Source organism: Amphritea sp. HPY (assembly GCF_050870985.1).
In the GTDB taxonomy this organism is placed as follows: Bacteria; Pseudomonadota; Gammaproteobacteria; order Pseudomonadales; family Balneatricaceae; genus Amphritea.
Genome location: NZ_CP194015.1, coordinates 2,061,672 through 2,292,357 on the forward strand (window position 1 = coordinate 2,061,672; position 230,686 = coordinate 2,292,357).

Annotated in this window: 196 protein-coding genes and 1 tRNA gene (2 of these 197 only partly in view); 99 read left to right on the top strand and 98 right to left on the bottom strand. The window is 51.6% G+C overall.

The features are described 5' to 3' along the window. The 6 genes from puuE to ACQUQM_RS09385 form a co-directional block, all read left to right on the top strand. Positions 1-475: the 3' portion of an allantoinase PuuE gene (puuE, locus tag ACQUQM_RS09360; protein WP_432474210.1), read on the top strand. Its footprint begins 449 nt before the window's first position; 475 of the gene's 924 nt are visible here — the last part of the coding sequence; the start codon falls outside the window, past its left edge; it ends in the stop codon at positions 473-475. Then, positions 472-993 (top strand): 2-oxo-4-hydroxy-4-carboxy-5-ureidoimidazoline decarboxylase, encoded by a 522-nt coding sequence (uraD, locus tag ACQUQM_RS09365; protein ID WP_432474211.1) that lies wholly within the window; start codon positions 472-474, stop codon positions 991-993. Before puuE ends, uraD begins: the two co-directional genes overlap by 4 nt. A 27-nt stretch (positions 994-1,020) precedes the next feature. Beyond that, the gene (gene alc, locus ACQUQM_RS09370) at positions 1,021-2,022 is read left to right on the top strand and encodes an allantoicase (protein ID WP_432474212.1); all 1,002 of its coding nucleotides are present in this window, start codon (positions 1,021-1,023) and stop codon (positions 2,020-2,022) included. A gap of 7 nt (positions 2,023-2,029) precedes the next feature. Further along, on the top strand, positions 2,030-2,533 hold the full coding sequence (locus tag ACQUQM_RS09375) for an ureidoglycolate lyase (RefSeq protein WP_432474213.1): 504 nt from the start codon (positions 2,030-2,032) through the stop codon (positions 2,531-2,533). A gap of 90 nt (positions 2,534-2,623) precedes the next feature. Further along, positions 2,624-3,805 (top strand): urate hydroxylase PuuD, encoded by a 1,182-nt coding sequence (locus ACQUQM_RS09380; RefSeq protein WP_432474214.1) that lies wholly within the window; start codon positions 2,624-2,626, stop codon positions 3,803-3,805. Positions 3,806-4,039: 234 nt separating this feature from the next. Continuing rightward, positions 4,040-4,663: a TetR/AcrR family transcriptional regulator gene (locus tag ACQUQM_RS09385; protein ID WP_432474215.1), complete on the top strand. Its 624-nt coding sequence runs from the start codon at positions 4,040-4,042 to the stop codon at positions 4,661-4,663. Positions 4,664-4,769: 106 nt separating this feature from the next. Here ACQUQM_RS09385 and ACQUQM_RS09390 read toward each other — a convergent pair whose 3' ends face one another. Continuing rightward, positions 4,770-5,207, bottom strand: a complete 438-nt coding sequence (locus tag ACQUQM_RS09390) for a GlcG/HbpS family heme-binding protein (RefSeq protein ID WP_432474216.1) — start codon at positions 5,205-5,207, stop codon at positions 4,770-4,772. Between the two features lie 398 nt (positions 5,208-5,605). On the opposite strand from ACQUQM_RS09390, the gene pyk reads away from it, so the two are divergent. Both pyk and ACQUQM_RS09400 read left to right on the top strand, forming a co-directional pair. Further along, positions 5,606-7,033, top strand: coding sequence for a pyruvate kinase (pyk, locus tag ACQUQM_RS09395; RefSeq protein ID WP_432474217.1), 1,428 nt, complete (start codon positions 5,606-5,608; stop codon positions 7,031-7,033). Positions 7,034-7,161: 128 nt separating this feature from the next. Further along, the gene (locus ACQUQM_RS09400) at positions 7,162-7,836 is read left to right on the top strand and encodes an HAD family hydrolase (protein WP_432474218.1); all 675 of its coding nucleotides are present in this window, start codon (positions 7,162-7,164) and stop codon (positions 7,834-7,836) included. A gap of 73 nt (positions 7,837-7,909) precedes the next feature. On the opposite strand, the gene ACQUQM_RS09405 is transcribed toward ACQUQM_RS09400, so the two are convergent. The 3 genes from ACQUQM_RS09405 to ACQUQM_RS09415 form a co-directional block, all read right to left on the bottom strand. Beyond that, positions 7,910-8,254, bottom strand: coding sequence for a hypothetical protein (locus tag ACQUQM_RS09405; protein WP_432474219.1), 345 nt, complete (start codon positions 8,252-8,254; stop codon positions 7,910-7,912). Between the two features lie 809 nt (positions 8,255-9,063). After that, positions 9,064-9,642, bottom strand: a complete 579-nt coding sequence (locus ACQUQM_RS09410) for a phosphoribosyltransferase (protein ID WP_432474220.1) — start codon at positions 9,640-9,642, stop codon at positions 9,064-9,066. A 76-nt stretch (positions 9,643-9,718) separates the two neighbouring features. Then, positions 9,719-10,297, bottom strand: a complete 579-nt coding sequence (locus ACQUQM_RS09415) for a phosphoribosyltransferase (RefSeq protein WP_432474221.1) — start codon at positions 10,295-10,297, stop codon at positions 9,719-9,721. Between the two features lie 292 nt (positions 10,298-10,589). Between ACQUQM_RS09415 and ACQUQM_RS09420 the strand changes: the two genes are divergently transcribed. The 3 genes from ACQUQM_RS09420 (at position 10,590) to ACQUQM_RS09430 (ending at position 12,665) form a co-directional block, all read left to right on the top strand. Then, entirely contained in the window at positions 10,590-10,868 is a 279-nt protein-coding gene (locus ACQUQM_RS09420) for a SemiSWEET transporter (RefSeq protein WP_432474222.1), read from the top strand. A gap of 286 nt (positions 10,869-11,154) precedes the next feature. After that, complete coding sequence (locus ACQUQM_RS09425) at positions 11,155-11,739, top strand: c-type cytochrome (protein WP_432474223.1); 585 nt, start codon at positions 11,155-11,157, stop codon at positions 11,737-11,739. Between the two features lie 11 nt (positions 11,740-11,750). Beyond that, positions 11,751-12,665 carry a c-type cytochrome gene (locus tag ACQUQM_RS09430; RefSeq protein ID WP_432474224.1) on the top strand — a complete coding sequence of 305 codons (915 nt, stop codon included), beginning with the start codon at positions 11,751-11,753 and terminating at the stop codon, positions 12,663-12,665. Between the two features lie 92 nt (positions 12,666-12,757). Here the strand turns inward: ACQUQM_RS09430 and bfr (ACQUQM_RS09435) are convergent, their stop codons facing one another. Further along, on the bottom strand, positions 12,758-13,228 hold the full coding sequence (bfr, locus tag ACQUQM_RS09435; RefSeq protein WP_432474225.1) for a bacterioferritin: 471 nt from the start codon (positions 13,226-13,228) through the stop codon (positions 12,758-12,760). 16 nt (positions 13,229-13,244) lie between these two features. Beyond that, positions 13,245-13,709, bottom strand: a complete 465-nt coding sequence (gene bfr, locus ACQUQM_RS09440) for a bacterioferritin (protein ID WP_432474226.1) — start codon at positions 13,707-13,709, stop codon at positions 13,245-13,247. Positions 13,710-14,016: 307 nt separating this feature from the next. Here bfr (ACQUQM_RS09440) and ACQUQM_RS09445 point away from each other — a divergent pair, with 307 nt between their 5' ends. The 5 genes from ACQUQM_RS09445 to ACQUQM_RS09465 all read left to right on the top strand — a co-directional run bounded on the left by ACQUQM_RS09445 (position 14,017) and on the right by ACQUQM_RS09465 (position 19,245). Further along, positions 14,017-14,211 carry a (2Fe-2S)-binding protein gene (locus tag ACQUQM_RS09445; RefSeq protein WP_432474227.1) on the top strand — a complete coding sequence of 65 codons (195 nt, stop codon included), beginning with the start codon at positions 14,017-14,019 and terminating at the stop codon, positions 14,209-14,211. 344 nt (positions 14,212-14,555) lie between these two features. Continuing rightward, positions 14,556-16,139: a methyl-accepting chemotaxis protein gene (locus tag ACQUQM_RS09450; protein ID WP_432474228.1), complete on the top strand. Its 1,584-nt coding sequence runs from the start codon at positions 14,556-14,558 to the stop codon at positions 16,137-16,139. A 225-nt stretch (positions 16,140-16,364) separates the two neighbouring features. Next, positions 16,365-17,051, top strand: coding sequence for a winged helix-turn-helix domain-containing protein (locus tag ACQUQM_RS09455; RefSeq protein WP_432474229.1), 687 nt, complete (start codon positions 16,365-16,367; stop codon positions 17,049-17,051). Then, on the top strand, positions 17,032-18,441 hold the full coding sequence (locus ACQUQM_RS09460) for an ATP-binding protein (protein WP_432474230.1): 1,410 nt from the start codon (positions 17,032-17,034) through the stop codon (positions 18,439-18,441). Before ACQUQM_RS09455 ends, ACQUQM_RS09460 begins: the two co-directional genes overlap by 20 nt. A gap of 123 nt (positions 18,442-18,564) precedes the next feature. After that, positions 18,565-19,245, top strand: coding sequence for a GntR family transcriptional regulator (locus ACQUQM_RS09465; RefSeq protein ID WP_432474231.1), 681 nt, complete (start codon positions 18,565-18,567; stop codon positions 19,243-19,245). 29 nt (positions 19,246-19,274) lie between these two features. Here the strand turns inward: ACQUQM_RS09465 and ACQUQM_RS09470 are convergent, their stop codons facing one another. From ACQUQM_RS09470 to dapA, 10 genes are all read right to left on the bottom strand, one after another. Then, on the bottom strand, positions 19,275-20,099 hold the full coding sequence (locus ACQUQM_RS09470; protein WP_432474232.1) for a DMT family transporter: 825 nt from the start codon (positions 20,097-20,099) through the stop codon (positions 19,275-19,277). Positions 20,100-20,263: 164 nt separating this feature from the next. Further along, on the bottom strand, positions 20,264-21,208 hold the full coding sequence (locus ACQUQM_RS09475; protein ID WP_432474233.1) for an ornithine cyclodeaminase family protein: 945 nt from the start codon (positions 21,206-21,208) through the stop codon (positions 20,264-20,266). Positions 21,209-21,281: 73 nt separating this feature from the next. Continuing rightward, a complete protein-coding gene (locus ACQUQM_RS09480; RefSeq protein ID WP_432474234.1) occupies positions 21,282-22,316 on the bottom strand; it encodes a trans-3-hydroxy-L-proline dehydratase in 1,035 nt (344 codons plus the stop codon). Between the two features lie 35 nt (positions 22,317-22,351). Next, entirely contained in the window at positions 22,352-23,911 is a 1,560-nt protein-coding gene (locus tag ACQUQM_RS09485; RefSeq protein WP_432474235.1) for an L-serine ammonia-lyase, iron-sulfur-dependent, subunit alpha, read from the bottom strand. A 161-nt stretch (positions 23,912-24,072) separates the two neighbouring features. Continuing rightward, a complete protein-coding gene (locus ACQUQM_RS09490) occupies positions 24,073-25,575 on the bottom strand; it encodes an aldehyde dehydrogenase (RefSeq protein ID WP_432474236.1) in 1,503 nt (500 codons plus the stop codon). A gap of 84 nt (positions 25,576-25,659) precedes the next feature. After that, the gene (locus tag ACQUQM_RS09495; protein ID WP_432474237.1) at positions 25,660-26,382 is read right to left on the bottom strand and encodes an amino acid ABC transporter ATP-binding protein; all 723 of its coding nucleotides are present in this window, start codon (positions 26,380-26,382) and stop codon (positions 25,660-25,662) included. Continuing rightward, positions 26,375-27,046: an amino acid ABC transporter permease gene (locus tag ACQUQM_RS09500; RefSeq protein ID WP_432474238.1), complete on the bottom strand. Its 672-nt coding sequence runs from the start codon at positions 27,044-27,046 to the stop codon at positions 26,375-26,377. Before ACQUQM_RS09500 ends, ACQUQM_RS09495 begins: the two co-directional genes overlap by 8 nt. Before the next feature lie 12 nt (positions 27,047-27,058). Then, positions 27,059-27,718, bottom strand: a complete 660-nt coding sequence (locus ACQUQM_RS09505; protein WP_432474239.1) for an amino acid ABC transporter permease — start codon at positions 27,716-27,718, stop codon at positions 27,059-27,061. 67 nt (positions 27,719-27,785) lie between these two features. Beyond that, on the bottom strand, positions 27,786-28,604 hold the full coding sequence (locus ACQUQM_RS09510) for a transporter substrate-binding domain-containing protein (RefSeq protein WP_432474240.1): 819 nt from the start codon (positions 28,602-28,604) through the stop codon (positions 27,786-27,788). Between the two features lie 140 nt (positions 28,605-28,744). Continuing rightward, a complete protein-coding gene (dapA, locus tag ACQUQM_RS09515) occupies positions 28,745-29,620 on the bottom strand; it encodes a 4-hydroxy-tetrahydrodipicolinate synthase (RefSeq protein ID WP_432474241.1) in 876 nt (291 codons plus the stop codon). 478 nt (positions 29,621-30,098) lie between these two features. Between dapA and ACQUQM_RS09520 the strand changes: the two genes are divergently transcribed. From ACQUQM_RS09520 to ACQUQM_RS09530, 3 genes are all read left to right on the top strand, one after another. Then, complete coding sequence (locus ACQUQM_RS09520; protein ID WP_432474242.1) at positions 30,099-31,100, top strand: 4-hydroxyproline epimerase; 1,002 nt, start codon at positions 30,099-30,101, stop codon at positions 31,098-31,100. 111 nt (positions 31,101-31,211) lie between these two features. Then, a complete protein-coding gene (locus ACQUQM_RS09525; protein ID WP_432474243.1) occupies positions 31,212-31,898 on the top strand; it encodes a GntR family transcriptional regulator in 687 nt (228 codons plus the stop codon). Between the two features lie 53 nt (positions 31,899-31,951). Then, positions 31,952-33,208: an NAD(P)/FAD-dependent oxidoreductase gene (locus ACQUQM_RS09530; RefSeq protein WP_432474244.1), complete on the top strand. Its 1,257-nt coding sequence runs from the start codon at positions 31,952-31,954 to the stop codon at positions 33,206-33,208. Between the two features lie 130 nt (positions 33,209-33,338). Here the strand turns inward: ACQUQM_RS09530 and ACQUQM_RS09535 are convergent, their stop codons facing one another. The 7 genes from ACQUQM_RS09535 to ACQUQM_RS09565 form a co-directional block, all read right to left on the bottom strand. Then, positions 33,339-34,691, bottom strand: a complete 1,353-nt coding sequence (locus ACQUQM_RS09535) for a GMC family oxidoreductase N-terminal domain-containing protein (protein WP_432474245.1) — start codon at positions 34,689-34,691, stop codon at positions 33,339-33,341. Positions 34,692-34,921: 230 nt separating this feature from the next. Further along, the gene (locus ACQUQM_RS09540) at positions 34,922-35,584 is read right to left on the bottom strand and encodes a YceH family protein (RefSeq protein WP_432474246.1); all 663 of its coding nucleotides are present in this window, start codon (positions 35,582-35,584) and stop codon (positions 34,922-34,924) included. A gap of 172 nt (positions 35,585-35,756) precedes the next feature. Beyond that, the gene (locus ACQUQM_RS09545; RefSeq protein WP_432474247.1) at positions 35,757-36,869 is read right to left on the bottom strand and encodes a Glu/Leu/Phe/Val family dehydrogenase; all 1,113 of its coding nucleotides are present in this window, start codon (positions 36,867-36,869) and stop codon (positions 35,757-35,759) included. 52 nt (positions 36,870-36,921) lie between these two features. After that, complete coding sequence (locus tag ACQUQM_RS09550) at positions 36,922-39,399, bottom strand: ATP-dependent Clp protease ATP-binding subunit (RefSeq protein ID WP_432474248.1); 2,478 nt, start codon at positions 39,397-39,399, stop codon at positions 36,922-36,924. Between the two features lie 59 nt (positions 39,400-39,458). Further along, positions 39,459-39,773, bottom strand: coding sequence for a chaperone modulator CbpM (locus tag ACQUQM_RS09555; protein ID WP_432474249.1), 315 nt, complete (start codon positions 39,771-39,773; stop codon positions 39,459-39,461). Continuing rightward, entirely contained in the window at positions 39,770-39,922 is a 153-nt protein-coding gene (locus ACQUQM_RS09560; RefSeq protein ID WP_432474250.1) for a hypothetical protein, read from the bottom strand. Before ACQUQM_RS09560 ends, ACQUQM_RS09555 begins: the two co-directional genes overlap by 4 nt. A 47-nt stretch (positions 39,923-39,969) precedes the next feature. Then, the gene (locus ACQUQM_RS09565; RefSeq protein ID WP_432474251.1) at positions 39,970-40,911 is read right to left on the bottom strand and encodes a DnaJ C-terminal domain-containing protein; all 942 of its coding nucleotides are present in this window, start codon (positions 40,909-40,911) and stop codon (positions 39,970-39,972) included. 170 nt (positions 40,912-41,081) lie between these two features. Between ACQUQM_RS09565 and ald the strand changes: the two genes are divergently transcribed. Both ald and ACQUQM_RS09575 read left to right on the top strand, forming a co-directional pair. Beyond that, positions 41,082-42,194, top strand: coding sequence for an alanine dehydrogenase (gene ald / locus ACQUQM_RS09570; protein ID WP_432474252.1), 1,113 nt, complete (start codon positions 41,082-41,084; stop codon positions 42,192-42,194). 128 nt (positions 42,195-42,322) lie between these two features. Next, the gene (locus tag ACQUQM_RS09575; RefSeq protein ID WP_432474253.1) at positions 42,323-44,923 is read left to right on the top strand and encodes a cation-translocating P-type ATPase; all 2,601 of its coding nucleotides are present in this window, start codon (positions 42,323-42,325) and stop codon (positions 44,921-44,923) included. Positions 44,924-45,073: 150 nt separating this feature from the next. Here ACQUQM_RS09575 and ACQUQM_RS09580 read toward each other — a convergent pair whose 3' ends face one another. Next, positions 45,074-45,460, bottom strand: coding sequence for a DUF4345 domain-containing protein (locus tag ACQUQM_RS09580; protein ID WP_432474254.1), 387 nt, complete (start codon positions 45,458-45,460; stop codon positions 45,074-45,076). Between the two features lie 74 nt (positions 45,461-45,534). Beyond that, on the bottom strand, positions 45,535-45,831 hold the full coding sequence (locus ACQUQM_RS09585) for a DUF503 domain-containing protein (RefSeq protein ID WP_432474255.1): 297 nt from the start codon (positions 45,829-45,831) through the stop codon (positions 45,535-45,537). Positions 45,832-46,180: 349 nt separating this feature from the next. Here ACQUQM_RS09585 and ACQUQM_RS09590 point away from each other — a divergent pair, with 349 nt between their 5' ends. Both ACQUQM_RS09590 and ACQUQM_RS09595 read left to right on the top strand, forming a co-directional pair. Beyond that, positions 46,181-47,911 carry an HAD family hydrolase gene (locus tag ACQUQM_RS09590; protein ID WP_432474256.1) on the top strand — a complete coding sequence of 577 codons (1,731 nt, stop codon included), beginning with the start codon at positions 46,181-46,183 and terminating at the stop codon, positions 47,909-47,911. Between the two features lie 42 nt (positions 47,912-47,953). Continuing rightward, entirely contained in the window at positions 47,954-48,316 is a 363-nt protein-coding gene (locus ACQUQM_RS09595; protein WP_432474257.1) for a 5-carboxymethyl-2-hydroxymuconate Delta-isomerase, read from the top strand. A gap of 27 nt (positions 48,317-48,343) precedes the next feature. Here the strand turns inward: ACQUQM_RS09595 and ACQUQM_RS09600 are convergent, their stop codons facing one another. The 10 genes from ACQUQM_RS09600 to ACQUQM_RS09645 all read right to left on the bottom strand — a co-directional run bounded on the left by ACQUQM_RS09600 (position 48,344) and on the right by ACQUQM_RS09645 (position 60,202). Continuing rightward, a complete protein-coding gene (locus tag ACQUQM_RS09600; RefSeq protein WP_432474258.1) occupies positions 48,344-49,243 on the bottom strand; it encodes an EamA family transporter in 900 nt (299 codons plus the stop codon). Positions 49,244-49,311: 68 nt separating this feature from the next. Then, complete coding sequence (locus tag ACQUQM_RS09605; protein ID WP_432474259.1) at positions 49,312-49,620, bottom strand: DUF1272 domain-containing protein; 309 nt, start codon at positions 49,618-49,620, stop codon at positions 49,312-49,314. A gap of 185 nt (positions 49,621-49,805) precedes the next feature. Beyond that, the gene (locus tag ACQUQM_RS09610) at positions 49,806-50,015 is read right to left on the bottom strand and encodes a hypothetical protein (protein WP_432474260.1); all 210 of its coding nucleotides are present in this window, start codon (positions 50,013-50,015) and stop codon (positions 49,806-49,808) included. Positions 50,016-50,233: 218 nt separating this feature from the next. After that, entirely contained in the window at positions 50,234-50,452 is a 219-nt protein-coding gene (locus tag ACQUQM_RS09615) for a hypothetical protein (protein ID WP_432474261.1), read from the bottom strand. Positions 50,453-50,583: 131 nt separating this feature from the next. Continuing rightward, on the bottom strand, positions 50,584-55,437 hold the full coding sequence (locus ACQUQM_RS09620) for an NAD-glutamate dehydrogenase (protein WP_432474262.1): 4,854 nt from the start codon (positions 55,435-55,437) through the stop codon (positions 50,584-50,586). 242 nt (positions 55,438-55,679) lie between these two features. Further along, positions 55,680-56,372 (bottom strand): ABC transporter permease, encoded by a 693-nt coding sequence (locus ACQUQM_RS09625; RefSeq protein WP_432474263.1) that lies wholly within the window; start codon positions 56,370-56,372, stop codon positions 55,680-55,682. Continuing rightward, positions 56,372-57,061, bottom strand: a complete 690-nt coding sequence (locus ACQUQM_RS09630) for an ABC transporter permease (protein WP_432474264.1) — start codon at positions 57,059-57,061, stop codon at positions 56,372-56,374. Before ACQUQM_RS09630 ends, ACQUQM_RS09625 begins: the two co-directional genes overlap by 1 nt. An 80-nt stretch (positions 57,062-57,141) precedes the next feature. Further along, the gene (locus ACQUQM_RS09635; protein ID WP_432474265.1) at positions 57,142-57,915 is read right to left on the bottom strand and encodes an ABC transporter substrate-binding protein; all 774 of its coding nucleotides are present in this window, start codon (positions 57,913-57,915) and stop codon (positions 57,142-57,144) included. 115 nt (positions 57,916-58,030) lie between these two features. Beyond that, a complete protein-coding gene (locus ACQUQM_RS09640) occupies positions 58,031-58,801 on the bottom strand; it encodes an ABC transporter ATP-binding protein (protein WP_432474266.1) in 771 nt (256 codons plus the stop codon). Between the two features lie 372 nt (positions 58,802-59,173). Next, positions 59,174-60,202, bottom strand: coding sequence for a GlxA family transcriptional regulator (locus tag ACQUQM_RS09645; RefSeq protein WP_432474267.1), 1,029 nt, complete (start codon positions 60,200-60,202; stop codon positions 59,174-59,176). Positions 60,203-60,606: 404 nt separating this feature from the next. On the opposite strand from ACQUQM_RS09645, the gene ACQUQM_RS09650 reads away from it, so the two are divergent. From ACQUQM_RS09650 to rpsA, 8 genes are all read left to right on the top strand, one after another. Beyond that, on the top strand, positions 60,607-61,851 hold the full coding sequence (locus ACQUQM_RS09650) for an aspartate aminotransferase family protein (protein ID WP_432474268.1): 1,245 nt from the start codon (positions 60,607-60,609) through the stop codon (positions 61,849-61,851). Positions 61,852-62,019: 168 nt separating this feature from the next. Continuing rightward, positions 62,020-63,249: a hydrolase gene (locus ACQUQM_RS09655; protein WP_432474269.1), complete on the top strand. Its 1,230-nt coding sequence runs from the start codon at positions 62,020-62,022 to the stop codon at positions 63,247-63,249. After that, on the top strand, positions 63,249-63,404 hold the full coding sequence (locus ACQUQM_RS09660) for a hypothetical protein (RefSeq protein WP_432474270.1): 156 nt from the start codon (positions 63,249-63,251) through the stop codon (positions 63,402-63,404). Before ACQUQM_RS09655 ends, ACQUQM_RS09660 begins: the two co-directional genes overlap by 1 nt. Continuing rightward, positions 63,404-64,438 (top strand): arginine N-succinyltransferase, encoded by a 1,035-nt coding sequence (gene astA / locus ACQUQM_RS09665; protein ID WP_432474271.1) that lies wholly within the window; start codon positions 63,404-63,406, stop codon positions 64,436-64,438. The genes ACQUQM_RS09660 and astA (ACQUQM_RS09665) overlap by 1 nt, the downstream gene beginning before the upstream one ends. Before the next feature lie 136 nt (positions 64,439-64,574). Then, the gene (gene astA / locus ACQUQM_RS09670) at positions 64,575-65,603 is read left to right on the top strand and encodes an arginine N-succinyltransferase (RefSeq protein WP_432474272.1); all 1,029 of its coding nucleotides are present in this window, start codon (positions 64,575-64,577) and stop codon (positions 65,601-65,603) included. 1 nt (position 65,604) lies between these two features. Then, positions 65,605-67,074 (top strand): succinylglutamate-semialdehyde dehydrogenase, encoded by a 1,470-nt coding sequence (gene astD / locus ACQUQM_RS09675; RefSeq protein ID WP_432474273.1) that lies wholly within the window; start codon positions 65,605-65,607, stop codon positions 67,072-67,074. Positions 67,075-67,092: 18 nt separating this feature from the next. Next, complete coding sequence (gene astB, locus ACQUQM_RS09680; RefSeq protein WP_432474274.1) at positions 67,093-68,427, top strand: N-succinylarginine dihydrolase; 1,335 nt, start codon at positions 67,093-67,095, stop codon at positions 68,425-68,427. A 451-nt stretch (positions 68,428-68,878) separates the two neighbouring features. Further along, positions 68,879-70,558 carry a 30S ribosomal protein S1 gene (gene rpsA, locus ACQUQM_RS09685; RefSeq protein ID WP_432474275.1) on the top strand — a complete coding sequence of 560 codons (1,680 nt, stop codon included), beginning with the start codon at positions 68,879-68,881 and terminating at the stop codon, positions 70,556-70,558. A gap of 321 nt (positions 70,559-70,879) precedes the next feature. Here the strand turns inward: rpsA and ACQUQM_RS09690 are convergent, their stop codons facing one another. After that, a complete protein-coding gene (locus ACQUQM_RS09690; RefSeq protein ID WP_432474276.1) occupies positions 70,880-71,548 on the bottom strand; it encodes a glutathione S-transferase family protein in 669 nt (222 codons plus the stop codon). Positions 71,549-71,709: 161 nt separating this feature from the next. On the opposite strand from ACQUQM_RS09690, the gene ACQUQM_RS09695 reads away from it, so the two are divergent. Together ACQUQM_RS09695 and ACQUQM_RS09700 are read left to right on the top strand one after the other, a co-directional pair. Continuing rightward, positions 71,710-72,123 (top strand): winged helix-turn-helix transcriptional regulator, encoded by a 414-nt coding sequence (locus tag ACQUQM_RS09695; protein WP_432474277.1) that lies wholly within the window; start codon positions 71,710-71,712, stop codon positions 72,121-72,123. Positions 72,124-72,652: 529 nt separating this feature from the next. Next, the gene (locus ACQUQM_RS09700; protein ID WP_432474278.1) at positions 72,653-73,027 is read left to right on the top strand and encodes a hypothetical protein; all 375 of its coding nucleotides are present in this window, start codon (positions 72,653-72,655) and stop codon (positions 73,025-73,027) included. 263 nt (positions 73,028-73,290) lie between these two features. On the opposite strand, the gene ACQUQM_RS09705 is transcribed toward ACQUQM_RS09700, so the two are convergent. Both ACQUQM_RS09705 and ACQUQM_RS09710 read right to left on the bottom strand, forming a co-directional pair. Further along, complete coding sequence (locus ACQUQM_RS09705) at positions 73,291-73,767, bottom strand: Lrp/AsnC family transcriptional regulator (protein ID WP_432474279.1); 477 nt, start codon at positions 73,765-73,767, stop codon at positions 73,291-73,293. 50 nt (positions 73,768-73,817) lie between these two features. Next, positions 73,818-73,922: a winged helix-turn-helix transcriptional regulator gene (locus tag ACQUQM_RS09710; protein ID WP_432474815.1), complete on the bottom strand. Its 105-nt coding sequence runs from the start codon at positions 73,920-73,922 to the stop codon at positions 73,818-73,820. Between the two features lie 320 nt (positions 73,923-74,242). Between ACQUQM_RS09710 and ACQUQM_RS09715 the strand changes: the two genes are divergently transcribed. Continuing rightward, complete coding sequence (locus ACQUQM_RS09715; protein WP_432474280.1) at positions 74,243-75,304, top strand: arginine N-succinyltransferase; 1,062 nt, start codon at positions 74,243-74,245, stop codon at positions 75,302-75,304. A gap of 535 nt (positions 75,305-75,839) precedes the next feature. Here the strand turns inward: ACQUQM_RS09715 and ACQUQM_RS09720 are convergent. The 7 genes from ACQUQM_RS09720 to ACQUQM_RS09750 form a co-directional block, all read right to left on the bottom strand. After that, entirely contained in the window at positions 75,840-77,405 is a 1,566-nt protein-coding gene (locus tag ACQUQM_RS09720; protein ID WP_432474281.1) for a DUF427 domain-containing protein, read from the bottom strand. Between the two features lie 337 nt (positions 77,406-77,742). Beyond that, positions 77,743-78,855 carry an ACP S-malonyltransferase gene (locus ACQUQM_RS09725; RefSeq protein ID WP_432474282.1) on the bottom strand — a complete coding sequence of 371 codons (1,113 nt, stop codon included), beginning with the start codon at positions 78,853-78,855 and terminating at the stop codon, positions 77,743-77,745. Between the two features lie 22 nt (positions 78,856-78,877). Next, positions 78,878-81,142 (bottom strand): dehydrogenase E1 component subunit alpha/beta, encoded by a 2,265-nt coding sequence (locus ACQUQM_RS09730; RefSeq protein WP_432474283.1) that lies wholly within the window; start codon positions 81,140-81,142, stop codon positions 78,878-78,880. A 109-nt stretch (positions 81,143-81,251) separates the two neighbouring features. Then, positions 81,252-82,439, bottom strand: a complete 1,188-nt coding sequence (locus tag ACQUQM_RS09735) for an acyl-CoA dehydrogenase (protein ID WP_432474284.1) — start codon at positions 82,437-82,439, stop codon at positions 81,252-81,254. Between the two features lie 125 nt (positions 82,440-82,564). Next, positions 82,565-83,386 carry a DUF1338 domain-containing protein gene (locus tag ACQUQM_RS09740; protein ID WP_432474285.1) on the bottom strand — a complete coding sequence of 274 codons (822 nt, stop codon included), beginning with the start codon at positions 83,384-83,386 and terminating at the stop codon, positions 82,565-82,567. Positions 83,387-83,479: 93 nt separating this feature from the next. Continuing rightward, complete coding sequence (locus ACQUQM_RS09745) at positions 83,480-84,412, bottom strand: LysR substrate-binding domain-containing protein (RefSeq protein ID WP_432474286.1); 933 nt, start codon at positions 84,410-84,412, stop codon at positions 83,480-83,482. Positions 84,413-84,592: 180 nt separating this feature from the next. After that, on the bottom strand, positions 84,593-86,374 hold the full coding sequence (locus tag ACQUQM_RS09750; RefSeq protein WP_432474287.1) for a TolC family outer membrane protein: 1,782 nt from the start codon (positions 86,372-86,374) through the stop codon (positions 84,593-84,595). 356 nt (positions 86,375-86,730) lie between these two features. Here ACQUQM_RS09750 and ACQUQM_RS09755 point away from each other — a divergent pair, with 356 nt between their 5' ends. After that, positions 86,731-87,315, top strand: coding sequence for a transglutaminase-like cysteine peptidase (locus tag ACQUQM_RS09755; RefSeq protein ID WP_432474288.1), 585 nt, complete (start codon positions 86,731-86,733; stop codon positions 87,313-87,315). 122 nt (positions 87,316-87,437) lie between these two features. Here ACQUQM_RS09755 and ACQUQM_RS09760 read toward each other — a convergent pair whose 3' ends face one another. The 5 genes from ACQUQM_RS09760 to ACQUQM_RS09780 all read right to left on the bottom strand — a co-directional run bounded on the left by ACQUQM_RS09760 (position 87,438) and on the right by ACQUQM_RS09780 (position 96,016). Further along, positions 87,438-87,773, bottom strand: a complete 336-nt coding sequence (locus tag ACQUQM_RS09760) for a hypothetical protein (protein ID WP_432474289.1) — start codon at positions 87,771-87,773, stop codon at positions 87,438-87,440. Positions 87,774-87,810: 37 nt separating this feature from the next. Beyond that, a complete protein-coding gene (locus ACQUQM_RS09765) occupies positions 87,811-91,674 on the bottom strand; it encodes a retention module-containing protein (RefSeq protein ID WP_432474290.1) in 3,864 nt (1,287 codons plus the stop codon). A gap of 161 nt (positions 91,675-91,835) precedes the next feature. Continuing rightward, entirely contained in the window at positions 91,836-92,459 is a 624-nt protein-coding gene (locus tag ACQUQM_RS09770; RefSeq protein WP_432474816.1) for a response regulator transcription factor, read from the bottom strand. A gap of 3 nt (positions 92,460-92,462) precedes the next feature. Then, positions 92,463-93,890 (bottom strand): HlyD family type I secretion periplasmic adaptor subunit, encoded by a 1,428-nt coding sequence (locus ACQUQM_RS09775; protein ID WP_432474291.1) that lies wholly within the window; start codon positions 93,888-93,890, stop codon positions 92,463-92,465. Further along, positions 93,887-96,016, bottom strand: coding sequence for a type I secretion system permease/ATPase (locus ACQUQM_RS09780; protein WP_432474292.1), 2,130 nt, complete (start codon positions 96,014-96,016; stop codon positions 93,887-93,889). The genes ACQUQM_RS09775 and ACQUQM_RS09780 overlap by 4 nt, the downstream gene beginning before the upstream one ends. 431 nt (positions 96,017-96,447) lie before the next feature. On the opposite strand from ACQUQM_RS09780, the gene ACQUQM_RS09785 reads away from it, so the two are divergent. Both ACQUQM_RS09785 and ACQUQM_RS09790 read left to right on the top strand, forming a co-directional pair. After that, positions 96,448-99,297 carry an insulinase family protein gene (locus ACQUQM_RS09785; RefSeq protein WP_432474293.1) on the top strand — a complete coding sequence of 950 codons (2,850 nt, stop codon included), beginning with the start codon at positions 96,448-96,450 and terminating at the stop codon, positions 99,295-99,297. An 85-nt stretch (positions 99,298-99,382) separates the two neighbouring features. Further along, positions 99,383-99,808: a DUF3010 family protein gene (locus ACQUQM_RS09790; protein WP_432474294.1), complete on the top strand. Its 426-nt coding sequence runs from the start codon at positions 99,383-99,385 to the stop codon at positions 99,806-99,808. A 223-nt stretch (positions 99,809-100,031) separates the two neighbouring features. Here ACQUQM_RS09790 and ACQUQM_RS09795 read toward each other — a convergent pair whose 3' ends face one another. Next, the gene (locus ACQUQM_RS09795; protein ID WP_432474295.1) at positions 100,032-100,328 is read right to left on the bottom strand and encodes a hypothetical protein; all 297 of its coding nucleotides are present in this window, start codon (positions 100,326-100,328) and stop codon (positions 100,032-100,034) included. Between the two features lie 340 nt (positions 100,329-100,668). Between ACQUQM_RS09795 and ACQUQM_RS09800 the strand changes: the two genes are divergently transcribed. The 3 genes from ACQUQM_RS09800 (at position 100,669) to ACQUQM_RS09810 (ending at position 105,402) form a co-directional block, all read left to right on the top strand. Further along, positions 100,669-102,873 carry a molybdopterin oxidoreductase family protein gene (locus tag ACQUQM_RS09800; RefSeq protein ID WP_432474296.1) on the top strand — a complete coding sequence of 735 codons (2,205 nt, stop codon included), beginning with the start codon at positions 100,669-100,671 and terminating at the stop codon, positions 102,871-102,873. A gap of 36 nt (positions 102,874-102,909) precedes the next feature. Beyond that, positions 102,910-104,898, top strand: coding sequence for a DmsC/YnfH family molybdoenzyme membrane anchor subunit (locus tag ACQUQM_RS09805; protein WP_432474297.1), 1,989 nt, complete (start codon positions 102,910-102,912; stop codon positions 104,896-104,898). Between the two features lie 108 nt (positions 104,899-105,006). Beyond that, a complete protein-coding gene (locus ACQUQM_RS09810) occupies positions 105,007-105,402 on the top strand; it encodes a hypothetical protein (protein ID WP_432474298.1) in 396 nt (131 codons plus the stop codon). Positions 105,403-105,628: 226 nt separating this feature from the next. Here ACQUQM_RS09810 and ACQUQM_RS09815 read toward each other — a convergent pair whose 3' ends face one another. The 3 genes from ACQUQM_RS09815 to gltX form a co-directional block, all read right to left on the bottom strand. After that, positions 105,629-111,523, bottom strand: coding sequence for a DUF7507 domain-containing protein (locus tag ACQUQM_RS09815; protein ID WP_432474299.1), 5,895 nt, complete (start codon positions 111,521-111,523; stop codon positions 105,629-105,631). 1,172 nt (positions 111,524-112,695) lie between these two features. Then, positions 112,696-112,771, bottom strand: a tRNA-Ala gene (locus ACQUQM_RS09820). 161 nt (positions 112,772-112,932) lie between these two features. After that, positions 112,933-114,432 carry a glutamate--tRNA ligase gene (gltX, locus tag ACQUQM_RS09825; RefSeq protein WP_432474300.1) on the bottom strand — a complete coding sequence of 500 codons (1,500 nt, stop codon included), beginning with the start codon at positions 114,430-114,432 and terminating at the stop codon, positions 112,933-112,935. A gap of 327 nt (positions 114,433-114,759) precedes the next feature. Between gltX and ACQUQM_RS09830 the strand changes: the two genes are divergently transcribed. The 7 genes from ACQUQM_RS09830 to ACQUQM_RS09860 all read left to right on the top strand — a co-directional run bounded on the left by ACQUQM_RS09830 (position 114,760) and on the right by ACQUQM_RS09860 (position 126,659). Beyond that, positions 114,760-115,356, top strand: a complete 597-nt coding sequence (locus tag ACQUQM_RS09830; RefSeq protein WP_432474301.1) for an ANTAR domain-containing response regulator — start codon at positions 114,760-114,762, stop codon at positions 115,354-115,356. A gap of 519 nt (positions 115,357-115,875) precedes the next feature. Beyond that, complete coding sequence (locus ACQUQM_RS09835; protein ID WP_432474302.1) at positions 115,876-117,345, top strand: NarK family nitrate/nitrite MFS transporter; 1,470 nt, start codon at positions 115,876-115,878, stop codon at positions 117,343-117,345. Positions 117,346-117,430: 85 nt separating this feature from the next. Then, positions 117,431-119,236, top strand: coding sequence for a protein kinase domain-containing protein (locus ACQUQM_RS09840; protein ID WP_432474303.1), 1,806 nt, complete (start codon positions 117,431-117,433; stop codon positions 119,234-119,236). Between the two features lie 412 nt (positions 119,237-119,648). Further along, on the top strand, positions 119,649-121,016 hold the full coding sequence (locus tag ACQUQM_RS09845) for an NAD(P)/FAD-dependent oxidoreductase (protein ID WP_432474304.1): 1,368 nt from the start codon (positions 119,649-119,651) through the stop codon (positions 121,014-121,016). Next, positions 121,013-123,559 carry a nitrite reductase large subunit NirB gene (gene nirB, locus ACQUQM_RS09850; RefSeq protein WP_432474305.1) on the top strand — a complete coding sequence of 849 codons (2,547 nt, stop codon included), beginning with the start codon at positions 121,013-121,015 and terminating at the stop codon, positions 123,557-123,559. The genes ACQUQM_RS09845 and nirB overlap by 4 nt, the downstream gene beginning before the upstream one ends. A 12-nt stretch (positions 123,560-123,571) precedes the next feature. Continuing rightward, entirely contained in the window at positions 123,572-123,904 is a 333-nt protein-coding gene (gene nirD / locus ACQUQM_RS09855) for a nitrite reductase small subunit NirD (protein WP_432474306.1), read from the top strand. 43 nt (positions 123,905-123,947) lie between these two features. Then, positions 123,948-126,659 (top strand): nitrate reductase, encoded by a 2,712-nt coding sequence (locus ACQUQM_RS09860; protein ID WP_432474307.1) that lies wholly within the window; start codon positions 123,948-123,950, stop codon positions 126,657-126,659. 47 nt (positions 126,660-126,706) lie between these two features. Here ACQUQM_RS09860 and ACQUQM_RS09865 read toward each other — a convergent pair whose 3' ends face one another. Beyond that, positions 126,707-127,087, bottom strand: a complete 381-nt coding sequence (locus ACQUQM_RS09865; protein WP_432474308.1) for a diacylglycerol kinase — start codon at positions 127,085-127,087, stop codon at positions 126,707-126,709. A 281-nt stretch (positions 127,088-127,368) separates the two neighbouring features. On the opposite strand from ACQUQM_RS09865, the gene ACQUQM_RS09870 reads away from it, so the two are divergent. From ACQUQM_RS09870 to ACQUQM_RS09885, 4 genes are all read left to right on the top strand, one after another. After that, positions 127,369-127,584 (top strand): hypothetical protein, encoded by a 216-nt coding sequence (locus ACQUQM_RS09870; protein WP_432474309.1) that lies wholly within the window; start codon positions 127,369-127,371, stop codon positions 127,582-127,584. Positions 127,585-127,727: 143 nt separating this feature from the next. Next, positions 127,728-128,735 (top strand): tRNA dihydrouridine(20/20a) synthase DusA, encoded by a 1,008-nt coding sequence (gene dusA / locus ACQUQM_RS09875; RefSeq protein WP_432474310.1) that lies wholly within the window; start codon positions 127,728-127,730, stop codon positions 128,733-128,735. A 97-nt stretch (positions 128,736-128,832) separates the two neighbouring features. Next, on the top strand, positions 128,833-129,792 hold the full coding sequence (gene tal / locus ACQUQM_RS09880; RefSeq protein ID WP_432474311.1) for a transaldolase: 960 nt from the start codon (positions 128,833-128,835) through the stop codon (positions 129,790-129,792). A 580-nt stretch (positions 129,793-130,372) separates the two neighbouring features. Beyond that, positions 130,373-130,558, top strand: coding sequence for a hypothetical protein (locus tag ACQUQM_RS09885; RefSeq protein WP_432474312.1), 186 nt, complete (start codon positions 130,373-130,375; stop codon positions 130,556-130,558). Between the two features lie 217 nt (positions 130,559-130,775). Here the strand turns inward: ACQUQM_RS09885 and ACQUQM_RS09890 are convergent, their stop codons facing one another. The 8 genes from ACQUQM_RS09890 to ACQUQM_RS09925 form a co-directional block, all read right to left on the bottom strand. Then, positions 130,776-131,492, bottom strand: a complete 717-nt coding sequence (locus tag ACQUQM_RS09890) for an MlaA family lipoprotein (protein ID WP_432474313.1) — start codon at positions 131,490-131,492, stop codon at positions 130,776-130,778. Between the two features lie 201 nt (positions 131,493-131,693). After that, complete coding sequence (locus ACQUQM_RS09895) at positions 131,694-132,590, bottom strand: porin (RefSeq protein ID WP_432474314.1); 897 nt, start codon at positions 132,588-132,590, stop codon at positions 131,694-131,696. 415 nt (positions 132,591-133,005) lie between these two features. Then, a complete protein-coding gene (hrpA, locus tag ACQUQM_RS09900) occupies positions 133,006-136,929 on the bottom strand; it encodes an ATP-dependent RNA helicase HrpA (RefSeq protein WP_432474315.1) in 3,924 nt (1,307 codons plus the stop codon). Between the two features lie 128 nt (positions 136,930-137,057). Beyond that, the gene (locus tag ACQUQM_RS09905) at positions 137,058-137,834 is read right to left on the bottom strand and encodes a class II glutamine amidotransferase (RefSeq protein WP_432474316.1); all 777 of its coding nucleotides are present in this window, start codon (positions 137,832-137,834) and stop codon (positions 137,058-137,060) included. A 3-nt stretch (positions 137,835-137,837) separates the two neighbouring features. Next, the gene (locus ACQUQM_RS09910; protein WP_432474317.1) at positions 137,838-138,299 is read right to left on the bottom strand and encodes a bactofilin family protein; all 462 of its coding nucleotides are present in this window, start codon (positions 138,297-138,299) and stop codon (positions 137,838-137,840) included. After that, the gene (locus ACQUQM_RS09915) at positions 138,239-139,198 is read right to left on the bottom strand and encodes a M23 family metallopeptidase (protein ID WP_432474318.1); all 960 of its coding nucleotides are present in this window, start codon (positions 139,196-139,198) and stop codon (positions 138,239-138,241) included. Before ACQUQM_RS09915 ends, ACQUQM_RS09910 begins: the two co-directional genes overlap by 61 nt. Positions 139,199-139,331: 133 nt before the next feature. Beyond that, entirely contained in the window at positions 139,332-140,081 is a 750-nt protein-coding gene (locus tag ACQUQM_RS09920; RefSeq protein ID WP_432474319.1) for a TIGR00266 family protein, read from the bottom strand. Positions 140,082-140,127: 46 nt separating this feature from the next. Continuing rightward, positions 140,128-141,072, bottom strand: coding sequence for an AEC family transporter (locus tag ACQUQM_RS09925; protein ID WP_432474320.1), 945 nt, complete (start codon positions 141,070-141,072; stop codon positions 140,128-140,130). A 188-nt stretch (positions 141,073-141,260) separates the two neighbouring features. On the opposite strand from ACQUQM_RS09925, the gene bktB reads away from it, so the two are divergent. Together bktB and putA are read left to right on the top strand one after the other, a co-directional pair. Continuing rightward, positions 141,261-142,445 carry a beta-ketothiolase BktB gene (gene bktB / locus ACQUQM_RS09930; protein ID WP_432474321.1) on the top strand — a complete coding sequence of 395 codons (1,185 nt, stop codon included), beginning with the start codon at positions 141,261-141,263 and terminating at the stop codon, positions 142,443-142,445. A 461-nt stretch (positions 142,446-142,906) separates the two neighbouring features. Then, positions 142,907-146,080, top strand: a complete 3,174-nt coding sequence (gene putA / locus ACQUQM_RS09935) for a bifunctional proline dehydrogenase/L-glutamate gamma-semialdehyde dehydrogenase PutA (RefSeq protein WP_432474322.1) — start codon at positions 142,907-142,909, stop codon at positions 146,078-146,080. A gap of 59 nt (positions 146,081-146,139) precedes the next feature. On the opposite strand, the gene ppnN is transcribed toward putA, so the two are convergent. Both ppnN and cobB read right to left on the bottom strand, forming a co-directional pair. Further along, entirely contained in the window at positions 146,140-147,525 is a 1,386-nt protein-coding gene (gene ppnN, locus ACQUQM_RS09940; RefSeq protein ID WP_432474323.1) for a nucleotide 5'-monophosphate nucleosidase PpnN, read from the bottom strand. A gap of 282 nt (positions 147,526-147,807) precedes the next feature. Continuing rightward, a complete protein-coding gene (gene cobB / locus ACQUQM_RS09945; RefSeq protein ID WP_432474324.1) occupies positions 147,808-148,512 on the bottom strand; it encodes a Sir2 family NAD+-dependent deacetylase in 705 nt (234 codons plus the stop codon). Between the two features lie 132 nt (positions 148,513-148,644). Here cobB and ACQUQM_RS09950 point away from each other — a divergent pair, with 132 nt between their 5' ends. From ACQUQM_RS09950 to ACQUQM_RS09960, 3 genes are all read left to right on the top strand, one after another. After that, positions 148,645-150,033, top strand: coding sequence for a PhoH family protein (locus tag ACQUQM_RS09950; protein WP_432474325.1), 1,389 nt, complete (start codon positions 148,645-148,647; stop codon positions 150,031-150,033). Positions 150,034-150,200: 167 nt separating this feature from the next. After that, complete coding sequence (yidD, locus tag ACQUQM_RS09955; protein ID WP_432474326.1) at positions 150,201-150,461, top strand: membrane protein insertion efficiency factor YidD; 261 nt, start codon at positions 150,201-150,203, stop codon at positions 150,459-150,461. Positions 150,462-150,622: 161 nt separating this feature from the next. Beyond that, positions 150,623-152,824, top strand: coding sequence for a hypothetical protein (locus ACQUQM_RS09960; protein WP_432474327.1), 2,202 nt, complete (start codon positions 150,623-150,625; stop codon positions 152,822-152,824). An 84-nt stretch (positions 152,825-152,908) separates the two neighbouring features. Here the strand turns inward: ACQUQM_RS09960 and ACQUQM_RS09965 are convergent, their stop codons facing one another. Further along, a complete protein-coding gene (locus tag ACQUQM_RS09965) occupies positions 152,909-153,718 on the bottom strand; it encodes a mechanosensitive ion channel family protein (RefSeq protein ID WP_432474328.1) in 810 nt (269 codons plus the stop codon). Between the two features lie 267 nt (positions 153,719-153,985). Here ACQUQM_RS09965 and ACQUQM_RS09970 point away from each other — a divergent pair, with 267 nt between their 5' ends. Further along, positions 153,986-155,728, top strand: a complete 1,743-nt coding sequence (locus ACQUQM_RS09970) for a DEAD/DEAH box helicase (RefSeq protein ID WP_432474329.1) — start codon at positions 153,986-153,988, stop codon at positions 155,726-155,728. 40 nt (positions 155,729-155,768) lie between these two features. Here ACQUQM_RS09970 and ACQUQM_RS09975 read toward each other — a convergent pair whose 3' ends face one another. Next, the gene (locus ACQUQM_RS09975; protein WP_432474330.1) at positions 155,769-156,635 is read right to left on the bottom strand and encodes a LysR family transcriptional regulator; all 867 of its coding nucleotides are present in this window, start codon (positions 156,633-156,635) and stop codon (positions 155,769-155,771) included. 143 nt (positions 156,636-156,778) lie between these two features. On the opposite strand from ACQUQM_RS09975, the gene ACQUQM_RS09980 reads away from it, so the two are divergent. Further along, positions 156,779-157,990, top strand: a complete 1,212-nt coding sequence (locus ACQUQM_RS09980; RefSeq protein WP_432474331.1) for a YbfB/YjiJ family MFS transporter — start codon at positions 156,779-156,781, stop codon at positions 157,988-157,990. Between the two features lie 81 nt (positions 157,991-158,071). Here ACQUQM_RS09980 and ACQUQM_RS09985 read toward each other — a convergent pair whose 3' ends face one another. The 3 genes from ACQUQM_RS09985 to ACQUQM_RS09995 form a co-directional block, all read right to left on the bottom strand. Continuing rightward, entirely contained in the window at positions 158,072-158,473 is a 402-nt protein-coding gene (locus tag ACQUQM_RS09985; protein WP_432474332.1) for an SMI1/KNR4 family protein, read from the bottom strand. Between the two features lie 75 nt (positions 158,474-158,548). Further along, positions 158,549-159,022, bottom strand: coding sequence for a peroxiredoxin (locus ACQUQM_RS09990; RefSeq protein WP_432474333.1), 474 nt, complete (start codon positions 159,020-159,022; stop codon positions 158,549-158,551). A gap of 143 nt (positions 159,023-159,165) precedes the next feature. Next, a complete protein-coding gene (locus tag ACQUQM_RS09995; protein WP_432474334.1) occupies positions 159,166-159,777 on the bottom strand; it encodes a TetR/AcrR family transcriptional regulator in 612 nt (203 codons plus the stop codon). A 120-nt stretch (positions 159,778-159,897) separates the two neighbouring features. Here ACQUQM_RS09995 and ACQUQM_RS10000 point away from each other — a divergent pair, with 120 nt between their 5' ends. After that, complete coding sequence (locus tag ACQUQM_RS10000; RefSeq protein WP_432474335.1) at positions 159,898-161,034, top strand: efflux RND transporter periplasmic adaptor subunit; 1,137 nt, start codon at positions 159,898-159,900, stop codon at positions 161,032-161,034. After that, entirely contained in the window at positions 161,031-164,135 is a 3,105-nt protein-coding gene (locus tag ACQUQM_RS10005) for an efflux RND transporter permease subunit (protein ID WP_432474336.1), read from the top strand. Before ACQUQM_RS10000 ends, ACQUQM_RS10005 begins: the two co-directional genes overlap by 4 nt. Positions 164,136-164,147: 12 nt before the next feature. Here ACQUQM_RS10005 and ACQUQM_RS10010 read toward each other — a convergent pair whose 3' ends face one another. From ACQUQM_RS10010 to ACQUQM_RS10065, 12 genes are all read right to left on the bottom strand, one after another. Continuing rightward, a complete protein-coding gene (locus tag ACQUQM_RS10010) occupies positions 164,148-165,884 on the bottom strand; it encodes a hydrogenase maturation protein (protein ID WP_432474337.1) in 1,737 nt (578 codons plus the stop codon). A 156-nt stretch (positions 165,885-166,040) separates the two neighbouring features. Next, positions 166,041-167,099, bottom strand: a complete 1,059-nt coding sequence (gene hypE, locus ACQUQM_RS10015; protein WP_432474338.1) for a hydrogenase expression/formation protein HypE — start codon at positions 167,097-167,099, stop codon at positions 166,041-166,043. A 23-nt stretch (positions 167,100-167,122) separates the two neighbouring features. Beyond that, the gene (hypD, locus tag ACQUQM_RS10020; RefSeq protein WP_432474339.1) at positions 167,123-168,283 is read right to left on the bottom strand and encodes a hydrogenase formation protein HypD; all 1,161 of its coding nucleotides are present in this window, start codon (positions 168,281-168,283) and stop codon (positions 167,123-167,125) included. Continuing rightward, entirely contained in the window at positions 168,283-168,567 is a 285-nt protein-coding gene (locus ACQUQM_RS10025) for a HypC/HybG/HupF family hydrogenase formation chaperone (protein ID WP_432474340.1), read from the bottom strand. Before ACQUQM_RS10025 ends, hypD begins: the two co-directional genes overlap by 1 nt. Further along, positions 168,539-171,007: a carbamoyltransferase HypF gene (hypF, locus tag ACQUQM_RS10030; protein WP_432474341.1), complete on the bottom strand. Its 2,469-nt coding sequence runs from the start codon at positions 171,005-171,007 to the stop codon at positions 168,539-168,541. The genes ACQUQM_RS10025 and hypF overlap by 29 nt, the downstream gene beginning before the upstream one ends. A gap of 244 nt (positions 171,008-171,251) precedes the next feature. Next, positions 171,252-171,572: an AzlD domain-containing protein gene (locus ACQUQM_RS10035; protein ID WP_432474342.1), complete on the bottom strand. Its 321-nt coding sequence runs from the start codon at positions 171,570-171,572 to the stop codon at positions 171,252-171,254. Beyond that, positions 171,569-172,336 (bottom strand): AzlC family ABC transporter permease, encoded by a 768-nt coding sequence (locus tag ACQUQM_RS10040; RefSeq protein WP_432474343.1) that lies wholly within the window; start codon positions 172,334-172,336, stop codon positions 171,569-171,571. Before ACQUQM_RS10040 ends, ACQUQM_RS10035 begins: the two co-directional genes overlap by 4 nt. 25 nt (positions 172,337-172,361) lie before the next feature. Then, positions 172,362-173,336, bottom strand: a complete 975-nt coding sequence (locus tag ACQUQM_RS10045) for a bifunctional helix-turn-helix transcriptional regulator/GNAT family N-acetyltransferase (RefSeq protein WP_432474344.1) — start codon at positions 173,334-173,336, stop codon at positions 172,362-172,364. 554 nt (positions 173,337-173,890) lie between these two features. Next, positions 173,891-175,159, bottom strand: a complete 1,269-nt coding sequence (locus ACQUQM_RS10050) for a bifunctional molybdopterin-guanine dinucleotide biosynthesis adaptor protein MobB/molybdopterin molybdotransferase MoeA (RefSeq protein WP_432474346.1) — start codon at positions 175,157-175,159, stop codon at positions 173,891-173,893. A 34-nt stretch (positions 175,160-175,193) separates the two neighbouring features. Further along, positions 175,194-176,012 carry a substrate-binding domain-containing protein gene (locus ACQUQM_RS10055; protein WP_432474347.1) on the bottom strand — a complete coding sequence of 273 codons (819 nt, stop codon included), beginning with the start codon at positions 176,010-176,012 and terminating at the stop codon, positions 175,194-175,196. Further along, the gene (locus tag ACQUQM_RS10060) at positions 176,009-176,785 is read right to left on the bottom strand and encodes an ABC transporter ATP-binding protein (RefSeq protein WP_432474348.1); all 777 of its coding nucleotides are present in this window, start codon (positions 176,783-176,785) and stop codon (positions 176,009-176,011) included. Before ACQUQM_RS10060 ends, ACQUQM_RS10055 begins: the two co-directional genes overlap by 4 nt. Continuing rightward, on the bottom strand, positions 176,782-177,534 hold the full coding sequence (locus tag ACQUQM_RS10065) for an ABC transporter permease (protein WP_432474349.1): 753 nt from the start codon (positions 177,532-177,534) through the stop codon (positions 176,782-176,784). Before ACQUQM_RS10065 ends, ACQUQM_RS10060 begins: the two co-directional genes overlap by 4 nt. 352 nt (positions 177,535-177,886) lie before the next feature. Between ACQUQM_RS10065 and ACQUQM_RS10070 the strand changes: the two genes are divergently transcribed. From ACQUQM_RS10070 to ACQUQM_RS10115, 10 genes are all read left to right on the top strand, one after another. After that, a complete protein-coding gene (locus ACQUQM_RS10070; RefSeq protein WP_432474350.1) occupies positions 177,887-178,660 on the top strand; it encodes a cyclohexa-1,5-dienecarbonyl-CoA hydratase in 774 nt (257 codons plus the stop codon). A gap of 2 nt (positions 178,661-178,662) precedes the next feature. Then, the gene (gene bcrC / locus ACQUQM_RS10075) at positions 178,663-179,823 is read left to right on the top strand and encodes a benzoyl-CoA reductase subunit C (RefSeq protein WP_432474352.1); all 1,161 of its coding nucleotides are present in this window, start codon (positions 178,663-178,665) and stop codon (positions 179,821-179,823) included. 2 nt (positions 179,824-179,825) lie between these two features. Continuing rightward, on the top strand, positions 179,826-181,136 hold the full coding sequence (gene bcrB / locus ACQUQM_RS10080; RefSeq protein WP_432474353.1) for a benzoyl-CoA reductase subunit B: 1,311 nt from the start codon (positions 179,826-179,828) through the stop codon (positions 181,134-181,136). Positions 181,137-181,148: 12 nt separating this feature from the next. After that, positions 181,149-182,462 (top strand): benzoyl-CoA reductase subunit A, encoded by a 1,314-nt coding sequence (gene bcrA / locus ACQUQM_RS10085; RefSeq protein ID WP_432474354.1) that lies wholly within the window; start codon positions 181,149-181,151, stop codon positions 182,460-182,462. Positions 182,463-182,465: 3 nt separating this feature from the next. After that, a complete protein-coding gene (gene bcrD / locus ACQUQM_RS10090; RefSeq protein ID WP_432474355.1) occupies positions 182,466-183,305 on the top strand; it encodes a benzoyl-CoA reductase subunit D in 840 nt (279 codons plus the stop codon). Positions 183,306-183,364: 59 nt separating this feature from the next. Next, positions 183,365-183,613, top strand: a complete 249-nt coding sequence (locus tag ACQUQM_RS10095) for a YfhL family 4Fe-4S dicluster ferredoxin (protein WP_432474357.1) — start codon at positions 183,365-183,367, stop codon at positions 183,611-183,613. A 51-nt stretch (positions 183,614-183,664) separates the two neighbouring features. Beyond that, positions 183,665-184,615 (top strand): GNAT family N-acetyltransferase, encoded by a 951-nt coding sequence (locus tag ACQUQM_RS10100; protein ID WP_432474358.1) that lies wholly within the window; start codon positions 183,665-183,667, stop codon positions 184,613-184,615. Between the two features lie 112 nt (positions 184,616-184,727). Further along, complete coding sequence (gene fabG / locus ACQUQM_RS10105) at positions 184,728-185,453, top strand: 3-oxoacyl-ACP reductase FabG (protein WP_432474359.1); 726 nt, start codon at positions 184,728-184,730, stop codon at positions 185,451-185,453. A 98-nt stretch (positions 185,454-185,551) separates the two neighbouring features. Continuing rightward, complete coding sequence (locus ACQUQM_RS10110; RefSeq protein WP_432474360.1) at positions 185,552-186,049, top strand: MerR family transcriptional regulator; 498 nt, start codon at positions 185,552-185,554, stop codon at positions 186,047-186,049. Between the two features lie 54 nt (positions 186,050-186,103). Then, the gene (locus ACQUQM_RS10115; RefSeq protein ID WP_432474361.1) at positions 186,104-186,607 is read left to right on the top strand and encodes a hypothetical protein; all 504 of its coding nucleotides are present in this window, start codon (positions 186,104-186,106) and stop codon (positions 186,605-186,607) included. A gap of 281 nt (positions 186,608-186,888) precedes the next feature. Here ACQUQM_RS10115 and ACQUQM_RS10120 read toward each other — a convergent pair whose 3' ends face one another. Then, positions 186,889-187,374 carry a hypothetical protein gene (locus tag ACQUQM_RS10120; protein WP_432474362.1) on the bottom strand — a complete coding sequence of 162 codons (486 nt, stop codon included), beginning with the start codon at positions 187,372-187,374 and terminating at the stop codon, positions 186,889-186,891. 391 nt (positions 187,375-187,765) lie between these two features. On the opposite strand from ACQUQM_RS10120, the gene ACQUQM_RS10125 reads away from it, so the two are divergent. Further along, the gene (locus tag ACQUQM_RS10125) at positions 187,766-188,620 is read left to right on the top strand and encodes a hypothetical protein (RefSeq protein WP_432474363.1); all 855 of its coding nucleotides are present in this window, start codon (positions 187,766-187,768) and stop codon (positions 188,618-188,620) included. A gap of 564 nt (positions 188,621-189,184) precedes the next feature. On the opposite strand, the gene ACQUQM_RS10130 is transcribed toward ACQUQM_RS10125, so the two are convergent. Next, on the bottom strand, positions 189,185-190,045 hold the full coding sequence (locus tag ACQUQM_RS10130) for a 2-oxoacid:ferredoxin oxidoreductase subunit beta (RefSeq protein WP_432474365.1): 861 nt from the start codon (positions 190,043-190,045) through the stop codon (positions 189,185-189,187). A 2-nt stretch (positions 190,046-190,047) separates the two neighbouring features. Then, positions 190,048-191,772 (bottom strand): 2-oxoacid:acceptor oxidoreductase subunit alpha, encoded by a 1,725-nt coding sequence (locus ACQUQM_RS10135; RefSeq protein WP_432474366.1) that lies wholly within the window; start codon positions 191,770-191,772, stop codon positions 190,048-190,050. A 258-nt stretch (positions 191,773-192,030) separates the two neighbouring features. On the opposite strand from ACQUQM_RS10135, the gene ACQUQM_RS10140 reads away from it, so the two are divergent. The 18 genes from ACQUQM_RS10140 to ACQUQM_RS10225 all read left to right on the top strand — a co-directional run bounded on the left by ACQUQM_RS10140 (position 192,031) and on the right by ACQUQM_RS10225 (position 206,229). Continuing rightward, entirely contained in the window at positions 192,031-192,621 is a 591-nt protein-coding gene (locus tag ACQUQM_RS10140) for a hypothetical protein (RefSeq protein ID WP_432474367.1), read from the top strand. A gap of 25 nt (positions 192,622-192,646) precedes the next feature. Beyond that, positions 192,647-193,228, top strand: a complete 582-nt coding sequence (gene rsxA, locus ACQUQM_RS10145; protein WP_432474368.1) for an electron transport complex subunit RsxA — start codon at positions 192,647-192,649, stop codon at positions 193,226-193,228. 74 nt (positions 193,229-193,302) lie between these two features. After that, a complete protein-coding gene (locus tag ACQUQM_RS10150; RefSeq protein ID WP_432474369.1) occupies positions 193,303-193,875 on the top strand; it encodes an RnfABCDGE type electron transport complex subunit B in 573 nt (190 codons plus the stop codon). Continuing rightward, on the top strand, positions 193,872-195,350 hold the full coding sequence (gene rsxC / locus ACQUQM_RS10155; RefSeq protein ID WP_432474370.1) for an electron transport complex subunit RsxC: 1,479 nt from the start codon (positions 193,872-193,874) through the stop codon (positions 195,348-195,350). The genes ACQUQM_RS10150 and rsxC overlap by 4 nt, the downstream gene beginning before the upstream one ends. Further along, a complete protein-coding gene (locus ACQUQM_RS10160; RefSeq protein ID WP_432474371.1) occupies positions 195,347-196,465 on the top strand; it encodes an RnfABCDGE type electron transport complex subunit D in 1,119 nt (372 codons plus the stop codon). Before rsxC ends, ACQUQM_RS10160 begins: the two co-directional genes overlap by 4 nt. Further along, positions 196,462-197,211, top strand: coding sequence for an electron transport complex subunit RsxG (gene rsxG / locus ACQUQM_RS10165; RefSeq protein ID WP_432474373.1), 750 nt, complete (start codon positions 196,462-196,464; stop codon positions 197,209-197,211). The genes ACQUQM_RS10160 and rsxG overlap by 4 nt, the downstream gene beginning before the upstream one ends. Continuing rightward, a complete protein-coding gene (locus tag ACQUQM_RS10170) occupies positions 197,208-197,426 on the top strand; it encodes an Rnf-Nqr domain containing protein (protein WP_432474374.1) in 219 nt (72 codons plus the stop codon). Before rsxG ends, ACQUQM_RS10170 begins: the two co-directional genes overlap by 4 nt. Then, positions 197,423-197,641 carry an Rnf-Nqr domain containing protein gene (locus tag ACQUQM_RS10175; RefSeq protein WP_432474375.1) on the top strand — a complete coding sequence of 73 codons (219 nt, stop codon included), beginning with the start codon at positions 197,423-197,425 and terminating at the stop codon, positions 197,639-197,641. Before ACQUQM_RS10170 ends, ACQUQM_RS10175 begins: the two co-directional genes overlap by 4 nt. Further along, entirely contained in the window at positions 197,638-197,880 is a 243-nt protein-coding gene (locus ACQUQM_RS10180; RefSeq protein WP_432474376.1) for an Rnf-Nqr domain containing protein, read from the top strand. The genes ACQUQM_RS10175 and ACQUQM_RS10180 overlap by 4 nt, the downstream gene beginning before the upstream one ends. Continuing rightward, on the top strand, positions 197,877-198,590 hold the full coding sequence (locus ACQUQM_RS10185) for an electron transport complex subunit E (RefSeq protein WP_432474377.1): 714 nt from the start codon (positions 197,877-197,879) through the stop codon (positions 198,588-198,590). The genes ACQUQM_RS10180 and ACQUQM_RS10185 overlap by 4 nt, the downstream gene beginning before the upstream one ends. Beyond that, a complete protein-coding gene (locus ACQUQM_RS10190) occupies positions 198,587-198,850 on the top strand; it encodes an RnfH family protein (protein WP_432474378.1) in 264 nt (87 codons plus the stop codon). Before ACQUQM_RS10185 ends, ACQUQM_RS10190 begins: the two co-directional genes overlap by 4 nt. A 184-nt stretch (positions 198,851-199,034) precedes the next feature. After that, positions 199,035-199,895, top strand: a complete 861-nt coding sequence (fdhD, locus tag ACQUQM_RS10195; RefSeq protein ID WP_432474379.1) for a formate dehydrogenase accessory sulfurtransferase FdhD — start codon at positions 199,035-199,037, stop codon at positions 199,893-199,895. 92 nt (positions 199,896-199,987) lie between these two features. Next, on the top strand, positions 199,988-202,663 hold the full coding sequence (locus ACQUQM_RS10200; protein ID WP_432474380.1) for a molybdopterin-dependent oxidoreductase: 2,676 nt from the start codon (positions 199,988-199,990) through the stop codon (positions 202,661-202,663). A 55-nt stretch (positions 202,664-202,718) separates the two neighbouring features. Next, positions 202,719-203,378, top strand: a complete 660-nt coding sequence (locus ACQUQM_RS10205; protein ID WP_432474381.1) for a 4Fe-4S dicluster domain-containing protein — start codon at positions 202,719-202,721, stop codon at positions 203,376-203,378. Next, the gene (locus tag ACQUQM_RS10210; RefSeq protein WP_432474383.1) at positions 203,365-204,213 is read left to right on the top strand and encodes a DmsC/YnfH family molybdoenzyme membrane anchor subunit; all 849 of its coding nucleotides are present in this window, start codon (positions 203,365-203,367) and stop codon (positions 204,211-204,213) included. Before ACQUQM_RS10205 ends, ACQUQM_RS10210 begins: the two co-directional genes overlap by 14 nt. Before the next feature lie 401 nt (positions 204,214-204,614). Further along, the gene (locus tag ACQUQM_RS10215; protein WP_432474384.1) at positions 204,615-205,067 is read left to right on the top strand and encodes a MarR family winged helix-turn-helix transcriptional regulator; all 453 of its coding nucleotides are present in this window, start codon (positions 204,615-204,617) and stop codon (positions 205,065-205,067) included. A 104-nt stretch (positions 205,068-205,171) separates the two neighbouring features. After that, complete coding sequence (gene tpx / locus ACQUQM_RS10220) at positions 205,172-205,675, top strand: thiol peroxidase (protein WP_432474385.1); 504 nt, start codon at positions 205,172-205,174, stop codon at positions 205,673-205,675. Positions 205,676-205,737: 62 nt separating this feature from the next. Continuing rightward, complete coding sequence (locus ACQUQM_RS10225) at positions 205,738-206,229, top strand: acyl-CoA thioesterase (RefSeq protein ID WP_432474386.1); 492 nt, start codon at positions 205,738-205,740, stop codon at positions 206,227-206,229. Positions 206,230-206,311: 82 nt separating this feature from the next. Here the strand turns inward: ACQUQM_RS10225 and ACQUQM_RS10230 are convergent, their stop codons facing one another. The 8 genes from ACQUQM_RS10230 to ACQUQM_RS10265 form a co-directional block, all read right to left on the bottom strand. Then, positions 206,312-206,974, bottom strand: coding sequence for a CBS and ACT domain-containing protein (locus ACQUQM_RS10230; RefSeq protein ID WP_432474387.1), 663 nt, complete (start codon positions 206,972-206,974; stop codon positions 206,312-206,314). A gap of 55 nt (positions 206,975-207,029) precedes the next feature. Further along, on the bottom strand, positions 207,030-207,797 hold the full coding sequence (locus ACQUQM_RS10235; protein WP_432474388.1) for an ABC transporter ATP-binding protein: 768 nt from the start codon (positions 207,795-207,797) through the stop codon (positions 207,030-207,032). Position 207,798: 1 nt separating this feature from the next. Continuing rightward, the gene (locus ACQUQM_RS10240) at positions 207,799-208,560 is read right to left on the bottom strand and encodes an ABC transporter ATP-binding protein (protein ID WP_432474389.1); all 762 of its coding nucleotides are present in this window, start codon (positions 208,558-208,560) and stop codon (positions 207,799-207,801) included. After that, positions 208,557-209,552: a branched-chain amino acid ABC transporter permease gene (locus tag ACQUQM_RS10245; protein WP_432474390.1), complete on the bottom strand. Its 996-nt coding sequence runs from the start codon at positions 209,550-209,552 to the stop codon at positions 208,557-208,559. Before ACQUQM_RS10245 ends, ACQUQM_RS10240 begins: the two co-directional genes overlap by 4 nt. Beyond that, positions 209,549-210,424 (bottom strand): branched-chain amino acid ABC transporter permease, encoded by an 876-nt coding sequence (locus ACQUQM_RS10250; protein WP_432474392.1) that lies wholly within the window; start codon positions 210,422-210,424, stop codon positions 209,549-209,551. Before ACQUQM_RS10250 ends, ACQUQM_RS10245 begins: the two co-directional genes overlap by 4 nt. A gap of 118 nt (positions 210,425-210,542) precedes the next feature. Beyond that, positions 210,543-211,697: an ABC transporter substrate-binding protein gene (locus tag ACQUQM_RS10255; RefSeq protein ID WP_432474393.1), complete on the bottom strand. Its 1,155-nt coding sequence runs from the start codon at positions 211,695-211,697 to the stop codon at positions 210,543-210,545. Between the two features lie 308 nt (positions 211,698-212,005). Further along, on the bottom strand, positions 212,006-212,791 hold the full coding sequence (locus ACQUQM_RS10260) for an IclR family transcriptional regulator domain-containing protein (RefSeq protein ID WP_432474394.1): 786 nt from the start codon (positions 212,789-212,791) through the stop codon (positions 212,006-212,008). A gap of 15 nt (positions 212,792-212,806) precedes the next feature. After that, the gene (locus ACQUQM_RS10265; RefSeq protein ID WP_432474396.1) at positions 212,807-213,595 is read right to left on the bottom strand and encodes a helix-turn-helix domain-containing protein; all 789 of its coding nucleotides are present in this window, start codon (positions 213,593-213,595) and stop codon (positions 212,807-212,809) included. 348 nt (positions 213,596-213,943) lie between these two features. On the opposite strand from ACQUQM_RS10265, the gene ACQUQM_RS10270 reads away from it, so the two are divergent. The 7 genes from ACQUQM_RS10270 (at position 213,944) to ACQUQM_RS10300 (ending at position 220,841) form a co-directional block, all read left to right on the top strand. Continuing rightward, positions 213,944-214,357, top strand: a complete 414-nt coding sequence (locus tag ACQUQM_RS10270; protein WP_432474397.1) for a thioesterase family protein — start codon at positions 213,944-213,946, stop codon at positions 214,355-214,357. A 130-nt stretch (positions 214,358-214,487) separates the two neighbouring features. Further along, positions 214,488-215,066 carry an NADH-dependent phenylglyoxylate dehydrogenase subunit gamma gene (gene padE / locus ACQUQM_RS10275; RefSeq protein WP_432474398.1) on the top strand — a complete coding sequence of 193 codons (579 nt, stop codon included), beginning with the start codon at positions 214,488-214,490 and terminating at the stop codon, positions 215,064-215,066. Beyond that, on the top strand, positions 215,066-215,386 hold the full coding sequence (gene padF / locus ACQUQM_RS10280; RefSeq protein WP_432474399.1) for an NADH-dependent phenylglyoxylate dehydrogenase subunit delta: 321 nt from the start codon (positions 215,066-215,068) through the stop codon (positions 215,384-215,386). The genes padE and padF overlap by 1 nt, the downstream gene beginning before the upstream one ends. A 3-nt stretch (positions 215,387-215,389) precedes the next feature. Continuing rightward, on the top strand, positions 215,390-216,643 hold the full coding sequence (padG, locus tag ACQUQM_RS10285) for an NADH-dependent phenylglyoxylate dehydrogenase subunit alpha (protein ID WP_432474400.1): 1,254 nt from the start codon (positions 215,390-215,392) through the stop codon (positions 216,641-216,643). A gap of 14 nt (positions 216,644-216,657) precedes the next feature. Further along, positions 216,658-217,926 carry an NADH-dependent phenylglyoxylate dehydrogenase subunit epsilon gene (padH, locus tag ACQUQM_RS10290; RefSeq protein ID WP_432474401.1) on the top strand — a complete coding sequence of 423 codons (1,269 nt, stop codon included), beginning with the start codon at positions 216,658-216,660 and terminating at the stop codon, positions 217,924-217,926. 32 nt (positions 217,927-217,958) lie between these two features. Next, positions 217,959-219,314 (top strand): NADH-dependent phenylglyoxylate dehydrogenase subunit beta, encoded by a 1,356-nt coding sequence (gene padI / locus ACQUQM_RS10295; RefSeq protein ID WP_432474403.1) that lies wholly within the window; start codon positions 217,959-217,961, stop codon positions 219,312-219,314. A 225-nt stretch (positions 219,315-219,539) separates the two neighbouring features. After that, positions 219,540-220,841 carry a phenylacetate--CoA ligase family protein gene (locus tag ACQUQM_RS10300; RefSeq protein WP_432474817.1) on the top strand — a complete coding sequence of 434 codons (1,302 nt, stop codon included), beginning with the start codon at positions 219,540-219,542 and terminating at the stop codon, positions 220,839-220,841. A 425-nt stretch (positions 220,842-221,266) separates the two neighbouring features. Here ACQUQM_RS10300 and ACQUQM_RS10305 read toward each other — a convergent pair whose 3' ends face one another. The 3 genes from ACQUQM_RS10305 to ACQUQM_RS10315 form a co-directional block, all read right to left on the bottom strand. Beyond that, positions 221,267-222,064, bottom strand: coding sequence for an enoyl-CoA hydratase-related protein (locus ACQUQM_RS10305; protein ID WP_432474404.1), 798 nt, complete (start codon positions 222,062-222,064; stop codon positions 221,267-221,269). 25 nt (positions 222,065-222,089) lie between these two features. Continuing rightward, positions 222,090-222,941 (bottom strand): 3-hydroxybutyryl-CoA dehydrogenase, encoded by an 852-nt coding sequence (locus ACQUQM_RS10310; RefSeq protein ID WP_432474405.1) that lies wholly within the window; start codon positions 222,939-222,941, stop codon positions 222,090-222,092. A 199-nt stretch (positions 222,942-223,140) separates the two neighbouring features. After that, the gene (locus tag ACQUQM_RS10315; protein WP_432474406.1) at positions 223,141-225,234 is read right to left on the bottom strand and encodes a CoA-binding protein; all 2,094 of its coding nucleotides are present in this window, start codon (positions 225,232-225,234) and stop codon (positions 223,141-223,143) included. Positions 225,235-225,644: 410 nt separating this feature from the next. Here ACQUQM_RS10315 and ACQUQM_RS10320 point away from each other — a divergent pair, with 410 nt between their 5' ends. The 3 genes from ACQUQM_RS10320 to ACQUQM_RS10330 all read left to right on the top strand — a co-directional run bounded on the left by ACQUQM_RS10320 (position 225,645) and on the right by ACQUQM_RS10330 (position 228,827). Then, positions 225,645-227,969, top strand: a complete 2,325-nt coding sequence (locus tag ACQUQM_RS10320) for an aldehyde ferredoxin oxidoreductase C-terminal domain-containing protein (protein ID WP_432474407.1) — start codon at positions 225,645-225,647, stop codon at positions 227,967-227,969. A 90-nt stretch (positions 227,970-228,059) separates the two neighbouring features. After that, entirely contained in the window at positions 228,060-228,497 is a 438-nt protein-coding gene (locus ACQUQM_RS10325) for a hemerythrin domain-containing protein (protein ID WP_432474408.1), read from the top strand. Positions 228,498-228,533: 36 nt separating this feature from the next. Then, positions 228,534-228,827 carry a substrate-binding domain-containing protein gene (locus ACQUQM_RS10330; RefSeq protein ID WP_432474818.1) on the top strand — a complete coding sequence of 98 codons (294 nt, stop codon included), beginning with the start codon at positions 228,534-228,536 and terminating at the stop codon, positions 228,825-228,827. Between the two features lie 112 nt (positions 228,828-228,939). On the opposite strand, the gene ACQUQM_RS10335 is transcribed toward ACQUQM_RS10330, so the two are convergent. Further along, a complete protein-coding gene (locus tag ACQUQM_RS10335; RefSeq protein ID WP_432474409.1) occupies positions 228,940-229,872 on the bottom strand; it encodes a helix-turn-helix transcriptional regulator in 933 nt (310 codons plus the stop codon). A 143-nt stretch (positions 229,873-230,015) separates the two neighbouring features. Beyond that, positions 230,016-230,686, bottom strand: partial view of a 3-oxoadipyl-CoA thiolase gene (gene pcaF, locus ACQUQM_RS10340; RefSeq protein WP_432474410.1) — the 3' portion only. 535 nt of this gene lie beyond the right edge of the window; only the last 671 of its 1,206 coding nucleotides appear in the window; its start codon lies beyond the right edge, outside the window; the stop codon is at positions 230,016-230,018.

Below are 230,686 nucleotides of genomic sequence, written 5' to 3' on the forward strand. Positions count from 1 at the left end.
AATCATCACTCAGGTTACCGGCAACCGTCCGGACGGTTGGTATACCGGTCGCAACAGCCCCAACACCCGAAATCTGGTGATGGAAGAAGGCGGTTTCCTGTACGACTCCGATGCCTACGATGACGACCTGCCCTACTGGGTCGATAACAACGGCACAGGTCATCTGGTAATCCCTTATACACTGGATACCAATGACATGCGTTTTGCCACACAGCAGGGTTTCAATAGTGGCGAGCAATTTTATCAGTATCTGAAAGACAGTTTTGACACCTTATATGCAGAAGGCGCTGATGCTCCGAAGATGCTGTCTATCGGTCTGCACTGTCGACTGATCGGACGCCCGGCCCGGATCGCAGCATTAGAACGTTTTATTGCCTACGCCAAAAGCCACGAACAGGTCTGGTTCACCCGTCGCGTCGATATAGCAAAGCACTGGCATGAGAACCACCCATACAACCCGGAGACATCCCGATGAGCAAAAACTATTTTAAATCCTGCACCCCGAGCCAGATGAACCGGGAAAGTTTTGTTCAAACCTTCGGCGATATCTATGAGCACTCGGCCTGGGTCGCTGAGCAAGCCTACGATCAGGGTATCGATTCCAGCCACGACGAGATTACATGCCTGCAACAACGTATGGCTGCAATTATGCTGGGTGCTGAAAAACAGGCACAACTTGATCTGATAAATGCCCACCCGGATCTCGCGGGTAAAGCAGCAATCGCCGGAGAGCTGACCGATTCCTCTACTTCAGAGCAGTCAGGAGCCGGTATCAGCGATTGTAACGCACAAGAGTTTGCCCGTTTTACGCAGCTCAATGATGCCTATAAAGCCAAATTCAACTTCCCTTTCATCATGGCAGTGAAAGGCAGTAATCGTCACCTGATCCTGGCCGCGTTTGAGGAGCGAATCCACAACAGCCCGGAGCAGGAGTTTGCCAGAGCAGTAACAGAGATTAATAAAATTGCCCAGTTTCGACTGGAAATAATGTAACCAATATCAGCCACGGTGAGTCAAAATATGAGCACAGCAACATTTCAAAAATTCATTAACCTGGCCGATGCACGCCTGGGTAGTAAAGCCACTTTCGTGACCGATGACTGGTTCGCTGCAGTAGACCGCATGCTGCAGCCGGAAGCACCGGTCTGGAAAGAAGGTGTTTTCGATGACAACGGTAAGTGGATGGACGGCTGGGAATCCCGCCGTAAGCGCTTTGAAGGCTATGACTTTGCCGTTATTCGCCTCGGTGTTCCAGGTGTGATCAAAGGTATCGAAATTGATACTTCGTTCTTCACCGGCAACTTTCCACCATCAGCATCTCTTGAGGCTTGCTTCTGCCCTGAAGGCGATCCGGCTGACAATGCTGAATGGACTGAACTGCTGGGCGCAGTCAGCCTCAACGGTGACAGCCAGCACCTACACGCTGTAGCTGATGATCGTCCATGGACTCATATTCGTTTTAACATTTTCCCGGATGGTGGTGTAGCCCGTCTTAAGGTTTACGGCATCCCGTACCTTGACTGGTCGAACATCGGCAGCGATCAGGAAATTGACCTGGCAGCCTCCCTGAGCGGCGGCCGCGCCCTCGCTTGCAGCGATGAACATTTCGGTACTATGAGCAACATTCTCAACCCGGGCCGCGGTATCAATATGGGTGATGGCTGGGAAACCGCTCGTCGCCGCACACCAGGTAATGACTGGGTAATCGTCGCGCTGGGCCATCCTGGTGAGATCAGCCGTATTGTAGTCGACACCCTGCACTTTAAAGGTAACTATCCTGATAGCTGTTCAATTCAGGCGGCCTACGTTAAAGGCGGTACCGACGAGCAGATCGAAACCCAGAGCCTGTTCTGGAAAGAGCTATTGCCGGCACAGAAGCTGGAGATGCATCAGGAGCACGAGTTTGTAGAACAGATCCGCAATACTGGCCCGATAACCCATATTCGTCTGAATATCTTCCCGGATGGCGGCGTCAGCCGACTGAAACTGTTCGGTAACATCTCTGATAAGAAAGCCGACTGAGGTAAGTATGCTGATTCTTCGTCCACAGCCACTGACAGCTGAAGCCTTCGCCCCTTACGGCGATGTGATCGAAACCGCGGATCGTGACTTTTTCATGATCAACAACGGTTCGACCCAACGTTTTCACCGACTGGCCGAAGTACAACTCGGCACGCCTGAGGATCAAGGCATTATCAGTATTTTCAGGGCTCAGGCCCTGGAGATGCCGCTAGCCATCAAAATGATGGAGCGCCACCCTCTGGGCAGTCAGGCTTTCATACCACTGAAGCAGAACCCGTTTCTGCTATTAGTGGCAGAGCCCGGTGAGAATCCACAGCCTGAAGCGATAAAAGCATTTATCACCGACGGTAGCCAGGGTGTTAACTATCACCTGGGCGTATGGCATCACCCGATCCTCTGCTGCGTAGATGAAGATGACTTCCTGGTGGTCGATCGCCAGGGAGAAGGTAACAACTGCGATGAGTTCTTTTTTGCCGAGGGGACAGAGATCCTGCTCGACCCCGGCAAGTAACTCACTGCTAAACAGAAATAAACCCTATAACAATAATACTTTTGACCTTTAACAGTGACTGTACGGTCAAATCTATATGAGGAGTAAACAATGGATCCGCATATTACTGAATGGCTGAACCTGGCGGTTCGCTGGGCCCATATGATCGCAGGTATCGCCTGGATCGGCGCGTCCTTTTATTTTAACTGGCTGGAAAACCACCTGGACCGGAGCAAGCCCCGTAAAGGACTGACCGGTGACTTGTGGGCGATCCATGGTGGTGGTATTTACCATCTGGAGAAATACAAGCTGGCACCACCACAAATGCCAGAAACGCTGCACTGGTTTAAGTGGGAAGCCTATGCCACATTCCTGACAGGCTTCTTCCTGCTGGCGGTAGTTTACTATCTCAATGCTCAACTGTATCTGGTTGCACCGGGCTCAGATCTGAGTTCAGGCGCCGCTATCGCTATCAGCGTTGGCAGCCTGATTGCAGGCTGGTTTATTTACACTACGCTGTGTGATTCTGCACTGGGTAAAAAACCGGCGCTACTGGCTGCGATACTGTTCATTCTGCTGGTTGCTGCAGCCTGGGGCTTCTCTCAGGTATTCAGCGGACGCGGTGCCTTTATCCATGTTGGTGCGATCATCGGTACTATCATGGTTGGTAACGTATTCCGTGTGATCATGCCGGCACAGCGTGCACTTGTTGGTGCGATTGAAGCGGGCCGCGAACCGGATCCTGCGCTGCCGGCCAAAGGCCTGTTGCGTTCACGCCACAACAACTACTTCACCCTGCCGGTGCTGTTCATTATGATCAGCAATCACTTCCCGAGCACTTATGGCCACGAATACAACTGGGCAGTTCTGGCAGCCCTTGCGGTACTGAGCGTATTAGCGCGCCATTACTTCAACACCCGCCACGAATCCCAGAAGTACGCCTGGACCCTGCCAGCTACAGCCTTCGGCATGATCGCCCTGGCCTTTGTTGTAGCGCCTAAACAGGTAGCTCCTGCGAACCAGGAACAGCAGATCAGCTTCGCTGAAGTTGAGCAAGTAATCAGCGAACGTTGCTCTGTATGCCACTCGGCTACTCCAAGCTTTGCTGGTTTCAGCACCGCACCGGCCGGAGTTATTCTCGACAAACCGGAGCAGATGCAAACACTGGCATCTCAGATCCATGCCCAGTCAATTGCCACTCAGGCGATGCCGTTGGGTAATATCACACAGATGACCCAGCAAGAGCGTGATCTGGTAGGCCTGTGGATAGCCAAAGGCGCGCCAATCGAGTAACGCCCTCCTTAGTACTTACAGCTAAGCAATAAACACCGGCCAGTTTAATACTGCCGGTGTTTTTTCAGGACCGAATAACCAGTTACCTCCGATGCTCTCCTGCAGCAAAGCAAAACCAGCCCCTATTACACTCAGATCATATAATCCTCCTTGAGCAAGCTGCCGAACTGGGCTAACATTGGTCTACAATAACCTAACCCAGAAGTCAGAAAAAATCAGGAGCGGCGTATACCAATGGCTAGTATCAGGGAGCGCAACCGGGAACTGATTATTCAGGCTGCGAGTGAAATCTTCGCCAACCGCGGCTATGCGGCAACCAAAACTGTCGATATCGCCAGCCTGGCAGGCCTGCCTAAAGCCAACGTCTATTACTACTTCAAGACCAAAGAGAACCTCTACCGCAGCGTACTTGAGAGCGTAATCGAGCCTCTGCTGCAGGCATATGTACCTTTTTACGAACACACTGATCCGGCAGCTGCGCTGGAACAGTATATTCGCGCCAAGATCCGCATCTCCCAGCAACACCCCCATGCATCGAAGGTATTCGCCAGCGAAATAATGCATGGCGCGCCTCACCTGCCTGAGGATATTTCTCTGCAGATGATGGAACACACACGCCAGAGCAGCGCACTAATTCAGTCATGGATTGATCAAGGACTGATGGCCGAAGTTGATCCTCAGCACCTGCTATTTACCATCTGGGCTTCAACTCAGACCTATGCCGATTTCGACTGGCAGATAACCCAGATTACCGGCAAAGAAAAGATGGAACAGGAAGACTACGATGCCGCAGCAGAACTGATTGTTCAGCTGGTACTTAAAGGCTGTGAAGTGCGCTCGCCCGTCACGACTGACTGAAACAACAGCAGACCATTACTAAAAAGCCCCTGACCAGTCGAAACTGATCAGGGGCTTTTTTAGTAGCCAGCGCAGCGCTTAACTGCTTAACGTTATACCTGGTTAATTATACAAAGCAGCCATCAACAAACAAACCTGCCGCCTTGACGCCGCTGATAGCGCACTGCTCATCAATGTCCGAAGTATCGCCTGTTATACCGATCGCACCCAGCACTTCATTCTTCTCATCACGAATCAACACACCGCCCGCAACCGGGATCAGGCTACCCTGCGCAAGGGTATTCAAAGCAGAGACAAAAGCAGGCCGGTCCTGGGCATCCTCTCCCAAAGCACGGGAGGATTTACCCATCGCTACCGCCCCCCACGCCTTACCAATCGCGATATCAGGGCGCATCATGCTTGCCCCATCCTGACGCTGCAGAGAGATCAGTTTGCCTCCATTATCCAGTATCGCCACCGTCAACGGCGAGGTTTTAAGTTCAAGGCCCTTATCGAAGGCAGCCTGTGTAATAGTGATCGAGCTCTCCAGATTCAATCGGCTCATAGTTAATACTCCTGATAAATTGCAAGATTAAAAATGCGTGAGGGCTTCCGATACCTGGATCAAATGACACGGACAGACAGTATTTAAACTGCTTACTGATGATGGTCATGATGTATGCATAGCCCTGAATATATAAACCAACATACAATCAAACAACATCTTTGTATACAAAGTATCGAGTGATTTTATTTCACATTGAGAAAAACAAGCATAATGACGCGCTTCAAGTACCTATATACCAGCATTATAAATTCACAAACCCACTTCTTGACTTCTGAGTCAGGTTTTGACTAGAATGAAGCTATGCTCATTGTATACAAACACGCACAACCTGCCTTCGCAGAAGCTGCACTGGATTACGATTAGCCAAGCCCCTTTCATACCCGGAGGATACACCGATGAATAGCGAGCAAACTCCCGATAAAAAAGTAAAAATCCTCGCCACTCTGGGTCCAGCAATCGAATCACCAGCCCAGGTTCGTGAACTGGTCAAACAAGGCGCTAATATTTTCCGCCTTAACTTCAGCCATGGAGAACACCAGGACCACGCCGAACGCCTGGACTGGATACGCAGCGTCGAACGGGAAATGAATACACCCATTGGCGTACTGATGGACCTGCAGGGGCCAAAGCTTCGTGTCGGCAACTTTACAGAAGGATCAGTCTGCCTCGAGAAAGGCCAGCAATTCAGACTTGACCTGGATCCCACACCCGGCAATAAACAGCGGGTTAACCTGCCCCATCCTGAAATAATCCAGGCACTGAAACAGAATATGGATCTGCTACTGGATGACGGAAAGCTCCGCCTGCGGGTACTGCAGAAGAATGACTCAAGTATTCTCACAGAAGTTATCGTCGGTGGTGAGCTGTCAGACCGTAAAGGGGTCAATGTACCCGAGGCAGTTCTGCAGCTGAGCCCTTTAACTGAAAAAGACCGCCGCGACCTGGAGTTTGGACTGCAGATCGGTGTCGACTGGGTCGCCCTCTCTTTCGTACAGCGCCCTGAAGATATCGTCGAAGCCCGCGAACTGATCCAGGACCGCGCTTTCCTGATGGCTAAGATAGAGAAGCCCTCTGCAGTTGAACATCTGGATGAGATTGTCGAACTCTGTGATGCGATCATGGTTGCCCGTGGTGATCTCGGGGTTGAACTGCCAGCAGAAACGATACCGGCAATTCAGAAACGCATCATCCAGACCTGCCGCCATAAAGGTCGCCCGGTGGTGGTTGCTACGCAGATGCTGGAATCGATGCGCTTCTCTCCGGCGCCAACCCGTGCCGAAGTAACCGATGTTGCCCACGCCGTATATGAAGGGGCCGACGCAGTGATGCTTTCGGCAGAAACCGCTTCCGGAGACTATCCTGTCGATGCGGTCAATATGATGAGCAAGATTATCCGCAATATTGAAGCCGATCCCGGTTATCACCCACAACTTGATATTAACCGTCCGCAGCCAAACGCCACTACCGAAGATGCGATCAGCTGCGCAATTCGCAGGGTTTGCGGCATTCTCGATGTTTCAGTCCTGATCAACTTTACCAGCTCAGGGGCAACCGGTCTGAGAGCCGCTCGAGAGCGCCCTAAAGCACCAATTCTTAACCTGACGCCAAACCTTAGTACAGCACGTAAACTGACACTTGTCTGGGGTATCCATTCAGTCGTTAATCCGGAATTTGCCCAGATTGGCGAAATAACGCCCACAGCACTGGAAGAAGCTAAGCGGCAGGGCATGGCTCAACCGGGTGATACGGTAATAGTGACCGCCGGTATGCCGTTCGGCCAGCCAGGCAGCACTAATATGATGCGTATAGAGAGCGTTTGTTAATGTAAATAATTTCTCTCCCTTTCCAGAGGGACCTTTCGGGGCTTTAAGGTAAACTTAAAGCCCCTTTTTTATCTGAACGGTTAATCGTATTACAGCCTGACCGATCTGTGACTGATATTTAAGAAACTATGACCACACTTTTTTTCGATCTCGATGGCACACTGCTGGATACCCAGGCGGGAATCGCAGGCTCAATCCGCCATGCCCTATCCGAGCTAGGCCATCCCGGTGTATCTGAGGAGCAGCTAAAACGCTGTTTCGGTCCGCCCCTACGCCATAGCTTCGCGCAGTTACTCGATACCGATAAGCAAGCCCTTATTATCCAGGCCGTGACTCTGTTCAGGCAGCACTACCTGAACCACGGAATCAGCACCTATGAAGTCTACCCGGGCATAATCGATCTGCTTGAACAACTTTGCCAGAATCAGACCCGGTCACCGATTCAAAATAGCAACCCTGTAACAATGCATATCCTGACCGCCAAGCCCCAGAAACAGGCTGAATGGCTGATTACTCATTCCGGTTTAGAGGTTTTTTTTGATAGCGTATATGGCAGCGAAGATAACGGTATAAAAAGCAATAAATCCAGCCACCTTGCAATGCTGTTGAACGAAACCGATATCCCGAAAGCAAACTGCTGGATGGTGGGTGACAGGGATAGCGATATCTTTGCAGCAAAAGACAATGACATAGCCTCAGTAGCGGTACACTGGGGCTATGGTGATCGACAGGAACTTTACCAGAGCGACAGCGATCACCACATCACTATACCGCAGCAGCTGCTGCCACTGCTGTCCCTGTAGATAACAAGTTAACGACCAATACTATGTACAGGGTCTATGCTGCAGAACGCGAAAAAAGATCTTAGAGTATTTTTCAGAGGTACTGCTCAACAAAAACCGCCGCTTCTTCACGGGTAAAAAATTCTTCTAAACGCACAAAGCCGGAGACCACTGAGCTTTTTATCGAAACAACTCTTCCAGCAATATTCCTTTCTGTAATCCAGCTATCCGGTAAACCATCCAAAGAGTGAAAAGGCGCAGGGTTACCATTGCCGAAGCGTGATATTTCAATATCTCCACTGGTCTGGTCCATAAATGCAGGACTGAAACTATGCTGGTTGTTTGCCTGGCTAACGCCACCGGTACCAGAATACTGCTGGTTCTCAAGCGGCAGATCGACTGCGGAAGTCAGGTCAGATGTTTCGGATGACTGCGACATTTTGCTTATCTCCTCGTCAGGTCAGAGATACTCTCTGGATGGATAGTTATCCACTCCTTTGGCCACTGTTCCAAGCTTAGGAAGCAATCCGAAATTACTACATAGTACTTTGGCACCAATACCTATCTTCTTTGGTCGCAAATATAAAGCATTGAAAGCACTGCTATATCAATACAATCTCAGCCATCATGATTCTCGCAGACAAAAAAAACCGCTGCAATAACAGCGGTATAAAAATGGTCAGTTGAGCCGATAAAGGATCAGGCCTCTGATTGACCACAGCAGTTGAGCGTACCTACCGGAACCTGATCAGCATGGAAATAGCTTGCTGAACAGCAATAAAAATCATTCCAGCCTGGAAGTGAAGAATCAACATCATCTATTGGGGGAACCGTGCAATCTTTCATCTCCACCTCCTGAAACTTAAAAACAATACCCGAGTAATTAAGTTGGTTATTCTATATATCCTAGCAATTTAGTCAACTAATATTTTTATATTATGTCTGCCTCATTCTTCCTTCCCTACAACCCCAATCAATGGTGCGCAGGCGCTCTTCTGCAAACCCGGCAAACACGCCAGCCTCTTTGGCGTAACGGGGCCAATTAGCTCCCCTCCCCCCCTGTTATCTCATTGATAATCTGACAGGCTTCTTTACGGAATGATTGCGCCGGGATCAGCAGGCCTGCCGGATGAAGTCATCCCTGCTCCTCTATCACCAACCCATACAAAAAAGGGCTGGTATCGCTACCAGCCCTTTTAATACTTCTCACAACAGCCGATCCTGCATCTGACTGTTACACTGCGCAATCTAACTTAGCTTTACACTTTCCATAATAGGTTGCAGGTCCGGCTTATTGGCAAAGATTTCCTCTTCGCTCAGGCCAACCATTTCATAGGGCAGGACCAGCCATTTATCACTGGTATTAACGTAGTAATCAGGCACCCGCTCGGTACGGTTGTTATCCGGCTTATACCAGGGCACCGCGACTCTCACATCAGCCGGCATATTACGTTTTACGCGCCGGGACAGTTGCTCAATCACCGCGTTGATACTGATACCGGAGCTGAATACATCATCAACGATCAGTAGTTTATCGTCATGATTCAGGTTCTCCAGCAGGTACCGTAAACCGTGCACTTTAATATTCTGCTGGTCTTCGATCATCGACTGATAGCTTGGCAAGCCCTGATATGAGGTACGAATCGCAATGTGGTCGGTCTTCACACCCAGGTACTGCAGGCACTCCTGAACGTAGATACCGACGGTGCTGCCACCACGCCAGATACCCACTATAAAGTCAGGACGATAACCGCTTTCAAAAATCTGCGCACCTAAGCGAAATGAATCGCAGATCAGAGCGTCTTCTTTAATAAATAACTTTTCCAAAATAATAACCCGCCTTAAACCTGAACAGATGACCGTAATTATCACTACAGCCAATTGTATAAACTCTACCGATCGTTCACTTAGCTTCGGTTGGTATCAGATGTTTAATGATATCGAACAGCTCTGGTCGATGTTCTGCGATCTCATCAGCCGTTAGCCCTTCCAGCGAATGGGGATATTTGAGCCAGGCTTCAGTCTCGTGCAGATAGTACTCAGGATCGACCCCGGTCTTATTTCGGGTCGGCTTAAAGTAAGGCACCGCAATGCGGATATCTTCCGGCGAATTAAGTCGACACTTCTGTTTCAGCTCTTTGATAACCGCCTGAATCGTTAAGCCAGTATCGTACACATCATCGACAATCAGCAGCTTGTCGGTCGCGGTGATGTTTTTAATCAGGTAGTCCATGCCATGAATCAGCACAGTTTTGGAGCGGCCATCGATACCGGCGCTGTAAGACGATGTTCTGATTGCGATATGGTCGCTTTCGACACCGTAGTAAGCCAGGAACTCCTGCACCGCAACTCCAATAGGGGTGCCACCACGCCAGATTGCGATAATATAGTTTGGCCGGAAACCATCATTGAGGATCTGCGCCCCAAGACGAAATGAATCGTCCAGCAAAGTTTGCGGATCAAGGTATGTCTTTTCGATCATAAATATTCACTCCATCGGCCGCTCCGAAATACACTTACCGGAACGGCTATCTATCTCTCTGCATCACTATCAAAATAACGTTTGCTGCAACTTTAAATATAACTATTTACAGCACATCAATATAACCACGCCAGTCAACACAGACCGTTTGAGCAAGAGTATAAACTACTCTCCAAGATGAATGGACCCGAGTTTAAAAAATCCTTCCCGAATGGTGCATTGTGCTTATTGAGATAGTCTCAAAGACGCTATAAAATCCACACCCCAATTCTCCACTCAGAAGCATCGCTAAATGGAACCCGTTACCCTGATCGGCCTGCTGGCTGCCTGCTGCACCACTGTCGCTTTCATTCCCCAGGTGATTCAGATCTTGCGTACCGGCAATGTCGATGGCATATCCCTGATGATGTATTCCGTATTCACTATCGGCGTCACCTGCTGGCTTATTTATGGCCTGGCACTAGATGACCTGCCAATGATCCTGGCGAATACGATCACCCTGATTCTGGCGGGGATGGTGCTGGCTTTAACTATACTTAAGCGCCGTAAAATGAAAGTCACTGCCGGGTAATGCCTCAGCATTTTCTTCTTTTCATGCTCCTTCTAATTACCTCCCTTTATTTCACAAACGGAGCCTGAATAGAATTCAGGACAAGTATTCATATCAATCCGCTTTGCCGCAAACTGAATCAAACGTCACTTGACCTTCCCCCAACTGGATACTTTATCCTGCGTGCCAATGAAAGTACCAATTTATCGACCGGAAAAAGCGAATAACTTGAGCTGGCGGTGTATTATGTCGCCCTGTCGACCACCGACTCACCTGTCAATCTGTTGTATGTAAGGATTTTGCTTCAATGCGTAAGACCGTTATTGCTACTGCGTTAATATTTTTTACTGCCATCACACCTCAGCTGGTATCAGCCCACGGCGGCGCCAGCGGGATCGTTAAAGAACGCATGGATCTGATGGACGATATGAAAGGTGCCGTAAAAAAGGTTGCTGCCATTTTTAAAGGTGACATAGAACATAACCCTGACACCATACGTGACGCTGCACTTATTATCCGTGATCATTCCGGCGACGCTATGACAAAACTATTCCCAACAGATAGCCTGTCGGGGCACAGTGAAGCAACCCCTGCGATCTGGCAGGAATGGCAGCGTTTCCAAAAGCTGTCCGACCGACAAGTTAAGCTGGCACAGGGGCTATATAACGCGGCTGACAATAAGGGCGAATCGAGTCAGGGGCATATGATGGGGTCACAGTCAATGATGGGCTCCGCGTCCATGATGGGTTCTGACTCTATGATAAGAGGCGATGAAAAAATGCTTCACATGGACGATCCTGACTATCTCGGCACTATGCCTGCCAGTATGGTTTTCAAAATGCTCACCGATAACTGTTCCTCCTGCCACGAGCGCTATCGCAAAGAGATGTAACAGAGAAGCCTATGAAAAAGCGATGGTTAATTAGCCCCGTTCTGGCATTGCTTGTGATAGCCCTCTTATTTACATTCTGGGCGAGCACACCATTGCGAGCCGCCTTTAACAGCTCGCCAGAGCAGACTCAACTCAATGCTAAGCCCGGTAATATTGCTAATGGTGCTTATCTTGCCAGAGCGTCAGGCTGTATCGCCTGTCATACTGATAAAGAAGCGCCTGGTCAACCTCTTGCGGGAGGAGCACCGTTGCAGACCCCGTTTGGTACCTTCTACGCTCCGAATCTGACTACAGATAAGACACATGGAATCGGCAACTGGACTTTGCAACAGTTTGCCCAGGCCCTGCGTCACGGTATTTCCCCTGCTGGCGAACCCTACTACCCGGCCTTTCCTTACACGTTCTACACCCGCCTGAGCGACCAGGATATCGCAGACCTTTGGGCGGCCTTTAAGACGGTACCACCAGCTAACCAGGCCAATACGGCGCATAAGCTGGGCTTCCCGTTCAATATCCGCCAGGGTGTGGCACTATGGCAAAGCATGTTCATGGAGGATCAGCCTTTCACTCCTTCGAAGGCTCAGAATCAGCACTATAATCGGGGGAAATATCTGGTAGAGAGTGCTGCGCATTGTGCGGCCTGTCATAGCCCCCGCAATCTGCTCGGAGCCCTGGAGAAGGAGCAGCTTTTCACCGGCAGTCCGTCATTACTGGAAGGCGAAGGATCGGTTCCTGCTATTACAGCTCAGGCTCTGACAGAAGCTGGCTGGACTGAATCCGATCTGTCTTATGCTCTGCAATCAGGAATCAAAGCCGACGGTGATGTATTTGGTGGCAGTATGTCAGAAGTGGTCCGCGATGGAACATCTTTCCTGCAAAAGCAGGATCTGGATGCCATCGCTTACTATCTGTTTAACAAGGACTAGCGGCTACATCTGAGGCCCAATTGCCAGATTCCCAAGTATGAAAAGCCAGCATACGCTGGCTTCTGACATTCAGATTAGGACAAAAATACCTGTTAACCCATCTGCGCCTGCAGATAGTTCGGCAGACCAACCTTCTGAATCAGGCCCAGCTGTTGTTCCAGCCAATAGGCATGGTCTTCTTCGGTATCTTTTAGCTGCCCTTCCAACATTTCACGGCTGACATAATCCTGCTCATCCTCACAGAGTTTAATCGCAGCCTTCAGCGCTTTATCCACTGAATATTCAATCTGCAGGTCGCTTTCCAGCATCTCCGGCACATTTGTTCCGATATTAAGACCATGACGTTTGCTCAGATCCGGCGTACCTTCCAGAAACAGGATTCGTTCGATCAGCAAAGCCGCATGGCCTTTCTCATCATCGAACTCATGATCGATGCGCTCGAAAAGCTTTTCAAAACCCCAGTCCTGATACATACGGGAGTGAATAAAATACTGATCCATCGCGGTCAACTCACCGGCCAAAAGCTGGTTCAGTGTACTGATAACTTTATCGCTTCCTTTCATCTTGATCACCTCTCAATTACATCTGTGACTGCAGATAGTTTTCAATACCCGTATGCCGCATCAGGTACTGCTGGGTCTCAATCCAATCGACATAATCTTCCTCATATTTCAGGATATCTTCCAGCAATTCACGGCTGACATAATCCCCTTTAGTCTCGCAGTATGCGATCGCCTCCCGCAATTGCTTCAGCTGCTCCAGCTCCAGCTCCATATCGCATTTCAGCATCTCTTCAGTATGCTCACCGATACGCAGCCGTCCGAGATTCTGAAGATTAGGCAACCCTTCGAGCAACAGAATCCGCTCAATCAGATCGTCTGCCTGCTTCATATCTTTGATTGATTTTTTATAGGCCTTTTCATTCAGTTTTTCCAAACCCCAGTTTCTGAACATACGGGCGTGAAGAAAGTACTGATTAATAGAGGTCAGTTCCACCGTCAGAATCTGATTCAGGTAACTGAGTACCTGCTTGTCTTCTTTCATCCTAAACCCTCCCAGATCACTAGATCCATGCAATTTATCTTCCTTATAGTGAAATAAAGACTAGACAAGCAATCACTAAAAATAAAACCCGAATTAACACTTTCCGGCGCCATTATTCTGAATAGCAATACAGCCTCCTTCTGCACATCAATTACAGTGGAGCACTAACCGGGAGAACAGTCAGTACCAGACTGATAACTGTTTGATAAAGCGAAGAATTTAACAGGTCTCAAACAGAGCATTGCATTAAATCTAAATGAGATGTATTATCAACACCGTTATTATCTACAACAACGGTTGGCTACTTATGTATATTTGTATCTGCAGCAATGTCACAGACAGTGAAATCAAACTGGCGGTTGAAAACGGTGCCCGCGATGTGCGCGACCTGAACCGTGAACTCTGTGTCGGCAGTTGTTGTGGTAAGTGCACTCGCGCAGCACGTCAGATAATCAACAGCCATGTTGCTGAGCAAGATTTAGCCTATTCCGCGGCGTCTTAATATTATGACGATTGAAATCTTAAACAGCCTTGCTCCAGCAGCACTCTTTCTGGTCTGGCTGATCGCTTGCGCTCTATATTTTTATAAATCGACCCGGACAAAATTCAACAAGAGTTAACTGAACTAAACACCCGACTCCTGCGCCCTCTTCTCATAATCTCCCAGTAACTCTATTGCCACCTCCCTATCGCTAACCTCCCGGTCTGATCGCTAAGGTTACCTGTTCTGATCCCCCCAGCCTCTGACAAACCAAAACGGTTATATAAGCTATTTAATTCGTTTCGTATGCCAGATACACTGCCAACTTGTATACAATAAAAACATCCGGCGCACGGAGAACATGCATGCCTGAACAAACCGCCCTGACTGGTCGCGAACACAACATCGATAAGGACAGTGCTCTGATATCAACCTCTGACCTGACCGGTAACATAAACTATTGCAACGATCAGCTATACAATTTTACGGGCTATTGCAGTCAGGATGTTATCGGCAACCAGCAAAGAATGCTTGGCGCCGGTGGCGTACCACCTTCTGTATTCTCCGACCTGTATAGCTCTTTACAAGCGAATAAAGCCTATATCGCAGTGCTTAAAAACCGCTGTAAAAACGGCGATCACTACTGGGCTAATGTTTATTTCACGCCGATCTACGAACAGGGAAAACTGGCTGGTATCGAATCGATCCGCAGCCAGCCAACCGCTGAATCCGTGGCCCGGGCACAGAAGATTTACCCTAAGCGACAAGCAGCCCAGCAAAAACGTTCTGTCAGTGATATCTGGATGCAGCAAGGTCTGCATACCAAGCTGGGAATGGGAATTAGCGCACTGCTTACGCTTGCCTTCTGCACGCTTGCTTACCTGCTACCGGATAAGCAGCCGGAGTTAGCGATAACCGGTGCTGTAACCTTACTATTTAGCTGGTTACTGATTAGCACAATGACGCGCGGCCTGCGCCAGGCCGCCAGCAAATCCCGCTCAGTTATAGACAACAACCTGGCAACGCTGATTTATACCGGCCGGCAAGATGAAATTGGCCAACTGCAACTGGCAATCGAAGTACTGCAGGCAAAACTGAAAACCGCACTAATTCGGGTCAGCGAGGCCGCTGATGACCTGGTTGAGCAGACAGCCCATTCACAAACAGCAGTATCGAACACTCAGGCAGAGATCAGCCGCCAGGAACAGGAAATTGACCAGATTGTAGTCGCTATGGAGCAGATGTCAGCGACGGTTGGTGACATTGCCCAGAACACACTCGAAGCATCGCAAGGCGCAGAAGAAGCCGACCAAATGGCCATCAGCAGTAAAGATACGATGCAGATGACTGCCGGGCAAATCACCACGCTGGCCCAGAACATTGAGTCCGCCAGAGAGGTTATTCAATCCCTGGAACAAGACAGTAAGGCGATCGGCGAAATTATGACGGTCATACACGCAGTTGCCGAACAGACTAATCTGCTGGCACTGAATGCAGCGATTGAAGCGGCCCGTGCCGGTGACCAGGGACGCGGCTTTGCCGTTGTAGCCGACGAAGTGCGCAGCCTTGCAGCCCGTACTCAGGGTTCTGTTGCCGACATAGAAGAGATGATCGCTCGCTTGCAAACCACCACCCATCAGGCGGTTCAGGTCATGTCAGCCAGTACCCCATTAGCAACAGGCAGTGTCGAGCAAACCAATATGGCCCAAACTTCACTGGAACAGATCAGCGAACGTATCAGCCAGATCAGCAATCTCAATAGCATGATAGCCAGCGCGGCAGAGGAACAGTCTGCAGTGACGAACAATATCACTGAAACTATCAATATGATCGGACAGTCCGCACAGTCAACCTCGAGCCATGCCCGGGAAAACCTCGAATCAAGCAGTCAGCTATCCAACCTGACACAGCGCCTGCATGGCATAATCCGAAGTTTTAGTAACAGTTAATTCAGTTACATTACAAGGCCATACTGCTCCCGAAGCAGGGAGCTTATTGTTCACCGATAAAGCTACCGCTCAATATCCTGAACAAGGCTACACCGATAGTTATCTTCAGCCGCTAAATTTTCCAATATTCGTGGACTTGAACTGGCTAACCGACGCTGCATTACAATGCTGAAAGGTTCGCCGACTGCGGATGCCAAACCCGACCGACAATGCTAACGTTGGACTATGAAACTGTTACTGATAGAAGATGATCAAAAAATTTCCGGCTATGTCGCCAAAGGCTTTCGCGAGTCCGGTGATATAGTCGATACTCAGGCCGATGGTAATGATGGTTTAGCGATGGCGATGGAAGGTAACTATGACCTGCTCATAGTCGATGTCATGTTACCGGGTCGGGATGGCTTATCGGTTATCGAAGAGATGCGGGCCCGTGGTCTGGCCACACCGGTCATTATTCTCAGCGCCAAGCGCTCGGTAGAAGACCGGGTCAGAGGGCTGGAAACAGGCAGTGACGACTACCTCACTAAGCCGTTTTCTTTCACCGAACTGCAGGCCCGGGCCCAGGCGCTGTTGAGGCGTTCACAGCAAGGTAATTCTGAAGCTGGATTACATCAGGAGTTGACGTTTTCCGATCTGGTGATGGACCCTTACAGTAAAGTCGTCACCCGCAGTGGCCAGCGCATTCGACTGCAACCCCGTGAATATCAGCTGTTGGAATATATGCTGCGTAATCCGGGCCGGGTACTGTCTAAAACGCTGGTGCTGGAGCACGTCTGGGAGTACAGCTTCGATCCCCAGACCAATGTTGTCGACGTTCTCGTATGCCGCCTGCGCAGTAAGATCGACAAAGACTTTAGCCCAAAACTGATTCATACCCTGCGGGGGGTCGGCTATGTTCTTAAAGTCGATTAACCGGCTGCGTCGCAATACCGCTGTCAGGCTGACTCTACGCTTTGCCACGTTGTTTCTGCTCAGCGCGGCCTTGCTGTTCGTCACGGTTGATTTTCTGCTGAGCAAGTCTCAGCTGGAAAAAGACCAACTACAAATCAGCTCTTTTCTGGAAAGCTACCAACGACTGGAAGACCAGGCTGGCTTGCATAAACTGGAACTGGTTATCGAGCGTGATGCGCCCTATTTTCAGCGCAGTGAGATGCGGGTTGCCATAAAAGATAGCCAAGGCAAAAACCTTATATTGATACAGCCTGAGTCATGGCAGGGTGAGCTGATACTGTCTCCTGCCAGCCCTGATGAGACGTGGCAGCACGGCACACTGCAGGACAGCTTACAGAATAGTGCAACAGGTCTCATATTCAGGGAGGTTCAGCTGGCGGACGGCTTGTCACTGAGTATTGGAAAATCAGCAGCACTCAGAGAAGCTCAGTTATCCAGCTACCGCGGCCTGGTTCTGTTAGTGATGTTACCGCTGTTGCTACTTGGTCTGCTGCTTACCGCCTACATGAACTGGCATACATTAAGACCCCTGCATGATCTGATCGATACTGTCCGTAGCATCCAGGCAAATCAGCTAAAAGCCAGGGTAGATATTCGCAACCCTGACTCCGAACTAGGTGAACTGGCAAAGCTGTTTAACGATATGCTGGCACAGATACAACGCTTAATAGATGGGATGCGCCACTCACTGGATTCGGTCGCCCACGATCTGCGCACGCCCCTGTCAAGAATGCGTTTAAGCCTGGAATCAGCGCTGACAAAACCCGACGAACAGGCTTTGAAAGAGGCATTAATGGACTGTGCCGAAGAGAGCCAACAGATCGAAGCGATGCTCAAAACACTGATGGATCTGTCCGAAGCTGAAAGCGGTATTCTGAAACTTCACAAGTCTCAATTGAACCCGGCAACGCTGATTGAAGAGTGTATTGAGTTATACGACTATGTCGCCGAAGAGAAGTCGATCCGATTAAATTTTGATAACAGCTTTGAAAGTACTGCAGAGCAAACCATTAACGCCGATCCTATTCGGTTACGCCAGGCGCTGGCTAACCTGTTGGACAATGCTATCAAATACACCCCCGAAGGCGGTTTGATCTCCGTTAAACTGGGTAGCGATAACCGGAACCTGAATATTTCAATAAAGGACAGTGGCATCGGTATTACTGCGCAGGATCAGCCCCTCATCTTCGACAGGTTATTCCGCGCACAGAGCTGTCGCAGTGAACCCGGTATGGGCCTGGGCCTGAGCCTGGTTAAAGCCATTATTGAAGCGCATAAGGGATCTATCCGCGTTGATAGCGACTTAGGCAAAGGCAGCTGCTTCAGCCTCACACTCCCCTTGACCAAATAGCCATAACCGATCCTCAATTAAAATTCTCTTCTGATTTAGTGTTTCCATTCGGTTGTTGGGTTTACGAATGGTACAATTGCCCGATTATCTAATTTCAATCAGCAACAACCGGTTACAGATTCTATGAGCAAAGGAACAGCACCCGTTTATAAAACCCGCACTCAGATGGTTGCAGATATCCTGCGCGAGAAAATCCTGTCTGGCGAGATAGTCGCCGGCGAACCGCTGCGCCAGGATGCCATTGCTAAAGAATTTAATGTCAGCCGGATTCCGGTAAGAGAGGCCTTGCTGCAGCTTGAAGCTCAAGGGCTGGTTCTGTTTGAAGCCCATAAAGGGGCGACTGCAACTGAGTTATCGACAGCTAAGATTCATGAGCTGTTTGAGCTGCGCGCGCTGGTCGAATGTCATGTGCTGGAAAATGCCATCGATAATATGACCGAAGAAGATTTTGTGACGACCGAGAAAATTCTTCACGCCTTTGAAGAAACAGTCGAAAGCGGAGACCGGGTAGAGACCTGGAGTGATCTTAACTACGCCCTGCACGAAGCCCTCTACAAACCGGCCGGCCTGCCTCAGGCGATGGAGATCATCCAAAGCCTGAACATAAAAGCGGATCGCTATATCCGGATGCAACTGCTGTTCACTACCGGTATCGACAAAGCCGACCAGGAGCATAAAGAGATTCTCGAGTTATGTCGCAAGCGCGATAAAGCCGCAGCTTCGGCATTACTGCGCAAGCATATTCTGGAAGCGGGCCAGGCGATCCATGATCTGCTGACCGAACAGCAAAAGAAATTTGCCTGAATCAGGCATATTGAGATTAAGCGGTTTGCTTAAACAGGCCGCTTTCCCGAATGATAAAATCCCCACATCGCAAGCAGCGTCACCGCCCCTCCTGCCAGCTGTAAACCTGACATCAGCTCACCAAGAATCAGGTATCCGGCCACCATTGTTACTACTGGCTGTAACAGCACGAAATTAACAACCGAGTTAATACCGTGCCGTTTGATCAGTTGATACCATAGCCAATAGGCAAGAATCGAAGAACCGCACACCACATAAACCAGTGACAACATACTGTTACTGGTAAATTGCGCGGCCAGGGAAACCTCCGCGGGATTCAGCCAGTACGCCAATAAGCACAAAGGCGCACTGATAAAACCGATCCAGAACTGAAGGGTCAGTAGTGGCAGGTTGCTCAGATTGCGAATTTTCAGATTACCGATAGCCCACATCAGCACACACAGCAGAATAAGCAGCGCGCCAGCCTGTATATCAACGGCGCCTTCCAGCAAAGTAGGCACTATAGCCCCTAAACCTGCTATACAAACCGCAACCATCTGTAATACACGCAACCGCTCATTGAGAAAGATAAAAGCTAACAGCGAGGATAGCGGCGCACCCAATAACAGGATCAGACCGGCAACGACACTATCAACATAGCGTAGTCCGATACTCAGGACACAGAAATGCCCTACACCCATTATCATCGCCAGGCCGATCACCTGTCGTATGGCTGTTCGGGGAATCTTAACGAAGGGTAACAGCAACAAACTCAGCAGAACAAAACGCATACCGGTGAAAAGTAGCGGTGCCATATCGGTCACGCCAATTTTCATGACCACTACATTCAGGCCCCATATCGCAACGGTAAACATCGCAGGTAATGCCGGTTTAGCAAGCAGATTATTAATATCTAAAGCCCCCGGCAACCCGCAGCTTAATAAAGTTCAATGATGGAAACAGCCAAGGCGATGGCAGTACCAGGAAATATGATGACGCCTTAGCAGACGCCGCCCTCTCAGCCACAGATAGCAGTTAACTAACGCTGCTGATAACTCTCATAACAGCGGATCGCCCCAGCCAGATCTTCTAACGAAGCGCCAACAGATTTAAACAGCGTAATTTCATTTTCTGAGCAACGCCCCGGATGCTGTCCCCGAGTCAGCTCGGCCAATTCGGCGGAGATACCTTCAGGATTGAAGTTACCATTGGCAATCGGAATCAGCAGGTCTCCCGCTTCTGCCAAAACACCGTCACGGGTATCCGCAAAAACCTTAGACATACTGACCAGCGCATCGTCAGTTTCACGCATGGTCGGCTTATATGCACCAACCAGATCGATATGCGTACCTGGCTGCACCCATTCACCTAGGATCAGCGGTTGTTCCGACATGGTTGCGCAACTGACAATATCGGCCCATCGTACACCCTCTTCAAGCGTATGCACCACCTCAGCATTGAAACCTGCAGCGCGATAATACTCTGCCGTCTGCTCAGCTTTTTCAGTGGTACGAGACCAGACATGAATCTCTTTAATGGGCCGAACCTCAGCGTGGGCATGACCCAGGCTCATCGCCATCCGGCCACTGCCGACAATCAGTAATTTACTGGAATCTTCGCGGCTCAAATAACGGGCAGCCAGAGCTGATGTTCCGGCCGTGCGCCGGGCGGTCAGCTCTGCGGCATCCATAAAGGCTAGCGGTGCACCTGTTGCACCGTCCATCAGCAGATAGCCACCCATTATCGACGGCAGATTCTTCTGGCTATTGTCCGGATACACATTGACCAGTTTCAGGCCGGCATACTTTCCCGCGGTCCAGGCAGGCATAATCAGCATAGTAGCATCGGCTTGCCCCGGCAGCTGCATATTATGGTGATGACGCACAGGCGCCTCACAGCCCTCGACAAACATCGCCTGCAGCGCATCGATAATGCTATCCCAATCCAGATGCTGCTGCAGATCTGCTGCGCTAATAAACTGCATATATATTCCTTTCTAAATGGATATACCTTTCAAAAGTCTTTACGTCTTAACAGGCTCTTTGCTTGCTGTTCGTTTATCTGCCAAAGACGGGCCAGGTATCCGCTACCCGGTAACCTTCCGGCCATGGATCTGTCGGATCAACCATATGCTGATGGGTCCCGGTAATCCAGGCTCGACCGGAGATCAGCGGATAGATCGCATCGCGGTCGCCGATCCGGGTCATACTATCAATACTGCAATGAAAGCGTGAACCTATTACCGACTCACCGATAAAGCGATCACCCACTTTCAACAAGCCTTTCGCCTGTAACAAAGCCATCCGTGCGGAACAGCCGGTACCGGTTGGCGAACGATCCAGCTTACCCGGCTGAATTGCAACTGCATTACGGCCCAGCCAGATACCACCCTCCTGCTCCAACGGCGCCGCTATCTGACAAAATGAGATATGCTTCCAGTCCGGATTTTCCGGGTGATGGAAGCCCAGCTGTTCGTTAGCAGCATTGGTAATCTTTATACCTGTTTCGGCAATTTCCCGGGCTTCATCCGGGGTGATAGCGAAGCCCAGTTGCTTAGCATCGACAATAACAAAACTGTCGCCGCCATAGGCGGTATCGACTGTCAGGGTCCCAAGTCCGCTGACTTCGATAGTGACATCCATCTTATCGACAAACGATGGCACGTTGCGCACTGTGACCTGCTTGACCTTACCATTTTCACACTGCGCTACGACATCTATCAGACCACCCGGCGGCTCCAGAGTCATATGCGTCTCTGGTTCCTGCATCGGGATAATGCCGGTTTCCAGCAGCACGGTGGATACGCAGATACTGTTTGAACCGGACATCGGCGGAGTATCTTCCGGCTCCATAATGATCCAGCCCATCTGCGCTTTCGGGTTCTTTGCTGGCACCAGCAGATTAACGTGCCTGAAAACACCGCCACGGGGTTCGTTCAGCACAATATTACGCAGCGTCTGATCGTTTGCTATCCAGCGCGACTGCTGCCAGACAGTGTCGCCCGGCGGCGGTGCAACGCCCCCCACAATCACATCCCCTACTTCGCCTTCTGCGTGGCAACTAACTACGTGAATCACTTTATTTGAGCGCACTGTAACTTCCTCTATATCAATTTGGCAGGGGTGAATCAGCAACTCTTGAAACGCAACAAACGTGCTTCCACCTGTTTTGAGCTGTCGGTAACTGAGAGTCCCCCCAAAGCCGTACACCGCAACTCATGCGCAATGCTTTTGCCCACTGAGAAATGGGTATCCACTACCTCATCGAAAGTAACTACCGGGTCGTAGTTAGCAAGCGCCATATTGGCGCAGGACACAGCATTGGATGCCGCCATAACATTACGCCCCAGACAAGGAGCCTCCACCCGGTTGGCGATCGGATCACAGATCATGCCCAGTGAATTCTGCAACGCCAGTGATGCAGCAGTAACCGTCTGTTGCAGACTACCGCCCGCCAACGTCACAAGGCCAGCGGCAGCCATCGCCGAACCGGCACCACACTCAGCCTGGCAACCACCGACCTCGGCTGCAAAAGATGAATGCTCTGAGATAAAGACTCCTATAACACCCGCCGCCAGCATCGCTTTCACAACCTCATCTTGTGATCTACCAAGTACCTTTGCGGCACCGAGCAGACTACCCGGCAATGCTCCGCAGGAACCCGCTGTGGGTGCAGCCACAATGACCCCTAAGGAGCTTTTAACCTCCATCATCGCGCTAACATACAGGACGATGGTATTCAGCAGATCGCTTTTAAGCAGACTATCGTTCAGCATAGACTCACCGAAACCTGTCGATTGGCTATGCAGTATGCGGTCCTGGTATTCAGTGCCGCTCAAACCCGTCTGGATCGAATTATCCATAGTGCGGATAATCCCGCGCATTCGATTCAGAACATCCTCTTCAGAGATATCGCCACGTGCACTTTCGTAACGCATCGCTAACTGCCACAGTTCCAGACCTTCAGCCTGGCCCATTGCCAATAGTTCCTGGCAATACAGGAATGGCACTTCGACATTTTTACGCGACAATACCGGCAGTACCGGTTTCAGATAGCGGACGAAGCTGACTCCCTCGCTGTTTTCAATCGCCACAATATCTACAACGTCAAAGCCAGCAGCGCTTTTCAGTTCGACAAAACAGCGTTGTCCCTGGTGACGTTCAATAAAGTCATATTGCAGGTTCTCAGGTAGCCCTTGCTCAATGCTGTGCCAGTCCGAGCCATAGATCAGCAACTCATGAAAATCACCGTACAATTCAACTGCCGCACCATCGATCTCTTGCACTTCGATCATACCTCCGCCGGTTGAGATCGCGGTCAGCGAGTGCTCGGTGTCTGCATTGGCAACTCTGATACGGTAGGTATTCGGGTGTTGAGCGTCATAACTCAGGTAATTCACCTGAATGCTAATGCCGGAATCGGCGATACCCTGACGATAATTCATCATCCGCTCATCGTCGGCCTGCCAGCCCAGTAAACCACCATAGAGCCCCATATCGGTGCCCTGACTTTCATGGGTGGTGACTAATGAGCCGTTCGGATCATAATCGATAATCACATCGGTGATTTCAGCATTGATAAGGTCACGCAGTAACAGGCCGATGCGACAGGCCGCCGCACTGTGGGAGCTGGAAGGCCCCCGCATAACCGGCCCGATCACATCATTGAAGATACTCGATATAGCCATAACTCACCTGACGATCATGTAAAACATACTGTCTGACTAAAGCCTAAGCCCCCGCAACAGCAGTCTGGTGCTGAAACAGGGGTTGGCTACAACGGGTTATCCATATTTGGATATATAAAGCGGTTTACTTGAGGTTAAGTGAAAAAGTTTTCACACAGCCTCTACTCGCTAAGATCGAGCCAGATGGTCTTAGTCTCAGTATATTGATCGTGGGCCTGCAAAGAGTTATCGCGGCCACCAAAACCAGACAACTTATAGCCACCAAACGGAGTACTGATATCGCCCTCGGCATAACAGTTAACCGATACCGTACCGGCCTGCAGCTTACGGGCATAGCGTTGTGCATTTACACCGCTGGAAGTATAAAGCGACGCTTGCAAGCCGTAGCAGGTATCATTTGCGATGGCCAACGCCTGCTCATCGGAATCAGCAGTGATAATCGCAAACACAGGGCCGAAGATCTCTTCCCTTGCAATCGTCATATCCGGGGTAACATCATCAAACAGGGTCGGCGCGACAAACAGGCCATCGCCAATCACAACCGGCTCGCCTCCGGCCAGTACTGTTGCACCTTCCGCCTTACCCTTCGAGATGTAATGACAGATCTGGTCGTACTGCTCACGGCTGACAATTGCACCCAGCGCATTAGCCGGATCCAGCGGGTCTCCCGTTTGCCACTCTTCCATCGCCTGCAGGATCTTAGCGGTTAATTCGGCTTTGACATCTTTATGCACGATCACCCGGGAGTTAGCAGTACAGTTTTGACCCATATTCCATAGCGCTGCATAGACAATGTGCTGCGCCGCACTTTCCAGGTTATCCGCATCGGCAAGCACTACCGAAGGGTTCTTACCACCGCATTCCAGAACGATCTTCTTCAGGTTGCTCTGTGCAGAAAACTCGAGGAACTTACGCCCGATCTCAGTTGAACCGGTAAAAGAAACCACCTGCACATCGTCGTGTAATCCCAATGCCTGACCAGCTTCGTGGCCATAGCCCGGCAATACATTCATGACCCCGGCAGGAATCCCTGCCTCCAATGCCAATTCAGCCAGGCGCAGCGTGGTCATGCTGGTTTGTTCTGCAGGTTTAATAACAACGCTGTTGCCGGTCGCCAGCGCCGGACCTAACTTCCAGGCCACCATCATCAACGGGAAGTTCCACGGCAGGACGCAAGCCACCACACCCAGAGGTTCACGGACAATCAAACCCACCGCATCGTTACCGGATGGTGATAGCTGGTCATACATCTTATCGGCCGCTTCCGCGTGCCATTCGATACAATGAATAGTCTCCGGCAGATCGGTCAGCTCACACTCACGAATTGGCTTGCCACTTTCCAGGCTCTCCATCACCGCCAGCTCGCGGCTGTTCTGACTAATCAGGTCGGCAAACTTAAGCATAATTTTCTTACGCTCGGAGGGGTGCATGTCGGCCCATTCGCCCGCTTCAAAGGTCGCTTTAGCATTGGCCACGGCAACGTTGACATCGTCCTGGTTACAGGCCGCAATCTGCGCTATTTCTGCACCGGTTGCAGGGTTTACCGTTGACATAGTATTGCCCGATAAAGCCGGTACAAACTGACCATTGATATACGCCTGAACTGGCAGATTCAAATCACCGGCTAGATCACGGTATTCGCTAAGAGTTAGTAATTCTGACATGGCTGAAGCCTCTTCTATCAATCTTTAAAGTTCGTGGCCGTTAGGTTAAACGGCCTGACATCAAGTAAATAAGTGCGTGAAAAATCAGCGAACGTTGCTCAGGAATTGCTGAGTACGCTCTCTTTGCGGGTCATTGATTAACTGTTGCGCCGGACCGATCTCTTCGATGACTCCCTGATGGAAAAACGCAACGCGGTCTGACACATCCCGGGCGAAACTAATCTCATGGGTCACTACAATCATGGTCATACCTTCATCCCGCAGCAGGCGCAGGGTATCCAGCACCTCACCAACCAACTCAGGGTCAAGCGCGGAAGTGACCTCATCGAACAACATATAATCAGGTTCCATCGCCAGTGCGCGGGCAATTGCCAGACGTTGCTGCTGACCACCGGACATCCGGGTCGGATAAACATCCAGCTTGTCGCCCAGGCCAACATGTTTTAGCTGCTGCTCGGCAATGCTGTAGGCTTCGTCTTTAGATTTTCCCAACACCAGCTTGGGTGCCAGCGCCACGTTATCCAGTACTGACAGATGAGGAAAAGAGTTCCACTGCTGGAATACCATACCGATATGCCGACGCAACTCATTCAGGTTGGTTTTATCAGCATGTACGTCGATACCGTCGACCAGAATCTGTCCGCCCTGAATTTTTTCCAGTGCATTGATGCAATACAGCATGGTCGATTTACCGGAACCACTGGCACCGATCACGCTGATTACTTCGCCCTTTTCAACACTCAGGTCGATACCTTTTAAAACCGTAAGATCGCCAAACTTCTTTTCGACACTTTTTAACTCAATCATACTGCCACCTCTGTTCCAGCCTGGCTGTCATCTTTGATATAGGGTAAGAAAGGGCAAAGTAGAACAGCCCTACAATAGTCAGAATAATTAAAGGCTCCTGGGTTCTGGTAACCAGAATCTGAGAGGCCCTCAGCAACTCGATATAACCCAGCACCGAAACCAGGGCAGAGTCTTTCAATACCCCCAGTGCCACACCGGTCCAGGCCGGTAGTACCGCCCGTATACCGACCGGCATAACCACGTATCGGATATCCTGCCAATAGGTCATACCCAGTGACCTTGCAGCATTACGCATCGAACGAGGTACCGCTTCGATACCGCCTCGTGCAACCTGCGCCACCAGCGCGGCAGTATAGAAAATCAACACGATAGTACCCGCCGCAAACGGCCCTACCGGCAACCCCAAAATAGGGAAAAAGTTGAAGAACAGCAGCAACTGAATAATCAGCGGCACACTGCGAAACACATCAAGCACAGACCCCAGGGTTATATTGGCCCAACGGGATACACTCAGCGCCCAACCAAACAGACAACCCAGTACAGTACCCACTGAGATAGCGATCGCAGAAATCACCAGGGTCCCCCCTGCACCTTTCGCCAGATACCACAGGTCGTTGATTTGGAATCCGCTAAAGAACTGAATAGCACTTACTTCAGTAGACATACATTTACACCTCTAATAACGGAACAGCTTTCTGCACAGCAGGTATGAAGTGCCCAGCACAACTTTAACCAACAGGTAGTAGATCACCGCCGCGGCAAGGAAGAACTCAAACAGCCGGAACGTATTCGATGCCATGAACTGGGTCTCACCCGATAATTCACGGAAGCCGACCAGCATGCCTAAGGAACTCATCAATACTGCCCAGACCAATTGATTGGTTAACGGGTGGTAGACCAGGCGAAACACCTGGGGGATGACAATACGCAGATAAGCCTGAGGTGCAGTCATGCCTAAACAGCGGGCCGCTTTAATCTGGGTATCGGGGATAGCCAGAAAGCCACCGCGAAAGTTCTCAGCCAGATAGCCGGCATTGTTGAATGACAGGCCGCACAATACGATCAGAAAAGGTGACAGATGCCAGCCAAACGCGCCCAGGCCAAAGCCAAAGAAAAACAGCTGCAACAGCGCCGGGGTATTACGGGCGATTTCAACCCATACAGTGGCAAACAGATAGAGTGGACGATTACCGTGTAAGCGCAACAGTGCCAGAACCAAGCCGAGTACAATGCCGATAATCATCGACAGTGCAGCGGCTTCCAGGGTCGTTAATGCCGCTTCCATAAGATCCGGCAAGGCTTTGATTACAGGCCGCCAGTGGAATGTGTAATCCATATTAGTACCTATTAATTTGTGATACCGGCACCGCCCAAACTAGCTGAGCAGCACCGGCAAGATTGAATTAATACAGTACGTTTGGAATACGCAGTGCAGGTGCCTCGCCACCCACATAGGTACCCCAAAGCTCCTGATAACGACCGGAGCGAACCTGATGGGTTACAAACAGGTTCAGGTAGTTCAACCAACCCTGATCTTTACGCGGACCCACCACCGAGGTGTAGTCGGTAGTCCATGGCATGCGCGGACCGGCACTCAGGGTATCGAACTGCTGCACAACCGGTTTAACCGCAGTGTTAGTGGTCAGGCCTGCATCCGCCTTACCCTGCGCTACTGCCAGAAATACTTCGTTTTCACTCTGATAGCTCTGGTACAGGTCTTCGGTACCCCACTCTTTCGCAAGTTTCAGGAACTCTTTCTCAGGCACAGTACCCACCGCAGCAGCGATGCGCTTGCCTTTCATATCCTCAAAAGTCTTTATGCCAGAGTCTTTGCCCACTATCGCTTGTGCGTAGTAGATGGCGTAAGGAATTGAGAATCCCACAGTGACAGCCCGTTGCAGGGTATCGGAAGTACCGCCAAACACGACATCGGTACGATTATTCAGAATAGAAGGCAGACGTTCAGCCCAGGTGACCGGCAGAATTTCAGCATCCACATCCAGCGCCTTTGCCAGGTCATTACAGTATTCAACATCGAAGCCAGCCGGCTCGTTGTTTGCGTCGCGGTAGCCAATTGGCGGGAAATCCAGCACTACGCCACAGCGCAGGGTACCTTCGCTAATTACATCATCCAGCTTGTCCGCTTGTGCTGAAGTAATAGTGCCAAGTGCGATAACACTGCCGATTGCCAGTGATGCCAGATGCTTGGTAAATGTCTTCATGTCTCTGTTCCTATTATTGTATTGAGATTTTGACATTGAGGGGCAATCCCTCAAAAACTGTAAAACACGATTTTTTTCAATTTCTTTTGTAGTAACTTTTGTTGTTACTTTTGTTGTTACATTTAGCTTCTTTAACGGGTTTATTTAATAGAGGCTGTGAGAGCCGCAATAAAGTCCGCCTTATCTTCTTCGCTGATCGGCAACAGAGGTGCGCGCACTTCGCCTACCGGCAGTCCCATATGGGCGCAACCCAGTTTGGCTTTCTGATTGTAATCAGCTGATTCCTGATTCTTGATGACAGGCAGAATGCGTTGCATGGTCTTGCGCAGGGTTACGTAGTCGCCGTTTTTCGCCGCTTCGATAATCTGCACATGATCTGCTGGCAGATAGTTGGCAGCACCACCGATCCAGGAGCGCACGCCCCAGAACATGTAATCAGCGGCCTGGTCATCGGAACCGCAAATAACCTCAAAGTCCGTCATGCCGGCATTAATCAGGCTCAGGGCGCGGCTAAAATCGCCGCTGCTTTCTTTGATACCGACAATATTCTTATCTGTACTCAGCTCAATCACCGCCTCAACGCTGATCTCTACACCGGAACGATCAGGAAAGTTGTACATAATGATCGGCATATCAGCTTCGACACTAACCGTTTTATAGTGCTGGATGATTTCAGCTTCCTGCGGCAGGCAGTAAATAGGCGGTGCCAGCATCAGAGCCTTATAGCCAAGCGCTTTAGCTTCTTCAGCTTTTTCCACAGAACCTGCCGTGTGGGTATCGTTAACACCTGCAATCAGCAACGCCCGGTCACCGACACGATCAGCAATAAACGCCATCACACTGCGACGCTCATCACCAACAAACGCATAGTATTCACCGGTGGTACCGCAGGCGACGACACCACGGACACCTGCATTGATCAGATGATCGAGCAGATTGCCCAGAGCGCTGTAATCCACCTTGCCTTCGCTATCGAAGGGGGTAACTACAGGAACTAAAACGCCTTCAAAATTCATAACCTTTCCTCAATTTAATCAAACAGTGGCTCAGGAACTCCCTGAACCACGGCCTGAGAACTAACGCAACTATTCCAATTCTCACTGGCTCCTGACGCCCCCAGACCTGAGGCTTAAGTAAGCCTCTTACTCAACAACGGGTAACCACTTAACAGTGCCGTTTCGGGTCGCTTCAAAAAGCCAACGAAAATCATCATAATGCAGTTGAATATTTTATACAATATATAATATTTCATTATTTTTGCTTACTGCTTAACCAACTCAAAGCTCGATATCAACCCTTAAAACCACCCTGAAAGCCTTGTATTACGGGGGTAATGTAAATTTCAATGCAAATAAAACGAAGCGATGAGCGGTAATCCAGAACAGACGCAACATGCTTCACTTAGAAAATTAAATATTGTATAAAGTATTCAGTTTACAAAAATAAGCACCGATATCCGGTGCAAAATAAGAATTTGATTGCAGGTAGTTAAGTATGAGAGAAGGCACTTTTTTCTGTATCGATGCCCACACATGTGGCAACCCTGTCCGTCTGGTCGCCGGTGGCTATCCGGAGTTGATCGGCGAAACCATGAGCCAGAAGCGCCAGTACTTTCTGCAGAATTTTGACTGGATCCGTCAGGCGCTGATGTTTGAACCCCGTGGCCATTCGATGATGTCCGGCGCTATCGTATACCCACCCTGCTCAGCTGATGCCGATGCTGCTGTGTTGTTTATTGAAACCAGCGGCTGCCTGCCGATGTGCGGGCACGGTACTATCGGCACAGTGACTGCCGCTATAGAAAATGCGATTATACGGCCCCGCATCCCAGGCCAGCTGATCCTTGACGTACCCGCCGGTAAGATCCGTATCGAGTACCAGCAAAACGGCGCCAAAGTAGAAAAGGTCCGGATATTCAATGTGCCTTCTTATCTGGCCCATGCTGAAGTCGCGGTTAAAGTCCCAGATATGGGCGAGCTGATCATCGACATATCTTACGGCGGGAATTTTTACGCCATCGTGGACCCACAGAAGAACTTCGCGGGTCTTGAGCATTTCAGCGTCGACCAGATTCTCCACCTGAGCCCGATCGTTCGCCATATTGTTGACCAGGCTGTCGACTGCGTTCACCCGGATGATCCAACGGTATCCGGTGTATCCCATGTTTTGTGGACCGGCACACCGACGCAGCCAGGTGCCCACGCCCGTAACGCAGTGTTCTACGGCAACCGTGCGATAGACCGATCACCTTGCGGTACCGGGACCAGTGCCCGCATGGCCCAGTGGCATGCAAAAGGTAAGCTCAGTGTGGGTGACGATTTTGTCCATGAAAGCATTATCGGCAGCCTGTTTGAGGGTCGTATTGAAGCCGCGACGACTGTAGGAGAGCACAACGCCATCATGCCTAGCGTACAAGGCTGGGCCCGGGTCTACGGCCACAACACCATCTGGGTCGATAGCGAAGATCCTTACGCTCACGGCTTTGAAGTGAAATAACAGCTCTCTCATGCCTGACCTTGGGTATTGGTCTGGCGATGAGTTTATTCCGGCCTGACAGACAAACAGAGAGCCTTTCATCACTGGTCCGACATTTGAGATACAGAATCTATGCAACAGAATAATAAAACTAAATTCGTTTATAAAACCCGCACCGAGATGGTTGCCGATAACCTGCGCAATAAGATCCTGTCCGGCCAGATTGTCGCCGGTGAAGCTCTGCGCCAGGATGCGATTGCCAGGGAATACAACGTCAGTCGAATTCCTGTGCGAGAGGCGTTACTGCAACTTAAAGCTCAGGGGCTGGTCAATTTTGAAGCCCATAAAGGCGCAACCGCAACTGAGCTGTTGCCGGGTAAGATTCACGACCTGTTTGAACTCCGCGCACTGGTCGAATGTCACGTCCTGGAAAAGGCTATCCCGAAGATGACCGAGCAGGACTTCACTACCAGCCGTCAAATTCTGCACGCCTTCGAAGATGCGGTTAAAAGCGGCACCCGAATTGAGGACTGGAGCGACCTCAACTATGCCTTCCATGCCGCCCTTTACCGACCTGCTGACATGCCTATGGCGTTGGATATTATTCAGAAACTGAACTTTAAATCTGACCGCTATATTCGGATGCAGTTGCTGTTCACGACCGGTATCGATAAAGCAGACCGGGAGCACTGCGACATCCTTGAACTATGCCTCAAACGGGATATTAAAGGCGCTTCGGCTTTGCTCAGAAAGCACATTCTGGAAGCCGGCCAGGCGATTCATGACCTGCTGATCGAGCAGCAGGTCAAACAGAATTAACCCTATTCATTTAAACACTGATTTTCCATTCAACAAGTAACTGGGAATGCTCTATGAAGACTATGACACAGGATATTATTGTGATCGGTGGAGGTGTTATCGGCACCAGCTGTGCACTTGCTTTGCAACAGGCGGGACAAAGCGTGCTGCTGTTGGATCGGGAAGCCCCCGGTGCCGGAGCCTCTTCGGGAAACGCAGGGCACATTGCCACCGAGCAGGTGTTCCCGCTGGCATCGACCGAGATCCTGTTACAGCTACCCAAGATGCTGCTCGACCCGCTTGGCCCATTGAGCATCGACTGGCGCTACCTGCCTCAAATCACTCCCTGGATGCTGCAATTGGTCAGCAATATGCGGCCAAAGGTAAATAAGCGCAGCGCAGATGCACTCTCCACTTTGAATCGTGCCAGCCTGACAGCATGGCGTGACATGCTTGGTTCGATTAACCGTACTGACCTGTTACAGGAGAAAGGCTCCCTGCTGGCCTATGAAAAGCCTGAAACCAAAGCCAGCCTGCTTACACATATGGAAAAACTCAGCACCTACGATGTTCCCGTCGCCCACCTTGATGGTGCTGAACTGCATGAACACGCCCCCGCACTGAGTAAGCGCTTGTTAGGTGCGCTGGAATTTCCCGCCACTGCTCATGTCACTGATCCACTTAAATTAGTCGAAGCCCTGTTTGAGGCCGCCCAACAACAAGGCATGACCTATTCACAGACAGCTGTCACAGGTGGACGCCTGACCGAAGCAGGCGTCGAACTGGAAACCGCTGATGGCACACTGCGTTGCAAGCGCGTGCTGATTGCAAACGGCGCCTATGCCAAACCTTTGGTACGGGCATTAACCGGTGTGAAAGTGCCACTGGAAACCGAACGCGGCTACAACCTGATGCTACCCAAAGAGCTGGATACCCTGCCGGTGGCAGTCACTTCAGCTGAACGCCGGTTTATCATGACGCCTATGCAGGGCGGTCTTCGTCTGGCGGGGACAGTCGAGTTCGCCGGACTCGAACGGGAAGCCAATATGAAACGAGCCAGAATGCTGCAGCAACATGCCCAGGCACTGTTTGACCGACCGCTGAATACAGAAGGTGCAGAACCCTGGATGGGTCGCAGGCCATCGCTGCCGGACTCACTGCCCGTAATCGACCGTACCGGCCCAAAAGGAGAAGTGTTATTAGCCTTCGGCCATCAGCATTTAGGGCTGACCCAGGCGGCACTTACCGCGCAGTTGATTAGCCAGCTTTATCAGAATCAGCCAACCACATACGACCTTGAACCTTATCGGCTGAGCCGATTTAGGAATTGAATAATAAAAGTTGAGTAATAAAACAAGGCTTTCAGAGAGACCGGGGCTCTCTGAAAGCCTTTTCACTTATGCTGCCAGACCTTCTTCTGGCAGCATCAGATCATGTATCAGCTGTCCCTTTTTATAGTGGCTACCTGACAATTGTCTTAGCCAGACGTTTGCCCAGACATAGCAGCGTATACGTGGGTGGCAGCCCCCAGGGCTCAGGAATAACCGATGCGTCGCAAACAAACAGGCCTGGAATATTCGTCTGGAGATCGGAGTCAACCACCTCGCCTATCTTGGCGCTGCCTCCCGGATGAGCGGCAAAATGATGGCTCTTGAATATGCTTTTAGCATTCGCATTCCTGAGTATATTTTTTGCAATATCCACCCCGGTTTCAAACCTGGACTTATCGTCAGCAGATAAACTCTTGTTAAGCCACTTCGGGCCAACATTTCCGCCAAGGTCATCTCTTATTTTCACCATAATACTCAGGGTTCTGGCATGAGAATGCAGCCGATCAAACCGACCAACCTGCGCACTAAACAGTTGAAACAGCGGTTTTGGTAACGCCAGGTCAGAGAGCATTATCCCCTGCTCGGGCAAGTGCATACCGGCCGCCATAGGCACTTCACTATCAGACTTATCTGCATCAAAATCAGCACCATCGACAGTACCCATTACGGCGATAACCGGGTCGGTAAAATAGTCTTTCCCCGCCCGAGCCACACCACTAGCCGCCAATATTCTTGGTGTGCCAATGCCGCCAGCTGCGAGCACAATATTGTTGGCTCGTAGCTGTTTAACTCTTCCTTGCTGAGTAAATTTGATACCGACGGCCCGATCTTTCTCGGTTAATACCTGGGAGACCTTAGCTTTCAGAAATAACTTAGCACCCGATTCTATCGCCTGATCAAGGTACATCCGCGCATTCCATTTGGCATCATAAGGACAACCGTAAGCGCAGCGATGGCAATGAGCACGGCATTTATCCAGGTAGGTAAATTTTTGAAGATTTCGCCAGTCCAATCCCATGGACAAAGCACTGGATTTGATCTGCTTAGCCAATGGACCGACCAGATCATCAGTCAGCGTAGTAAGCGGCAGTTCTTGTTCGACTTCAGCCACCTCGACAGACAGGTCAACACCATATTTACTAAACAGGTCGGCTGGCGGAGCCATCGCTGTGGCAAAATTAATCGTTGAGCTGCCACCTGCAGTGATGCCTCGCATAAGTAGCGACAGGTCAGAATTGATAAAAGCACCCTTGCCGGGAATCGCAGCGATACCGGCCATTTGCAGGAACTTACCCTCGAGTGGTGCATCACTCCCCCACTCAACCACAGCAACCTTTTGCCCTCGCAGACTCAACTCTTTAGCGACGGTGGCACCACCAGGTCCGCTGCCGACCACGATAGTGTCGAAGAGACTGTTACTAAGAGATTGATTGAGCGGCTGACTGACATCACTCAGGGAAATCTGTTGTTTTACTGAATTCATTTTGCACACTGACTATTTGAAACCCCAAGGAAAGAGCTTCAATATATAGGTTACGGGGCCGACATCTTACGGTTCAGGGCAGGCTATAGCCAGTGCTTACCTGTTGCAGGTAGCAGCTTGATCAGTTTTTTTGCTGTTCACCCATGAACAGCGGATATGGTTGAGTGCAAGCAGGGCTTAGCAGAAGTAATAACAACTATCCCGTTTAGATAGAATTCTTTTCAGCCAGCTTAAGACATCAGCTCATCAAGCGTCGCTGTAAGCGTTGCTACTTTCTCTTCCAATTCAGATAATCTTTGCTCTAGCGCTTCAACCCGTTCGCTGTTACCGCTTTCTCTGGCGCGGGGAATAGCCGCTATTTCATCCGGGCCCGCGGCTTCGACTTCTCCGCTGAACAGATGCGCATAACGTGACTCACGCTTGCCTGGCTCCCGTGGCATGCGAACGACCAGAGCACCATCTTCGCGCTCACTCATCTTTTGCAGCGCGCCCTCCACGTCATGGACATCAGAAAAGCTGCATAAGCGATTGGTACGGCTACGCAGTTCACCTGGCGTCTGCGGCCCGCGCAGAAACAGCACACAGACAATACCTAACGCCTGCTCACTGAGCTTGAGCTCGCTGAACTCGGTATTACAAAAACGATGTTTATATTTCACTACCCGACTACCAAAACCGGATTCCTCGCGGATTAACCGCTTCTTGCTCAATTCATCCAGCAGGTCCTGAACTTCGGTTTCAGACAGATCCATCACCGGCTCGCGGTTACTCTTCTGGTTGCACGCCGCAGTCAGCGAGTTTAGTGACAAAGGGTACTGATCAGGCGTCGTGATCTCCTTTTCAATCAGACAGCCGATTACCCGCGTTTGATTCAGACTCAGATCCATATCCACAGTGTTGTCACCTCTTCTGTCGACCTTGTAAAACAGCTTAAAAAGGTCATATCAGTTCAATACAAAATCTTTCTATTTCATGAGATTACATTATTTCAAACGATAATAGGACAGTAATCAGAATTAAATGAGAGTAAGCCAAACACTAACTCAGCTAATCGCTATCAAAGGCTCAAAAGCCAGGCCTGCGCTGAAGCGACATTGCCCGTTTTACCCTGGCGATCGCTATCCTTTCACCCGCTTCCCGGGGAGTAATCGCTTCGGCATGCGCCAGCTTTAACATCTCTCCAGTGTTGTGCCTGATCTTCTCTCTGATCGCCTCAAAGGCACTTTCCTGCCCCAGATGGCTATATTCCATCGAGCCACAAATCACACCACCAGCATTGGCGATAAAATCAGGAATAACCAGCACGCCACGCTGATGCAAGGTCATTTCAGCATCCCGGGTAAAAGGGATATTCGCCCCCTGAACCACCAGCCGGGCTTTCAGGCGATCAACATTTTCACTATTGATCACATCAGGACGGGCCGCTGGAACCCATATATCACAGTGCACATCGATAATCGCATCGGCACTTAGCTTTTCGCCTGCGGCATAATCGATCACACTGCCGCCTTGCTGTTTAAGTGTTGTCAGCAGATCAAGGTCCAAACCCTCTTTGCAATAAACTGTACCCTGAGAATCACTGACCGCGACAATCGTTGCACCTTGTTCTGCCAGGTAACGTGCACTGTGACTGCCAACAGCGCCAAAACCCTGAAAGGCGACCGTCGCGTTAGCCAGATTGATATCGCTATACTGCAGCGCAATTTCGGTAGCATGACTAACGCCCCAGCCGGTGGCACCGATCTCATCCAGTGGAATGCCACCTATCTCCCGGGGCAAGCCCACCGCCCGGCCTATCTCATCGTGTACCCAGGCCATACACTCTTCATTGGTTCCCATATCCGGGCCGAAGATATACTCGGTATTATTCGCAAGGGCCGAGGCAAAAGCCCGAATCAGCTGCTCTTTTTCTGCCCTGGCCATTTTAGGGTCACCAATCAGTACCGACTTAGCTCCACCATGGGGCAGTTCTGCTATGGCATTTTTCAGGGTCATCGCCCTTGCCAGGCGCGCGCACTCAGTGGTACTTACATCCGGCGCCATACGTAAGCCGCCAATTGCGGGACCCGCAGCGATGTTATCTACGACTAATATACCTTGCAGCTGGTAGCGCAGATTCTGGATGTAGATGATTTTTAGCGGCCCCAGCTCATCACAGCAGTGGAATGACTCAGTCATACTCCCGGTCCCCTGTACTGATTTTTCAATAGCACTGACATCATCTTAAGCCTCATTCATCGGTAGAATTACTAACTTCCGGGGCGGGCTTTAACGGCGCTACGGCAAAAGTGATCTCTCCCTCTTTCAGTCCAATATTAACGATGCTGTTTTCAGCACAACTGCCCTCAACGATTTTCATCGCTAATGGATTCTCTATCTGGCGTTCAAATTCTCTGCGCAACGGCCGGGCACCATACACCGGATCATAGCCATCTTCGGCTATTTTACTGATTACATCCGAATCCATATGTAGTTCGATCTGATGTTCCGTCATACGCTGCGCCAGTTCTGTGGCAAATATCTCCGCAATCTCATGCACATGATCTTTTTCCAGATAATGAAACACGATAATGTCATCCAGGCGGTTGAGGAATTCTGGCTTAAAAAATTGCTTAACCTCCTGCATGATCAACCGTTTAGCCTCGCCATAATCAGTGACTTTAGGCCGGATAAAACCGATTTCACGTTTATCCGGCGACAGGGATTCAGTACCCAGATTTGAAGTGCCTATCAGGATCGTATTACGAAACGACACTTTACGGCCCTGGGCGTCGGTTAAGTGGCCGTCTTCCAGAATCTGTAACAGAATATTGAAAATGTCGGGGTGGGCTTTCTCTATCTCATCCAATAAAACCACAGAATAAGGATTACGCCGTATTTTTTCGGTCAGTTGCCCACCTTCGCCATAACCAATGTAGCCTGGCGGCGCACCAATCATTTTAGAAACTTCATGACGTTCCATATATTCCGACATATCCAGACGCACGATACGCGTCTCATCATCGAGTAGAAATTCAGCCAGGGTTCTGGCCAGTTCGGTTTTTCCTACCCCGCTAGGCCCCAGAAACAGAAATGTTCCGATCGGCCGCAAAGGGGATGTGATACCCGACCGGTTACGACGTATAGCATTAGCCACAGAACGCACCGCATCATCCTGGCCAATGATACGGCGATGCAGCTTAGCTTCCATATGCGACAGCTTATTAGCTTCAGACTCTACCATTCGGGCAACGGGTATGCCGGTCCAACGGGACACCACTGCAGCGATATCATCAGCACTGACGCAATCATCCTGTTGCCCGCGTTCGGTTTCCCAGCGGGTATGTAGTTGCTGCAGTTTCTCCTGCTGCTTCAGGATATCCATCTGTAAACTGGCAACCTTTTCAAAGTCCTGCGCATTAAATGCATCAGCCTTATCCTGCTGCAGTTGATTACAGTGCAATTCAAGTAATTTAATATCATGGGGCAAGGCATTAAGACTGATCCGTTTATGCGCTCCGGCCTCATCAATCAGGTCAACCGCCTTGTCAGGTAAATTTCGATCCGTTATATAGCGCTCCGATAACTCAGCAGCAGCCTTTAAGGCACCTTTTTCATAATGAATAAGATGGTGTTTCTCATAGCGCGTTGCTATTCCTTCTAAAATTGCGATGCTATCTTCAATACTCGGTTCACGAATCAGGATTGGATGAAAACGTCGTTCCAGCGCCTTATCCTGTTCAATATAAGCATGGTATTCAGCCAGGGTGTCCGCGCCGATCACCTGAAAGCTGCCTTTGGCCAGCGCTGTTTTCAACATGCTTGAGGCATCAATTCCACCGGTCATGGAGCCTGTTCCTACTACAGTATGCAGTTCATCAATAAATAGAATCACCTGCCCGGCAGACTTAACCACCGCATCACGCAATGATTTAAGGCGTTCTTCGAATTCACCCCGCATTTTCGAGCCTGCGACCAGTTCACTCATATCCAGTAATAACAGCCGTTTATTCAGTAAGACCTCTGGCACTTCCGCTTTGGCAATCCGTTGTGCCAGACCTTCAACAATGACTGTTTTCCCCACCCCGGCTTCTCCGATCAAAACAGGGTTGTTCTTCTTACGCCGGGACAGCGTCTGAATAATCTGGCCAATCTCTTCATCCCGGCCAATCACCGGATCCAACTCACCCTCCCTTGCCATCCGGGTAAGATCCTGGGTATAGCGGGACAAAATATCAGCTTCAATTTCAGCATCATCTGAAGTGATAGCGCTGCCGTTGCGGGCCTCTTGCAGCGCTTTTAGTACCTGCTTTTTATTCAGCCCGGCATTACTCAGGAAATCTGCAACATGACCCGCTTTAGGATCACACAAAGCAAGAAACAGCGTCCCCGTAGAAATATAAGTATCGCCAAGACGACGGCTCTCCTCGTAAGCAACTTCGAATACTTCCTGAAACTCTTTAGATGCCATAACCTGAGAAATTTCAACCGCAGCTGCCTGTTTATAGTGCTGAAAGATTTCACCTTTAATCTGTGTCACTATCTCAACCGGGTTAGATACCAGCTTGGAAATAATTTGCATCGCAGTTGAGTCAGGTTGAGACAACAGAGCCAGAAGGAGAAAGTCTGGCGTCAGTGTATTCTGTTTCAGGGCAGCCATTTCACCTACTGCCAGTTCCAGTGTATGCCTGACCTTTTTCGTACTTTGCTCGATGTATTTTTGAAACATATCATTCCCATCATTAACACTTAGCAGTAAATATTCTGAAGCAAGCCCGGATTGAGCTCTCAGCGCTCCCTTTCTGACCTGATCTTTGTACGTAGCTCATCCAGCTGCTCCAGCAGATCGATCGCCAGTGCCACCCCCGGTAAATTAATCTCCAGATCTCGCTGCAACCTGATTGCCTGCCGGATACGCACCAGATCATGACCACTAAAACGCCACTCATGAGGGGTATACCCTTGTGGTTCCACGACCCCACACTGAACCATTTCAATAATGACATAATGCTGTACCGCACAACGCTGAGATAACTCATCAATCGATAGCTGCAGAGAGTCATCCAGCACTTCAGCCGTAAGGATCAATTGTTTACGCTTCATGCCACGCTCTCCACCAACCGCGCCAGCTCAGGCACCATTTCAACAATTACATAATGCTGTACCGCACAGCGCTGAGATAACCCGTCAATCGATAATTGCAACGAGTCATCCAATACTTCCGCTATAGGGATCAATTGTTTACGCTGCATGCACTGCCCTCCACCACCTCTGCTGCTCAGTTAAGTACAAGCCATTACTATCCCATCGATTCACGGGGATTAAATGGCATCGTTTCAGCCATCTGCTGATAAAGACTACGGGCAGCTTCGTTTTCAGCAGGCGGGGTCACCAGGCGTAATCGTACGTATTGGTCACCAGGTGACCGGCCAGGTAAACCCTTATCTTTTAAGCGTAGTTTAAGTCCGCTCTGAGAACCGGCGGGGATATTTAACATTACAGCCCCTGCCAGCGTCGGTACGTTAATACGGCAACCTAGCGCAGCCTCCCAGGGCGTAACAGGTAACTCCAGATAGACATCACGTCCTTCGGCATAAAAATAGGGATGGGGCTTAAATAAAACCCGCAGGTACAGGTCTCCATTCGGCGCATCTTCTAACCCGGGAGTGCCCTGCCCGGCTAATCGAATTTGCTGACCTTCGCGGATACCCCGTGGTATCTGAACATTAAATTGACGGGACTGTTGCTCGATTTTTCCTGTCGCGTTTAGCTCCGGAACAGTCAGAGATAAAGACTGCTTACTACCGGCAAAGGCATCCTCTAGCGCAATATAGAGTGTGGCATGCAGATCATGTCCCCGCATCCGGCGCTTACGCAGCTCCGCTTGTAATCCGCTATCCTGTCCGCCAAAGATAAAACTAAAAAAATCACTGAAGTCGCCGGGTGTAGAACCGGCCTGACTTGAACCATCCTGAGTAAAGTGGAAAGCCCATCCCGGTGGTGGCTGAAATTGCTGCCCCTGCTGCCAGTTGGCGCCCAGTTGATCATAGGCTTTGCGCTTTTTAGGATCCTTCAGGGCGTGATATGCCTCATTCACCTCTTTAAACCGCTCTTCAGAGTCTTTCTCTTTATTCAGATCAGGGTGGTACTGGCGAGCCAGCTTGTGATAGGCGCGTTTTATATCCGTAGGTGCCGCATCACGGTGAATGCCGAGAATTTTGTAATAATCCTTATATTCCATACACAACCGAAGTAGATAAAAGACAGGTTAAGCAAAAGCATAGTTCAATTAACAGCGTCAGATCTCAAATGAGAATCAGTATCAATGCTGTATTCACTTAAGTGACCAGCCCACCTTAATAGAAACCTATCCGCTACACTGAACAACAGACACATGATGGAGGCTGAGCTTTGGACATTGGCGTAATTAAAGAGATAAAAAATAGCGAGAATCGGGTCGCTTTAACACCAGACGGCGCCAAAGCGCTGATTGAAGAGGGGCACAAAATTTTGCTGGAGGCCGGGGCAGGTACGGGTTCAGGATTTTCTGATACTGCCTACCTTGCTGCTGGCAGCCAGATAGTCACCACCCAAAGAGCCTGGGATACAGAACTGGTATTAAAGATAAAGGAGCCGCAGGCCAGTGAATATCCTTTCCTTAAACAGCAGATACTATTTACCTACCTGCACCTTGCCGGAGCTGACCCAGCGTTAACCCAAGCACTGTTAAAGACCGGAACCACTGCGCTAGGCTATGAAACAGTTGAAGATAGTCAGGGCAAGTTACCGCTACTGGCCCCCATGAGCGCGGTAGCAGGCAATATGTCAGTCATCATCGGCAACTATTACCTGGCCAGATTCAACGGCGGGAAAGGCATATTACCCGGCAGTATTCTGGGTAAACACCAAGGTAAGGTGGTTGTACTGGGCGATGGTATTGTTGGCCGCCACGCCGCCAAAGTTGCCGATGGAATTGGCTCCAACACCGTCATATTCACCCGTCATCCGGAACGGGAAGCTGTACTGAAGCAGGTAATTTCACCACGTATTCGCGTGACGCCCTCATTGCCTGAAGTCATCGAAGCAGAGCTTAAAAATGCCGACATATTAATAGGTTCAGTGCTCCACCCCGGTGGCCGGGCACCTCATCTGGTATCTGAGGCAATGGTAGCCAGCATGCAACCGGGCTCAGTCATTGTCGATGTCAGTATCGATCAGGGCGGCTGCATCGCGACCTCCCACCCCACATCCCATTCCGATCCGGTATTTCAGTCTCATGGCGTGACCCATTATTGCGTTACTAATATGCCAGGTGCCTACCCACAAACTTCTACTATCGTACTGACAGACGCGACATTACCATATGTATTACAGCTCGCCGCTAAAGGGCTTAGCGCATTAACAGAAGATGATGGTTTCGCTAAAGGCGTTAACACGTATAGGGGAAATATCACCTGCAGGCCTGTCGCTGAAAGCCTGCATCTTTTATCAGAATTCAAGCCGTTTGTGCATGAAAGCCGTTAAACCGACCGCCCCGGAGAGATGACTTTGCGCTTAATCATTCGCCAACTACACTCAAAGAAGTGACATGACTTTCGCATATCCACTTTGTTTATATTTCCCGCTTAACTTCATGGGAGTTAATCATAGCGATGCCAGGGTTAAGCCAAACTCAAGCTGAAATATTACTCGCGAAGCATGGAGCCAATCTTCTACCGCAGCCCAGTGAAGATGGTTTAATCCTTATTTTTTTACGTCAGTTTAAAAATCCTTTTATCTATGTCCTGTTAGCCGCCGCGCTGGTCTCATGGTTTCTTAACCATTACATCAATAGCTATTTCATATTTGCCGTTCTGCTACTCAACGCCATGATTGGCAGCTTGCAGGAACACTCCGCCGCACGTGCGGCCAAAGCACTGAAAAAGATGGTACCCAGTTACAGTACTGTGATCAGGGATAATCGATTGCAGCAGATCCCTAATGAACAGCTGGTACCTTCTGACCTGGTAGAGCTTGTCTCAGGTGATAAAGTACCGGCAGATATCAGACTGACAGAAAGCCAGCAGCTAAGCTGCGATGAATCGATGCTCACCGGCGAATCACTGCCACAAAGTAAGCAGTCAACTCACCCCATACCCGATAGCGCTGCCCTTATTGAACGCACTGATATGCTATTTGCCGGAACGATTGTTACCCGCGGCCGGGGACGCGGTATCGTAGCGCACACCGGCAGTAATACTCAGATCGGTCAGATAGCAAGCGAGATTGGTGGGACGGCAAATACCATGCCTCCTCTGCTACAGCGAATGCAACGATTCACTTTGAAAGTCACCTATAGTGTCTTATTGGTTATCGCTCTGCTGTTTCTGATTACATTATTGCGCGGTGATGATCTGTCCCAGGTTTTCCTGATGGGTGTTGCACTGGCGGTTTCGGCCATACCGGAAGGCCTGCCTGCAGCTATCACTATCGCCCTCGCGATAGGCATGCGACGCATGGCTCGGGTGGGAGTCATTGTGCGTAAATTACTTGCTGTTGAAGCGTTAGGGTCCTGTACCCTGGTGGCCTCTGACAAAACCGGCACCCTGACCCTTAATGAGATGACAATTCACCAACTGATCTTACCTACGGGTCGTCAGTTCAATGTCAGCGGTGAAGGTAAAGATCTCCACGGCGCGGTAGAAACCAACAATCAAATCGAAGAACAAGAGTTGCAGCAGCTGGCCACAGCAGGTGCGCTTGCTAATCAGGCGGAATTAAAACATGTTGATGGTCAGTGGCTGTCACACGGTGATCATGTCGATATCGCCTTTCTGGTACTGGCGATCAAGCTTGGAGTGGATATTGAACAGTTAAAAAACCGCTACCGGCAGCTGGATATGATCCCATACGAATCCGAAAACGCGTATTCTGCCAGTATCAACCTTATTGGTAAGCAGACAATGCTTCTGGCTAAAGGTAGCGTCGAGCGTATCCTGGATATGTGCAGCCACGCTAACCAGCATCAGGTACTTGAGCGCCAACTGATTATCGAACAGGAAAAATCACTGGCGCAACAGGGTCACCGGGTAATGGCTTTAGCATCCAGGCCTCTGCCTGAAAGTTATGGCAGTCCGGAGGATGAATTACACGACCTCGATTTCCTGGGTATCGTAGGAATGCTTGACCCCCTGCGCCCGGAAGTTCCCGAAGCGATAGCGGCCTGTAAAAAAGCCAGTATTAATGTTTTGCTGGTAACCGGCGACCACCCGGATACAGCCACTTCGATTGCCAATCAATTAAACCTCTCGACAAGGTTAAGCGGTGCAATTACAGGTAGAGAGCTCGAACAACGCTTACAAAAAGCAACCCCGGAACAATGGACAATTACCGCTCAGGAAAGAGTATTTGCTCGTGTAGAACCTAAACAAAAACAGCTATTGGTCGAGCAATTAATCCGCCAGGGGGAATTCGTTGCCGTCACCGGAGACGGTGTCAACGATGCACCGGCCCTTCGACACGCACATGTCGGCATTGCCATGGGTAAACGCGGCACTGATGTCGCCAGGGAAAGTGCCGACCTGATTCTCACCGATGATAATTTCGCTTCTATAATCGAGGGTATTCGTCAGGGACGCCTGGTTTATTCCAATATCCGCAAAGTCGTCTTTTTATTAATATCCACTGGCGCCGCGGAGATTTTCCTTTTTATCCTCTCAGTACTATTCGGTTTACCATTGCCATTACTACCCATTCAGTTGCTGTGGCTCAATCTGGTTACCAACGGTATGCAGGACATTGCTCTCGCCTTCGAACCGGCAGAGGGTAATGAATTAAATAAGCCTCCCCGCTCTCCGCAAGAGCCGATGTTCAACCGCCTGATGATCGAACGGGTTCTGATCAATGCTCTGGTTATGGGCGGCATCGCCTTTGTTCTCTTTGTTCAGGCGCTTCAGCTGGGGATGAATGAAGTTGAAGCACGAAATCTGACGTTGTTACTGATGGTCCTGTTTGAAAACATTCATGTCTTCAATAGCCGTTCAGAGACGCTATCGATCTTCAAACACCCCTTTTTTAGCAACCCATTCCTGTTAATCGGCATGCTCTGCGCCCAAGGCATACATATTGCTGCGATGCATCTGCCGATTATCAGCGATATTTTGCAGATAACACCGGTAACTCTGCAGCAATGGGCATCATTACTAAGCTATGCCTGCATACTGATATTGATAGATGTAATACATAAATGGTGGCGAATAAACAGAGGAGTTTAAAAGCCGGTTTCAGCGACCAAAACAGACCGGTATTTTAAATAACAACCGGTTACACCGATGAGAAGTATTAACGCTAGAATCTCATACATGGCAAAGCCGGCATCAGTATCTGGTCAATACTTCCATCTCAAATTATCAAACCCATCTGATTCATCTGAGTTTCGGCGGCATACAGACAAGAAGTATCACTGCGATCAAACTCTCGATAGCAATATAGGTCAGCGTTATCGTTCCGGGAACGCCGTCGATAAATAGCGAGATAAGGCGAGACAACACTAGAAAGAGCATAATTACTGCAAGGGCTAAAATAAGACTACGGTTATGCTCTATGTTAAAAATAGCCACACCTGCCAGAAAACCGACCGCTGCCACCATTCCGTTATAAGCTCTGAGTTGATTGAGTGCTTCCAATTGCAGGGCGATCAGACCCGCATTATCCGGAGAACTGCTGAACAGTTCCCAAAGACCCGGCCCCAACAGGCTTAAACACAAAAAACCAAGCGTGGCATAAAGTACCCTTTTATGACTTACCGGCATAGAAACTTCCCCTGAAAACAATCGAATTCGGCATACTGTTTGGGGAGGCTGACTGATTATCAGCTGGCCTCACATTATAGCCACTCCTGATCAATCGCTATGATTTCAATATCGGCGACCTCTTCACAAAGGGTACGAATCCTGGCTGTATCAGACTCCAGTTTGCGCTTGTCATTACCTACCAGGCAGACCGCCAGCAGGGCGCGTTGCCATTTATCCTGATATCCCACCTCGGCTACAGAGGCATTAAATCTGCTTCTGACACGGTCTTTTAGTCCCCGCACTTCGCGACGCTTGTCCTTAAGCGATTGAGCATGCGGTATCATCAGTTCGATAGTCAGAAGAGTAAGGAAGACCGATTGATTACTCATTCGCTTTCACTGTCCACTTATAGAGCGCATTCAGCCGCTTTAAGCAGCAGGCCATAATGTATTTTTTGTGTCATAAACCATCAGCTATCAAAAGTGTAGGACCTGGTTAGCGAATGCAGCAACTGTCTGCCATCTGAATAGTACAAAATTGAATAATATATCCTAAGCAGCATATCTTAGTTTAAAGCAGCCCCTGCCTTTGACCTCTGGCCTGTGGAACCCGTTCAGTTTTCAAGCAGTTAGTGAACGTTACCAATAATACCCTGGTGCATTTGCCCAACTTCAACAACAACTGGTAGTCTGGTATCTGAGTTGCCCCCTGCTTTGAACCTGCGACAAGGATCTGAACATGGACAAAACTGCTTCTAAAACTACGCACAACACCGTACTGCCCTATCCCAGGGTAATACTGTTTGACTGGCACGGTACGCTGGTCGACACCCATGATGCGATGTATCAGGCAATAGAGGAGATGCTGTCGCAGCTGGAAGAGCTGGATCTGGTAAGACATATTCTGCCGGAAGAGCGGGCGAAAACAGAAGACGACGAAAAGCTGATGCGTTATATCCGGATTTTTCGTCACCTGCACCCCCGGGTATTAGCCGAGCAGCGCATCTCCCGCACCGATATTTTTGATGCCCTGTTTGGCGATAATGACGAAGCCAACGCCATTGCTCACAAAGCCTATGATGAGTGTTACCAGAACCATTACGGCAAGGTTTTTCCGTTTCAGGAGGGTATGTATGAGTACCTCTGCTACCTGAAAAAACTGGGTATCAAAATCGGTGTTGTGACTAACCGCAGCGGCTATTTCCTTAACCATGAGCTGGCCAGCGTTGATTCAGGTCGCTGGCAAAACCTGTTCGATACCACCCTCGGTGGTAACGATGCCCCCCGTTATAAACCGGCACCGGATGGCCTTGAACATGCTATAGAACGACTCGGTGAAAAGGTTGACTCACATGTCTGGTATGTCGGAGACAGCCTGACCGATATGATTACCGCCAGTAAGGCCGGGGTCACTTCAGTGTTTTATAACGGCGCTTTGTGGGATGAAAACTGGTTTAAAGCGACATTCGCTGTCGCTGACCACGTCGCCCATTCCCCGCAAACGATCATCAATAGCTTTGACGAATTACTTGACCGGATCGAAAGCAGCAACCAAAGCAAGACAGAATCACGTGACAGCAGTCTGCTACGGCCTGCCCGCCTGCCGCCACTGACACCGCCACCGCCCCGGCAAGAAGCCGATTGGCATCCGGCTGTGGCCAGCCTCACCTACCCTAAAGTGGTCCTGTTTGACTGGCACGCGACCCTGGTCGATACCCTGGATGCGATGTACCACGCAGTGGATGATATGCTGAAAGATCTGCGTGAGATGGGCCTGCTGGATCATCTGGTAACCTCTGCCGCCTGCAAATCACCGGAAGATTCCAAACTGGTGGAATATGTCCGCGAAAACCTCGGCCTGCATCCGAAAATAAAACTCGATCGCAAGATCTCACGCACCGATATTTTCGAGATACTATTTGCCGATAATGATGAAGCAAAAAAAATAGCGCATCAGGGTTTCAACCGACACTACCGTAAATACTATGGCACTGCGCTGCCTTTTGAACCTAAGGTAAAACATGTCCTGCAAGGCTTACGGCAACTCAACCTCACTGTGGGCGTAATCACCAACCGCGACCGGGAGTTCTTCATTCACGAGCTGAATACAATCGACGGCAGCGGCTGGGCCGAACTGTTCGATACAGAGATCTGCGGTGATGATACGGTACAGCGTAAGCCCCATATCGACCAGATAGTCAAAGCCGCCGACAATCTCGGCTGTAAACTGGGACCTGACGTATGGTACGTCGGCGACAGTACAACCGATGTAATCGCAGCTAAATCAGCGGGTATAACCAGCGTTTTTTTTAACGGTGCATTATGGGATCAGCCCTGGCTGAACAAGATATTCCCTGGCTCTGAGCGCTATCCTGATAAACCCGACGTAGTTGTAAATGATTTTTCCGAGTTCTGGGCGTTGATGCTATCCTGCAGGAAGAACAGGTTAAAACAGAAGCTGCCAGCTTAGTTCAGGCTCTGCTTCAATTCAGTTAATAAGGACACAACTGACATGCCACACTGCATCATTGAATACGCCAAAGGGCTTGAAGATAGTCTGGATATTTCCACTCTGGTGGCAACTGTTCACACAGGCGCTTTCAGAACCGGCCTGTTTGCTGAGGCAGACATAAAAACCCGGGCGATCGCCTATGAGTATTTCCAGACCGGCAGCACTGATACGCCTTTTATCCATGTGACGGTAAGAATCTTGTCCGGACGTACCCGGCAACAAAAATCACTTTTAACCCGGCAGATTCTGGCGCAGCTCAGACAGCTCCAAAATCTCCAGAAGATACAACAAGGCTCTGCTCTTTCTCTCACCGTTGAAGTACTCGATATAGAAAGAGAAACCTACGCCAAGGCGATCGACTGATCGCCTTCAGCGCATCCGGTCATCTTCCTATAACACCGGAGCCTTTAACCATCGACTCAGTAAGCGTTTGCCCTGCATATTAAAAGCCAGCCCCAGCATGACCAATACAATACCACCCCATTGGATCAGCGAAACCTGTTCATTCAACAGTAGCGCAGCACAGGTTAAGCCAACCACCGGCACCCCGAGTGTCAACGGGGCGATCTGAGCCGCTGGATATCGACTAAGCAGATCTCCCCACAGGCCATAGCCAAGAATAGTCGCAATCACGGCAAGATAGATTAACGCAAACGCCGATACCAGAGAGAAGCTCTGCAGGCTGGCGATAATCACCGCTTCCCCTTCAATCAGGTACGACAGCGCAAAGAACGGCAGGGGCGGAAACCATGCTGACCAGGCCACCAGATTTACCCCGGCATGGTAGCCGCGCTGAGAGATGGTTCGGTTCACGATGTTACCGATCGCCCAGCAGGCAGCAGCCGCCAGCGTCAATCCAAAACCGATCGCAGTCATCGCGCCCGTATCATTACTCCAGCCAATCAACACTAGGCCTGAGCCTGCGATCAGAATAGCGATCAGCTGATGCGGCTTAATACTCTCTTTCAGTAACAATTGCGCCAGTAGCAAGGTAAACAGGGCCTGCGACTGCAGCACCAGCGATGCCAGACCGGCCGGCATACCGACCGCCATCGCCGTAAACAGAAAAGCAAACTGGCCGAAGCCTAAAGTCATGCCATAGGCAAGAATCCAGCGCAGGGGTATTTGCGGGCGCGAGAAAATCAACGAGCCGATAAGTGCCACCAGCAGAAAACGCAGGCCGCCCATCAATAGCGGCGGGATGCCCTCAAGCCCCCAGGCGATCACGACAAAATTAAAGCCCCACACCAGAATAATGATCAGGCTGAGCAGTGTGTCTTTTAAATTCATTGCCTTGCGGCTCCCTGAATGACATACCTTGAATTACAAAACTTGCAAGTCGAACTTAAATGACAAACTTAGCGACGGGCTGGCGGTATTTTTTTAAGGGCAAGACAGAACTGTTCATGTGCAGCCAGATCTACCGGCTTATACACCACCCGCCGCCCGGCAGGATATCTGCCCAGAAAGTTACCGTTGCGACGATCCTGCACAGGGCGCACCGGACGGGCAGAAAAACCACCACCGCTGTTGGGACAGACATTGTGCAGCAGGTTTTCCGCACAGTCGGCACAGAAGGTACATTCAAAACTGCAGATACGTGCCAGGGTCGAATCCGGCGCTAGCGCGCATTTACAATGCTCGCAATTGGGTCTCAGCTCTAACATACGATACGCTCTGCCATGATCGGTATCCCGGCGAATGATTAATCAACCACATACTATACAGATCAGACTGATTTTGCCTATGCAGAAAAATAGCTGAATTAGATTAAATCGAATTTCAGGCACAAAAAAACCTGCATTAAGCAGGTTTTTTATATTCTTGTTAAGTCAGATAATGATTATCTGACTCAAACTGCCTTGCTGAAAAACGGGTTGGGATTGAAACGCATTGCTCTGCCCGCTGATTCCAGACGAGCGATCAAACGTTGACGACGTTGCTGGCGCGCTTCAAACTTCTGCAGCTCACCGAATTCGCGGCTAAGACGCTCGAAGTACTGAGCTTCAGTCTCACGGTAAGCCGGCTCATTGTTTTGCATAAAAAAATCAAACTTAGTCATGTTAAATTCCTCAAAATATCTTTCTGATTCACTCTTCGAACCATCAGGAACTTGTCGTTGAATCTTAATCATTGAGGACATTCTAATGCTCAAAAAACCATCAAACAAACGATCTATACTCAGCTAACTGGTGAATAAAATTCACCTATATAGCAGCATAACTGGCACTTTATTTGACTTAGCTTTATTTAACTTAGCAAAGCTACGATAGAAAAAATTTAACCATTTACGGCCTGAACGGTACTACCCTCTTCGTTTCTGCTGCTAATCCAGCTCTCAACCTGCTCCCGGCTGGTACCAAAAAATACCACCCGCGAGGTTGAGCTAATGCTGCCATTAGCGCCGATATTTTGCAGATACAACCAAAAGCTTTCAGCACCGGCTTGATGAATTCTGTAAATTCCATGAATGGAGGAAAACGCATCGCGGGCGATCATCGTGGTCATTCTGAATATTTCCAATTAGGTTAATCATAAATTCAATGAGCCCCAACGAAGCTCAGCTTTCCTGCGCCTGTCCTTCATGTACATAAGTTCAGGCACATGAGTTCAGATACATATTCGGGAGCCTAGCGCGCCTGCGCCAGCTCCATCAGTTCGCGGGTAGCGACGCTGAAGATAGAGATATCATTAGCGCTGCTACTGCGAATCTCAGTCAGCAACTGCTGCCAGCGACTCAGTTTCGGCAGATGCTGACTCAGCCACTGCCGGGCACATGCACTACTATCATCCTGTAGTGCAGCCTCCTCGCAGCGCAGCACGGCAACAGCGATAGCTTGCTGATGACTGGTCAGATCTTCCCGACAGCCGTCACGCGCCATTGATTGCCAGTGGCTACTGACTTCAATCTCTTTCACCTGCTGATCGAACCAGTGCAATTGCAACTGCTCACCCAGGTCAAAATAGACCTGCGCAACATGCTCCAACGGCTGTCCGGTTTGCTCAGCGGCCTGAATAATGCCAAGCAGCGCATAAAGACTATCGGCACCTGCAACAACACCCGCCAGGGCATCCGGTATCCCGGCTTCAATCAGCACATTATGCTTCTGTTGCCAACTAGCCCGAGGCTCACCCTTAATCAGCTCAGCCAGTAAACTGCTTACGGTCTGCACACCAGGCTGGAACTGCGCTACCGTATCAGCAACTGTCATATCAGGCTGGCGATTACGCAGGAACCAATAGACTGCCCGACGAACCAGTCTTAACAGGTCGGCCATCATCTGCTGCTGGAGTACCGAATCAACCTGGTTATCCAGCGCTTCAATGTCACGCCACAAACCTGCAACATCGAAGACATCACGAGCGATCACGTAAGCGGCAGAAACCTCAGCCAGGTCAGCACCACTGCTCTGACAGAGTTGCTCAACAAAAGTGATGCCCATGGTATTCACCATGTCATTAGCGATCTGAGTAGCAATAATCTCTCGACGCAGACGGTGTTGATCTATCTCCGCAGGGAACTCTTTTACCAGGCGCTGTGGGAAAGCGGTCACTATCTCACGACTGAGATAGGCATCATCGGTAATCCAGGTCGAACTCAGTGACTCCTTAAGTTCAGCTTTAGCGTAAGAGATCAGCACGGATAACTCAGGTCGGGTTAAACCCGACTGCTGGGTTTTACGTTCCTGCAACAGATCATCTGCGGGAATAAACTCCAGTTCGCGATCCAGTTTGCCATCATCTTCCAAACGATTGATCAGGCGGATGTACTCATCAATAGACTGTCGCGCATGGTGATGGGCAACGCTGATAGACTGAGCCTGCTTATAGTTGTTCTGCAACACCAGCGCGCCAACTTCATCGGTCATCTCCCGCAACAGTGCGTTACGCTGCTTAACCGTCATATCACCGTTAGCGACCACCTCGTTAAGCAGGATCTTGATATTAACTTCATGGTCGGAGCAATCCACGCCACCGGCATTATCAATAAAGTCGGTATTGGATTTTCCTCCGTTGGCACAAAACTCGATTCGGCCCAACTGGGTAAAACCGAGGTTGCCGCCTTCGCCCAATACCCTGCAACGCAACTCATCACCGTTAATTCGCAGGCTGTCGTTAGCCTTATCACCCACTTCAGAGTGAGTCTCATGGCTAGCTTTAACATAGGTCCCGATACCACCATTCCAGATCAGGTCCACCGGCGCTTTAAGTAGCGCGGTGAGCAGGTCATTCGGCGACAAACGGTCCTCTTTGATAGCAAAGCGCTGTTTCATCTGCGGGCTGATATCAAGCCACTTAGCTGCCCGTGAGAAGATACCACCACCGGCTGAGATCAGCTCGGCGTTATAATCCTCCCAGCTTGAGCGAGGTAGCTCAAACAGGCGCTTGCGCTCGATAAAACTACTGGCGGCATCCGGCTGGGGGTCGATAAAGATGTGCAGATGGTTAAACGCCGCACATAATTGGATATGCTCAGAAAGCAACATGCCATTACCAAATACATCACCGGCCATATCGCCAATCGCAATCACACTGAACTCTTCAGACTGAGTATCCAGCCCTAACTCGCGGAAATGCAACTTGACCGATTCCCAGGCACCGCGGGCGGTGATCCCCATGCCCTTATGGTCATAGCCTTGCGAGCCACCAGAAGCAAAGGCATCACCCAACCAGAAGCCCCGGTCTTCGGCGATAGTGTTAGCGATATCTGAAAAGGTTGCCGTACCTTTATCGGCAGCGACTACAAAATAGGGATCATCTTCATCATGACGCACCACATCGACCGGCGGCACTACTTCGCCGCCGACCAGGTTATCGGTGATATCCAGCAACGCGCTGATAAAGATCTGGTAACTGGCGATACCTTCCGCCTGAAAGGCTTTACGTCCACCGCTTGTTGGCAGCTGCTTGGCAACGAAACCGCCTTTTGCTCCCACCGGTACGATAACTGAGTTTTTAACCTGCTGCGCCTTCACCAGGCCCAGCACTTCGGTACGGTAATCTTCCAGACGATCGGACCAGCGCAAACCACCGCGGGCAACTTTACCGCCGCGCAGGTGGACACCTTCAACCCGGGCAGAATAAACAAACACTTCAAACATCGGCCGCGGCTGCGGAATACCTGCAATCGCCCGGGGATTAAGTTTAAAGGAGAAATAATCTTTCAGCTCTGCGTTTTCGTCGCGCTGAAAATAACTGGTACGCAGGGTAGCCTTAATCAGTTCGAGGAAACGCCGCAGAATCTGGTCTTCATTGAGATTATCAACTTTATCCAGAGCATCAATAATGCTGCTTTCGATACGTTCGGCCAGCGCAGCAACTTTATCGCTGCCCTGACGGTTGGGCTCAAAGCGGGCCCGGAACAGGGCCACCAGCAGTTTAGTCACCTGAATATGACGGGTCAGTGTGCCGGCAATATAAGGCTGCGAGAAACCGAAACGAATCTGTTTACAATAGCGCGCGTATGCACGCAGCATCGCCACTTCACGCCAGCTCAGATTAGCACCGATAACCAGATGGTTAAATTCATCATTCTCAGCCCTGCCACTCCAGATATTAGCGAAGGCATCCTGGAATACCTGTTTCGCAGCCTCCATCTCCACAGCTTCACCATTGTGGTAAACCAGGCTGAAATCGTGAATCCAGAAGCCCATGCCGTCATCCCGGCGCACTTTGTAGGGATGCTCACCCACGACCTTCATGCCGAGGTTTTCCAGCACCGGAATGACATCGGACAGAATCAGCGGATCTCCGGCATTGAACAACTTAAAACGCAGCTTATCGGGGCTCTGCTCCAACATCCGGTAGAAGCTCATAGTCACCGGATTAGCCTCATTAAGGGCCTCAATGCGCTGGATATCGTACACTGCACTGCTGGCGGAGAAATGCTCGCGATACGCTGATGTAAAAGCATGGCGGTAGCCATTAACCAGGCCAGTACCCAGCTCTTCGCCACAGGATTCGACCAGCGCATGGTGCAGCTCATCACCCCAGGAATGGGAAGCCTGCACTATTTCATTTTCAATCGCACTGAAATCAATTTTGGTGTTCTTCAGTGGGTCGACACGCATCACAAAATGCACCCGTGCCAGCACCGCACCGGAGAATGAGGTTGTAAATTCCGAGTCTTCAGCCTGCAACGCTGTCGCAAGCAGGTTCTGTACCTGTAGCCGCAGCGCAGAATTAAACACGTCGCGCGGCACGTAATAGAGGAATGAGCAGAACTTGCCGCAGCGATCACGGCGCATCAACAGGCGGGCTCGGCGTCGTACCTGAAGATTGAATATACCCATCGCCATCTCAAGCAGTTCGCTATCAGAAGATAGAAACAGCTCATCACGGGGCAGATCACTGAGTATAGTCAGCAAGGTTTTGCCGCTATAACCATTGGCCGCAAAGCCTGAACTGCTAAGAATCCGCTCAACTTTGCTGCGGATCATCGGAATCCGGTTTAGCCGTTCGCTATAGACCGGCGCGGTATACAAACCGTAGAAGCGCCGTTCACCTATCACCTGGCCAGTACTATCAAAGCGCTTTACCACGATCAGATCAAGATACGCTGGGCGGTGAACCCGGGAGCGAGTGCTGTATTTAGCCAGCAACACCGGTGCCTGATCCTGCATCGAACGACACTCATCATCGCTCAGCGTCTCATACAGTTTGACAGAGCCAGAAGAAGCTTCCAGACGCAGAGTACCCAGCACACTATCTTCAACCTGCGCTGCCCGGAATTCGTTCTCGTTCCGGTCAAAGGTTAATTCATCGTAAGCCAGGAAGGTAAAGTGGTCATCAAGTAACCATTCCAGAAATGCAGCAGACTCTTTAGCCACAACCTTATCCTGTGGACTATCGGTCTGATCCAGTTCATCAATCAACTCGACCAATTGACCCTTCATTGGCTCAAAATCACTGACAGCACTGGCAACCAGACAATGAACTTCTGTCAGGCGGTTACTAAGGGATTTCAACCATTCAGGGTCAGTGTGCCGGTCAATCTCAATATAGATGAAAGATTCAGCCTGCCCTTGCTGCTCTTTTCCTTGTTGTTTAAAACCCTGAAGTTTTCCTCCATCACGCGTTACTGTCAGTACGGCATTATGAATCGCGTGAATGGACACGTCATGACGATTCAGTTCCATCTTCACTGAATCGACCAGAAACGGCATATCAGCAAACAGAATCTGAATCACGGTATGGTTACAACGCCACCCGTGTTGCTCCAGGTCAGGACTGATAACCCGGACTTTCGGCGCGCTGGCATCATACTGTTGAATAAATTCCCAGCAGGACAGCGTGGCATCATACAAACTATCTAATGGGTATTCCGCCAGCGCTTCGTCTGCGGATACCTGGTAATACTGCTCGGCAAATGCATTCACTTTACTGGCCATGGTGGCAGGCAGCTTCATTTCAAACTGTTCGGCCAGCTGGGTAAGCAGTGTCTGCTTACGGCTACGGTGCTTTGATATAGATTTCAGGGACATATTAAAAATCCTGATCCGTCGGCGTTAGGGAACCTGCGCACAGAACCGGCCTGCTCGCTGAAGAGATCTGTTTTGCAGCCAACTAGTGGCTGGCTTAAATTAAAAAGAGAAAGCTCTTGCTCACAGATTCCTGATAAAACAGGCTGTAACGCCTGTCTGGATAATATTGGGTTATGAAATGACGGCCAGAACGCAGCTCAGGTTTAAGTTCAGGTTACAGCCGTCTTCATCAGCTAAATCAACTACCTGCTGATCGGTTGCAGATAGCGGTTTTGTCTGCGCTCTATTTGACGGAAGGCATAGATAATCACCATGCTTATCAACAGATACAGCCCGCCGGCTGCAAGGAATATCTCGATCGGCGTATAAGTACGAGCGATGATCGTACGCGCGGTACCGGTTAGATCCAGCAATGTAATGGTCGATGCCAGCGCACTGCCTTTCAGCATCAGAATCACTTCGTTACCATAAGCGGGCAAGATCATACCGAATGCACGGGGCAGCATAATCCGACGGTACAGCACCGGTTGGCGCATACCGATAGTTTTAGCGGCTTCAATCTCACCCCGGGGAATTGCACCCAGCGCCCCGCGCAAAATCTCGGCCGTATAGGCCGCCGTATTCAGAGAAAATGCCAGGATGGCGCACCAGTATGGTTCGCGCAGATAAGGCCAGAGAGCACTTTCTCTGACCGCATCAAACTGGGCCAGACCGTAGTACACCAGAAAGATCTGCACCAACAGCGGCGTGCCCCGGAAAAAGAAAATATATGCGTAAGGAATCGCATTCAGCCAACGACGGTGAGAATGCCGGGCCAGACCGATCGGCAATGCCAGTAACGATCCTATTACGCCGGACACAACCACCAGTTCGATAGTAGTCTTGACCCCTTCCAGCAAGCGGGGAAAATACTCAATTACAACTTCAATACTCATCAGGCTCTCCCCACCCAGCGGTTATTACGCTTTTCCATGTAGTGAATAAACACCATTGAAATGATAGTCAGGCACAGATAGATACAAGCCGCGGCCATATAGAACAGGAAAGGCTCTTTGGTATAACTCACCGCGTCACGGGTTTTCAGCATGATGTCACTCAGGCCAACTACCGATACCAGTGCAGTATCTTTCAACAGCACCAGGAACAAATTCCCCAGTCCCGGCAAAGCTAAACGCCACAGCTGCGGCAAGGTAATGCGCCAGAATATTTTGAACTTACCCATACCTATCACCAGGCCCGCTTCACGCTGCCCCGGTGGAATGGCCATGATTGCACCGCGGAATACTTCACTGGCGTAGGCACCAAAAGTCAGGCCCAGAGCGATCACACCCGCGGTAAAAGGCCCGACTTCAATGTATTCGTCATAACCGAACAGACTCGCGATACTCATCAGTGCAGTAGTTGCCCCGAAGTAGATAATCAGTACGGTGAGTAGTTCGGGAATACCCCGAATTATCGTGGTATAGCCCTTAGAAATACCCCGTGCAACAGGGTTACCGGAAAGCCGTGCAGTCGCGCCTAACAGGCCTAGTATCAGGCCGAGCAGCAGACTGGCCAACGCCAGCTCAATCGTAATCAACGTCCCGGCCCAAAGCTGGTCGCCGAATCCTCTGATATCAAACATCGGAAAACCTCAACACAAGAAAAGCGTACTCCCGCAGCCCTTATCAGACTAAGCTGATAAGGTCGGCGGGAAAGCGATCATTACTGATTGATCGAGAACGGGAAGTAGCGGGAGTTGATATCGGCGTAGGTACCGTTAGCCACTATAGTTTTGAGGGCCAGATTAAGTTTATCTGTCAGTGGATCGCCCTTGCGCACGGCAATACCAATTTTGTCATTGATATCAATATCGCTGCCCTTGAACTCGAACGCCTGACCGGAGTCCGAATTAAGCCAGTCGTAGGCTGGGAACTTATCTGAGAGCAGTGCGTCCAGACGACCCGATGCCAGGTCCAGGTAAGCATTGTCCTGGGTATCATACAGTTTAACTTTGACTACATTACCTAGCTTATCTTCCAGATACTGACCGGCGATTGTGGCACGCTGGGCGCCGACTGTCAGACCTTTCAGACCGGCTTCAGATGTATCCAGAGTCTTACCTTTGGCACCGGCAAATGCCAGTACGTTGTGGTAGTACGGTTCACTGAAATCCACTACTCGCAGGCGTTCTTCGGTGATCGACATCGATGCGATAATAGCGTCGTATTTACGCGCTCTCAGGCCCGGAATAATACCGTCCCAGTCCTGTGCAACAATTTCACAGTCGGCCTTCATTTCAGCACAAAGTGCATTGGCGACATCAACATCGAATCCCTGCAGCTGACCATTGGCATCGACCATATTGAAAGGCGCGTAGGCACCTTCCGTAGCGATACGTATTTTATCGCCCGCCTGCGCAATACCGGCGGTGAATACAGAAGTGGCAGCAACAGTTGCGGCCAGCAGACCGCTCATCAGGGTTGTTTTAAATTTCATTTTGCAGATCCTTTATTATTTTTAGGCTTATTTTTCAGGCTTGCTTACTTAAATTTACTACAGAGATTTACTACAGGGGCCCATACAAGGGCTTAAGACTCTCCGATGCAAAGCATCAGAAAATACTTGAGATAAACTCGCGACAGCGCTCCGATGTAGGATTGCCGAACACCTGTTCAGGTGGGCCAAATTCCTCGACCTGCCCCTGATGCAGGAACATCACTTTGTTGGATACTTCCCGGGCGAATGACATTTCATGGGTCACCACCAACATGGTGCGCCCTTCTGCCGCCAGATCACGCATAACATTCAGTACTTCACCGACTAACTCCGGATCCAGAGCCGATGTCGGCTCATCAAACAGCAACACTTGCGGGTCCATCGCCAGGGTACGTGCGATCGCTACCCGCTGCTGCTGGCCACCGGAAAGCTGATTCGGGTAGAAACCCTTACGCTCGGACAAACCGACTTTAGCCAGCAGCTCTTCGGCATGAGCGATCGCTTCGTCACGGGATTTATTCAACACCTGAATCGGCCCTTCAATGACATTTTCCAACAACGTCTTGTGCGGCCACAGATTGAAATTCTGAAACACAAAGCCAACCCGGGCACGCATTGCTGCCAGCTGACGGGCATTGGAAGCATCCAGGTCGCCCTGTTTATTCCGTTTCAGGTCAAGTTTTTCACCGGAAATATAGATCTCCCCTTCGGTCGGGGTTTCCAGCAGATTGATACAGCGCAAAAAGGTACTTTTACCCGAGCCGCTGGATCCGATGATCGAGATCACATCGTGATCATGGGCTTGCAGATCGATCCCTTTGAGGACTTCGAGGTTGCCGAAAGATTTATGAATATTCTTCAGCCAGATAGCAGTATTCTCAGGCATTTTTATTATTCTCTGTTTCGCCAGGCATTGTTCCCGACCAGTCTTATTCAGACTTAAGGACGGATCGTAAGAGGGGCCCTATGACAGCTTCAAGCGCGGCTTATGCAGCCGACGATCATCAACCTGACACTCTGGTCACCACCAACACGCCGGCTATAGAAAGTTCTTACAGCAGCTCAGATTCAGGTTAAATACAAAATACCGATCCGGGCTGACAGCGCGTATTTCAAAGTAACAAATTAGTAGTGGGGGATATTTTGAAAATCGGTCATCCACTTCAGTCATCGCGACTTGGGCAAGGTATTTTTGACCCTGCAAATAATAAAAATGGCCGCTAAAAGCGGCCATTTGAGGACAAAAAACTTTATAAATTCAATTTCTTAGCAAACTTGACCGACCTAACTTGACGCCACCAGACCCTGGCGCTGATGCTTCCGCCTCCCGTTTACGCTCCTCCCTGGGGGTCAGTCCATAGTGGTTACGATAGGCCGTACTGAAATAGGAAGCACTGGAAAAACCACAAGCCAGCCCCACCTGCAGTGCCGGCTTATCACTTTGCCGAAGCAACTGCCTTGCCATCTCAAGACGCAGTTCCAGATAGTATTTTGAAGGCACTGTCTGCAGATGTTTCTTGAATAGCCGCTCCAGGTGACGTCGCGACACTCCGACATGAAATGCCAGATCTTCAGTACTTAGCGGCTCTTCGATATTCGCTTCCATCAGAGTAACCGCCTCGATCAGCTTAGGTTGGCTGGCACCGATGCGGGCCTTCAGCGGAACCCTCTGCTGATCATCCCCGGAGCGCATCCGTTCACAGATAAACTGTTCGGAAATCGACGCCGCCAGGTTCATGTCATAATGCTGACCGATAAGGAACAACATCATGTCCATCGCCGCGGTGCCACCGCTGCAGGTGTAGCGATTAGCGTCGATCTCAAACAGGTTATTGGTGACCTGGGTATCTGGGAACTCATCCCGCAGGCTGGCCATATCCCACCAGTGGATCGTGGCACGGTAGCCATTCAATAATCCGGCACAGGCCAGCAAGTATGAACCGGTACCGATACCGCCCAGTGCCATGTTCGAGCGCGATTGACGACGCAACCAACCGAGTACCATCTCATTACCTGTACGAGCGATGGGACTGGCACCACAGACAAAGATCGCATCCAGCTGGGGGATATCCGCCAGACTGCAGTCCACCAGCGTTTTCACCCCGAAACTACTGGCCACCGCTTCACCATCATGGCTGATCAGCACAGTCTCGTAGCAATCATCACCGGTTACCCAATTGGCCATTCGCAGGGGCTCAATTCCCGATGAAAAGGCGATCAGGGAAAAGTTAGGCAGCAGCAGGAAACCAAACCGATGCGGCCTGCTTTGAGAATTGTCACGCGACACCTGGCTTTCCACCAAAACGCATCTCCCATGCTCGTTAACTATTAAGTAAAACCAATAAGTAAGACTATTTAGCAGGACTTTTTTTGTCGGGCTTTTCGTCAGGCTGATAAATAGATCAGTTCAGAAGCCACAGCATACTGATAATAGCGGCCTCTTTCCCCGGTAAAGACGATCGAATGTCAAAATAGCGCAAGTTCATGTCGCGCTATAGAAATTCTACACCTGTTACATGCTGCAACTTTTGCTGATACTAAATATAGACGTTTATGAGGCAGCAACTGAATAGCTGCTGCGCAAACGAAGTTACCAGTGAAGACTCAAATCTGTTCACTGGCAGCAAAATAAAAACTATAACCGAGCCAAGCGCATCTGGCATCGGGTTCTCCTAACAAGAGGAATTCAGCATGACAACAGAGCAAGTAACCCGCGCCCTTTTTGACGAAGTAATGGTCCCTAACTATAACCCACAGCAATTTGTCCCGGTCCGCGGCCAGGGCTCCCGGGTATGGGATCAGGAAGACAAAGAGTATATCGATTTCGCTGGCGGCATCGCAGTAAACGCACTGGGCCATGCTCATCCGGTACTGGTCGCTGCGATTAAAGAACAGGCCGATAAGCTCTGGCACCTGAGTAATACCTGTACCAATGAACCGGCCCTGCGTCTGGCTAAGAAACTGACCGACGCTACTTTTGCTGACAAGGTATTCTTTTGCAGCTCCGGCGGCGAAGCAAACGAAGCGGCGTTCAAGCTGGCCCGTAAATACAGCTACGACAATTTCGGCCCTGAGAAGAACGAAATTATCGCCTTTAACAAGGCATTCCACGGCCGTACCCTGTTTACCGTATCCGTCGGTGGCCAGCAGAAATACCGTGAGGGCTTTGAGCCGGTACCCGGCGGCATCGGCCACGTACCATTTAACGATCTGGAAGCATTGAAAGCTGCTATTTCCGATAAGACCTGCGCCGTTGTAATGGAACCGATTCAGGGCGAAGGCGGTATCATCCCGGCTGATCCTGAGTTTGTTCGCGGTGTTCGCGAACTGTGTGATCAACACAACGCCCTGCTGGTATTTGATGAAGTGCAAACCGGCGTCGGCCGTACCGGTCAGCTGTATGCATACATGGGCATGGGTGTAACGCCTGACATCATGACTACCGCTAAAGCGCTGGGCGGCGGTTTCCCGATCGGTGCAATGCTGACTACTGACAAGTGTGCCCCAAGCCTGGGCTTCGGTACCCATGGCAGCACATACGGCGGCAACCCTCTGGGCTGCGCTGTTGCTGAAGCGGTACTGGACCAGATCAATACGCCGGAACTGCTTGCCAGTGTCGGCGATAAGCGCGCCCTTTTTGTCGCAGAGCTGGAAAAGATCAACGCTAAGCACGGTATCTTCAAAGAGATCCGCGGTGCAGGCCTGCTGATCGGCGCCGAGCTGACCGAAAACTGGCATGGCCAGGCGGCTAAGTTTCTGGCCGCTGCCCGTGAAGCGGGTGTGATGATGCTGGTCGCCGGACCTAATGTGCTGCGTATGACCCCTTCCCTGATCATTCCGGATGAGGATATCAAGCAAGGCATGGCTAAGCTTGAATTGGCGATTGCTCAGGTTATTGAGCAAGCAAAAGAGATCGAAGCGGATTCTGCCGCTTAAGCTGACCTGCAGATGAGGCTTGTCGCTAACCGACAGGCCTCTTTTTCTGAAATCGAGGTCGCCTCACTGACAGATATTTTTGCGGTAATCATCAATACTGTTGTTAATAAAAGTCATAACAAAAAAGCCATCACAGAAAGATGGCCATAATAAAAAAGGATCGCGTATATGACCACCGACTTCACCCCCTTCCTGGCATGGCTGGATGACCAGTATGAAGAGATGCTGGCGAAAACTATTGCCCTGGCAGAAACAAATTCCGGTAGCCTCAACGCAGACGGTGTAAACCGCGTGCGCGAGATGCTGACCGAATACTGCCAGGTACTGGAAGGTGAAATTGAAGTCTTACCGGTAGCGCCCTATCAAAACCTGAATGCCAATGGTGAGATGGAAAGCTTCCCACTGGGCGATGCCCTGAGAATTCGCAAACGCCCGGAAGCGCCTTTGCAGATATTTTTCTGCGGCCATATGGATACCGTATTCGCAAAAGACAGCAGCTTTCAACAGGTTCGCTGGCTGGATGAGGAAACCCTCAACGGCCCCGGTGTTGCCGACCTTAAAGGCGGCATTATGGTGATGCTGAAAGCACTCGAAGCGCTCGAGCGTAGCCCCTGGGCCGATAAGATCGGCTGGGAGATCCTGTTTAATCCGGATGAAGAGATCGGTTCCCCTGGTTCAGCACCACTGATTGCTGATGCTGCTAAGCGGGTAAATCTGGGCATGATCTATGAGCCTTGCTTCCCGGATGGCAACTTTGCCGGTGAACGTAAGGGTAGTGGCAATTTCTGTGTCATGGTGCGTGGTAAAGCGGCCCATGCCGGCCGGGAGCATCACCTGGGACGCAATGCAGTACGCGCTATGTGTGATTTTGTTTCTGAACTGGATGACCTGAACGGCCAACGCCCGGGCGTAACCATCAATCCGGGCCTGATCGAGGGCGGCGGCGCGGTCAATATAGTGCCTGACCTATGTATCCACCGATTTAACATCCGCCTGGTCGATCCCGCGGATGAAGCCTGGTGCCTCGGCCAGATCGATGAGCTGCTAGCTAAGATCAACGCTCGTGATGGTATAGGCATTGAGTTATTTGGTAAGTTCGGACGCAAACCAAAGGTATTGAGCGCAGCCAACACGAAATTATTTGAACTGGCACGAGAGTGCGGCCAGTCACTGGGCATGGACCTGCAATGGCTACCAACAGGCGGTTGCTGCGATGGCAATAACCTGGCGGCCGCCGGTATTCCCAATATCGATACCCTGGGTGTACAAGGCGGTAAAATCCACTCCAGTGATGAATATCTGAAAGTGAAAAGCCTCAATGAACGCGCTAAGCTAAGCGCCCTGATCCTTTTCAAACTGGCAACCAGTGAAAATCTAAACTGGCTGGAGGAAAACTGATGCTGTTACTGAGACTTCAAGACTGTAATGATATTCAGGATTCCCTGGAAATAAAAAGCCTCAATGAACGCGCTAAGCTAAGCGGCTTGATACCTCAATTTATTCTACTAAAGCTGGCAACCAGCGCTGACCTGAACTGGCTGGAGGAAAACTGATGCTGTTACTGCGACCACTGAACTTTAATGATATTCAGGGACTGGAACGCTTAGCCGTTATCTCCGGCGGCAGTATGACGACCCTCCCAGCCAACCGCGATCACCTCGGTGAACTGATAAACGGTACCCAACAATCCCTGCGCAAGGATATCGAACAAGCGGGTGACGAAAGCTATCACTTCGTTCTCGAAGATACCGATAGCGGCTCGATCATCGGCGTATCCGGTATCGATGCTACCGTCGGCATCAGTTCCCCTTTTTACAGTTACCGTACTGAAAAGGTGGTGCATGCCTCCAATGAGTTGCAGATCCATAATCAGATCCCGGCGTTACATCTGTGCCAGGACTATACCGGTGTAGCCCGACTGTGCACCCTGTTTATCGATAAAGAGTACCGCAACCCGGTTAACCTGCACCTGCTCTCCCGTGCCCGCCTGATGTTTATCGCCCAGCACCCTGAGCGGTTTGCTTCCCGGCTGATCGCCGAGCTACAAGGTGTGGTCGATGAAAATAACCGCTCGCCGTTCTGGGAAAGCCTGGGCCGGCACTTTTTCGAAATGGATTTTACCAAAGCCAACTACCTGACCGGCATCAATTCCAAAGGCTTTATTGCCGACCTGATGCCCCACTATCCGGTATACGTGCCGCTGCTGAGCCAGGAAGCTCAGGATGTATTAGGCAAACCACGACCCGATATGCAGAACGTGATGACACTGCTGGAAAATGAAGGCTTCAGCTATCGGGGATATATCGATATTTTCGATGCTGGCCCGACGATGGAGGCACGTACCGACTTCATACGTTCAATCGCTCAGAATCGGCAAGTAGCAGCCCGGATAGGGGTACCGGCAACAGATGATAGCAACCTGCACCCGGCACTCATCAGCAACACCGGCCTGAAGGACTACCGCTGTCTGGTCAGCCGGATCGATCCGGAACAACCAGAAATCAGCGACGAGATAGCACAACTGCTTCAGGTATCTGAAGGCGACCCGATCAGGCTGATGCTTTTGAACGACGCAGAACTCGGCTGAAGACGAAGTTCACTCAGCCTCAAACACGAAAAACCAAGACCAAATACAGCACCAGCCGACACTCTCTTTGATGTCGGCTGTCAGCCCGCGCTCACTCAAAATATGCGCTAAACAATAACAATGGAGCAAACTGACTATGATGGTAGTTCGCCTTATTAAAGCAGACGACCACGACGCGCTGCGGGAACTGGCCAGAAAAACAGGCCCGGGTTTTACTTCACTGCAAGACAATGATGAGCAGGTTGCAGCAAAGCTAAGCTCAGCACTGCAGACATTCGATCCTGAGACCCGCCCGGAAGATGCGCTCTACCTGTTTGTTATGGAAGACACCGAAACCGGCGAAGTGGTCGGCATCAGTGGCATTGAAGCGGCGGTCGGCCTGAATGACCCCTGGTACAACTACCGGGTTGGGACACTGGTCCACGCTTCCCGAGAGCTTGAGGTTTACAACCAACTACATACGTTGACCATCACCAATGACCATACCGGCTATTCCGAGCTATGCACTTTGTTCCTGGCACCGGATGCACGCCACAGTAAACACGGTTCACTGCTGTCGAAGTCCCGTTTTATGTTTATGGCCGAATTCTCGCACCTTTTTAATGAACACCTGATCGCGGAGATGCGTGGCTACTCCGATGAAAATGGTATCTCACCGTTCTGGGAAGGACTGGGGCGTCATTTCTTCTCACTGGATTTTTCAGAGGCAGACAAGCTGTCGTCGATGGATAAAGTGTTTATCGCCGAGCTGATGCCTAAAAACACTATCTATACCAACCTGCTTCCGGAAGATGCCCAGAAGGCAATAGGTCAGACCCATCAAAACACCACACCGGCGCGTAAGCTGCTGGAAAATGAAGGGATGCGTTACACCGGCTACGTCGACATCTTCGATGGCGGACCAACACTGGTAGCACGTACCGACGATATACGCGCCATTCAGGACAGCCACTACGTTAAAGCCCGTATTGACGAGCACCCGCCGGAAGGCGAACTCTATCTGGTCAGCAGTAACGACTTTGAAGACTTCCGTTGCTGTATGACCGCACTGACATCTGTCGGCAAGCACGTGGTCACCCTGACCCCTGACGTTGCCAAGGCACTAAACATTACCGAGGGAAGCACTGTTCGTGTTGTGCCTCTCTCCTCTGGACGGAGATTTTAAAATGACAGCATCAATCTACATTAACGGCCAGTGGCTGGAAGGTAACGGTCCGGCTTTCGATTCCCTCAACCCGACTACAGGGGAGAACATCTGGAACGGTGGCGCGGCTGACCCTGCACAAGTTGAGAAAGCAGTTGCTGGCGCCCGGGCGGCAGCGTTTGACTGGTCAGATATGAGCTTTGCAGACCGCTGTCAGATCGTACGGCACTATGGCGAACTGCTGGCAGAAAATAAAGAACTGCTGGCAACCACCATCGCCGAAGAAACCGGCAAACCGCTGTGGGAAACCCGTACCGAAGCTGCCGCGATGGCTGGCAAGATTGAGATTTCAATCAACGCCTATAACGAACGTACCGGTAATCGCAGCAGTGATATGGCTGGCGCTCGTGCCGTACTGCGCCATAAGCCACACGGTGTAGTTGCAGTATTCGGCCCGTACAACTTCCCAGGCCACCTGCCTAACGGACATATCGTCCCCGCCTTGCTTGCCGGCAATACAGTGGTATTGAAACCCAGCGAACTTACGCCCAAAGTTGCTGAAATAATGGTGCAGCTATGGCATCAGGCTGAACTACCGGCAGGCGTACTGAACCTGGTACAAGGTGAAAAAGAAACCGGTATCGCGCTGGCATCTAACCCTGATCTGGACGGCCTGTTCTTTACCGGCAGCTCCCGCACCGGCCACATATTGCACGAACAGTTTGCCGGACATCCGGGCAAGATCCTGGCACTGGAAATGGGCGGCAACAACCCTCTGATTATCGGCCAGATCAGCGATATCAGAGCCGCAGTGCACGAAACTATACAGTCCGCATACATCACATCCGGCCAACGCTGTACCTGCGCCCGCCGCTTGTTTGTACCAACAGGTGCTGCCGGTGATGAGTTCGTCAGCCAGCTACAACAGGCTGTCAGCGAGATCCGGGTTGGCGGCCAGTTTGATGAGCCGGCACCATTTATGGGCAGCCTGATTTCAGAAGCTGCAGCTAACGGCATGCTCGACGCCCAGGCTAACCTGATCGAGTTGGGTGCAACCCCACTGCTGATGCTGAAGAAACTGAAACCAGGCACCGGTTTACTATCGCCGGGCCTGATCGATGTTAGCGCAATCAAAAACCTGCCGGATGATGAGCATTTCGGCCCACTGCTGAAATTGATCCGCTATGATGAATTCAGCGATGCGATTAGACAGGCCAATAATACAAGCTATGGTCTCTCTGCCGGGCTGTTCAGTGACGATGAAGCACAATTTGATCACTTCTACCGCCATATCCGTGCCGGGATCGTCAACTGGAATAAGCAACTGACCGGTGCCAGCAGCGCGGCACCGTTCGGCGGCGTCGGTGCCAGCGGTAACCACCGGGCCAGCGCCTATTACGCAGCGGATTATTGCTCATACCCGGTCGCGGGTATCGAGAGCGATAACCTGAATCTGCCGGAGACATTATCTCCTGGCCTGACTATAAGCTAACTTGGAATGTAAAAGTATATGAAAGCATTTGAAGCAAATTTTGACGGTCTGGTCGGGCCTACCCACAATTACGCCGGGCTGTCGTTCGGTAATGTAGCATCCGAGACACATGGTGCGCAGGCATCCAATCCTAAACTGGCCGCTAAGCAGGGCCTGGCTAAGATGAAGGCACTGCATGACATGGGGTTAGTTCAGGGCGTGTTAGCACCCCAGGAACGCCCCGATATCGGCACGCTGCGCCAACTCGGCTTCAGCGGCAGTGATGCAGACGTACTGGCTGCGGCAGCTAAACAAGCTCCCCGAGTGCTGGCTGCCTGCTGTTCCGCATCCAGCATGTGGACCGCCAACGCAGCGACCGTATCCCCCAGTGCGGATACCGCAAACAGCAAAGTTCATTTCACACCCGCGAATCTGACCAATAAGTTTCATCGCTCGATCGAGCATGAAGTGACCGGACGGATTCTAAAGGCAACCTTCGCCGATGAGCGCCATTTCCAGCACCACTCGTCGCTACCGGGTGTCGAGCACTTCGGTGACGAAGGCGCGGCTAACCATACCCGTTTCTGCCATGAATACGGCGATGCGGGTGTCGAGTTCTTCGTTTACGGCCGTTATGCGTTCGATAGCAGCAAGCCACAGCCGACCCGCTATCCAGCGCGACATACCTATGAAGCATCAGAAGCGGTAGCCCGTAAACACGGCCTGGATCCGTCCCATGTAGTCTATGCCCAGCAGAACCCTGCGGTGATTGATCAGGGCGTGTTCCATAACGATGTGATCGCCGTCGGCAACAGCAACCTGATGTTCTGTCATGAACATGCGTTTCTCAATCAGGCAAAGGTCAAACAACAGCTCAACCAGGCGATGGGTGGTAACTTCAACGTCATTGAAGTACCAGACAACCGCGTTTCGGTGCAGGATGCCGTCAGCAGCTATCTATTTAACAGTCAGTTGCTGAACCTGCAGGATGGCCGTACACTCCTGGTCATTCCTGAGGAATGTCAGAAAAACCCTGCGGTCTGGACATACCTGTCAGAATTGCAGGAAGGTGATAGCCCGATCGATGAGCTGAAAGTATTCGACCTGAAACAGAGTATGAGCAACGGCGGCGGTCCCGCTTGCCTGCGCCTGCGGGTAGTACTGAACGAACAGGAACTGACTGCGTTTAACCAGTCCACACGGATGAACGATCAGCTGTTTGCGACCCTCAACGCCTGGGTCGATAAACACTACCGTGACCGGTTAACCGAAGCAGACCTGGCCGATCCTCAGCTATTGCTGGAATCCCGATCGGCACTGGATGAGCTTACTCAGATCATGCAACTAGGATCGGTATATCCGTTCCAGCGCTGAGCTAAAGCAGATTCTTTTCAGAAAGTTGACTGAAGTTGAAGCGACCAACGGCACCCTGGTCGCTTTTTTATATGTCCTGAAGGTCCGCTTGGTACTCTGTATCTTAATAGAAGCCGTCTTGCTTCGGCTGCACTCCAGCTTCGGTTTAAGGTAGCGAATTGCGTCGATTAGCACCTCAACTAGCCCTTTTGGTCGCTGCCACACGCCTTATATTCAGGTAATAACACCAGTTCGCAGAAAATATATTGGACTTATTCGCACCTTCCTTACTATATTTACTTTCTTATGGCCGCAGTAATCTGTAAAATATTGGCCCCTACCCCCTGTCCGGTTGTTTTTCTGTCAGTCGTACAACCGCACCGGGTAATTAAACTGCCCTGTATCTAACTGACAATACAGGTATTAGCCCCTGTGAACGCTTTTTTATAGTGTTCGCAGCATAGGAAAAAGCATGACCGAAAGTTTTGCAGACTTATTTGAAGAATCCCTAGAACTCGTTGCTATGGTGCCAGGCACCCTCGTAATGGGTGAAGTTATTGATATCGATAGCGACTGGGTTACCGTAAACGCTGGCTTGAAATCTGAGGCAGTTATTCCTCGCAGCCAGTTCCTGAATGATGCCCAAGAGCTTGAAGTTCAAGTGGGTGACATGGTTAAGGTAACTCTGGAAAGCGTCGAAGATGGCTCTGGTGAGACACGCCTATCCCGCGAAAAAGCAAAACGTGCTGAATCTTGGGGTGTACTGCAAACTGCATTCGATGCTGAAGAAACTGTTAAAGGTTATATCAGCGGTAGTGTAAAAGGCGGCTTCACAGTAACCGTTAATAAGATCAACGGCTTCCTGCCAGGTTCACTGGTTGATGTACGTCCAGTTAAAAATGCTGACCATCTGATGGGCCAGGAACTGGAATTCAAACTCATCAAGTTGGATCAGAAGCGCGATAACATCGTTGTTTCCCGACGCGCAGTGCTTCAGGAAGCTAACAGCGCACAACGTGATGAACTACTGGCTACCCTGGAAGAAGGTCAGCAAGTTAAAGGCTTCGTTAAGAACCTGACCAACTACGGTGCATTCGTAGATCTGGGCGGTGTTGACGGCCTGCTGCACATCACTGATATGGCTTGGAAGCGTATCGGTCACCCAAGCGAGATGATCAACCCAGGTGATGAAATCACTGTTCAAATCATCAAGTTTGATAAAGAGACTAACCGTCTGTCTCTGGGTCTTAAGCAGCTGAGTGAAGACCCTTGGGCTTCAATCCAGGCGCGTTTCCCATCTGGCACTAAGGTTCCAGCTCGTGTTACTAACCTGACTGACTACGGTTGCTTCGCTTCTATCGAAGACGGCGTTGAAGGTCTGGTACACGTTTCTGAAATGTCCTGGACTAACAAGAACATCCATCCTTCAAAAGTTGTTCAGGTGAACGATGAAATTGAAGTAATGGTTCTTGAAGTTGATGAGAAGCGTCGTCGTATCTCCCTGGGTATGAAGCAGTGCATCTCCAGCCCATGGACTACTTTCGCTGAGCAGTACGCTGCTGGTGATAAAGTTACCGGTTCTATCAAGACTATCACTGACTTCGGTATCTTTGTTGGTCTGGAAAACGAGCTGGACGGTCTGGTTCACATGTCTGACATCTCTTGGGAAGCAGACAACGAAACAGCTCTGCGTCAGTACAAGAAAGGCGAAGAAGTTGAAGCCGTTATCCTGTCTATTGATGCAGAGAAAGAGCGTATCTCTCTTGGCATCAAGCAGCTGGAAAGCGATCCGTTCTCAGAGTACGCTGCAGCTAACGACAAGAACACTATCGTTAAAGGCACCGTTAAGTCTGTAGACGCGAAAGGCGCTAGCATCGAGCTGGCTGAAGGCATCGAAGGTTACCTGAAAGTGTCTGACATCAGCATCGATCGTATCGAAGATGCTTCTACCGTCCTGAAAGTAGGCGAAGAAGTTGAAGCGAAGATCGTTAACCTGGATCGTCGTAACCGCTCAATCACTCTGTCTATCAAAGCTAAAGATCAGGCAGACGAGAAAGCTGCTATGAAGGCTGTAAGTGAGAAACCAGTAGAAACTGCTGGTCCAACCACTATCGGTGATCTGATCAAAGCTCAGATGGCGTCTAAGAAGTAATATTCTTACCGCTGAATAAAAAGGAGCGCATTGCGCTCCTTTTTTTGTGTCTGTCCGTAATTCATAGAATGAAGTAATACGAATTGTTTTTAGCCTTATGCTGATTCGTGTGGCAACATCGCGCTATCAGTTAAAGCTACAGCCATTAAAGGGATCTGAAACAGAACAAGTCGCCTGGCTTTACCTAAGTGCTTATAACCTAAGTGCTTATAACCTAAGTGCTTATAACCTAAGTGCTTACAAGTTCAGCATAGGACCAATCCATTCTGCCCTTTTCCTGTTTTATCCCGATAATTCAGCGCTCAGTGTCCAGCAACTCATTCAAAGGCCAGCCCCTGATTGGTTTGCCGGTATTCGCCCTATAGCGTCAGCGCTCTCAGGGGCAGTTGCCGCCCAATGCGGCGCTTGCCTCATACGGTCAAAATAGTCGTTAAGATGTGGATAAGGCGCCCAATCGAAGGGAACCATCTCTTTGAAATACTCCACATGTATCATTGAATAATCAGCCAGAGTAATTGAATCGCCCACGACATAAGAGCGCCCCTGCATATGGTCATTCAGTACCGTTGCAAATCGATTTAATTGTTCTCCGGCCCAGCTGATTACTGCTTCATTACCCTGAGCATTCATAAAAGACGGCTTGGCTATTGCCTCAAAAGCAAGTGTGCCTAAGGCTTGATTAAAATGTGCAAGCTCCCAAAACTGCCAACGAACAATATCCGCCCTCTGTGCTAAATTCTGAGGAAACAACGTATTGTTCTCAGAAGTATCTGCCAGATATTGGTTAATAGCATTCGACTCCCACAGTTTCAAATCCCCATCGACCAGGGTTGGCACCATAGCATTGGGGTTTAAGGCCTTATAAGCTTCGTTTCCGAGGTCACCTTCAAAAAAGTCCAGATACTCTACCTCCACGTCAATCCCTGTATGGTTTGCTACGGCTAATACTTTGCGGGAATTTGGAGAGCCTGCAACAACGTATAGTTTCATTTTTTGCTCCTGCTATGAACATTTCTTATACGGCGTGAGAACCAGTTCAGTAACCAATACTGGAGAACCAATTGCGCGGCCATTTCACTTGCTATTTACAAGTAATATTAGACTTTCACTTTCAATTTGCAAGTTAAAGTCTGTGAGTTACTATTAGCTTTATGGTAGATAAAAAAACAAAAGCCTGGTCGGGCTGCCCTGTTCGCTTCGGCATGAGTCAATTCGGCGATAAATGGAGCTTTCTCATTATCCGCGACCTGATGTTTAAAGGCCGCAAGTACTATCACGAGTTCATAGAGGCTGGCGAAGGGATATCCACTAATGTACTGGCTAGCCGCCTTGCCGATCTGGAAAGTAATGGCATCGTTAACAAATCAAGAGACCCGATCAAAGGTTCAAGATTCATATATACGCTGACTGATAAAGGTATCGAGCTCATGCCGATGATGCTGGCGATGATTGATTGGGCAGAAAAATATGATGCTGATACTGAAGTGCCAGAAGACTTTATCAAAGAGTTGCGAGACGACCCCGGTAAACTGCAACAAGAAATTCTGGAAAAGATACCAAGGTAAATTGCTTCCTCAGCCCTTAAATTCGGAGGTGCCAGAGACCTTCTGTACCTTACCCAACGAACCGCAGCACACTGCCTCTAGACTCTGACAAATCATCGCTTCTACATTCATATGAGGCCGAAGTAGGCCACCTCCTCATAGAATGTCCCTTTACATATATATTGATACTCATCAAGTTAGTTACCTGGCATTAGATCGTACAATAAATATACAAAAACAGGGATTTCCCTATATACATATTTCATAACGCAACAGTCAATTTGCATTAAGGAAGTAACTTTATTCAGGGACAGAATAGCTGGATGGCCTGGTAATGCGGAAAGGATGGCACGGAGTGCAGGCATGATGCCTAGGAATTCTCTGCATGGAAGATGGAAGCCAAAATAAAGAGAGTACTTAATAGGAACTAAGTACTCTTTTTTTTACCCGCGCTGGTAGTAACTAGAACGTCTGGCTTTGCTCGTAGCAGCATAAAGAGCTGTGCTATAGCCTCATTGCCGTTTTTTACTAATAAAAAGGAACCTTAGATATGTTTAATACTATTCCAACTGTTGATTTTTCTTCCTTCGTCATTTCAAGTCAGAAAATTATTGATTTGAATACCGCAGCTATCACCAAGGCACTTGAGGCACAGCAAATCGCAGCTAAGAACCTGCTGAGCCTATCTCAGGCCCGTGCCAAAGCTGCGATGGAGATAAAAGACGTCGATGGTTTTAGTGCGTTCGTTACTGAGCAGTCTGAAATAGTAAAATCAAGTATTGAAGAAGTGACTGATAGTACACAGGTTGCAGCCGAAGACGCTAAATCATACTTTGAAGAAATTCAGGCTATCCTGATCGAGAACCAAGAAATTGCAGCTAAATCTGCTTCAGTTATAAAGCCAATTGCCAAAAAAGCAGTTTAATCTAAGCTTCACTTTTTCTTAAAGCCCCCATCATATTTGATAGGGGTTTTTTGTGATGAAATTGACTTCAAGTTAATTTATCAGGCTTACTCAAGCCTGGGTTAATCAATATAGAAAGAAAAAGCCCCTGACTCTAAAATCCCGACACTACGAGTGTCCACTTCAATTCGAAAGCGAATGTAAACCTCCCCCAAAAATTGGGGCAAATTCATTCTGCCCTTTTCCTGTTTAATCCCGATAACTTAGATCTTAGTACCTGGCAATCAATGGTCTAGCAGCTCATCCAGAGGATAACCCCGGAAAGGCTTGCCAGTGTTCAGCACTACATGACTACTGATGTTTACCATCCCCGGCAGCACATCAAGAAGCCGATCATTGATTTCGTTATAACGGCTCATATCCGGCGCGATAATCCTGAGAAAAATATCGAAACTGCCGCTGACGGTGTAACACTCCACCACCTCCGGAATAGCTTCAGCGGTCTGCTGAAATGCCCGAAACGCATCAGTACTCTGATCCTTGAGACTGACCGTCGCAATGACTGTAACTGTACGACACAGCGCAGCCAGGTCGACCACCCCGAGATAAGGCCCGATCAGGCCCGCCTGTTCCAGCTTTCGCACCCGGTTGAGGCAGGAACTGGGTGACAACCCAACCCGATCAGCCAGGTTCTGATTAGTGATTCGAGCGTCCTGCTGCAAAACCTTAAGAATATTTCGACTTATTTTATCCAACTGCATAAGACTTCCTGTAAAAAACAAAATCAGCGCGGCCAGTTCAACACCCCAAGTTAAGGTACTCTCAAACTGATCCCAGCCTGTTCCAGCTTTCGCACCCGGTTGAAGCAGGAACTGGGTGACAACCCAACCCGATCAGCCAGGTTCTGATTAGTGATTCGTGCCCCTGCTGCAGGCTCGAAAGAATATTTCGACTAATCTTGTCTAGCTGCATACATTTTCTCGAAAAAACTGACTAATAAGTATGGGCACATCAGATAAGTTCATTAAAACCCTGTAAATACTGAGCTATAGATACTATGGATAACAGGCATTGAATTTTAGCACAAAAACCATAACCGCCTACAACACCGAATAATATTCGGTTTAAATTATAGATAAAACAGATTCTACGTTTTCCCCAGCCAAAATAGAAAGCTCATTCTGCAATATAAGCCGTAAAATCTGCCGTTATATTCAGTTAAAAAGAGATCAGATTATGTTGCTTATTCGCCCCTGCACCTTCAAGGATCTCGATGACCTGATGACCATATCTCACGCAGTTGGTCGCGGCATGACCTCCATGCCAGCAGACGAAACCGCCTGGCAGGAAAAAATCAGCGCTTCGATCCAGGCCTTTTCAGCCGACGCATTGAAAAAACCGGATAACACCTATTTTATGGTGCTGGAAGACAGTGGATCAGGCAGAGTCGTAGGCACTACCGCTATCTATACCGGTGTCGGCCTGAACAAACCGTTTTACTCCTATAAAGTCTCGACACTGGTCAGCAGCTGTAATGATCTTGAGGTAACCCGTCAGGCCAAGGTTCTGACCATGGTCAACGATTACACAGGGACTACCGAAATCGGCTCGCTGTTTCTACTACCGGAGTATCGCAAACCTGGAGTAGGCCAGTTTCTGTCCCGCGCCCGTTACATGACGATTGCAGATTTTCCAAACTGTTTTGATGAGCAGATCATCGCGGAACTCCGTGGCTGGCAGGACCCGCAAGGTAACTCACCGTTGTGGGATCATCTGGGTCACACCTTCTTCGGCATCGACTTTCAGCAAGCGGTCACGACCGCAGCACTGAAAGGCACCCAGTTTATTTCCGACCTGATGCCCAAGTATCCGATCTATATTGACCTGCTGCCTGCGGCAGCCCGTGAAGTGATCGGCAAGCCCCATGACTCATCGGCCCCGGCGCTGAATATGCTGAAAAAAGAGGGTTTCCAATACACCGGTTATGTCGATCTGTTCGATGGCGGCCCCTCTGTACAGGTCGCCGCGCAGGAGATTCATACGGTACGCGACAGCAGCACCGGTCGCTATCAGCTCAGCCAGGAGCTGTCGGATAACGATCAGCAGTACATGATCAGTAACGGCAGGCTGGAACATTACCGTGTTGCGCTAGCCCCCGCCCGTCTTGATGGCCAGGGTAACCTACTGATCAGCCCGGAAACCGCCAAAGCATTACAACTGCAGGAAGGCGATACGCTACGCTATATTCCAGCCCGCTCGCACTCAGCAAATGCAATTCAAACCAGTAGGGCAGCCTGAAGGATCAGGTAAAAGGAACATCGCCGCTCCTGTGCATCCCTGCACCCGCAGCATACCGTACGTCCTGTACATTAAAAGGGTCTGTATTGCAGCGGGCTGTTTACTGAATCTGGAGCAGCTCACGTAAAACTGAGTGGCTTCTTCTGTCTGTAGGTGTTTCAGCATCCCGCTTTCATGTCTGTAATCGACCCAATGTGTGGATTCCTTTTTTAGCTTTTTGGTCGACACTAAGCCTAGTATCTCGCCAGGAGGGAGGAGATGTAAGTCCATATACAAAGCGGATCTTCGTACTGCCCTGCTTGAATGATCCGGATAGGATTCTGGTGCTTAAGACTACAGGCTGGTATCTGAGATACCCTTTACAAAAGCGGACAGAGTTGCCAATCACTTCTAAGGCGTGGCATCGCTTTTCTTATGCCTTCCAGCACCTTAGTCCAGCCAACGCTCTCAAACCTTGGAGTTACCAAGTATGAGTGCAAAAATTTGATGGCAGTCCTACTATTTGCCACTTCGTTAAGTTTGTTGAATTGCCCGGCTAATCCGGGATGGTAAAGAGTTCTTGCACGGCCTCCACACCACGAAGCTTATGATGACCCAATGAAACCAGCGGAAGCTGATAGCTGGTTTTAAACGCCTCAGACAGAACTATGTACTTGCCTAGCTGCTTGCACATCCCTTCGATGCGTGATGCCTCGTTTGCAGCGGCACCAATCACGGTAAAATCAAGACGTCCTGTGGTGCCAATATTGCCATAAGTAAATTCGCCCCGATGAAGCGCAATGCCATAGCCGACGGCACTAGCGCCAACGGATTTCCTCCTGCGATTGACGACCTCCATGCGAGTACGGGCCTCACGTGCAGCCTCCAGGGCACGTTGCACGGCGTGAGGGTGGGTGTCAGCGGGGTTGTCTATGGGGAAAATAGCGACGACGGCGTCACCAACATATTTGAGCACTTCGCCGCCGTAATCAATTACAGCTCCTGCCATGCTGTCAAAGAAGTCGTTCAATAGCTCCAGATAGCTCATACGCGGCATTGATTCTGTGAGTGAAGTCGAACCACGCAGATCCGAAAACCAGACTACGGCATGAATATCTTCACCATCACCTCGCTTAATAAGGCCGTTAAGTACCCGTGGACCGGTATATCTTCCCAAATATGTCGCTAATAGAACTTGCGAGGTCCTCTTGAGCGCGTGTACTTCGAAAAGCCTGGAAAGTAACGGAAGGACCTCGTATATCCGGCCCAACTCGCTCGTCGAGAATCCCCCTGGTCGGTCCGACACCAGGGTGATGATATTTATCTGCCCATCGGAAAACATAAGCGGCATTGCCGCATAATCCGTTGCTCCGCGTTCACGCAACTCCATCAATACCGGAAAATCAAGCCTGGGATTCGGGCCTTCCAGTCGGCGTCTCACTCCCCCTGCACCTTGAAGGATGGGTGCGTAGGGGCTGTCCAGGTACTCCGACTTAAGAAGTATGTCATGCGAGCGCTGAGTTTCCCGGACGACGGATTGGTCCCGCCACCACTCGTAGCTGACAGCGAACATTTGCGGATGCAGGGTCCTGACCAACAGACTAAACCTGAGCAATGGAACATCTGCTGCAAGCAGCTGTTTGGCTAAGGCCTTGACGAGCTTCGCCGGCTCCTCTTCTGCCCAAGCTTCACGAAGGAGCCAATCCAGATACGGATTTGCCGTCCGCGTTTCGGCTCTGTGTTCGACCGTGAGTTGACCGTCCGCGTACCATGCATCCATGGCATCCCAATCAAAAGCGATGTAATTCCTTACGGCTTCGGCTTCGTCCTGTGGATCTTCATAGCTCCATGCCGCATTTTCAAGACGTTTTCCGGCTACGTTTACGGTCCAGTAATTTGCGTTTCCCTTGAAGGGGCAGTGCGTACGGTGGTCTGTGCGCGTTAAATGCTCCATGTATATGTCATCACGGGGGAAGTAATATATCGCTGGAAGGCCGGTCTCCAGAAGAATCATCACGCTTTGGCTGTCAGCGATGGTTCTCCCGTTGAACTCGACGCGAATACGAGATTTGCTTGGTTCAAAACTGACCTGATATGCGCTGTACTCACCGGGTGCTGCCATCATTCAGTCCTCTAGTCCGGTGCCTAAAGGTTAGCCCAACGAAATACAATAGCAATAACCCACGGTATGCCCCAGTGAAGAGCTGCGCCCTCCCTAAAAGTGCAATTTCAGTGGTCTGGTTAGTTTCGATGGAAGCAAATAGGGTCCGCCATCTTCACCAATCGCGGTAAGCGGGACGTTAATGACCGAAAGCTGACCTTTCCGATCTATAAAAAAGCGACCAATGCTCAATTGGTTGCTCCAGGCTCAGTAAATAGCCCGGCATTGCAGACCTTTTTTATAACTGGTGCACTTTATTCAAACCTTTCCTAAACCAGCTTTCTTCAACTCTCTAACATTAACTAACGACCATTGCCCTCTGCTCTTCCAGCCCCATCGCCAGCACGTATGGATCTGTTTTCTGCTGATGGATGAAATCCTCCTTACAGCTCAGCCCTTGCCAGTTAATGTTGATCAGAGCCTGTGCTACTGCACCACCCAGCGTGCTACCCGGCCCCAGGATAATAATCCTGTCGGGGGCAAACTCCTTAACCGACACTTCTATCACTTTAGAGAAATCGTAAGGCTGGAATACCTGATGGCCCAGTGTGTACTGGTGCAGCGCCTGCGTATCACTACTCAATGGTTGCCAGATATGACCACGCCCATCAATAAGAGGCAGCTGCGGCGCGGCAAATAACTCTGATGGCAATACCTGTAGCGCATGATCCGAAATCTGTTTCAGCAACGGCGTATGAAACGCAGCATGATTATGCAGCCGTAGCGGGAAACGCCCCTGCTGCTGCGGCAGTAACTCCATAAGCCGTTTCAAAGCGGCTTCGTTACCGCCAAAGACCAACATACCGCCCAGCTCGATAGAGATATAAAGCTCAGCTTCCTGCTGTTGATTAATGGATTCCATCAGTTCCTGCAGGTGCTCACGTCGTCCGGGAATCTGACACCAGTTTTCATCCACCAGCGGATAGATCACCTGGCCACCGATCAGGCTCTGCTGCATCATCGTACCCATGGTATTGATCAGCTCAATTGCAGATCTTTCTGGCAACGCCTGCGCGGCTGCCAGGGCGATATACCAACCCATGGAATTGCCGGTTACAGCCACTACATCAAACTGCTGCCGGTCGATACTAAGAAAATCGGCGTAGGCGCAGGCATGAATCAGCGGCGAAGCGTTATCACCCCGGGTATGCTCACGCATGGCATAGGTTTCACGGCCATCCAGTTCACTGACCGTCGCCTGCCCCTCTTGCTGGCGGTAGGCGTCAATACTGTTAATGAATTCATGCTTGGTAATAAATTCATGCCTGGCAATAAATTCGCGCTTATCCTGCTCCTGTCCCATGTGAAATCGGTTCAGATAGCCCAATTCGTCTTTGTTATAGGTACCACGGCCTGGGCAGATCACTAAGGCTTTTTGTTTCTTCGGTTGTAGCTTCACTTCCTGCTTCATTCGTTTCTCTCCAACCTGCCGCTTAAGCACTTTTCACAACCGTTAACGGATTTTCTTTACACAATAGGCTCAGTGCAGCCGCCAGAATGCTCTCCTTGCCCGGCAAAGTGCAGGTCGCAGCCCGCCCCAGCGGGATAAAGCTATCCTCGGCGGCCAGCCGTTTAACCTTGAGTTCAGCGGGCAACTGCTCTTTAACTAAAGCCATCAGCGCTTCACTGATTGAACCGGTGCCTCGACACTCATCGACAATCAGCAGATGCTCACAGGGTGCTATTGCTGCGGCTAGCTGTTCCTCATTGAGCGGGGCCAACCAGCGCAGGTCGATAATGCGCAGCGCCACGTTATGCTCATCTTCCAGCACTTTAGCCGCCTGGCGGGAGAGGTAATAACCGTTACCGTAAGTGAGTACACACAGTTCAGTTCCCTCGCCGTATTGCCCAAACTCACCCGGTTTAATCGCTTTAGACTTACCTTCTGTCGGTATCCTGGATTGCTCGGGTGACAGGTAGTTATGGGTCCACAAACCATCGCCTTCGGCATGCAGGTCGCGTGTCATATAGAGCGCTATAGGCTCAACAAAAACCACAACCCGTTGCTCTTCCTGCGCCAGCTTCACACAGCTACGCAGCATCTCAACAGCATCCGCGCCGTTTGATGGACAAGCGATCACCAGGCCGGGAATATCCCGGAATACTGCCAACGAGTTATCATTATGAAAGTGGCCGCCGAAGCCTTTCTGATACGCCAGGCCTGCGACGCGGATTACCATCGGATTGGTAAATTGGCCGTTGGAGAAGAAACTCAACGTGGCTGCTTCGCCGCGAATCTGATCTTCGGCGTTATGCACATAGGCCAGAAACTGAATTTCAGGAATCGGCAGGAAACCGTTGTGCGCCAGACCGATCGCCAGCCCCAGAATGCTCTGTTCATCAAGCAGGGTATTGATCACCCGGTGCTTGCCAAAGCGCTCCGATAGCTTGCCAGTGACATTGTAAACGCCCCCTTTCGGGCCAATATCCTCTCCGGCCAGCACTATATTGCCCTGCTCCAGCATCAGGTCGGTCAGGGCCCAGTTAATCAGCCGTGCCATATGTTGCGGTTCAGCCAAAGCGCGCTGATCCCGGCCAAACGTTGCGCTGCGTTGAGCCTCTGTAGCAGGCTCAAATGCAGGACGTTGCGACTTCGGCGGGACCAGTGACTTCATTACCTGTTTTGCTGTCTGCAGTTTTGGCCGCAGAATCACTTGTTCGGCAACCCGCGCCGTGCGTTCACGCATGGTTTCATACAGTTCACAGATCTGGCTGCTATTCATTACGCCGTTATCGATCAGTAGTCGCGCTGTATGCAGTAAAGGATCCTGAGCTTCCGCGGCATCAATCGCTTGCTGCGCCAGATAGGCGGTCTGGGCATCAGAACCGGCATGCCCCAATAAACGTACGGTCCGCATATGCAGGAAGACCGGCTGACGGTGACGTCGGGCATATTCAGCTGCCAGCCTTGCTTTCTGGTAAGTATCCAGCAGGTTGAGACCGTCACAGGCGATATATTTAAGTCCGGGACGGTGAGAAAAATTCGCCGCGATCCACCCTTCCGGGGTCGCAGTAGAGATACCGATGCCGTTATCTTCACAGATAAACACAAGTGGTATAGGTACCTGCTGATAAGCAGTCCACGCCGCTGTATTGAAAGCGCCCTGGGCCGTTGAATGGTTAGCCGAAGCATCGCCGAAACTGCACAGCACTACGCCATCATGAGGTAACTCGCCATCATGTTTCATTCGCTTTGCCAGCGGTATGCTATACGCCGCACCGACTGCCTTAGGCAGATGGGATGCGATAGTGCTGGTTTGCGGTGGTACGTATAAGCGTTTGCTGCCCAGCACCTTATGTCGTCCACCAGAAACAGGATCATCTTCGGAGGCGGCAAAGGAGAGCAGCATATCGTGCAAAACCGTCTCACCCGGTAGCTGCTTACTACGCTGAATCAGAAACGCCGCATCACGGTAGTGCAGAAACGCCATATCCCGGTAATCAAAGGCTTTGCCGATAGCCGCATTACCCTCATGACCTGAGCTGCCGATAGTATAAAAGGCCTCGCCTCTGGCCTGCAGCAAGCGCGACAGCAGGTCCAGATGCCGACTCATCAATTGCGACTCAAACAGCTCCACCAACTCGACAGGCTGCAAGCCGACATCGATCAATGACAGGGGAATATCGGATTCCGGCAGATCACCTTGCGTAACCCTGCGGGTAAAATTCTCATCAACCACTTTTGCCCGATTTTGCATACTGCTCTCCTGCTCCTATCCTCTTACAACCTATCCTCTTACAACCCATCCTCTTACTATGAGTCTCCTTAGCAGAGATCCAAAAACAGGGATCTCCTTAACCGGAATTTCAACCGCTGAACGCCTGTATTCCGGTTTGCGCACGGCCCAGAATCAGGGCATGAATATCATGGGTTCCCTCATAGGTATTAACCGCCTCCAGATTCAGCATGTGACGAATGACATGGAACTCGTCGGAGATACCATTACCGCCATGCATATCCCGCGCCTGGCGGGCGATATCCAGAGCTTTACCACAGTTATTGCGTTTCATCAGGGAGATCAGCTCCACCGGGCAGTTATCTGCATCCATCAGGCGGCCCATCTGTAGGCAGCCCTGCAAACCCAGACTGATTTCGGTCTGCATATCGGCAAGCTTCTTCTGAATTAACTGATTAGCAGCCAGGGGGCGGCCAAACTGAATACGATCGAGAGTATATTGACGGGCAGCATGCCAGCAGAACTCTGCGGCACCCAGCGCGCCCCAGGATATACCGTAGCGGGCTTTATTCAGACAGCCGAACGGGCCTGCTAATCCCTTTGCTCCTGGCAGCAGGTTCTCTTCGGGAACGAACACGTCCTCCATGACGATCTCACCGGTAACCGATGCCCGTAGCGAAAACTTGCCTTCGATCTTAGGTGCACTCAGCCCCGGCATAGTTTTTTCCAGTATGAAGCCACGTATCACACCTTCCAGCCTGGCCCAGACTATAAATACGTCGGCCACCGGTGAATTGGTAATCCACATTTTTGCGCCTTTCAGCAGGTAGCCGCCATCTACCATGGTGGCGCGGGTCTTCATATTGTTGGGATCTGAACCTACATCCGGCTCGGTCAGGCCAAAGCAGCCGATCAACTCGCCGGTCGCCAGTTTCGGAAGGTATTTCATACGCTGTTCTTCGGTGCCATAGGTAAAGATCGGGTGCATAACCAGTGAAGACTGCACACTCATCGCCGAACGATAGCCGCTGTCGACACGCTCAACTTCCCGGGCCACCAGCCCGTAACAAACGTAATTAACCGCAGAACCACCGTATTGCTCTGGCAGAGTTGAGCCCAACAGCCCCAGCTCACCCAGCTCCTGCATGATGCCGGTATCAAAGGTCTCATTGCGATGCGCCTCGAGTACCCGTGGCTGCAGCTTATCCTGACAATAATCACGGGCCGCATCGCGGATCATCCGCTCCTCTTCAGTGAGTTGCGATTCCAGGCTGAACGGATCACTCCAGTTGAATTGTGTTTTTTTAATCTGGCTCATTATTATTACCCTGTTCCCCGCACCGGGGAGAAATAATCAATTGATTAAAAGCTCTTCTAAACAGTGTAGCTGCTGAACTTTTTACTCGGCTTCTTGCCCTGCTTCATGCCTTAAGAGATAAGCCTTCAAACTGCGCTGGTCGACTCAAAAATCTTGTCGGCGTTGGCCGCGACAAAGCCCTGATACAGTTCATTGCCTATATCTTCATGGCGCAGGGAAAATTCGTAGAAACAGGTTGGAATTTCGTGAACATCGCCGTCGGCAAAAGCCAGCGCCCGACGATCAGCCATGGTTGAGCCTTGCTCCAGCAAAGTTTCAGGAGAACCTTTGATCTCACCACCCACCGCATTAATGCTGAAACCGGCGTTTTTAACCCGCTGCAGTACTTCAGCCAATGAGTCTGTACTGCTCAGATGATTAACACTGACCGTGAAGTGGTTAACCCGGATACCGATTGCCAGCAACCAGGCACCGTATTCGGTTTCCATCATCAACGTCTGATAATCATCCCAGCTTGGCATATCCCAGTGACGGGCTGACCAGAACACTGAAAAATCAAGGGCCTGATCCAGTGGCTTATCTGAAGACGTGGCTTTGATCTGCCGGGTGTAGTGGGCAATAATTTCCTGGCTTTTACGGCTCAGCTGATTGGTCAGCAGCTCCGAACAGAAAACCTTAGGGATGCATGGATCAGGATGGATAAAGCTGTAGGCACGAAGCTTCTTCGCTTCGAACTGATAACCGTCCTGGCGTTCGTAGCCCAGGGTCAGCAGCAAAGGCTCGAGATTATCCAACTGCAGAGGCGTATCTGCGAAAGTACGGAAGGCTACGTGATCATTGACTACAACCCCGTCAGTGGCGGCAAACAGCTGTTTAATCTGCTCGGCCTGAGGCGTTATCTCGGTGTAATCGTGCCACAGTTGTGAAAAAAATTGTTCTACGTTCATGTCAGAGCCTGCACAGGTAATTGGGGAGTTGTTATACCCTCAGTGTGCAGTCTGGCTCTGAGACGAGCAAACCAAAAAACTTAGCGTCGAGACTCAGATAAACTTGGCCTTAGCGCGTGGATGCTGTTCCAGCCAACCATTCATCCAGCTGATAAACTCAGCCAGCAGTTGATCCTGTTCGGCCCCCTCCCGCACTACCAGCCAATAGCCCGGCATCAGTGCAGGATTAAGGTCACTGATCAGCCAGTCACCCAGCGGCGCAATCAATCGCCCATCTCGGCAACCTTCACGGGCTTCACCTTCAGAGACTAACGCTACCCCAAGCCCCTTAACGGTAGCCTCAATCTGTCCGGCCTGACTCTCCAGCGGTAGTACTTGCCGCTCAACCACCGTATCGACACCCAGGGTGTTTAAGACCTTACGCCACAGATCAACCGACAACTCAGTACACAACAGGCGGTGCTGCACCAGATGCTCAGGTTTACTCAGTGGTTTAGAGCCAGATAACAGGGACGGCGCGCAGACAAGTTGCTTATCGTCGGTCAACAGCAGCTGCTTACGGCTGAACGGCCAATCGCCAAAGCCCCACTGAATCACCAGATCCAGCCGTTGAGTCGCGAAATCAGGAAACTTAACCGATGTATTGACCACAACATCAATATCAGGATGCTGCTGTTCAAACTCTGCCAGCTGAGGCAACAGACAGTGCACCGCAAACCAGGGCGAAGCACTGATTCTTAATTGACGACGCTGCTGTCGCTGCTGCACATCCTTTATACCTTGTTCAATCAGGCCGATACCGCGCTGAACATAATCCAGTAACTGTTCGCCGGCGGCAGTCAGCACAATACCCGCTGGCAGACGCTGAAACAGTTGCAGCTCTAGCTGCTCTTCCAGTGTCTTTACCTGCAGGCTTACCGCCTGGGGCGTCACACAAAGCTCATCCGCCGCTTTCTTGAAGCTGCCATGGCGGGCAGCAACAACAAAGATATGCATGCTGCGCAGGGGGGGGACTCGACCGTTCACTCAGGCTCCTCATTTTCTCATCAGTGTTTATAAAAAAACTATCGGAACAGTATCTGACAGGCCGTCAGAATAGACAACACAGCCTGAGCGACAATCAAAAAAATACCCCAGCGGTGGCATTCAGCTGGGGTATTTGCATTAACGACATTATCTATGTCGCCAATTCTTTCCCTCTCTCTGTTACTTCGGCTTATCGATCACCATATCGACACGCCGGTTAAGGCGCCTTCCCTCGGAAGTCTTATTCTCAGCCATAGGTTGGCTTTCACCAAAACCGACAACGCTTAATCGATCCGGGGCAACGCCATGTTTCTCAGTTAAGCGCTGATGCACTGAATTAGCGCGTCGCTCTGACAGCCACTGGTTGTATTTCTCAGGACCGACCGAGTCGGTATGACCGGCAATCACTGCATTCATTTCAGGATTATCTTTAAGGTACTGCGCTGCATCGGCAATGTCCTTGTCGTATTTATTCACCAATACCGAAGAGTTAAAATTAAATTTTGCATCCATCCGGAATGCCAGCTTGTTTCCTCCGATATCACGGAACCTTGAATCCTCCAGCAGCTCGGCCATCAGGGCCTCTTTATCAAAACTCATCTGTGACGGCAGCTCTGGCGGACAGCGCCCCACTGCGGCCTCGGTATCACTTGCCGCAACCATAGCCTCGGCACCTTCTATGCCCGATACATCGTAAGCCGTAAGCAGCTGCCCCATAGCAGCCAGAGTGCGGGCCTGGGCCAGTTTCAGATTATGCTGCGTATTGACATAGGTACGACGTACTTCGAAATATTCGTTCTCCGTATCGAGCAGATCAAGCAAGCTACGCTGGCCAATATCAAACTGGTTACGGTAGGCCACCCTGGCTTTGGCTATCGCCGCCTGGTTACGATTCAGGTAACTTTCCTGCTCATTCAGGCTGTTAATATCGTTATAAGCGATCACTGTCTGCTGCCGGACATCACGACACACTTTCTCCCGTAGCTGATGCGCCACATCGATCCGCTTACTGAACTCACGCTGGCGGGCACTATCGGAACCGCCGTTGTACAGGTTATACGTCATAACCAGCTCAATGGCCTCCTCGTCTCGCTCGACATCAATGCCGTCGGTGAAATCCTCTCGCTCCTTTCTCAGGCGCAGATCAAAGCGCGGCGCCATAGGCGCATTTTTAGCCTGTCGAGCAGCCTGCGAAGCAAGGACATTTTCCACCGCAGCATTCAGCTCAGGATTAAAGGTATATGCCCGCTCCAGAGCCTCAGCGCGGGTACCTGGGATCAGGCTATCCGGCATCATAGGTACCGATAATGTTGGTGATGGCAATTCGCCTACTACACGCTGGAACCGGGCTGATACATCATGCAGGTTGGTAGCTTCGGTAAGCAGGTTAGCTTCAGCTAAAGCAAGTCGCGCACTGGCCTGCTCAAGGTCGACCTTACGACCGATACCCGCTTTAGTTCGTTTTTCAATATCATCATAAACGGTGCGGTGCTCGACATAGTTTTCTGTGGCAAGATCCACTAACTGTTGATAGCGCATCGTATCAAGATAGGCTCGGACCGTTTCCAGCGCGACCTCTTCTGAAGTATTCCGGAATTCATAAAAACGTACTTTCCTGATATGTCCGAGCCGGGCCACTTCATGTTTAGTGGCAAAGCCATCAAACAACATCTGCGTCAGGCTAAGCCTTGCGCTCCAGGGATCATAGGAGATGTCAGAAGAACCTGATACGTCCAGCCGCTCATGGCCGATCTGACCGGTCAGATCAACCCGGGGGTAGTAACCCCCTTCGCCGGCACGCTGCTCTTCTCCTGCGGCTTCAAAGGTATACCAGCTGGCCGTTACTTCCGGGTTCTGCACAACAGAGCGTGAAATTGCTTCATTTAAAGAACTTACAGGGTCGGACCAACAGGTAGGAGACGCCGCAAAGATCGTTGCGGCCAATAGGTAACGAAAATTCATTTGTTCCCCCGTCCATATTCTTCACATCCCTGTATTCCTCAATAAAATAACTTTGCGTTAATTTTTCACTTACGTTTTAAGGTAGACGACGAAATGACCGTAGTACAAAAAATAGACGACAAAACTGTAAATAAAAGTTAACATCGGCCGCTATTTATTTATCGCAGGCGACCATCGCTTCCTGGCGTACTGATTTTTCAGTACTTCACCGGGTCGGTAACCGTTCTAAATAGAAACCCAGGCGCTTTTCTATCAACGGACGTATCCAGATCATGATCCATAAGAAACATATTTTCGGACTCGTTTTCAGTTTGCTGCTCACGGGGATTTCAACCGTGTCACAGGCACAGCTGAATATGGAAAAACTACAGTCCCTGGCAGAACAACGCTACGGCGAGGTGGCCGCCGAAACTGTCAGCAACTGGCGCGCAATGCTGCGTCTGAGCTCGGGTTTAAGCGAGTCTGAAAAGCTGTTTAAGATCAACAACTTTTTTAATTTCCGCATCCGTTTTGATAGTGACGATCAGATCTGGCAACAAACCGATTACTGGGCCACTCCGCTGGAGACAATGGCCTATGCCCGGGGCGATTGTGAAGACCTGACTATCGCAAAATATGCATCACTTCGGTTGCTGGGCATTGCGCCTGAAAAGCTGAAACTCACCTACGTTAACGCCAACCGGGGCCTGCCCGACAACCCGGTTAACCAGCCTCATATGGTGTTGACCTATTACCCTGACGACAATAGTTCTCCGTTGGTACTGGATAATCTTGTTGAGGATATACGGCCGGTTTCTGAACGCTCAGACCTGCAGCCCGTGTTCAGTTTCAATGACCAGGGTTTCTGGGTCGCTGGCGTAAACAGAACCTCTGAACCCGCGTCCCGCCTGCCCCGGTGGGGCGATGTGTTAAGCCGGATGCAGTCCGAAGGGCTGTTATAACCAGCCTGAATCAGAAAGCTCAATCGCTGTCGCAAAAGTGCGACCTTAAGCCTGTTTTAAGTGTAAAACCACAGGACTTCCGGCTAACCAAAAGTCCGGCAGTTTATGCCCTGATTCCCAGATTAAATCAGCTTATCGTTATCATCATCAGGTAACAGATCCAGATGAGGTCTTATGATGTTACGTATTCGCTGACGCTCAAGTATCTTGCGCTGCGCCGCTTCAGGCAGATCGGTAAACTGAATCTGGCTCTGCTCCACTAACACCGTCACCACGTCTTCGATGACCCGGATAAACTCCATATCCGCCTGAGACAACGCCTTCAGGGCGTTCTCGACACTGCTTATGATAGCAGCCATGTCATCACCTGATATCCTGTGAAGGGTCTCAAAGCCCTCCAGATCAACGCCACTTACCGCTACAATACTGCCATCATCATCGCGCTTAACATAAGGCATTTGGTTCCCCCCAATCCTTGCTGTTATGCCATGTAGTCTAGTCCGTGATTAAATTACCGCTCTGCATCAGATTGTCAATTATGTCATTCTGAGTAGTTAAATCCCCCACCAGATCTACACCATTAAACTCTATCACCTGGTCCACTACATTCGTATCTAACTCACCGCCAGTGAAACCACCGGATGAACTGATATGCAGAACTGAATCGGTGCCATCGGAAGAGAAGTGCAGGAACTCGGTCAGATTGTCGTCTTCGCCTACCAGCAGCTCACTTAGATCCAGAATATCGCCATCACTGCCGGGTAAACCGTCATTAAAGTCGGTGATCAGATCCACGGCAGGGTCCCCTGCTGTGCCGCTATCATTCAGCTGCCAGACGAAGGTATCTGAACCAAAGCCACCGGTAAGGATATCGTCACCACCACCGCCGGTTAAGCTGTTGTCCTGTTCATTACCGCCCAGGGCATTATCAGATTCATCTCCGATAAGACTGAGCTGATTACCCATAATATCAATATCAATTGTATCGCCTGCACTGTCGAAGTCTGAGTCGGTCAGGGTAAATGGTGCACTCAGGCTAAAGTCCTGTGTCTCTGTCAGGTAGTCAACCGTGAGTTCACTTGGTACCAGTTTGTACTCCCCTTCAACCGCCTCGAACACTATGAAAGTGAACTCATCCAGGCCAAGATCTTGCGCAGAAATTTCAACTGTATCCTCATCAGACACAGTTACAGTGCGCGTAGTGCCACCATCCGGTAATGATTCATAGGTAAAGCCATCTTCACCAAGACTCTCTAACTCAGAAGGTTGTAAGCTGTAGACTGTGTACTGGAATGTAGCAGTCGAAGTGGGACCACCCGTTAGCTCTACCTTAATAGACATATTGGTGACGTTGTGATCAAAGCTCATAAACAGCTGATCCATTTCACCGGCATCGGAATCCACATCCTGGCCGGTGCCAACCCCCATGTTATTGGCGCTGGTATTCACCGTACTACGTGCATATTCACCCAGGTCGTCATCAAATTCATAGCCAAAGAACTCTGTCTGAATAGGGTCAGCTTCATCTCCCGCAAGTGATAAACGAAAGCTGTCGCTATTGCCCCCGGACAGGTTCTCCGCAATCAGAACATCAGTCGCTTCGGTCTGAATCGGCATGTACTGCTGGTAGGTATAAGTAGAAAGGTCTTCATTCAGTGTGATAGTGAAGACCATTGTGCCGTCTTCCAACATACCCGTTACAGTGCGGCTGGACTCATCCGCTGAGATATTCACCGGCTCATCATTAGCATAGATATTTACACTGGAAGTTACATCTCCCCAGTTAAAGGTTTGCGGTGTATCGGCTGACGGATCGCCATTCAATGCGCCTATAATTTGCCCAACGCCATTAAGCCCCATTCCGTCGGAAACCATAACCTCAGGAATATCATCTATCTGGGTAATTACCAGATCGGCTGGCTCCGATACGGAACCGTCCTGATCGGTAGCTGTTACCTGGAAAGATGCTGTTGTCTGGTTACTACCCAGTTCATGTGCAACAGGCTGCATAAGTGTGTAACTATAATCGATGCTACCACTGCCTGCGTCGTAACCGGTTATAACCAGTTCCTCATCTGCGTTACTGAACACCTCGAGGGGCGCTATTTCAGTCGCATTGAGCAGGTCAGCAACCAACAGGGTATACCCGGCTATTGTGACTGAAGCCAGGCCATCCGGCGCAGTAACAGTAAAGCTCCCGCTCGTTGTTGCACTGTTCTCACTATCAGGTAGCAGCCCCTCATCGTGGACAGTGCCGCCACTGCCTGTCATATCCAGGTGGACCAGTGAATCCACCTCTGGTGTATCCGCATCACGGCCTGACAGGTTCGGCTCGCCGTCGTCGGTCACCGTCAGGTCGATCGGTGACAGGTCACCTCCGCTGTTGACCTGATCTACTCCGGCCTGAGTCAGAGTAACCTCATTGTTATCTGTATCCAGCGCGTAGTAACCTTCACTGTTGGTACCTTCGGTGAAGGTGACGGTCAGGTTATCACCATCTTCATCGGCGGTGGTGTAGGTACCGGCGACAACTCCCTCGACATTGCTTGCATCATCCTCAACAAAGTCGTTAGCGGTAACATCGATGGTCGGAGCATCGTTGACTGTAGTCACTTCCGGCGTATCGTCATCCTGGCCGGTCAGGTTAGGGTCGCCATCATCGGTCACGGTCAGATCGATCGGTGGCAGGTCGCCGCCGCTGTTGACCTGATCTACACCGGCCTGGGTCAGGGTAACCTCATTGTTATCAGTATCCAGCGCGTAGTAGCCCTCGCTATTAGTGCCCTCGGAGAAGGTAACAGTCAGGTTATCGCCATCTTCATCAGCTGTGGTATAAGTACCCGCCACAGCGCCTTCATAGGTACTCTCGGGGTCATCTTCAACAAAATCGTTGGCGGTAACATCGATGTTCGGAGCGTCATTGACTGTAGTCACTTCCGGCGTATCGTCATCCTGGCCGGTCAGGTTAGGGTCGCCATCATCGGTTACGGTCAGATCGATCGGCGGCAGGTCGCCGCCGCTGTTGACCTGGACTACACCGGCCTCGGTCAGGGTGACCTGATCATTATCGGTATCCAGCGCATAGTAGCCTTCACTGTTGGTGCCCTCGGTGAAGGTAACGGTCAGGTTATCGCCATCTTCATCGACGGTGGTGTAGGTACCGGCGACAACTCCCTCGACATTGCCTTCATCATCCTCAATAAAGTCGTTAGCGGTAACATCGATGGTCGGAGCATCGTTGACTGTAGTCACTTCCGGCGTATCGTCATCCTGGCCGGTCAGGTTAGGGTCGCCATCATCGGTCACGGTCAGATCGATCGGTGGCAGGTCGCCGCCGCTGTTGACCTGATCTACACCGGCCTGGGTCAGGGTAACCTCATTGTTATCAGTATCCAGCGCGTAGTAGCCCTCGCTATTAGTGCCCTCGGAGAAGGTAACAGTCAGGTTATCGCCATCTTCATCAGCTGTGGTATAAGTACCCGCCACAGCGCCTTCATAGGTACTCTCGGGGTCATCTTCAACAAAATCGTTGGCGGTAACATCGATGTTCGGAGCGTCATTGACTGTAGTCACTTCCGGCGTATCGTCATCCTGGCCGGTCAGGTTAGGATCGCCATCATCGGTCACGGTCAGATCGATTGGAGGAAGTAACCCTCCGTTGTTGACATGCTCAAAACCGTCCTTGGTTAGAATTACCTGATTATTTTCGGTATCCAGCGCATAGTAACCTTCACTATTGGTGCCCTCGGTGAAGGTCACGGTCAGATTATCGCCATCCTCGTCATGGGTGCTATAGGTGCCCGCCACGGCCCCTTCAAAAGTACCTTCGTCATCCTCTACAAAATCATTGGCGATAACATTGATAGCGGGGGCTTCGTTCTCTGACTGATCCAGCAGATCAGGCGATAAGAGATCATCATCTGCAGCAGCCAGAGCATCACCGGGGAAAGCATTAGGAGTAATCTCTTCAACAATGCGGGTCAGGCGGATGAAGTCATGACCTTCATCTGCGGCAGCACCTGCTGCCGGTGGTGGCAATACTGCGGTCGGATCTCCCCCGCTTTCCAGAGCCTCCAGCACTGCGGCAACGGACTCATCGGTAATCGCATCGTCCTGTGCGGCAGGTTGCCCATCAGCAAGCATCTCTTGCGATAACGTCACCTCAACAGGCTGATCCAGAGTCATCGGGCTGCCATCAGCCATCATGAGCTTAACTGAACCACCATTTGACGGGATCACGACATCACCTTCATACAGTCGATCACCGGCTTTTAGCTGATGTAACAGCCCTTCGCTGTCACGGACAAAAACCTCTCCGATGACGGAAGATACAGTTGCAATAAGATTATGTGTTGCCATGATTCGCCCCTCAACTTAGCAGATCTTTAAGTTAAGGGTAGCGATTAGAAGAACCTTGCAAGTTGTACCTCAGGTACAATATGAACAATTTTCACATCCCTGCAGTCACATCCCTACAGTCACATCCCTACAGTCATAGTTCTGCAGTTATGCTGGCGCAGTCATGCAGGAACGGCCTCTTTCTCATTCAGCATTAAGACTAATTGAATACGATCCCTGGCACCTGACTTTGAAAAGATTGAAGACATATGCGCCTTCACCGTGCGTTCAGTAATACCCAGTGAACCGGCGATTTCATTATTTGACTCGCCTTTGCCTACCAGTTGCGCCACCATCTGCTCCCTTTCAGTCAGGCTATTGTAAAAACGAGCCTTATTACATACGGTCTGGTCTGACATATGCTTCGAGCTGATACTGAGCACTTTCTCGATAAATTTTGCGCCGACCCAGTAACCGCCATGCTCGACAACCAGTGCAATCTCTTGCAGCTGTTGCGGTGCCGCGAGAACATGACAATAACCTGATCCCCCGGCGCCGAAGACCCGCATCGCCTCATCATCATTTGGCACATTGGAAAGAACTATAAAGGGCGTTCGGAGCTGCTTCGCTGTAACTAACCAGGCTGCTCTCTCTGTCGCACCGATAGCGGTAAAATCAAGCCAGATAACACCGCTTCCCTTTAATACCGCAGCCACCTCGGCCGGATTCCTGACGGTTACGGCATCAGGAAACGCCTCGTGCCAACGTACCGGAGAAAGCGGTTTTTTACTGACAAATATATGCATCACTCAACGCTCCGATAAAGCATACTGCTTCGCTCTGAGGACGGGTTTAAGCAGATAGCTTAAAATGCTTTTTTTCCCGGTCAGAATATCCACTTCAGCCACCATACCTGGAATAATTGGTTTACCTGTTCCCAGATCAGACTGATAGGTACGTACCCTGACGATATAAAATGGCACTCCGTTTTCATCAATAATCGAATCTGCACTGATATGCTCTACACTGGCTTTAAGCCCGCCATATACGATGAAGTCATAGGCTGTAAATTTGACTAATGCTTCCTGGCCTGACCGCAGAAAAGCGATATCTCTGGGACTTACTTTTGCTTCCAGCAACAGCGCATCATCGATCGGTACAACCTCAACAACTTCCCGCCCAGGCATGACAACGCCCCCGATCGTGTTATAGAACAAACGTTTAACAGTGCCACGTACCGGCGATCGCACAGCGGTCTGCTCAACCCGATCTGACAATCCCCGATTCCCCTCTACCAGCGTATTAATCCGGGCCGTAGTACCGGATAGTTGCTCACGAATAGTGTTCTTAAACTCCAGTTCAACCTCTTTCAGCCTGCCGGTCGCTTCGGCGATCGATGCATTAATACGCTGAATCTTAGCTTGTACTTGCGCTCGCTCTCCTCTGAGCCGGGATACCTCCCGTTTCAGGCGCAACAGATCTATCTCAGATACCGCTCCTGATTCCAGCAACGGTTCGCTGACACTCAGTTCTTTAGCAGCAAAACTGTAACTTCGGCTTAACTGCGACTTATAGGCATTTGCCTCAGCTAATTCCTGCTCTCGCTGATCAAGTTGCTTTTCAGCGATATTTCTGGCTGCATTAAGCTCTGCCAGGCTTGAGTGGTAATGCGTCATCTCCTGCTTAACCACTTCAGGCACCGACTCCTTCAACTCCGTACCCGGAGCAAACGGAGTTTCTTCAGCGACAGCCCTGAGTCGCTCAGCTTTTACCTGAAGCGATAACAGCTCGGCACGGCTTTCACGAAACGACGCGACAGAACGTGTGGCATCCAGTTTGACTAACAACTGCCCGGGTTCTACAGAATCACCCTCTTGCACCGCCAGCTCGGTAACCACACCGCCATCCTGGGACTGAATCACCTGAATCTGACGGGAAGGGATCACCTTACCCTGACCACGGGTAACCTCATCGATATCAGCATATGCCGCCCACACAATCAGCATGATAAAAACAGTGATTATCGTATACAGGAGTTTGCGGGTCTTTACCGGGTTCTGCTCCAGCATTGCCCGATCAGCATCTTCCAGCCAGTTCAGATTTTCTGGCTCATCCACAGGAATCCAGTGCTCAAAGGCCCGGTCTAACAAGCGCCTGCCAGACGAAAGCTGTTCTGGTTGCTGATCCGTTAGCCGACCACCGGATTGACTACTGGATTGACTACGGGATTCACTCATAGAGCCCTCCCGATACGACCTTTGCGCAGCGCCTCTACTACTTGCTCCCGTGGGCCATCGGCAACAATCTTACCCTGGTCAATCACAATTATTCTGTCGACTAACTGCAACAGGGAAGTTTGATGGGTAATCAACAACAGGCTTTTACCTACACTGAATTCACCCAGGTGAGCCCTGATGGCAGATTCTGAAGAGTGATCCATCGACCCCGTAACCTCATCCAGTAACAATATCGGTGGGTCATGAATGACGGCACGGGCCAGCGCAACCGCTTTGCGCTGACCCCCGGAAAGAAACTGCCCCCGCTCCCCTACATTCATATCGAATCCCTGAGGGTGGGCATTAACAAATTCGCTGAGTTCAGCAAGCTGTGTCGCCCGTTCGATCGTTTCTTCGTCTGCCAGGGGATCAGCAAGGGTCAGGTTTTCACGCAAGGTGCCATAGAACAGATTGACATCCTGGGGCACATAACCGATCTGTCGCCTGAGCTCTGCCGGATCCAACTGCCTGACGTCGATGCCATCCACCAGCACACTGCCATCCTGTGGCTGATAGAGACCGACAAGCAAGCGTTGCAAGGTTGTTTTGCCAGAGCCAACCCGACCTAATATCGCGATATGCTCGCCCGGTTTAAGATGAAAAGAAACGCCTCTCAGGGCGGATACATCGGTGCCGGGATAATTAAAGCAGACATTCTTAAATTCAATCTCGCCTTGCAGTGCTCCTCTGGAAAAAAATGTCTGATCTGCAGGCCGCTCGACCGCTTGCGCCATAATCTCATTCAGCGCCGTGAGCGCGGCTTTGGCATTATGAAACTGGGTCAATAATGCAGCGGTCTGTCCCAGCGGAGCCATAGCGCGATTGGAAAGCATCGTCGCGGCTATCAATCCGCCGAGGCTCAGCTCACCGGCTGAGATCAGGTAGACACCGGTAATAATGATACTGACAGTGACCAGCTGCTGCGCCCAGAGCGCAACATTGATATTAGTTGTAGCCAGCAACCGCAGCTGCACCCCAACACGGTCCAGATATGACGCTGCTTTTTCCCAACGCCGCTGCATCATCCCTTCTGCCGTCATCGTCTTTAAGGTATCAAGCCCGACCAGACTCTCAATCAGAATAGAGTTGCGCATCGAGTTCGCCCGATACATGCTTTCAGTCAGCGTCTTCATCTTACCTTGCGTGGTCAGGGCGTAGAGTACTACGACAACGATTCCGACCACCAGTGGCAACATCATCCAGCCGGCGATCCACCCCAGTACCAGCAAAAAAATCAGCGTAAACGGCAGATCAATCAATGCCGTGAGCGAGGCAGATGTAATAAAGTCCCGTACGGTTTCGAACGAACGCAGGTTGGCGGCAAAAGCCCCCACCGACAATGGCCGCTGTTCCATCTTCAGGCCCAGCACCTGCTCCATAATTCGGGCAGAAAGCAGGATATCAACCCGCTTACCGGCAAGGTCCAGAAAGTATCCCCGCATCGTTCGCAGCAGCAAGTCAGCAAGCAGCACAATCGCCATGCCGATGGCCAGTATCCATAACGTTTCAAATGCATGATTGGGAACAACCCGGTCATACACATTCATGGTGAACAACGGCAATGCGAGAGCAAAAATATTTATAAAAAATGCCGCTAACAGCACATCCCGGTACAACGACAGATTTTCACGCATCGCCCCCCAGAACCAATGACTTTTTTTCTGCCGGGTGATCTCAGGGGTGCGCGAGTCGAAAAAAACACGGGGTCGCGCATAAATTACTGCACCACTATACTTTTTTTGCAGCTGCTCCGCGGGGGTATCCTCTACGCATTCTGGGAATTCCGGATAGATGATTTGTGCTGACTCGTTATTCCTGCCCCAGGACATCAGCACGCATGCTTCATTGTCGTCCAACAATAAAACGGCAGGTAACGCTCGATTTTTAAGTGTGCTTAATGGCTTACTCAGTACTTTACTGACAAACCCTGCTCGCGCCGCTGCGCGCCCAAACAGAGAGGGTGTGAGATGCTCCTGCTCAAGTGGTAAGCCCGACATCAAAGAATCACGGTTCAGACTATTACCGTGAAAAGAACTCAGGACGAGTAAGCACTCAAGCAGAGGATCAATATCCGTCTTGGCATCCATGATTACTCCTGCTTCACATAGCCCCTCCCTGAGCTAACTGTATCGTCACCTTTACAATCTAGTCGAAATTAGACAAAAAAGACTCGTTCAGCATGGTTTTTTACAAATACCTCCCGAATTACTGACGGCATAAAGCATCGAAACTAGAATACCCATTTTTCAGCAAGCTGAACCGCTGATCATCCTGAGTAAGCTGTCATCGACAAAGAAGGCAATACAGGCATATAAAACTCGCACGCAGAACAGGGCATGCTCAACGGCTATAGCCGAAATCGCATCAGGTATTAGACAGACATCTAAAGCTTTCATACACTAAAGAATGCGCCTGTTAATATGACCGATCACAAGATCCATGATAGCCCGAAAATTCAAGGAGGAGGCTCGCTCTTTCCTGGTTCTCCGGCAACCTTTCACTGGTGAGGGGAAATATCATGAAATTCAATAAATTTACCCGTTATAGTTTGAAAGCACTTAGCTTTACCGCGCTGGTGTTTATGGGGAAAGCGGCCTACGCAGGGGTGCATAAAAGCCCTAACGACCACCGCGAGCATCTGTCCTTCAAACTTGGTAATGGCCTGTCTGTGCTGCTTATCTCAGACCCTGGCGCCGATAAGGCGGCCGCCGCGATGAATATCGCAGTGGGTTCCAATGCCGACCCGGAAACACGCCCAGGGCTAGCCCACTTTCTGGAACATATGCTATTCCTCGGTACTGAAAAATACCCTGAAGCAGGCGCTTACAAAGCGTTTATCCAGTCCCACGGTGGGCACCTGAACGCCTATACCGGTCATGAGAATACCAACTACTTCTTTGATGTCTCTGCCGATAGTCTTGAGTCGTCGCTGGATCGTTTCGCCCAGTTTTTCATCGCCCCACTGTTGGATGAGAAATATGTCGACCGTGAGCGCCACGCAGTTCATTCTGAATATCAGTCGAAGATTCGTGATGATTATCGTCGCTCCGCCTCAGTCACCAAGCAGGTCATGAATCCAGCCAACAGCTACAGCCACTTTACCGTCGGTTCATTAAAAACCTTAGCCGGTGACGTGCGCTCCGATCTGGTTAACTTTTACGATAACTATTACTCATCCAACATGATGTCACTGGTTATTGAAGGTAAAGAGTCTCTGCCTGAACTCAAAGCGATGGTCGAAAAAATGTTTAGTGCCATTCCTAATAAGCACACTCAGCCGATCGAAGCCGAAGCGCCATTGTTTGATACTGACAGCCTGCCCGCCCGTCTCAGTATTAAAACCCTTAAAGACAGTAACAGCCTCACCCTGACGTTCCCGGTCGACAGCGTGCGCGAGCAGTGGCACAGCAAACCGCTGCATTATATTTCCGAGCTGGTCGGCTATGAGGGCCAGGGTAGCTTATTGGCGTATCTGAAAGAACAGGGTCTTGCTAACGGCTTATCCTCTGCGACGGCTGTCGACCTGCAAGAACAAGCCGCGTTCAAAGTAAAAATCGACCTCACAGAACGGGGACAACAGCAACAGAGCGAGGTAGTCGAAAGCTTCTTTTCGTACATTAACAAAATGAAAGAAGACGGGGTTAAATCTGCACTATACGATGAACAACGCCGCCTCAAAGATACTCAGTTCCGCTTTGCCGAAACCATGAACCCGATGAAGGAAGTAAGCCACCTGGCGGCGATGATGCAGCGCTACCCAACAGAGAATGTATTCGATGCACCTTATGTGATGGACTCATTTAACAACGAACAGATACAGGCATTTCTGGATCAGATAGCACCCGGCAACATGCTGATCACCGAACAGTCATCGGATCTCAGTACCGATAAGATCGACCCCTGGTATAACACCGGCTATCGCATCGCTAAGCTAACCGAAGAAGAACTGTCCGGCTGGCAGCACCCCCGTGAGATCGCGGCCCTGGATATTCGTGGTAACAACCCATTCATTGCAGAAGACCTTAGCCTGAAAGAGCCAACTGACCTGGAAGTAGGTGATGCACCTGAAGTCGTGTTTCAGCGTGATGGCATGCGTCTGTGGCACCTGCAGGATACCGAATTCAATTCCCCCAAAACCGATACTTATTTTTCAATCGCCAGCCCGGTCGCTAACGACTGTGTAGAAAGCGCCATCATGATGACCTTATATGCCCAGCTGATTAACGACCGGCTCAATGAGGTTCTCTATGACGCACAACTGGCAGGCATGAACACCCGCATCTATGGCCATATGCGAGGTTTCAGCGTGCGCATATCAGGTTATACCGATAAGCAGCAGGCTTTGTTACAAAAGATCACGTCAGAACTTAAAAACCTTAACTTCGATGCTGAACGCTTCGCCATGATCAAGACTAAGTACCGGGAACAGCTCGCTAACAGCAACAAAGACAAACCCTACAATCAGACCACCCGCGAAATATTCCGGCTGCTGCTGCCGCAATGGAGCAGCGATGAAAAAGTTGCCGCACTGGATGCCACTCAATTATCAGATATTCAGCGTTTCGTCCCCCGCATATTTGCCGAAAACACTATCAGGATGATGACCCATGGCAACCTGACCACCGATGAAGCGATCAATCTGGCCAGGGTTGTCGAACATAGCTTTGTCCCCGATCAGGAGACGACACCGGAAGTTGCCGCGCCGGTGGTCAGGCTTGAAGAGAATACCCCGCTGGTACAAACCTTAGACATTAAGCATAACGATTCTGCGATCAGCCTGTATTTCCAGGGCCAGGATACCGACGTACAAACACACGCCGAATTCAGGCTGCTCAGTGAGATCGTAGCCTCGCCTTTCTACACGCAGCTGCGTACTGAAAAGCAGCTCGGCTATATTGTTTTTCAAACGCCGCTGACCCTGGGTAAGGCACCGGGGCTCGCATTCGTGGTGCAAAGTCCGGTCGCAGAACCGCAGGCTCTGGAATCCCATATTCAGGATTTTGTAGCCGACCTTGGCGGCACCCTCGATACACTGAACCCACAACAGCTGGAACGCTTTAAAGAGAGCCTGATCGCAAAAGTTATGAAGAAAGATAAGGGACTGACTGCCCGCTCAAACCGTTTCTGGAAAGATATTGATGAAGAAGCGCTGGAGTTCGACAGCCATCAGGCACTGGCCAATGCTGTCGCCGACCTGTCACTTCAGGATCTTATAGACTGTTACGAAATAATGACCGCACGACAACTGGTGGTACGCAGCTTTGGCCAGAAGCATAAAGAGGCCAACGGCAATAAAACCGCACCGGAAAAACGTTGCGATACCGAGATATCTCAACTGAAGCGCGAGGGTAACTATTTCGAGGTATAACAGTATTAATGCTCAACACTTTTGCTCCAATTCAAGCGGATAAGCGAGTACTATGGGCTGTCTTTAACCGGTTTGGATTTTTACAATGAAAGTGTGTGGTGTTGAACTGAAGGGCAATGACGCAGTTATCTGCCTGATGTCGCTGGCCGATGGCCTGTATAACCTTCATGAATGTCGTGTTAAGAAACTCGAAATTCGTGATGCAACGGATGCGGAACAGCTGAAAAAATTCCAGTTCGACTTTGCTAAATTAATGGCCGACTACCAGATCGACCGCGTGGTCATTCGCGAGCGTATGACCAAAGGTAAGTTTGCCGGCGGCGCCGTGGGCTTTAAGCTGGAAGCAGCACTTCAGTTATCCGACCTTGATGTGACCCTGCTGTCGCCAGGTACGGCAAAAGAGACCCTGAAGAACAGCCGCGTGCCGATGAACTTTAAAGATACCGGTCTGAAGCAGTTTCAGGAACCAGCTTTCATGACCGCCTTTGCTTATCTTGAAGGGCTTTCTTGAAGGGCTGTCTTGAAGGGCTTTCTTAAAAGGCCCTGACTCCCGTTCAGATCCTGCGCGCCTCACCATTCTGCTTATATAGCTAAAGGTGGGGCCGCATAAACCCCTGCAGCAAACCAGAAACATAGATTCCAGTCACAAAAACTGCATAAAGCGGGTTTCTCGATATTCCAGTTAACCGGAGAAGTATTGGTGGAGACTGGCGGGGGCACTCACAGAATTGTCATCACCCTCCCTGACTATCCGCCCCACCATCCTTCTCAAGCAACTGCCAGGCAGCAAACCCTTTCTTGGACTCTCCCTCGGACAACTCCCGACCAACCAGTCGACAGCCCTTCCTTTTGGGATGAGTTTTGATCCCAACGTAGGCTCGCACCAGATTAGCCACCGTCGCCTCCTGCAGGATTATTTCTTCTCCCGAATGCAGTTTGATGGTGGCGCGCAGGTGATGGTGCCCCCGCGGAGGCGCGAGAACTATTTCCGATATATCAGCATTGGCCAGGATACGTCGATTTTCTTTCATAACTGCCTCCCCAGGTTTTTGGCATCGGCTCCCCTTCTCAGGATGAGGAGACTGTAGTGGTCAACTAAATTATAGTTTGCCGCACAACCCCCGCCTGTGCGCATGATTGGGGCGTCCAGGTTCAATTCTAGTGCGAAATTTCAATGCACTGATCTCAATAAACACCTGAAAAGACACCGGTTTTAGACTTTAACCTCCTCTTTTGATAATTCTTTACAGCTACCAACTTCTTGATATAAATCAATTTACCTCTCAGCAATTCAATCGCGCCCGAATGATTGGCGTAATTATTGCTCAAGACAACGGGTATTTTCTTGTTTTTCCCGCAGAAGGTAGACCGATGATTTTTGGCCGCAAAAAAAGGAAGCCCATTACCATTCCCCAAAAGCAGGTGGCGCAGTGGAAATATTCCACCTGTAACTATTGCTCTACCGGCTGCTCTATCGAGCTGGGATTGAATGATGAGGGCAAGGTTATTACCAGTCGGGGTCATGCTGGCGCCGACGTTAACCGCGGCAAGCTTTGTATTAAAGGCTTGATGGAACATGAACTGTTCAACTCAGCGGGGCGCGGTACACAACCGTTGATGCGGGATCGTCATCACGAAGCCTTTGTACCCGCCAGTTGGGACAGTGCGCTCGATCACACCGCTGATAAGATTAAAGAGATACAGGACAAATACGGTCGTGATTCATTTGCCGTAGTCTCTACCGGACAGTTGCTGACCGAGGAGTTCTATACCCTTGGCAAACTGGTTCGTGGCTGTATCGGCACCAATAACTACGATGGCAATACCACCTTATGCATGGCCTCGGCGGTTTCGGGTTACAAACGCTCTTTCGGCTCCGACGGACCTCCCGGTTGCTACGATGACTTCGAGCACACCGACTGCCTGATGGCCTTCGGCTCCAATCTGCCGGAGCAGCATCCGATTATCTACTGGCGCCTCAAGGAAGCGCGCGAGAAACGCTCTTTCCCACTGATCGTGGTGGATCCCCGGGTCACCATGCTGGCTCAGTTTGCCGATATTCACCTGCCGATCACGCCAGGCACCGACTGCGTGCTGATCAATTCCATGATGCATGTGATCTTTAAGGAAGGCCTGGAAGACCGTGAATACCTAGAAGCGCACACCAATGGTCTGGCTGAGCTGGAAGCACTGGTAAAAGAGTATGATCCGGTTACCGCCCAGCACGTATGTGGTATCGATGAAGACACTATCCGCCATGTGGCTCGTATCTATGCAAATGCTGGTGCTGCAATGGGTATCTGGACCATGGGCATCAATCAAAGCACTCATGGCTCTGACGGTGTCGCCAATATTAACAACCTTAATCTGGTGACCGGCAATATCGGTAAACCCGGCGGTACCAGCTTATCCATCACCGGCCAGTGCAACGCGATGGGCACGCGCGAATGGTCCTCCTGTTCCGGCCTGCCTGGCTATCGCCAACTGGAAAATGAACAGCACCGCCAGGAAATCGCCGACTATTGGGGGATCGATGCAGAATTTTTCCCCGACAAACGAGGCATGGCACAAACCGATATTTTTCCGGCCATTGAAACCGGCCAGATCAAAGGGCTATGGCTAGTGGCGACCAATCCGATGACCTCAATGCCAAACACGTCTCGTATTCGTAAGACTCTGGAAAAGCTGGATTTTCTGGTGGTTCAGGACTGCTATGAGGATGTCGAGACCAATCAATACTCCCACGTTTATTTTCCGGCATCGGTGTGGGCCGAGAAAGAGGGCTGCCACACGAATACCGAGCGTCGGGTTAATCTTACCCGCAATGCCTTGCCTGCTTACGCCGATTCCAAGCCGGATTTCTGGATTTTCAACCAGATGGCCAGGCGTTTTGATAACGGCCGGGTGATCAGGTTTCCGGAAACAGCCGAGGGCGCCTTCAATGAGATGCGTGAACTCTCCAAAGGCGAGGAGCGTATTCTCGATATATCCGGCATGACCTACGACAAACTGGAAGCCGCCAGAGGAATTCAGTGGCCCTATCGAGAAAGTGATGCGAACGAAGCGCCTTCTGAATTGAAGGGCGATCAGCGCCTTTATACCGACGGCAAGTTCCAGACGCCGAACGGTAAAGCCAATTTGATCAGCGTCGATTTTGTCGATAATAATGAGCGCCCGGATGAGCATTATCCCTTCTGGATGAACAGTGGCCGGGTGGTTGAACATTTCCACACCCGCACCCGTACCGGCAAGATCGGTAACTGTAATAAGTTCAGTCCGACGCCCTACATGGAGATGAACCCGGACTCTGCCGAGGCACTGGGCATCGAACATCAGAGCTACGTTCGCCTGGCGTCGCGGCGCGGCGATGCGGTGGTGATGGTGCAGCTGACTCAGCGGGTGCCACGTAACATGGTATTTATACCCTTTCACTTCCACGACTGTGTTAACCGCCTGACTCTTGGGCTGCTGGACCCCTATTCCCGTCAGCCTGCATTCAAGCAGTGTGCGGTACGGGTTGAACCGGTCGATCAGCTCGAAGCTGCACGCCTTAATGCTGAACGCCGCGCGTTCTGATTGAAATAACCAGATTTGTCAGAGAGGGTGCGGTATATGAGCACACAAGATAGAAAGATACAGAACAAGTTAGAGGGTTTTCCCGGCGATAACCTGGGTGCGACTATAGGTATTGAGAGTAAAAAGGCCGGTAATAGCGGCGTCGGTCTCTGGGAGGTCCGCACCGAAGAGCGCCCTTACGCCTTCTTGCGTGATGTTGAAGCCAAAGAGTGCAATAGCTACGGCCAGAAAATCGATCTGCTTGATCTGACCGATCATCAGCTGCCAGAAGGCCGCTCGATGTATATCAATGAAAATCCGGCGGTGGGTGAAAATCCTAATCGCAACAAACAGCACGGCTTTTTCTTTACCGCTGACAATTGCATCGGTTGCCACGCCTGTGAAGCGGCGTGCAGTGAAAAGAACGAAAATCCGGCCCACCTGGCCTTTCGCTCGGTAGGTTATGTGGAAGGGGGTAGTTATCCCGACTACAAACGGATGAATATTTCCATGGCCTGCAACCACTGTGATGACCCGGTCTGCCTGAAAGGCTGTCCGACCCGCGCATACACTAAGCATGTCGAGTACGGCGCGGTGTTACAGGACCCGGAAACCTGTTTCGGCTGTGGCTACTGCACCTGGGTTTGCCCATACAATGCACCACAGCTGGATCCGATCAAAGGCCAGGTGTCGAAATGCAACATGTGCGTCGACCGTCTGGAAGAAGGCCTCAAGCCCGCCTGTGTTTCCGCCTGTGTTGGCAATGCGCTTGATTTTGGCGTAATCGAGGATGTGCCTGAACATCGCGAGCAGGCCAAATGCTCTATTCCTGGTTTTCCAGACCCGGAGATTACCCATCCGAATATCCGCTTCCAACAGACCCGCTCTATGCCGGAGGAGATGAAACGTACTGACTCCATGCCGGTAAAATATCATCGCAACGAAGATGGTCAATATAAGCCGGTAGTGGATCAGAAGAAAGGCAAGAGCAAACACTGGAACTTTGCCCGACTCAGCTCAAGAGAAAACCCTCTGGTGCTGTTTACCCTGTCCGCTCAAACGGCCGTCGGAGCATTTGCCCTGGCTTTCCTGGGGGCCGAACTGGGCATCGACAGCCTGATACTTTTCCAGAGCAGCGTTATCTATGTACCGCTGATGATGCTCTGCTTTGGCCTGGTCGGCTTTGGTCTCTTTATGTCTACCATGCACCTGGGGAAACCCCACCGTTTCTATCGTGGCTTCAATAACCTGCGCCACTCGCCAGTCTGCCGTGAGGGACTGAGCATCGCGGTGTTTATGGCCACGCTGGGCTTGCATATCCTCCTTTCGCTACCCGCCAACCCTTTAGTGCAGGAACTGCTGCTGACCACCATAGGTTCCGGGCTGGGAACATTCGAGAGTGTAGCCGCCCTCTTCGGCTATCTGGCGATCCCTGCCGGCCTGGCTGGTCTCTATTACATGAACCGCTGCTACCGTATCAAGGCGCGGCCGTTCTGGAATCACTGGCAGGTGGCGAGCTCTTTCTTCGGCAATATGCTGTCATTGGGTGGTTTTATTGCGGCTGTGCTGATAGTTGCGACTCTGGCACTGAGCGGATCTGAATACCTGTCGGTTATACAGATCGCCGGTTCACTGATGGTGCTGGGCATGATGGCTGAAGCGACAGGCCTGGTGTTTCATAATCGGGATATGAACCGCGGCAATCATGAAGGCTCAGCGTCACACTACATTCAGTGCACGACGTTCGGTAAAACCTATCTACTGCGCAACGGCTTGCTGGCACTAAACCTGATGGCCGCGCTGACACTGACGGTGACCTCCTTCGCCATATCCATCCCGGTTGAACTGCTACTGACCGGCTGGACAATCATCGGGCTGATCCAGCTGTTTACCAGCACCATCGGCCGCGCGCTGTTTTATGTCCTGGTTATCCCAACCACCATGCCCGGGGCTTTCTTCTGGAAGAACAAAGGGTTTGAGGAGCATGCCCGGGATATCGGGCTGGCGGACATGCCGCAGGTCGGTGTAGTGCCACACTTACACTGATTTAGATACAGCAGCACTCGATAGCACCGTCGATAAGGGAAGGGAAAGTTTGTCTCCGCTACCCTTATCTGACGGTATTTCAGACAAAATTCCACTAGCGGTTGCCCTATGCTTTTAAGCGATCTGACTCACAAAACCTGCCTCATTGGTCTCACCTACTTCGATACCGATGGTCGCGTACTTAAACAGTCACAGCTATGCGGCAGCGTGGTTAACGTTGACGCGGAGATGGGCATCTCAATCGAGTTGAAAACCGCAGCCAGTGCGGAAGGCACATCAGAGCAACCAGAAAAACCGCCGGTCTTCATGTTGCCAGCTGACCTTTCTGCCTGGTTCAAAGCCCCCCGTGGACGCTACTCTGATCCGGAGTCGGGAGCCCATATTACAGACCCCGACTATTTGGTGACCTGGGATATCCACAAAACCCGCGACAACGCCGAAGACGGTCAACAACAGTGGTGGCAATGGTCACCCCGCACCGTTCCTCCGCAAGTTAACGGTTAATGTAATCTGGGGTAATTAGTTGGACAGACAGCAGCGAGTATTCGTTAGCTTATTAGTTAGTTGCTCTGACAGCTGGCACGAAGCAAGTTAAAAAATGAAGGGCAACTTTGCTGGAAAGAATGATTCCAACCAGGTTATAGATCAGTACTTTGCAATTTTTGCTGCCCAATAATAACGCAAGCCTTGCATGAAGGTTTCATACAAGGCTTGCGTTGTGCGTTAATGGTTAATAGTTCAAATAACCTTCAGGAGGTGTATCAGGAGTAATGTCGTACGGCTCCGAAGAGCTAACAGGTATTGGCGCATCACTCCAAGCTTCCAACGGTCTGAAGCAAACATCTTCAGGATCACGTACTGTAATCAACATCGTTGTCAACGTACCTGATGAATATTCTGTGAGAGGCTGGACTCCACCCACTGCCACATCAAAGGCCGCAATGCCAAGCCATTCGCCCTGCGCGTTACCTACTACATTACCCTGACCAGGGTAATTAATACTGATATCACTGTCATGGACAAGCAGACAAACTGTGCGTCCTTCAATCAGCTTCTGGCCATCGGCCCTCAGAGGCACCATAGGAACTCCGTCAAGCGCATTCTGGCTTATGTTGCCGGCAATGAGTTCACTTAACCAGGATGAGGTTGCATATAATGGGGCAAACAATCCTTCATCACCCACCTGCCCGGTCCAGATATGGAACTGCTGACCAACATTGTCTAAGAAGAACCCTAGCGGATCACGCTGTAAGATTCCGGGCTTCTGATCATTCACTTCCCGTTTCTTGTACTGAGTTCCTTCATCCGAATTTGGATTCTCACTTCCCAGCCAATACAGCAGGCCGTTATCGAAAGCATCCTCGTCGGCGAGCAGGAAAAGAACCGCAGGTTGAGGAATATCTTCACAATGGCTATCTACATCGTTCACCTCGCCGCCGTCCGGTGCTGTACCGGTAGCCAGCGCAGTATTACACTTCTCGCCATTATTGATATCTGTCTGCGTGATCATGTAACTGCCTGTACAGGTTTCCGACTCGCCCGGCGCCATACTTGGCACCGGATTGCCGCCTGGGCAGGAGATCGGGCTGACCAGCGGATCGGTCACGCTGACGTTGGTCAGGGTGGTGTTACCGGTGTTGGTGACTACGAAGGTGTAGTTAATCAGGTCACCCGGTGTGGCGATACCGTCAGCGCCCAGATCCAGGGCGCCATCCTTGAGGATATCGATGGCAGATCCCTGCGGGATCGGCTCCTCGTGCGGATCGTCGTCGCTCACCGGAGGTCCGACCGGCGGTGTGCCGCTCGCGGTTGCCAGGTTATCCCTTTGACCGGCACCAATATCGGCCTGGGTTATGGCGTAGCTGCCGCTGCAGTTTTCCACATCGCCCGGCGCCATACTTGGCACCGGATTGCCGCCTGGGCAGGAGATCGGGCTGACCAGCGGATCGGTCACGCTGACGTTGGTCAGGGTGGCGTTACCGGTGTTGGTGACTACGAAGGTGTAGTTAATCAGGTCACCCGGTGTGGCGATACCGTCAGCACCCAGATCCAGGGCACCATCCTTGAGGATATCGATGGCAGGTCCCTGCGGGATCGGCTCCTCGTGCGGATCGTCGTCGCTCACCGGAGGTCCGACCGGCGGTGTGCCGCTCGCAGTTGCCAGGTTATCCCTTTGACCGGCATCAATATCGGCCTGGGTAATGGCGTAGCTGCCGCTGCAGTTTTCCACATCGCCCGGCGCCATACTTGGCACCGGATTGCCACTTGGGCAGGAGATCGGGCTGACCAGCGGATCGGTCACGCTGACGTTGGTCAGGGTGACGTTACCGGTGTTGGTGACTACGAAGGTGTAGTTAATCAGGTCACCCGGTGTGGCGATACCGTCAGCGCCCAGATCCAGGGCACCATCCTTGAGGATATCGATGGCAGGTCCCTGCGGGATCGGTTCCTCGTGCGGATCGTCGTCGCTCACCGGAGGTCCGACCGGCGGTGTGCCGCTCGCAGTTGCCAGGTTATCCCTTTGACCGGCATCAATATCGGCCTGGGTAATGGCGTAGCTGCCGCTGCAGTTTTCCACATCGCCCGGCGCCATACTTGGTACCGGATTGCCGCCTGGGCAGGAGATCGGGCTGACCAGCGGATCGGTCACGCTGACGTTAGTCAGGGTGACGTTACCGGTGTTGGTGACTACGAAGGTGTAGTTAATCAGGTCACCCGGTGTGGCGATACCGTCAGCGCCCAGATCCAGGGCGCCATCCTTGAGGATCTCGATGGCAGGTCCCTGCGGGATCGGCTCTTCGTGCGGATCGGTGTCGCTCACCTCACCGCCGTCCGGTGCGGTACCGGTGGCTGTAGCGAGGTTGTCCCTTTGACCGGCATCAATATCGGCCTGAGTAATGGCGTAGCTGCCGCTGCAGTTTTCCACATCGCCCGGCGCCATACTTGGTACCGGATTGCCACTTGGGCAGGAGATCGGGCTGACCAGCGGATCGGTCACGCTGACGTTGGTCAGGGTGACGTTACCGGTGTTGGTGACTACGAAGGTGTAGTTAATCAGGTCACCCGGTGTGGCGATACCGTCAGCGCCCAGATCCAGGGCACCATCCTTGAGGATATCGATGGCAGGTCCCTGCGGGATCGGTTCCTCGTGCGGATCGTCGTCGCTCACCGGAGGTCCGACCGGCGGTGTGCCGCTCGCAGTTGCCAGGTTATCCCTTTGACCGGCATCAATATCGGCCTGGGTAATGGCGTAGCTGCCGCTGCAGTTTTCCACATCGCCCGGCGCCATACTTGGTACCGGATTGCCGCCTGGGCAGGAGATCGGGCTGACCAGCGGATCGGTCACGCTGACGTTAGTCAGGGTGACGTTACCGGTGTTGGTGACTACGAAGGTGTAGTTAATCAGGTCACCCGGTGTGGCGATACCGTCAGCGCCCAGATCCAGGGCGCCATCCTTGAGGATCTCGATGGCAGGTCCCTGCGGGATCGGCTCTTCGTGCGGATCGGTGTCGCTCACCTCACCGCCGTCCGGTGCGGTACCGGTGGCTGTAGCGAGGTTGTCCCTTTGACCGGCATCAATATCGGCCTGGGTAATGGCGTAGCTGCCGCTGCAGTTTTCCACATCGCCCGGCGCCATACTTGGTACCGGATTGCCACCTGGGCAGGAGATCGGGCTGACCAGCGGATCGGTCACGCTGACGTTGGTCAGGGTGGCGTTACCAGTGTTGGTGACTACGAAGGTGTAGTTAATCAGGTCACCCGGTGTGGCGATACCGTCAGCACCCAGATCCAGGGCACCATCCTTGATGATATCGATGGCAGGTCCCTGCGGGATCGGCTCTTCGTGCGGATCGGTGTCGCTCACCTCACCGCCGTCCGGTGCGGTACCGGTGGCCGTGGCGAGGTTGTCCCTTTGACCGGCATCAATGTCGGCCTGGGTAATGGCGTAGCTGCCGCTGCAGTTTTCCACATCGCCCGGCGCCATACTTGGTACCGGATTGCCACCTGGGCAGGAGATCGGGCTGACCAGCGGATCGGTCACGCTGACGTTGGTCAGGGTGGCGTTACCGGTATTGGTCACAACAAAGCTGTAGTTAATCAGGTCACCCGGTGTGGCGATACCGTCAGCACCCAGCTCCAGGGCACCATCCTTGATGATCTCGATGGCAGGTCCCTGCGGGATCGGCTCTTCGTGCGGATCGGTGTCGCTCACCTCACCGCCGTCCGGTGCGGTACCGGTGGCTGTAGCGAGGTTGTCCCTTTGACCGGCATCAATATCGGCCTGGGTAATGGCGTAGCTGCCGCTGCAGTTTTCCACATCGCCCGGCGCCATACTTGGTACCGGATTGCCACCTGGGCAGGAGATCGGGCTGACCAGCGGATCGGTCACGCTGACGTTGGTCAGGGTGGCGTTACCGGTATTGGTCACAACAAAGCTGTAGTTAATCAGGTCACCCGGTGTGGCGATACCGTCAGCACCCAGCTCCAGGGCACCATCCTTGATGATCTCGATGGCAGGTCCCTGCGGGATCGGCTCTTCGTGCGGATCGGTGTCGCTCACCTCACCGCCGTCCGGTGCGGTACCGGTGGCTGTAGCGAGGTTGTCCCTTTGACCGGCATCAATATCGGCCTGGGTAATGGCGTAGCTGCCGCTGCAGTTTTCCACATCGCCCGGCGCCATACTTGGTACCGGATTGCCACCTGGGCAGGAGATCGGGCTGACCAGCGGATCGGTCACGCTGACGTTGGTCAGGGTGGCGTTACCGGTGTTGGTGACTACAAAGGTGTAGTTAATCAGGTCACCCGGTGTGGCGATACCGTCAGCACCCAGATCCAGGGCACCATCCTTTAGGATATCGATGGCAGGTCCTTGCGGGATCGGCTCTTCGTGCGGATCGGTGTCGCTTACCGGAGGTCCGACCGGCGGTGTGCCGCTCGCGGTTGCCAGGTTATCCCTTTGACCGGCATCGATGTCGGCCTGGGTGATAACATAACTGCCAGTTGCGGTTTCTACATCGCCCGGTGCCATCACGGTTACACCGTTACCGGCGGTATCGCTCAGCGCACCGACGCTCACCAGCGGATCGGTCACACTGACGTTAATAAGTGTAACGTTACCGGTGTTGGTGACTACGAAGGTGTAGTTAATCAGGTCACCCGGATTGGCGATACCATCTGCCCCCAGATCCAGCGCACCATCCTTGACGATGTCTATGGCAGGCAGTGGTTCAAAGATTACCGTCGAGTCATCAGATTCGTTAAACTGGCCTAATCCCTCAATGAAAGCAGTCACATTCAATGTATTAGTGATTGAACCCAGGTCGGCATTGTCAAATATTACATTAAATGTGCAGCTTTCCGTTGCTCCTGGATCTACAATCGTATTCAGCAAACCTGAACAGCCAGCTAGCATTTCTGCATTATGCTGATTATCAATCAGATCAATAATCTCAAATCCAAATAATATATCATTGTTTGTGATTTCCAGCTTGTAGGGAACAGTTACCGGATAGGATCTGCCTGCGATTACGGTCTCAGTATCATTAAATGCGCCATCGTCGTTTGCATCATTGGTTTTGACAACGGTGAAATCCGGTGCCCGCAGCGCCAGGGTATTGGTGATCGTACAGAGGTAGTCAGTCTCAGCGGCCACTATATCCAGATCCAGTGAGGTACAGCCTGTGCAACTGAGGATAGGATTAGTCGAATCCGGTATACGGTCAACACAGCTGATATCTGTATCATAAAACTGGAGATCTGTTCCGGCCCCCTCCATCTCACTCACTGTACGGGTACCCTCAAGCACTGCTACTCGTCCGGTTGTACCGTTATCGCCTACATCAGTGGCATATTCAACACCATCGATCAACAGGTCAAACAGGCCTGGATCAACTTCAGGGAACAGTACTTTTTTCACCTCGATAAACTTAGGCACAGTAATATCGACATCTAAAATGCCGCAATTACATTTGGATGGCGCGCCTGGGAAAGCATGCAGGGGGGTTTCGCACAGATCGTTCGCACCGGGCTGACGCCAACTGGTACAGTTAGGCAGATCGAGTTTGCTGTCGCCATCTCTATCAATACACTCAACGGTAAGGGTCAGCGTTGGGAATAGAGGGTTATGATCGTCATCTATATCACCACAGAAATCCTGTCGGCCGGGATACACTTTTTTACCGTTACCGGGAAGTGGATCACCCAGGCCATCAAGGTCTAGCCATGGCGGATCCGGTGCATATGCAGGGGTCGCTGCGGTACAGGTACCAGTTAGGGCGTCACCGCCATCTTCAGCAAACCAGATACCGATATCATGACGTTCCTGCGCTGTCAGCAGCACCGTAAAGTCAGCCCGAAAGTTAACCGTGTCACCGGGAAAGGCGCAACCATCATCTAAAATCTCAATATTAGTGGCTTCTGCGATACTGATATCGTTGGCGGTACAGTTCAGACCGAAGCCTGCCGCCTGCTCCATACAGACTTGCCCCGTTTCGAAGGTGGTATTGCCGGCGCCGTCGGCCAGGGCCGTCTGTGCGCTGAAAAGCATACCGAGGAACAGCATGCCGCTCACGACAGTCTGCCTCAGCAGGCGCCAACAGTGTGAAGTTATTGATTGATTATTCATTGTGAATCCCCTCGTATATTCTGTCGCCGCGATAATTCTGCGAGGGGGGGGGGTGATGTGTTTTTTTGGTAAGTACTGCACTACACACTGTCTTACCAAGACCCTCGACAAGCTGCGTTTAAGATATTTTCTTTGCCTCGCTTCGTCTCTTTGGACATAGACCCTGAAGCTGGAAAACAGCCCCGAATACCATTAACACGAAATAGAGAAAGACCGTCTGACTGCACTTAGACAAAGCAAAAGCAAAGCTATTACTCGTGAACAAGGCAAAGATCGAGCCTCTTTCATTAACTTTTTGTTTACTCTGAATATTTAAAAAAGCTGATATGTTTATATTGAAAACGCTGTTAATGGATGTTTACAGATCAGTGTTTTTCACTGTGTAAAATGCCTTAATTCAGGTAGTGAGGAGAGACAGGGAAGCCGGCAAAATCCCGCTTAACTGTTGTTTTCAGCCACTATAGGTAGACATAATTATCTTCGAGAAAACAGACGGTTATCGATCAATCATCCAGACAGTATAAATTCAGCAAACATACTGAGCGCAATCACTGCTTTTATGGGGGGGGGGGGAATGTAACTAAAGATTTACACTGCTAACACCGCTGCACGAGTACAGAACTCCGAACCAGGCTTAAGCTGTTTTACGAGCCAGTTAACAGCAGGTAAGCCGGTCAAATTGATTCCGGCAGTCTTCTTGCTGCATGCTTTTTTACCCAGAAAACCAGAGCCAAAGCACAGGCTGATGCCCGCGCTTAAAAAGAAAGAAGCCTAACGAAAAAGCCCGTAATGCACGAAGCATCGAACAAGGACGATACCATATTTATGGCAACCCGGAAGCTTAGATCAGCCTGATTGAATATTCGGACTTTGAATGCCCCTACTACAAACGCTTCCATACCACCGTGAAAAGCTTGGTGGATCTGTTTAACGGGCAGGCTAATTGGATTTACAGGCATTACCTACTTAGCTTTCATGGCCGCCCTTGCTTATCTTGAAGGGTCTGATTCAGCACGATTCCAGCCCAGAACACTGCGCGATCCAATTTCTGGTTTACATCGCTGAAGGTGAGGTTCCGAAAATCCTGGCAACAAATCAAGATAATAAATTCCAGGCACAAAAAAACCTGCATATAGCAGGTTTCTCGATAGTCCGGTTAACCGGAGAAGTATTGGTGGAGCCTAGCGGGATCGAACCGCTGACCTGTTCGCTGCCAGCGAACCGCTCTCCCAGCTGAGCTAAGGCCCCAACACAAGACGAGGGCTATAATAATGATCGACCTGTGGAGTGTCAAGAGAAGTTACTGCTAAATTTCAGCCGCATCCCCGACACTTTTCAACTAATTGTTTCTAATACAAAAAAGCCCTGCAATGCAGGGCTTTTCAATAGTTTAAATATCAAACAATGGCTTAGCCTTCTGCCAGTGCTTTAGCGACTTCACGGTACTCTTTTTCCCAACGCTTGGCTTCTTTCTTAGAAGGTCCGCCGACGGTGTTCAGGGCATGACGAACCCGGGCACGACTCATGTCAGGGCCGAGGATCTGCATGGAGTCCACTACGGAGACACTCTGGCTGGTACCGGCAATAGCAACAAAGATAGGGAACAGTACGTCGCGGATCTTAAAGCCCATCGCCTCGCCCAGCGCCTTGAACTGGCCAAACAGGTGGTCTTTGCTCCAGTTCTGCTCGGCATCGAGCATCCAGGATGCAAACTGCAGGATGCGACGGGTATCGTCACGCTCCAGTTTCTTGTGCTCAAAGCTTGCTTCGGTGATCGGCAGCATGCCGGACAGCAGGAACGATGAAACCGGTGCAACGTCGGTGAACTTCTCGACCCGCTGCTTGATCAGCGGAATGATCTGCATCAGGTATTCAGGGTTCAGCGCCCACTTCTGGAATTCTGCGGCAAACTGCTCATCGGTCAGCTCTTCACGAATCCACAGGCCGTTGAGCCAGCTCAGTTTTTCCTGGTCGAAAATCGGTCCACCAAGGGATACGCGATTGACGTCGAAGTTTTCAATCATCTCTTCCAGGGAGAATTTCTCACGCTCGTCCGGCATGGACCAACCCATACGCGCCAGGTAGTTGAGCAGCGCTTCGGCCATGTAACCCATACGCTGGTAGTAGATGATGCTGGTCGGGTTCTTACGCTTGGACAGCTTGGACTTATCCGGGTTACGCAGCAGCGGCATGTGGCACAGTTTAGGCATTTCCCAGCCGAAGTACTTGTACAGCAGCTGGTGCTTAGGTGCAGAGCTGATCCACTCTTCGCCACGCAGTACGTGGCTGATCTCCATCAGGTGATCATCGACTACGTTAGCCAGATGGTAGGTCGGCATACCATCGGACTTCATCAGAATCTGGCAGTCAACCTGGGACCATTCCACTTCAATCGCGCCACGCAGCATGTCGTCAAATACGCAGACACCCTCTGCAGGTACTTTCATACGTACGACGTATGGCTCGTTAGCCGCTTCACGCTTAGCGACTTCTTCAGCCGGCAATGCGAGATCGCTCTCTTTCAATGCACTCTGCACGCCCTGTTCACGGCGCTCGTTGCGCAGCTGATCCAGCTCTTCAGAGGTACGATAGCATTTGAATGCTTTATCTTCGTCCAGCAGTTGCTGGGTGTACTTCTGGTAAATATCAGACCGCTCGCTCTGACGGTACGGACCATGCGGACCCGGCTTATCAGGGCCTTCCGCCCATTCCAGTCCCAGCCAGCGCAGGGAATCCAGAATCATCTGCTCTGATGCTGCAGTGCTTCGGGTCTGGTCGGTATCTTCAATACGCAGAATAAACTCGCCACCGTGCTGGCGGGCAAACGCCATATTAAACAGTGCGATATACGCGGTGCCTACGTGCGGATCACCGGTCGGGGATGGTGCAATACGGGTACGTACAGTCATCGGAGCAACTTATTCCAAACTGATTAAAAGAAATTGCCGGGCATTATACCCGCTTGGCTGCTGCTCGCCTATATGTAGCCGGTATCTGTATCGGGCTCAGAACTGAAAAATCACAGCTGGAAAGTCAGATCGGGAAAGGTCTATAAGCGCCTGCACGATGCATTGCGCCTGAAAATAAACAACATCGCACCAGAACAGCGCACAAATCGGTAAAACCCGGCGGTTTCGGCTGGCACAATAACTGCAGCGCTTAACCTAACGATTGTCGTAAAAGGGTGTCTACCGAGTAGATAGCTATGACCTGTAAAAGCGGATATTAAGAAGACTATGACAACAACTGAACGACCTACCGAGCGAGTGCTGGTAATTGATAATAACTCTGCCCGGTCCGCCATCCTGAAACAAGCTCTGAATGATCAGGGTTATGACGTTGCCTGTCGTCTCGAAAACACCGAAGGCCTGATCAACCGGGTTGAGCAGATCAAACCTGATATCATCATTATTGAGCTGGACTCCCCCGACCGCGACGTACTGGAACATATGGCCACGCTGAACAGCCATATCCCCAAGCCCGTTGTGATGTTCGCCGAAGAGGGAGATACAGAAACCATCGAGCAGGCGATTAAAGCCGGGGTCAGCGCCTACGTGGTGGATGGCATGAGCGCCGACCGCATTCAACCGATCATGAGTGCTGCCGCCGCCCGCTTCCGGGAGATCCAGGCGCTGCGGGGTGAGCTCGACGATGTACGGGGTGAACTACAGGACCGTAAACAACTGGATCAGGCCAAACGACTGATAATGAAACACCAGAACTGCGGCGAAGATCAGGCTTACAGCGCGATGCGCAAAATGGCGATGGACAAAGGTCAGTCGATGACCGCTGTCGCTAAAAATATTATCTCCGTATTGGAAATGCTGGATTAGTTGCCGTACACAAAAGCGGCCAGCCAAATCCATCATTAGATAAGAAAAAAACAGGAGCTAAAGCTAAGTAAAAAATAACAATAAGAACTGACAAGTTTTCCATCCGTAAGATCCCTTGACCGCCTTCATGGCGGTCTTTTTTCACCTCTGCGGAACAATCCCTCAGTGTCGCATATGCTGAAAAGTAGCAGGAATGAGTTTACGTTGTAATTTGGTGCAAAACCTCCCATCCATGCCTTACCCACGTGCACAAAAACAACCGCAGATTATCACAAACAACAAATTACCCACTAAATATCAATCAGTTAACAAATATGGCACAGGCTATGCTGTTGTTAAAACATAAGTAATACCAAAGACACACAATTTAGCGGGCTTTATATCAGGACAGCTTCACTACTCGTCCTGTAAACCGCCCGAAACAGGACAACAGCGTCCGAAGCTTCCGATTTAAGCGGCAGCTCCGGGCGCTTTTTTTTTGCATTAAACACTTTTTACATTTACCAAGAGGCAACCTATATGAGTGATACCTCAAAACTGAATATCTTCTCCTTTACCGGGAAGATGAAGATCCTGCATTTCAGCTGGATCGCATTCTTCATTACCTTCTTTGTCTGGTTTAACCATGCGCCACTGCTGGGCGCCATCGCTGAATCTCTTGGGCTGACCAGGGATGAGATCAAAACCCTGCTGATCCTCAACGTCGCCCTGACCATTCCGGCACGGATCATTGTCGGTATGCTGACCGATAAATACGGCCCGCGTATCACCTACGCCACGCTGCTGTTTCTGGCCTGCTTTCCCTGCTTTATGTTTGCTCTGGCCGATAATTTTGCTGAAGCTGCGATCTCCCGCTTCCTGCTTGGTTTCGTCGGCGCTGGCTTTGTGGTCGGCATCCGCATGGTCAGCGAGTGGTTCCCGGCTAATGAACTGGGTACCGCAGAAGGCATCTACGGTGGCTGGGGCAACTTTGGTTCTGCAGCTGCTGCGATGAGCCTGCCAACACTCGCCCTGCTGTTCGGTGGTGAAGATGGCTGGCGCTACGCGGTGGGCCTGACCGGTGCGATCTGCCTGATTTTCAGCTTTATCTGGTATAAAAATGTTACCGATACACCGAAGGGCTCCACCTATTTCAAACCAAAGAAGATCGGCGGCCTTGAGGTCACCAGTAAAGGTGACTTCCTGTTCCTGCTGATTATGAAGATTCCGTTATATGCCGCTTTGGTACTACTGACCTGGAAGCTGTCTCCCGCCGGTGTCAGCATTCTCAGTGATACTGCAGCTATAACCATCTATGTCCTGCTGGCCGCTATCCTGATCTACGATTGCTATAGTGCGTACAACGTTAACCGCGAGATTTTTATCACCCCGGTGCCGGAAATTGAGCAGTATAAGTTTAAGCAGGTTGCGGTACTCAATATCTTGTACTTTGCCACTTTTGGCTCTGAGCTGGCGGTCGTTTCGATGCTGCCGCTATTCTTTGCCGATGTGTTTGAGCTGGATATGGTTGTCGCCGGCCTGCTGGCTTCCGCCTATGCCTTTATGAACCTGATGTCCCGTCCCGGTGGCGGCTGGATCAGTGATCGCTTCGGCCGTAAGAAAACCCTGCTGATTCTGACTGCAGGCCTAGCTGTTGGTTATGCTGTGATGTCGATGATCGACAACAGCTGGCCTTTGATCATTGCAGTAATTGCGGCGATGGCCTGCTCGTTCTTTGTTCAGGCGGGTGAAGGCGCGGTATTTGCGGTTGTACCGCTGATCAAACGCCGTCTGACCGGCCAGGTTGCCGGCATGACAGGCGCTTACGGTAATGTCGGTGCGGTGTTCTATCTCACAGTGCTGTCTATGGTCAGCTACCAGACCTTCTTTATGGTGATCGCGGCTACTGCAGTATTAGGTTTTGTCACCCTGCTGTTCCTTGAAGAACCAAAAGGCCACATGGCTGAGGTCAATGAGGACGGTACTGTTGAGCTGATCAGTGTTACTTAAAATAAGTACATTTTAGCAAGCGGATAGCTGCCCGGTTTTACCGTGCGGCTATCCTGTTCTTATTGTGGAGATGTGAGGTGAACTGATGACGACACTGCCAATGACAGATCAAGCAGGCTTAACTAATCCTGCGGCAACTTCTGAATTAACAACAGAAGCGACTACCAGTGAACTGAAAGTCAGCTTCGGGGGTTATTCAACCGCGGGGCAGAAAGAACGTAATCAGGATGCCTTTGCCGCCCACCTACCCCGTGACAGCGGTAATCGATTCAAAGGTGCAGTCGCTGTTATTGCTGATGGTGTCAGCAGCTGTGAAGACTCGCACATCGCCAGTCAGACCTCAGTCACCAGTTTTATCGACGATTATTTCAGTACCCCGGACAGCTGGGGCGTCAAGCAATCAGTGTCCCGGGTGATGACCGGGCTGAACAACTGGCTGTATCAGCAGAACAGTGCGCAACCCATACACCGCGACAGTATGCTGACCACCTTTTCGGCACTGATCATCAAATCTAATACGCTGTACGCCTTTCATGTCGGCGATTCCCGCATCTACCATTACCAAACTGATGCATACAAAAATGGTCAACTGGAACAACTGACCTGCGACCATACCCGTACCGAGCGTGGTCACAACTATCTGGCCCGGGCTCTCGGTGCAGACCGGCACCTGGATGTAGATTTTTCACAGCAGGACCTAAAGCCTGGTGATCTGCTGCTGTTAAGCACCGATGGTGTACACGAATTCCTCACCCCTGCTGAGATCAAACAGATTCTGGCAAAAGCTGGAAATACTGATCTTGAGCTCCTGGCCCGGGAGATGGTTGAGCTGGCACTCAGTAATGGCAGTGATGATAACCTGACAGTGCTGCTGGTCAGCGTTGACCAGCTACCTCGGGAAAGCCTCGACGAAAGCCACCGCAGGCTGACCCAACTGCCGATTCCGCCGGTACTCAAAGTTGGCAATAAAATAGATAACTACGAAGTGCTGGATATTATTTTCAGCGGCACCCGCAGTCACATGTATCTGGTGAAAGACCTGAACAGTGACCAGCGCTATACCCTGAAAGCCCCCTCCACAAACTTTGCCGATGATCCGCTCTACCTGGATGGTTTTGTTCGTGAAGAATGGGTTGGCCAGCAGGTCAATAATCCGCACGTAATGAAAACCTTTAAACCAGCCGGGAAAAAGCGCTTCCTCTACTATCTCGGGGAATACATTCAGGGTATTAATCTGCGTCAGTGGATGGACGACAATCCAAACCCGGCGCTGGATCAGGTGCGACCAATAATCCGGCAGGCGATCAAGGGGTTACGCGCCCTGCAACGCCAGGATATGGTGCACCAGGATCTGAAGCCGGAAAACATCATGCTCAACCGCGATGGCCAGGTAAAGATTCTTGATTTCGGCACCGTGCTGATCGCCGGCATCAGCGAACTCGGCTCGCCGCTGGACAAGTCGATACCCCAGGGCTCGGTTAACTATATCGCACCGGAATACCTGATGGGTGAACGAGGTAGCTTCCGTTCAGACCTGTTCTCATTGGCGGTTATCAGCTACGAGATGCTGACCGGTAAACTGCCGTTTAAGGAGCAATCGGTAAAGCAGGTGAAAATCGATAACTACTCTCAACTCAGTTACCTGCCGGCCCTGCAGCAGCGTAAGGATCTACCTTTGTGGATGGAAGGCTGTCTCAAAAAAGCCCTGCAACCCAACCCGATACACCGTTACCAGGCATTGTCTGAATTTATTCAGGATTTCACCTCCCCCAACCCGCAACTCGAAACCGGAGTGCGCAATCAACCCCTGATGGAAAAGAACCCTCTGCTGGTATGGCAGTGCATCGCGGCGCTGTTATTAGCAGCCAATGCTATTCAACTAATTTATTAAATCAGGCGTAGGTGTGACGCTTGCTTGCCTCATCGGGTACCTCGTCGCGAAGAATCTACAGATTCATCATAAAAATCGCCGCGAGGGCGCGCCTCCCACAAATGCGCCTCCCACACCCTCACCCCGCACCAATGCAGCGCAATTCAGCACTCATTTCCTGCATATTGGTGCGCAGACCATTCGCTTTCGCCACATAAAATCGATCAAAACACAAAGAAAACAACCCTAACACGCTGTATTTAAAGCAGTTTACTTATACTGGCACAGAGCCTGCTTTATCTTATGCGTCTATCTTAGACACCTTATATGTAATTGAACAATGGCGTTCATCTACCAGGGCACTGCACCCGCGCTGGCTGATGGATGCCATTTTTTTTCACCATTTATTACAACAAGCGAGGCAATAACGACAATGTCAAAACCTCATCTGGTAATCATCGGCAATGGTATGGCAAGTGGCCGACTGCTTGAGGAGGTCCTCAGGCATGATCCTGAGCAGTACCGGATCAGCGTATTTGGTGAAGAACGTTACGGCAATTACAACCGCATCATGTTATCACCGGTTCTGGCCGGCGAGATGAAGCCAGAAGAGATCATGCTTAACACGATCGAATGGTACCGGAAAAACGGCATCACCCTGTTCAGCGGTGATCCGGTGGTTCATATTGACGCGAAGCAGCAGAAGGTTTTCAGCCTGAAAGGACTGGAGATCGAATACGATAAGCTGGTACTGGCAACAGGCTCCTCGCCGGTTATTCCACCGGTTGCGCAGAATACCGGTCTGGCGGGCATCCTCAGCTTCCGCACCCTAGACGATGTTGAGCAGATCCTGTCTGAAGCCAGCACAGCTAAACACGCAGTCGTTCTGGGCGGTGGATTGCTCGGTCTGGAAGCCGCTTATGGCCTGCTCAAATACGGTATCGAAGTGACGGTTACTCACCGTGGCAAATGGTTACTCAACCGTCAGTTAGACGAAACCGCCGGCGAACTGCTGAAGCAGGAGCTTGAATCCCGCGGTATCAATGTACGCCTCAACTGTGAGGTACAGGAATTTTGTGGTGAGGGCTCTGCTGATAAGAACGCAGCATGTCTGGATTCAAGTCCTAACCCAAAAAGCAAACTGCAGTCTGTGACTCTGACCGACGGTTCCGTGCTCAGTACCGAACTTGCGGTTATCGCAATCGGCATCGCCCCTAACAAAAAACTGGCACAGACCAGTCAGCTCGATTGCGCACGCGGCATTCAGGTCAATGACCAGATGCAGAGCTCTCACCACAACATTTATGCACTGGGTGAATGCACCCAGTTCGGCGAAGATACTTTCGGACTGGTTGCTCCCCTTTGGGATCAGGCCCGGGTACTGGCGGACCAGCTCAATGGCAGCTGCGATAGCCGCTACCAGGTAAAAGCCAACGCCACCAAGCTTAAAGTGTCCGGCATCGATCTCTATTCCGCCGGCGAATTTCTCGATAGCAAAGAGTCCGATTCACTGGTCTTCAAAGACCTTAACCGGGGCATCTATAAGAAACTGATATTCCGTGATCAGCTTCTGGTCGGTGTCGTGCTCTATGGCGCGGTACAGGATGGTAACTGGTACTTCGAGCTTATCCAACAGCAACAACCGGTGCGGCATCTGAGCCCCGATCTTATTTTCGGCCAGCGTTATACCGAACAGCCGCAGAGCGAAACCAATTTCGATATCAATACAAGCGAGGCCGTAACAGGCCAGTTTATCCCTACAGCAGCCGTTAACAGCCTCGCGGCAGGAGTCTCCTCATGAACAAAACTAAATTAGTCATTGCCGGTAACGGTATGGTCGGCCATCAGTTCCTGCAGAGCCTGGCCGACAGCGATCAACTGGATAAGTTTGAAGTAACAGTATTTTGTGAAGAGAGCCGTCTGGCCTATGACCGGGTTCATCTGACTGCATATTTCTCAGGATCCAGCGCAGAAGACCTGGCGATGGGTGATGCCGAACTGTATCGCTCATGGGGACTGAATGTACTGACCGGCGAAAAAGTCACTACTATCGACCGCGATGCTAAAACCGTCTCCACCGATAAAGATACTGTTCTCGAATACGATAAGCTGATACTGGCAACCGGATCCTATCCATTTGTACCGCCTGTGCCGGGCCATGACCGTGACCAGTGCCTGGTTTATCGTACACTCGACGATCTGGATGCGATCGCAGAGACCGCCAAAAAATCCAAAGTAGGTGTAGTTGTCGGTGGTGGCCTGCTGGGTCTGGAAGCGGCTAAAGCCCTGAAAGACCTGGGTCTGAAGACTCATGTTGTCGAGTTCGCGCCACGCCTGATGGCGGTACAGCTGGATAATGGCGGCGGCACTATACTACGCAATAAAATCCAGGATTTGGGCGTTACTGTACACACGGAAAAGAACACTCAGCTGATCAACGATGGTGATGAGTGCTTCCACAAGATGAATTTCACCGACGGTGAAGTGCTGGAAACCGACCTGATTCTGTTCTCTGCCGGTATCCGCCCCCGTGATGAGCTGGCTAAGCAGTGTGACCTGGAGCTTGGAGAGCGTGGCGGTATTGTAATCAATAACCAGTGCCAGACCTCCGATCCGGATATCTACGCAATCGGCGAATGTGCGCTGTGGAACAAACAGATTTTCGGTCTTGTTGCACCGGGTAACCAGATGGCCAAAGTCGCGGTATCACATCTGACCGCAGGCGACGAACAGTTCACCGGTGCGGATATGAGCACCAAACTGAAGCTGCTGGGGGTCGATGTTGCCAGTATCGGTGATGCCCATGGTCGTACTCCCGGTTCACGCAGCTACACCTTTGTCGATGAAGTCGCTGAAGTGTACAAGAAAATGGTGGTCTCTGAAGACGGTAAGCTGCTGCTGGGCGCAATCCTTGTCGGCGATGCTGAAGAGTACGGCACCCTGCTGCAATACATGCTCAACGGCATCCACCTGCCGGAATACCCTGATGCTCTGATCCTGCCAAATCGCGGTGACGATCAACAAACCGGTCTGGGCGTTGGCGCCCTGCCGGAAACTGCTCAGATCTGTTCCTGCCACGATGTCAGTAAAGGCGATGTCCGCGCTGCACTGGATGGTGGTTGCTGCACTATTGCCGATGTTAAAGGTGAGACTAAAGCTGCCAGCGGCTGTGGTGGCTGTAGCGCCCTGCTCACCGATCTGGTTAACCATGAACTGGAAGAGATGGGCGTCGAGGTCAACCGCGATATCTGCGAACACTTCCCCTACACCCGCCAGGATCTGTACAACCTGATCCGGGTTGAAGAACTGAAGAGTTTTGATGAGCTGTTGCATAAGCACGGCAGCGGCCATGGTTGCGAGATCTGTAAACCGGCCGTGGGCAATATGCTGGCATCCTGCTGGAACGACTATATCCTCACCGACAACAATGTCGGCCTGCAGGACACCAACGATACCTTCATGGCCAACATGCAGAAAGATGGTACTTACTCTGTGGTACCGCGGATCCCAGGTGGAGAAATTACCCCGGAAAAGCTGATCGTACTGGGTGAAGTCGCCAAAAAATATAACCTGTATACCAAGATTACCGGTGGCCAGCGGGTCGACCTGTTCGGCGCTCGTCTGGAAGAACTGCCGCCGATCTGGGAAGAACTGGTCGCCGCCGGTTTCGAGACCGGTCACGCCTATGGCAAGTCTCTGCGTACCGTTAAGTCCTGCGTCGGCAGTACCTGGTGCCGGTTTGGCGTTGACGACAGCGTTGGCCTGGCGATCGAGATGGAAAATCGCTACAAGGGCCTGCGTGCGCCACATAAGATAAAGTTTGCGGTATCCGGCTGTACCCGGGAGTGTGCCGAAGCGCAGAGTAAAGATATCGGTATCATCGCCACAGAAAATGGCTGGAACCTCTATGTCTGCGGTAATGGCGGCATGAAGCCACGCCATGGCGACCTGTTCGCAACCGACCTGGATAAAGAAACCCTGACCCGCTATATCGATCGCCTGCTGATGTTCTACATCAAAACCGCTGATCGCCTGCAGCGCACCTCGGTGTGGATGGAAAATATGGAAGGCGGCCTGGAGTATCTGCAGCAAGTGGTCATCGAAGACTCGTTGGGTCTGGGCGAAGAACTTGAGCAGCAGATGAGCAATGTTGTCGGTAGCTACCAGTGCGAATGGAAAACCACCCTGGAAAGTACTGAATCACTTAAACGCTTCAATCATTTTGTAAACTCCGATGCCAAGGACGACAACATTCTGTTTATCGAAGAACGTGATCAGATTCGCCCGGCCAACGCCGCAGAGAAAACTGAAATTCTAGCCGAACCAATCAAGCTGGTTGGATAAGAGGAGACAATCATGAGTAATACATCCTGGACCGATATCTGCAACAAACAAGACCTGGTCGCTAACTCCGGTGTTTGTGCGTTGGTTGAAGAGCAGCAGGTGGCACTGTTTTATATGCCCGCTGAGGATACCGTGTACGCGGTATCGAACTACGATCCTTTTGGTAGTGCAAACGTATTGTCCCGGGGCCTGATCGGCTCGCTGGGTGAGGACCTGGTAGTGGCGTCGCCTTTATATAAGCAACATTTTTGCCTGCGTAGCGGGCGTTGTCTGGAAGATGAAACGCAGAGTATTCCCGCCTGGCAGGCGCGCCTCAATGGCGACCGGGTTGAGATACAGCTATAACCTCATACCTGGCGACTGATTAATTATTACAGAAGCGATATTGATGAATACACCCGCAAACATCCCGACAGCTGAAATCACAGCATCAACAGTAAAGACTACCTGCCCATACTGCGGTGTCGGCTGTGGTGTTGATGCAAAAGTTTCAGACGGCCGGCTGATTGCGGTCAGCGGTAGTCAGGACCATCCAACAAACCGGGGACGGCTATGCGTCAAAGGTTCAAGCCTGCATGAGACGACGTCGCTGGAAGGTCGTTTATTAGAACCACAAGTGAATGGTCTGCCGGTAAGCTGGGACCAGGCGATCGGCCATGTCGCAGATGGCTTCAATCAAATAATCAGGGAGCACGGCCAGGATGCGGTAGCCTTCTACCTCTCGGGCCAGATTCTCACCGAAGACTATTACGTCGCCAACAAACTGATGAAGGGGTTTATCGGCTCCGGCAATGTCGATACCAATTCCCGGCTCTGCATGTCGTCTGCGGTTACCGCCCATAAACGCGCCTTTGGCGCTGACGTGGTGCCCGGTTGCTATGAAGATCTGGAGCTGGCGGATCTGTTAATCCTGGTGGGCTCGAACGCGGCCTGGGCTCATCCTATCGTGTATCAGCGTATAGCTGCGGCCAAGCAGGCCCGACCAGAGATGAAGGTAGTGGTAATTGATCCACGCCGTACCGCAACCTGTGATATCGCCGATATACATCTGCCCCTTAAGCCCGGCAGCGATGGCTATCTGTTCTCCGGTCTGCTCAGCTACCTGGCAGACAATGACGGCCTCGACAATGGCTACATTAAGCAGCATACCGACGGCTTTAACGAAGCACTGAAGGCGGCTCAAACCAGCTCCCCTGACCTGCTTACCACCGCAAGCCAATGCGAGCTTGAGCCTACACTACTGGAGCAGGTCTTCGACCTGTTCCTCAATAATGACCGCTGTGTAACCCTGTTCTCCCAGGGCATTAACCAGTCCTCTACCGGTGTAGATAAGGGCAATGCAATTATTAACTGCCATCTGGCCAGCGGCAAGATTGGCAAACCGGGTGCCACTCCTTTCTCTATTACCGGACAACCTAATGCCATGGGTGGCCGGGAAGTCGGCGGGCTGGCCAATCAGCTGGCTGCCCACATGGATTTCAGCGATCCGGAGAATATCGACCTGGTGGAGTCGTTCTGGCAGGCACCAAACATGACCCACACAGAAGGCCTGAAAGCGGTCGATATGTTCCGCGCCGTGAATGAGGGGAAGATAAAGGCGATCTGGATTATCGGCACTAACCCGGTGGTCAGCATGCCGGATTCAAACTTCATCCGTGAAGCCCTGCAGCGCTGTGAACTGGTCGTTGTATCTGACTGCAACGAGATAACCGACACCACCCTTTGTGCTAACGTTCTATTACCAGCCACGACCTGGGGCGAGAAGGAAGGCACAACGACCAACTCCGAACGCCGTATCTCACGCCAGAACAGTTTTCTGCCGATACCGGGTTCTGCGCGACACGATTGGCAGATACTCTGCGATGTGGCTAAGAAAATGGGCTTCAGCGAAGGCTTTAACTTTACCGACTCAGGTGCAGTATTCCGCGAGCATGCTAAGCTATCAGGCTATCGAAACACTTTACCTAAGGGCAAGTTACATAAGGAGAAGTTATCTAAGAGCAAGGGCCAGCGGCTATTTAATATCTCGGCTCTAAGCCTCCTCAGCGATACAGAACTTCATAATCTGCCCCCACAACAATGGCCCGTTACCAATTCACGACAAGACAGCACGCGTTTATTCAGTGACGGTCAGTTCGCAACCATTGATGGCCGTGCCAGACTAATACCAATTCAACCTGCACTACCCGCTTTTCCTACAGACACTGAGTTTCCTCTGGTACTGAACACCGGCCGAATCCGCGACCAGTGGCATACCATGACCCGTACCGGTAAAGCGCTCAGACTACTCAACCACATCGACGAACCCTATGTCGAATTGACCGACTCAGACGCACAGCGTTTCGGCGTAGAACAAGGCGCAATTGTCGAGGTCAGCAGCCCGCTGGGACGCTGCGTTGTTAAGGCGATGATCAGCCCAGCGCAGCGTGAAGGATCGCTGTTTATGCCGATCCACTGGAGCGATCAGTTTGCCGCCCACGCCCGGGCTGACAGCCTGATCCATCCCGTTAAAGACAGCTTGTCAGGACAGCCCGAATCCAAGCACTCCCCGGTAAAAATCCGACCATTAGCGATGGCATGGCAGGGCGTTATACTGAGTCGCAACGAACTGCCATCACTGGCAACAGAATACTGGTGCAAAACAGCAACCGAATATGGCTACCGCTATGAACTGGCGGATGCGACACAGCCGATATCCTGGCCGCAATGGCTACAAACGGTTACCGATCCCGGCGAGGATTACGTGGAACTGAGTTCGAGCGGGAGCGAACTGTATCGCCTGGCGAGCTTCATGAATGATCGGCTGGAACTGCTGTTTATGGCGACTACTGGGTCCTCTAAACCGACCCATAACTGGCTGGCAGAGCAATTTGCCAAGACCAGTCTGAACCAGGAGCAGCGTTTGGGCTTGCTTTCGGCACGAGCCGTGGAACCCACCGAAGATGTCGGCGCAATCGTCTGTGCCTGCTTTCAGGTTGGTGAGAACAGTATTAAACAAGCTATTGCAGAGGGCGTTGATAGCAGCGAAAAACTGGCAGAGAAACTAAAGTGCGGCAGTAACTGCGGTTCATGCCTGCCGGAAATCAAGGCGCTGTTATAAACAGCGCCTTCCATAAAAAGACACTGGCTTAATCAGTTACGTTTGTCTTAAAAATTCAGATAGCCATTATCATAAAAAACGCACAACCAAACTATGGCTGTCATCATCAGCATAATAAAGACCGCGGCGGACCCCATATCCTTAGCCCGACCGGCAAGTTCGTGGTATTCCGGCCCCCAGCGGTCAACCACAGCCTCAATAGCCGAGTTAACAATCTCAAACGCCAGCACCAGAAAACAACACGCCAGCAACAGCGCCAGCTGCATACCACTTTCTGCAAGCCAGAAAGCCGCCGGAACCATCACAAAAAGCGAGGCAACCTCATAACGAAATGCAGGCTCTTCCCGGTATGCCGCAGCAATCCCCTGAAACGAGTACTTAGTGGCGTAATAAAAGCGAGACAGGCCGGTCTTTTTAACTTGATTCATGTTTTTACCATGTCTTTACCATGTATTAACAACAGGCAACGATTAATAAGCCGGGATTAAACCATGAAAATAAACACTTCCGCTATTTAAATAGTTATTTCAACTGCGATATCAACTTAACCAACACTGGCGATGATGCTACAATTTATGCGATGCTTGCACTTCTCGCTGCAGGCACCCCACCACGGAAGAGATCTGAGCTTTTACTGCTTTAATATTTTTACCTCGCTCAGATTCAGTATGGAAAAACATTATTGAGTTACCCGGATATATTTACCCCCATGAATAGCTGTACCGCTGATGACAAGCTGATGGCGCTAAGCCTCGAGCAACTGGATCAATTACAAAGAAAACTGGACCTTAAAGTCGCTGAAAAAAAAGCGGCAATAAAACAAGCCAGTAAAGCGCCGCCAAGAAGCCAATCCGATATTGAAAAGCTGGCCGACCTGCAAGGGCTCGACCTTAGCGGCCTGATGCGTGAAATTTCTAAGCGCTAAGCCTGCTCGCTAAACAGTGTGATACAGGAGATATCACTCGTTCTGGTATATAATCCGGCGCTTAATGCAAACTATAGCGATGACCTTATTTCCGGCCGTTGACGAATATCCGTCTATAGCCTTTTTATAGCTGACAGCTTTCTATGACAACCCAGACCGATACTGACACCACCGCACCGCTCCGCCCGGCGCTTAACCGCACTTTCTGCGTTGCACCTATGATGGAGTGGACCGATCGCCATTGTCGCTACTTTCACCGCCTGATTTCCCAGAACGCAGTGCTCTACACTGAAATGGTGACCACCGGTGCGCTGATCCACGGTGATACTGAGCGCTTCCTGCGGTACAGCCAGCAGGAACACCCGATCGCCCTGCAGCTGGGCGGTAGCAATCCGCAAGATCTGGCGCAATGCACCCGCATGGCCGAAGATTACGGCTATGATGAGGTCAACCTTAATGTCGGCTGCCCCAGCGACCGGGTGCAGAACAATATGATCGGTGCCTGCCTGATGGCACATCCGGAACTGGTTGCCGAATGCCTGACTACAATGCAGCGCGACGTGGATATTCCGGTAACCGTAAAGCACCGCCTGGGTATCGACGACATGGACAGCTACGAAGAGCTGCACCAGTTCGTCGCAACAGTGAAAGAATCCGGCTGCAACACCTTTATCATCCATGCCCGCAAAGCCATTCTTAAGGGCCTCAGCCCGAAAGAAAACCGCGATATACCACCGCTGAAGTATGACTGGGTATACCGCATCAAGCAGGTATTTCCAGAACTTGAGATTATTATCAACGGCGGCATAAAAACCCTGCGGGAATGCCAGGAGCACCTTCAGCACCTGGATGGCGTAATGGTTGGCCGCGAGGCGTATCAGAACCCCTATATGATGGCTGAAGTCGATGCTCTGTATGGCGCAAACCTGACCCCGACTAGTCGCTTTGAAATAATGCAACGCATGCTGCCCTATATTGAGCAGCAACTGTCTGAGGGCGCCTACCTTGGCCATATCAGCCGTCATCTGCTGGGCCTGTTCCACGGCCAGCGCGGCGGTCGCCAGTTCCGCCGCTATATCAGCGAAAACGCGCATCGTCCTGGGGCTGGTATCGATGTGATTAAGCAGGCAGTAGAGAAAGTCGCCTGTTAATAAGATATCTATACAGAACTGAACTGAACTGAACTGAACTGAATTAGAGAGTACTGAACAGTACTGACGCATACCGAATTTACAGGAAAACAATAATATGGAAAGCCAACTGGATCAGTTAAAAAAGATCACTACAATTGTTGCCGATACCGGCGATATTGAAGCGATAAGACAACTAAAGCCGGTCGATGCCACCACCAATCCATCGCTGCTGCTGAAAGCCAGCCAGAACCCTGACTACCAGCCTTACCTTGAAGCGGCAAAACAGTGGGCTGTGCAGCAAGGCGGCAGCTCTGACGAGATGCTGGCCAATATGACCGATAAACTGGCGGTACACGCCGGCTGCGAAATCCTGTCACTGATTCCGGGCCGCATCTCCACTGAAGTTGATGCCCGGCTGTCATTTGATACCGCTGCGACTTTAGAAAAAGCCCGTAAACTAATCAGCCTGTACAACGATGCAGGTATCGCTAACGATCGGGTACTGATCAAGATAGCATCGACCTGGGAAGGCATTGCCGCGGCACGTATTCTGGAAAAAGAGGGCATTAACTGCAACCTTACCCTGCTGTTCGGCTTTTCCCAGGCTATCGCCTGCGCCGATGCCGGTGTCTTTCTGATTTCACCTTTTGTTGGCCGCATTCTGGACTGGCATAAAGCCAACAGCCCTGAAGGCACTGACTTCAGCGGCGCCAGAGACCCGGGTGTAATCTCAGTCAGCCGGATCTTCAATTACTATAAGCAGCACAACTACAACACCGTAGTAATGGGCGCCAGCTTCCGCAACAGTGAAGAAATCCGCCAATTGGCCGGTTGCGACCGCCTGACTATCAGCCCTGCCCTGATCAACGAACTGGCAAACACTAACTTGCCGCTGGATCAAAAGCTGTTCGGCAATAATCCGATTTGCAATGACAGCAAGCTGGAGAATAGTGAAAGCGGATTCCGCTGGGCGATGAATGAAGATGCGATGGCCACCGAGAAACTGGCCGAAGGTATCCGCAACTTTGCCGCTGACCAGTTAAAATTGGAACAGCTGCTGACAGCAATGAACTAAAAGCGCCTGACAAAGCTCATCATTAAAAAGCTTATAATTAAAAATTTCAGGCGTTAAAAAGGGCTCTGAGACATCCAGTCCAGAGCCCTTCACCCAGCATCCCTGCCGGCAGCTATCTCTTCCCTGAATAGCCGTGGAGCAGTTTGAGCCTACCCGGTACCACCAACCTTAAAAAGACTGATCCGAATAAACCTATACTACGTCGCAGATACATATGCAGATACAACAGCAGGTACTACTCTTCGTCCCTGAAGATTTAATTTCCTTTTCATCCTACAATCCACAAACCCATTCTACATAACCCACAATGGGCATCTATAGGAAATATTCCTATTTTAAAAACACAAGACCTGTGTGTGTTAGCAGACCTAAACAAGACAAGCTCAGGCAAATAATCGAACAGCCTACCAGGATCGTCATATTACTGAAAGACAGAGAGATACCGGCAACCACCCGCTCGGTAATTACAATTTACTATATAGCTCTCACATAACAGTATAAAAAACAACCAGCGTTTTCAGTTTTGTTTCAGGATCTGAACTTATATTGACATTACATACACGGTAGCGAGGAAAAAATCATGAAAGCTTTAAAAATGACAGGCATCGCTTTTATTCTGGCAATGCTTAGTGCTGTAACAGTTCAGGCAAGCTCTCTGGACACTGTTCACCCTTATTCAAACTTTGCCATTGATGTTACTGATCCACATATGGAAGGTGAGATGAGTGAAGATAGCCAAGGCACCTGGGGCCGTGACAGCAACTAATTTAAAGAAAATGGATACACAGGTTCAGAATAAACCTCATATCCGGAGATACTATAAGCAGCGACCTGAAGCAGCAGTAAAGAACAGCACTGCGCATTAAACTTCAGGTACACTTAACTGCCAGATCTGGCAGTCAGGTCCGCCTGATATAGCTCTCCGGTTATTTTTTGTCATCAGCTGGCAATTTAAGCGCCTCAGATAAACTCAGACCGTTCAACTAAAACTGATCATCATCAAAGTCAGCTGAAACCTCACCATCATTGACCATAAATTCACGACGCTGCAGGTATGCATCGCGAAGCGCTGTATATCGGTCACCATTCAACAGGCTCTCAGCCGCCAGTAGTTGCGCCCGATTGTCGATAATACGCACTCCGTACAGCGAATTGCGGGTACGGATATGATCAACTTCACCCACCGGATCAACCATCGAATCAGGAATCAGACCCAAACCATCACGCACGTTAGATGGCCCCAGCAAAGGCAACACAAGGTAAGGGCCGGTCTGCATGCCCCAATAACCTAAAGTCTGACCGAAGTCTTCATTATGTTCCGGCAAGCCCATCGGCGTTGCGACATCGATAAAACCCGCCAGACCGATGGTTGAGTTAAACACCACCCGGCTCATATCCTGAACCGCAGCCTCACCTTTAAGCTGTAGCAGGTTATTAAGAAAACTGCCGACGTCGGACAAGTTACCGAAAAAGTTACCAATACCGGTTTCTACTATATCCGGGGTAACCGCTTTATAGCCTTTAGCCACCGGCTTCAACGCATAGGAATCCAGCGTATCATTGAACTCAAACATAACGCGGTTAAAGCCTTCCCAAGGGTCGGACTCGGTCGGACCAGCTATAGCACTATAAGAAAAGAGGCTCAGAACAAGAGCGACGATACCAGTTGGCAATACAGAATGACGAAAAGAATCCTTCATAAGCAAAATTCCTTAACAGAACGATAGAAAAGAGAGACAGAAGAATTGTGCAACACAACAAAAAGATAAGCGAGCTAAAAAATACCCGAACTGGGAGCCTGAACTCAAAAGACAAACAATGAATTTAAAAAATTAAGTTCGGAAATTAAAAAAGGGCCCCGAAGGACCCTTTTCTTAGCTTAGCTCTAATCTTAAGAAAGATTAGAAGTCTACGCGGTAACCTACAGCTACAGAGTCAGAAGCGTCGTCGTGAGCTTCAGCATCAGAATCAGCCATAACTACAGTCGCGAATACACGCGCCTGAGCACCCAGCTTCTGCTGAACTTCCAGAGCAACCTGAGAAGCGCTCTCATCGAAGTCTACGTACTGAGCCAGTACTTTAGTGTTACCGAATGCGTAAGAACCAGCAACTTCAAAAGTTTCCTGCTTGTCAGAAGACTTAGTTTCGTTATCGCTGATCAGAGCCGCAACGTACAGATCACCGGCAGAGTAGCTAGCAGCAAACTGGTTGATATCGTCGTCAGCAGCTTCCAGGTGAACCTGGGAAGCACCTACAGAGAAACCACCCATAGTGTAGTGAGCTGCGATGTTGTAAGCATCTGCATCATCAGTGTCAGAACCGCCATTGTCTGCAGCAATAACAACTGCAGCCAGCTTCAGACCAGAGATATCTGGAGTGATATAAGCAATAGTGTTGCTCTGACGACCAGCGTTTCCGTAGTCAGCAGTTGGGTTAGAACCGTGGTCCAGGATATCAGTCTTGAAATCGGTCCACATAGTATGAGGAGTCCACTGACGACCCATAGAACCTGTACCGTAAGAACCGGTAACACCAATTACAGCCAGACGACCCGCGCCAACGTTACCAGTTTCTTCCTCTGCCTTAAATTCAGACTGGAAGAAAGCAGTCGCGCCAGAGAACAGCTCAGAAGTACCCTTGATACCGATACGTGAAGCATTGTCCTGAACGTCCAGAGACGTGTCATCTGCATCAACAACTTTCATACGCAGAGAGCCGTACAGAGTAGCGTCAGCTTGTGCAACCATTGGTACAGTCAGTGCACCGGCAACAGCCAGAGCAATAATAGACTTTTTCATCAACATTTTCCCCTTCAATATTTAACGTACTAGTAGTTAAACTTTATTATTTCTTAGCGCTTTACTGCCGGAACACCCTTCTATGTGCTGCTCCAACGCTCAGCTAACCAAGAAAATACTATAATTTACGATCATTTCAAACAGTTGAAAGAAAAAAAATTCAATCTTCTGCCTTTTTCTACTGAATCGAATTAAAATCCGATCTTTTATAATCTTATCGTCACACTAGTAAGCAAGCTTTAATTTAATAGTAGAAACAGCCAAAAACACCGGGCAATTTCACTTTAAAACGACACAAAAAATAGCTTGGCTTAAATAAATTTGACGCATTACAGCACAGCCACGTTTAAGGCGCAACCGTTTTACGCACAGTTTAAAGGGCAATTTACGTTACACAAAAGTAGTATGATCTGGGTCAATTAGCGATCGTCTGCCACTGCTGTTTAAGGCGCTTCTCTGACACCGTGGTCTTAGTTCCCAGCTGTTGCGCAAACAGCGAGACCCGGTACTCTTCAAGCATCCAGCGGTACTCTTCCAACCCGGCGCTGAATTCATGTTGTAACTGTTCAGCTTCACGTCGCTTCTGGTACTGTGCCCAGAACTGCTGTAACTGTTCGCTGAGCATCCTTTGTCGGGGCAGCTCGCGGCGGTATTTTTCCAGCCGCAACTCTATGCCTTTAAGGTAGCGTGGATATTCATTCAGTGACTGCCAGTTATGTAACAGTAAAAAATGTTTCGGGAACAGCTGACTCAGCTGCTGTTTAATATCATTGAGCACCGTGACCGCCTGCAGATCGATACCGCCGGATAATATTTTCTGCAGACCGTGTTGCTGTTTAACAATACTGTGCAGATGCTCTGCGACTTTTATTGTCAGGTCGCAATACTCGGATCGTTTATTATTTAAACAGTTGTCAAACTCTGTTTTATTTCTAACCAGTTTCTGACCATCGACAAAAACCCTTAATACGCCCTGCATCAGGCAATCATCCTGCAGGGTATTTTTATTCTGTATTTTGCCGCATAGCATGGCGCTTTCCTGAAAGCGGGGTAAGCGGGATTTGAGAAATCGCACCTGTTCATTCAGCTGTAACAGATAAAGCCGGGCCAGGCCAAACCGGGTAACATGATCAGCCAGCCCTTTCGATTCGAATACTTTCAGCTCGACACTATCGCCACAATCGACAATGCCCGGATACACTTCAACTTTAAGACCTCCGGCCTGCTTCAGACGGATTGACTGTGGCAGTTCGTCAAAATCCCAGCCGGTAATACCCTTGCGCCCCCAGCTTTCCGACGGCGCCTTCGTCAGCGCCTGTTCGGCTTTCTTGCCAAAGCCCTGCTTAAGCAACTGCCAATCCCTGCCTTCCGTCTGCTTTCGGCCTTTCTCATCCAGCAGCCGGATATTCACCCGGTGATGGTCATCGACATCGACCGCCAGCAGGTCTTCTTTGGTGATTCTGGCACCGGTCATACGCTTCAGGTGTATTGCCAGCGCTTCACACAGTGACCCCTGACCAAACTGAACCGCTTCGAGAAACGCATCAACATAATCAGGGATAGGCACAAAGTTCTTACGCAGCTGTTTCGGTAGCCCCTTCAGCAGGGCTATACATTTGTCTTTCAGCATACCCGGCACTAACCATTCGAGTCGCTCCAGAGGTAACTGATTGAGTAACACCAGTGGCACCTGCAGGGTCACGCCATCATCTTTAGCACCCGGATCGAAGTTATAGGTTAACTTAAGTTTGGCGCCATTCAGATTAAGTCGCTCCGGATAACTGTCTGCAGTCACATGATCGGCAGAACGCTGCAAGATATCTTCTTCACTGAGGAATAACGCTTGTGGGTTATCCTGTTCGACCTTGCTGCGCCAGCTTTCGAAACCCGCACCATTGACCACCCGCTCGCCTTTTAACTGCGCCATACGCTCCGCATAAAAGTCATATAAGGTGTCTTCATCGACTAACAGATCCCGTCGCCGGGTCTTTGCTTCCAACTTTTCTACGCTGGTCAGCAGCTGACGGTTATGACTGAAGAACTTGCCTTTGGTAATAAAGTGACCTTCCACCAGCGCCGAGCGAATAAAGATCTCACGGCTCACCTGCGGATCGATCTTGCCGAAGTGTACTGTACGCTTAGGTACGATAACCAACCCATACAGGGCAACCTGTTCGTCAGCGACGACCTGGGCCTTCTTTTTCTCCCAGTGGGGCTCAAGATAACTGCGTTTAACCAGACTCGGCGCCAATGACTCGGCCCACAACGGATCAATTTTGGCCACCATACGGGCGTACAGTTTTGTCGTTTCCACCATTTCGGCGGCCATGATCCACTTCGGCGACTTTTTATGCAGGGCTGACCCCGGGAAAATATAAAAGCGCCGATTGCGAGCGCCCAGGTACTCCCTGTTTTCCTGTTTAAAACCCATATTCCCCAGCAAACCTGATAACAACGCCTTATGCACGGCATCGTAGCCTGCAGGCTGCTGGTTTTCGCTGTACTTCAGAGATTTACAGACCAGGTGCAACTGCCGATGTACATCACGCCATTCACGCATGCGCGGATAGGAGAGAAACTGTTTCTGGCAAAACTTGCGCAGCTGATTCTGGGTCAGCTCCTGCCGCTGCTCCTCATAGGACTCCCAAAGCTTCACCAGGGTAACGAAATCGGAATCTTCATCGGCGTATTCAGCATGTTTCTGATCGGCCGCCTGACGCTTATCCATCGGACGTTCGCGGGGGTCCTGCACGCTCAGCGCGCTGGCGATAATGATCATCTCCCGCAGGCAATTATTGTTAACCGCCTCCAGCAGCATCCGGCCGATGCGGGGATCTATCGGCAATTTACTTATCTGTCGCCCTTGCCGGGTCAGGTTGCGCTTTTCATCGACCGCCCCTAACTCCTGCAGTAACCGGAAGCCATCGTTGACATAACGAGAGTCCGGCGGATCGATAAACGGAAAAGCATCCACTGCGCCTAAGCGCAGGTTGAGCATCTGCAGGATAACCGCCGCCAGGTTAGTGCGCTGAATCTCGGCATCGGTAAATTCTGGCCGACCCAGAAAGTCCTCTTCGGAATAGAGCCGGATACAGATACCCTCGGCAACCCGGCCGCAACGCCCCTTACGCTGATTAGCGCTGGCCTGGGATACCGACTCGATCGGCAACCGCTGCACCTTTGAGCGATAGCTATAACGGCTGAGGCGGGCATAACCGGGATCGATAACATAACGAATGCCCGGCACAGTCAGGGATGTTTCGGCAACGTTAGTTGCCAGCACAATACGCCGACCGGCACCGCGCTGACCGTGAAAAATCCGGTTCTGCTCTTTCAGGCTCAACCTGGCATAGAGCGGCATTACCTCAAGATGTCGCAACCGTCCTTGCTGCACCGCCCGGCGCAGATACTCCGCCGCTTCACGAATCTCCCGCTCACCACTGAGAAACACCAGAATATCGCCTTGTACCGAACCGCCCTTCTGCCGCTCCAGACGGATCAGCTCTTCGGTTGCGGCAACGATTCCCTCAGGAATCCCAGCGTCCTTGCTATCGCCTATTTCATCCAGCGGCCGATACAACAGCTCAACCGGGAAAGTTCTGCCGGATACTTCGATGATCGGTGCATTGCCAAAATGCTTTGAAAAACGTTCCAGGTCGATGGTTGCCGAAGTGATAATAACTTTAAGGTCGGGTCGCTTCGGCAGTATCCGGTGCAGATACCCCAGAAGAAAGTCGATGTTCAGGCTGCGCTCGTGAGCCTCATCGATAATCAGTACTTCATAACGTTCCAGGTAGCGGTCATGCTGAGTTTCCGCAAGCAAAATACCATCGGTCATCAACTTGACCATAGTATTGTCCTGCACCTGCTCGGTGAAACGCACCTGATAGCCTACGGTACTGCCTAACGGACAGTTAAGCTCTTCAGCAATACGGTTAGCAACCGTGCTGGCAGCAAGTCGACGCGGCTGGGTATGGCCGATCAAACCGTTACGTCCCAAGCCCAGTTCGAGACAGATTTTAGGCAGCTGGGTAGTTTTGCCGGAGCCGGTCTCACCGGCAACGATCACCACCTGATTATTTGCAATCGCCGTTGCGATCTCCTCCCTCCGGCCGGATACCGGCAGGTCGGGAAAGCTTATCGTCTGATTAAAACTGCGCTTTGCCACCGCATCGCCAGAGCGCTGTAACAAAGATTCTATCTCCGTTAATATCTGATCAGATGGTTTTTGCTGTTTAATTCGCAATTCCAGCTGCTGGATCTTTTTCCGAATCCGGAAACGATCCGCAATCAGGCACTGGTCAAGCTGTCGCAATAGCTGTTTAGTCTGGGAAGTCACGATAATGGCTAATGTGTCTGTAGTTATAAAAAGATTATAAGGCTCTAAATATAGAAATGGCGCCTGCAATAGCGCCACTCTTTAGTACTGAAATCACTCTGGGTACTGAAATAACAGGAGGGAGGTAATCAGTTCATAACCACCGGCAAACCGTCCTTAAAGGTAATCATATCCCCGGCCTGCAGCCTTTCCCACTGCTCATTATTGGTCAATGGTTCAGTGGCTATGACAGTCACGATATCGTTCGAGGTCGTCTCTTCACAGAAATCAACAGTCAGTTCGGCATCGGTCAGTCTCGCCTTACCAAAAGGCGCTCGCCGGGTAATCCAGGACAGTTTGGTAGTGCAGTATGCAAACAGGTAACGGGATTCGCTCAGCAGCATATTAAATACCCCTAGCGCCCGTAGTTGATCGGCACATTGCTGAATAACCGCAGCGACTTCTGAAAAATCATCAGGCCGCCGGGGAAACTGTTCACGCACCTGCCCCAACAACCAGCAAAAAGCATATTCGCTATCGGTACTACCCACTGGATGATAATGCGTCAAAGGCAGTGAAAACAACGCCGGATCGAGCTGGCCATTATGGGCAAAAGTCCAGTGATAACCCCAGAGCTCACGACTAAACGGATGGGTATTTTCCAGGCAGATATTGCCAACATTTGCCTGCCGGATATGACTGATAACAGTCTTACTCTTAATCGGATGACTTCTGACAAGACGGGCAATTTCTGACTGGCAACTGGGCGCGGGGTCATGAAACGCCTGCATCCCCTTACCTTCGTAAAAGGAGATACCCCAGCCATCACGATGCGGGCCAGTCTCGCCGCCACGTTGCATCAGCCCGGTAAAGCTGAAACAGATATCGGTTGGTACATTGGCACTCATGCCAAGCAGTTCACACATCGTTTATGCCGTTTCCTCATCACCACTCAGGGTGACCTTATCAGGCAGAGTGTCGATCGCATCGATACCGGATTCAATCTGGGCGGTATGCTCGATCACACCCACCTCTTTCATTCTTCGCTCACCGATAAAATTGCCTTCCGGATGGATTGCCATCACTTTACTGATCACCGTCGCAACCACTTTACCACCACGATCAATTTCCAGCTCTTCACAAACCACTTCACCTTCCAGCAAACCACATACTGCAATCTGGTTCGCTTTTACCACGCCATGCACGTGGCCATTCTTACCAATAGAGATATTATCCAGTGAAGAGATATTACCTTCAAACACACCATCAATATGCATCTTGCCAATAATACTCATATCGCCGCTGAACTTGTTACCCTCGGCAATAATGGTTATTGCTGAGCCGTTTGCAGCGCTTGATTTAGCGGATACATTTTTCTTAAGGAAGCCCATTTTACACCTTTAACTGAAGAAAATAGCGAATCAAAATTGCTGATATTCCATGCCAGAAACGGCTCAGGATCAATTGGCGTGAACAGTCGTCGCACTTCATAATGGAGGTGCGGTCCGGTCGAGATACCGGTATTACCACTCAAACCTATCAGCTGTCCTTTGCTGACGAAACTACCGCTCTTAACTTTCAGCTTACTATTGTGGGCATAGTAGGTTTTAAAACCCAGACTATGCTGGAGAATAATCAGGTTACCAAAGCCACTCTGCTTATGATAACCGGCATACTCGACCACACCGTCAGCGGTAGCATAAATAGGGGTACCGGTATTGGCCTTGAAATCGATACCGTTATGCTTAATGCGCTTTTTATGGATCGGATGGGTACGCATACCAAAACGATCACTTACCCGAATACCCTGAATCGGAACGCCATTGGGGATACTGCTCAGGAAAAACAGCCGTTGATTAGCCAGCACAGTTAACTCATCGGCCCGCTGCGCCGTCATCTCGTCAGTTGCGGGCAAACCTAGCAAGTCTTCCAGGCCATAGAGACTGGCATCGAGGGTTTCATTTAACTCTCCGATGCGCAGATTTTCTTCCTGTAGCTGGTCGCGCTCAACTTTCAGGTCGAGCAGGGTATGAGAAAGCTGATCAAGCTGCCCCCGCTGCAGCTGCTGGGTACCCAGGGTCAGTTCATACTGACTGGTCAGGGTACCAATACCCTCCTCCAGATCCTGCAGATCATCATTGGTTTTAACCAACAACAGATTGGAAAAGAAGAAACTACAAACAGACATGACTAAAAACAGCGCCAGCAGATACTTGGCCAACTGCCCCAGGGTATATTGGCGGGAGCCCTGGGCTGTCGTTAGTGTAATGACCAGTTTTTTCTGCAACATCCGGACCGCTTGCCTTTAGCAACTATAAGTAAAAACTATAAAATTGTGGTGGGAATATACCCGTATTGAAACAAAAAGTCATAGTTTCACCCCACAAAAACATCTCAGATTATGAAGCTATTACAGGTAGCATTCAGTCTTCGCCTTTGTCTGCCCCACCGAGTGCAGGGGCTGCAGAAACTATCCGGTCAGCAAGCCGCGAGAAAGGCAGACTCTGAACCCAGACAGTTCCGGTTCCGGAGACTGTCGCCAACCACAGACCCTCACCACCGAGCAACATCGATTTCAAACCTTTGACCATCTCTATGTCGTAGCTGATACCTTCACTGAAGCCAACCAGACAGCCGGTATCGATACGCAAGGTTTCATTATTCAACTTTTTCTCAACCACGCTGCCACCGGCCTGAATGAAGGCCATACCATCGCCTTCCAGCTTTTGCAGTACAAAACCTTCGCCACCAAAGAAACCCGCGCCAAGCTTCTTCGAGAATGCCACCGACAAACGGGTGCCCAAAGCGGCACAAAGAAAGGCATCCTTCTGACAATAAAGCCGCTCTCCGGTCTGTGACATATCCACCGGCACGATAGTACCGGGATAGGGCGCAGCAAAAGCAGCCCGACGTTTTTCGCTGCCGCTATTACTGAAGTGGGTCATAAACAGGGATTCGCCGGTAATCATCCGTTTACCCGCGGAGAACAACTTGCCAAACATCCCCTGATCAGGGTCTGCGCCATCGCCCATCTTGGTTTCAAACTCGACATCCTGTTCGATATAATTCATGGAACCTGCTTCTGCGATGACGGTTTCACCCGGATCCAGTTCCACTTCTAGCATCGGCATTGAGCTGCCGATTATTTCATAATCCACTTTATGACAACGCATGCTATCTATCTCCTGAGTTATAAGTTGTGAGCTCTGGCTATTAAAGTTACAACGTCCACTGTTTCAGATATGGCAGTAACAGCGCCAAAGTCACTATTGATGCTAATGTTGTGACCATAATCGTTGCCGAAGACAATGTCACCCGGGTCCGATACTGTTGCGCCAGTACAAAGACCATCGCCCCGGTTGGCAAGGCTGCAAGCAGCACCGCACTGACGGCCCAGAACGGTTCAAGCTGCAACACCCATACCGCAATCAGATACACTGCAAGCGGATGCACCACCAGCTTAACCAGGCTCAGCCACCCCAGCTCAAAACCGGCGCCTTTAACCTGCAAGCCATAGAGCGAGATACCCAGCGCAAAAAGAGCCACCGGTGCAGCTGAAGGCGCTAGCATCTCAAGAGGGGTAAGCAAGGCCACCGGCAAACTGACCCCACTCACTGAAACAGCCATACCCAGCAACGGCGCCATCATCACCGGATTCTTAAGCAACGCCTGCAGCAGCAGGGAGCGTAATTTCTGCATGATACTGCCACTGCTTCTCTGCAACTCCGACATCAGCGCCAATACCAGAATAAACAGTAGATTACTGGCCAAAGTCGAAATCACAACCGGCAGAGTACCCTGCTCGCCAAACATAAAATAGAAGATCGGCACGCCCATATAGACGGTATTAGGCCAGGCCGCGTTCAGCGCGACCACCGTCCAGTCCAGGGGAGCTTGCAATGTCATCCGCCGCCAGGCCAGAAATGCAACAGCGACGGCGATAACGGAACCACCGATGTAAGCCAGAATAAAGCCCCAGTGCAGTACCGCACCGATATCTACTTTTGCGGTGGACAGAAACATCAGCGCCGGTACTGCGATATAGAAGACGTACTGATTCAACGCCTGGGCACTGTTCTCTTTCAACAACTCTGTTTTACGACTTAGCCAGCCCAGAGCCACCAGCAGAAAAACCGGAATAACAATGTCGAATAGCATCGCCATGTAATAATTGCACCTGAATCGAGGGATTCTATTTCGGTAAAAGTGATAAAGACGCCCATGTTAACAACCTGGGGCTAATTATCTACATCTCCCCAGGTGTGTTTAGCTGCCCGCAATGTTAATTTGGACGATGACTGCAACTATCTTATTTCATAACAATAATAATTATTTGAAGCAGGGACTAAACCATGAGCAAGAGAGAAGTAGTAGTACTTAGCGGTGTGCGTACCGCTATAGGTGGATTTGGCGGCAGCCTGAAATCCAAGACCCCGTCAGAACTGGCAACCACATGCGTGGCCGAAGCAGTTCAGCGCTCCGGGGCTGAAGCCGAAGATTTTGGCCACAGTGTATTCGGTAACGTTATCCATACCGAACGACGTGATATGTACCTCAGCCGGGTCGCCGCTGTTAACGCAGGGTTACCCCATGAAACACCTGCAGTCACAGTAAACCGCCTATGCGGCAGCGGCCTGCAGGCGATCATCACAGCAGCCCAGCAGATTGAACTTGGCGTATGCGATGCTGCCGTTGCCGGTGGCGCTGAGGTGATGAGCCAGTCCCAGTACTGGATGCCAACGGCCCGGTTCGGCCAGCGCATGGGCGATGCCGCTATCGTCGATGCAATGGTAGGCGCTCTGACCTGCCCGTTTGACGATACTCACATGGGTATTACCGCCGAAAATATCGCAGAAAAATGGCAGATCAGTCGTGAAGACCAGGACGCCCTCGCGGTGTTAAGCCATAACAATGCCGAGCGGGCGATCACCGAAGGGCGTTTTAAAGAGCAGATCGTCCCGGTAGAACTGAAATCCCGCAAAGGGGTTACCCTGTTCGATACCGATGAGCACCTGCGCTACGGCTGTGAAACTAAAGATATGTCTAAGCTGCGCCCGGCCTTCAAGAAAGATGGTTCAGTCACCGCTGGTAACGCTTCTGGCCTCAACGATGCGGCCGCAGCAGTGACCCTGATGGCCGCCGAAACGGCACAAGCCAAAGGCCTCAAGCCGATGGCACGAATGGTCAGCTACAGTTTTGCCGGCGTTGAACCTAAATATATGGGTATCGGGCCGGTGCCGGCAGTGCGCAAACTGCTGGCTGAGGCAGAATTAAGCGTTGCCGATATCGATGTCTGGGAAGTCAACGAAGCCTTTGCCGCACAGGCACTGGCAGTTTGTCGTGATCTGGAGTTACCGCAAGACAAAGTTAACATCAATGGTAGCGGTATCTCGCTTGGCCATCCGATCGGCGCGACCGGCGCTATTATCACTGTTAAAGCGCTGCATGAACTAAAGCGTAGCGGCGGCCGTTACGCGGTAGCGACAATGTGTATCGGCGGCGGCCAGGGCATAGCGGCACTGTTTGAGCGTATGTAATTGTCCAAGCCAACCGATCCAAGGAGCCTACGAATAAGTCCTGACGGCACTCTGGCTTATGGGAAAGTTCACACTCAAGGAAGAACTTTACAGTAATGTCTGGACCTTATAATAAGTTCAGACACAGAGTGTGGGCTTTCCCGTAAGCCCCGTAGGGCAAGCCCTGAAGCCCGCATCTACTGCGTTGAAGTTCTGATTAAGGACTATGGCCATTAATAGCAAACTTCGCCTTGCATCTACAGGCTTCAGGACTTGCAGAGCACGAACAGGGCTTGTTCGCAGGCTCCCCAATTAAAGGCGCTACCGACCCGGATCTGTAGCGCCTTTTTTCTGACTCATATCTGCGAGATAATAAAACGCTTGTTTCTCACCATTTTGGTGCCCTGTCGGAATTCTTCTATTGTCACTAACAAGTGACCATCTATTATTATGATCAACATTAATCTGCCCCTGGTACCTCCATGTTCCCGTTGTCTCTATACTTTTCCGATCAACAGGTAAAATGGACCGCCAATCAACTCTGGGCCAACATCCCTTCTTACTATTGCTACGATGAAGTCGCACTGACGGAGCAACTGCTTGAGCTTCATAGCGCCGGCACATCATCTGAAAACGCAGCTGATCACTGTCAAAGTTGGGTCAGGAATATCCGCGAAGAGACTGAGCAGCAACACTATCTCGATCAGTTTCTGAAAGCATTCAGCCTGGAAACCGATGAAGGTATCGTGCTGATGTCACTGGCAGAAACCCTGCTCAGGATACCGGATAAAGCAACCGCCGACGCGCTGATCGAAGACAAGCTAACCTCTGCCCAGTGGCAACTGTACCTTGCAGATGAAAACCCGGTGCTGCTGAACACCTCCGTCTGGGGACTGGCCATCAGTCAGCATCTGATATCGGCCGAGACCAGTCCGGATAGTATTTTTGAGCGATTGATTAACCGGATCAGCAGACCGGTAATCCGCACAGCACTGACCCACGCAATGCAACTACTGGGCGATCGCTTTGTTTTTGCACCCGATATTCAGGGCGCGATGCAGCGCATCCACGACCTTGGCCGCAACCAGACCTGTTCTTTTGACATGTTGGGAGAAGCAGCAGTCTGCAGCAAAGATGCTAAGCATTATTTCAGCGCCTATCTTGAAGCGATAGAAACGGTGGGCCAGAGCGGTGAACTGAACCGCCCCCTGCCGTCAGTATCTATCAAGCTTTCGGCCTTGCACCCCCGCTTTGAACCGCTAAAGCAGCCGACGGTTGTTAAAGAGGTGGTAGAAAGGATGCTACACCTGATTATCACGGCGCGGCAATATGACGTACAGATCACTATCGATGCAGAGGAATCCTCCCGCCATGAACTGACCTTGCAGGTCTTTGCTGAACTATTCAGCAATGAGATCTGCCGTAACTGGGGTGGTCTCGGCATTGCTGTCCAGGCCTATTCCAAACGCGCCCTGCCAACACTTGGCTGGCTCAGCTTTCTTGCCAGCGAATCACAAACGGCCATCCCTGTGCGGCTGGTAAAGGGCGCATACTGGGATAGTGAGATCAAACTGGCACAACAAGCCGCGCTCCCCGACTATCCGGTCTATACCCTGAAACCGGCAACCGACCTTTCCTATCAGGTCTGTGCAAACTTCATACTCAGCCAGCATTGCCCCAACCTGATACCCCAGTTTGCAACCCATAATGCGCAGACCATCAGTTATCTGCTGCAATCGGCCTGCGACCCGGCCAGCGATTCAGCGAAAACAGCCTTTGAGTTCCAGCGCCTGCACGGCGTGGGTGAAGCTATCTATCAGCAGGCACTCAGCGAACAAGCCGATTCTGTTTTGCGGGTATACGCGCCAGTAGGGGTACATCAACAGCTACTTCCCTATCTGGTCAGACGCTTACTGGAAAACGGCGCAAACAGCTCATTTGTGCTACAGCAGTTCAATACGCAAATATCGACCAGACAGATCTGTACTCCACCGGCACTATTATTACAACAACAGCCCGGTTTAAGAAACCAGACGATCCCATTACCGGCCGATCTGTACCAACCATTACGGCACAGCGCCCGCGGCCAGATCATTGACTCCTCGCAGCAAAGAGAACAGCTATTCAATCAGATCGCGCAGTTCGAACATAAGCAGTGGCACTGCACTGCGCTGATCCATGGTGAAGCAGCACCCGCTAAGCTCTCTACGGCTCTTTGCAGCCCTTATGATCTCAGTCACCAGATTGGTCAGCTTTGCCCCTGCGATGAAACCCAGGTCCGGGAAGCTTATAGCGTAGCCAGGACCGGGTTCATCAGCTGGAACGCAACTCCGCTTATAGAGCGGGTTGCAGTTATTAAACGCTTCGCCGGATTGCTGGAAGAAAACAGCGCCGAACTGATCGCCCTGTGCATTGCAGAAGCGGGCAAGAGCATTACCGACAGTATCGCCGAGCTACGTGAAGCGATCGATTTCTGCCATTACTATGCGACTCAGGCAATGACCTCCCTTAAGCCTGTCGAGATGCCCTCGATAACCGGAGAGCTAAACATTCTCAGCTACGAAGGCCGGGGGATTTTCGTCTGCATCAGTCCATGGAATTTTCCTCTGGCGATCTGGACCGGTCAGGTGGTGGCGGCGCTGATCTGTGGCAACAGTGTGCTGTCAAAACCCGCCTCTGCTACGCCCCTGATCGCATACCGGGCGACGGAACTGCTGCTCGAGGCGGGCCTGCCTGCAGATGCAATCAGCCTGCTGCCTGGCAAGAGCGAACAGATCGGTGAAGTTCTGACCGGAGACTTCCGTCTGGCTGGCGTTGCCTTTACCGGCTCGACAGGGGCTGCAGCAACCATTGCACAGCAGGTTAATAACAGACCCGGCGCTCCCATCATCCCACTGATCGCCGAGACCGGCGGCCAGAATGCGATGATCGTCGATAGTACAGCCCTGCCGGAACAAGTGGTGAAAGATGTCCTTCACTCAGCCTTTAACAGCGCCGGACAGCGTTGCTCGGCACTACGGGTACTCTATCTTCAGGAGGATACTGCAGAACAGATTGAAGCATTGCTTATCGGCGCGATGAACACCCTGAAGATAGGTATGCCATCGCGGCCTGACACCGATATCGGACCTGTGATCGATCACCACGCCCTGAACAACCTGCACGGCCATATTGAACACTGCCGCCATCAGGGCCTGATAATCCATGAGCTTGAACTGAGAGAAGAGCTTAATGTCGGATATTTCGTTCCGCCAACCCTGATTCGACTGCACAGCATCAATGAGCTGAACGGTGAACACTTTGGACCGATCCTTCATATCATCCGCTATCAGGCCGATAATCTGGAACGGATCATCGACGAGATCAACCGTACCGGCTACGGCCTGACTCTGGGAGTTCATTCCCGAAACAGCCAGATCATCAACCGTATCAGCCAACAGGCACGGGTCGGCAACATCTATATCAACCGCAACCAGGTAGGCGCCGTCGTCAGTTCACAACCATTTGGTGGCATGGGTCTTTCAGGCACCGGCCCTAAAGCCGGTGGCCCGAACTATCTGATGCGTTTTGTTCAGGAAAAAACCATTTCGACCAACACGGTCGCCAGTGGCGGCAACCAACAACTTTTTAATAACGCGTATCAGAGCAATCGTTAAAGCGCCGGGTAAACCCGGCGTACTTATAACCAGCAAAGCGATTAGAAAGTGATAAACAATTACTCTGCCAACGCTTCACTAACCAGTTTGTAACAGGGTTGGTATTCTTCAAAATTAATTTTCATCCGGCGCTGTTCAACAAACGAACTAAGCAATGTATCAAGCGCCTCCATCATTGACTCCTCACCACTGAGTTCAAACGGGCCATACTGTTCAATCGCCTGTATTCCCGGCTCTTTGACATTACCTGCAACAATACCTGACAACGCCTGCCGTAACGTCGATGCCAGCAGATAGTCCGGCTGCTCGTGACTCAGGTCCAGTGCTGCCATATTTTCATGGGTCGGTTCGAACGGTTGCTGAAACTCTTCCGGGATATGCAGCTGCCAGTTAAAGTGGTAGGACTCGCTGGTGGCTTTACGGTAGTCGGTTACATTATCCAGCCCCTGCTTCATCTGCAACGCCACCTCATGGCCATCGCCGGTAATAATCTGATACCGTTGCGCGGCTTTATCGCCTAAGGTGCCGCGAATAAAGCGATCTACTGTGGCAAAATAAGCTTCACTGCCTGCCGGGCCGGTGAATATCAGCGGGAACGGTATGTTGTGATTCTTCTCATGGAGCAATACCCCCAGGATATACAGGATCTCTTCTGCGGTACCTGCACCACCAGGGAAAACAATAATGCCGTGGCCAAGCCGGACAAAAGCTTCCAGGCGCTTTTCAATGTCTGGCATAGTAATCAACTCATTGACAATAGGGTTGGGCGATTCTGCAGCAATGATGCCTGGTTCAGATATGCCGACGTAACGGGCATCAGCAATACGCTGTTTAGCATGCGCAATAGTGGCACCTTTCATCGGCCCTTTCATTGCCCCCGGGCCACAACCGGTACATACCCCATAACCACGCAAACCCAGCTCGTAACCAACCTGCTTAGTATATTCATACTCTTCACGCTGAATCGAATGACCGCCCCAGCAGACTACCAGATTCGGTTTAATATGGGGCTCAATAGCATTCGCGTGACGCAGAATATGGAATACCATATTGGTTATCTGTTCAGATTCCTGCAGACCATCGCAACACTTATCCAGCTCATCCCCCACATAAAGCAGATCGCGCACGACAGAGAACAGATGTTCACGAATACCCTGAATAATTTCACCATCAACAAAGGCACTGGCTGGCGCATTGACCAGTTCCAGCTGCACCCCGCGGTGTTTCTGAGCCACCTGAATATCAAAATTTTTGAACTTGGCAAGCACCTGCTTGGTACTGTCCAACTCACTACCACAGTTCAATACCGCCAGAGTGCACTGTCGAAATAGCCGGTACAGACCCGCCTGATTGCGATCCTGCAGTTTTGCCACCTCATAAGGTGACAGCGTATCTAAACTATCCAGTGGTGTAATATTCGCAGTTACATATTGCTCTGTATTCATAATATTGCCCCTTTATCAAAGGAAGGTGAAAACAACCCCCTTACGCTCCCTCTTTAAAAAAATAGAGGACTTTCAGAGAATGCATTGGACTTATTCGTGCTTTCCCCAAGACTCCGTGAAGAGATAAAGCCGCCTGTACACGGGGCTGTTCTGTGACACCTTTAAAGCTACTTCTAAACTAGTTATAAACTGTTTCTAATATTACTTCGACCCATAACGGCTCTGCTAAGTTCACCATTTAACTATAGGCAAGGAAACCAACTTGTACCACTAACCCATTGATTAACTGAGCAAATTTTGAACAAAAAGGGGCACTTCATGGCTCGCATTGCCATAGATGTGGTGATCGAAAGCCGATTGCTGCTTTGAAGGTTCAAGGTTAATTTCAACCGTTTCAGCTCCCACACTGTTTGCGATATCAACAAACCCCGCCGCAGGATAAACATGCCCAGAGGTACCGACTGAAAGAAACAGATCGCAGCGCTCCAGCGCATCATAAATCAACTCCATCTGCATCGGCATCTCACCAAACCACACGATATCAGGCCGCAACGTTCCGGTTGCATGGCAACAGGTACAGCGAGCATCGGGCAATACACTATTTTGGGTATGAAAAATCTGGCCCGATGTCGTACAGCGAAGATTGAATAACTCACCATGCATATGGATCAGTTTTTTACTCCCGGCCCGCTCATGCAGGTTATCTATATTCTGTGTAACCAATAACAGTTCACCGCTGAACCGCTGTTCCAGTTCTGCCAAAGCCTGATGTGCAGGATTAGGCCGAATATCCGGCTGTAGCAGGGTCTCGCGACGTTTATTATAAAAACGATGCACCAGTTCAGGGTCCCGTTGAAACGCTTCCGGAGTCGCGACATCCTCAATACGATGTTCCTCCCAAAGGCCATCGGCGGCACGAAAAGTCTTGATTCCTGATTCAGCAGAGATCCCCGCTCCAGTCAGAATAACGATCGATTTAGCGGCCATATATCACCCTTAAATTTTCCACTGCAATGGGTTTAATCCTACGCCAAGTTCTGGTTAACTATCTATACAGGCAAGGATTTTTCCTGGAACCTGTGCATAAAATATTGTTCGTATCGAGAAGGAAACCACACTATGAGTGCTGATAAACTCTATATCCTCGACACCAACGTTCTACTGCACGACCCTAACTGCCTCTACGAATTTAAAGAGCAGGATGTCGCTATCCCGATGACAGTTCTGGAGGAACTGGACAGTATCAAGGACCGTAAACAAAGTGTGGCCCAGGAAGCCAGACATGTTATCCGGGCAATTGATAACATTCTCAGCGCGGCTACCTCTCCGACACAAATTACCAAGGGGGTCCAGATACTGGTTCCCGGTACCGGTGATGACTCAAAACTGGGCAAACTCAGTGTATTCCCCGATCATGAATTAACATCCCGACAGGGTTTCCTGCCGATCGAAAAGAACAACGACAACCGCATTATCAATTGCGCCCTCCACCTGCAGTCCAGCGATCCGCATCGCGATATTATTCTTGTAACCAAAGATATCAATATGCGCCTCAAAGCCATGGGGGCGGGTTTACAAAAGGTTGAGGATTACCGTAAAGATCAGCTGGTTTCCGATGTCGAACTGTTGCCGTCCGGTCATTACCACATCGAAGGTAACTTCTGGGAAAAAGTAAGCGATGTAAAAAGCTATCAGGAAGGTCCTAATACCTATCATAAGGTCAGTCCCGACCTGCTCCCGGAAGCCTACGTTAACCAGTATGTTTTTGATGACTCTAACGACTTTGCCGCCCGGGTGGAATCCATTGACCACGAAAAAACGGTGCTGCGAGATCTGGGTTTCGGTCATCTGATGCAGCAGAGTTGCTGGGGCATCAGTCCGATCAATATCTATCAGGCCTTTGCTATGCAGTCCGTGCTGGATGAAGATATTGATCTTTGCGTTCTCAACGGAGCAGCAGGCTCAGGTAAAACCCTTGTTGCTCTGGCCTGTGCGCTGGAGATGGTGATCGAAGAGGGTCGCTATAATAAGATTATTGTGACCCGATCCACACCGCCGGTCGCCGAAGATATCGGCTTCCTGCCGGGCACCGAAGAAGAGAAGATGACCCCCTGGCTGAGCTCCATACATGACAATCTGGAAGCGATGCATGAGAACGATGACCGCCCCCAGAGCAGCGTCAAATATGCGATAGAGAAAGCCAATATCCAGTTCAAATCGCTCAACTTTATCCGCGGTCGTAGCATACAGGATGCCGTAGTACTGATCGATGAAGCCCAGAACCTTACTCCGCAGCAGCTGAAAACTATCCTCACCCGTTGTGGTAAGGGCAGTAAGATGATCTGCCTGGGTAACCTGGCCCAGATCGATTCTAACTATCTGACCCCGCTGACCTCCGGTCTGACCTATATCGTTGAACGCTTCAAAGGCTTTGATGGCGCCGCCAACATCCACTTTGAGGGGATATTCCGTTCTCGTCTTGCGGAATACGCTGAAGAGCACCTCTGATCCGAATAAGCTAATTAAAAAGCCGTTGCTAACTGCAGCGGCTTTTTTATCACTATGTCTGCATAACTCCAGCCTGCTTATAATTCCGGCCCGGTTTGCTGCAAGCTCAGGATAGGATTAAAATTGTAATCTTTAGTGTTATTCCTGCTTACCAACCGGCTATTCCTATGATATTGCGACACGCGTTTATTTTTCTGGTTAAGGTCTACCAATATCTGGTGAGCCCCTTTCTGGGACCTAACTGCCGCTTTTACCCGACCTGTTCCGCGTATACCATCGAAGCGATCGAACAGCATGGTATTTTTAAAGGCAGCTGGCTCGGAATCAGAAGAATTGGTCGTTGCCACCCGTACAACCCAGGTGGTTTCGATCCGGTTCCTGGCTGTAACTGTAACGATTCTGCTGAATCGGATAAATCGGACAAATGACCTGACACAAAATCCAATCATATTTTTTTAGGTTTTGCTTACTTTTCCCCCATTAAATCAACAACAACCTGCCAAATTGACAAGCCTGCCATTGACCCCGGTTACAACAATGTCTATAGCTTAAGTTAGCTTGATTTTTTCTCATCGACGAAGGGTTAACAATGTTCAGTTCTCTGACAGTTATTATTGTTATCACTCTCTATATGGCGGTGCTGTTTGGCATAGCGCAAATAGTTGAGCGTCGTATTGAAAGTCGCGCTGAAAGCTTTAAAGGCCCCTGGATATATGCCCTTTCTCTGGCGGTATATCACACCTCCTGGACCTTTTATGGCAGTGTCGGCTTTGCCGCCAGTTCAGGCCTGTTGTTTCTTGGGGTTTACCTCGGCGCCATACTCAGTATCGCTTTCTGGTGGTATTCATTACGCAAAATGGTGCTGGCGAAAGAGACCTTTCGTATCACCAGCATCGCTGACTTCATATCCACCCGATATAACCGTTCGGAAAAAATCGCCGCACTGGTAACAAGTATCGCGCTGCTGGGCGTACTGCCCTATATCGCCCTGCAACTTAAAGCCGTGGTCAGTTCATTCCAGCTGATCACTGCCCATGAAAGCTCAACCATGGGCTGGGGTACTTCAGGCCTGCTGATTACCCTGTTTATGATCGTCTTTACCATTATGTTCGGGCTGCGCAGACTAGACCCAACCGAACGGCATCAGGGTATGATTACCGCTCTGGTAGTAGAGTGCCTGGTTAAGCTGGTTGCCTTTATAGCGGTTGGCCTGTTTGTCAGTTTCAGTCTGTTTAATGGCTTTGATGACATCACTAATCGAATAATTGATGCCGGATTTGAGCGGGTTATCAGCTTCAGCGGAGTCGAAAACAGCGGAGTGATGTGGCTCACCCTGATCGTACTGAGTTTTGCTGCTGTACAAAACCTGCCACGCCAGTTCCATGTTGCGGTGGTGGAAAACGCCGATCAGAAACATATAAAAACCGCTATCTGGCTATTCCCCCTGTATATGGTCCTGATCAATCTGTTTGTTGTGCCTATCGCAGCAGGCGGGTTATTGATGGGACTACCGGAACAATCCGCTGACTTTTATGTTCTGTTGTTACCCCAGATGGCGGGCAACGATTTTTTGACCATGCTCGCCTTCATCGGCGGATTCTCTGCTGCCACCGGTATGATCATCATTACCACTATGACGCTCTCCACCATGGCGTCCAACCACCTTATTCTTCCGGTCATAGAACGCTTGCCTGCCTGCGCAATACTGAAACCCTACCTGCTGCAGATCCGCTGGATACTGGTCACCCTGATCCTTCTGGGCAGCTACGGCTTTGCTATCGAATTCAGCGATTCCTACATTTTGGTTGCGATCGGCCTGATCTCATTTGTTGCCGTACTGCAGTTCACCCCCGCGTTAATGGGAGGCATATTCTGGAGCCGCGGCAACAGTATGGGAGCATTTGCCGGACTCAGCGCAGGCTTCCTGTTGTGGGGCTACACCCTGGCTATCCCGACATTTGTTAAGCATGGCTGGCTCTCCCAGCAGATTCTCGATCAGGGGTTTCTGGGGATCAGCCTGCTGCGACCGGAGGCCCTGTTCGGCCTGGAAGGTATGGGCTCGATTCCCCACAGTGTATTCTGGACCATGCTGTTTAATGTCGGTTTCTATATCTTCGGCTCTTTGCTCTACAGCCCGCACAAGTTGGAACGTACCCATGCCACAGAATTCATGTGTGCCATGAACCCGGCACCCGTACATAAGAAGGCCCGCCCCACAGGATTAGAAAGGTATATATCCCTCGATGATAAACTTAACGAAGCCCGCACCCTGCTTGAGGAGTATCTCAACCCCGATAAAGCGTTAGCGGCAGTTTCACATATCACTGAAGACCTTCAGGTTGCAGGAAAAGACCATATAGCCATTATCGAATTATTAGAATTTCATCGTATGCTGGAGCACGTTCTGTCCGGTTCAATCGGTTCGGCCAGCGCCCATAAGGCGATGGAAAGCAACATTCGATACAACAGCCGCGAAGCATCCGACCTTAAAGCACTGTATAGCCACCTGATGACCGAATTAAATCAACAGCAGATTCCTGGCGCTGTACCGAGCAAAAAGATCCCTCAAAGTACTAATTACGGTCTGGTGGACGAACTCCAGACCAAGCTACATAAGCTGGAACAATCAGTAAAAGTACAGGAAAAACAGATAGAACAACTGGAAGCAAAGCTCGAAATTCGCTATCAGGAGATATTCCGATACCGGCTGGAGACCCAGAAAATTGGCCAGGAAAACGACACCCTCAGGCATCAGCTGGAACAGACCCTGAAGATCGAGCACGAACAGTAATAAAGCTATTTCAGCCTCAGATTGTCGATAAAAAAACAGCCGCTAAAGCGGCTGTTTTTTCTCATCCAGGCAAAAGATAAAAGCTTATATACTTTCTACTTTGTGCTGATGAATATCCATCTGCGGATAAGGGATAGAGATACCGGCTTCATCGAAACGTAACTTAACAGTTTCAGTGGTATCAAACATCACGCCCCAGTAGTCACCCGACTTGACCCATGGGCGTACCACGAAGTTGACGCTGCTATCAGCCAGCTCTGAAACTGCGATCACCGGAGCCGGATCCTGCAGCACTCGCTCATCTGAAGTAATAATCTCTTCCAACAGGGCTTTGGCTTGCTTCAGATCATCGTCATATCCGATACCAAATACCATATCGACTCGACGGGTATCCCGAGCGGAGTAGTTAGTAATAACACCGCTGTAGATATTACCGTTAGGGATAATGATTTCTCTGTTATCACCGGTACGCATGATGGTGTTGAAGATACTGATATGCTCAACCACACCAGAAACACCTGCCGCCTCAATGAAGTCGCCTTCCTTAAACGGACGGAATACAATCAGCATAACCCCGGCAGCAAAGTTCTGTAGCGAGCCCTGCAGTGCCAGACCAACCGCCAGACCAGCGGCACCAACCAGTGCAATCAGTGAAGTAGTATCGACACCCAGCTGATCGAGTGCTGCGACGATAATTACCAGCAACAGTAAAATATTAGCTATGGATGAGATAAAGTTAACCAGTATCTCTTCCGTACCGCCTTTACGTAAAATTTTCTGCAGTAAGCCCACCAACATCTTTGCAACGATGCGCCCGACAAAGAAAATCGCCGCTGCAAAAATGATATTAATAATCCATGGCAGTACATAGACATCAAAAAATGAAAGATCCATATTTCCGTTCCCCGTTATATATAGAAATCTGAAAGCCCGTTAAGACATCAGGCAAGTCCCCCCTATCCATAAGACTGCCTATGAATTGAGTTCCCTCTGTCCCTGATTCAGATAATAGTAGCTTAACAAAAAAAAGCCCCGGAATTCACTCATAATTAATCTATAATCCCCTGAATTACAGGCTTTTTCCTACGCATATACAGGGTTTCCTTAACAGCAGATGAGCAACCTCGGGTACTGCCATAATAACTGGATTATTTATACTCTATGAGCCAATTCACACTACGTGACTACCAGCAGGATGCGGTGACAGCGACGATCCGCCATTTCCGCAAAAGTGATGATGCGGCAGTGATCGTACTGCCCACCGGAGCAGGTAAAAGCCTGGTCATAGCTGAACTGGCCCGCCTTGCCCGGCGTAAAATCCTGATTCTCGCCCATGTCAGAGAACTGGTTGAACAGAATCATGACAAATACAGAAGTTACGGTCTCAAGGCGGGAATCTATTCTGCAGGCCTGAAACAAAAAGACAGCAGCCATCAGGTTACCTTTGCCAGCGTGCAATCGGTTGCCAGAAACCTGGAGGATTTTGCCAATCAGTTTTCACTGGTTATTGTCGACGAGTGCCACCGTATCAGCGATGACGAAAACAGCCAGTACAACCAGATTTTCGAGCAGCTAAAGCAACACAATCCAGGATTAAAAATACTCGGACTGACAGCCACACCGTACCGCATGGGTATGGGCTGGATCTATCGCTATCATTACAGAGGTTTCAGTCGGGCCGAACAAGCCCGCCCGTTTCAACACTGTATCTATGAGCTGCCCCTGCAATACATGATAAAACATCAATACCTGACGCCACCGAAACTGGTTGACGCAGCCATTGCCCAATACGACTTTTCAAGCCTGCAGGCTAATCGCCTGGGTAACTATCCGGAACAGGAAGTTAACCAGTTGTTGGCACAGCACCCAAGGGTAACCCGAGCTATCTGCGAACAGATCGAAGCGTTAGCAGAATCCCGCCATGGGGTAATGATCTTTGCCGCCACCGTTAACCACGCCCGTGAGATTCAGGGTTACCTGCCAGCTGAAGAAACGACGCTGATCACAGGCCAGACGGATAACAATGAGCGGGATCGGCTGATTCAGCAGTTTAAGCAAAAACAACTTAAGTATCTGGTTAACGTCGCCGTACTGACCACGGGATTTGACGCCCCTCACGTCGACTTCATCGCCATTCTTCGCCCGACCCAATCGGTGTCTCTGTACCAGCAAATTGTCGGCCGCGGCCTGCGCCTCGCTGAAGGTAAAGAGGACTGCCTGGTGATGGACTACGCGGGTAACGGTTTTAACCTGTTTCACCCTGAGGTCGGTCAGCCGAAGCCAGACAGTGGCAGTGTGCCGGTACAGGTTTTTTGTCCGGTCTGTGAGTTTGCCAATGTGTTCTGGGGTAAGACCGATGAAGAAGGCAATATCCTGGAGCATTTTGGTCGCCGCTGCCAGGGCGTTGAGGAACAGGATGGTGGCCGGTTACAGCAGTGTGACTATCGCTTTCGCTTCAAAGAGTGTCGTTACTGTAATGCCGAGAATGATATTGCCGCACGCCGCTGCCACAGCTGTGGCGAGGCGATCATTGACCCCGATGATCAGCTAAAAGCTGCACTAAAGCTGAAAGACGCAATGGTGATTCGCTGTGCCGGCATCTCCATGTCAGACAACAGAGGAAAGCTTAAGATCACCTACTTCGATGAGCAGGGTGAGGAACTTTCAGAGCAGTTCGATATGAGCAAGCCCAATCAGCGCAAGGTGTTCGATAGTATATTCGGCCGACGCTTCGCTCAAGGCAGCCAACCGGTACAGTTTAACAGCCTTGCTGATGTATTAAGCGTTGCCAACCTGTTCAGCCATCCGGATTTTGTCATCGCCCGTAAGTCTGGACAGTTTTGGCGGGTAAAGGAGCGGCTATTCGATTATCAGGGCAATCACCGCAAGGCTAATCAGCTCTGACAATCATTCTGTAATTGGTCCTTCAATCTCACCGTCAAGATTAAGCAGTCGGTCCACCAGGCTGATCCGGTAGCCACTGCAGCGATTCAAATAAACGCTCCATCACTTTTAATCTTGGGGTCTTTCTATGCTGAATGAACTGCGTCGGTACCAGCGCGATATGATCAGGCAGTGGCTCCATCGCCAGACTATCCCGGTAAATTGATCTTTCAACCACATTTTTCGGCATCAGAGTGATACCCAGCCCTTGCGCCACACAGCCGAGAATACCCTCCAGCGTGCCAAGCTCACTCAGCTCATAGCTTTGCCCGGCAAATTCCCGATCCCATTGCAGGGCTTTATCCCGGTATACACAACCGGCACGAAATACGACAAGATTATTTGCCGGCTCTAGACCGATCGGCCTGACCAGCATCAGTTGTTGCAGCATCACATCAATAGTAACCAGATCAGGATGCTCAACCGGACCACCGACGAAAGCACAATCGATGCGGTGCTCCAGAACTTCGTCAATCAGAATCCCGGTGGTCGCAGCGGTAATACGCGGCTGCAGCTTAGGACAAATCTCCCGTAAAGCACCCAGCAATTGTGGCAGATGGGTTGCGACAAACGATTCCATTCCGCCGATTTTCATTTCAGCGGCGCCTTTCTCGGCTAAACGTACTGCAACCCCGGCCTGGCGCTCTAATTGCAGGATCTGCTCGGCATATTCCAGCAATATCTGCCCCGCCCTGCTTAGCTCCAGCCCCCGCCCTTTACGGTAAAACAGCTTAGTGCCCAGTTCCTCTTCAAGTCGCTGAATACGGGTAGTGATATTGGACTGTACCGTATTTAACTGCCGGGAAGCCGCCAGAATACCGCCCTCTTTTGCGACCTTCTCGAAAGTCTTTAATGCAACCAGTTCCATCCTATACGCTCCAGCCAGCACAGCATTAATAGTCAACAAGCAATCATTCTCAAATAGAGAATATTTAGTTCTCTATTATTCGCTTGTAAAGAACCTTATCAATAAATACGCTTATATGCATCGCTTTAACAGGTTTCTTTATTATGGATATAGATTCTCAAAACCATACCGGCCATCTCAAAGTCCTCGGCTCGGGCCTGTTAGGCCTGATCCTGACTATCGGTATCGCCCGTTTCTGTTACACCACCCTACTACCTGCGATGCAGCTGCAGGCCGGTCTGAGTGATCTTGCCGGCGGCTATCTGGCAACCATCAATTACATCGGTTATATGTGTGGTGCGCTGATTGCAGCTACCGTTGGCAACCTTAAAACCAAAGATTTCCTCTATCGGGCTGGCCTGGTGACAGCCGTAATTACGACGTCAGCGATGGCTTTTACAGACAATCTATATATCTGGGCTGTTCTGCGATTTTTCTCTGGACTTAGCAGCGCCACAGGCATGCTGATCAGTGCCGGGCTGATCATGAACTGGCTGATCCGCCACGGCCATCGAAGTGAACTGGGTATCCATTACGCTGGCGCCGGACTCGGCATTATTGTCAGCGGCCTGGCGGCAGAACTGATGTTTGACTATCTCAACTGGCGCGAACAGTGGTTCGCCCTGGGACTCATAGGTGCACTGATTGCCATCCCGGCATGGCGCTGGCTGCCAAGACCCGATACCAGCCATCAAACGATAGCCGGTCAACAGCTGCAGGATAATCCCCCCGGTCGACGCTGGCTGATTCTGCTGGGAATAATGTATTTCTGTGCCGGTTACGCTTATGTTGTCAGTGCAACCTTCCTGGTGGCAATTGTCGAAGCACAACCTGCGCTGCAGGGGGACGGCCAGATCGTCTGGATCTTCGTTGGGCTGAGTGCAACCCCGGCGGTTATTATGTGGGATCGGGTGGCCCGTAACCTGGGTGAACTGAACGCCCTGCTGATCGCATTTCTGATTCAGATTGTCGGCATTATCCTGCCGGCAGTTAACGATAATTTCTGGTTGGTACTGCTCAGTGCAGTGCTCTATGGGGGCAGCTTTATCGGTATTGTCAGCCTGGTTCTGGCGATGGCCGGCCGCTTCTATCCAACCAAACCGGCAAAACTAATGGGCAAACTGACGCTTTTGTATGGCATTGCCCAGATCGGAGCGCCCGCCATCGCCGGAATTATTGCCGATAACGGTGGCAGCTACGCCGACTCACTCTATATCGCCGCGGGCATTTCAGTACTTGGCGCGGGGATGATCCTGGTGATGCAATGCCTGCAGCGCCGGGAGCAAGCCTCGTCTGACACTCAAGCAACTATCTGAGTCTCAGAAAACCATCTGACAGACGACAAAAAACGGCCTTTGAGGCCGTTTTTTTATGCGCATTTAGCTTAGCTCAACTTATTAGCTGACCAACCAGACTTCCCGGCACCACTCCTCAATACTGGTCCACTCTTCTATGTCACCACTTTCCGGGGTCCAGAAAATCACTGCACCTTCCAGGTTGACCACATAGAAGCCGCCGGCATGGGCACAGATCGGCGTCAGCTCACGGGACAACCCTATTGACCAGGCATAAGCGGCCACTTCAGGAAGATGCGTATGAGAAGCAGGATCGGCGACGGTAACAGGTTCAAGTGATCCACAGATCACATCACTGACCTTAAGCAGAAACTCTTTGAAATCCGGATGCAGCGGGACACAGATATCCTCTTCCGCCTGCACCACATCATCAAAGTCAGGCAGCTCCAGCGGCATCGCCACATCGGCGTTTGCTTGCCGCAAGGCATCAATTACATCTTGCATCGGTATCTTATCCCGGAAAATTAAGAACCGGATTATATCCGGTTCTTTCAATGGCAGACAGAGCTGCGACCAATATCAGAGCAGTGCAAGCACCGCTTCGGCACTACTTTCCTTAAACTCTTTAGGCTGTTCAAGGTTAAGCGTAGTTACCACACCATCTTCGATAATCATGGCATAACGGCGCGACCGGATACCGCCAAACGCACCGCTATTCATTTCAAGTCCCAGTGCCCTGGTCAGGTCTGCACCGCCGTCCGCAATCATCGTAATCTGCTCAGCATTCTGGCTATCAGCCCAGGCTTTCATAACAAACGCATCGTTAACAGAAAGGCAGGCGATCAGATCCACCCCTTTAGCAAGCAGTGCGTCGGCATTCACCACATAACCTGGCAGGTGAGACGCCGAACAGGTTGGCGTAAAAGCCCCCGGCAATGCAAACAGCACGACTTTTTTACCCGCAAATAACTGGTCCGCTGAAACCGACTCAGTTGCACCATCCTGAACTGCAGTAATCCCTACTGCAGGAATTTTGTCACCCACATTAATCATTATGAACACCCTTACGTTTTTTCAATCAACCGATACCCGCATCATTGTATTATGACAAAGCAAAATATACATACGATAAGCGATTTTGCACGATTCTATACTATTTGCCTGGCCAGGTTATAACAGAATAAGTACTTGATTCTTCAGCTATAGGCCCGGATAAACATATCGACACTGTCCTGAATATATTGTTGATGTGCCTCTTCGCTAAGCCGCTCTTCAATATTCAGTTCAACCCGCATACGCTGCTCTCCCTGCATCATTAACAGGAACTGTACTGCTGCAGTGTGCGAATCAGCGATCTTCAGCACACCCATCTGCTGGTATGCAGCCATCATTTTGGCCACTTCAGCAATCACTTGCTTTGGGCCGGCGGTGTGGAACATACGCGCGACATGGGGATAACTCTCTGCCTGCGAGACGCAGGTACGATATACATTGACAGCTTCATTGGACAAGATCAGCGCCGAGAACCGCAGCGCCAGCGTGATTAAAGAGTCCCGCAGCTTAGCCGGATCAAGATCAGCTGCACCTACTGCTGCCAGATCATAGGCTATACATTTTTTGTTAATTGCGGCAACAAACAGCTCATCCTTATTACCAAAGTGGCTATAGACTGTCTGCTTGGAAACGCCGGCCTCTTTGGCTACCAGATCCATACTTGTGCTTTGAAAGCCTTTCTCGGTAAACAGTTGCTCCGCAGCGGCCAGAATCTGGCTGCGTTTTTCTTCACTTTTACTGCGCGGTTTGTTCATCGACGACCTTTTATTCTGAATATCTTTCCTGTCTATTTTAGCCAATCAAACTGGACAGTCCAGTTTTATAAAACTAGACTAGACCGACTAGTCCATTTTAATTCATGCACTGTGACTCCTATGACAACCTACAAGTTCCCTTTCAGCATTATCAAACTGGTGACTCTGGCAGCACTTTCTGTGTTGATCAGTGGCTGTAATCTTAATGAAGCAGAGGTCAGTAACGATCAGCCTTACTACCATCTGACACAAGGGATTAAATTGACACAGCAGGATGGTTACCAGGTGAAACGCCAATATGTCGGCAGCGTCCAGGTTAATCAGAATGCCAGTATCGGCTTTGAACTGGCGGGCAAAATTGCCGATATTTATATAGACGCCGGTGAAACTGTCACCCAGGGAACTATTCTGGCGACACAAGATGTCCAGCTATTAAATATCGAGCGTAAAGAACTGCAGGCCCAATTACGCCAGAACCAGGCAGACATCAACCTGGTAGCTAACAATCTTAAACGCCTGCGCACCTTGAGTAGCCGCGGTTACGCATCAGAACAAAGCATTGACGAACTACAGGCCAGACAGAAAGCGCTGGCGGCAAACCGGCAACGCATAACCGCCTCGCTCAGCGCCAATCAGCTACGAATTGAGAAATCCACCCTGATTGCCCCATTCGATGGCACTATCAGTCAACGTAATGTTGACCGGGGAGAAGTTATTAAAGCTGGCAGTCCGGCATTCACCCTGCTGCAACAAGGCGGAGCTGAAATAAAAGTCGGCGTGCCTGTCAATATTCTGCCCCAGCTGAAACAGCAACAAGAGATCAGCATTACGATCAATAAAGTGAGCTACCCCGCACGGCTGATTACTCAGGGCTCCGATGTTAATCAGATTACCCGTACTGTCCAGTTACGCTTTGCCCTGCCCGCCGACAGTGCTGTCGTTAATGGTGAGCTGGCTTATCTGCAACTACCGCAACAGTACCCGCAGCAGGGGTTCTGGGTTCCGCTTTCTGCGTTGACCGATACCGTGCGAGGGTTATGGACCGTCTATCAATTACAACCGACGGAAGATCCCGGCTTATTCCAGCTGGAAGCACGCAATATCAAAGTACTGTACAGCACGGCTACCGACGCTTACATTGCCGGAGCCTTGCAAGCTGGCAACCATATTCTGGCCGCGGGAACTCAACGGCTGGTCGCAGGCCAGCTGGTTCGCGCGAGCCTGCCGGGTGAAACACTGGAGGTAAGCAAGCAATGATCAGTCAGATTCTTGAAAATGGTCGTTTGTTAAGCCTGGTGATTGTGCTTCTTCTGGTCGCAGGGCTTGGCTCCCTCTCCACACTCCCCCGTACCGAAGATCCCCGTATAACCAAGCGTGATGCCACTGTAATAACTAACCTGCCCGGTGCCAGCGCTGAACGGGTTGAAGCGCTGCTGACTGATCCGATCGAGAACCGGCTTCGTAAGCTGCCACAGATACAACTGATCCGCTCGACATCGCGTCCGGAAAATTCGGTGATCAGCATCAAACTGAAAGACAGCATCACTGAACCCGATATCGTCTGGTCCCGGGTCAGGGACCAGCTACGGGACGTCTATCCTGAGTTACCATCCGGCTCCAGCCCCCCCCGACTGGATGACGATCATGGCTATGCTTTCGCCCACCTGATCGCCCTGAAATGGAACGGCTCAGGAGAAGCCGACCTGGCCACCCTGGGGCGCTACGGTAAAGAGTTGCAAAACCGTTTAAGAGTATTATCTGGCACTGATTTTGTTGAAATTATCGGCGAACCCGATGAAGAGATCCTGGTAGAAGTTGACCCCGGACTGGCAGGAAAGCTGCAACTGTCGGCAGATAGCATTGCCCGAAGCCTGGCCGCTGCAGATGCAAAAGTTGCAGCTGGTCAGCTATACAACCGGCAAAATCAGTTTCAATTGGAGCTGACCGGCGCGTTGGATTCGGTAGACAGAATCCGACAGGTTCCCCTGCTCAGCGACGCTAACGGTTTTATATTCCGGGTGGATGACCTTGCCGAAGTCCGCCAACAGGTCAGGTGGCCGCCCCGCGAAATTGCGCTGATTGATAATAACCCTGCGGTCGTAGTGGGAGTACGTATGCTACCCGACCTGCGCCTGGACAAATGGAGCCAGTCAGTAGCCAATGAACTGGAGCAATTCCGGTCACTTCTGCCGGGCAATATCGCTATGGAGTTGCTGTTTGATCAGAACCTCTACACCGAAACCAGGCTGGGTGAACTGGTCAATAACATCCTGATCGGTTTTCTTATCATTGTCAGTGTGCTGCTGATAACACTGGGCTGGCGCTCGGCGCTTATCGTATCGCTATCGCTGCCACTGACAGTACTCTTCACCCTCACCTGCATGAACTATTACGGTTTACCGATTCATCAGATGTCAGTCACCGGCCTGGTAGTTGCGTTGGGGATTATGGTGGATAACGCCATCGTCATGACCGATTCCATCCAGCAACGGCGCCAGCAAGGCATTGCCGCCGCAACCGCAGTCATTGAATCGGTACAACACCTCTGGATTCCTCTGCTGGGCTCGACCCTGACAACAATTCTGGCCTTTATGCCGATCGTTATCATGCCGGGTCCTGCCGGTGAGTTTGTCAGCGGAATTGCACTCAGCGTGATCTTCTCACTGATCGGCTCCTACCTTATATCCCACACTATCGTGGCCGGGCTGGCTGGTCGCTTTATTCCACGGGAAGCTAAACAAGCCTACCACTGGAGTAGGCACGGCGTTGAATTCAAGTGCGTCAGTAATCTGTTCAGCCGCTCTCTATCCTGGGCCCTAAATGCCCCTAAATCGGCAATAGCACTGGTATTAATTCTGCCACTCAGCGGATTTATCGGCGCCAAGCAATTGACCGAGCAATTCTTTCCGCCATCAGACCGGAATATGTTTCAGATAGAAGTCTACCTGCCGGCACAATCCAGCATCATGGCAACGCAACGGGTTGCCAGGCAGATCTCAGCAATACTCGAGCAGAAAGACGGCATTGAACATGCCCGCTGGTTTATCGGAAACAATGCACCTTCGTTTTACTACAATATGGTTCCCCGTCAGCAAGGCGCTCAGAATTACGCTCAGGGAATGATTACCACCACCAGTTTTACGACCGCCAACCGGCTGATGCCGTTGCTCCAGCAAGAGCTGGATGACAGTCTCCCAGGCGCACAAATTCTGGTCAGAAAGCTGGAACAGGGGCCACCGTTCAACGCTCCGGTTGAGTTACGTATCTTTGGCGCTAATCTGGATACACTCAAACAGCTGGGTGATGAAGCCCGTCGAATACTGCTTAAAACGGATCAGGTCGTGCATACCCGGGCCACCCTGCAACCGGGCATTCCCAAGGTATGGCTAAAGACCGATGAAGATGCCAGCCACCTGAGCGGCTTTACCCTGACCGAGATGGCAGGCCAGCTACAATCCTCGCTGAACGGACAGCTTGGCGGATCAGTGCTGGAGGTAACTGAATCGATCCCGGTACGTGTGCGTGTCGCTGATGACCAGCGACAGGACCTGCAAGACCTGACCAACCTCAGCCTCACCAGGCCCGGAAGCCGGAATAATATCCCCCTGTCGGCACTGGCTGAAACCGAACTACGCCCCAGCCGGGGAGCCATTCCGCGCCGCAATGGGGTACGCGTCAATGTTATCGAAGGCTATATTCGTGCCGGCGTCCTGCCCGCAACGGTACTGAGCAACTATTCAAAACAGCTCGAAGCTGAAGGGTTTATCCTGCCACCGGGATATCGGATGGAAATCGGTGGCGAGTCGGCCGAGCGCAATAAGGCCGTCGGCAAACTGCTGGCCAATGTCGGCATTATTTTCGTGCTGCTGATCACCGTAGTCGTACTGTCGTTTAACTCCTTCCGGATCAGCACCCTGATCTTCCTTTCGGCATTCCAGTCTATAGGGTTAGGGCTGCTCAGCGTATTCCTGTTCAGCTATCCGTTTGGTTTCACTGTAATTATCGCCCTGCTCGGCTTAATGGGTCTGGCAATCAACGCCGCTATCGTAATCCTGGCGGAACTGAAAGCTGATCCGGATGCGATCCGCGGTGACAAACAGGCAATCAGTCGTGCGGTTCTCAGCTGCACCCGTCATATTACCTCCACCACAATTACCACTGTGGGCGGTTTTACACCGCTGATTCTGGCCGGTGGCGGCTTCTGGCCACCGTTCGCGGTTGCTATAGCCGGCGGCACCTTACTCACGACTCTGCTGTCTTTCTACTTTGTACCTGCGGCCTTTCTGATGATGAGCCGTCGTAAAGCTTTTGAACAAAGCAAAGGTACTGAAACTGCTGCCGAAGGAAAAGCTGCCTGAAATAGTCTCAGGTTACAGCTTTCTATGGCAAGCCAGCCAGGACGGAGTTCTGGCTTTAGGCAGCTTTTCAACAAAATGATAACGGGCCACGTGGTAGCTGGGATCAAAACCGTAGAAGTTCAACTTCATCTGCTTCAGTTCCTCATCCCTATATTGTTGCAACGACTTTTCCGCCTGATCGGATGCTAACCGGGCATTACGCAATGCCAGCTGCTGTAAAAAGTCCGGCGCCGCTGCCTGTAATTCAGCCTGTTTAACTATGTCGGCAAGATAGGCTTCGGTATTCCCCATAAAACAGCTATCGATCAACCCAGATTCACAGGCTTCTTCTGCACCAATCGGCAATCGATTTTGCATCAACAGCCGGGCCTGCTCTTCACCCACCCGTTTCGGCAACAGGTAAGTCCAGTATTCAGAACCATAGAGATTACCCATCGACCGGTAATGGGGATTAAGTATGACACTATGCCGGGCTGAAACTTTATCTGCCGCCAGCGCCATAAACACGCCCCCTGCTCCGGCATTACCCCGCATCGCAACCATCGTTAGTTGCTTCGGTGAGTCGATAATCTCCAGGCACAGATCATTCATCGCATTGATATTGCGCCAGGATTCATCCGCAGGGCTTGCCGCCGCCTCTATCTGATTGAGATGAATACCGTTACTCCAGAACTCCGCGCCCCCCATCAAAACCAGCACCTTGATACCCCGCTGCTTGGCATCTTTCACCGCCTGCTGCAGACGCTGACACTGTTCGCTATCCATGGCGCCGTTATAGAAATCAAAAGAGAGGTAGCCGACGGCGTTTGCCTCACGATAGTGAATCTCCTGCCAGGTTTGGAATTGCGGTTGATCCGCAACCGCTAATGGCAGATCAGGCACCCGCAGATCGATCGGTGCAGCTTCCAACTGAGACTTAAGAAAAAAAGTAGCCGGCAACTTGAAGCTAAACTCATCTCCCACAGGATCAGCAGGCCGCAGATGCGTGACCCAGATAGCACCATCGATAGTCGCTATGCAGATAGCCCGATCCCGGGTCGCAATAATCGAGCCTGGATCAGCGCGCAGATCAGAATTCAGCTCCCCCTCCAGCATTCCGTTATAGAGGAAATACTGCCGGCCGGCTATTTCAGTTTTCACACCCGGCACGGAATCCGCCGCCCGAATCCGGGCCAGCACCTCAACACTCGAATGCTGCGACCAGTCGATAGCCCGGTCCGCTTGCTGCATCAGGCAGTGCCATTGCCCCCGAATCTCTGGATTATCATAATTCAAAGCCTGAGGCTGATAACCACCGGCCTCAATAAGTGCGACGGTTTTCAGTATCCCGCTTACCGCAGACTCGGTGATCTCGTTACGATACAGACTGCTTTTACTGGCTGCACGCATATCAAACTCAACCGTAGCCCAGATATCACCGGCGTCCATCTCAGCATCAGCCTGTAAACAGGTGACGCCCCAGCAGTTTTCATCCCGCATTATCGCCCAGTCTACCGATGAAGGCCCCCGGTCACCCTCAATGCCCGGGTGAACGATGATGCAACGATGCTTACGCCAGATAGACTCAGGAATCGCACGCTTCAGAAAAGGCGCAACAATCAGCTGCGGCTGAAACAGCTCAACCGCTTCTTCCGCCACCGCATCATTAATATCAAACTCAACAGAAACGTCATGGCCACGACGCTGCAGTTCAACATACAAACGCTGACTGAGTGAGTTAAAACTATGGGTAAGAAACAGAATTTTCATAAACGACCTAATCGTTAAATTGTTGCGCTGACGTGTTCAACAGAGCTAAAAACTTAAACTGGTTATGTTTTTCGCCAGGCAAGGCCTAGCGAGCGACAGTGTAGTGGGTCTACATCAGCGAGCGTAAACGCTGAATGGCGGAAAACAGGGCCCGTTTTAACAGATGCGGGGGAGCTGTTCGCCATTAATCCAATCCACCATCCGTGTCCCACCAAAAGCAGTTTCCATCTGTACAAAATGAAACGGATCATCATGGACCTCACCGATGATCGCAGCATCAGCGCCTTGCGGATGAGCACGCATCACTGCGAGCAACTGCTCAGCCTTCTCTGCTGGACAAAAGGCGACCAGCTTACCCTCATTGGCAACGTACAGCGGATCCAGACCAAGAAACTCACAGGCAGCCTGAACTTGTGGACGCACCGGTATTTCTGCCTCGCGAATCTGAATGCCGACCTCAGCCTGCTGTGCAATCTCATTCAGCGTCGCTGACAGACCGCCCCGGGTCGGATCGCGCATACAGCTTATTTGCGGCACCTCTGCGACCATCGCTGCTACCAAACCATTCAGCGACTGGCTATCGGACTCAATCGTCGTTTCAAAACTCAGCCCTTCACGCAGTGACATAATCGCTACGCCATGATCTCCCAGCGTACCGGATACCAGTATCTTATCGCCGGACCTGACCTGATCCGCTGAAATATTCAGCCCCGACGGCACCACACCGACACCGGTAGTCGAGATAAAACAACCATCGCCTTTACCCCGCTCCACCACTTTAGTGTCACCGGTAACGATAGCCACGCCTGCCTCTGCAGCAGCCCCGGCCATCGATTCGACAATACGTTGCAGATCAGCCAGAGGAAAACCCTCTTCGAGAATAAAACCAGCAGACAGATACTTAGGTACAGCACCGGACATTGCGACATCATTAACCGTGCCATGCACGGAAAGCCCGCCAATATCACCACCTGGGAAAAATAGCGGCGATATAACATGGCTATCGGTGGCCATCACCACCCGGCCCTGAGGGAGTTCAAAACAAGCCTGATCGTTACGTTGTTCCAGCCAGGGATTGGAAAATGCCTTCACAAACAGCTCATCGATCAGCTGGGCCATCGCCTTGCCACCACTACCGTGGACCATCTCAACCTTGCCCTGCTGCAGATCCAGGCTTTGGCTGTATCTTTTATCAGACTTGCTATTATCAGACATGAAGTCACTCATTCGTTTCTCTCTTATTGTTCCGCAGCAGACGCACCATCGCTGGCAAAAACCCGCTCCTGATAGCGGCCATAACTATAGTAAGCTGCGCATGCTCCTTCGCTGGAAACCATACAGGAACCCAGTGGATTTTCCGGCGTGCAAGGGTCACCAAACAATGAACAGTCGCGGGGTGACTTTACCCCCCGCAGGATTGCACCACATTCACAGGCCTTGTTCTCACGGGCACTGCGATACTCCACCATAAAACGTTTTTCCGCATCAAACTCAGCGTATTCAGACTTAATTCTCAGGGCGCTGTAAGGCACTACACCCAGCCCCCGCCACTCAAAAGCGCGACGCAGTTCAAAGGTATCGGCTACGATCTGCTTGGCCTGTTCATTACCCTGGTAAGTGACTGCACGGGAAAACTCATTCTCTACCTCGGCACGCCCCTCGTTTAGCTGGCGTACCAGCATTCGGATCGCCTGCAATACATCCAGCGGCTCGAAACCTGCGATTACAACGGGCTTCTGGTATTCTTCGGCGAAATAGTAGTAAGGCTGACTGCCGATCACCGTACTGACATGGGCCGGACCGATAAAGCCATCCAGCGGTAACACACCCAACTCCCGAACTTCGGGTGACTCCAGAATGTTACTGATCGCAGCAGGCGTCAGAACGTGATTACAGAATACCGAAAAATTCTTCAGACCGAGTTTTTGCGCCTGACGGATAACCAGAGCCGTCGGCGGTGTAGTCGTTTCAAATCCGATAGCAAAGAAAACCACTTCACGGGAGGGATTGTCCCGGGCAATTTTCAGGGCATCCATACAGGAATAGACCATCCGGACATCGGCGCCATCGGCTTTAGCTTTCAACAGGCTACGCTTACGCGACCCCGGTACCCGCATCATATCGCCGTATGAACAGAGAATGACATTATGACTGACCGCCAATTCGATCGCGGCATCGAGACGATTGATCGGCAACACACATACCGGACAACCCGGGCCATGGATCATCCTGACGTTATCCGGCAACAGATCAGGAATACCATAACGGAAGATGGCGTGGGTATGTCCCCCACAAAACTCCATCAGATGATATTCCCGCTCCGGGTGCGCTTCCGCCCTGATCGCGGCAGCGATATCCCGCGCCAGCTGGCCGTCCCGGTATTCATCAACATACTTCATTATTTATCTGACTCCGCATGTTCTTGCTCTGATGGGTCTTGCTCCAGATGGCCCTCGACGATCTGTTCCAGCTCACCCAACTCCGCAAACAGCTGTAGAGTCCGTTCGGCCTCTTGCGGGTCAATCTTATTCAGCGCGTAGCCAACATGCAGAATGACATAATCACCGACCTCGAGATCGGCAATCAACGCCACATTAATTTCCTTACGTACGCCGCCAATATCGGCAATCGCCAACTCGGCATCGAGGATCTTTTCAATCCGTACCGGAATTGCTAAACACATGTTTTTTCTCCTGATGTGCGGCAACAGGTCCGCCATCTGATTGCTGATCGGCTTTCAGGTGCGCGACAAAGTGCGCTACCTGAGCCTGACCCAGACTGATACCGCTATCATTACAAGGCAACTGCACCGCACAAAAGACCTCAATACCGAGAGCTGTAAGTTGCTGTTCGATACCCTGACGTAATAACTGATTAAGAAAGCAACCGCCCGCTAATACAACCTGGTTAACCTGTTGTGACACACAGACCTGTGCCGCCCAGTCACTCAACCCCGATATTAACTGCTGATGAAACAGCGCAGCACCATATCCGGGATCATCGATCTCAGATATACGACGTAATAGCGGCAGCATCTCAAGCTCAGCAGCGGTCTGAATCAAGCTGGGCTCATCTGGCCAATCGTGATGTTGCAAATACTGATAAGCATGAGATTCCAGCTGCATCGCAGCCTGTGCTTCAAAGCTATTATCGAGACAGATTCCCAACAAAGCAGAAATACCATCGAACAACCGCCCGGCACTGCTTGTAAGTGGGCAGTTAAGATCTTTGGCCAGCATCTGTTGTACTGTTTCACTGGCAGAACAAGCGCTGAACCGAGCAGATATCTCATCAACACGATCCAACCTATAAAGGATTCCGGCGGCAACCCGCCAGGGCTCACGTGCGGCTCGATCCCCTCCCGGCAGAGGCAAAGCGGACAACTGTCCCAGCTGGTCAAAGCCGGTCGCAGAAACCTTCAGCAGTTCCCCCCCCCACAACCGACCATCACTGCCCAGCCCGAGTCCATCAAGCGCGAGACCGATAGCCGGCCCGGTAATCTTGTGTTCAGCCATCACCGCCGCAATATGGGCATGATGATGCTGTACTTGTAACAGGGGTATATCTTTAGCGTCGCAGTATTCCTGCGCCAGCCGGGTACTGAAAAAATCCGGATGCAGGTCACACGCCACCAGCTCAGGCTCAATATCAAGTAGCCGTTGCAGATGCTCGATAGTCTTGTGGAGTGAACGGCAGCATTCCGGATTCGCCAGATCGCCAATATATTGCGAAACGTAAGCCTTATTGCCTTTAGTCAGGCATACCGTGTTCTTAAAAAACGCGCCGCAGGCCAGCACTGAAGGGCCGGATTGGGGCAATTCAATAACCTGGGGGGCCAACCCTCTGCCTCGACGAATCAGCGGCATCGTTTCGCTCAGGCCACTGACTACTGAGTCATCGCAACGAATATGTATATCCCGGTTATGCATAAGGAAGCCATCTGCGATACCCGCAAGCTGCTTAAGTGCCTCTGCGTTATCGGTGACTAATGGATCACCACTGCGGTTGCCACTGGTCATCACCAGCAATAAATTCTGTTTTTGTCCAAGCCATTCGCTACCTGCGGGCTCACCAGCTGCTGTATGAAACAATAGATAATGTAACGGCGAATGGGGCAGCATCACACCACACCAGTTAAGACCGGGAGCAATCCCCTGTAACTCAGCCGATTGCTTCTCTTGTTTAGAATCACGGGTAAACGGACAAAGTACCACTGGAGCATCCTGGGCCTGCAGGCGCTGCCCTGTGGCTGCGTTCAAGTCCACCAGCCCGGTCAGCGATGGCAGGTTAGCAGCCATGACAGCAAAAGGTTTATCCGGCCGCTGCTTACGCTGGCGCAAACGCGCCACTGCTTCTGGATTACAGGCGTCGCACACCAGATGAAACCCACCGATACCTTTGATCGCTATTATGTCACCGGCACGGATCAGTTCTATGACACTCAATAATGGATCAAAACTCTCCAAAACAACGCCTGCAGCGTCATGAAACACGAGTTCAGGGCCGCAGTTACTACAGGCATTAGGCTGGGCATGGAAGCGTCTATCAGCAGGGCTGTCATACTCCTGCTGACAACTATGACAGAGCTCAAATTCCGACATCGTCGTATCAGATCGGTCATAGGGCAGTTGTTTAATCAGCGTATAGCGAGGGCCACAGTTGGTGCAGTTGATAAAAGGATAACGATAGCGGCGATCAGCTGTATCAAACAGCTCTGCCAGGCAGTCGCTGCACACCGAGGCATCCGGTGTAACCGATACTTTAACTTCACCTGCAACGCTGTCGAGAATACTAAAACCGGCGCACGTGACATCGGGTTCAGCAACATCGAATATGAGAGAATCTATCAGCGCCATCGGCGGTTTCTCATCTTCTAACAAACGCTGGAACAGATCCAGTTGCGGTTTATCACCCTGAACACGGATTAAGACACCGTCAGCCCGGTTACAGACAGAACCATTCAAGCCCAGGCGCTGGGCAAGGTTATATACAAAAGGACGAAAACCGACCCCCTGAACCTGACCACAGACCTGTACGACCAATGCACTGAAAGTTAACTCATCCGCACTGAGTGAGTTATTGCAACCATTAATAAGCTGAACCCCTGCCTTGTCATACTGCATTCATAGAAACTATTTAAAAATACAGATAACAAATTATGTGCCAATACCCTTTGGTATTCAGAATATACCCCATTCAGAGGTGTTACGGGGAGGGTTACAACATAACGACCACGATTCCATTCGGGAGAGATTGGAAAGTAGCTTACCAGTATCGTATCAAGCCGGTAAATTATCTACCAGAATCGAAGCCGATCAAAGCTAAAGCATCAACCTTAAGCATAAAACCAGGAGCTTCCGGGAAACCTTACAGACCCAGACCAAAACGCAGTCCGATAAACATCAACATTCCTAACAAGATAGTGGTCAGCAGATCCTTACGGATAAATGCAACCACCGCGGCAAAGAGCGCCGCCAGCAACCAGGGGTTGGTATAACTGGCCCACATTTCCCCCTGAGGTAGTAATACCGCAGGCACAATAATGGCCGTTAATACTGCCGGTGGTACAAAGCCAAGCGCCAGATTAAGCCAGGCCGGAAAATGCACCCGACCGGCCACGGCAAATAGTACATAACGGACACTGAAGGTGACCAGGAACATACCCAGAATAAGTATAACTTCATTCATAGCACGCTCTCCTCAGAACCGGCTTCTCGTGCAGTTGTATCAGCTGCATTAAGTTGTCGCTGCAATAACAGATGCAAAGACAGCCCCACTGCGATACCACAGACCGCAGCAACCAACAGACCCAGCTTATGGGGTAGCGAGATCGTCGCAATCGCCATAGCTCCTGCCACAACAACCGCTCCCCACATCGGTTTATTCTTGAGATACGGCACCACCATACCGATAAAAGTAACCGACATGGCAAAATCCAGGCCCCAACTTGTCATGTCCGGAAACAGCTCTCCTAAGCCGATTCCCAGCCCGGTGCAGAACACCCAGTTGCTATACATCGCCAGCCAGGAACCAAGATAGAACCAGTGGGCATCGGTTGTATCCTGCTCGACAAGATAGCGGTTACTTACTGCAGCGAAGGTTTCATCGGTCAGCCCGAAGGCCATCATTACCCGCCAGCGCTGGGGCAGATGACGAACTTTCGGCACCAGATTGGCGGCATAGAGCATGTGCCTCAAATTCACCACGAAAGTGGTCGCGATAATCACCGGAATCGCAGCCCCAGCCGCGAGCAGACCCAACGCAATAAACTGCCCGGAGCCGGCGAATACAAACACTGACATAGCCAGCGCCCCCATAGCCGACAAACCGCTGGGTTCAGCCAGGGTACCGAAAATAATACCGAACGGAATAGCGCCCAGGATTAATGGCAATGTTGCTTTAGCACCGGCAACCATTTCCCGGCGCTGCTTATAATTCAATGTCACAGACATACTCGACCTGCTGTTCTCTGTAGCGTTAAAGCTTAACTGTCATGTAGATATCGGAACGGGGATAATAAGAGACACCATCAGGATGCGGTACTTCACTGAAGCCCAGATTACGATATAACCGGATCGCCCGCTCCAGCTTAGTCGCACTCTCAAGGTAGACCTCTTCAGCACCTAACTCGCGAGCCTTATCAAGAGCAGTCAGCAGCATACGTCGACCAACACCCAAGCCCTGATACTGATCCTCCACACCCATCTTAGAAATCTCAAACAGCTTATCGCCATGCCGCGCCAACGCTACACAACCGATAACCTCCCGCTCACCGTTATCCTTCACCCGGCGGGCAAACCAGATATACCCTCCCCGGGCCAGATAATATGCTTCCGGCGTATCCAGCGCCTGCCGGTCATGTTCGGTCAGTTCACCATCAAAATAGCTGTTCAACCACTCAAGATTCAACTCCCTGAAATGGTCTCTGAGAGCTGAATCCCAACCGACTACCTCGATCTCAACTACCTTCTTTCTTTTATCCAGTTGTCCCAGCACCGGCTGAATAAAACCTTGCTGATCCAGTATTGTTTCGAACTCATCCAACGCTGCTAACAAAGGATTATCCTGCTGTGAAATCAGCTTATCGATATGCGCTTTAATCTCACGCCAGATCGGCTCTATTCCAACCAGCAGGGCATCACTTTTAGCTGTTAGCTGCAGTAAGAAGCGCCGTTCATCAGAGGGATCAGAAGTCCGGCTAAGCAGATCCTCACTGATCATATTGCGGGCAATCTTACTGATAGCCGGATGACTGACGCCCAGCATCTCGGCAGCCTGGGTAACAGACAACGGGCCTTGCTGATGCAACAGATTAAAAAGCGGAAAAAAAGTAGGATGCAGCGCAATGCCCTGCGCCTGATAGATTGCAACCACATCCTGTATCAGACGATCTGACAAACGACGCAAACGGCTCCCCAAGGAGAGACTGCCGTAGCTTTGCATCTGATCCATAACACCCTCTCTTTTCGCATTCTTTAAAAACACACAAAACAAACTACGTAACTAGTTACGGATATTAATTTAAAAAAAGAGATCTGTATACTCTATTGTGTTGGTTCAATTTGAGACGACAGCATGAACACTGACAAAATGCAGAGCCTGCCGGGGTGACTTGAATCGCCGCATTCCCAACTCTCTCACCCGGGCGGCTAATGTGACAGCCTGCTCTGTTGTTGGCATATGAGACTTGTCGTGAATCGTCTCAGGAATCACTTCTCGATGAGAGACACTATGACTTCGCAATTTATCCGGTACATCATCCTCGGCTCAGCAAGCAAACCTACAATGTCTCGATGCCTGAGGTTGAGGTTTGAATCGACCAGCTTTTCGTAGACGCTCTAATTCCAAAGAGTAACCACCCGTTACTCTCAGAGGGTACACGATTAAATACAATCGAAATCAGCATGCCCGGCAGGCAGGCAGTCTTCCATTAAAGCCCGCCGGTCATACTTTCAGAGAAAGTCAGTAATAATCTGGCGTGTATCCTGCGCAAAACCGGCTGACTGTTAGCATGATAGCAACCCTTTTAAGGGTTGCACCCAGACAGGTTGCCCCACTTCCACCCCGGTACATTCAGGACCCAGCACGATTAGACAATCAGCACGACTCATAGAGGTCAGTATGCCCGAACCCTGCTGGCCAGTGGTGTGCACTACAGGTCGCCCCTCAGCATCCGCTTTGATTATGCCCCGCAGAAACTCACTTCGTCCCACCTGACTTTTAAGAAGCTCCCCACAGGGAAGCTGGAATTGCTGTGGCTGCCAGTGCGAATCCCCCAGCAGCTTTTTCAGTGCGGGTTTTACAAACTGCAGGAAGGTAATCATTACCGCCACGGGATTGCCGGGCAACCCGAAGAACAGCGTGTCTTCCACACGACCAAAGGCCAAAGGACGCCCGGGTTTGATCGCCATCCGCCAGAAATCGACCTCTCCCAGTTGGTCCAGAGTCTCTTTGACATAATCAGCATCACCAATGGAGACGCCACCCGAGCTGATAATAACGTCGGCCTGGCTGCTGGCCTGTTGAAAGGCCTCCTCCAGCGCTTCACGCTGGTCGGGTATCACTCCCAACTCAATCACCTCAACCCCCAGATCACGCAGCATAGCGGTAACGGTATACTGATTGCTGTCGTAAATCTGCCCGGCCTGAAGCGCTTCGCCGGGGCTGCGAATCTCATCACCGGTGGAGAAGTAGGCCACCCGGGGCTTTCTCAATACCTCAACTTCGGCTAGTCCCAACGAAGCGATAAGGCCCATTTCTGCAGGCCCCAGCCCTGTACCAGCACTCAGAGCCTCCTGACCTTTACCCAGATCCTCCCCCGCCAGACGCAGGTGCTGCCCCTTTCTGACACCCGCAGGAAAACTCACCGTCTCGCCGGTGCGACTGCTGATCTCATTAATAACGATGGTATCCAGCCCTTCAGGGATCTGGGCGCCGGTCATGATCTGCACGCACTCACCCGGACCGATTGAGCCGTTAAAAGGATGTCCCGCCAGGACACTGGCGATAACCTGTAGCCGGGTATCACCTTCGGCTGACAGATCCTGTGCGCGTATCGCATAGCCATCCATCGCCGAGTTATTATGGGCTGGTACATTAATCGGCGATATCAGCGCTTGGGCCAGTGTACGCCCCTGCGCTGAATCAAGCGTCACCGTTTCACTCTCAGTCAACGGTGTAACGGCACCGAGAATGCGCGTCAGTCCCTCATCGATACTCAGCATCTTTGTTGGCGAACTGCCAGTACAGCAATCATTTACCACAGTGTCTTTCATAGTGACCTCCCGGACAGCTTAAGCGATGGATGAATTAACGTTTATTAGGATGAAACAGCGCTTCACCGTTTATCTGAAAGGCCGCAATCGCCTGCTGCCCCGGCGGAGACACTAACCACTGAATAAAACGCTTCCCTTCGGTTTCCTTGATATGAGGATGCTTTTGCGGATTCACCAGAATCACGCCATAAGGGTTGAATAACCGTGAATCCCCCTCCACCATCACCTGCAATGAGCCTTTATTCTTAAAGCTCAGCCAGGTCCCCCGGTCGACCAGGGCATAAGCATTCATTGCACTGGCGGTGTTGAGGGTTGCTCCCATGCCGGAGCCGGTTTCCCGATACCAGGCACCAGCATCGGCTCCCGGTTCTACAGCGGCTGACTGCCATAAACCCAGCTCTTTCTTATGGGTCCCGGAGTCATCGCCACGGGAGACAAAAGCAGCAGACGACTTCGCTACTTTTTTCAGCGCAGCAACCGCATCACGTGAGCCCTGAATACCGGCACTGTCTTGCGCCGGCCCTACAATCAGGAAATCGTTATACATCACGTCTTGACGAGCAACTCCGTATTGGTCAGCGACAAAACGCTCTTCCGAGGGCCGATGATGCACCAGCAAAACATCAGCATCGCCGTTACGTGCCAGGCGGAGTGCCTGTCCCGTACCGACGGCCACTACACGCACTTCGATTCCTGAAACCTTCGTAAACTGAGGTAATATATGTGCAAACAGACCTGAGTTTTGTGTTGAGGTGGTCGAGGCCAGTGTGATGTAACCTTCCCCGTGGGCCAGACTCGTCAGCAAGAAGAAACTAAGAGAAAGTAATAACCCAATAGGTGAAAATCGTTTCATTGGCATATCTCCTTTTTTGATCCGGGTTTATGTAACGGGTGTTTAGGATGCCACCAGAGCAGCTCTCCACCCAGAAATGCCCGGGCGTGCTCATTCTTAGGCTTATCAAAAAACTGATCGGCCGGGGCATGCTCAAGCAAACGTCCCCGGTGCATGAATAGCACTTCGTCCGCGATACGCCGGGCCTGCCCCAGATCATGGGTAGTCATGACAATGCGTGTCCCGGCAACATGAATCGCTTCAATAATCTGTTCCACCAGATGCGTCGCTGGCGGGTCGAGACTGGCTGTTGGCTCATCCAGAAACAGGATCTGTGGCTTCAGAGCCCAGACCCGTGCCAGAGCCAGGCGCTGCTGTTCGCCAAAAGAGAGCGCGTGTGCAGGATAGTCAGCAAAACGGCTAAGCCCTGTGCGCTGCAGTACTTCATCGATAATCGCTTCGCGCTTAGGCCGGGCAACTCCGCGAATAGAGAGGGCATAATCAACATTGGCACGGACCGAACGGCGTAGCATCACTGGTCGCTGAAACACCATTGCTTGTTTCCTGGCAATATCATGCTCACAACCGCCCTGCCAGAGAATCTCTCCCGACACCGGTTGTAACAACCCATGACAAAGCCGCAAAAACAGGCTTTTTCCTGCACCGTTAGGGCCAATAATAATGCTGCGCAAGTTCTGCTCGAAGGTACAGGAAACATCTTTAATCAGCCGTTTACCCTGCACCTCAAAATTGACCGCTCTGAGTTCCAGCGGCAATATACTGTGACCTGTCATCTGGCGTTCTCCTTGGTCGGACTACGAAACAAGGCTGGCTTAATACTCGGATTACGCAGCGAGGCAGGCTTATTAATCAAATATGCCAGCGCATTGACCCCGATGGAGAGGAAAATGAGTACCCCCCCCAGACCCAGCGCCAATGCCAGATCGCCTTTGCTCACTTCCAGGGCAATGGCAGTAGTCATTACCCGGGTGACATGATCAATATTCCCCCCGACTATCATTACCGCGCCAACTTCAGCGATAGCGCGGCCAAAGCCCGCTAACATCGCCGTGACCAGAGAATAACGCCCGTCCCAAAGGAGGGTTGGCAATGCCTGCCAGAGCGTTGCCCCTAATGACCTTAGCTGTTCTTCATACTCGACCCACAGTTCCGCAACTATCTGGCGGGTTAAAGCCGCAATAATAGGCATCACCAGAATTACCTGGGCGATAATCATTGCCGTAGGGGTAAATAGCAGCCCCAGAACGCCTAACGGACCGGACCTGGAAAGTAATATATATACCACCAACCCAACGACAACCGGCGGCAAACCCATCAGGGAATTCAAGCCAACAATTACAAATCTACGCCCAGGGAAAGCGAAGATTGCCAGAGCGGCTCCCAATGGCATGCCAACAATAATCGCAATTAACACTGCTACCAGACTGACCGACAAAGACAGCATCACGATTTCAGCCAGCTCATGATCCAGACTGATCAATAGCGAGAAAGCAACACCAAAAGCTTCTGAAAATTCAATCATAGAGCCTCCCCATTGATCAGATCTGTTTTATTGAATAGAGACCCGCGCCTGAAATATGTTAAGAAACCCTCCTCCCGTAAAGGAGACGTCTGGAAATCTAATTATTAAAAGCCGTCCATCAGCGACCATCACCCTCTATTCGCATCTCACGATGACATATTTCACCGCCTAACCTCCACCGCTACCGCCACCACCGTTCCACGTAGCAGAACGGTCGATAAGCAAAGCCTTTGTCACGTCAAAAAAACATGTTGACGTTAACGTTAACATTCCCATAAGATGCACTAAAGTTCATATCAAAACAGCACGACCGGCACAAAACTGCACATTCCAACAATAACAAAGGACCACAATGATGAGCGACAGTCCGCTAAGAGTCTGGTTAGAAAAGGGGGACCGCTTACTCCGGTTACGCCTGTCTCGACCCAAGGCCAACATTGTCGATGCGGCAATGATCGAAGCTCTGAGCGCAGCACTCGATAAACACTTGGGCTCTGCCAAGCTAACTGCGGTGATCCTCGATGCCGAGGGATCGCATTTCAGCTTTGGCGCCAGTGTTGCCGAGCATATGCCCGACCAGTGTGAGGCGATGTTAAAAAGCCTCCACGCACTGATCACTCAGATGCTGGATTGCCCGGTACCTATTCTGGTGGCGATTAAAGGTCAGTGCCTGGGCGGGGGGTTGGAAGTCGCTCTGGCTGGCAACCTGTTGTTCGCCCAGGCCAATGCCAACCTGGGTCAACCCGAGATCAAACTGGCGGTGTTTGCCCCCGCCGCATCCTGCCTGCTGCCCGAGCGCATCGGTCAAAGCCAGGCAGAAGACTTACTCTTCTCGGGCCGCAGCATCGATGGCAACGAAGCCCTGCGCATCGGCTTGATTAACGAGGTCAGCGAGGATCCATCCGCCGCTGCCGAAGCCTATTTTGATACCCATCTGGCATCAGTCAGTGCCCGCTCATTACGCTTTGCTGTGCAAGCTGCCAGTGCTGACAGCATTGAACGAATCAAACAAAAACTGGCAACAGTTGAAGCCCTTTACCTCCAGGAACTGATGGCGACCCACGACGCTGTAGAAGGTTTACAGGCATTCGTCGAGAAACGCGCTGCAAATTGGGAGCACCGATAGTTATGAGTACAGTAGATATTATTAAACGCTGCGAAGAGTTGTATGAAGATACACACTTCACCGCAGCCCGCGAATGGAAAGCTGCTGACCCTTCTCGCAAGGTGATCGGTTACATGCCGGTCTACGTACCGCGTGAGATCATGCACGCCGGTAACATGATGTCGCTGGGTATTCTGGGTGGCGGCGACAATCTCGAAGTCATCCACGGCGATGCGTACTACCAAAGTTACATCTGCCGCATCCCCCGCTCCACCATCGAACTGGGCAAGACCGGCCGTTTGGATTTCGTCGACGGCATGCTGTTCCCCAGTATCTGCGACGTTATCCGTAACCTGTCAGGAATGTGGAAACTGATGTTCCCTGAGGCATATGTTCGTTATTTCGATGTCCCTCAGAACTACAAAGACGACATCGGTGGCAACTACTACGTTGCCGAACTGCAAGAATTGCGCGAAGGCTTAGAGAAACTCTCTGGCAACAAGATCACCGACGAGGCGATCCGTAATTCGATCCAGATCTACAACATAAACCGCAAGCTGATCCGTGAACTTTATGACCTGCGTGCTGAGATGCCACACAACGTCTCCAGTAACGACGTCTACCTGCTTAACCGGGCCGGTATGGTGATACCGGTCGAAGAGCACAACGAAATGCTGCGCGATTATATGGATGCAGCGATGCGTCAGGATAATCCAAAGCGTGATAATTGCCGCATCATCATCAACGGTTCATTCTGCGAGCAACCCCCGCTGAACCTGATCCGTTCGATCGAGTTGGCGGGCTGCTATATCGTCGACGACGATTACATGCTGGTTAACCGCTGGTTGCTGAACGAAGTACCGAGCGAAGGCAATCCGCTGCAAAACCTGGCCGATGCCTTCCTGCATGAATCGGCCGACTCGGCAGCCAAGTACTGTGACCGCCATGAAGATGTCGGCATGTATCTGCTGAGCACCGTCAAGGAGCGCAAAGCAGAAGGAGTTATCTTCGCCGCGCCAAGCTTCTGTGACCCGGCACTGCTGGAACGGCCGATGCTGACCGACCGTATGAAGGAGCACGATATCCCACATATCTCGTTCAAGTACGCCGAGAACTCCGGACAGATGCAACCGATCCGTGAGCAAGCCGGTACCTTCGCCGATTCCATCAAGCTTTGGAGCTAGTCATGAGCGCTAACATTGAAACCTTAGATCCCCAGAAAGACTCCTCGATGCTGATGCAAAAGGAGATGATCAATGCCAACTACGATGCCCTGACTGATACCGCCAATAATGGCAAAAAAGTCTGTTCAACCTTCGTGCCCGGCAACCTGAACGAGTTGATCCAAAGCTTCGGCATGCTCAACAACCTGCCGGAAACCAACGCCATCCAGAACGCCATGCGCCAACAGAGTGGCGGCATGATCCAGAGTGCCGAGCGGATGGGTCACTCCGAGGATGTCTGTACCTACGTTAAGGCCGACATCGGCATGATGAGCAAGGGCAACATCGCCCCTAACGGCAAACCGATGCCCAATCCCGACCTGCTGCTGCTCTCCTACACCGGTTGCTTCACCTTTATGAAATGGTTCGAGCTGCTGCGCCAGGAGTACAAGTGCCCGACCGTAATGTTGCAGGTACCCTACCAGGGTGACGGCGAGGTTACCCAGAACATGCGTGACTTCGTGGTCAAGCAGCTTAAGGAAGAAGTGATCCCGGCGCTGGAGCAAGTCAGTGGCAACAAGTTCGATATCGACGCGTTGCGCGAGCAGATGCGCCGCTCCGCCAAGGCCGAAGACGATCTGGTTTGGGTCCTGGAGAGCGCCAAGAACAAACCCAGCCCGATCGACGCTTATTTTGGTGCGATCTACTATCTCGGACCGATGTTTACCGCCTTCCGGGGTACTCAACAAGCTGTCGATTACTACAGGGTGCTGCGCCAGGAGATCGAACAGCGGATCAAGAACGGTCAGGGACCGATCACTCCCGGTGGATCAATGGGCAAAGAGAAGTATCGCATCGTCATGGAAGGGCCTCCCAACTGGACCAACTTCCGCGAGTTCTGGAAGATGTTCTACGACGAGGGCGCGGTGGTTGTCGCCAGCACCTACACCAAGGTGGGCGGCGTTTATGACCAGGGCTTCCGCCACGATGCCGACAACCCACTCGAGTCATTGGCCGATTACTGTCTGGGCTGTTACACCAACCGCAACCTGCCCAAGCGCGTCGATATGCTGGAGAAGTACGTCAAAGACTACGAGGCCGATGGCCTGCTCATCAACTCGATCAAGAGCTGTAACAGTTTCTCTGCCGGTCAGTTGATGATGATGCAAGAGATCGAAAAGCGCACCGGTGTACCGGGCGCCTTCGTCGAAACCGATCTGGTTGACCCGCGCTACTTCTCGGCGGCGAACGTCAAGAACCGTCTGGAGAGTTACTTCCAGATGATCGAGCAACGCCGTCAGGGCCAAAGCAACATGATCGCCAGCGCGCGTTAACAGGAGCCAGTTATGAAATGTTTTATCGGAATTGACCTGGGATCGACGACAACTAAAGCGGTTGTCATGAATGATACCGGCACCCCGCTCGGGCACGGCATCACCAACTCCCGCTCTAACTATGATACAGCGGCGCTGGTTGCCAAGACCGAGGCGCTGATCAGCGCGCGACTGGTACTACTGCGCCAGGAGCTGGACACGACATCAGGCCTGTCGTTGAGTACCGACGATACCATCAGCATGCTGGAGCGGCACTTCCGCCTGGCCCAGTTCCTGATCCAGCTGAAGAACCTGCAAACGCTGTGTGGCGAAAAAGCCGCCGAGGGCAACTACAAAGAGGATTCGGTCACTTTGGGGAAAGCCCTTGATGGCACCTTCGCCGCACTACAAGTGGAGATGTCCAAGCTATTCGAGCCCGGTGCCGAGCGTAAGTCAGACTTTTTCCGTGATCTGGCCGGTACCGTCTATATGGAAGTCGCTGAGGCAGAGGCGGACCAGCTCAAGATCAACTCAGATACATTGATCAACATCTACGACAAATCGATCATCGAAGTTGAGAACATTCCACCCGAAGTAGATATGAGTGAAACCTTCCTGACAGCACTCGACAGCACCCTTAACGCTGACGAGATCCAGTCTACCGATTTCGGTCAGGTCCAGTCGGCACTGAGAAAAGTGCTCGATATCGAACTCGAAGAGACCTATGTGGTCGGTACCGGTTACGGCCGGGCTCGCCTGCCCTTCCCCAAGGATCACATCCGCTCCGAAATTCTGTGCCACGGCCTGGGGGCGCACCTGATGTACCCCAAGACCCGTACCGTACTCGATATCGGCGGCCAGGATACCAAGGGGATTCAGATCGATGAGAGCGGCATCGTCGTCAACTTCCAGATGAACGACCGTTGCGCCGCCGGTTGTGGCCGCTACCTGGGCTACATCGCCGACGAGATGCAACTCGGTCTGCACGAGCTTGGACCGTTGGCGATGAAGTCGACCAAGAAAGTATCGATCAACTCGACCTGTACCGTATTTGCCGGTGCCGAGCTGCGTGACCGACTCTCCCTAGGTGAGAAGCGCGAAGATATTATCGCCGGCTTGCACCGCGCCATTATCCTGCGTTCGATGTCTATCCTATCCCGCTCTGGCGGTGTCGAAGACGAGCTGACCTTTACCGGCGGCGTGGCCAAAAACGAAGCCGCCGTGAAGGAGCTACGTATTCTGGTTCAGGAAAACTACGGTGATCTGAAGATCAACATCGATCCCGATTCCATTTACACCGGCGCACTGGGGGCAGCAGAATTTGCCCGCCGCGCAGTGGAGGCATAAACCATGATTACTGCAGGTATTGATTTAGGTACTGGTGCTGTTAAAACGGTGCTTTTCAAACACGAGAACGGCAAAGTCGAATGGCTGGCCAAACGTAACGACCGGATTCGGACCCGTGACCCATTGGAGCTGTCGGCGTATGCCTACGACCAGCTGCTGGAGGACAACGGCCTGACCCGCGACGATGTAACCTACTGCGCCACCACCGGCGACGGTGAAAACATCAGTTTCCGCACCGGTCATTTCTACTCGATGACCACCCACTCACGCGGTGCTATCTATCTTGATCCGGAAGCGACCGGGGTACTGGATATGGGCGCACTGCACGGTCGGGCGATGAAGATCGACGACCAGGGCAAGGTGCTCAACTATCGCATGACCAGCCAATGCGCATCGGGTTCGGGACAGTTTCTGGAGAACATCTCACGCTATCTGGGTATCGCTCAGGATGAGATCGGCACCCTGTCGCGCCAGGCTGACAATCCGGAGATCGTCTCCAGTATCTGCGCGGTACTGGCCGAAACCGATGTTATCAACATGGTATCGCGCGGCATCTCGGCGCCGAATATCCTCAAAGGTATTCACCTGTCGATGGCGGGTCGTCTGGCTAAATTGTTGCGGGTGATCAAGGCCACCGACGGTATTGTGCTCTGTACCGGCGGCCTGGCTCTGGACAGCGGCATGATCGACGGCCTGAACGAGTCGATGCAGAAGTTGAAGCTCAAGGGCGAAGCCCGCAGCCACGAAGATTCCGCTTATGCAGGTGCGATCGGTGCGGCCTTATGGGGTGCGTTCCGCCACGAAAAACTACAAAAACTCGAGGCGCTGGCTAAGGCGTCTTGATCGGGCGCGGCTTAATCAAAAGCCGCCCATAAAAAATTCAATAGCACAGGAGAACGACCATGGCCCTGATCATTCATGAAGATTGTACTGCTTGTGATGTCTGTGTACTGGAGTGCCCGAACGACGCAATCAGCGAGGGTGACGGTATTCTTTACGTCATTGATGCTGAAAACTGCACCGAGTGTGTCGGCGCCCACGACGAACCGCAGTGCCAACTGGTCTGCCCGGCTGAGTGTATCGTTATCGATCCAAATCACCAGGAAAGCCAAGAGCAACTGCAAGCCAAATACGATCGTTTGCACGGTTAATTGACCGCAACTTAAGTCGCGACAAATAGTCGCAACAAAGGACATTCACCAATGACGGAAAATAACGTAAAGGTCCGGGTCCTAAGCCCGGACGACCTGGAAGCGGTCGTTGCTCTGGATCAGCAATTCAGCGGCTCGCCGCGGCAAGACTTTTTTAGTAAACGACTGAAGGCTCAACAACAAAATCCTGATACCTTTATCTCGCTGAGCGCCGAGTTCGAGGGCAATATCGCAGGCTTTGTTTCCTGTCAGATGCTCGAAGGTGAGTTCGGCGGCACCGCTCCGATCGCGGTACTGGATGCAATCGGTGTCGACCGGGAATACCAGCGCCGCGGCGTAGGTAATTCGCTTTTCACCCGACTGATCGATGAGGTTCGTCAACTGGGCGGTAGCGAGCTGCAATCGGTGGTCAAATGGGATCAACCTGACCTGTTACGATTCTTCTCCGACGCAGGCTTCGAGCTGGCAAACCGCCATGTGCTCGAACTCGCCACCGACGCCATGACAGAGACCCTGGCCGAAGGAACCGATCTGTCGCGCGACCGGGTACCGATGCGCAGCCTGACCGAGCAGGACCTCGACTCGATTATTCGCATCGACCGTCATATCACCGATCAGGATCGAACCGCTTACTACCAACGCACCGTCAGCCAGGCCCTCAATGAGTCGGGTATCCGGGTGTCGTTAGTCGCAGAAAAAGATGATCCGGTTAAGGATAAACTTGCCACCATTCGCGGCTTTATTATGGCGCGGGTAGATAACGGTGGTTTTGGCCTGACCAGCTCCGAAGCGGTAATCGATACCATCGGTGTTGATCCTTCAGCGCAGGACCACAATATCGGCCAGGCGCTGGTGTCACAGCTAGTGGCCAACCTCAAAGCGCTGCATGTCGAATCGATACGTACCGAGGTGCCCTGGGATAATTTCAATCTCAACGGCTTCTTGCAGCAATGTGGATTCCGACCAGCACAACGCCTGGCGTTAACCTGCCCTATCCACTGACAGGCCGTTAACTATAGATTAGTGCGCCTGGGGAAGGTGCAATCAAGAGACTTATTCGCACCTTCCCTAATATTACAGGCGCCTCTTTCTCACAACCGACAGCGGAAGCCTTATGTCATTTGAACAACTTTACGATCTCAATGGCAAAGCTGCCGTTGTCACCGGTGGTAGCCGGGGAATCGGCCGTGCCATCGCTCAAGCGCTGCATGCCCGCGGTGCCGAGGTGCATCTGTTTGACATCAGCGAGCAGAACCCTAACGCGGACGATCCGTTCAGCTATCATCAAGTTGATATCAGCAATTCCGAGGCAGTAAATCAGGCCGTCGCAGCACTGCCGGGTAACGCCACCATATTGGTTAACAACGCCGGCATCACCCGCGACCGCAGCCTGGCCAGGATGGCCGATGACGAGTGGCAGTCGGTGATCGATATCAACCTTGGCGGTGCCTTCCATATGATCCGCGCCATGGCGCCGATCATGCGTAACGCCGGACACGGACGCATCGTCAACATCACCTCGATCAACGGTATCCGCGGCAAATTTGGCCAGGCTAACTACAGCGCCGCCAAAGCCGGATTGATCGGACTGACCAAGACTACCGCGCGCGAACTCGGTGCCAAAGGGGTAACGGCCAACGCGATCGCCCCGGGTATGGTGATGACCGAAATGGCCAAACAACTACCACCCGAATATATCGACAAAGCCCAGAACGAAGCGCTGATTCCCAAACTCGCACTGCCCGAAGATATCGCCAACGCGGTGCTATTTCTGGTTTCGGATGCCGCACGTATGATTACCGGCGAAGTGATTCGGGTCGATGCGGGTCAATACGTTTAACAACGCTAGTGCTGCCAAATACAGTCAGTCATAACAGTTTCGCTAAAACAAAAGTTATCGTAAAATCGTGGTTAACGGCGCTATTTAGTAGATCTATCATGCTGCGACAATACGCGCCGGACAACATCCTTATAGTAACGAGTAAAGACCAGCATACTGTGACCGATCTAAAACATGAATCAGAATTCGAGGCGGATAATTCGGCTTCGGAGACAAACGAAACCAGCTACTCGATCACTCAGCTATCGCAAGAGTTTAACATCTCATCGAGAGCGATTCGTTTCTATGAAGACAAGGGCTTATTAAACCCCGACCGAAGCAAGTACCGCCGCGCCTACAGCAAACGTGACAGGGTCAGATTGATGCTGATTCTGCGCGGCAAGCGGGTCGGTTTCTCGCTTGATGAGTCACGCGAGCTATTCGATATCTATGACTCGGGTACCGACGAAGCCACCCAGTTACAGCACTGGTTCAAACTGCTACAGAAACACGAAGACCGACTGGAGCAAAATAAGCGCGATATCGAAGAGCTACTGGTAGAGGTTAAAAACGCCAAAGCTCACTGCCAGGAATTTATAAAAACGACCGCTACCTAAGAAACCTCCCGGTTTAGACAAGGGTAGTGCATTTAGCACCCAAGGAGTCTGCCGATGAATAGCACCGCAACAGCCCACTCTCATACCGCCTTGATTAGCGGCTCCATCACACTCAAAGCTGAGATGGCAGAATGCTATGCCGAACTGGCCGAGCAACTGGAAAACTGCAACAACTCCGACGCCGCCACCACCTTTCTCCTGCTTGCTCAACATCAACAGCAACATGTTCAAGAGCTCGAAATACTGGCAGCAGACTTAGACCTGTCTCAGCTCTCCCCTTTGACCTTTAACGTCGATCAGGAGTCCCCCGCCGACGATATCAACGCCAACTCACACTATCTGATGACGCCCTACCATGCCGTCGAACTGGCGCTCAACGTCGAGCAACGCACTTTAAAGGCACTGCATTCGCGCATAGACATGGAAAACAATCCGCACTCACCACACCAACAGGAACATGCACATCACATCCAGACCCTGCGGCAGCTTCTCAGCACCCTGCCACAGCCAGAGAACCACTGGGATGAAGACCTCGACCCGCCCAATCTGGACGATTAAAAAACCAAAAGTATCACCAATTATCAAAACGCCGCCTAATAATTTTTTGGGGCTATTACCCGTAAAAGAAAGGTGCTTCGCCGGTTAAGTTGAAATGAGATAGATGAGCGGTTTACCACAGTAGCCAAGTGTCATGTTAAGAGCTTGTTTTACCACGGAGAACACAGAGGAGAGCGTAAGGATATGAAAGTAGCTAGACAGGAAACTGCGTTTCCCTTGCTAGATACGAGCATAAAACCCAACACGCCTGCTTTCGACCCAAAGCGGACACGCCACTCGGATCAATTTGGAGGTTCTAATCCTTGTATTCTGAACATTACATCCCGCTTTATTAAGTCAACTTTCTGGCCGTCTACCCCTCTCCATGTGATTATTTCTTCAGTAGGGCCTTTACCAATCTGATACCAAATATCATTCTTTTTCAGTGCATCTACGAATAAGACCTTGTGGCGCTCATGCATAGGAGGTATCGACTCGAAGTCCCAAGGTTCCTTAATACGTCCTAGAACTTGCCTTTTTGCAAATTGAACATGGTGATAGTCATGGAGAGAAAATAAAATATAACCATCCTGTTCTTTATGAAATGCTATACCTGATTTATTCAGATTTTCTTCGAGCTTTAGCTGTAATTCACCACTAGCCATCTTCATATGACCAGCATAGGGCTTTTTGATTTGATTCTCTCGATCTCTATCAATATCAATGCACCCTGCGAGGATGATTAATGTTATAAAAACAAGCAAGAAGTGTTTCGTTGGTCGAGTCATCCCTATTCGATTCCTTGATGTTATCTACAAACAATCCTTTTTAAGGCTTGATATGGAACAGTATCAACTGCCAATCAAGAGTAGTTCTAATTTGCCTTAGCACTTAGTTGTTTACAAGCTTAACTAAGACATTCTCAGTATGTCCGCAGCACAAAGCGGACATTACCATTTCTGTATATTTCATTATTAAGTGGTAGTCCGTTACCCATCTTTTTCAATGTATACAAGAAGTGATGTATATCACTTATAAATTCACACACAGCACTAATTACGACAATGCTCTGAGCCCTTCTCAGTGTTTACAAGGGGCGAGTTGACCTATATCAATCATGATCTGTAGAGTATCGATGTTACTATGCTTCTTATATTGCTATATACAAAAGGATTTATGATGAAAAAGTTATTATCTATTGTTGCCGCAACAACTCTTGCAACTGCGTCAATAGCTCAGGCTGAAGAATACAGCGGGGAAGTTTCCATAGGTTATCAACATGTCTTTATTACTAATGAAGGTCTTGATGGCTCTGACGACGAGTTTGATGAGAGCGCTAATGGAAGCTTTGTTTATCTTGGGGGGTTCAAATCACTAGATAGTGGCGCAGGACTCTATGCGGACTTAACCATAGATCATCACAAGAGCACAGAAACTGATAACGATGATGACTCTGAGTATTACTCTTTTGGCTTACATTATATTGTGAATGCTGAAGAACATGATCCCTGGGGAGTATTTGGTTTTTATGCTGTAGGCAAAAATAACGGGGACGATGATGATGCTGGCCCTGTTTGGGGCCTGGGGGCTGAAAAACGCTTTATGAACAACTACTATCTTCAGGGCGGCTATATGGAATATATTGGCGATGAAGATAATAATGATGATGACACTATGCATGATATGATTTTTGCCCGACTTGGTGGGGAAAAAGCAATAAGTCGCGGGAGTTTAACTGGCAGCATGGCCGTAGGTTATGGTGATTTTGATGAAGATAGCGGCGCAGACGAAAAAGATAATGGAACATGGGTGCAGTTTGCATTTACCTACGAAGCACCAATAAATGAAACTATTAACTGGTATGTCGGTTATCAGGCTGACTGGCTCGAGGTAGATGAACCTGACAGTGAAACGGAAAGTGGTCTTATGAATTCAGTGCAGCTAGGTATAGCAATTCCATTTGGGGATAATAAAACGCCGTTTAAAACACCAAATTTCCGTGCGCCTCTCACAAATGCTGGTCATTTAGAATAAAGAAATCTATGATGAAGATACACATGGTCTAGCTAAGTGACACTAACACTCTTGTTAATTAAAGGGCGCTCAAAGTGCCCTTTTATTTATGACCGCTGTTGGCACAAAGCAGACATACAAAGAGCGCCTGAGGTGCTCTTAAAATATTCTTTCTAGCAAGTAAAACGCAGTTTCCCGTCTAACCACTAGCAAGTGACGAAATCACGTTCTAGCGACTAAGCATTCATCTCTCGACACAAAAACGACTTAAGGCTCATTTGATATAAAAGATGAGGCTTTATTGATCTTATATATTGTTATTTGGTCATCAAATCGCATCGGCGAACGCTGATGATTTTTATGCCAGCGGAACGCTCACGAATCCTGGCTCAGGGCCCGTCTCTTTTGGTCCATCACGAATTAGCGGGAAAGGTTCTGTCTTTTACATATCCTTACGCTCTTCTCTGTGCCCTCTGTGGTAAACCGCTCATTTCACCTTAACCTGGATGCGCCATAAAAAAAACCGCCTGGTGAGGCGGCTTTCAACAAGACCTGGCAGGGTAACCAGGCTCTTCAATAACTGGCTTACACGGCGAACTGCTCTTCAAGCACTTCTACGCTATCAACCTGAGCCTTAAGGTCTGGCTGATAGGGCTTTCTATCGCCCTTATACAGCACACCCAGGTTAAGGTTATCGTCGGTCATCAGTCGCCTTGCAGCTTGAGCCGGATCACTGGTAGCCGCGACCGGTGCTTGCCTGACCTGTTTTTTCCATTCCAACTGATCACGGTTGTAGGTGATACAGGGGCTAAGGATATGTACCAGCGAGAAGCCGGGATGCTCGATCGCCTCTTTCAAGATCGGCACGGCGCCATTAGCGTCGGTACCCGATACACGGGCGATAAAATTAGCGCCCGAGGCCAACCCTACCACCAATGGATGGAACGGGTTGATACCGGTTCCGCCAGGAGTCAGTTTGCCCTTCTCCCAATCGGGTTCGCTGGTGGGCGAGGCCTGACCTTTGGTCATGCCGTAGAGCTGGTTATCCATCACGATATAGGTCAGGTTAACGTTACGCCGACAGGCATGGAGAAAATGGTTACCCCCGATCGAGAAACCGTCGCCATCGCCGCTGGCCACGATCACAGTCTGATCCGGACGCGATACCTTGAGCCCGGTCGCCAGTGGTAAAGCCCGGCCATGAACACCATGAAAACCGTAGGTTTTCAGGTAGGCGGGAATTCGTGAAGAACAGCCGATGCCGGAGATCACCGACACCTGTTCGGGTGACAGTTGCAGCTCGGCCAGAGTCTTGGTCAGCGATAGCAGCACCCCATAGTCGCCGCAACCCGGACACCATACTGGCTTGACGCCTGACTTGTAGTCCTTGGCCGCCATAATCTGGCAACCCCCTTCGGATAAATGTGTTCCTGTAGTCGCAATCATGATCAGCTCCACTCGCTAAGGGTTTTAAGGATATCGGAAGGACGGATAGCCAGAGGCCCCGGCACCGCCATCGAGCGAACTTCCGCATCGATATCGTATTGGGCACGTAAGTAGCGATAAAACTGTCCGCTGTGACTCTGTTCAACCACCAACACTTTACTGATACCTCGCAGCGAATCGGCCAATTTCTCTGGCTGAGCCGGTGATAGCAAACGCATGGCGATCAAACGCACCTTCTTACCCTCGGTCTGCATAGTAGCTATCGCTTCACTGGCTGCACCGTAACTCGATCCCCAGGTCAGTACCGCCACCTCGGCATCGTCGCTACCCTCTATCTCGGCCCAATGGCTCGAGAACTCATAATTGGTCAGTTTGTGCAGCCGCTTATCCATCTGCAGATGGTGATCATCGGCCTTACTCGAAGGTAGTCCTGTCAGCGTGTGCGCCAACCCATCGGCACAGTATTGACCGCCAACTTGACCCGGAATCGACATCGGTGAGATGCCTGATTCGGTATTGGCATAGCGTTGATAGCTCTCATCCAGCGTTTCTGGCACCTCGCGTTCGGCTACCATCCCCACATCTTGCTGCTTAGGAATGATCGCCCGTGTCTGTCCCAGCGCTTGATCCGATAACACGATGGCGGCCGTTTGCAGCTTCTCGGCCAACACCACCGACCATTGAGTAGTGAATACACAATCGCCGATAGTTAATGGCGCCAACACCAGGTGCGGGGCATCACCATGAAGCCCGTAGAGGGCGATATTCAGATCTGATTGTTCCGACTTGGTTGGGATGCCGGTGGAAGGGCCTCCGCGCATCACATCGATCACCACAATCGGAGTTTCTGATGCGACCGCCAGGCCAATCGATTCCATCATCAGCGCCAGGCCAGGGCCAGAAGTGGCCGTCAAAGAGGGCGTGCCGCCAAAGGAACCACCGATAATCTGGGTTACCGATGCCAATTCGTCTTCAGCCTGTACCAGCGCGCCACCCAGCTTAGGTAACGCCGGTGCCAACCACTCAAGCACTTCGGTAGCCGGGGTAATCGGGTATGCGGCAACAAAACGCACCCCGCCACGTACCGCGCCCAAACCACAAGCTTCGTTGCCGGAGATGTTCCAGCGCGCTTCTTGACTGGTGGTCTCGGCCTCGGTATTGACCGCCAGGCTATCAAAACGGGGCAGCGCCCTGGCAGCCTCTATACCCGCACGTACCGACTCCATGCCCGCGCTTACCGCGTCTGCACCTTTACGCCCTAAAGCCTTATCGATCACCTGAGCTACGGCCTCTTCGGGTAATCCCACGATAGCTGCCGCAACGCCCAGCGCCACCATGTTGGGACGGCCACCGCTGACGCTCTTGGCTATTTTAGGCAGGTCCAGTTGAAACTGCTGTCCAGCCGCTTCGGCGAAGATGGCAGGCGCCTCGCCAGGGCCAACAATCAAACTATCACCGTCGAGCGGGATCTCGGCGGCGAAACGATCGGCATTTTTCCAATCGATCCCCAGCAAAATGTCATAACGATCCTGGTGAGCCAACACCGGCTCTGACGATAAGCGCAACATCGCTGCCGCCTCACCGCCTCGAATTTGCGGACCGGCAGATCGGGTCATCATTCCGAACCAGCCTGCTCGACCTGCCGCCTCTAACAGCAAGTTACCCGCAGTCATTACACCTGAACCGCCACTACCAGTCATTGTGATGGATATAGAAGGTACCGTCATATGGGTTACTCCCCGTGTATTGGTTAAGCGATGACGCTCTTCTGTGGTGAAGGCATGACCGCATCTGAACTTGAGTAAAGGTCTTCGTGGCGTTCCATTTTAAACTTGACGCTAACGAGAACATTGATCTAGTATAACCACAACTTAACGCCAACGTAAACATTTGCTTTCCACTAGATAGAATGTTTCTTAGCCACTCTCCACCAGGCTATAAAGGCGAAACAAAAACAGTCATATTTCAACAGGTTGGAAGACCATATGTCATATAACAATAAAATTATCCAACGCCTGCACAATGACCTATTCACCCCCATCGAATGGCTCGAACTACTGGAAGAAGAGCAGCAAGGCAGCTGCTATCAGCACCTTTCAGCTCAACCTATTCCCGCGCGGATGAGTGCCATACTGGCCGGTTTAGAGACGGCCCTGGAACAGATGACTTATAGCTTTACGCTCGAAGAGGAGCAGCTTTTTGGCCTGCTAAAGCAGTCATCCAGGCGCTCGATTATTGCCAACCTCAAACCACGCAGACGCGAGATTTCAACGCAGGTTTATCAGCTACTCAACACCATCAAAGCGTTGCGTTCATCGTTACAGTCACCCGCTACGCAATCTGCATTCGACACCCCACTGCGCCATGGCGAGGACTACTGGGATGATGCGTTACGACTGGCTCCCTTGCTGAACAACCGGCTAAACCGCTACCTGCAAGTCGCAGAGTCAAGCTACCTGCCGGTGATCGATTCTCTGCTCAATCGGTCCGATGACCTGCCGCCCGGCACTGATTTTGCTGTGACGGATCTGACGTTAGGGCAAACCATCAGCCACCAATCACATTACTACCACTAGACGTACCCCGGACCGGAGAGAATAGATGAACGAATTCTTCATTCTGCTGCTCGGAACGGCGCTGGTGAATAACGTTGTACTGGTGCAGTTTCTGGGGCTATGCCCCTTTATGGGAGTCTCCAGCAAGATCGAGTCAGCCATTGGTATGGGCCTGGCCACCATGTTCGTACTGACGCTGGCGACTGCTGCCAGCTGGCTGATTGAGCACTATATTTTGCAGCCGCTGGAGGTCGAATTCCTGCGTATTTTGAGCTATATCCTGATCATTGCGGCTGTGGTTCAGTTCATCGAGATCTATATCCGTAGCCTGAGCCCTGCGCTGTATCAGAATCTGGGTATTTTTCTGCCGCTGATCACCACTAACTGCGCCGTACTCGGTGTCGCGCTGCTCAACACACAGCAAAACAACAGTTTTCTACAGAGCGTGATGTATGGCATCGGCGCTTCGCTGGGATTCTTGTTGGTACTGGTCATGTTTGCCGGATTGCGTGAACGTCAGGCACTCGCCAACACCGCCAAACTATTTGCCGGCCCCCCCATCGCCTTTATCACCGCAGGGTTACTGTCGATGGCATTTTTAGGTTTCTCCGGCTTGCCACTGCAGTGACCCCGATGACTTAGCGCACGCATCAATCACACTCAATCTAGCGACAATAAAAATAACTGCGGGAGAGCGACATTATGATCAGTTCCATTCTAATCCTGACCCTGATCGGCATGGTTCTCGGCCTGATGCTTAGCGCCGTAGACTACTTTTTGCCTTACAAAGAGGACCCGCAGATTGCCCAGATCACCGAGCTGCTTCCTGGCACCCAGTGCGGCCAATGCGGCTATGCCGGCTGTGGTCAGGCCGCCGCCGCACTGATCAACGGCAAAGCACCGCTGACACTCTGCCCCCCTGGCGGCACGTCTATGACCCGACAGTTGTCCGAAGCTCTGGGGCGCCCGCTGGAGCAACAGCAGCCAGCCACACCGGTTTTGCCTAGCCTGGCCAGGGTGGTCTCTGAGCTATGCATCGGCTGCACCAAGTGCATTCAGGAGTGCCCCACCGACGCCATCGTCGGCGCACCCAAGCAGCTCCACGTAGTACTCAACGAAGCCTGTAACGGCTGTGGTGCTTGCGTCGACGCTTGCCCGACCGAAGGTATTCTGCTGGCCGAGATGCAACTTAACCTGAGCAACTGGCGCTGGAGCAAACCGCCACGCCCCAACCCCTTTCGCATCCCGATGACCGGAATGGACGGTGCCCAATGAAGCTGTTTGGATTACGCGGTGGCGTCCACCCCGAAGCACTGAAGCATCACACTGAGCGTCAGGAAATCCAACGGATGCCGATGCCCAGGCGGCTATACATCCCGCTACAACAACACATCGGCGCCCCGGCCAAAACCGAGGTCGAAGTCGGTGAGAAGGTCGAAAAAGGGCAACTACTGGCTCGCAGCCAGGGGATGATATCCGCCCCCATTCACGCCCCTGGGTCGGGCACCATTATCGAGATCGAGGAACATCCTGCGGCTCATCCCACCGGTTTGCCGGTACGTACCATCGTGATCGAAACCGATGTGCAGGAACGCATATTCAAAAACCTGACCGAAGCTGGCGATCCGTTCGACCTGAGCGCGCAGCAGATTGCTGACCGGGTCAGCCAGGCAGGCATTGTCGGCATGGGCGGCGCGACCTTCCCGTCGGCGGTCAAGTTGATGCCCAACCCGAAAAACCCGATTCACACCCTGATCATCAATGGCAGCGAGTGCGAACCCTACCTGACCTGCGACGACCGCTTAATGCAGGAACGTCCCGATGACGTGCTCGACGGTATCCGACTGATTCGTCACGCGCTGCAGGCCAGGCGCGCGGTGCTGGCCATCGAAGATAATAAGCAGGCCGCGTTTGATGCGATGCAAGCCGCGGCTGCACGGAGCGACGGCGTCGAAGTGATCCAGATTCCATCACGTTATCCGATGGGGTGGGAGAAACAACTGGTGCAGATCATCACCGGCCACGAGCTGCCCCAGGGTCAGCTACCCGGCGGCATCGGCGTCTGCGTTCACAATGTCGGCACTGCATTCGCCATCTACCGCACCCTGCGGATAGATGAACCGCTGATCTCGCGTGTCGTAACCGTGTCCGGCGGCGCGGTCAGAAATCCGCAGAATGTACTGGTCCCGATCGGTACCCGGGTGGAGGATCTGATCGAATTCTGCGGTGGATTAACCGAAACACCCGCCCGCCTGGTGATGGGTGGACCGATGATGGGCCAGGTGATGCCGCACCAAAAGGTGCCCATCGTCAAAGGCAGCAGTGGCATTTTGGCTCTGACTGAGCACGAAATCGACGATGGCCCCGAACGCCCCTGCATCCGTTGCGGACGCTGCGTGATAGCCTGTCCGGTCGGCCTGATGCCACTGGAGATGGGTGCCAGGATGCGCGCTGACGATGTCACCGGTACCGAAGCGCTGGGCGTGTTGGACTGCATCGGCTGCGGCTGCTGCTCCTACGTCTGCCCCTCGAAAATTCCATTGGTGCAGTATTTCAATTACGCCAAGGGCGAGCTGCAAGATCGACGCAATACCAAGATCAAAACCAGTAAAACCCGCCAGTGGGCACAAAACCGAACCGAACGATTGCAGCGTGAAGCCGAAGAAAAAGCGACCTTGAAGGCGCAGCGAGCAGCGGCTAAAGCCGAAAAACTAGCCAACAAACCACCCCAACCAGAGGACACCCAGTGATCAGATTGAATCCACAAGCGGGACCTCACGTCCGTAACCCCGGCAAAGTCCCGTCGTTGATGGCCATGGTGATCATGGCCCTGCTCCCCGCTACCCTGTTTGGCATCTACCTGTTCGGGCTACCGGCCCTTAACACAGTAGTACTGTGCCTACTCAGTGCAGCCTTCTTCGAAGCGCTGTGCGTCTGGCTGGTTAAAAAGCGGATCTCACTGGTGCTGTTTGACGGCTCCGCCCTACTCACCGGATTGCTGCTGGCTTTAACTCTTCCCCCCTGGGCGCCCTGGTGGATCGCGGTCGGCGGCAGCGGCTTTGCGATTATTGTCGGTAAACATGTTTATGGCGGTCTGGGGCAAAACCCTTTCAACCCGGCGATGTTGGCGCGGGTCGCCTTGCTGTTGTCGTTCCCACTGCAGATGACCAGTTGGATCAGCCCGGCACCGCTGTTTTCTGCCACCACGCCCGGGTTTGCCGATGCGCTGGCTATCACCTTTAACGGTACTATTAACAGTGCCATTAACAGTGCTATGCCGCTCGATGGTTTCAGCAGCGCGACCCTGCTGGGACAGGTCAAAACCGACCTCGGCCAGGGGCAAACACTGAGTCTGATCTTTGAAGGCCAATACAATCTGCTGTTTAACAGTCTCGGCTATACCGCCGGAAGCCTCGGTGAAACCTCGGCGCTGTTGATCGCAGCTGGCGGTATCTACCTGATCTGGCAAGGGGTCATCAACTGGCAACTTCCGGTCAGTATGCTGGCCAGCGTGGCACTACTGGCGGGTCTGTTTCATGTTATCGATCCCGAGCTATACGCCAGCCCGCTATATCACCTGAGTTCCGGTGCACTGATGCTCGGGGCGTTCTTCATTCTGACCGATCCGGTGACTTCGCCCGCCACCCTGCGCGGGCAGATCCTGTTCGGCGGTGGGTGCGGTTTGCTGGTATTCATCATCCGCACCTGGGGTGGATACCCCGAAGGCGTCGCATTCGCCGTGCTACTGATGAACGGTATGACACCACTGATCGATCACTACCTCAAACCACGTCAATACGGCCGTAATCGACGCGGCCAACCGTTACCTATGCCCGATTTGACACCGCCAGGAGAGCAGTCATGAGTACAATGACTAACCCAGCCGATGCGCCCCAGGCAGAACCTAAGACAGAACCTAAGACAGAACCTAAAGGCGAACCGCCAAAGAAAACCAATCTGTTCTCGCTGGGCTACCCAGGGCTACTGCTGGGCGTTGCCGTGCTGCTGTCCACCTCGCTGCTTGCCTTGGGTCATCTGGTCACCAAAGATGCCATTGCCGAGCGCCAGGCTGAAGACCTGAAGGCATCACTCAGCCAGGTTTTGCCCGCCGCACTGCACGATAACGACCTGCTGGAAGCGCCACTCGAGCTACTCGATATGGCAGGAAAAAACCTGCCTATCTATCGCGGGGAGCGGCAACAAGCGATTACAGCCGTGGCGTTCGGTATCACTGCTCCCGATGGCTACGGCGGCCCGATCAAGATGATCATGGGGGTCGATCACCAGGGTCAGGTGTTGGGTGTTCGGGTGTTATCGCACGCCGAAACGCCGGGGCTGGGCGATAAGATAGAAATTGCCAAATCGGACTGGATCCGCAGCCTCGACGGCCGCTCGCTGCTCAATCTCAGCGATAAAGGCTGGGCGGTAAAAAAAGATGGCGGCCAGTTCGACCAGTTCACCGGTGCAACCATCACCCCCCGCGCCGTCATCAATGCCGTTAAAGCGGGTCTGCAACTTTACCGACAGCAGCAGGCAAGGTTACTAACAAAGCCCGCTATACCCGTCAGCCAGCCCACTGCCAATATCCCTGTCAACGGAGCTTCGTCATGAGTACGTATAGCCAGATCATTCGCGATGGCCTGTGGCATAACAATATCGTGTTCGGCCAGTTACTGGCGCTGTGCCCACTGTTAGCAGTCACCTCGACCGCGACCAACGGCCTGGGCCTGAGAATAGGACTGGCATCGACCGCAGTAGTTATACCCGTCAGCCCATCCATCGCCAATGTCCCTGACAATGTCCCTGTCAATGGAGCATCGTCATGAGTACCTATAGCCAGATCATTCGCGATGGCCTGTGGCATAACAATATCGTGTTCGGCCAGTTACTGGCGCTGTGCCCACTGTTAGCGGTCACCTCGACCGCGACTAACGGCCTGGGCCTGAGAATAGGACTGGCATCGACCGCAGTAGTTATACCCGTCAGCCCATCCATCGCCAATGACCCTGACAATATCCCTGTCAATGGAGCATCGTCATGAGTACCTATAGCCAGATCATTCGCGATGGCCTGTGGCATAACAATATCGTGTTCGGCCAGTTACTGGCGCTGTGCCCACTGTTAGCGGTCACCTCGACCGCGACTAACGGCCTGGGAGTGGGAATAGGCCTGGCATCGACCGCAGTAGTTATACCCGTCAGCCCATCCATCGCCAATGACCCTGACAATGTCCCTGACAATGTCCCTGACAATGTCCCTGTCAATGGAGCATCGTCATGAGTACCTATAGCCAGATCATTCGCGATGGCCTGTGGCATAACAATATCGTGTTCGGCCAGTTACTGGCGCTGTGCCCACTGTTAGCGGTCACCTCGACCGCGACTAACGGCCTGGGAATGGGGCTGGCATCGACCGCAGTATTAGTAGGCTCTAACTTGCTGGTGTCGATGACCCGCTCATTGATCAGCCCTAAAGTTCGCATCCCCATCTTCGTGCTGCTGATCGCCACGCTGGTTACCCTGGTCGATATGGCCATGAACGCCTGGCTGCATGATCTACACAAAATGCTGGGGCTATTTATCCCATTGATCGTCACCAACTGCGCTATTCTCGGCCGCGCCGAGGCCTTTGCTTCGCGCCAACCGGTACTGCCATCCATCGTCGACGGTCTAATGATGGGCATCGGTTTCACCCTGGCACTGGTACTGCTGGGTGCCACCCGTGAGATTCTCGGCAGCGGCACCCTGTTTGCCAACGCCAGCTTGTTACTCGGTTCGGGGTTTACCGGCTTGGAGCTGGTGCTGTTCGAAGACTACCAAGGCATCGTACTGATGCTGCTCCCCCCCGGTGGCTTTCTGGCGCTGGGGTTTTTAATCGTCGCCAAGCGTTTGGTTGATCGTCGCTTTGAGCAACGCCCAACCAGCATGCAAGCCAACCTGATCGCCGTAACAGATCTCGACGAATCCTCACCAGAAGGTAATAAAGCATGAATGTCAGCTTAGTTTACGCCCACCCTGACAAACCGCTGTGGCTGGAGTTCGATGTCACCGAAAACAGCACCCTCGGTGAAGCGATCGAAAGCTCGGGGATTCTTCAACGCATTCCTGGCATCGAGCTCGATACTCTCAAAACCGGCATCTTCGGAAAGCTGGCTAAACTGACACAAAAATTACGACCCGGTGATCGTATTGAGATCTACAATCCTGTCTTCGCTGACCCCAAAACCGTCAAACGGCGTGATCGGAATTAAACCAAGCAGGCTACAGCCTGCACAGCACTAAGCCTTGACAAAAGTTCCTTCTAGTGGAACGCGTACGATACAAAAATATTGTTATAAGCCAATTCAGGCGTAACATATAACACATCCATACCGCAACTAGGCCTGTGCTTTATGCAGGCTTTAAACAAAAATAAATAAGTAAGCGGATGTCCTTATGTCAAATAATGCTTTGACGATGAGCAACACTGGTGCCGATCGCCAGGTTGCAGATCATCGGAACACTCAAGCGATGACGGAGTATCCGGTCAGTCGCTGGCTGGCCGGCCAGGTCGAAGATATCGCAGACTGGGTCGCCGAAGAGGTGCCTGTCGCACTGGAGTATAACGGCCTGTCCCACGCCGTGATGATGTGCAGCCCACAAGATCTGGAAGACTTCGCCAGAGGTTTTTCGCTCAGTGAATGCATCGTCGAAGATGCCGATGAGATCTACGATGTGCAGATCTCTAGCCAGGAAGCCGGAATACAGCTCGCCATCACCATCCCGCAATCCCGCTTTTGGGCGCTCAAATCTCACCGCCGCTCATTGGCTGGTCGTACCGGTTGCGGCCTCTGCGGCAAAGAAAGCCTGGCTCAACTAGCCCATTCTCCAGATCCATTTCCTGCCGGTGGTCAGCCCATCGCGGCCAGCGCAATAGAGAGCGCCTGCAACCAGTTGAAAAGCCAGCAACACCTGTTTAATCACACCGGCTCGGTCCATGCCGCAGCCTGGAGTGATGCTGAGGGTAATATCGTCGCCATCCGTGAAGATGTCGGTCGCCATAACGCCCTCGACAAGCTGATCGGCAACAACCTCAACAGTGGCCTGAACCTGAATCAGGGCATGCTGATTATGACCAGCCGCGCCAGCTACGAAATCGTCCAGAAAGCAGCCGTTTGCGGCATATCAGTGATCGCAGCCGTGTCCGGCCCTACCGGGCTGGCGGTACGACTGGCCCAGGATCTGGGTGTGACACTGGTCGGCTTCGCCCGCGACAGCCGACTGTCGGTCTATGCCCATCCCGAGCGGATTGTTTAACCCTAACACAGCCCAAGGAAGCACCGATGAACAGTTCTAATACCAAAACGGTCCCATCTTATTGCTACAACTGTGTCGCAGGGCCAGACCCGATGAAAGTGGAAGTCGTCGACGGTGTGGCCACGCAGGTGATGCCCAATTTTGATGCCTGCGATTCGCACCCCGGCAAGGGCCGTCCGTGCGTCAAGGCCTACGGGTTAGTACAAAAAACCTACAACCCACACCGCGTATTGCAACCGATGAAACGCACCAACCCCAACAAGGGCATGGATGAAGATCCAGGGTTCGTGCCGATTAGTTGGGATGAAGCGTTAACGCTGCTCACCGACAAACTCAACAGCATTCGCGCCAAAGGCCTTATCGATGAGCAAGGAACGCCCCGGACTGCGGCGACTTTCGGCCACGGCGGCACACCGATGTACTACATGGGCACCTTCCCCGCTTTCCTCGCCTCCTGGGGACCGATCGATTTTAGCTTTGGTTCGGGCCAGGGGGTTAAATGCGTTCACTCCGAGCACCTCTACGGTGAGTTTTGGCACCGCGCATTTACCGTCGCCGCCGACACGCCCTATACCCGATTCGTACTCTCGCTCGGCACCAATGTTGATGCCACCGGAGGGCCTTGCGCGATTGCTCGCCATGCCGATGCGCGAGTGCGGGGCTACAAACGGGTCCAGGTCGAGCCGCATCAGTCGGTCACCGGAGCTACCGCCGCCGAGTGGGTGCCGATCCGTCCGAAGACCGATGCCGCGTTCATGTTCGCGCTGATCCACAGCATGCTGCACGACCACCCACGTAATGAGCTCGACATCGACTTCCTGCGTAACCAAACCGCGTCGCCGTATCTGGTCGGTCCGGACGGCTTATACCTGCGCGATCCGAACAGCGCCAAACCGCTAATATGGGATAGCGAACAACAACAGGCGGTACCCTTTGATAGCGCCAACGTGGTACCGGCACTCGAGGGTACCTTTAAGGTCAGGTCTGCGATCAGCGTCGATGCCGATGACGAACGCCATCAACTGAACGATATCGAAGCCACTACCGGCTTTAACAAGCTACTCGATCACATCGCCCAGTACAGTCCGGATTGGGCGGCCAGGGTCTGCGATATCCCGGCCGACACCATCCGTCGGATCGCCTCCGAATACCTCGACAACGCCTGCATCGGCGAGACCATCGAAATTGACGGTGCCACCCTGCCATTCCGGCCGGTGGCGGTAACACTCGGCAAGTCGGTCAACAACGGCTGGGGCGCATATGAGTGCTGTTGGGCCCGGACGGTGATGGCCACCTTAGTCGGCGCCCTTGAAGTGCCTGGCGGCACCCTGGGTACCACCGTGCGCCTTAACCGCCCCCACGAAGATCGCTTACGCTCCGTTAAGCCCGGCATCGATGGCTTTATGGAACAAAAGCTTAACGCCACCGACAAAGAGAACTGGGTGGCCGAGCCAACCGGACGTAACGCCCACACCACCCTGGTGCCGATCGTCGGTAGCTCAGCCTGGAGTCAGGCATTGGGACCCACCCAGTTAGCCTGGATGTTCCAGAAAGATCGTCCCGAAGGGTTCAACCTTCCCGAGCCGACCAAGCCCGATATCTGGTTTGTGTACCGCTCCAATCCGGCCATTTCATTCTGGGACACCCGTAATCTGAATAAATCGATTGCCGACTTCCCCTATACCGTGAGCTTTGCTTACACCCTTGACGAAACCAACTGGATGGCCGACCTGCTGTTGCCCGAGGCCACCGATCTGGAGTCGACCCAATTGATCCCGATTGGCGGCACCAAGTTTGTCGAGCAGTTTTGGAAGCACAAGGGATCGATCTTGCGTCAGAAAGTGGTCGAACCGCAGGGCGAAGCCAAAGATTTCACCTGGATCTCTACCGAGCTGGCCAAACGCATGGACCTGCTGGACAAATACAACACCGCTATCAACCGTGGTGCCGGCGGTGTCGCTCCGTTGAAAGGAGAGGGTTACGATTTTAGTCTGGATGTTAATAAAGCCCATCAACCCGACGAAATCTGGGATGCGGTCTGCAAAGCGACCAGCACTGAACTGAGCAACAACGAGGAAACCAAAGACCTCGATTGGTACAAAGAGAACGGGCTTTACCTAAAACCGATCCCGCAAAAATCCTGGTACCTTTACCCCACCATGAAAGAGCAAGGGATCCGCTTTGAAATGCCTTATCAGGAGCGTTTATTGCGGATCGGTAAAGAGCTGGGTAACCGCCTGCACGAAAAAGATATCGCCTGGTGGGACGAGCAACTCTCCGAGTACTCCGCGCTGCCCGAGTGGCACGATATCCCCGGCCGCTGGGAAACCGCGTTAAAGAACGAAGGCGCTGATCCCGACGATTATCCGTTCTGGCTACTGGCCACCAAGAGCATGCAGTACCACACCGGCGCCAACGTCAGCATCCAACTGATGCGCGAGGTGTCGCAAAACGTCCGCGGCCATACCGGCGTTATCATGAATAGCAGCAGCGCCGCCAAACTGGGGATTGCTAACGGCGATCGGGTGGAGATCCGTTCCAACATCGGCGTCACCATCGGTCGTGCCGAACTGATCCAGGGCGTACGCCCCGACACGCTGGTGATCGTCGGTCAGTTCGATCATTGGGCCACCCCTTACGCTAAGGATCTGGAGATGCCGAGCCTCAATACCATCGCGCCGATGTCCCTGGAACTGACCGACGCCACCGGCTCCGGTGCAGATATCGTTCGGGTCGCCATCAGCAAGGTAAAAGGAGAATCTTCATGAACCGCAATGCCAGGACGATAGTGATCGCCATAAGCAAGGTAAAAGGAGAATCCCTATGACTCGTTACGCCATGACGGTCGACCTGCGTCGCTGCGTCGGTTGTCAAACCTGTACCGCGGCCTGTAAACAGAAAAACGGAACTGCACCAGGCGTTCAGTGGCGCAAGGTGTTGGATATCGAAACCGGCGAATTCCCCGATGTACGCCGCACTTTTATGCCTGTTGCCTGCATGCACTGCGATGAACCACCCTGCGAAGAGGTCTGCCCCACCACCGCCACCCAAAAACGCGACGATGGTTTGGTCAGCATCGACTATGACATGTGTATCGGCTGCTCCAACTGCGTCATGGCCTGCCCTTACGAAGCGCGTTCGATCGCCCACGACGCTAAGTTCGCCTATGGCGACAAGCCGATGGCAAACGAAGCAAAGATGTTTGATCCGGCCAGGATCGAGGTCGCGAGCAAGTGCACCTTCTGCATCGAGCGGATCGATCTTGCTCATGAAAAAGGCCTGACTCCCGGCGTCGATCCAGAAGTGACCCCTGCCTGCGTCAACTCCTGCGCTTCCGGAGCGATGCTGTTTGGCGATATCGAAGATCCCAACAGCAACGTATCTAAGCTATTAAAAGAGACACAGAGCTTCCGTCAACACGAAGAGCTGGGCACCGGTCCAGGCGTTTATTACATATGGGATAAAAACGATGAAGAACTCTAACTCCTCCATCTATTCGAAGGTACAGCGCAACTGGGACTGGCGTGCTGCCGGTAACTTTATCGGCGGCGGTGTCGGCAGTGGCCTGATATTCTGGTCGGTACTGTTAAGCCCGCTGGGCTACGACAGCCTGTGGCTAATGCTCGCAGGGCTGGCACTGGTTGGCGCGGGCCTGTTCTGCGTCTGGCTGGAAATTGGACGGCCCTGGCGTGCGCTGAACGTTTTCAAACATATATCCACCTCCTGGATGTCGCGTGAAGCAATCGTGGCACCGCTGCTGTTTGCAGCCGGAGCCGCTAGCTGGTTATTTGAGCCGCTGCTAGCCTGGCCTACCGCGCTACTGGCGCTACTGTTCCTATACAGCCAATCACGCATTTTGCTGGCCGATAAAGGAATTCCGGCATGGCGTCACCCACGTTGCCCGCAGCTGGTTATCACCACTGGTCTGACCGAGGGCTGCGGTTTACTGATCCTAGCGCTGCCGTTGATCGATACCCACCAGCCCTGGAGCTGGGCGCTGATGCTGATTCTTCTCGGCCTGCGGGTACTGGCGTGGCAGCATTACCGGGCCGGTTTGGAGCAAGCCGGTGCGCCGCCTGCCTGCCAGAAAAAATTTGCTGCGATCAACCCACAATTTCTCTGGCTGGGTCATATCGTACCTGTGGTATTACTTGGCTTTGCTTTCGCTCAGGCTGAAGCGGCAATGCTGGCGGGCATACTGGCTGTTGGCAGCGGTGCCTGGATGAAATATACCCTGATCTGCAAAGCCTCTTTCATCCAGGGCTACAGCATGCAGCACCTGCCGGTGCGAGGCCAACGCGCGGTATCGGCACACTAATCCACCTGGGGAGTCCCCCGGGGCTTTCCTCTTGCGACGGTCCTAGGCCGTCGCCTTTTTCCCCTATAACCTTTCTATTATTACCCCAGCAGCGATAGGCTCAACGGCCCTTCCACTACCGTCAACCCCGCGACCAATGGAGAACCCAAATACCCAACCGTCGTCTTAACACCCGGAAAAGAGCCCTGCAACTCGAGCACGACGACATGGTCGTTTTATGCCGCATCAATGGAGAAGTCGACCCGTCCACTCTCGCAGTAGGTAGCAAAAGCAACATTGTTGATATGATTAAGCCGGCGCTACCAGGCGTCGGCTGGGTAATATTTTTGTATTACAAATAGTCACCAGCCAATACTTTCCATTACAATGATTGGACCTCAATCAAAGTTACCATTGCCATCATGAAGCGAGCCACCGGTACAACAATCGATCACGGTCTCTTACCGCAACTGCTCGGTTACCAGTTGCGCCTGACTCAATTGGCCGTGTTTAAGGATTTTTCAGACAGTGTCAGCGATACGGATATAACACCGAGCCTTTTCGCCGTGCTAGTCGTGATCAACGCCAATCCAGGGCTGAAACAAACCGAGCTAGCCAAGGCCGTACACTTAGACCGCTCCACCGTTGTATCGACCATAGACAAGCTAGAACGGCGAAAGCTGGTACAACGCAAACGTGTAGCAGGTGATCGCCGTACCAACGCCCTACTGTTAACCGATGCTGGCAGCACCCTGTTAGCCCAACTGACTGTAGAGGTGTCCGAACATGAACGGCGATTAGCCGCGCAACTAACACAAACCGAGCGTGAAACCTTGATCCAACTTCTGAGCAAGGTATCTCCAATAAGCGGCTGAGAGCGCGTTGATAGATTCTGAGTTAAGCTTCCATGACAGGCTCAGCGGTACGCAAGCAGAGACCAAACAGACCGCTTTAACCCCAACAGGACGACCCAGCAACGATGACTACTGTGACCTTAAAAGGCGAACCCGTTAACATTAGCGGCACGTTCCCCAACGTCGGCGATCAGGCTGCTGATTTTATTTTGGTTGATAACAATCTCAACGATGTCGGCCTGGATCAGTTCCGCGGCAAAAAGAAACTGCTCAACATCGTTCCCAGCCTCGACACCCCTTTGTGCGCGGAGTCAGCCCGGATGTTTAATTACCGGGCAGGACTGCTTGATAATGTAGCCGTGTTGGTTATTTCGGCAGACCTTCCCTTTGCCCAACAGCGTTTTTGCACCACCGAAGGGGTGGACCAGTTATCGACCTTATCGATGATGCGCAATAGCAACTTTGGCCGCGATTACGGGGTACTGATCGGCGACGGTCCGTTAGCCGGATTGACCACCAGGGCGGTGGTGGTCGTCGATGAGCAGGACCGTATCATTTACACCCAGCTCGTCCCAGAGATCACCACCGAACCCGACTACGAATCAGCGATAGCCGTGCTGAAGAGCTAACCGCATCAGCGCGTTGTGCCACAAGCGTCAGCGATCATCAAACAGGTAATTGAGAACATACCATGAACACGCCGTCCAACATGCTTAATATGACCTCAGAACAGGGAAACGAGGTCTTCATTACCCGCCACCTAATTCGCTTTGGCGATGTTGACCCGGCTGGAATCGCCTACTTCCCTCGCATTCACAACTATATCCACGAATCTTTCGAGAACCTGTGGGAAGAGTATATCGGCGCCCGCTACTACCATGTGATCCAGAACGAACGGGTGGCCTTTCCGATGGCCCATTCGGATGTCGATTTTAAACATCCGCTGCAATTTGGCGACCGGCCGCTGGTCAAGGTGACCTGCTTTAAACTGGGACGATCCTCGCTAGGACTGCGCTATATCTTCGAGGTCAATGGCAAAGTTTGCGTCGATGCGCGAACCACCACGGTCTGCATCAACGCCGATAGCTTCAAGAGTATCGAGATACCGGCCGCCTATCGTAGTTATTTCCAACGGATCATGGCGCCGCTGGATAACGACCAGGATTCCCCCTCCTCTCCTTAACTCGCAGAGAACCTATAAAAAAGCCCGGCAAGCTAACTTGCCGGGCTCTGCAGGATCGAAAACCCGCTTGGTATAAAGCAGTTTAACCTTTCGGGTAGGTCTCAGTAACAACGGTATACCCGTGATCACCCAATTGCTGCCTCACTCCCTGCGGATCATCAGCTTTGAATCGCAAAACCACATGGCGCAAGCCCTCTTCGTCATTTTGATTGTGCTGAGGCGTCATCACACTGACAACATAGCCACCGAGTTCGTCCAGGCAGGCCAACAGCTTTGATAGCGCGCCTTTTTGATCCTTCAATTGAATCGAGAGTCTGGCGGCATCGGGCTCATTACAGCCGGTGATATCGAGGAAAAAGTCCAGCAAGTCGACACTGGTAATAATTCCTACCAGTTTGTCATTCTCTACCACGGGTAAACAGCCGATGGTGTGCTCGCGTATCAGGCAGGCGGCATCCTCTACCAACGTCTTGGGCGAACACGACACCACATTGCGGTGCATAATATCCCTGGCCGTCAGCTTTGACAGCAGATAGTTCACCTCACCGGCTGACAGGGTGGTGATATCCGAAGGCGAGGCTTTCTGCACATCGCGATGCGACAGCACCCCCTGTAAACGACCATCCGCATCGGTCACGGGTATGTGACGGATCCGCTTAGCCTGCATCAGCCCCGCCAGGTGGGTCATTTTGGTATTTTCTTCGACCATCAGCACATCAGAGGTCATGATCGTTTCTATATACATCGGTTAATTCCTCTAAACAGGGGCTCCCGCCGCCTGGAAAACGATTGTCTAAGGCTTAATGGCCTAAATAGGCTTTCTGTACCGATTCATCATTGAGCAGCTCTTCGGCGGAGGCGGAGAACGCCACCCGGCCCGACTCGAGCACATAGCCCCGATCGGCAATTTTCAACGCCGCACGGGCATTCTGCTCAACCAATAAGATGGTCACACCCTGGTTATTGAGATCCTGGATCACATTAAAAATCTCCCCGACCAGCAGTGGTGATAAGCCCATAGAGGGCTCATCAAGCAGTAACAGTCTGGGTTTGCCCATCATCGCACGGCCGATGGCCAGCATCTGCTGCTGCCCGCCGGAAAGGTTGCCGGCCGCTTGCAGTCGCTTCTCTTTCAAGATCGGAAACAGGGAATAGATATTTTCAATCTCGGCTTCAATCACCGCTTTATCATCTTTACGGGCAAAGGCCCCCAACTGCAGATTATCGTTGATACTCAACGGCGCAAAGACCTGTCGCCCTTCAGGCGAATGACAAATCCCACCGGCGGTAATTCGATGAGCGGGCCGATTGGTAATATCCTCCCCTTCGAACATGACACTGCCAGCACTGGCACGCTGTACACCCGAGAGGGTATGCAACAGGGTGGTTTTACCAGCACCGTTAGCCCCGACAATGGTTACCAATTCGCCGGGATATACCTCAAGACTGATATCGACGATCGCTTGAACCGGCCCATAATGACTCACCAGCCCTTCTACCTTGAGGGTCGGGTTCAGTGAGACTTTCGATTGAGATGATGAGTCTACTTGTTGCTGTTCGATCGACATATCACACATCCTCGCCTAGATAAGCCTTGATAACAGCTGGATTATTCTGCACCTCTTGTGGCGTCCCTTCGGCCAACAGACAACCAAACCCCAGCACTAACACCCGGTCAGAGATCTGCATCACCAGCCCCATATTATGCTCAACCAGCAGGATCGTAATACCTCGCCCCTTAAGCCGTTGGATCAACTGCCGCATCTCGACCGTTTCGGTATCGTTAAGCCCAGCTGCGGGCTCATCCATGGCTAAAAACTTTGGATCCGACGCTAGCGCTCGGGCAATTTCCAGCCGTTTCAACTCACCGTAAGGCAACGACCCCGCTTCCCGGTCTGCCAGATGTTCGAGTCCGCACAACGCCAAAGCGTCCATCGACCACTCACGCACCTGACGCTCTTCGCGTATCACCGAAGGCAACCGCAGGGCGGCCTTAATCAAGCCGGTACGGGTACGCATGTGACAGCCCACCATGACATTTTCCAACACCGTCATGTTGTAAAACACCTGCAGGTTCTGAAAAGTTCGCGAGATACCCTGAGCGGCTATTTGATGGGTTTCCATACCGGCTAAATCCTTACCGGCAAAGGTGATTGAACCGCCGCTGGGGACATAATAACCACAGAGCATATTAAACAGGGTGGTCTTGCCCGCCCCGTTCGGCCCAATAACCGAATAGATTTCGCCTTCGGTAACCGAAAAGCTCAGGTCGGTCACCGCCGCCACGCCACCAAAGTGCTTATCCAAATTTACGGCTTGTAAAATTGTCATGAGTCACACTCCAGGGTTTTTTGAGCATCTTGAGGCTTCTGTGAAGGGGCAGAGCGATGATTCAACACCGCGCGTATCTTTTGCGTCAGGAACACAAACAAACCCTGCGGCATAAAGATCATGCCACCCATCAAGATGCCGCCGAAGATGAGCATTTCATAATCTTCAAACACCACCAATGTCTCAGGCAATAATGTCAGCACGATAGCACCGAACACAGCACCATAGGTGGAAGCCATTCCGCCCAATACAACCATGGTGACGATCTCAATCGAAAAACCAAAACCAAACGACTCGGGGCTAACAAACGCCTGTTGGTGGGCAAACAGACTCCCCGCTAGCGAAGCAAACATGGCCGAGAGAACGAACACATTGGTCCGGGTTCTGACCGTATCAACCCCCATCATCTGGGCAGCGAATTCCGAACCGTGTACTGCTCGCAACTCACGTCCGGAACGCGAGTCGATGATATTCAGCGACACCAGTATCGCCGCCAACGAGAAGAACGCGATCATGCCGTACCAACGCAGGTCAGTATCGATCTCAAAGCCAAACAGTGACAACGTGGGAATATCGCCCAAACCATCGGGGCCTCCACTCCAGGAAGACTCTTGCACCAGGATGATATTGACGATAATGCCGAAGCCGAGCGTCGCCATGGCCAAATAATGGCCTTTAAGTTTGAGTATTGGCCGAGCCACCAGGTTGGCAATCACATAGACCAACCCTAACCCCACCAGCATCGCCAGCCAGGCATTGAGCTCAAAGCGTGTCGTTAGCACCGCCGAGCTGTAAGCCCCGATGCCAAAGAACGCCGCATGCCCTAGCGATATTTGGCCGGCATAGCCGATAAACAGATTCAAGCCGACGGCCAAAATCACGTTTAGCAGGATGGTCGCACCGACGACGGTGACAAAATAGTTATCGGGAAACAGTATCGGCAACAGCGCCACTGCCGCGGCATAAACATAAAAACCTTTAAGACGATTCATACACGATCCACCGATTTGAAACCGAATAGCCCGCTAGGCTTGAAGAACAGCACCGCTAAGATAATGACGAAAGCTATCGCATCTTTATAACCGGAAGAGATCAAACCTGCTCCCAGTGACTCCAGCACTCCCAATACCAAACCACCTGCAACAGCACCCATTGAGCTTCCCATACCACCGAGAATCGCTGCAGCAAAACCCTTCAACCCCAACATCGTGCCCGCATCAAAAGAGGTGAAGGCGATCGGAGCTATCAACAATCCGGCCACCGCACCAATGGCGGCAGAGAGACCGTAAGAGGTCAGCAACATCAACTTGACATTAATGCCGACCAAACCGGCGGCGGTCTTGTTACACGAGCATGCCAGGATGGCTTTTCCGATTAGGGTTTTATCAAAGAAATATCGTACCCCAAGGACCAAAACGACGGTGATCCCCATAATCCAGAGATTCTGTGGCACCATAGTTGCCGCGCCAATCTGAATCGGTTCATCGCCGGTAAACGCCGGCATACTGAAAATATCTTTCCCCCAAATCAGCAGCGCAGCTCCTCGCAAGAAGATAGAAGCCCCGATGGTGATAATGATGGTGGCAACAACCGATGCACCACGGGCGGGCTCGATCGCAAATTTATTTAAGCAAAACCCAACCAGCGTCACGATGACTATCGCTACCAGCAGCGCGAGAGGATAAGGCACTCCTGCTCCAAGCAGCCCCACCACAGACATGGCGCCCAACATGACAAACTCACCCTGAGCGAAGTTCACCACGCCAGAAGCGTTATAGATGATGGCAAAACCCAACCCTACCAGGGCGTAGGTCGAACCGATGGATAGGCCAGTAGCCAGAAACTGAATAATCTGATCAAACATATGCTTTACCTCAGTCTGCAACCTCACTCAGCAACCACCCTCATTTCCGACAGAATATTATCTGCAAGGTTATGGCAGGCAGCCGCTGAGCTATCCTAGAGAAAAATGAAAACCAGCCTTAGTTGACCAGCGTCCAGTCTCCATTACGAATTTCAAGCATACGGAATGCGTCCAGGCCAAGACCCAGATGGTCGTCTTTGCTCATGGTAAAGATGCCGCCGGTACCAACAAAATCCTTGGTGGCTTCGATCTGATCGCGAACCGCCGTTTTATCGGTAGAGTTAGCGCGGTCGATCGCTTCCAGAGCGATATGCAAGCCGTCGTAGGCATGCCCACCAAAGGTCGATACCGGGCCGTATTTGGCTTCATAGGCGCTTTTGAAAGCCACCAATACCGCTTTCTGCTTGTCACTATCGTCCAGCTTATCGGCAACTAACAGTGCCGCTGCGGGCAAACGCACACCTTCGGCTGCATCACCAGCCAGCTCGATATACTTCTTAGACGCTACACCGTGGGATTGATAAAGAGGTAGTTCGATTCCAAGCTGACGGATGTTCTTGGTCACAATTGCGGGCCCAGAACCAAAACCAAAGTTTAGAATCGCTTGTGCATCAGAGGCACGAATATTAGTCACCTGAGCGGTCATATCGGTATCTTTTCGGCCGTATGATTCGTCCGCCACGATAGTGATACCAAAGTCAGGTGCCAGCGCCAGGCTCTGGGCGCGGCCCGACTTGCCGAAACCGCCATCACCGCTAATCAGCGCGACCTTGGTAATGCCACGCGCCTGCATATCTAGATAGACCTTGGATGCTGCCATCCGGTCGGTGTGTGGTGTTTTAAAGGTCCAGGGACTAACCGGATCAACGATTTTCACCGATCCAGCCAAAGAGATGAAAGGCACACCTGATTTTTCGATTTCAGGCATTGAAGCCAGAGTGCTACCCGAGGTAGAGCCACCTACGATGACATCGACTTTGTCACGCTTGATCAGGCGCTTGGCAAAGTTAACCGCTTTTTTGGCGTTACCGCCGGTATCGTAATGCACCAGCTCAACTTGTTTGCCATCAATGCCGCCTTTGGCATTGATATCTTCGATATACATCTGCAGCGTCTTTAACTCAGGATCCCCGAGAAAGGAAGCAGGTCCCGTAACTGAAAGGAACGTTCCTACTTTAATGGTATCGCCCGCAGCTAACACAACACTACTCGCAGACAGCATCCCTAAAGCCACTGCTGCCATACCTGCCAAACACTTATTCCGCTTTTTCATGATTCATATCCTTACTTGAGTACTTATTTATTTTTGTATTACAACTCTCGGTACAGGAAATATAATTCAGACCTATAGCATCTTCTTACACTTCATACATAACTTATAGTGCATCAAGACTTTTAGGAAAAGAAGACAGTGCTCTTTCAAACATTCCACTGCGTGGAACGATCGACACTCTGCAGGCCATACCCTTAACAAGCATCAAGAAACTAAGCAAAAAAACAGGAAAGGTCCGAACTAGCCCTTACGCCTTAGCATGGCTTCTGGGTACTGGCTTTCAGAGAGATTGAAGGTTAAGACAACGCTTATACTGCAGGATTATCATTTTCCAACACAGCCGACAAATGATCAGCGGCTTCTCTTAACCTTGGATAAAACTGTGACTCGATCAAAGCCTGCTCAACCGCATCATCTGGCCATGCAATGTTGATACAGGCCTTTATCCGACCATGTAAAAAAACCGGTACCGCAATGGCGCCTTGAGCATGGGCCGGTGCAGGCCACTCATGAGCCTTTCGTAACCCATATCCATGCTGGCGAACCCGCTGTAGCATCGCATCCAACCAAGCCTTATCCGCTGCTAAGACCCCTGGTTCACCACCGGCGGCGATAACCCGCTCGATAATCTCGTCACGCTCAGTATCAGAGCAAAAAGCCAGATACGCATGCCCCAGTGCAGACCTTAAGATACCTACTTTAACGCCTACCACTTCGGGTCGAACTGCCACTACTTGTTTCTTTCGTGTTCGTTCTACCACCTCCATAAACAGCCCTCTACGGACCGCAACGTACGAAGGCCAAAAAAGGTCACTCTTCAGCTCATCGAGGATCGGCCCTGCCGCTTCAGCCAGCGCATCTGCGGCGAGTAAATTATCGGTCAAACATCTAAGCCGAAAAGAGAGCCGGTAGTGCTCATCGCTCAGTCCGCGATATACCCAGCCATGATGTTGCAAGGTATTGAGTATTCTAAGCAAAGTGCTCTTAGGCAGCGCTGTCGTATGACTTAACTTCGACAGCGACACCGGGGCTTCCTGGCGAATACATTCGACCACCTGCAAGCCGCGCGATAACACTCTGATCTGCTTTTCCATGCCCTGATCTGCCCATCAATAAAGCAAAAAGAAATGCTCTTGAAGCACCGTCGTCAGCTCATCTGCTGCAGCCCGTAAACGGGGGTAATAGGTATCTTCTACCTGCTCTGCCGTCACCGCCCCTTCAGGCCAGACAATGTTGATACAAGCTTTGACCCGCTCTTCGACAAACACCGGCACTGCAAGCCCGCCAAGCGCACCGGCGGGGGCGGGCCAGGCACCCGCATCACGCAACCCATAACCGCGCTTACGCACCAGTTCAACCATCTGCCCGAGCCACTCATTATCTTGCGCCAAGCGTCCTTGCTCCCCTTTCTGCAGCATAAGTCGTTCTAATATTTCCTCTCGCTCGGTGTCAGAACAGAAGCTGAAGTAAGCATGCCCCACGGCCGAGCGCAAGATTTCCGGCTCGACCCCCATTGAATCCCGATTCACTACCACAACCTGTTTCTTACGGGTTGTTTCAACGATGGCCATCACCAGCCCTTTACGGATCGCCATATCCGACGGCCACAAGACATCCGCCTGCAAACCATCCAGAATCGGCCCTGCAGCCTCAGCTAATGCATCCACCGCCATCAGGTTATCGCCGAGATGATGCAGGTGATACGACAAGCGATAACGGTCATCCCCTATGCCACGGTAGACCCAGCCCTCTTCCTGCAACGTATGAAGCATCCGCAGCAAAGTGACCTTAGGCAGCTCGGTGCCTCTATGCAGCTCCGCAAGCGAAACAGGTGGATGCGACTGCAAGTATTCGATCACATGCAGACCTCTGGAAAGCGCTCTAATCAGGTTTTCCATATATCCCCTACTCCATACTCAATTCAAATAACAGCTAAGGAACCCTTAACTCCGCAATAATCTATTCAACCTTTCTCTGCATCCCAGCAGTACTACCAACTCTCCATTTCCATAACAGCGGGCAGCGCTTGCTTGTTGACGAAGCCTCTGTCATACCCCTAACTATCAGTTCCACCTAGTGGAATAGCAACCTATTCAATACATTGCAACCCCGCGAACACTTGATGCATTATAAAACACAGATTGGATATATCTGATATTAAGACATGCACTATATTGCATAGCAAGTTTTATTTATCCTCTCTCGAGCAACACGGCAAACCCAACAATAATAATGAGGGAAGCACTGTGAAAAACAGCCTTAACGTCGGCGCCACTTCAACCTGCCGAATCGACATCGACCGCGACCGTACCATTGAATTTATGGGTGACGAGTGTCGCGTCTACTCCACCCCCAACCTGCTTTATGATATCGAGATGACTTGCCGCAACCTGCTACTGGAGTATTCCGATGCAGGCGAAGATTCTGTTGGAACGCGCATAGAGCTGGATCACATCGGCGCGACGCTGGAAGGGATGTGGGTCGATATCCAGGTCACCGTCAACGAAGCCAAAGGTCGAGCTGTCAGTTTCGACGTCCTGGTCACCGACCCGTTAGAGAAAGTAGCGATGGGCAAACACAGTCGCTTCGTCGTCGATCTCGAACAGACCGCCGGCCGCCTCAAGGCCAAATCGACCAAGGTCGCGTCGCTGCCCAAATAAAGCAGCTAGCGATCGGTCGCTATGATGGGAGCGCTAGATACAGGCAACTTAGCAATAAGCTACTCGCCCCGCTCCCACATCGATTAATACGGTGCCACGAGAACAAAGCCATAAAAAAGGTACGTATGCTATGCATGAACTTCGAATTCACGGTCGCGGCGGACAGGGCGCTGTTTTGGCTTCCAAGATCCTGGCCAAGGCTCTGGTGGAAGAGGGTAAGTTTGTCACGGCGATCCCCGCCTTTGGTTTTGAGCGACGAGGCGCTCCGGTCGCGGCGTTCATCCGTTTCGATGACCAGGAGATCCGCCGGATCAATAATATCTACGCGCCAAACTCGGTGTTGAGCATTGACTCCTCGGTGATCCGTTCGATCAATGCCTTTGAGGGATTACAACCTGGTGGAACCTGGGTCCATACCACCAAAGAAGCCAAAGAGCAGCTAACCCTACCCGAAGACCTCAGCACACTGGGGCTCTGCGATGCCGTCACTATTGCGATGGAGATCTTTAGACGTCCGATCACCAATACCATTATGCTCGGCGCCTTCGCCAAAACCACGGGCGCGGTATCACTCGAATCACTAAAAAAAGGGTTAGAAACCGCCAACTTCAGAGATGCCGGGTTGCAACAAAATATGTTGGCAATAGAGCGCGGTTACCACGAAACCCAGGTCTACCATTTACAGCAGCATCTTGTGGAGGCCATCTGATGACAACATCCACCAAAAACCCGACTCCCAACCTCATTCCTCATAAGGTTGTTTATCCGGAGAAGGTACCCGACAACCTCTGTCCGGTCGCCAGCGAGTGCGCCACGATGTTGCCCGGTGATTGGCGCGCAGAACGCCCAGTCGTTGATAGGGAGAAGTGCGTCAAATGCGCCACCTGCTGGATCTACTGCCCGGTGCAATGCATCGTCGAAAAACCGGCCTGGTTCGATATCGACCTGGACATCTGCAAAGGCTGCGGCATCTGTGCTCACGAATGCCCACATCGGGCCATCACCATGATCGAAGAGGTTGGGAGATAATTCATGACCGCAATAGAAATAGCAATCACTCCCGATATTGACGATAGCCGCTATCAGTCCAAAACACTGGTCTGCGATGGCAACGAAGCGGCGGCCTGGGGAGTAGCCCTGGCGCGTCCAGATGTGATGGCGATCTACCCCATCACCCCGCAGTCATCACTGGTCGAGTACCTTTCCCAGTTTGTCGCCGAAGGCATTATCGATGCCGAGTTGATGAACGTCGAGGGCGAACACAGTGTGATGTCCGCACTCCAGGGTGCCGCCCTGGCGGGTGCTCGCACCTATACCGCCACCTGCGGCCCAGGCCTGGCTTTTATGTTCGAACCCTACATCAGGACCCCCGGCCTGCGTTTACCGATGGTCGCCAGCCTGGTCACCCGCGATACCCTAACCCCGCAATGTGTCTGGGGTGGTCATCAGGACGCAATGCTGGTTAAAGAAGCCGGCTGGATCCAGATGTATTGCGAGACCGTACAGGAAGTCCTGGACACTACCACCATGGCCTTTCGGATCGGCGAACACCCCGACGTGATGCTACCGGTCAACGTCAACAGCGACGGTAACTATCTCTCCTACGGTGTCACCGGTATTCAACTGCCCGCTGCACCGCTGGTCGATGCATTTATGGGCGAAAAAAATGTTAACTGGCATGCCGCCCTCGATCCTGAGCGGCCGATGGCGATCGATCCCCTTACCGGCGGTGCCGGAGGCCCGGGACCATCGATGTTCGCCAACTACCGCAAGAGCCAGTGCGACGGCATGCAGAACGCGTTGCGAGTCATCGAAGAGACACACAAGGATTGGGGCGACCGCATCGGTCGCTACTACTCACCCCTGGTGGAAGAATATCGACTCGACGATGCCGATTATGCACTGGTTACTATCGGCAGCATGACCGGAGCTGCCAAAGATGCGGTCGACCTGGCCCGTGATCGAGGTGAAGCGGTAGGCATCATCAAGATAAAAACCTTCCGCCCATTCCCGGTTGAAGCGATCAACCGAGCCCTGAGCAAGGTCAAGGCGATCGGCGTGGTCGATCGCTCGGTTAACTTTGGTTGGAACTGCGGACCGGTCTATCAAGAGACCCTCGCCGCAGCACAACGACTGCAACGCTTCCTGCCTTCGGCCAGTTTTATCGGCGGACTTGCGGGGTCGGATATCACCGTCGAGCACTTCTCTCAGGTGATCGAAGATACCGCCCAGCTACTTAAGGGTCATCATTATGACGAACCCATCTGGATCAACCGCAACGACTAATTCAAGGAGAGACCATGCTACACAGTAAATACTTGATTATCGGCAGCTCTCACGCAGCGCTCGAAGCGGTAGCCGCGATCCGAATGCAGGATCCTGATGGTAGCCTGACACTGATCACGCGTGATGATCACCTGCCCTATTCGCCAACGGTGCTGCCTTATGTCGTCTCCGGTCGATCCCACCCAGACGATATCAGTCTTAAGGATCAGGCCTACTTCGACCTGCATGCAATCAACTTTATTCCCGGTCGCAGGGTCGAAAAGATAGAACCCGATAACCGCTGCGTGATGCTCGATAACGGTCAGCAGTGGCAATACGATAAACTACTGCTGGCAACGGGCGCCAGCCCGCTGATCCCGCCGGTGCCAGGCCTCGATCAAACCGAGTTTTTAGTACTGCGCACGCTAGACGATGCCATCGCCCTGCGCCAAGCCTCCAAACAGGCTAAAAAAGCGATCGTACTGGGCGCCGGTCTGGTCGGTATGCACGGTGCTGAGAATCTGGCCGAAGCCGGTCTGGAGGTTACCCTGGTCGAGATGCAAACCCAGGTGTTGCCGGGCTACTTCGATCCGCAGGCAGCCGGTTTGATCGAGTCGGCATTCAGCCAACACGGCGTGACGATGAAGATGGGTCACCGGGCAGTTCGAATTGAGCAACAGGATAACAGCGTTCAAGTTGAACTCGAAAACGGTGAGACCCTGGAGGCCGATCTGCTGCTGGTTAGCACCGGCGTCAAACCGGTCACCGATTACTGCGCTGGCAGTGGCATCGAGACCGACCAGGGAATTCTGGTGGACGACCATATGGCCACCAGTCAAACCGATATCTGGGCCGCCGGGGATGTCACCCAGGCAGGCGATTTTTACAGCGACGCCCAGGTTGTCACCGGTATCCTGCCCGATGCGGTCGAGCAGGGCCGGATCGCGGGTATGGCGATGAGCGATGACCCTTGCCTCAAATCCTACAGCGGAGGCATACCGATCAACACCTACACCTTTTACGGTCAACAAGCGATCTCCGTCGGAGTCAGCGACGTCTCCACCGGTACCCTTGCAGGCTGTAGCGAGGTCGAATTGAGTGTCGATACTGACAATGGTTTTTTCCAGAAAATCATCTTCAAAGATAATCAACTACAGGGGATATCCGGCATTAATGCGGCCCTGGACCCCGGCATCATGTGGCAACTGATTCTGCGCCGCATCGACCTTGCCGAGGACAAAGCGGATTTCGTGGCTAAGCCACTGGAAACCGGCCGCCGACTCATGTCCAGAGCCTGGCGCTAACGCCGTCGACTACCCCTGAAGGAGATACCAAAGTGGCTTTAGGTTACAACACGATCACATTCAATCCGGATAAGTGCGACGGCTGCGGCGACTGCATGCGCGCCTGCTCACAAACCAAAGCCGGTTCTGACGACCCGGTTCATTCACGGATTCAAATTCTCGCCAACAACGAGACACAATCCACTGCAGAGCAACAGAGCTCAATTGAGCTGGCGATGTGCCGCCAATGCGGCGATCCTAAGTGCGTATCGAGCTGCCCCGCCGCCGCACTGAGCAAAGACCTGAACAGCGGTACCATCGATTGGGATTCATCCAGATGCGTCAACTGCCTGCTCTGCACCGTCGGTTGTGCCTTCGGTGGTATTACCTATAACGCCGAAGTCGGTCATGTCACCAAGTGCGACACCTGCGACGGCAACCCCGCTTGCGTCAAGGTCTGCCCCCACGGGGCCTTGGAGTACAACACCTCCGGTAGTGTCTACAGTCGCATTGGCGACAAAGAGGACCTGTTTGTACCGGGTCTGTCAGCCTGCCAGGGCTGTAACTCGGAACTGCTTATTCGCCATACCCTGCGCAACGTCGGCTCCAATGTCGTGGTCGCCACCCCTCCCGGCTGTATTCCCGGAATGGGCACGGTCGGCTACAACGGCAAGACCGGCACCAAGGTTCCGGTTTTCCATCCACTGCTGACCAATACCGCATCGATGTTGGCGGGGATTAAAAAGCAGTACAACCGCCTCGGCCGGGACGTTACCATGTTAGCCCTGGCTGGCGACGGCGGCGTCGGCGACGTCGGCTTCCAATCCCTCTCGGGAGCGGCGGAGCGTAACGAACAACAACTGTTTATGTGTGTCGATAACGAAGGCTACATGAACACCGGCATGCAGAGTTCTGGCAGCACCCCGGCCGGTTCCTGGACCTCGACCACCCCGGTGGGCAAGGAGATGCAAGGCAAGCGCACCGATGCCAAGAACATGGCCAAGATCATGATGATGCATAACTGCGAATACGTCGCCACCGCATCGCTGTCCTTTATGGACGACTATTACGACAAACTCGACAAGGCACTGGCCGCCTCGAAACGCGGTTTCGCCTATCTGCATGTTTACGCCCCCTGCCCCACTGGCTGGCGTTTTCCGGCAGCAGAAACCATCGAAGTCTGTCGCAAACAGGTCGAGAGTAACTTCGTCACGCTGTGGGAGTTCACCCCTGATCAGGGGCTACAATTCACCCGCAGCGTCGACAAACCCGCACCCTTAGCCGACTACTTGAAACAGATCGGTAAATACCGTCACCTGAACCAGGATCAGATCGATCACCTTCAGCGCCGGGTCGATAATCAGGTCAAAAGCCTGAAAGCGTTCGAGCAAACCAGCGCAGTATCCTGACTGCGCAACGATAATTACGAGACGGCTGAAGACTCAGCGTTACGACATAAGACGTATCAACAATAAGGACACGGATTACTGGCATCGCCCAATAACCTTAAAAAATGGATGGCGATAGCGGTCAATTAACTCTTCAATAAAAATAACAGGGAGACGACCCCAATGAGCGTCAGCAACAGTACAGCGGCACTAGATATCGCCAGCGATAGTAGTAGCGAGCGTTATATGTACCAACCGGAGATAGAAACCCTTCCCCGAGAACAACTGGCGGAATTACAGTTGGATCGGTTGAAGAAGACCTTGCATCACGCCTATAACAATGTCCCCCATTTCAAACAGAGTTTTGACAAAGCAGGGGTCTCTCCCGACGACCTGGAAACCTTAGCCGACCTGGCTAAGTTCCCTTTCACTGTCAAGACTGACCTGCGGGATAATTACCCGTTTGGGATGTTTGCGGTGCCTAAGAATGAGGTTTCCCGCATTCACGCCTCCTCCGGCACCACCGGAAAGCCGACGGTCGTTGGTTACACCAAGGGCGATCTGGATCGCTGGGCTCAGCTGGTAGCCCGTTCAATCGCCTGCGCGGGAGGTCGTCCCGGCGACATGCTGCATAACGCCTATGGCTACGGACTGTTTACCGGCGGTTTGGGCGCCCACTACGGAGCAGAGAAGCTCGGTTGTACGGTAACGCCGATGTCGGGCGGCAATACCGAAAAACAGAACATCGTGATGAACGATTTTGGCGCCGAGATACTCTGCGCTACCCCCTCATTCGCGCTCAACCTGGCCGATAGTGCCGAGAAACAGGGTATCGACCTGCAGTCAGGACCATTGCGAACAGGTATCTTCGGTGCCGAACCCTGGAGTGATGCGATGCGGGCCGAACTGCAGCAACGCCTCAACATCAAGGCGGTCGACATCTACGGCCTGTCCGAGATCATGGGACCGGGAGTCGCCATTGAGTGCTGCGAAGAGCAGAGTGGACTGCACGGCTGGGAGGACCACTTCCTGTTCGAGATTATCGATCCAGGCACCCAGCAGCCGCTACCCATAGGCGAAGTTGGCGAACTGGTCATTACTACCCTGACCAAAGAAGCGCTGCCGATGATCCGTTATCGGACCCACGACATCACCCGACTCAGCCACGAGCCTTGCTCCTGCGGTCGCACCCATGTGCGGATTCTTCGTGTCACCGGACGCAACGACGATATGATGATCATCCGCGGAGTTAACGTCTACCCGTCGCAAATCGAGTCTGTCCTGGTGGGCTTCCCCAACGTTGCTCCGCATTATCAGCTGCTGATCCGTCGCGATGGCAACATGGATACGCTCGATGTCGATGTCGAGGCCGATCCCAGTGTTAACCCCGACCATTATCCAATGCTCGCCGCCGAGGTCCGGCATCACATCAAATCCTTTGTCGGTATCACCTGTAACATCTTCATCAAAGCGCCAGGGGAGATCCCCCGGTCTGAGGGGAAGGCGGTTCGGGTGAAAGACCTGCGCAAAAACAACCCAGCGCCTTAGCCTGGGAACACCTGCCGGTAGTCGCCTACACAAGCGTGACTACCGGTGATTATCCCGCACCCCGCTAATCATTACTTGCTTCAGCGTTTGATCCGCTTGGTTAACCAGCCCGGTGGACCCAGCGCCAACACCATACCCAGCAGCGAACAAGCGCCCCCGCCAGTTAAAACCAGTGAATCGACTCGCTCAGGAAGGTGACCGCCAAGGCTGCGCCAAATAGCGGCGTTAAGTTCACCGACAGCGATGGTGGCGCCGAGTAAGAAAGCGATTGAAACCGGAAGTGAAGCTTTTGCGATGTGACCGAAAGCCAGCGACTACGTCATAGAAGTCAAGCCTCTAGCCTTAATCCAAAAAAAGGGGCAACAACCGTTGCCCCCTTTTTATGATCACTTAGCGCTTATTTGATCGCCAGACTCTCAATCGAATTAACCAAAGTTTGGCTTGCGGCTCTCCAGGAACGCAGCCATCCCTTCGGTACGATCAGGCGTCGAAAAGCTCAGCCCGAACAGATCACTCTCCATGATGCAGGCGTTATCCAGATCCAGATCCTGGCCGCGCTGCACCAGCTCTTTGGTTAACTGAATCGCGGTACCGCTCTTCCCCGCAATCATCGATGCCAGCTTCAAGCCCTCATCCAACAGCTGCGGCTGCGGATAAACATGGTTAACCAGGCCGCGCTGCAGCGCTTCCTCTGCAGAGATGTTACGACCGGTGACCAGCAGCTCCATCGCCATTGCGGTACCGACCAGGCGCGTCAAACGCTGGGTACCGCCAAAGCCAGGGGTGACCCCCAGATTGACCTCGGGCTGACCAAACTTGGCATTATCGGACGCCAGAATAAAATCACAGCTCATCGCCAGCTCACAACCGCCGCCCAACGCATAACCGTTGACCAGTGCCACCACGGGGATACCCAGCGTCTCCAGACGGCGGAACAGATGCATGCCGTGCTCGGCAAACGCCTTACCCTCAAGCGGACTAAGGTTGCTCATGTGGGCGATATCTGCACCGGCGACAAAGGCTTTTTCACCACTGCCGGTGATCAGCAATACCCGCGCGCCCTTGTCAGCGATAACCGTCGAAACAGCTTCATTCATCTCTTCCAGTGTCTGGGCATTCAGTGCATTGAGCACTTTGGGCCGATTGATTGTCAGCAGGTAAACACCGTCGCGGACCTGTTCTAGTAAAATATTGCTGAAGGTTTCAGGATCTATCGTACTCATAGTTTACCCCCTTAACTGTATTGAATTAGCTATATTGAAAAAATCCACGCCCGGACTTACGCCCTAAGTACCCCGCATCGACCATCTGTTTTAGCAATGGACAGGGGCGGTATTTTGAATCACTGAAGCCATCATGCAGCACTTCCATGATACTCAGGCAGGTATCCAGGCCGATCAGGTCGGCCAGCGCCAGCGGCCCCATCGGGTGCCCCATGCCCAGTTTCATCACGGTGTCGATCTCCTCGGCACTGGCCAGGCCTTCGTACAGGGTGAACACCGCTTCGTTGATCATCGGCAGTAAAACGCGGTTGGCCACAAAGCCCGGTGCATCCTTGACATCGACCGGCACCTTACCCAACTGTTTGGCCATCCCGGTGACCCGGTCAAACACCTCATCGTCGGTCTGCAACGCTCGAATCACTTCGACCAATTTCATCATCGGTACCGGATTCATAAAGTGCATGCCGATCACCTTACCTGGCCGTTCGGTAACGGCCGCAATACGGGTGATGGAGATAGAGGAGGTGTTGGTTGCCAAAATCGCCAGCGGCTGGCAAATCCGGTCGAGGTCTTTAAAGATAGCCTGTTTGATCGCTTCGACTTCGGTGGCGGCTTCGATAGCCATATCCACCTGCGCCAACGATTCGGTTGAGGTGCTGGTTTCAATACGCCCCAGCGCACTGGCTACCTGCTCTGCTGTGATTTTTTCCTTAGCCTGCATACGCTTCAGGCTAGCCTTGATCGTCGCCATACCGCGATCAATCGCCTCCTGGCTTTGATCACACAAAGACACTTTGAGTCCCGCTACTGCACAAACCTGGGCTATACCGTTGCCCATTTGGCCTGCACCTACCACACCTACATGCTCAATAATCATTGCCGTCTCCACTGTTTTCAGAGTACATAAAACCCTGTAATACATACTTTTATGCCCTGCACAAAAACCAATACACGGCGTAGCCTGCGCACGCAAAAAACAACATAGCGAGGTAATTTGGCTACAAGTCTACGTCGATCAAACCTAAGGGCGCTGCGAACAATTCCCGGGAAATCAGGCCCTGTTCGCAGGCCTAAAATTAACTATCCAGGCCCTGAATCCGTTCCGAATATAACCGTGCCTGGGTATAACGGGCCAGCGCTTGCATCCCGCGCCCGCACGAGCGGAACACACAAACGCCCTGATCCATCAATTTTTCCGCCATCGGATCGTACAGCGTGCCGCCGTCAACAATACCGATGATCGGCTTATCCTGCTCGGCTACCAGTTTAGGCAGCAACTGCACAACGCTAACCTCATCCTTTAGATCAAAGCCGGCACGGCTACAGCGAACCAACGTCCGCATCATCGGCGACAACGGGTCCAACCCCACCACGACCGCATCGACATTGTCTGCCTCGGCAAAAGCCTGGGTGCACTGTACGTGAGCTTCGTCATCGGCTCCGGGGTTGATATCGATCGGGTTACGCACCTCCATCAACGCATCCAGCCGCTTGGCGATCAGAATATCCTCAAGCCGCTGCTGTGTTTCGGGTTTAATCGCTGCCATCTCAAGTGCGAAACGCCCGGCAACAATACTGTCAGCCATTCCGACCGTTTCAAATCCGGCACCGCTGACACCGGCAACCCGTGCCCCTTCAAGGGTTTTATCGTGCAGACAACTGGCGATATAAAACAGGTCGTCAAACTCGGTAAAATCAGCCGCAACCATCGCCCCCGCCTGCTCCAAAATTGTCTCACAGAGCGAATAATCACCAGCAATCGATGCCGTATGCCCCAACGCGGAGGCCTGCCCTGACGCGGTGCGCCCTGCTTTATAAACGACTACCTGCTTACCCTTGCGGACCGCTCGTCGAACGGCATCGGCAAAGGCCAACCCATCCAGATCGTTAAAGCCTTCGATATACACACCGATGGTATCGATGGCATCGTGATCGACATAGTAGTTGAGCATATCGCCGTGGCTGATATCGGACTGGTTGCCCAGCGCGGTCATATAGGCCGGATCAAGCCAGGGATTTTTGCTCAGCCGGGTCACCATAAAGGCACCACTCTGGCTGATCAGCGCCGAATGACGCTGCGCTTTCTTCTGCGGCTTAGGCAGCCGCTCTCGAGGAATAAACCAGGAATCGTACTGGCCAGGATGCGACACTACTCCGAGGCAGTTTCCCCCCAGGAACACCGGGCCTCCGTTCTCTTTCAGGTGCGCGGCATTGATACGCTGTTTCATCACCGCGGCAGCTGCCCGGCTTTTTTCGGTCTCACCCAGGCCGCCCGGCACCAGCATCACCGACTCGGCGATATCCAGATCGATAATTTGATCGACCAACTCAAACACCCCGTCGGCAGCGATCGCCACGACAAACAGATCCAGCCTGGACTCCAACGCCGCTAAACTTTCGACACAGCGAACCCCATCTATCTGTGACTCACCGGGGCGGATAATAGTCATCTTATCGGCGCTATAACCGCTACCGAGCAGGTTTTTAAGGATGATACGGCCAAAATTCATTTTGCTGGCCGAAACACCGATAATGCCGATGGACTCAGGATGGAGCAGTTTATCGATCTTTTTAATCGGTCGAGGAGCCAGTATCTTGATCGGCGGGGTAAAGCTGCAATGACCACCCATCGGTGTTAACTGGCCATCCATCGGAGCCAGCGGGCTCACCTCCAGCCGTTCGAGGATAAAAGGCGCTAGCGCATTATCGGGGGAGAAATGATTGGCGACCTCGATCATCACTGCAAACTGATCCATCAGCAACTGATCTGATACCGCACCGGCTAGCTGGGTGTAACACAGGCTCCGTTTAAATAAGGCAAAGAACTCGTCCACCGGGGTCAGCGCGGTAGAGGCATGGACGATAGCCTCCCCCTTAGCAAAGCGCTGGGTAAACTCCACTTGTGCAGCACCCTCCAGTCCGACACTCAGCACCATGCCAAACTCGCGTGTATAAGCGATATTCATCGACAGATTGTGATTCAAGGTCACCCCCGATGACGGTCCGACCGTTGCCAGCAGACCAAACCCCAACTCCGAAACCAGCTCAGAAAGCTCATTTTGACTGAGTGTATAACGCTGCTCAGAGGCCGCTTTTTGAAGCAGTAAAACGGTCTTTTGCAGGTCGATAGCGGTATTCGTTTTCGCTACTGCCGATGTTGTTTTTATCATTATTTATTTCCGTTAATTGGTCCGATATAAGGAGAAAGTCATTCCACCCTATCGAGAGCATGTAAAACGCAATATTGTTCATCAAACACATAGAAGAGCTCGAAAAATCACCGCGAATTTCCAAAAACAGTACAATTTATGATATATAGTGCATCAATCGAATTCGTCAGAGCAAACGGGTTTCATCTCTTTATTCCGGTAGACGGAACAAAACAGCCATTATGCGCAACCTTCCAAGCCGCCATCCAGCGCGCTAACCCGGTGATATAGAAGGTGAGTCGTGACCAGGGCGCGACAATAGCCAAGACCCTAGTTTGATTTCAAATAGTTTGATATCAAACTAATTGTTGATATAGTCAAATTACATAACAACGCACGGTTGAATTAAAGAGCGAGGTTCAGAGACTGCCATGGATATCAGACAACGGGTTGAGCGACTACTAAGCCGCATGCACGACACTCCCCAATACCCCACCCAGGGCAAAGTGCTGTTTGTCGACTTAGAAAACCGTAGTTCGCAAAGCAGCTACCTACCCAAGGATGTGGTATCTACTTTTCTGGCGGGGCGTGGCGGCAACATGTTCCTGCTGTATAACCTGCTACAAGAAGACAAAGATGCACTGGATCCAGAAGTGCCATTGATTTTCGGTACCGGCATCCTCACCAGCAACATGCCAGCAGGTACCCGCGGCAACGTCACCAGCCGTTCACCCGAGAGCCACGCGATCCTCGACAGCAACGCAGGCGACTACTTCCCCACTTTCCTCAAGCGCAACGGTTACGATCACCTGGTGCTGTTCGGCCGCAACCCGCAATGGACATTGTTAAACATCCAGCAAGATAAGCTCGAGTTCATCGACGCGACCCCCTACCTCGGCATGGACAATTTGGAGCTGACCGAGACCATCCAGCGCGATTTCGACTGCACCGAGCAAAAAGATATGGCGATGGCGCGGATCACCTCTGCAGGCGAAAACCAGGTTCTGTGCAGCGGCATAATGGGTGGTATCAAGGCGATCTGGGCTCGCGGTGGCGCCGGCGCCAAGATGGGATCGCTCAACCTCAAAGCGGTGATGATCCAGGGCAAGCTACCGACCTTTGAACTGTCCAAAGAGTTCAAGGTTCAAAACAAAGATATCGGTAAGAAGATCCTCAGCACCAGCGTGATCCAGAACGCGCTGAAAACGGTGGGGACGCCCTTCCTCTACAAGCCCAGCCGGGTACTCGGCGCGATGGGAACCAAGAACAACCAGGAAACGACCTGGCATGACACCCTCGACGCCGACAATTTCGACCCCTACCGTCCCGGCATGAGCCGCTGCTATCAATGCCCGGTTCGCTGCCGTGCCGACAATGACATGCTGCCCGGTGGCAAAGGCGGCTGGGGTGCCAGCGCACTGAGCGGTATTGCCGGCAATGCCAGCTACGACAAACAGCAGAGCGAACTCGACCATCACAAGCAGCGGACCTACAACGGTATCAAAGATGACGGTGTGTTCGATAAGTACGATAAGGGCGAAGGCCCCGAGTACATCATCGTCGGCAAATTCGGCCCCAATATCGGCATCAAAAGCCCCGAACAGGTACTGCGCCTGAACAATATTCTTAACGACCTGGCACTCGATGCCTCCAGCGCGGGTGCGTCCATCGCCTGGGCGATGGAGCTGTACCAGCGCGGCATTATCGATCAGAGCGACACCGGCGGCCTGGATCTGACCTGGGGTAACTACCCGGTGGTGGAACAGCTACTGTTTATGACCGTCAAGCGCGAAGGTTTCGGTAACGTTATCGCCGACTCGGCCAGAGCGGTCGAAAACGGTCACTACCCCGAAGCAGCCCTGCAGTATCGGATGGCGGTCAAAGGGCTGTTCCAGTCCGATCCACACGATTCACGGATACTCAAAGCGTTTGCGCTAGGACTGGCCGTCGCCACTCGCGGTATGGATCACCTGCGTAACCGCGTCACCCTGGAGATCAACGCCCGCATCAACGACGACGCCAAGTTCAAGACCGAACTTTACGGCGGCGTGGTAGCTCCTGAGCCCAACGGCTACCAAGGCAAGGAGTACGCGGTACGGCGCTGCGAGGATACCTACGCGGTCGGCGATTCGATCGGTATGTGCCGCTTCAATACCAAGCTGTTCAACTCGCCATCGCTACCCGATCTGACCGATTTCTCCGATCACCTGAACGAGATGACCGGGCTCGGTCTCGATGTAGAATCACTGTACGAGAGCGGTCGCAGCATCACCGGATTAGAGCGGATGCTCAATTTCCGCCTCGGCCTGCGCGGTAAAGATGACACCCTGCCACCGCGTTGGTTCGACGAGCCGATCAACGTCGGTCCGTTCAAGGGTGAGAAGATCGACCGCGACGAGTTCGAAGCAATGAAATCTCGCTTCTACAGCATCACCGGGCTCAACGCCGAGGGCACCCCTGCGCTGGACTGGCACCACAAGCTCTCCAGCCTGGCTACCGGTTATGCGATCAGGGTCAACCTGTCCGAGGCGATGCCCGGTGCACCGGAGCAAGCGCTGATCATCGACGAGCCGATCAACAACATCAGCCAACTGCGCCAGGCGCTACTGCGCAAACTGCCCGAGGCATCTGAGCAGTTGAGCAACGACACCATCAACATCGCCATCGACGGCGACATGGTGCTGTCGGGCGAACAAACGACGCCGGTTCCCAACGGTAGTGAAGTGACCCTGGTGCCGATCATCGGCGGCGGCTGATAGTCATAACAGTGCTTGAACCGAGCTGTCACAGGCCGGTTCAAGCACCATTCAGCATCGGTTTATCTATTTCATTTTTGAGGACACACCATGAGTAGCATTGTAGATTTTATGACTCAGAAGCATCGTGACTGCGATGACGCCTTTGCCGCCACCGAAGAGGCGGTATCCCTATCCGAGTGGCAGACAGCCGAACAACAGTGGCAACATTTCAGTCAGGCATTAGAGCAGCACTTACAGATGGAAGAACTGGTGCTGTTTCCAGAGTTCGAACGGGTTACCGGCGACCAGAACGGCCCTGCCAGCATGATGCGGATGGAGCACCAGCAGATGCGTGCAGTGGTTCATCAAATGGCTTCGGCTCTGTCAGAACAACAGGATGAGGAGTTTCTGGGATTATCAGAAACGCTGATGGTACTGATGCAGCAACACAACATGAAAGAGGAACAGATGCTCTACCCGATGGCCGACCAGGCGATAGAGTCGGGTGATGCCATCATCGACTCGATGAAACAGATACACGCATAGCGAAACCAACGAGTCGATAACGAGCCGATTCAGGTTATCGCCGTCGGTACCGGCAAAGCGCTACAACTGGGACAGAACGATGATGTCGATCTGGTGATAGTACGCGCAACCCAGGCAGAGTATGAGTTTGTCGACCTGGGTTACGGCGTCGACCGCACCGGCATTATGTACAATGATTTCATTATCGTCGGTCCAGAGCTGGACCCCGCCGGGATTAAAAAAATATTGCCAGCGCCACGAAGGCACTCGACCGCATCGCGGCCTAGCAGGCACTCTTTGTCTACCATGGTAACGACTCGGGACGCAGACAAAGAGCTGACGCTGATATAAGAAGTCCGCTTTGATCTGATCGCGGCCACCGCAGCAGCTTACAGCCGGATAATATCTGAGGTCGGCTGTTCGATAATGCTGGGTGGTAACATTTTTAACTACACTCGCAACATCAAGAGCTGGCCTGTAACGGCTCAGCCGGGGTGCACTTTCTAATTATCTCCGCCGCGCATTCATCCACGCTGCGACCGGAGGTATCCAACAACGTATTCGCCTCGCGGTAATAAGGCTCACGTTCGGTAAGAATCAATTTCAGATCATCCATCGCCTTCTGGCTGGCAGCCATGGGTCGCAAATCGCCCTGCGCCATTACCCGGCTCATATGTTCTTCAGGCAGCGCCTTCACCCAAACGGTATAAAAATGATTCAGCACGTAGCCGTAGGTCTCTCTTTCAGATACCAGGCTGCCGCCTATTTCCAGCACCACCCGGTCGTAGTGCTCGCGGACATAATCGATGGCCTGCCTTTCTAGCTTACGGTAGGCTTTCTGGCCAAACAGTGTCAACAGCTCCTGCAGATCAAACCCTCCCAACTGCTCGATCACATCACTGAGTCGAACGAAGGGGATGCCGAGACCGTCTGCCAACAACTGGCCCAACGTGCTTTTGCCTGCACCACGCAAACCAATCAGAGCGATACCCTGAACCTGCATTTGGCCATCGATCTCTTTATTCGCCAAAAAAGTCTGCTGCAACAGCTCGTAGGCCTGCTGGTGCTGCTCCGGCGACAGACCGTCGAGTAGTTTTAACACTGGGTCTGGACTGTTATAGGCATGACTGCTGTAGGGCAAAATATCGTTCAGCCCGACATTCATCGCCTCGGCGATCCGCCACAATAACGACACCGACATGTTGGCCTTGCCGGTTTCCACCTGGGCCAGATAACGCTCAGATATGCCGGAGTGCTGCGACAACACCTTTCGGGTCATCCCTCTTTGTGCTCGCTGGCCCCTGACAAGCTTGGCAATCTGTTGCACATAAGCCGCCAGAGCTTCCTGGCTCTTTTGATTACTCTCTAACGGCAATGCTGATTCTCGCTGATCCATCTTCCCCTCCCTAATGCATAACTCGCTATAGTTTACTCATTGTCTTGAGAATGATCTATAGTTCCGTTTTTAATCTACTACTTTTTGCACCAGAGCTATCGACGAGAGGCTACGGCGGGTCCGCTAGCCTAGCCACCCTGCCGCTACAGCCGTTCGATGATCATCGCGATCCCTTGGCCAACGCCCACGCACATGGTACATAGTGCATAACGCCCGCCACTTCGTTGCAACTGATACAACGCAGTTGTGATTAACCGGGCGCCGCTCATCCCCAAAGGGTGACCTAAGGCGATAGCCCCGCCCAGCGGGTTAACCCTGGCATCATCATCAGCCAGGCCGAGATTACGCGTGACCGATAGTGCCTGGGCAGCAAAGGCTTCGTTGAGCTCAATCAAATCCATCTGATCCAACTCCAGCCCACTCATCGCCAGCACTTTGTGTACCGCCGGTACCGGACCAAATCCCATCACCCGGGGGTCGACACCGGCACTGGCACTGGCCACTACACGCGCACGAGGCGTCAGTTGATGCTGCTTAAGACCCGCCTCGGAGGCCAACAACAGTGCGCAGGCACCGTCATTCACGCCTGAGGCATTACCCGCCGTGACTGAGCCTGCGGCTGACACCACTCCCTTAAGTCTGGCCAGCGATTCCAGCGTGACCTGCGGGCGCAAATGTTCGTCATGCCCGACCACCACAGGGTCACCTTTACGCTGAGGGATGCTAACCGGCACGATCTCGTCGGCATACAACCCCGCCGTCTGCGCTCGACCTGCGCACTGCTGGCTACGCAAAGCAAACGCATCCTGGTCCT

Excerpts from the sequence above, each read along its gene's own strand:
- ACQUQM_RS09595 (WP_432474257.1), top strand. The coding sequence starts at position 47,954 with ATGCCACACTGCATCATTGAATACGCCAAAGGGCTTGAAGATAGTCTG.
- ACQUQM_RS09375 (WP_432474213.1), top strand. The coding sequence starts at position 2,030 with ATGCTGATTCTTCGTCCACAGCCACTGACAGCTGAAGCCTTCGCCCCT.
- ACQUQM_RS09925 (WP_432474320.1), bottom strand. The coding sequence starts at position 141,072 with ATGGCGATGCTATTCGACATTGTTATTCCGGTTTTTCTGCTGGTGGCT.
- ACQUQM_RS09650 (WP_432474268.1), top strand. The coding sequence starts at position 60,607 with ATGACAACAGAGCAAGTAACCCGCGCCCTTTTTGACGAAGTAATGGTC.
- ACQUQM_RS09795 (WP_432474295.1), bottom strand. The coding sequence starts at position 100,328 with ATGAAAGAAAATCGACGTATCCTGGCCAATGCTGATATATCGGAAATA.
- bcrA (WP_432474354.1), top strand. The coding sequence starts at position 181,149 with ATGAAATGTTTTATCGGAATTGACCTGGGATCGACGACAACTAAAGCG.
- ACQUQM_RS10235 (WP_432474388.1), bottom strand. The coding sequence starts at position 207,797 with ATGTCGATCGAACAGCAACAAGTAGACTCATCATCTCAATCGAAAGTC.
- ACQUQM_RS10300 (WP_432474817.1), top strand. The coding sequence starts at position 219,540 with ATGTACCAACCGGAGATAGAAACCCTTCCCCGAGAACAACTGGCGGAA.
- bfr (WP_432474226.1), bottom strand. The coding sequence starts at position 13,709 with ATGAAAGAAGACAAGCAGGTACTCAGTTACCTGAATCAGATTCTGACG.
- ACQUQM_RS09765 (WP_432474290.1), bottom strand. The coding sequence starts at position 91,674 with ATGGCAACACATAATCTTATTGCAACTGTATCTTCCGTCATCGGAGAG.
- uraD (WP_432474211.1), top strand. The coding sequence starts at position 472 with ATGAGCAAAAACTATTTTAAATCCTGCACCCCGAGCCAGATGAACCGG.
- ACQUQM_RS10150 (WP_432474369.1), top strand. The coding sequence starts at position 193,303 with ATGATCAGTTCCATTCTAATCCTGACCCTGATCGGCATGGTTCTCGGC.
- ACQUQM_RS09380 (WP_432474214.1), top strand. The coding sequence starts at position 2,624 with ATGGATCCGCATATTACTGAATGGCTGAACCTGGCGGTTCGCTGGGCC.
- ACQUQM_RS10180 (WP_432474376.1), top strand. The coding sequence starts at position 197,638 with ATGAGTACCTATAGCCAGATCATTCGCGATGGCCTGTGGCATAACAAT.
- ACQUQM_RS10335 (WP_432474409.1), bottom strand. The coding sequence starts at position 229,872 with ATGGATCAGCGAGAATCAGCATTGCCGTTAGAGAGTAATCAAAAGAGC.
- ACQUQM_RS10055 (WP_432474347.1), bottom strand. The coding sequence starts at position 176,012 with ATGAAACGATTTTCACCTATTGGGTTATTACTTTCTCTTAGTTTCTTC.
- ACQUQM_RS09455 (WP_432474229.1), top strand. The coding sequence starts at position 16,365 with ATGAAACTGTTACTGATAGAAGATGATCAAAAAATTTCCGGCTATGTC.
- ACQUQM_RS10135 (WP_432474366.1), bottom strand. The coding sequence starts at position 191,772 with ATGACGGTACCTTCTATATCCATCACAATGACTGGTAGTGGCGGTTCA.
- gltX (WP_432474300.1), bottom strand. The coding sequence starts at position 114,432 with ATGACTGTACGTACCCGTATTGCACCATCCCCGACCGGTGATCCGCAC.
- ACQUQM_RS09720 (WP_432474281.1), bottom strand. The coding sequence starts at position 77,405 with ATGGCAGCACCCGGTGAGTACAGCGCATATCAGGTCAGTTTTGAACCA.
- ACQUQM_RS09750 (WP_432474287.1), bottom strand. The coding sequence starts at position 86,374 with ATGAATTTTCGTTACCTATTGGCCGCAACGATCTTTGCGGCGTCTCCT.
- ACQUQM_RS09580 (WP_432474254.1), bottom strand. The coding sequence starts at position 45,460 with ATGCCGGTAAGTCATAAAAGGGTACTTTATGCCACGCTTGGTTTTTTG.
- ACQUQM_RS09920 (WP_432474319.1), bottom strand. The coding sequence starts at position 140,081 with ATGCGTTGTCATAAAGTGGATTATGAAATAATCGGCAGCTCAATGCCG.
- ACQUQM_RS09860 (WP_432474307.1), top strand. The coding sequence starts at position 123,948 with ATGAATACACCCGCAAACATCCCGACAGCTGAAATCACAGCATCAACA.
- ACQUQM_RS10005 (WP_432474336.1), top strand. The coding sequence starts at position 161,031 with ATGATCAGTCAGATTCTTGAAAATGGTCGTTTGTTAAGCCTGGTGATT.
- ACQUQM_RS09995 (WP_432474334.1), bottom strand. The coding sequence starts at position 159,777 with ATGAACAAACCGCGCAGTAAAAGTGAAGAAAAACGCAGCCAGATTCTG.
- ACQUQM_RS09800 (WP_432474296.1), top strand. The coding sequence starts at position 100,669 with ATGATTTTTGGCCGCAAAAAAAGGAAGCCCATTACCATTCCCCAAAAG.
- ACQUQM_RS09590 (WP_432474256.1), top strand. The coding sequence starts at position 46,181 with ATGGACAAAACTGCTTCTAAAACTACGCACAACACCGTACTGCCCTAT.
- cobB (WP_432474324.1), bottom strand. The coding sequence starts at position 148,512 with ATGGCCGCTAAATCGATCGTTATTCTGACTGGAGCGGGGATCTCTGCT.
- ACQUQM_RS09975 (WP_432474330.1), bottom strand. The coding sequence starts at position 156,635 with ATGGAACTGGTTGCATTAAAGACTTTCGAGAAGGTCGCAAAAGAGGGC.
- ACQUQM_RS09985 (WP_432474332.1), bottom strand. The coding sequence starts at position 158,473 with ATGCAAGATGTAATTGATGCCTTGCGGCAAGCAAACGCCGATGTGGCG.
- ACQUQM_RS09450 (WP_432474228.1), top strand. The coding sequence starts at position 14,556 with ATGCCTGAACAAACCGCCCTGACTGGTCGCGAACACAACATCGATAAG.
- ACQUQM_RS09775 (WP_432474291.1), bottom strand. The coding sequence starts at position 93,890 with ATGAGTGAATCCCGTAGTCAATCCAGTAGTCAATCCGGTGGTCGGCTA.
- tpx (WP_432474385.1), top strand. The coding sequence starts at position 205,172 with ATGACTACTGTGACCTTAAAAGGCGAACCCGTTAACATTAGCGGCACG.
- ACQUQM_RS10230 (WP_432474387.1), bottom strand. The coding sequence starts at position 206,974 with ATGTATATAGAAACGATCATGACCTCTGATGTGCTGATGGTCGAAGAA.
- ACQUQM_RS10210 (WP_432474383.1), top strand. The coding sequence starts at position 203,365 with ATGAAGAACTCTAACTCCTCCATCTATTCGAAGGTACAGCGCAACTGG.
- ACQUQM_RS09400 (WP_432474218.1), top strand. The coding sequence starts at position 7,162 with ATGACCACACTTTTTTTCGATCTCGATGGCACACTGCTGGATACCCAG.
- ACQUQM_RS09485 (WP_432474235.1), bottom strand. The coding sequence starts at position 23,911 with ATGGCTATATCGAGTATCTTCAATGATGTGATCGGGCCGGTTATGCGG.
- ACQUQM_RS09415 (WP_432474221.1), bottom strand. The coding sequence starts at position 10,297 with ATGATCGAAAAGACATACCTTGATCCGCAAACTTTGCTGGACGATTCA.
- hypF (WP_432474341.1), bottom strand. The coding sequence starts at position 171,007 with ATGCAGTATGACAAGGCAGGGGTTCAGCTTATTAATGGTTGCAATAAC.
- ACQUQM_RS09840 (WP_432474303.1), top strand. The coding sequence starts at position 117,431 with ATGACGACACTGCCAATGACAGATCAAGCAGGCTTAACTAATCCTGCG.
- rsxC (WP_432474370.1), top strand. The coding sequence starts at position 193,872 with ATGAAGCTGTTTGGATTACGCGGTGGCGTCCACCCCGAAGCACTGAAG.
- ACQUQM_RS09700 (WP_432474278.1), top strand. The coding sequence starts at position 72,653 with ATGTTTAATACTATTCCAACTGTTGATTTTTCTTCCTTCGTCATTTCA.
- ACQUQM_RS09980 (WP_432474331.1), top strand. The coding sequence starts at position 156,779 with ATGGATATAGATTCTCAAAACCATACCGGCCATCTCAAAGTCCTCGGC.
- ACQUQM_RS09500 (WP_432474238.1), bottom strand. The coding sequence starts at position 27,046 with ATGTCTACTGAAGTAAGTGCTATTCAGTTCTTTAGCGGATTCCAAATC.
- ACQUQM_RS10265 (WP_432474396.1), bottom strand. The coding sequence starts at position 213,595 with ATGGAAAACCTGATTAGAGCGCTTTCCAGAGGTCTGCATGTGATCGAA.
- ACQUQM_RS09490 (WP_432474236.1), bottom strand. The coding sequence starts at position 25,575 with ATGTCAGAATTACTAACTCTTAGCGAATACCGTGATCTAGCCGGTGAT.
- ACQUQM_RS09885 (WP_432474312.1), top strand. The coding sequence starts at position 130,373 with ATGAAAGCTTTAAAAATGACAGGCATCGCTTTTATTCTGGCAATGCTT.
- ACQUQM_RS10320 (WP_432474407.1), top strand. The coding sequence starts at position 225,645 with ATGGATATCAGACAACGGGTTGAGCGACTACTAAGCCGCATGCACGAC.
- ACQUQM_RS10060 (WP_432474348.1), bottom strand. The coding sequence starts at position 176,785 with ATGACAGGTCACAGTATATTGCCGCTGGAACTCAGAGCGGTCAATTTT.
- padG (WP_432474400.1), top strand. The coding sequence starts at position 215,390 with ATGACCGCAATAGAAATAGCAATCACTCCCGATATTGACGATAGCCGC.
- ACQUQM_RS09810 (WP_432474298.1), top strand. The coding sequence starts at position 105,007 with ATGCTTTTAAGCGATCTGACTCACAAAACCTGCCTCATTGGTCTCACC.
- fdhD (WP_432474379.1), top strand. The coding sequence starts at position 199,035 with ATGTCAAATAATGCTTTGACGATGAGCAACACTGGTGCCGATCGCCAG.
- ACQUQM_RS09545 (WP_432474247.1), bottom strand. The coding sequence starts at position 36,869 with ATGACTGAGTCATTCCACTGCTGTGATGAGCTGGGGCCGCTAAAAATC.
- ACQUQM_RS09430 (WP_432474224.1), top strand. The coding sequence starts at position 11,751 with ATGAAAAAGCGATGGTTAATTAGCCCCGTTCTGGCATTGCTTGTGATA.
- ACQUQM_RS10100 (WP_432474358.1), top strand. The coding sequence starts at position 183,665 with ATGACGGAAAATAACGTAAAGGTCCGGGTCCTAAGCCCGGACGACCTG.
- ACQUQM_RS09555 (WP_432474249.1), bottom strand. The coding sequence starts at position 39,773 with ATGAAGCGTAAACAATTGATCCTTACGGCTGAAGTGCTGGATGACTCT.
- ACQUQM_RS09910 (WP_432474317.1), bottom strand. The coding sequence starts at position 138,299 with ATGGGCTTCCTTAAGAAAAATGTATCCGCTAAATCAAGCGCTGCAAAC.
- ACQUQM_RS09815 (WP_432474299.1), bottom strand. The coding sequence starts at position 111,523 with ATGAATAATCAATCAATAACTTCACACTGTTGGCGCCTGCTGAGGCAG.
- tal (WP_432474311.1), top strand. The coding sequence starts at position 128,833 with ATGGAAAGCCAACTGGATCAGTTAAAAAAGATCACTACAATTGTTGCC.
- ACQUQM_RS10070 (WP_432474350.1), top strand. The coding sequence starts at position 177,887 with ATGATGAGCGACAGTCCGCTAAGAGTCTGGTTAGAAAAGGGGGACCGC.
- ppnN (WP_432474323.1), bottom strand. The coding sequence starts at position 147,525 with ATGAATACAGAGCAATATGTAACTGCGAATATTACACCACTGGATAGT.
- ACQUQM_RS10245 (WP_432474390.1), bottom strand. The coding sequence starts at position 209,552 with ATGAATCGTCTTAAAGGTTTTTATGTTTATGCCGCGGCAGTGGCGCTG.
- ACQUQM_RS09830 (WP_432474301.1), top strand. The coding sequence starts at position 114,760 with ATGACAACAACTGAACGACCTACCGAGCGAGTGCTGGTAATTGATAAT.
- ACQUQM_RS09660 (WP_432474270.1), top strand. The coding sequence starts at position 63,249 with ATGCTGTTACTGAGACTTCAAGACTGTAATGATATTCAGGATTCCCTG.
- putA (WP_432474322.1), top strand. The coding sequence starts at position 142,907 with ATGTTCCCGTTGTCTCTATACTTTTCCGATCAACAGGTAAAATGGACC.
- ACQUQM_RS10315 (WP_432474406.1), bottom strand. The coding sequence starts at position 225,234 with ATGATAAAAACAACATCGGCAGTAGCGAAAACGAATACCGCTATCGAC.
- hypE (WP_432474338.1), bottom strand. The coding sequence starts at position 167,099 with ATGTCTGATAATAGCAAGTCTGATAAAAGATACAGCCAAAGCCTGGAT.
- ACQUQM_RS09950 (WP_432474325.1), top strand. The coding sequence starts at position 148,645 with ATGAGTGCTGATAAACTCTATATCCTCGACACCAACGTTCTACTGCAC.
- ACQUQM_RS09690 (WP_432474276.1), bottom strand. The coding sequence starts at position 71,548 with ATGAAACTATACGTTGTTGCAGGCTCTCCAAATTCCCGCAAAGTATTA.
- hypD (WP_432474339.1), bottom strand. The coding sequence starts at position 168,283 with ATGAAGTATGTTGATGAATACCGGGACGGCCAGCTGGCGCGGGATATC.
- ACQUQM_RS10035 (WP_432474342.1), bottom strand. The coding sequence starts at position 171,572 with ATGAATGAAGTTATACTTATTCTGGGTATGTTCCTGGTCACCTTCAGT.
- ACQUQM_RS09600 (WP_432474258.1), bottom strand. The coding sequence starts at position 49,243 with ATGAATTTAAAAGACACACTGCTCAGCCTGATCATTATTCTGGTGTGG.
- ACQUQM_RS09805 (WP_432474297.1), top strand. The coding sequence starts at position 102,910 with ATGAGCACACAAGATAGAAAGATACAGAACAAGTTAGAGGGTTTTCCC.
- nirD (WP_432474306.1), top strand. The coding sequence starts at position 123,572 with ATGAGTAATACATCCTGGACCGATATCTGCAACAAACAAGACCTGGTC.
- bcrC (WP_432474352.1), top strand. The coding sequence starts at position 178,663 with ATGAGTACAGTAGATATTATTAAACGCTGCGAAGAGTTGTATGAAGAT.
- rpsA (WP_432474275.1), top strand. The coding sequence starts at position 68,879 with ATGACCGAAAGTTTTGCAGACTTATTTGAAGAATCCCTAGAACTCGTT.
- ACQUQM_RS09730 (WP_432474283.1), bottom strand. The coding sequence starts at position 81,142 with ATGCAAAATCGGGCAAAAGTGGTTGATGAGAATTTTACCCGCAGGGTT.
- ACQUQM_RS10225 (WP_432474386.1), top strand. The coding sequence starts at position 205,738 with ATGAACACGCCGTCCAACATGCTTAATATGACCTCAGAACAGGGAAAC.
- astA (WP_432474271.1), top strand. The coding sequence starts at position 63,404 with ATGCTGTTACTGCGACCACTGAACTTTAATGATATTCAGGGACTGGAA.
- ACQUQM_RS09790 (WP_432474294.1), top strand. The coding sequence starts at position 99,383 with ATGAAAGTGTGTGGTGTTGAACTGAAGGGCAATGACGCAGTTATCTGC.
- ACQUQM_RS09525 (WP_432474243.1), top strand. The coding sequence starts at position 31,212 with ATGCAACAGAATAATAAAACTAAATTCGTTTATAAAACCCGCACCGAG.
- ACQUQM_RS09965 (WP_432474328.1), bottom strand. The coding sequence starts at position 153,718 with ATGGATCTTTCATTTTTTGATGTCTATGTACTGCCATGGATTATTAAT.
- astB (WP_432474274.1), top strand. The coding sequence starts at position 67,093 with ATGAAAGCATTTGAAGCAAATTTTGACGGTCTGGTCGGGCCTACCCAC.
- ACQUQM_RS10215 (WP_432474384.1), top strand. The coding sequence starts at position 204,615 with ATGAAGCGAGCCACCGGTACAACAATCGATCACGGTCTCTTACCGCAA.
- ACQUQM_RS09905 (WP_432474316.1), bottom strand. The coding sequence starts at position 137,834 with ATGTGTGAACTGCTTGGCATGAGTGCCAATGTACCAACCGATATCTGT.
- padE (WP_432474398.1), top strand. The coding sequence starts at position 214,488 with ATGCATGAACTTCGAATTCACGGTCGCGGCGGACAGGGCGCTGTTTTG.
- ACQUQM_RS10095 (WP_432474357.1), top strand. The coding sequence starts at position 183,365 with ATGGCCCTGATCATTCATGAAGATTGTACTGCTTGTGATGTCTGTGTA.
- ACQUQM_RS10240 (WP_432474389.1), bottom strand. The coding sequence starts at position 208,560 with ATGACAATTTTACAAGCCGTAAATTTGGATAAGCACTTTGGTGGCGTG.
- ACQUQM_RS10185 (WP_432474377.1), top strand. The coding sequence starts at position 197,877 with ATGAGTACCTATAGCCAGATCATTCGCGATGGCCTGTGGCATAACAAT.
- ACQUQM_RS09960 (WP_432474327.1), top strand. The coding sequence starts at position 150,623 with ATGTTCAGTTCTCTGACAGTTATTATTGTTATCACTCTCTATATGGCG.
- ACQUQM_RS10255 (WP_432474393.1), bottom strand. The coding sequence starts at position 211,697 with ATGAAAAAGCGGAATAAGTGTTTGGCAGGTATGGCAGCAGTGGCTTTA.
- ACQUQM_RS09385 (WP_432474215.1), top strand. The coding sequence starts at position 4,040 with ATGGCTAGTATCAGGGAGCGCAACCGGGAACTGATTATTCAGGCTGCG.
- ACQUQM_RS09575 (WP_432474253.1), top strand. The coding sequence starts at position 42,323 with ATGCCAGGGTTAAGCCAAACTCAAGCTGAAATATTACTCGCGAAGCAT.
- ACQUQM_RS09550 (WP_432474248.1), bottom strand. The coding sequence starts at position 39,399 with ATGTTTCAAAAATACATCGAGCAAAGTACGAAAAAGGTCAGGCATACA.
- ACQUQM_RS10115 (WP_432474361.1), top strand. The coding sequence starts at position 186,104 with ATGAATAGCACCGCAACAGCCCACTCTCATACCGCCTTGATTAGCGGC.
- ACQUQM_RS09620 (WP_432474262.1), bottom strand. The coding sequence starts at position 55,437 with ATGTCCCTGAAATCTATATCAAAGCACCGTAGCCGTAAGCAGACACTG.
- dapA (WP_432474241.1), bottom strand. The coding sequence starts at position 29,620 with ATGAATTTTGAAGGCGTTTTAGTTCCTGTAGTTACCCCCTTCGATAGC.
- ACQUQM_RS09785 (WP_432474293.1), top strand. The coding sequence starts at position 96,448 with ATGAAATTCAATAAATTTACCCGTTATAGTTTGAAAGCACTTAGCTTT.
- astD (WP_432474273.1), top strand. The coding sequence starts at position 65,605 with ATGACAGCATCAATCTACATTAACGGCCAGTGGCTGGAAGGTAACGGT.
- ACQUQM_RS10310 (WP_432474405.1), bottom strand. The coding sequence starts at position 222,941 with ATGATTATTGAGCATGTAGGTGTGGTAGGTGCAGGCCAAATGGGCAAC.
- ACQUQM_RS10110 (WP_432474360.1), top strand. The coding sequence starts at position 185,552 with ATGCTGCGACAATACGCGCCGGACAACATCCTTATAGTAACGAGTAAA.
- ACQUQM_RS09740 (WP_432474285.1), bottom strand. The coding sequence starts at position 83,386 with ATGAACGTAGAACAATTTTTTTCACAACTGTGGCACGATTACACCGAG.
- ACQUQM_RS10170 (WP_432474374.1), top strand. The coding sequence starts at position 197,208 with ATGAGTACGTATAGCCAGATCATTCGCGATGGCCTGTGGCATAACAAT.
- ACQUQM_RS10045 (WP_432474344.1), bottom strand. The coding sequence starts at position 173,336 with ATGGATCAGATGCAAAGCTACGGCAGTCTCTCCTTGGGGAGCCGTTTG.
- ACQUQM_RS09970 (WP_432474329.1), top strand. The coding sequence starts at position 153,986 with ATGAGCCAATTCACACTACGTGACTACCAGCAGGATGCGGTGACAGCG.
- bcrB (WP_432474353.1), top strand. The coding sequence starts at position 179,826 with ATGAGCGCTAACATTGAAACCTTAGATCCCCAGAAAGACTCCTCGATG.
- ACQUQM_RS09770 (WP_432474816.1), bottom strand. The coding sequence starts at position 92,459 with ATGCATATATTTGTCAGTAAAAAACCGCTTTCTCCGGTACGTTGGCAC.
- ACQUQM_RS09915 (WP_432474318.1), bottom strand. The coding sequence starts at position 139,198 with ATGTTGCAGAAAAAACTGGTCATTACACTAACGACAGCCCAGGGCTCC.
- ACQUQM_RS09560 (WP_432474250.1), bottom strand. The coding sequence starts at position 39,922 with ATGCAGCGTAAACAATTGATCCCTATAGCGGAAGTATTGGATGACTCG.
- ACQUQM_RS09445 (WP_432474227.1), top strand. The coding sequence starts at position 14,017 with ATGTATATTTGTATCTGCAGCAATGTCACAGACAGTGAAATCAAACTG.
- ACQUQM_RS10050 (WP_432474346.1), bottom strand. The coding sequence starts at position 175,159 with ATGAAAGACACTGTGGTAAATGATTGCTGTACTGGCAGTTCGCCAACA.
- padF (WP_432474399.1), top strand. The coding sequence starts at position 215,066 with ATGACAACATCCACCAAAAACCCGACTCCCAACCTCATTCCTCATAAG.
- ACQUQM_RS09735 (WP_432474284.1), bottom strand. The coding sequence starts at position 82,439 with ATGAGCCAGATTAAAAAAACACAATTCAACTGGAGTGATCCGTTCAGC.
- bcrD (WP_432474355.1), top strand. The coding sequence starts at position 182,466 with ATGATTACTGCAGGTATTGATTTAGGTACTGGTGCTGTTAAAACGGTG.
- ACQUQM_RS09755 (WP_432474288.1), top strand. The coding sequence starts at position 86,731 with ATGGAAAAACTACAGTCCCTGGCAGAACAACGCTACGGCGAGGTGGCC.
- ACQUQM_RS09605 (WP_432474259.1), bottom strand. The coding sequence starts at position 49,620 with ATGTTAGAGCTGAGACCCAATTGCGAGCATTGTAAATGCGCGCTAGCG.
- ACQUQM_RS09510 (WP_432474240.1), bottom strand. The coding sequence starts at position 28,604 with ATGAAGACATTTACCAAGCATCTGGCATCACTGGCAATCGGCAGTGTT.
- bktB (WP_432474321.1), top strand. The coding sequence starts at position 141,261 with ATGAGCAAGAGAGAAGTAGTAGTACTTAGCGGTGTGCGTACCGCTATA.
- ACQUQM_RS09780 (WP_432474292.1), bottom strand. The coding sequence starts at position 96,016 with ATGGATGCCAAGACGGATATTGATCCTCTGCTTGAGTGCTTACTCGTC.
- fabG (WP_432474359.1), top strand. The coding sequence starts at position 184,728 with ATGTCATTTGAACAACTTTACGATCTCAATGGCAAAGCTGCCGTTGTC.
- yidD (WP_432474326.1), top strand. The coding sequence starts at position 150,201 with ATGATATTGCGACACGCGTTTATTTTTCTGGTTAAGGTCTACCAATAT.
- ACQUQM_RS10140 (WP_432474367.1), top strand. The coding sequence starts at position 192,031 with ATGTCATATAACAATAAAATTATCCAACGCCTGCACAATGACCTATTC.
- ACQUQM_RS09760 (WP_432474289.1), bottom strand. The coding sequence starts at position 87,773 with ATGCCTTATGTTAAGCGCGATGATGATGGCAGTATTGTAGCGGTAAGT.
- ACQUQM_RS09405 (WP_432474219.1), bottom strand. The coding sequence starts at position 8,254 with ATGTCGCAGTCATCCGAAACATCTGACCTGACTTCCGCAGTCGATCTG.
- padH (WP_432474401.1), top strand. The coding sequence starts at position 216,658 with ATGCTACACAGTAAATACTTGATTATCGGCAGCTCTCACGCAGCGCTC.
- ACQUQM_RS09425 (WP_432474223.1), top strand. The coding sequence starts at position 11,155 with ATGCGTAAGACCGTTATTGCTACTGCGTTAATATTTTTTACTGCCATC.
- ACQUQM_RS09520 (WP_432474242.1), top strand. The coding sequence starts at position 30,099 with ATGAGAGAAGGCACTTTTTTCTGTATCGATGCCCACACATGTGGCAAC.
- ACQUQM_RS09655 (WP_432474269.1), top strand. The coding sequence starts at position 62,020 with ATGACCACCGACTTCACCCCCTTCCTGGCATGGCTGGATGACCAGTAT.
- ACQUQM_RS09845 (WP_432474304.1), top strand. The coding sequence starts at position 119,649 with ATGTCAAAACCTCATCTGGTAATCATCGGCAATGGTATGGCAAGTGGC.
- ACQUQM_RS09635 (WP_432474265.1), bottom strand. The coding sequence starts at position 57,915 with ATGAAATTTAAAACAACCCTGATGAGCGGTCTGCTGGCCGCAACTGTT.
- ACQUQM_RS10065 (WP_432474349.1), bottom strand. The coding sequence starts at position 177,534 with ATGATTGAATTTTCAGAAGCTTTTGGTGTTGCTTTCTCGCTATTGATC.
- ACQUQM_RS09530 (WP_432474244.1), top strand. The coding sequence starts at position 31,952 with ATGAAGACTATGACACAGGATATTATTGTGATCGGTGGAGGTGTTATC.
- ACQUQM_RS09475 (WP_432474233.1), bottom strand. The coding sequence starts at position 21,208 with ATGCAGTTTATTAGCGCAGCAGATCTGCAGCAGCATCTGGATTGGGAT.
- ACQUQM_RS10120 (WP_432474362.1), bottom strand. The coding sequence starts at position 187,374 with ATGACTCGACCAACGAAACACTTCTTGCTTGTTTTTATAACATTAATC.
- ACQUQM_RS10125 (WP_432474363.1), top strand. The coding sequence starts at position 187,766 with ATGAAAAAGTTATTATCTATTGTTGCCGCAACAACTCTTGCAACTGCG.
- bfr (WP_432474225.1), bottom strand. The coding sequence starts at position 13,228 with ATGAAAGGAAGCGATAAAGTTATCAGTACACTGAACCAGCTTTTGGCC.
- ACQUQM_RS09715 (WP_432474280.1), top strand. The coding sequence starts at position 74,243 with ATGTTGCTTATTCGCCCCTGCACCTTCAAGGATCTCGATGACCTGATG.
- ACQUQM_RS10305 (WP_432474404.1), bottom strand. The coding sequence starts at position 222,064 with ATGAGTACGATAGATCCTGAAACCTTCAGCAATATTTTACTAGAACAG.
- ACQUQM_RS10260 (WP_432474394.1), bottom strand. The coding sequence starts at position 212,791 with ATGGAAAAGCAGATCAGAGTGTTATCGCGCGGCTTGCAGGTGGTCGAA.
- ACQUQM_RS09725 (WP_432474282.1), bottom strand. The coding sequence starts at position 78,855 with ATGAAGCAGGAAGTGAAGCTACAACCGAAGAAACAAAAAGCCTTAGTG.
- ACQUQM_RS09615 (WP_432474261.1), bottom strand. The coding sequence starts at position 50,452 with ATGATCGCCCGCGATGCGTTTTCCTCCATTCATGGAATTTACAGAATT.
- ACQUQM_RS10190 (WP_432474378.1), top strand. The coding sequence starts at position 198,587 with ATGAATGTCAGCTTAGTTTACGCCCACCCTGACAAACCGCTGTGGCTG.
- ACQUQM_RS10325 (WP_432474408.1), top strand. The coding sequence starts at position 228,060 with ATGAGTAGCATTGTAGATTTTATGACTCAGAAGCATCGTGACTGCGAT.
- ACQUQM_RS09835 (WP_432474302.1), top strand. The coding sequence starts at position 115,876 with ATGAGTGATACCTCAAAACTGAATATCTTCTCCTTTACCGGGAAGATG.
- rsxG (WP_432474373.1), top strand. The coding sequence starts at position 196,462 with ATGAGTACAATGACTAACCCAGCCGATGCGCCCCAGGCAGAACCTAAG.
- ACQUQM_RS09990 (WP_432474333.1), bottom strand. The coding sequence starts at position 159,022 with ATGATTAATGTGGGTGACAAAATTCCTGCAGTAGGGATTACTGCAGTT.
- ACQUQM_RS09470 (WP_432474232.1), bottom strand. The coding sequence starts at position 20,099 with ATGTTTACCGTTGCGATATGGGGCCTGAATGTAGTGGTCATGAAAATT.
- ACQUQM_RS10025 (WP_432474340.1), bottom strand. The coding sequence starts at position 168,567 with ATGTGTTTAGCAATTCCGGTACGGATTGAAAAGATCCTCGATGCCGAG.
- rsxA (WP_432474368.1), top strand. The coding sequence starts at position 192,647 with ATGAACGAATTCTTCATTCTGCTGCTCGGAACGGCGCTGGTGAATAAC.
- ACQUQM_RS09465 (WP_432474231.1), top strand. The coding sequence starts at position 18,565 with ATGAGCAAAGGAACAGCACCCGTTTATAAAACCCGCACTCAGATGGTT.
- ACQUQM_RS10130 (WP_432474365.1), bottom strand. The coding sequence starts at position 190,045 with ATGATTGCGACTACAGGAACACATTTATCCGAAGGGGGTTGCCAGATT.
- ACQUQM_RS09625 (WP_432474263.1), bottom strand. The coding sequence starts at position 56,372 with ATGAGTATTGAAGTTGTAATTGAGTATTTTCCCCGCTTGCTGGAAGGG.
- ACQUQM_RS09460 (WP_432474230.1), top strand. The coding sequence starts at position 17,032 with ATGTTCTTAAAGTCGATTAACCGGCTGCGTCGCAATACCGCTGTCAGG.
- ACQUQM_RS09695 (WP_432474277.1), top strand. The coding sequence starts at position 71,710 with ATGGTAGATAAAAAAACAAAAGCCTGGTCGGGCTGCCCTGTTCGCTTC.
- pyk (WP_432474217.1), top strand. The coding sequence starts at position 5,606 with ATGAATAGCGAGCAAACTCCCGATAAAAAAGTAAAAATCCTCGCCACT.
- dusA (WP_432474310.1), top strand. The coding sequence starts at position 127,728 with ATGACAACCCAGACCGATACTGACACCACCGCACCGCTCCGCCCGGCG.
- ACQUQM_RS10250 (WP_432474392.1), bottom strand. The coding sequence starts at position 210,424 with ATGTTTGATCAGATTATTCAGTTTCTGGCTACTGGCCTATCCATCGGT.
- ACQUQM_RS09610 (WP_432474260.1), bottom strand. The coding sequence starts at position 50,015 with ATGACTAAGTTTGATTTTTTTATGCAAAACAATGAGCCGGCTTACCGT.
- ACQUQM_RS09495 (WP_432474237.1), bottom strand. The coding sequence starts at position 26,382 with ATGATTGAGTTAAAAAGTGTCGAAAAGAAGTTTGGCGATCTTACGGTT.
- ACQUQM_RS10000 (WP_432474335.1), top strand. The coding sequence starts at position 159,898 with ATGACAACCTACAAGTTCCCTTTCAGCATTATCAAACTGGTGACTCTG.
- ACQUQM_RS09640 (WP_432474266.1), bottom strand. The coding sequence starts at position 58,801 with ATGCCTGAGAATACTGCTATCTGGCTGAAGAATATTCATAAATCTTTC.
- alc (WP_432474212.1), top strand. The coding sequence starts at position 1,021 with ATGAGCACAGCAACATTTCAAAAATTCATTAACCTGGCCGATGCACGC.
- ACQUQM_RS10205 (WP_432474381.1), top strand. The coding sequence starts at position 202,719 with ATGACTCGTTACGCCATGACGGTCGACCTGCGTCGCTGCGTCGGTTGT.
- ACQUQM_RS10010 (WP_432474337.1), bottom strand. The coding sequence starts at position 165,884 with ATGAAAATTCTGTTTCTTACCCATAGTTTTAACTCACTCAGTCAGCGT.
- ACQUQM_RS09865 (WP_432474308.1), bottom strand. The coding sequence starts at position 127,087 with ATGAATCAAGTTAAAAAGACCGGCCTGTCTCGCTTTTATTACGCCACT.
- ACQUQM_RS09895 (WP_432474314.1), bottom strand. The coding sequence starts at position 132,590 with ATGAAAAAGTCTATTATTGCTCTGGCTGTTGCCGGTGCACTGACTGTA.
- ACQUQM_RS09870 (WP_432474309.1), top strand. The coding sequence starts at position 127,369 with ATGAATAGCTGTACCGCTGATGACAAGCTGATGGCGCTAAGCCTCGAG.
- ACQUQM_RS09565 (WP_432474251.1), bottom strand. The coding sequence starts at position 40,911 with ATGGAATATAAGGATTATTACAAAATTCTCGGCATTCACCGTGATGCG.
- nirB (WP_432474305.1), top strand. The coding sequence starts at position 121,013 with ATGAACAAAACTAAATTAGTCATTGCCGGTAACGGTATGGTCGGCCAT.
- ACQUQM_RS09890 (WP_432474313.1), bottom strand. The coding sequence starts at position 131,492 with ATGAAGGATTCTTTTCGTCATTCTGTATTGCCAACTGGTATCGTCGCT.
- ACQUQM_RS09585 (WP_432474255.1), bottom strand. The coding sequence starts at position 45,831 with ATGAGTAATCAATCGGTCTTCCTTACTCTTCTGACTATCGAACTGATG.
- ACQUQM_RS09420 (WP_432474222.1), top strand. The coding sequence starts at position 10,590 with ATGGAACCCGTTACCCTGATCGGCCTGCTGGCTGCCTGCTGCACCACT.
- ACQUQM_RS09630 (WP_432474264.1), bottom strand. The coding sequence starts at position 57,061 with ATGTTTGATATCAGAGGATTCGGCGACCAGCTTTGGGCCGGGACGTTG.
- ACQUQM_RS09505 (WP_432474239.1), bottom strand. The coding sequence starts at position 27,718 with ATGGATTACACATTCCACTGGCGGCCTGTAATCAAAGCCTTGCCGGAT.
- ACQUQM_RS09535 (WP_432474245.1), bottom strand. The coding sequence starts at position 34,691 with ATGAATTCAGTAAAACAACAGATTTCCCTGAGTGATGTCAGTCAGCCG.
- ACQUQM_RS10175 (WP_432474375.1), top strand. The coding sequence starts at position 197,423 with ATGAGTACCTATAGCCAGATCATTCGCGATGGCCTGTGGCATAACAAT.
- ACQUQM_RS09705 (WP_432474279.1), bottom strand. The coding sequence starts at position 73,767 with ATGCAGTTGGATAAAATAAGTCGAAATATTCTTAAGGTTTTGCAGCAG.
- ACQUQM_RS09390 (WP_432474216.1), bottom strand. The coding sequence starts at position 5,207 with ATGAGCCGATTGAATCTGGAGAGCTCGATCACTATTACACAGGCTGCC.
- ACQUQM_RS10040 (WP_432474343.1), bottom strand. The coding sequence starts at position 172,336 with ATGTCTGTGACATTGAATTATAAGCAGCGCCGGGAAATGGTTGCCGGT.
- ACQUQM_RS10200 (WP_432474380.1), top strand. The coding sequence starts at position 199,988 with ATGAAAGTGGAAGTCGTCGACGGTGTGGCCACGCAGGTGATGCCCAAT.
- astA (WP_432474272.1), top strand. The coding sequence starts at position 64,575 with ATGATGGTAGTTCGCCTTATTAAAGCAGACGACCACGACGCGCTGCGG.